205 protein-coding genes and 29 pseudogenes (2 of these 234 only partly in view) are annotated in these 226808 nt (G+C 59.8%); 148 read left to right on the forward strand and 86 right to left on the reverse strand.

Annotated features, from left to right (window positions below; genetic code table 11):
- A protein-coding gene (locus ACS4RS_RS30490) for a sensor histidine kinase (RefSeq protein ID WP_439011971.1) crosses the window boundary here: on the forward strand, window positions 1-299 show its end. The gene continues 1372 nt to the left of window position 1, outside the view; only the last 299 of its 1671 coding nucleotides appear in the window; its start codon lies beyond the left edge, outside the window; it ends in the stop codon at window positions 297-299.
- A gap of 88 nt (window positions 300-387) precedes the next feature.
- Here the strand turns inward: ACS4RS_RS30490 and ACS4RS_RS30495 are convergent, their stop codons facing one another.
- On the reverse strand, window positions 388-906 hold the full coding sequence (locus ACS4RS_RS30495) for a hypothetical protein (protein WP_439011972.1): 519 nt from the start codon (window positions 904-906) through the stop codon (window positions 388-390).
- A 161-nt stretch (window positions 907-1067) separates the two neighbouring features.
- Between ACS4RS_RS30495 and ACS4RS_RS30500 the strand changes: the two are divergent.
- A pseudogene (locus ACS4RS_RS30500) lies at window positions 1068-1235 on the forward strand (helix-turn-helix domain-containing protein); the annotation flags it as partial.
- Window positions 1236-1251: 16 nt separating this feature from the next.
- Here ACS4RS_RS30500 and ACS4RS_RS30505 read toward each other — a convergent pair.
- Complete coding sequence (locus ACS4RS_RS30505) at window positions 1252-1716, reverse strand: Lrp/AsnC ligand binding domain-containing protein (RefSeq protein WP_439011973.1); 465 nt, start codon at window positions 1714-1716, stop codon at window positions 1252-1254.
- A 126-nt stretch (window positions 1717-1842) separates the two neighbouring features.
- Here ACS4RS_RS30505 and alr point away from each other — a divergent pair, with 126 nt between their 5' ends.
- From alr to ACS4RS_RS30520, 3 genes are all read left to right on the forward strand, one after another.
- Entirely contained in the window at window positions 1843-2976 is a 1134-nt protein-coding gene (gene alr, locus ACS4RS_RS30510) for an alanine racemase (RefSeq protein ID WP_439011974.1), read from the forward strand.
- Window positions 2977-3006: 30 nt separating this feature from the next.
- On the forward strand, window positions 3007-4293 hold the full coding sequence (locus ACS4RS_RS30515; RefSeq protein WP_439011975.1) for a D-amino acid dehydrogenase: 1287 nt from the start codon (window positions 3007-3009) through the stop codon (window positions 4291-4293).
- 81 nt (window positions 4294-4374) lie between these two features.
- Window positions 4375-5394, forward strand: a complete 1020-nt coding sequence (locus tag ACS4RS_RS30520) for a helix-turn-helix domain-containing protein (protein WP_439011976.1) — start codon at window positions 4375-4377, stop codon at window positions 5392-5394.
- Window positions 5395-5463: 69 nt separating this feature from the next.
- On the opposite strand, the gene ACS4RS_RS30525 is transcribed toward ACS4RS_RS30520, so the two are convergent.
- Window positions 5464-6798: an aspartate aminotransferase family protein gene (locus tag ACS4RS_RS30525; protein WP_439011977.1), complete on the reverse strand. Its 1335-nt coding sequence runs from the start codon at window positions 6796-6798 to the stop codon at window positions 5464-5466.
- 143 nt (window positions 6799-6941) lie between these two features.
- Here ACS4RS_RS30525 and ACS4RS_RS30530 point away from each other — a divergent pair, with 143 nt between their 5' ends.
- Window positions 6942-7490 carry a cupin domain-containing protein gene (locus ACS4RS_RS30530; protein WP_003592244.1) on the forward strand — a complete coding sequence of 183 codons (549 nt, stop codon included), beginning with the start codon at window positions 6942-6944 and terminating at the stop codon, window positions 7488-7490.
- A 60-nt stretch (window positions 7491-7550) separates the two neighbouring features.
- Here ACS4RS_RS30530 and ACS4RS_RS30535 read toward each other — a convergent pair whose 3' ends face one another.
- Both ACS4RS_RS30535 and ACS4RS_RS30540 read right to left on the reverse strand, forming a co-directional pair.
- Entirely contained in the window at window positions 7551-7997 is a 447-nt protein-coding gene (locus ACS4RS_RS30535) for a DUF5086 family protein (protein WP_439011978.1), read from the reverse strand.
- A 5-nt stretch (window positions 7998-8002) separates the two neighbouring features.
- Complete coding sequence (locus ACS4RS_RS30540) at window positions 8003-8788, reverse strand: pyrroline-5-carboxylate reductase (RefSeq protein ID WP_439011979.1); 786 nt, start codon at window positions 8786-8788, stop codon at window positions 8003-8005.
- A gap of 121 nt (window positions 8789-8909) precedes the next feature.
- On the opposite strand from ACS4RS_RS30540, the pseudogene ACS4RS_RS30545 reads away from it, so the two are divergent.
- Window positions 8910-9071 (forward strand): annotated as a pseudogene (locus ACS4RS_RS30545) (SDR family oxidoreductase); the annotation flags it as partial.
- 11 nt (window positions 9072-9082) lie between these two features.
- On the opposite strand, the gene ACS4RS_RS30550 reads toward ACS4RS_RS30545, so the two are convergent.
- Window positions 9083-10078, reverse strand: a complete 996-nt coding sequence (locus tag ACS4RS_RS30550) for a substrate-binding domain-containing protein (RefSeq protein WP_439012581.1) — start codon at window positions 10076-10078, stop codon at window positions 9083-9085.
- Between the two features lie 177 nt (window positions 10079-10255).
- On the opposite strand from ACS4RS_RS30550, the gene ACS4RS_RS30555 reads away from it, so the two are divergent.
- From ACS4RS_RS30555 to ACS4RS_RS30590, 8 genes are all read left to right on the forward strand, one after another.
- Entirely contained in the window at window positions 10256-11209 is a 954-nt protein-coding gene (locus ACS4RS_RS30555; RefSeq protein WP_439011980.1) for a sugar ABC transporter substrate-binding protein, read from the forward strand.
- Window positions 11210-11332: 123 nt separating this feature from the next.
- Window positions 11333-12454: an ABC transporter permease gene (locus tag ACS4RS_RS30560; protein ID WP_449314136.1), complete on the forward strand. Its 1122-nt coding sequence runs from the start codon at window positions 11333-11335 to the stop codon at window positions 12452-12454.
- On the forward strand, window positions 12454-13242 hold the full coding sequence (locus ACS4RS_RS30565; protein WP_012555814.1) for an ATP-binding cassette domain-containing protein: 789 nt from the start codon (window positions 12454-12456) through the stop codon (window positions 13240-13242). Before ACS4RS_RS30560 ends, ACS4RS_RS30565 begins: the two co-directional genes overlap by 1 nt.
- A gap of 85 nt (window positions 13243-13327) precedes the next feature.
- Complete coding sequence (locus ACS4RS_RS30570) at window positions 13328-14122, forward strand: TIM barrel protein (protein WP_439011982.1); 795 nt, start codon at window positions 13328-13330, stop codon at window positions 14120-14122.
- Window positions 14123-14148: 26 nt separating this feature from the next.
- Window positions 14149-15168 (forward strand): Gfo/Idh/MocA family oxidoreductase, encoded by a 1020-nt coding sequence (locus ACS4RS_RS30575; RefSeq protein ID WP_439011983.1) that lies wholly within the window; start codon window positions 14149-14151, stop codon window positions 15166-15168.
- Window positions 15169-15224: 56 nt separating this feature from the next.
- Window positions 15225-15551 (forward strand): MurR/RpiR family transcriptional regulator, encoded by a 327-nt coding sequence (locus ACS4RS_RS30580; protein ID WP_439011984.1) that lies wholly within the window; start codon window positions 15225-15227, stop codon window positions 15549-15551.
- A gap of 18 nt (window positions 15552-15569) precedes the next feature.
- A complete protein-coding gene (gene iolE / locus ACS4RS_RS30585) occupies window positions 15570-16484 on the forward strand; it encodes a myo-inosose-2 dehydratase (protein WP_449314137.1) in 915 nt (304 codons plus the stop codon).
- A 102-nt stretch (window positions 16485-16586) separates the two neighbouring features.
- A complete protein-coding gene (locus tag ACS4RS_RS30590) occupies window positions 16587-17264 on the forward strand; it encodes an FCD domain-containing protein (RefSeq protein ID WP_439011988.1) in 678 nt (225 codons plus the stop codon).
- A gap of 24 nt (window positions 17265-17288) precedes the next feature.
- Here the strand turns inward: ACS4RS_RS30590 and ACS4RS_RS30595 are convergent.
- The 4 genes and pseudogenes from ACS4RS_RS30595 to ACS4RS_RS30610 all read right to left on the reverse strand — a co-directional run bounded on the left by ACS4RS_RS30595 (window position 17289) and on the right by ACS4RS_RS30610 (window position 21124).
- Window positions 17289-18291: pseudogene (locus tag ACS4RS_RS30595) on the reverse strand (Ldh family oxidoreductase).
- Between the two features lie 355 nt (window positions 18292-18646).
- Window positions 18647-19231 (reverse strand): TadE/TadG family type IV pilus assembly protein, encoded by a 585-nt coding sequence (locus ACS4RS_RS30600; protein WP_439011989.1) that lies wholly within the window; start codon window positions 19229-19231, stop codon window positions 18647-18649.
- Window position 19232: 1 nt separating this feature from the next.
- A complete protein-coding gene (locus ACS4RS_RS30605; protein ID WP_439011990.1) occupies window positions 19233-19763 on the reverse strand; it encodes a TadE/TadG family type IV pilus assembly protein in 531 nt (176 codons plus the stop codon).
- A complete protein-coding gene (locus ACS4RS_RS30610; RefSeq protein WP_439011991.1) occupies window positions 19760-21124 on the reverse strand; it encodes a pilus assembly protein TadG-related protein in 1365 nt (454 codons plus the stop codon). The genes ACS4RS_RS30605 and ACS4RS_RS30610 overlap by 4 nt, the downstream gene beginning before the upstream one ends.
- A gap of 233 nt (window positions 21125-21357) precedes the next feature.
- Here ACS4RS_RS30610 and ACS4RS_RS30615 point away from each other — a divergent pair.
- Window positions 21358-21561: pseudogene (locus ACS4RS_RS30615) on the forward strand (hypothetical protein); the annotation flags it as partial.
- Window positions 21562-21625: 64 nt separating this feature from the next.
- On the opposite strand, the gene ACS4RS_RS30620 reads toward ACS4RS_RS30615, so the two are convergent.
- The 4 genes from ACS4RS_RS30620 to ACS4RS_RS30635 form a co-directional block, all read right to left on the reverse strand.
- Window positions 21626-22336 carry an RNA polymerase sigma factor gene (locus ACS4RS_RS30620; RefSeq protein WP_439011992.1) on the reverse strand — a complete coding sequence of 237 codons (711 nt, stop codon included), beginning with the start codon at window positions 22334-22336 and terminating at the stop codon, window positions 21626-21628.
- A gap of 38 nt (window positions 22337-22374) precedes the next feature.
- Window positions 22375-22695 carry a cupredoxin domain-containing protein gene (locus ACS4RS_RS30625; protein WP_439011993.1) on the reverse strand — a complete coding sequence of 107 codons (321 nt, stop codon included), beginning with the start codon at window positions 22693-22695 and terminating at the stop codon, window positions 22375-22377.
- Window positions 22696-22702: 7 nt separating this feature from the next.
- Window positions 22703-23224 carry a DUF4142 domain-containing protein gene (locus ACS4RS_RS30630; protein ID WP_439011994.1) on the reverse strand — a complete coding sequence of 174 codons (522 nt, stop codon included), beginning with the start codon at window positions 23222-23224 and terminating at the stop codon, window positions 22703-22705.
- 149 nt (window positions 23225-23373) lie between these two features.
- Window positions 23374-23721: a DUF488 domain-containing protein gene (locus ACS4RS_RS30635; protein WP_439011995.1), complete on the reverse strand. Its 348-nt coding sequence runs from the start codon at window positions 23719-23721 to the stop codon at window positions 23374-23376.
- 601 nt (window positions 23722-24322) lie between these two features.
- Here ACS4RS_RS30635 and ACS4RS_RS30640 point away from each other — a divergent pair.
- Window positions 24323-25162 (forward strand): PA3715 family protein, encoded by an 840-nt coding sequence (locus ACS4RS_RS30640; RefSeq protein WP_439011996.1) that lies wholly within the window; start codon window positions 24323-24325, stop codon window positions 25160-25162.
- Between the two features lie 218 nt (window positions 25163-25380).
- Here ACS4RS_RS30640 and ACS4RS_RS30645 read toward each other — a convergent pair.
- The 8 genes and pseudogenes from ACS4RS_RS30645 to ACS4RS_RS30680 all read right to left on the reverse strand — a co-directional run bounded on the left by ACS4RS_RS30645 (window position 25381) and on the right by ACS4RS_RS30680 (window position 33930).
- Window positions 25381-26825 (reverse strand): annotated as a pseudogene (locus ACS4RS_RS30645) (aldehyde dehydrogenase).
- A 22-nt stretch (window positions 26826-26847) separates the two neighbouring features.
- On the reverse strand, window positions 26848-27633 hold the full coding sequence (locus tag ACS4RS_RS30650; RefSeq protein WP_439011997.1) for a coniferyl-alcohol dehydrogenase: 786 nt from the start codon (window positions 27631-27633) through the stop codon (window positions 26848-26850).
- Between the two features lie 41 nt (window positions 27634-27674).
- Complete coding sequence (locus ACS4RS_RS30655) at window positions 27675-28700, reverse strand: ABC transporter permease subunit (protein ID WP_439011998.1); 1026 nt, start codon at window positions 28698-28700, stop codon at window positions 27675-27677.
- Window positions 28697-29610: pseudogene (locus ACS4RS_RS30660) on the reverse strand (branched-chain amino acid ABC transporter permease). Before ACS4RS_RS30660 ends, ACS4RS_RS30655 begins: the two are co-directional and overlap by 4 nt.
- The gene (locus ACS4RS_RS30665; RefSeq protein ID WP_439011999.1) at window positions 29607-30335 is read right to left on the reverse strand and encodes an ATP-binding cassette domain-containing protein; all 729 of its coding nucleotides are present in this window, start codon (window positions 30333-30335) and stop codon (window positions 29607-29609) included. The pseudogene ACS4RS_RS30660 and the gene ACS4RS_RS30665 overlap by 4 nt, the downstream one beginning before the upstream one ends.
- Window positions 30332-31084, reverse strand: coding sequence for an ATP-binding cassette domain-containing protein (locus ACS4RS_RS30670; RefSeq protein ID WP_439012000.1), 753 nt, complete (start codon window positions 31082-31084; stop codon window positions 30332-30334). Before ACS4RS_RS30670 ends, ACS4RS_RS30665 begins: the two co-directional genes overlap by 4 nt.
- A gap of 6 nt (window positions 31085-31090) precedes the next feature.
- Complete coding sequence (locus ACS4RS_RS30675; protein ID WP_439012001.1) at window positions 31091-32395, reverse strand: ABC transporter substrate-binding protein; 1305 nt, start codon at window positions 32393-32395, stop codon at window positions 31091-31093.
- A gap of 68 nt (window positions 32396-32463) precedes the next feature.
- Complete coding sequence (locus ACS4RS_RS30680) at window positions 32464-33930, reverse strand: aldehyde dehydrogenase (protein ID WP_439012002.1); 1467 nt, start codon at window positions 33928-33930, stop codon at window positions 32464-32466.
- Between the two features lie 201 nt (window positions 33931-34131).
- Here ACS4RS_RS30680 and ACS4RS_RS30685 point away from each other — a divergent pair, with 201 nt between their 5' ends.
- The 5 genes from ACS4RS_RS30685 (at window position 34132) to ACS4RS_RS30705 (ending at window position 38412) form a co-directional block, all read left to right on the forward strand.
- Complete coding sequence (locus ACS4RS_RS30685) at window positions 34132-35031, forward strand: helix-turn-helix domain-containing protein (protein WP_439012003.1); 900 nt, start codon at window positions 34132-34134, stop codon at window positions 35029-35031.
- Window positions 35032-35409: 378 nt separating this feature from the next.
- On the forward strand, window positions 35410-36519 hold the full coding sequence (locus ACS4RS_RS30690; protein ID WP_439012004.1) for a molybdopterin-dependent oxidoreductase: 1110 nt from the start codon (window positions 35410-35412) through the stop codon (window positions 36517-36519).
- A gap of 243 nt (window positions 36520-36762) precedes the next feature.
- Window positions 36763-37272: a nucleoside kinase gene (locus tag ACS4RS_RS30695; protein ID WP_439012006.1), complete on the forward strand. Its 510-nt coding sequence runs from the start codon at window positions 36763-36765 to the stop codon at window positions 37270-37272.
- A gap of 305 nt (window positions 37273-37577) precedes the next feature.
- Window positions 37578-37925 (forward strand): helix-turn-helix domain-containing protein, encoded by a 348-nt coding sequence (locus ACS4RS_RS30700; protein WP_439012007.1) that lies wholly within the window; start codon window positions 37578-37580, stop codon window positions 37923-37925.
- A complete protein-coding gene (locus ACS4RS_RS30705; RefSeq protein WP_439012009.1) occupies window positions 37918-38412 on the forward strand; it encodes an SRPBCC family protein in 495 nt (164 codons plus the stop codon). The genes ACS4RS_RS30700 and ACS4RS_RS30705 overlap by 8 nt, the downstream gene beginning before the upstream one ends.
- 183 nt (window positions 38413-38595) lie before the next feature.
- Here the strand turns inward: ACS4RS_RS30705 and ACS4RS_RS30710 are convergent, their stop codons facing one another.
- Both ACS4RS_RS30710 and ACS4RS_RS30715 read right to left on the reverse strand, forming a co-directional pair.
- Entirely contained in the window at window positions 38596-40002 is a 1407-nt protein-coding gene (locus ACS4RS_RS30710) for an adenylate/guanylate cyclase domain-containing protein (RefSeq protein ID WP_439012010.1), read from the reverse strand.
- A gap of 122 nt (window positions 40003-40124) precedes the next feature.
- Window positions 40125-40610, reverse strand: a complete 486-nt coding sequence (locus tag ACS4RS_RS30715; RefSeq protein WP_439012011.1) for a MarR family transcriptional regulator — start codon at window positions 40608-40610, stop codon at window positions 40125-40127.
- A gap of 209 nt (window positions 40611-40819) precedes the next feature.
- Between ACS4RS_RS30715 and ACS4RS_RS30720 the strand changes: the two genes are divergently transcribed.
- The 7 genes from ACS4RS_RS30720 (at window position 40820) to ACS4RS_RS30750 (ending at window position 50777) form a co-directional block, all read left to right on the forward strand.
- Complete coding sequence (locus ACS4RS_RS30720) at window positions 40820-42403, forward strand: AMP-binding protein (protein ID WP_439012012.1); 1584 nt, start codon at window positions 40820-40822, stop codon at window positions 42401-42403.
- A 44-nt stretch (window positions 42404-42447) separates the two neighbouring features.
- Window positions 42448-43272 carry a p-hydroxycinnamoyl CoA hydratase/lyase gene (locus ACS4RS_RS30725; RefSeq protein WP_054183816.1) on the forward strand — a complete coding sequence of 275 codons (825 nt, stop codon included), beginning with the start codon at window positions 42448-42450 and terminating at the stop codon, window positions 43270-43272.
- 57 nt (window positions 43273-43329) lie between these two features.
- Window positions 43330-44436 carry an NAD(P)-dependent alcohol dehydrogenase gene (locus tag ACS4RS_RS30730; RefSeq protein WP_439012013.1) on the forward strand — a complete coding sequence of 369 codons (1107 nt, stop codon included), beginning with the start codon at window positions 43330-43332 and terminating at the stop codon, window positions 44434-44436.
- 21 nt (window positions 44437-44457) lie between these two features.
- A complete protein-coding gene (locus ACS4RS_RS30735) occupies window positions 44458-45897 on the forward strand; it encodes an aldehyde dehydrogenase family protein (RefSeq protein ID WP_439012014.1) in 1440 nt (479 codons plus the stop codon).
- Between the two features lie 286 nt (window positions 45898-46183).
- Window positions 46184-48112 (forward strand): diguanylate cyclase, encoded by a 1929-nt coding sequence (locus tag ACS4RS_RS30740; RefSeq protein ID WP_439012015.1) that lies wholly within the window; start codon window positions 46184-46186, stop codon window positions 48110-48112.
- An 86-nt stretch (window positions 48113-48198) separates the two neighbouring features.
- A complete protein-coding gene (locus ACS4RS_RS30745; protein ID WP_449314138.1) occupies window positions 48199-50496 on the forward strand; it encodes an FdhF/YdeP family oxidoreductase in 2298 nt (765 codons plus the stop codon).
- Entirely contained in the window at window positions 50493-50777 is a 285-nt protein-coding gene (locus ACS4RS_RS30750) for a hypothetical protein (protein WP_439012016.1), read from the forward strand. The genes ACS4RS_RS30745 and ACS4RS_RS30750 overlap by 4 nt, the downstream gene beginning before the upstream one ends.
- A gap of 113 nt (window positions 50778-50890) precedes the next feature.
- Here ACS4RS_RS30750 and ACS4RS_RS30755 read toward each other — a convergent pair.
- The 6 genes and pseudogenes from ACS4RS_RS30755 to ACS4RS_RS30780 form a co-directional block, all read right to left on the reverse strand.
- Window positions 50891-51879 (reverse strand): annotated as a pseudogene (locus ACS4RS_RS30755) (helix-turn-helix domain-containing protein).
- 1183 nt (window positions 51880-53062) lie between these two features.
- The gene (locus ACS4RS_RS30760) at window positions 53063-54142 is read right to left on the reverse strand and encodes a betaine/proline/choline family ABC transporter ATP-binding protein (protein WP_439012017.1); all 1080 of its coding nucleotides are present in this window, start codon (window positions 54140-54142) and stop codon (window positions 53063-53065) included.
- Window positions 54135-55022, reverse strand: coding sequence for an ABC transporter permease subunit (locus ACS4RS_RS30765; protein ID WP_439012018.1), 888 nt, complete (start codon window positions 55020-55022; stop codon window positions 54135-54137). The genes ACS4RS_RS30760 and ACS4RS_RS30765 overlap by 8 nt, the downstream gene beginning before the upstream one ends.
- Before the next feature lie 93 nt (window positions 55023-55115).
- A complete protein-coding gene (locus tag ACS4RS_RS30770; RefSeq protein WP_439012019.1) occupies window positions 55116-56117 on the reverse strand; it encodes an ABC transporter substrate-binding protein in 1002 nt (333 codons plus the stop codon).
- Between the two features lie 67 nt (window positions 56118-56184).
- Window positions 56185-56979, reverse strand: coding sequence for a pyrroline-5-carboxylate reductase dimerization domain-containing protein (locus tag ACS4RS_RS30775; RefSeq protein WP_439012020.1), 795 nt, complete (start codon window positions 56977-56979; stop codon window positions 56185-56187).
- Window positions 56980-56990: 11 nt separating this feature from the next.
- Entirely contained in the window at window positions 56991-57620 is a 630-nt protein-coding gene (locus ACS4RS_RS30780) for a TetR family transcriptional regulator (protein WP_439012021.1), read from the reverse strand.
- A 146-nt stretch (window positions 57621-57766) separates the two neighbouring features.
- Between ACS4RS_RS30780 and ACS4RS_RS30785 the strand changes: the two genes are divergently transcribed.
- The 13 genes and pseudogenes from ACS4RS_RS30785 to ACS4RS_RS30845 all read left to right on the forward strand — a co-directional run bounded on the left by ACS4RS_RS30785 (window position 57767) and on the right by ACS4RS_RS30845 (window position 71682).
- On the forward strand, window positions 57767-59803 hold the full coding sequence (locus ACS4RS_RS30785) for an oxidoreductase (RefSeq protein WP_439012023.1): 2037 nt from the start codon (window positions 57767-57769) through the stop codon (window positions 59801-59803).
- A gap of 43 nt (window positions 59804-59846) precedes the next feature.
- Window positions 59847-60452 (forward strand): dimethylsulfoniopropionate lyase, encoded by a 606-nt coding sequence (locus ACS4RS_RS30790; protein WP_439012024.1) that lies wholly within the window; start codon window positions 59847-59849, stop codon window positions 60450-60452.
- A 34-nt stretch (window positions 60453-60486) separates the two neighbouring features.
- Window positions 60487-61236 (forward strand): electron transfer flavoprotein subunit beta/FixA family protein, encoded by a 750-nt coding sequence (locus ACS4RS_RS30795; RefSeq protein WP_439012026.1) that lies wholly within the window; start codon window positions 60487-60489, stop codon window positions 61234-61236.
- Window positions 61237-61261: 25 nt separating this feature from the next.
- Complete coding sequence (locus ACS4RS_RS30800; protein ID WP_439012027.1) at window positions 61262-62191, forward strand: FAD-binding protein; 930 nt, start codon at window positions 61262-61264, stop codon at window positions 62189-62191.
- Between the two features lie 15 nt (window positions 62192-62206).
- Window positions 62207-62908, forward strand: coding sequence for a dimethylsulfonioproprionate lyase family protein (locus ACS4RS_RS30805; RefSeq protein WP_439012029.1), 702 nt, complete (start codon window positions 62207-62209; stop codon window positions 62906-62908).
- A gap of 200 nt (window positions 62909-63108) precedes the next feature.
- The gene (locus tag ACS4RS_RS30810; RefSeq protein ID WP_439009878.1) at window positions 63109-64236 is read left to right on the forward strand and encodes an S-(hydroxymethyl)glutathione dehydrogenase/class III alcohol dehydrogenase; all 1128 of its coding nucleotides are present in this window, start codon (window positions 63109-63111) and stop codon (window positions 64234-64236) included.
- Between the two features lie 3 nt (window positions 64237-64239).
- Window positions 64240-65076, forward strand: coding sequence for an S-formylglutathione hydrolase (fghA, locus tag ACS4RS_RS30815; protein WP_449314094.1), 837 nt, complete (start codon window positions 64240-64242; stop codon window positions 65074-65076).
- Between the two features lie 55 nt (window positions 65077-65131).
- Window positions 65132-65701: an S-(hydroxymethyl)glutathione synthase gene (gene gfa, locus ACS4RS_RS30820; protein ID WP_179612424.1), complete on the forward strand. Its 570-nt coding sequence runs from the start codon at window positions 65132-65134 to the stop codon at window positions 65699-65701.
- A gap of 465 nt (window positions 65702-66166) precedes the next feature.
- Window positions 66167-66403, forward strand: coding sequence for a BrnA antitoxin family protein (locus tag ACS4RS_RS30825; RefSeq protein WP_003592402.1), 237 nt, complete (start codon window positions 66167-66169; stop codon window positions 66401-66403).
- Window positions 66404-66466: 63 nt separating this feature from the next.
- A pseudogene (locus tag ACS4RS_RS30830) lies at window positions 66467-67322 on the forward strand (DDE-type integrase/transposase/recombinase); the annotation flags it as partial.
- Between the two features lie 244 nt (window positions 67323-67566).
- On the forward strand, window positions 67567-69687 hold the full coding sequence (locus ACS4RS_RS30835) for a ParB/RepB/Spo0J family partition protein (RefSeq protein WP_439012031.1): 2121 nt from the start codon (window positions 67567-67569) through the stop codon (window positions 69685-69687).
- A gap of 74 nt (window positions 69688-69761) precedes the next feature.
- A pseudogene (locus tag ACS4RS_RS30840) lies at window positions 69762-70417 on the forward strand (hypothetical protein).
- 74 nt (window positions 70418-70491) lie between these two features.
- Window positions 70492-71682, forward strand: a complete 1191-nt coding sequence (locus tag ACS4RS_RS30845) for a DUF932 domain-containing protein (protein WP_439012034.1) — start codon at window positions 70492-70494, stop codon at window positions 71680-71682.
- 355 nt (window positions 71683-72037) lie between these two features.
- On the opposite strand, the gene ACS4RS_RS30850 is transcribed toward ACS4RS_RS30845, so the two are convergent.
- A complete protein-coding gene (locus tag ACS4RS_RS30850) occupies window positions 72038-72409 on the reverse strand; it encodes a MarR family transcriptional regulator (protein ID WP_439012035.1) in 372 nt (123 codons plus the stop codon).
- A gap of 96 nt (window positions 72410-72505) precedes the next feature.
- Here ACS4RS_RS30850 and ACS4RS_RS30855 point away from each other — a divergent pair, with 96 nt between their 5' ends.
- The 4 genes and pseudogenes from ACS4RS_RS30855 to ACS4RS_RS30870 form a co-directional block, all read left to right on the forward strand.
- A complete protein-coding gene (locus ACS4RS_RS30855; protein ID WP_003592406.1) occupies window positions 72506-73039 on the forward strand; it encodes a hypothetical protein in 534 nt (177 codons plus the stop codon).
- Between the two features lie 3 nt (window positions 73040-73042).
- The gene (locus tag ACS4RS_RS30860) at window positions 73043-73705 is read left to right on the forward strand and encodes a lytic transglycosylase domain-containing protein (protein WP_439012036.1); all 663 of its coding nucleotides are present in this window, start codon (window positions 73043-73045) and stop codon (window positions 73703-73705) included.
- Window positions 73702-74001: a TrbC/VirB2 family protein gene (locus ACS4RS_RS30865; protein WP_439012037.1), complete on the forward strand. Its 300-nt coding sequence runs from the start codon at window positions 73702-73704 to the stop codon at window positions 73999-74001. The genes ACS4RS_RS30860 and ACS4RS_RS30865 overlap by 4 nt, the downstream gene beginning before the upstream one ends.
- Window positions 74002-74006: 5 nt before the next feature.
- Window positions 74007-74165: pseudogene (locus ACS4RS_RS30870) on the forward strand (VirB3 family type IV secretion system protein); the annotation flags it as partial.
- Between the two features lie 194 nt (window positions 74166-74359).
- Here the strand turns inward: ACS4RS_RS30870 and ACS4RS_RS30875 are convergent.
- Window positions 74360-76162: an adenylate cyclase gene (locus ACS4RS_RS30875; RefSeq protein WP_449314139.1), complete on the reverse strand. Its 1803-nt coding sequence runs from the start codon at window positions 76160-76162 to the stop codon at window positions 74360-74362.
- Between the two features lie 281 nt (window positions 76163-76443).
- On the opposite strand from ACS4RS_RS30875, the gene ACS4RS_RS30880 reads away from it, so the two are divergent.
- The 12 genes from ACS4RS_RS30880 (at window position 76444) to ACS4RS_RS30935 (ending at window position 85918) form a co-directional block, all read left to right on the forward strand.
- A complete protein-coding gene (locus tag ACS4RS_RS30880) occupies window positions 76444-78687 on the forward strand; it encodes a DUF3604 domain-containing protein (protein WP_449314095.1) in 2244 nt (747 codons plus the stop codon).
- Window positions 78688-78763: 76 nt separating this feature from the next.
- Window positions 78764-79228: a hypothetical protein gene (locus ACS4RS_RS30885; RefSeq protein ID WP_449314096.1), complete on the forward strand. Its 465-nt coding sequence runs from the start codon at window positions 78764-78766 to the stop codon at window positions 79226-79228.
- Entirely contained in the window at window positions 79141-79944 is an 804-nt protein-coding gene (locus ACS4RS_RS30890) for a hypothetical protein (protein WP_449314097.1), read from the forward strand. The genes ACS4RS_RS30885 and ACS4RS_RS30890 overlap by 88 nt, the downstream gene beginning before the upstream one ends.
- Before the next feature lie 8 nt (window positions 79945-79952).
- Entirely contained in the window at window positions 79953-80900 is a 948-nt protein-coding gene (locus tag ACS4RS_RS30895; protein ID WP_439012040.1) for a peptidyl-prolyl cis-trans isomerase, read from the forward strand.
- Entirely contained in the window at window positions 80897-81928 is a 1032-nt protein-coding gene (locus ACS4RS_RS30900; protein ID WP_439012041.1) for a HupE/UreJ family protein, read from the forward strand. Before ACS4RS_RS30895 ends, ACS4RS_RS30900 begins: the two co-directional genes overlap by 4 nt.
- On the forward strand, window positions 81925-82524 hold the full coding sequence (locus tag ACS4RS_RS30905; protein ID WP_439012042.1) for a HupE/UreJ family protein: 600 nt from the start codon (window positions 81925-81927) through the stop codon (window positions 82522-82524). The genes ACS4RS_RS30900 and ACS4RS_RS30905 overlap by 4 nt, the downstream gene beginning before the upstream one ends.
- A complete protein-coding gene (locus ACS4RS_RS30910) occupies window positions 82521-83135 on the forward strand; it encodes a HupE/UreJ family protein (RefSeq protein WP_439012044.1) in 615 nt (204 codons plus the stop codon). Before ACS4RS_RS30905 ends, ACS4RS_RS30910 begins: the two co-directional genes overlap by 4 nt.
- A gap of 118 nt (window positions 83136-83253) precedes the next feature.
- Window positions 83254-83523 carry a hypothetical protein gene (locus ACS4RS_RS30915; RefSeq protein WP_439012045.1) on the forward strand — a complete coding sequence of 90 codons (270 nt, stop codon included), beginning with the start codon at window positions 83254-83256 and terminating at the stop codon, window positions 83521-83523.
- Window positions 83524-83587: 64 nt separating this feature from the next.
- On the forward strand, window positions 83588-84013 hold the full coding sequence (locus ACS4RS_RS30920; protein WP_439012047.1) for a hypothetical protein: 426 nt from the start codon (window positions 83588-83590) through the stop codon (window positions 84011-84013).
- A 27-nt stretch (window positions 84014-84040) separates the two neighbouring features.
- Window positions 84041-84610, forward strand: a complete 570-nt coding sequence (locus ACS4RS_RS30925; RefSeq protein ID WP_439012048.1) for an OmpA family protein — start codon at window positions 84041-84043, stop codon at window positions 84608-84610.
- A 30-nt stretch (window positions 84611-84640) separates the two neighbouring features.
- A complete protein-coding gene (locus ACS4RS_RS30930) occupies window positions 84641-85336 on the forward strand; it encodes a hypothetical protein (RefSeq protein WP_439012049.1) in 696 nt (231 codons plus the stop codon).
- Between the two features lie 93 nt (window positions 85337-85429).
- Window positions 85430-85918 (forward strand): ion channel, encoded by a 489-nt coding sequence (locus ACS4RS_RS30935; RefSeq protein WP_439012050.1) that lies wholly within the window; start codon window positions 85430-85432, stop codon window positions 85916-85918.
- Between the two features lie 115 nt (window positions 85919-86033).
- Here ACS4RS_RS30935 and ACS4RS_RS30940 read toward each other — a convergent pair.
- Window positions 86034-86191 (reverse strand): annotated as a pseudogene (locus tag ACS4RS_RS30940) (SOS response-associated peptidase); the annotation flags it as partial.
- Between the two features lie 146 nt (window positions 86192-86337).
- Here ACS4RS_RS30940 and ACS4RS_RS30945 point away from each other — a divergent pair.
- On the forward strand, window positions 86338-86772 hold the full coding sequence (locus ACS4RS_RS30945) for a DUF2721 domain-containing protein (RefSeq protein ID WP_439012051.1): 435 nt from the start codon (window positions 86338-86340) through the stop codon (window positions 86770-86772).
- 557 nt (window positions 86773-87329) lie between these two features.
- Here the strand turns inward: ACS4RS_RS30945 and ACS4RS_RS30950 are convergent.
- Together ACS4RS_RS30950 and ACS4RS_RS30955 are read right to left on the reverse strand one after the other, a co-directional pair.
- Entirely contained in the window at window positions 87330-87956 is a 627-nt protein-coding gene (locus ACS4RS_RS30950; protein ID WP_439012052.1) for a hypothetical protein, read from the reverse strand.
- Between the two features lie 234 nt (window positions 87957-88190).
- Complete coding sequence (locus tag ACS4RS_RS30955; RefSeq protein ID WP_439012583.1) at window positions 88191-89594, reverse strand: MmgE/PrpD family protein; 1404 nt, start codon at window positions 89592-89594, stop codon at window positions 88191-88193.
- Window positions 89595-89633: 39 nt separating this feature from the next.
- On the opposite strand from ACS4RS_RS30955, the gene ACS4RS_RS30960 reads away from it, so the two are divergent.
- The 16 genes from ACS4RS_RS30960 (at window position 89634) to ACS4RS_RS31035 (ending at window position 107776) form a co-directional block, all read left to right on the forward strand.
- Entirely contained in the window at window positions 89634-90611 is a 978-nt protein-coding gene (locus ACS4RS_RS30960) for a LysR substrate-binding domain-containing protein (protein ID WP_439012053.1), read from the forward strand.
- A 33-nt stretch (window positions 90612-90644) separates the two neighbouring features.
- Window positions 90645-91550: a LysR substrate-binding domain-containing protein gene (locus tag ACS4RS_RS30965; protein WP_439012054.1), complete on the forward strand. Its 906-nt coding sequence runs from the start codon at window positions 90645-90647 to the stop codon at window positions 91548-91550.
- 178 nt (window positions 91551-91728) lie between these two features.
- Window positions 91729-92673: an ABC transporter permease subunit gene (locus ACS4RS_RS30970; protein ID WP_439012055.1), complete on the forward strand. Its 945-nt coding sequence runs from the start codon at window positions 91729-91731 to the stop codon at window positions 92671-92673.
- Window positions 92670-93488 (forward strand): ABC transporter permease subunit, encoded by an 819-nt coding sequence (locus tag ACS4RS_RS30975; RefSeq protein WP_439012056.1) that lies wholly within the window; start codon window positions 92670-92672, stop codon window positions 93486-93488. The genes ACS4RS_RS30970 and ACS4RS_RS30975 overlap by 4 nt, the downstream gene beginning before the upstream one ends.
- Window positions 93485-95113 (forward strand): dipeptide ABC transporter ATP-binding protein, encoded by a 1629-nt coding sequence (locus ACS4RS_RS30980; RefSeq protein WP_439012057.1) that lies wholly within the window; start codon window positions 93485-93487, stop codon window positions 95111-95113. Before ACS4RS_RS30975 ends, ACS4RS_RS30980 begins: the two co-directional genes overlap by 4 nt.
- A 1-nt stretch (window position 95114) precedes the next feature.
- Entirely contained in the window at window positions 95115-95978 is an 864-nt protein-coding gene (locus ACS4RS_RS30985) for a serine hydrolase (protein ID WP_439012058.1), read from the forward strand.
- A gap of 24 nt (window positions 95979-96002) precedes the next feature.
- Window positions 96003-97547: an ABC transporter substrate-binding protein gene (locus ACS4RS_RS30990; protein ID WP_449314098.1), complete on the forward strand. Its 1545-nt coding sequence runs from the start codon at window positions 96003-96005 to the stop codon at window positions 97545-97547.
- A gap of 134 nt (window positions 97548-97681) precedes the next feature.
- Window positions 97682-99130, forward strand: coding sequence for a M20 family metallopeptidase (locus ACS4RS_RS30995; protein WP_439012060.1), 1449 nt, complete (start codon window positions 97682-97684; stop codon window positions 99128-99130).
- A gap of 141 nt (window positions 99131-99271) precedes the next feature.
- Window positions 99272-100405, forward strand: coding sequence for a transporter substrate-binding protein (locus tag ACS4RS_RS31000; RefSeq protein WP_439012061.1), 1134 nt, complete (start codon window positions 99272-99274; stop codon window positions 100403-100405).
- A gap of 1 nt (window position 100406) precedes the next feature.
- Window positions 100407-101024: an ANTAR domain-containing response regulator gene (locus tag ACS4RS_RS31005; RefSeq protein WP_003594778.1), complete on the forward strand. Its 618-nt coding sequence runs from the start codon at window positions 100407-100409 to the stop codon at window positions 101022-101024.
- A gap of 200 nt (window positions 101025-101224) precedes the next feature.
- A complete protein-coding gene (locus ACS4RS_RS31010) occupies window positions 101225-102070 on the forward strand; it encodes a nitrilase family protein (RefSeq protein ID WP_439012062.1) in 846 nt (281 codons plus the stop codon).
- Between the two features lie 30 nt (window positions 102071-102100).
- Window positions 102101-103249 (forward strand): substrate-binding protein, encoded by a 1149-nt coding sequence (locus tag ACS4RS_RS31015; protein WP_439012063.1) that lies wholly within the window; start codon window positions 102101-102103, stop codon window positions 103247-103249.
- Between the two features lie 51 nt (window positions 103250-103300).
- Window positions 103301-104134, forward strand: a complete 834-nt coding sequence (locus tag ACS4RS_RS31020; RefSeq protein ID WP_439012064.1) for an ABC transporter permease subunit — start codon at window positions 103301-103303, stop codon at window positions 104132-104134.
- Window positions 104121-105884 (forward strand): ABC transporter permease subunit, encoded by a 1764-nt coding sequence (locus ACS4RS_RS31025; RefSeq protein WP_439012065.1) that lies wholly within the window; start codon window positions 104121-104123, stop codon window positions 105882-105884. Before ACS4RS_RS31020 ends, ACS4RS_RS31025 begins: the two co-directional genes overlap by 14 nt.
- The gene (locus tag ACS4RS_RS31030; protein WP_439012066.1) at window positions 105877-106584 is read left to right on the forward strand and encodes an ATP-binding cassette domain-containing protein; all 708 of its coding nucleotides are present in this window, start codon (window positions 105877-105879) and stop codon (window positions 106582-106584) included. Before ACS4RS_RS31025 ends, ACS4RS_RS31030 begins: the two co-directional genes overlap by 8 nt.
- Before the next feature lie 10 nt (window positions 106585-106594).
- Window positions 106595-107776 carry an amidase family protein gene (locus ACS4RS_RS31035; protein WP_439012068.1) on the forward strand — a complete coding sequence of 394 codons (1182 nt, stop codon included), beginning with the start codon at window positions 106595-106597 and terminating at the stop codon, window positions 107774-107776.
- 216 nt (window positions 107777-107992) lie between these two features.
- On the opposite strand, the gene ACS4RS_RS31040 is transcribed toward ACS4RS_RS31035, so the two are convergent.
- Window positions 107993-108448 (reverse strand): hypothetical protein, encoded by a 456-nt coding sequence (locus tag ACS4RS_RS31040; protein ID WP_439012069.1) that lies wholly within the window; start codon window positions 108446-108448, stop codon window positions 107993-107995.
- A gap of 258 nt (window positions 108449-108706) precedes the next feature.
- On the opposite strand from ACS4RS_RS31040, the pseudogene ACS4RS_RS31045 reads away from it, so the two are divergent.
- Together ACS4RS_RS31045 and ACS4RS_RS31050 are read left to right on the forward strand one after the other, a co-directional pair.
- A pseudogene (locus tag ACS4RS_RS31045) lies at window positions 108707-109026 on the forward strand (sunset domain-containing protein).
- Between the two features lie 347 nt (window positions 109027-109373).
- Window positions 109374-109949, forward strand: a complete 576-nt coding sequence (locus ACS4RS_RS31050) for a dihydrofolate reductase family protein (protein WP_439012071.1) — start codon at window positions 109374-109376, stop codon at window positions 109947-109949.
- A 318-nt stretch (window positions 109950-110267) separates the two neighbouring features.
- On the opposite strand, the gene ACS4RS_RS31055 is transcribed toward ACS4RS_RS31050, so the two are convergent.
- The gene (locus ACS4RS_RS31055) at window positions 110268-111335 is read right to left on the reverse strand and encodes a cyclic nucleotide-gated ion channel (RefSeq protein ID WP_439012073.1); all 1068 of its coding nucleotides are present in this window, start codon (window positions 111333-111335) and stop codon (window positions 110268-110270) included.
- Window positions 111336-112159: 824 nt separating this feature from the next.
- Here ACS4RS_RS31055 and ACS4RS_RS31060 point away from each other — a divergent pair.
- Window positions 112160-112566, forward strand: a pseudogene (locus tag ACS4RS_RS31060) (transposase); the annotation flags it as partial.
- 347 nt (window positions 112567-112913) lie between these two features.
- Window positions 112914-113360, forward strand: coding sequence for a hypothetical protein (locus ACS4RS_RS31065; RefSeq protein ID WP_439012075.1), 447 nt, complete (start codon window positions 112914-112916; stop codon window positions 113358-113360).
- A gap of 133 nt (window positions 113361-113493) precedes the next feature.
- Here the strand turns inward: ACS4RS_RS31065 and ACS4RS_RS31070 are convergent, their stop codons facing one another.
- Window positions 113494-113664 (reverse strand): hypothetical protein, encoded by a 171-nt coding sequence (locus ACS4RS_RS31070; protein WP_439012077.1) that lies wholly within the window; start codon window positions 113662-113664, stop codon window positions 113494-113496.
- Here ACS4RS_RS31070 and ACS4RS_RS31075 point away from each other — a divergent pair.
- Together ACS4RS_RS31075 and ACS4RS_RS31080 are read left to right on the forward strand one after the other, a co-directional pair.
- Window positions 113638-113736: pseudogene (locus tag ACS4RS_RS31075) on the forward strand (antitoxin Xre/MbcA/ParS-like domain-containing protein); the annotation flags it as partial. The gene ACS4RS_RS31070 and the pseudogene ACS4RS_RS31075 overlap by 27 nt on opposite strands.
- An 84-nt stretch (window positions 113737-113820) precedes the next feature.
- Window positions 113821-114369 (forward strand): annotated as a pseudogene (locus ACS4RS_RS31080) (oxidoreductase); the annotation flags it as partial.
- Window positions 114370-114410: 41 nt separating this feature from the next.
- Here the strand turns inward: ACS4RS_RS31080 and ACS4RS_RS31085 are convergent.
- Window positions 114411-114641 (reverse strand): annotated as a pseudogene (locus tag ACS4RS_RS31085) (serine hydrolase); the annotation flags it as partial.
- Window positions 114642-115091: 450 nt separating this feature from the next.
- Between ACS4RS_RS31085 and ACS4RS_RS31090 the strand changes: the two are divergent.
- The gene (locus ACS4RS_RS31090) at window positions 115092-115286 is read left to right on the forward strand and encodes a hypothetical protein (RefSeq protein WP_439012083.1); all 195 of its coding nucleotides are present in this window, start codon (window positions 115092-115094) and stop codon (window positions 115284-115286) included.
- Between the two features lie 390 nt (window positions 115287-115676).
- Here the strand turns inward: ACS4RS_RS31090 and ACS4RS_RS31095 are convergent, their stop codons facing one another.
- The 3 genes and pseudogenes from ACS4RS_RS31095 to ACS4RS_RS31105 form a co-directional block, all read right to left on the reverse strand.
- Window positions 115677-115943: a hypothetical protein gene (locus ACS4RS_RS31095; RefSeq protein WP_439012085.1), complete on the reverse strand. Its 267-nt coding sequence runs from the start codon at window positions 115941-115943 to the stop codon at window positions 115677-115679.
- Between the two features lie 440 nt (window positions 115944-116383).
- A pseudogene (locus ACS4RS_RS31100) lies at window positions 116384-116641 on the reverse strand (non-homologous end-joining DNA ligase); the annotation flags it as partial.
- 173 nt (window positions 116642-116814) lie between these two features.
- On the reverse strand, window positions 116815-117405 hold the full coding sequence (locus ACS4RS_RS31105; RefSeq protein WP_439012087.1) for an SOS response-associated peptidase family protein: 591 nt from the start codon (window positions 117403-117405) through the stop codon (window positions 116815-116817).
- Window positions 117406-117461: 56 nt separating this feature from the next.
- Between ACS4RS_RS31105 and ACS4RS_RS31110 the strand changes: the two genes are divergently transcribed.
- Window positions 117462-117959 (forward strand): SOS response-associated peptidase family protein, encoded by a 498-nt coding sequence (locus ACS4RS_RS31110; RefSeq protein WP_449314099.1) that lies wholly within the window; start codon window positions 117462-117464, stop codon window positions 117957-117959.
- Here the strand turns inward: ACS4RS_RS31110 and dinB are convergent.
- Together dinB and ACS4RS_RS31120 are read right to left on the reverse strand one after the other, a co-directional pair.
- Window positions 117956-119047, reverse strand: a complete 1092-nt coding sequence (dinB, locus tag ACS4RS_RS31115; protein WP_439012091.1) for a DNA polymerase IV — start codon at window positions 119045-119047, stop codon at window positions 117956-117958. The two genes, ACS4RS_RS31110 and dinB, sit on opposite strands and share 4 nt — an antisense overlap.
- The gene (locus ACS4RS_RS31120; protein ID WP_184376164.1) at window positions 119044-119310 is read right to left on the reverse strand and encodes a hypothetical protein; all 267 of its coding nucleotides are present in this window, start codon (window positions 119308-119310) and stop codon (window positions 119044-119046) included. The genes dinB and ACS4RS_RS31120 overlap by 4 nt, the downstream gene beginning before the upstream one ends.
- Before the next feature lie 174 nt (window positions 119311-119484).
- Here ACS4RS_RS31120 and ACS4RS_RS31125 point away from each other — a divergent pair, with 174 nt between their 5' ends.
- Genes ACS4RS_RS31125 through ACS4RS_RS31135 form a run of 3 tightly spaced genes read left to right on the forward strand, consistent with a single transcriptional unit; the run spans window position 119485 to window position 124944 of the window.
- Complete coding sequence (locus ACS4RS_RS31125; RefSeq protein ID WP_184376162.1) at window positions 119485-120246, forward strand: ImuA family protein; 762 nt, start codon at window positions 119485-119487, stop codon at window positions 120244-120246.
- Window positions 120167-121681 (forward strand): Y-family DNA polymerase, encoded by a 1515-nt coding sequence (locus ACS4RS_RS31130; protein WP_439012094.1) that lies wholly within the window; start codon window positions 120167-120169, stop codon window positions 121679-121681. The genes ACS4RS_RS31125 and ACS4RS_RS31130 overlap by 80 nt, the downstream gene beginning before the upstream one ends.
- On the forward strand, window positions 121681-124944 hold the full coding sequence (locus ACS4RS_RS31135; RefSeq protein ID WP_439012096.1) for an error-prone DNA polymerase: 3264 nt from the start codon (window positions 121681-121683) through the stop codon (window positions 124942-124944). Before ACS4RS_RS31130 ends, ACS4RS_RS31135 begins: the two co-directional genes overlap by 1 nt.
- A gap of 192 nt (window positions 124945-125136) precedes the next feature.
- On the opposite strand, the pseudogene ACS4RS_RS31140 reads toward ACS4RS_RS31135, so the two are convergent.
- Both ACS4RS_RS31140 and ACS4RS_RS31145 read right to left on the reverse strand, forming a co-directional pair.
- Window positions 125137-125676 (reverse strand): annotated as a pseudogene (locus tag ACS4RS_RS31140) (PDZ domain-containing protein); the annotation flags it as partial.
- A 128-nt stretch (window positions 125677-125804) separates the two neighbouring features.
- Window positions 125805-126314, reverse strand: coding sequence for an Hsp20/alpha crystallin family protein (locus tag ACS4RS_RS31145; protein WP_184380991.1), 510 nt, complete (start codon window positions 126312-126314; stop codon window positions 125805-125807).
- 309 nt (window positions 126315-126623) lie between these two features.
- Here ACS4RS_RS31145 and ACS4RS_RS31150 point away from each other — a divergent pair, with 309 nt between their 5' ends.
- Window positions 126624-126857, forward strand: coding sequence for a hypothetical protein (locus ACS4RS_RS31150; RefSeq protein ID WP_012556073.1), 234 nt, complete (start codon window positions 126624-126626; stop codon window positions 126855-126857).
- A 25-nt stretch (window positions 126858-126882) separates the two neighbouring features.
- Here the strand turns inward: ACS4RS_RS31150 and ACS4RS_RS31155 are convergent, their stop codons facing one another.
- From ACS4RS_RS31155 to ACS4RS_RS31165, 3 genes are all read right to left on the reverse strand, one after another.
- Window positions 126883-129093 (reverse strand): amylo-alpha-1,6-glucosidase, encoded by a 2211-nt coding sequence (locus tag ACS4RS_RS31155; RefSeq protein WP_439012097.1) that lies wholly within the window; start codon window positions 129091-129093, stop codon window positions 126883-126885.
- Between the two features lie 15 nt (window positions 129094-129108).
- Window positions 129109-130203, reverse strand: a complete 1095-nt coding sequence (locus ACS4RS_RS31160; protein WP_439012098.1) for a glycosyltransferase — start codon at window positions 130201-130203, stop codon at window positions 129109-129111.
- Between the two features lie 97 nt (window positions 130204-130300).
- Window positions 130301-130711, reverse strand: a complete 411-nt coding sequence (locus ACS4RS_RS31165) for a hypothetical protein (RefSeq protein ID WP_003595326.1) — start codon at window positions 130709-130711, stop codon at window positions 130301-130303.
- A 452-nt stretch (window positions 130712-131163) separates the two neighbouring features.
- Here ACS4RS_RS31165 and ACS4RS_RS31170 point away from each other — a divergent pair.
- Window positions 131164-131461, forward strand: a pseudogene (locus ACS4RS_RS31170) (ATP dependent DNA ligase).
- A 493-nt stretch (window positions 131462-131954) separates the two neighbouring features.
- Here ACS4RS_RS31170 and ACS4RS_RS31175 read toward each other — a convergent pair.
- Together ACS4RS_RS31175 and ACS4RS_RS31180 are read right to left on the reverse strand one after the other, a co-directional pair.
- A pseudogene (locus ACS4RS_RS31175) lies at window positions 131955-132210 on the reverse strand (SOS response-associated peptidase); the annotation flags it as partial.
- 642 nt (window positions 132211-132852) lie between these two features.
- Window positions 132853-133035, reverse strand: coding sequence for a hypothetical protein (locus tag ACS4RS_RS31180; RefSeq protein ID WP_003591008.1), 183 nt, complete (start codon window positions 133033-133035; stop codon window positions 132853-132855).
- Window positions 133036-133392: 357 nt separating this feature from the next.
- On the opposite strand from ACS4RS_RS31180, the gene ACS4RS_RS31185 reads away from it, so the two are divergent.
- Window positions 133393-133824, forward strand: coding sequence for a hypothetical protein (locus ACS4RS_RS31185; RefSeq protein ID WP_439012099.1), 432 nt, complete (start codon window positions 133393-133395; stop codon window positions 133822-133824).
- A gap of 76 nt (window positions 133825-133900) precedes the next feature.
- A pseudogene (locus ACS4RS_RS31190) lies at window positions 133901-134035 on the forward strand (IS630 family transposase); the annotation flags it as partial.
- A gap of 65 nt (window positions 134036-134100) precedes the next feature.
- Here ACS4RS_RS31190 and ACS4RS_RS31195 read toward each other — a convergent pair.
- Window positions 134101-134946, reverse strand: a pseudogene (locus ACS4RS_RS31195) (molybdopterin-dependent oxidoreductase); the annotation flags it as partial.
- Window positions 134947-135071: 125 nt separating this feature from the next.
- Here ACS4RS_RS31195 and ACS4RS_RS31200 point away from each other — a divergent pair.
- A complete protein-coding gene (locus tag ACS4RS_RS31200; RefSeq protein WP_439012100.1) occupies window positions 135072-137255 on the forward strand; it encodes an ATP-binding protein in 2184 nt (727 codons plus the stop codon).
- A gap of 419 nt (window positions 137256-137674) precedes the next feature.
- On the opposite strand, the gene ACS4RS_RS31205 is transcribed toward ACS4RS_RS31200, so the two are convergent.
- From ACS4RS_RS31205 to ACS4RS_RS31220, 4 genes are read right to left on the reverse strand one after another with little or no spacing between them, the layout of a single operon-like run.
- On the reverse strand, window positions 137675-138001 hold the full coding sequence (locus tag ACS4RS_RS31205) for a hypothetical protein (protein ID WP_179611274.1): 327 nt from the start codon (window positions 137999-138001) through the stop codon (window positions 137675-137677).
- Between the two features lies 1 nt (window position 138002).
- A complete protein-coding gene (locus tag ACS4RS_RS31210) occupies window positions 138003-138362 on the reverse strand; it encodes a hypothetical protein (protein ID WP_439012101.1) in 360 nt (119 codons plus the stop codon).
- The gene (locus tag ACS4RS_RS31215) at window positions 138362-139582 is read right to left on the reverse strand and encodes an Nramp family divalent metal transporter (protein WP_003591014.1); all 1221 of its coding nucleotides are present in this window, start codon (window positions 139580-139582) and stop codon (window positions 138362-138364) included. The genes ACS4RS_RS31210 and ACS4RS_RS31215 overlap by 1 nt, the downstream gene beginning before the upstream one ends.
- A complete protein-coding gene (locus ACS4RS_RS31220; protein WP_439012102.1) occupies window positions 139579-139872 on the reverse strand; it encodes a hypothetical protein in 294 nt (97 codons plus the stop codon). The genes ACS4RS_RS31215 and ACS4RS_RS31220 overlap by 4 nt, the downstream gene beginning before the upstream one ends.
- An 810-nt stretch (window positions 139873-140682) precedes the next feature.
- Between ACS4RS_RS31220 and ACS4RS_RS31225 the strand changes: the two are divergent.
- Window positions 140683-140874 (forward strand): annotated as a pseudogene (locus ACS4RS_RS31225) (DUF1236 domain-containing protein); the annotation flags it as partial.
- A gap of 405 nt (window positions 140875-141279) precedes the next feature.
- Here ACS4RS_RS31225 and ACS4RS_RS31230 read toward each other — a convergent pair.
- Window positions 141280-142560: a DUF3422 domain-containing protein gene (locus ACS4RS_RS31230; RefSeq protein WP_439012103.1), complete on the reverse strand. Its 1281-nt coding sequence runs from the start codon at window positions 142558-142560 to the stop codon at window positions 141280-141282.
- A 403-nt stretch (window positions 142561-142963) separates the two neighbouring features.
- On the opposite strand from ACS4RS_RS31230, the gene ACS4RS_RS31235 reads away from it, so the two are divergent.
- Window positions 142964-144391: an aldehyde dehydrogenase family protein gene (locus tag ACS4RS_RS31235; RefSeq protein WP_439012104.1), complete on the forward strand. Its 1428-nt coding sequence runs from the start codon at window positions 142964-142966 to the stop codon at window positions 144389-144391.
- 8 nt (window positions 144392-144399) lie between these two features.
- On the opposite strand, the gene ACS4RS_RS31240 is transcribed toward ACS4RS_RS31235, so the two are convergent.
- Window positions 144400-145314 (reverse strand): LysR substrate-binding domain-containing protein, encoded by a 915-nt coding sequence (locus tag ACS4RS_RS31240; RefSeq protein ID WP_439012105.1) that lies wholly within the window; start codon window positions 145312-145314, stop codon window positions 144400-144402.
- Window positions 145315-145576: 262 nt separating this feature from the next.
- Between ACS4RS_RS31240 and argE the strand changes: the two genes are divergently transcribed.
- From argE to ACS4RS_RS31255, 3 genes are read left to right on the forward strand one after another with little or no spacing between them, the layout of a single operon-like run.
- Window positions 145577-146701 carry an acetylornithine deacetylase gene (gene argE, locus ACS4RS_RS31245; RefSeq protein WP_439012106.1) on the forward strand — a complete coding sequence of 375 codons (1125 nt, stop codon included), beginning with the start codon at window positions 145577-145579 and terminating at the stop codon, window positions 146699-146701.
- Window positions 146702-146710: 9 nt separating this feature from the next.
- Window positions 146711-147634: an NAD(P)-dependent oxidoreductase gene (locus ACS4RS_RS31250; RefSeq protein ID WP_439012107.1), complete on the forward strand. Its 924-nt coding sequence runs from the start codon at window positions 146711-146713 to the stop codon at window positions 147632-147634.
- A 29-nt stretch (window positions 147635-147663) separates the two neighbouring features.
- Window positions 147664-148017, forward strand: a complete 354-nt coding sequence (locus ACS4RS_RS31255) for a cupin domain-containing protein (RefSeq protein WP_439012108.1) — start codon at window positions 147664-147666, stop codon at window positions 148015-148017.
- A gap of 396 nt (window positions 148018-148413) precedes the next feature.
- Here ACS4RS_RS31255 and ACS4RS_RS31260 read toward each other — a convergent pair whose 3' ends face one another.
- From ACS4RS_RS31260 to ACS4RS_RS31285, 6 genes are read right to left on the reverse strand one after another with little or no spacing between them, the layout of a single operon-like run.
- Window positions 148414-148857: a winged helix-turn-helix transcriptional regulator gene (locus ACS4RS_RS31260; RefSeq protein ID WP_439012109.1), complete on the reverse strand. Its 444-nt coding sequence runs from the start codon at window positions 148855-148857 to the stop codon at window positions 148414-148416.
- 19 nt (window positions 148858-148876) lie between these two features.
- Entirely contained in the window at window positions 148877-149662 is a 786-nt protein-coding gene (locus tag ACS4RS_RS31265; protein ID WP_439012110.1) for a phosphotransferase, read from the reverse strand.
- 29 nt (window positions 149663-149691) lie between these two features.
- The gene (locus ACS4RS_RS31270) at window positions 149692-151089 is read right to left on the reverse strand and encodes an aspartate ammonia-lyase (protein ID WP_439012111.1); all 1398 of its coding nucleotides are present in this window, start codon (window positions 151087-151089) and stop codon (window positions 149692-149694) included.
- A gap of 11 nt (window positions 151090-151100) precedes the next feature.
- Window positions 151101-151979, reverse strand: a complete 879-nt coding sequence (gene dapA / locus ACS4RS_RS31275; protein ID WP_439012112.1) for a 4-hydroxy-tetrahydrodipicolinate synthase — start codon at window positions 151977-151979, stop codon at window positions 151101-151103.
- A gap of 48 nt (window positions 151980-152027) precedes the next feature.
- Window positions 152028-153440: an aldehyde dehydrogenase family protein gene (locus ACS4RS_RS31280; protein WP_439012113.1), complete on the reverse strand. Its 1413-nt coding sequence runs from the start codon at window positions 153438-153440 to the stop codon at window positions 152028-152030.
- Entirely contained in the window at window positions 153440-154501 is a 1062-nt protein-coding gene (locus ACS4RS_RS31285; protein WP_439012114.1) for a homoserine dehydrogenase, read from the reverse strand. The genes ACS4RS_RS31280 and ACS4RS_RS31285 overlap by 1 nt, the downstream gene beginning before the upstream one ends.
- A gap of 554 nt (window positions 154502-155055) precedes the next feature.
- On the opposite strand from ACS4RS_RS31285, the gene ACS4RS_RS31290 reads away from it, so the two are divergent.
- From ACS4RS_RS31290 to ACS4RS_RS31325, 8 genes are all read left to right on the forward strand, one after another.
- Entirely contained in the window at window positions 155056-155832 is a 777-nt protein-coding gene (locus ACS4RS_RS31290; RefSeq protein ID WP_439012115.1) for an ATP-binding cassette domain-containing protein, read from the forward strand.
- Between the two features lie 37 nt (window positions 155833-155869).
- Window positions 155870-156688: a transporter substrate-binding domain-containing protein gene (locus ACS4RS_RS31295; RefSeq protein WP_439012116.1), complete on the forward strand. Its 819-nt coding sequence runs from the start codon at window positions 155870-155872 to the stop codon at window positions 156686-156688.
- 60 nt (window positions 156689-156748) lie between these two features.
- Window positions 156749-157462, forward strand: a complete 714-nt coding sequence (locus ACS4RS_RS31300; protein WP_439012117.1) for an ABC transporter permease subunit — start codon at window positions 156749-156751, stop codon at window positions 157460-157462.
- A 1-nt stretch (window position 157463) separates the two neighbouring features.
- Entirely contained in the window at window positions 157464-158144 is a 681-nt protein-coding gene (locus ACS4RS_RS31305) for an ABC transporter permease subunit (RefSeq protein WP_439012584.1), read from the forward strand.
- 23 nt (window positions 158145-158167) lie between these two features.
- The gene (locus ACS4RS_RS31310) at window positions 158168-158521 is read left to right on the forward strand and encodes a cupin domain-containing protein (protein WP_439012118.1); all 354 of its coding nucleotides are present in this window, start codon (window positions 158168-158170) and stop codon (window positions 158519-158521) included.
- A gap of 42 nt (window positions 158522-158563) precedes the next feature.
- Window positions 158564-159883 (forward strand): FAD-dependent oxidoreductase, encoded by a 1320-nt coding sequence (locus tag ACS4RS_RS31315; protein ID WP_439012119.1) that lies wholly within the window; start codon window positions 158564-158566, stop codon window positions 159881-159883.
- Window positions 159884-160022: 139 nt separating this feature from the next.
- Window positions 160023-161006 (forward strand): hydroxyectoine utilization dehydratase EutB, encoded by a 984-nt coding sequence (gene eutB / locus ACS4RS_RS31320; protein WP_439012120.1) that lies wholly within the window; start codon window positions 160023-160025, stop codon window positions 161004-161006.
- A complete protein-coding gene (locus ACS4RS_RS31325; protein ID WP_439012121.1) occupies window positions 161006-162001 on the forward strand; it encodes a cyclodeaminase in 996 nt (331 codons plus the stop codon). The genes eutB and ACS4RS_RS31325 overlap by 1 nt, the downstream gene beginning before the upstream one ends.
- 26 nt (window positions 162002-162027) lie before the next feature.
- Here ACS4RS_RS31325 and ACS4RS_RS31330 read toward each other — a convergent pair whose 3' ends face one another.
- Entirely contained in the window at window positions 162028-162912 is an 885-nt protein-coding gene (locus ACS4RS_RS31330) for a LysR substrate-binding domain-containing protein (protein WP_439012122.1), read from the reverse strand.
- 424 nt (window positions 162913-163336) lie between these two features.
- On the opposite strand from ACS4RS_RS31330, the gene ltaE reads away from it, so the two are divergent.
- The 6 genes and pseudogenes from ltaE (at window position 163337) to ACS4RS_RS31360 (ending at window position 169574) form a co-directional block, all read left to right on the forward strand.
- The gene (gene ltaE / locus ACS4RS_RS31335; RefSeq protein ID WP_449314100.1) at window positions 163337-164374 is read left to right on the forward strand and encodes a low-specificity L-threonine aldolase; all 1038 of its coding nucleotides are present in this window, start codon (window positions 163337-163339) and stop codon (window positions 164372-164374) included.
- A 305-nt stretch (window positions 164375-164679) separates the two neighbouring features.
- Complete coding sequence (locus ACS4RS_RS31340; protein ID WP_449314101.1) at window positions 164680-165669, forward strand: threonine dehydratase; 990 nt, start codon at window positions 164680-164682, stop codon at window positions 165667-165669.
- A gap of 406 nt (window positions 165670-166075) precedes the next feature.
- Window positions 166076-166454 (forward strand): annotated as a pseudogene (locus tag ACS4RS_RS31345) (ATP-binding cassette domain-containing protein); the annotation flags it as partial.
- Window positions 166455-166583: 129 nt separating this feature from the next.
- Complete coding sequence (locus tag ACS4RS_RS31350; protein ID WP_439012123.1) at window positions 166584-168086, forward strand: NAD-dependent succinate-semialdehyde dehydrogenase; 1503 nt, start codon at window positions 166584-166586, stop codon at window positions 168084-168086.
- 105 nt (window positions 168087-168191) lie between these two features.
- Window positions 168192-168545: a cupin domain-containing protein gene (locus ACS4RS_RS31355; protein ID WP_439012124.1), complete on the forward strand. Its 354-nt coding sequence runs from the start codon at window positions 168192-168194 to the stop codon at window positions 168543-168545.
- A gap of 180 nt (window positions 168546-168725) precedes the next feature.
- Complete coding sequence (locus ACS4RS_RS31360) at window positions 168726-169574, forward strand: GNAT family N-acetyltransferase (protein ID WP_439012125.1); 849 nt, start codon at window positions 168726-168728, stop codon at window positions 169572-169574.
- 39 nt (window positions 169575-169613) lie between these two features.
- Here the strand turns inward: ACS4RS_RS31360 and ACS4RS_RS31365 are convergent, their stop codons facing one another.
- From ACS4RS_RS31365 to ACS4RS_RS31375, 3 genes are all read right to left on the reverse strand, one after another.
- On the reverse strand, window positions 169614-170315 hold the full coding sequence (locus tag ACS4RS_RS31365; protein WP_439012126.1) for an FCD domain-containing protein: 702 nt from the start codon (window positions 170313-170315) through the stop codon (window positions 169614-169616).
- Window positions 170316-170400: 85 nt separating this feature from the next.
- Window positions 170401-171771 (reverse strand): aminotransferase class III-fold pyridoxal phosphate-dependent enzyme, encoded by a 1371-nt coding sequence (locus tag ACS4RS_RS31370; RefSeq protein WP_439012127.1) that lies wholly within the window; start codon window positions 171769-171771, stop codon window positions 170401-170403.
- A gap of 8 nt (window positions 171772-171779) precedes the next feature.
- Window positions 171780-172856 (reverse strand): phosphotransferase, encoded by a 1077-nt coding sequence (locus tag ACS4RS_RS31375; protein ID WP_439012128.1) that lies wholly within the window; start codon window positions 172854-172856, stop codon window positions 171780-171782.
- 497 nt (window positions 172857-173353) lie between these two features.
- On the opposite strand from ACS4RS_RS31375, the pseudogene ACS4RS_RS31380 reads away from it, so the two are divergent.
- Window positions 173354-174042: pseudogene (locus ACS4RS_RS31380) on the forward strand (haloacid dehalogenase type II).
- A 625-nt stretch (window positions 174043-174667) separates the two neighbouring features.
- Here the strand turns inward: ACS4RS_RS31380 and ACS4RS_RS31385 are convergent.
- The 3 genes from ACS4RS_RS31385 to ACS4RS_RS31395 form a co-directional block, all read right to left on the reverse strand.
- The gene (locus ACS4RS_RS31385) at window positions 174668-176080 is read right to left on the reverse strand and encodes an aldehyde dehydrogenase family protein (RefSeq protein ID WP_439012129.1); all 1413 of its coding nucleotides are present in this window, start codon (window positions 176078-176080) and stop codon (window positions 174668-174670) included.
- A 156-nt stretch (window positions 176081-176236) separates the two neighbouring features.
- A complete protein-coding gene (locus ACS4RS_RS31390; protein ID WP_439012130.1) occupies window positions 176237-177214 on the reverse strand; it encodes a threonine/serine dehydratase in 978 nt (325 codons plus the stop codon).
- Entirely contained in the window at window positions 177211-178206 is a 996-nt protein-coding gene (locus tag ACS4RS_RS31395; RefSeq protein WP_439012131.1) for an ornithine cyclodeaminase family protein, read from the reverse strand. The genes ACS4RS_RS31390 and ACS4RS_RS31395 overlap by 4 nt, the downstream gene beginning before the upstream one ends.
- Window positions 178207-178764: 558 nt before the next feature.
- Between ACS4RS_RS31395 and ACS4RS_RS31400 the strand changes: the two genes are divergently transcribed.
- The 5 genes from ACS4RS_RS31400 (at window position 178765) to ACS4RS_RS31420 (ending at window position 184142) form a co-directional block, all read left to right on the forward strand.
- Window positions 178765-179433: a haloacid dehalogenase type II gene (locus ACS4RS_RS31400; protein WP_439012132.1), complete on the forward strand. Its 669-nt coding sequence runs from the start codon at window positions 178765-178767 to the stop codon at window positions 179431-179433.
- Between the two features lie 450 nt (window positions 179434-179883).
- Entirely contained in the window at window positions 179884-180837 is a 954-nt protein-coding gene (locus tag ACS4RS_RS31405) for a phosphotransferase (protein ID WP_439012133.1), read from the forward strand.
- Between the two features lie 95 nt (window positions 180838-180932).
- Window positions 180933-182261, forward strand: a complete 1329-nt coding sequence (locus ACS4RS_RS31410) for an aspartate aminotransferase family protein (protein ID WP_449314102.1) — start codon at window positions 180933-180935, stop codon at window positions 182259-182261.
- A 66-nt stretch (window positions 182262-182327) separates the two neighbouring features.
- Window positions 182328-182804, forward strand: a complete 477-nt coding sequence (locus ACS4RS_RS31415; protein ID WP_439012134.1) for a winged helix-turn-helix transcriptional regulator — start codon at window positions 182328-182330, stop codon at window positions 182802-182804.
- Between the two features lie 63 nt (window positions 182805-182867).
- Window positions 182868-184142, forward strand: a complete 1275-nt coding sequence (locus ACS4RS_RS31420; protein WP_439012135.1) for an FAD-dependent oxidoreductase — start codon at window positions 182868-182870, stop codon at window positions 184140-184142.
- Between the two features lie 36 nt (window positions 184143-184178).
- Here ACS4RS_RS31420 and ACS4RS_RS31425 read toward each other — a convergent pair whose 3' ends face one another.
- The 6 genes and pseudogenes from ACS4RS_RS31425 to ACS4RS_RS31450 all read right to left on the reverse strand — a co-directional run bounded on the left by ACS4RS_RS31425 (window position 184179) and on the right by ACS4RS_RS31450 (window position 190129).
- Window positions 184179-185501, reverse strand: coding sequence for an FAD-dependent oxidoreductase (locus tag ACS4RS_RS31425; RefSeq protein WP_439012136.1), 1323 nt, complete (start codon window positions 185499-185501; stop codon window positions 184179-184181).
- Between the two features lie 19 nt (window positions 185502-185520).
- On the reverse strand, window positions 185521-185946 hold the full coding sequence (locus tag ACS4RS_RS31430; protein WP_439012137.1) for a RidA family protein: 426 nt from the start codon (window positions 185944-185946) through the stop codon (window positions 185521-185523).
- The gene (locus ACS4RS_RS31435; RefSeq protein ID WP_439012138.1) at window positions 185946-187124 is read right to left on the reverse strand and encodes an alanine racemase; all 1179 of its coding nucleotides are present in this window, start codon (window positions 187122-187124) and stop codon (window positions 185946-185948) included. Before ACS4RS_RS31435 ends, ACS4RS_RS31430 begins: the two co-directional genes overlap by 1 nt.
- A 78-nt stretch (window positions 187125-187202) precedes the next feature.
- Window positions 187203-187931 carry a 4-hydroxythreonine-4-phosphate dehydrogenase gene (locus ACS4RS_RS31440; protein WP_439012139.1) on the reverse strand — a complete coding sequence of 243 codons (729 nt, stop codon included), beginning with the start codon at window positions 187929-187931 and terminating at the stop codon, window positions 187203-187205.
- An 11-nt stretch (window positions 187932-187942) separates the two neighbouring features.
- Window positions 187943-188918: pseudogene (gene pdxA / locus ACS4RS_RS31445) on the reverse strand (4-hydroxythreonine-4-phosphate dehydrogenase PdxA).
- Window positions 188915-190129 (reverse strand): four-carbon acid sugar kinase family protein, encoded by a 1215-nt coding sequence (locus ACS4RS_RS31450; protein WP_439012141.1) that lies wholly within the window; start codon window positions 190127-190129, stop codon window positions 188915-188917. Before ACS4RS_RS31450 ends, pdxA begins: the two are co-directional and overlap by 4 nt.
- A gap of 104 nt (window positions 190130-190233) precedes the next feature.
- On the opposite strand from ACS4RS_RS31450, the gene ACS4RS_RS31455 reads away from it, so the two are divergent.
- Window positions 190234-191103, forward strand: coding sequence for a LysR substrate-binding domain-containing protein (locus tag ACS4RS_RS31455; RefSeq protein WP_449314103.1), 870 nt, complete (start codon window positions 190234-190236; stop codon window positions 191101-191103).
- A 114-nt stretch (window positions 191104-191217) separates the two neighbouring features.
- On the opposite strand, the gene ACS4RS_RS31460 is transcribed toward ACS4RS_RS31455, so the two are convergent.
- Window positions 191218-191886, reverse strand: coding sequence for an FCD domain-containing protein (locus tag ACS4RS_RS31460; protein ID WP_439012144.1), 669 nt, complete (start codon window positions 191884-191886; stop codon window positions 191218-191220).
- A gap of 213 nt (window positions 191887-192099) precedes the next feature.
- Between ACS4RS_RS31460 and ACS4RS_RS31465 the strand changes: the two genes are divergently transcribed.
- The 12 genes from ACS4RS_RS31465 to ACS4RS_RS31520 all read left to right on the forward strand — a co-directional run bounded on the left by ACS4RS_RS31465 (window position 192100) and on the right by ACS4RS_RS31520 (window position 205198).
- Window positions 192100-193743: an ABC transporter ATP-binding protein gene (locus ACS4RS_RS31465; RefSeq protein ID WP_449314104.1), complete on the forward strand. Its 1644-nt coding sequence runs from the start codon at window positions 192100-192102 to the stop codon at window positions 193741-193743.
- A gap of 49 nt (window positions 193744-193792) precedes the next feature.
- Window positions 193793-195463, forward strand: a complete 1671-nt coding sequence (locus ACS4RS_RS31470) for a peptide ABC transporter substrate-binding protein (protein ID WP_439012145.1) — start codon at window positions 193793-193795, stop codon at window positions 195461-195463.
- A gap of 66 nt (window positions 195464-195529) precedes the next feature.
- Window positions 195530-196480: an ABC transporter permease subunit gene (locus tag ACS4RS_RS31475; RefSeq protein WP_439012146.1), complete on the forward strand. Its 951-nt coding sequence runs from the start codon at window positions 195530-195532 to the stop codon at window positions 196478-196480.
- 32 nt (window positions 196481-196512) lie between these two features.
- On the forward strand, window positions 196513-197391 hold the full coding sequence (locus ACS4RS_RS31480) for an ABC transporter permease (RefSeq protein WP_037170748.1): 879 nt from the start codon (window positions 196513-196515) through the stop codon (window positions 197389-197391).
- Window positions 197392-197566: 175 nt separating this feature from the next.
- Window positions 197567-198901, forward strand: a complete 1335-nt coding sequence (locus ACS4RS_RS31485) for an FAD-dependent oxidoreductase (protein WP_439012147.1) — start codon at window positions 197567-197569, stop codon at window positions 198899-198901.
- 149 nt (window positions 198902-199050) lie between these two features.
- Window positions 199051-201006, forward strand: a complete 1956-nt coding sequence (gene acs, locus ACS4RS_RS31490; RefSeq protein ID WP_439012148.1) for an acetate--CoA ligase — start codon at window positions 199051-199053, stop codon at window positions 201004-201006.
- A gap of 277 nt (window positions 201007-201283) precedes the next feature.
- Entirely contained in the window at window positions 201284-201595 is a 312-nt protein-coding gene (locus ACS4RS_RS31495) for an FAD-dependent oxidoreductase (protein ID WP_439012149.1), read from the forward strand.
- Window positions 201596-201620: 25 nt separating this feature from the next.
- Complete coding sequence (locus ACS4RS_RS31500; protein ID WP_439012586.1) at window positions 201621-202064, forward strand: FAD-dependent oxidoreductase; 444 nt, start codon at window positions 201621-201623, stop codon at window positions 202062-202064.
- A 344-nt stretch (window positions 202065-202408) separates the two neighbouring features.
- Window positions 202409-203242: a GNAT family N-acetyltransferase gene (locus ACS4RS_RS31505; RefSeq protein ID WP_439012150.1), complete on the forward strand. Its 834-nt coding sequence runs from the start codon at window positions 202409-202411 to the stop codon at window positions 203240-203242.
- Window positions 203243-203478: 236 nt separating this feature from the next.
- Window positions 203479-203787 (forward strand): type II toxin-antitoxin system RelB/DinJ family antitoxin, encoded by a 309-nt coding sequence (locus ACS4RS_RS31510; protein ID WP_062578764.1) that lies wholly within the window; start codon window positions 203479-203481, stop codon window positions 203785-203787.
- Window positions 203784-204077: a type II toxin-antitoxin system RelE/ParE family toxin gene (locus ACS4RS_RS31515; RefSeq protein WP_097536147.1), complete on the forward strand. Its 294-nt coding sequence runs from the start codon at window positions 203784-203786 to the stop codon at window positions 204075-204077. Before ACS4RS_RS31510 ends, ACS4RS_RS31515 begins: the two co-directional genes overlap by 4 nt.
- 371 nt (window positions 204078-204448) lie before the next feature.
- Complete coding sequence (locus ACS4RS_RS31520) at window positions 204449-205198, forward strand: TSUP family transporter (RefSeq protein ID WP_439012151.1); 750 nt, start codon at window positions 204449-204451, stop codon at window positions 205196-205198.
- A 466-nt stretch (window positions 205199-205664) separates the two neighbouring features.
- Here ACS4RS_RS31520 and ACS4RS_RS31525 read toward each other — a convergent pair whose 3' ends face one another.
- The 4 genes and pseudogenes from ACS4RS_RS31525 to ACS4RS_RS31540 form a co-directional block, all read right to left on the reverse strand.
- Entirely contained in the window at window positions 205665-206036 is a 372-nt protein-coding gene (locus ACS4RS_RS31525) for a COG4315 family predicted lipoprotein (protein WP_439012152.1), read from the reverse strand.
- A gap of 218 nt (window positions 206037-206254) precedes the next feature.
- On the reverse strand, window positions 206255-206698 hold the full coding sequence (locus tag ACS4RS_RS31530; RefSeq protein WP_439012153.1) for a curlin: 444 nt from the start codon (window positions 206696-206698) through the stop codon (window positions 206255-206257).
- A 152-nt stretch (window positions 206699-206850) separates the two neighbouring features.
- Window positions 206851-207246 (reverse strand): curli-like amyloid fiber formation chaperone CsgH, encoded by a 396-nt coding sequence (gene csgH / locus ACS4RS_RS31535; RefSeq protein ID WP_439012154.1) that lies wholly within the window; start codon window positions 207244-207246, stop codon window positions 206851-206853.
- A gap of 74 nt (window positions 207247-207320) precedes the next feature.
- Window positions 207321-207485, reverse strand: a pseudogene (locus ACS4RS_RS31540) (curlin); the annotation flags it as partial.
- An 82-nt stretch (window positions 207486-207567) separates the two neighbouring features.
- On the opposite strand from ACS4RS_RS31540, the gene ACS4RS_RS31545 reads away from it, so the two are divergent.
- From ACS4RS_RS31545 to ACS4RS_RS31560, 4 genes are all read left to right on the forward strand, one after another.
- Window positions 207568-208116: a carboxymuconolactone decarboxylase family protein gene (locus ACS4RS_RS31545; protein ID WP_439012155.1), complete on the forward strand. Its 549-nt coding sequence runs from the start codon at window positions 207568-207570 to the stop codon at window positions 208114-208116.
- Window positions 208117-208156: 40 nt separating this feature from the next.
- Window positions 208157-208819: an alpha/beta fold hydrolase gene (locus ACS4RS_RS31550; protein ID WP_439012587.1), complete on the forward strand. Its 663-nt coding sequence runs from the start codon at window positions 208157-208159 to the stop codon at window positions 208817-208819.
- A gap of 103 nt (window positions 208820-208922) precedes the next feature.
- Window positions 208923-209333, forward strand: coding sequence for a hypothetical protein (locus ACS4RS_RS31555; protein ID WP_439012156.1), 411 nt, complete (start codon window positions 208923-208925; stop codon window positions 209331-209333).
- Window positions 209302-210141 (forward strand): glycoside hydrolase family 3 N-terminal domain-containing protein, encoded by an 840-nt coding sequence (locus ACS4RS_RS31560; protein WP_439012157.1) that lies wholly within the window; start codon window positions 209302-209304, stop codon window positions 210139-210141. The genes ACS4RS_RS31555 and ACS4RS_RS31560 overlap by 32 nt, the downstream gene beginning before the upstream one ends.
- A 614-nt stretch (window positions 210142-210755) precedes the next feature.
- On the opposite strand, the gene ACS4RS_RS31565 is transcribed toward ACS4RS_RS31560, so the two are convergent.
- Window positions 210756-212126 carry an aminotransferase class I/II-fold pyridoxal phosphate-dependent enzyme gene (locus ACS4RS_RS31565; RefSeq protein ID WP_439012158.1) on the reverse strand — a complete coding sequence of 457 codons (1371 nt, stop codon included), beginning with the start codon at window positions 212124-212126 and terminating at the stop codon, window positions 210756-210758.
- 262 nt (window positions 212127-212388) lie between these two features.
- Between ACS4RS_RS31565 and ACS4RS_RS31570 the strand changes: the two genes are divergently transcribed.
- The 9 genes from ACS4RS_RS31570 to ACS4RS_RS31610 all read left to right on the forward strand — a co-directional run bounded on the left by ACS4RS_RS31570 (window position 212389) and on the right by ACS4RS_RS31610 (window position 218926).
- The gene (locus ACS4RS_RS31570; protein WP_439012159.1) at window positions 212389-212871 is read left to right on the forward strand and encodes an MSMEG_0572/Sll0783 family nitrogen starvation response protein; all 483 of its coding nucleotides are present in this window, start codon (window positions 212389-212391) and stop codon (window positions 212869-212871) included.
- 70 nt (window positions 212872-212941) lie between these two features.
- Complete coding sequence (locus tag ACS4RS_RS31575) at window positions 212942-213931, forward strand: Nit6803 family nitrilase (protein WP_439012160.1); 990 nt, start codon at window positions 212942-212944, stop codon at window positions 213929-213931.
- Window positions 213924-215045, forward strand: a complete 1122-nt coding sequence (locus ACS4RS_RS31580; protein ID WP_439012161.1) for an MSMEG_0568 family radical SAM protein — start codon at window positions 213924-213926, stop codon at window positions 215043-215045. Before ACS4RS_RS31575 ends, ACS4RS_RS31580 begins: the two co-directional genes overlap by 8 nt.
- Window positions 215042-215581 (forward strand): MSMEG_0567/Sll0786 family nitrogen starvation N-acetyltransferase, encoded by a 540-nt coding sequence (locus ACS4RS_RS31585; protein WP_439012162.1) that lies wholly within the window; start codon window positions 215042-215044, stop codon window positions 215579-215581. Before ACS4RS_RS31580 ends, ACS4RS_RS31585 begins: the two co-directional genes overlap by 4 nt.
- The gene (locus tag ACS4RS_RS31590; RefSeq protein WP_439012163.1) at window positions 215581-216552 is read left to right on the forward strand and encodes a sll0787 family AIR synthase-like protein; all 972 of its coding nucleotides are present in this window, start codon (window positions 215581-215583) and stop codon (window positions 216550-216552) included. Before ACS4RS_RS31585 ends, ACS4RS_RS31590 begins: the two co-directional genes overlap by 1 nt.
- Window positions 216545-216823, forward strand: a complete 279-nt coding sequence (locus ACS4RS_RS31595; protein WP_439012164.1) for an MSMEG_0570 family nitrogen starvation response protein — start codon at window positions 216545-216547, stop codon at window positions 216821-216823. Before ACS4RS_RS31590 ends, ACS4RS_RS31595 begins: the two co-directional genes overlap by 8 nt.
- A gap of 11 nt (window positions 216824-216834) precedes the next feature.
- The gene (locus tag ACS4RS_RS31600) at window positions 216835-218091 is read left to right on the forward strand and encodes an MSMEG_0569 family flavin-dependent oxidoreductase (protein ID WP_439012165.1); all 1257 of its coding nucleotides are present in this window, start codon (window positions 216835-216837) and stop codon (window positions 218089-218091) included.
- Window positions 218088-218753, forward strand: coding sequence for a Pnap_2097 family protein (locus ACS4RS_RS31605; RefSeq protein WP_439012166.1), 666 nt, complete (start codon window positions 218088-218090; stop codon window positions 218751-218753). The genes ACS4RS_RS31600 and ACS4RS_RS31605 overlap by 4 nt, the downstream gene beginning before the upstream one ends.
- A 23-nt stretch (window positions 218754-218776) precedes the next feature.
- A complete protein-coding gene (locus ACS4RS_RS31610) occupies window positions 218777-218926 on the forward strand; it encodes a hypothetical protein (protein ID WP_439012167.1) in 150 nt (49 codons plus the stop codon).
- Window positions 218927-219598: 672 nt separating this feature from the next.
- Here the strand turns inward: ACS4RS_RS31610 and ACS4RS_RS31615 are convergent.
- Complete coding sequence (locus tag ACS4RS_RS31615; protein WP_439012168.1) at window positions 219599-220231, reverse strand: LysR substrate-binding domain-containing protein; 633 nt, start codon at window positions 220229-220231, stop codon at window positions 219599-219601.
- 352 nt (window positions 220232-220583) lie between these two features.
- On the opposite strand from ACS4RS_RS31615, the pseudogene ACS4RS_RS31620 reads away from it, so the two are divergent.
- A pseudogene (locus ACS4RS_RS31620) lies at window positions 220584-221114 on the forward strand (DUF4158 domain-containing protein); the annotation flags it as partial.
- Between the two features lie 62 nt (window positions 221115-221176).
- On the opposite strand, the gene ACS4RS_RS31625 reads toward ACS4RS_RS31620, so the two are convergent.
- A complete protein-coding gene (locus ACS4RS_RS31625) occupies window positions 221177-221887 on the reverse strand; it encodes an alpha/beta fold hydrolase (RefSeq protein ID WP_439012169.1) in 711 nt (236 codons plus the stop codon).
- Window positions 221888-221996: 109 nt separating this feature from the next.
- Window positions 221997-223970 carry a 3-hydroxyacyl-CoA dehydrogenase NAD-binding domain-containing protein gene (locus ACS4RS_RS31630; RefSeq protein WP_439012170.1) on the reverse strand — a complete coding sequence of 658 codons (1974 nt, stop codon included), beginning with the start codon at window positions 223968-223970 and terminating at the stop codon, window positions 221997-221999.
- A gap of 258 nt (window positions 223971-224228) precedes the next feature.
- On the opposite strand from ACS4RS_RS31630, the gene ACS4RS_RS31635 reads away from it, so the two are divergent.
- From ACS4RS_RS31635 to ACS4RS_RS31655, 5 genes and pseudogenes are all read left to right on the forward strand, one after another.
- Window positions 224229-224987 (forward strand): alpha/beta fold hydrolase, encoded by a 759-nt coding sequence (locus ACS4RS_RS31635; RefSeq protein ID WP_439012171.1) that lies wholly within the window; start codon window positions 224229-224231, stop codon window positions 224985-224987.
- A 57-nt stretch (window positions 224988-225044) separates the two neighbouring features.
- Window positions 225045-225587, forward strand: a pseudogene (locus tag ACS4RS_RS31640) (AbrB family transcriptional regulator); the annotation flags it as partial.
- A 58-nt stretch (window positions 225588-225645) separates the two neighbouring features.
- Complete coding sequence (locus tag ACS4RS_RS31645) at window positions 225646-226101, forward strand: AbrB family transcriptional regulator (RefSeq protein WP_439012588.1); 456 nt, start codon at window positions 225646-225648, stop codon at window positions 226099-226101.
- A 229-nt stretch (window positions 226102-226330) separates the two neighbouring features.
- The gene (locus tag ACS4RS_RS31650; protein WP_439012172.1) at window positions 226331-226519 is read left to right on the forward strand and encodes a hypothetical protein; all 189 of its coding nucleotides are present in this window, start codon (window positions 226331-226333) and stop codon (window positions 226517-226519) included.
- Window positions 226520-226551: 32 nt separating this feature from the next.
- Window positions 226552-226808 carry the 5' portion of a tripartite tricarboxylate transporter TctB family protein gene (locus ACS4RS_RS31655; RefSeq protein ID WP_439012173.1) on the forward strand. 22 nt of this gene lie beyond the right edge of the window, so only the first 257 of its 279 coding nucleotides appear in the window; its start codon is at window positions 226552-226554; the stop codon falls past the right edge of the window.

The raw sequence follows: 226808 nt of genomic DNA on the forward strand, positions 1-226808 counted from the left end.
AGCTAGCGACCAATGCGACGAAATACGGAAGCCTCGGAAGCGAGCAGGGAACCGTCGCCATCGCGTGGAAGCACGATGACGGCCGCGTCCGCCTCGTATGGACGGAAGCCGGCGGGCCGCCGGTGTCGACGCCGACAAAAAAAGGCTTCGGCTCCATCCTCATAGAGCGGGCATTTTCCTCCAAGGCGCAGGCGCAATCCAGATCGGACTACAGGCCTGAAGGGCTCGTCTTCGAAGTTGTGTTCTTAACCGGGGAACCTGCAGCAAAGACGGAAGTCGAAGTCCCGATAGGGACATAGTGCCTTCGAGCGGATCTGCCCGGAAGCATGGGAGGCTTGAAGCCGCTCACGACGTCCATGCGCCCGCCGGCACTTCGGCTAGACATTCCTACCTTCCCGCTGCAGGGGGACGTTGCAAATCGATGCGGCTCGTCACCACGGATTTGCCTGAAGTCGGATCCTGATCGACCGTTTGAAGCCGAAGCCTGTCCTGTCCGACTTTCTCGATCATCAACGTCGCGTTTCGGTCGCCATTGACCACGCGAGCCCAGGTCACGCGAAGATTGAGCGCGTCGCCCTGCCTGCTGCCGACCAGTTTGGAGGGCTGCCCCGATGGCCCGATGTAGTTGCCGGTGTATCGTTGTCCCAAGGCTTTGACATTGGCCGAGAACGCTCTTGTGAAAACCGCAAGGCCGCGGCATTTGCCGTTCATCGAGACTGCGAATTCACTGGCGTCTGATTTGAGCGTGCAGGAAACATTGAAGTTCGTGCCGCCGATCTTGGTGAGAACCATGCCGGTCCCGCGCCAATCGCCCGCCAGGGATCGCAAGAACCCTGACTCCGACGCCTTTGCTGTGTGAGGCAGGCAGGACAGCGAGAACATAGCAGCGATCAGAACAGCACGCATGATAGCCTCCCCGTTTAAGCGGCTCTACCAAACCGCTGAACGCTGCTGATTGTTCCGCAGAGGTTCAGGCTCCAGTACCGCAGCCAACAATCCGCCGCTGATGAGCGATCCGCAAGGCTACGGCGCTGAGAATTGATGGAGGCCCTGCCGACGGTTCACGAAAATGTTTGCAGATGACCGCCAATGGCCTCCTGGCAAAGCAGATTTGCGCCCGGTTGTGCATTTCGACCAGCGCGGTGCAGCTCTATCTCGCCTCGGCGCGCCGCAAGCTGACCGTCGCCACGACGAGTGAAGCAGTCGCCAAGGCGACGGCGCTGGAGTTGATATAAGTTTGGTGATCGCGTTTTAACGCCTGCCTCTGGTGCGTGTCGCCAGAACATTGCGGATCGAGAAGCTGGAGTGAATCCTGAGGACCCCGGGCAAGGCCGATAGTATTTCCTTGTGGATCCGCTCGAACTCGCCCGGACTGGCGACCTCCACGCGCAGCAGATAATCGGAGCCGCCCGTCATCAGAAAACATTCCCGGATCTCGGGATGCCGGCGGACCGCCGCCTCGAAGCGATCGAGATGATCCTCCGTCTGTCGCTCGAGCGTGATGTTGATGATCACGGCGATCATCTCGTCCGCATTGCCGGTGTCCACCAGCGCCGTATAGCCGCGGATCACCCCTGACTTTTCCATGATCTTGATGCGCCTGAGGCAGGCGGATGGCGACAGGCCGATCTCTGCGGCGAGCTTGGCATTGCTCATGCGCGCGTCGATGCGCAGCAGCCTCAGTATATTGCGATCGATCGAGTCGAGGGCGGGCATGGTGGATTATTCCAAATTTCCGATGATCATGCGGATAAGAGGCAAATCATGCAATAACCTGTTGCTAAATGACAGGCAATTTCGCGCATTATTTCATAAACTTCTTGAGATCGAGAAGGGATGGACATGGATAGCGATATTTTGGTTTCCCGAACACGCACCACCACGACCGCGCAGGGAGCCACGGGCTATCTGACGATCGATCTTGCCGCGCTCGGCCGCAACTATCGCAAGCTCGTATCGATACTGGCGCCGGTCCGCGCGGGGGCGGTCGTCAAGGCCGACGCCTATGGCCTCGGCGCCGAGCGCGTCGCGGCAACGCTCTACGGCGAAGGCTGCCGGCATTTCTTCGTCGCCCAGTTCGTCGAGGCGCTCAGGCTGCGGCCGACCCTTGCGCATGACGCCCAGATTTTCGTGCTGAACGGCTTGCAGCCGGGCAACGAGATCGCCTGCGCCGAGAGGGGCATCGTCCCGGTTCTCAACTCGCTGGCCCAGTGGCGGCAATGGTCGGCGACGGCGCGCATGCTGAAGCGCTGCCTGCCCGCCGTGCTGCAATTCGACACCGGCATGTCACGGCTCGGCTTTCCCGGGGAAGAACGCGCCGAACTGGCGGCAGCGCTTGGCGACGGCAGCAATGTCGAAATCCTGTTCATCATGAGCCATCTCGCTTCGGCCGACGACGTTGAGAGCGACCAGAACGGCGAGCAGTTGGCCGAGATGGCCCGCATCGCCGACGAATTTCCCGGCTTCGACATGTCCTTCGCCAATTCTGGCGGGGTTTTGCTCGGCGATGCGTATCATGGCGTGCTCGCCCGCCCCGGCATCGCGCTTTACGGCGGCGCGCCCAACGCCGGCGGCAACAACCCGATGGAGCCGGTCGTCAGCCTCGACGTCGCCGTCGTGCAGACCCGCACCGTGCCGGCAGGCGCCAAGGTCGGCTATGGCGGCGCGCATGTCACGCAGCGACAAATGCGTCTCGCCACCATCGCCGCCGGTTATGCCGACGGCCTGCCGAGGTCGCTCGGCGGCCGCGGCGCCGTCTATTGCAACGGCATCCGCCTGCCGATCGTCGGCCGCGTCTCGATGGATAGCGCGACCGTCGACGTGTCGGCGCTGCCCGAAGGCGCCCTGACGCTAGGCAGTCTGGTCGAAGTGCTCGGCCCGAACCAGACGCTCGAGGATATTGCCCGCGATGCCGGCACGATATCTTACGAAATCCTAACCGGTCTGGGCGATCGTTACGACAGGCAATATCGCTGAAATCCCGGCGGCTCCATCATTGGGAAGATCATGAAAGTCATTGTTCTGGGTGCCGGTATCGTCGGCGTCACATCCGCTTATCAGCTGGCCAAATCAGGCCATGAGGTCACGGTCGTCGACCGGCAAAAGGGCCCGGCGCTGGAAACGAGCTTTGCCAATGCCGGCGAAGTCTCCTTCGGCTATTGCTCGCCATGGGCAGCGCCCGGCATTCCGGCGAAAGCGATGAAGTGGCTGTTCATGAAACATGCCCCGCTCATTCTGCGCCCGAAGCTCGACATGGCCATGCTCTCCTGGATGGCGAGGATGCTGTCGAACTGTACCTCCGAGCGTTATGCGACCAACAAGAGCCGCATGCTGCGCCTTGCCGATTATAGCCGCATCGCCCTGGCCGAGCTTCGCGCCGAGACCGGCATCGCCTATGACGAACGCATGCAGGGAACGCTGCAGCTGTTCCGCACCCAGCAGCAGCTCGATGCCTCGGCCAAGGACGTCAAGGCGCTGGCGGCCGACGGTATTCCCTATGAGGTGCTGGACCGGGACGGCTGCATCCGCTTCGAGCCGGCATTGAAGCACGTGCGCGACAAGATCGTCGGCGGCCTGCTGACCCCGAAGGATGAAACCGGCGACTGCTTCAAATTCACCAATGCGCTGGCCGCCAAAGCCGAGGCCCTCGGCGTCCGCTTTGCCTATGACACGACGATCAAGGCGCTGGATGTCGAGGCCGGCCGCGTGCGCGGCGTCATTACCACTCGCCATCGCGATGGCGACGGCGATCCCGATCGCGAGCGCGAACGGATGGATGCGGATGCGGTGGTGGTTGCGCTCGGCAGCTATTCGCCGCTGCTGCTCAAGCCCTTCGGCATCAAATTGCCGGTCTATCCGGTGAAGGGCTATTCGCTGACCATCCCGATCACCGATGCGTCGCGCGCCCCGGAATCGACCGTCATGGACGAGACCTTCAAGATCGCAATCACCCGGCTCGGCGACCGCATCCGCGTCGGCGGCATGGCTGAAATCTCCGGCTATACCAACGATCTCGGGTTCGCCCGCCGCAGCACGCTGGAACATTCGGTCACCGATCTCTTCCCCGGCGGCGACGTTTCCAAGGCGTCCTTCTGGTCCGGCCTGCGCCCGATGACGCCGGATGGCACGCCGGTCATCGGCCCGACGAAGATCAACGGCCTTTTTCTCAACACCGGCCACGGCACGCTCGGCTGGACGATGAGCACCGGTTCGGCGCGGCTGATTAGCGATCTGGTCGGCGGTTGCACGCCTGAGATCGACGCGCGGGATCTCGCCATCAATCGATATGGCTGAAACCCGTCAAACGGCGCAAAATGCAAAGAAATGATTGCGCCAATCGTTTATACCCGATGGGCTTTGTCTTCGAGGTCATGAATGTCCGGTCGTTTTCTTATGCCCGTCAATGGCAGCTCCCTCCACGATCCGGCGAGGCAGAGCCCGCCGTTTTGGGAGACGGCGTTCAGCGGCACGGATCCGGACGCACTCTCGGAAATATTGTCGACGCCGAACTCTCCGATCAAGGCTGAGGCGAAAGCCGACGCACCTATCGCCTACCGCTGCAATTTCGTCGCGACGGAAGAGCTGGCCATTGCCGACTGCGCCTACGAAGGCACGATCTCGATCCGGCGGGAGGCGCCCAGCGGCAAGGTGATCATATTCCTGCCGATGGAGGGGGACGCCCTCTTCGATGCGGGCAAGGAGCATATCCATTCGGTTCCCGGCCGCGGCGCCATTCTCGGGGCGGGCCGCGTCTCGGGCGCCCGCCTGGTCGGCCCGCGCCGTCATCTCGGCCTGTTCATCGATCAAGCGAGGATCAACAGGCACCTCACCCACATGTTCGAGCGAACAATTATCGGCGACACGGATTTTCGTCCCTCTATCGATCTGACGACCGGTCCGGGGCTCGTGTTGCAGCAACTCGCCGCGAACCTCCATTACGGGCTCAGCGGCGACGGGCCGCTCTCGCAGTCGCCGCTGGCTCTGAGCGCGCTCTGCGACGCGACGATCTATCTGCTTCTGGAGACCTGTCCCCATCGCTATTCGGAGGCGCTTGCGCTTCCCGCTCCTGCCCCGGCTCCTCGCCATGTGAAATGGGCGATCGAATTCATGCAGGAATATATCGCCGAGCCGATCTCGCTCAACGACATCGCGACCGCAGCCAAGGTCAGCGTCCGCACTTTGCAACAGGGTTTCCGGCAGTTCAGAGATACGACGCCGATGGCCTACCTGCATGAACTCCGGATGCTTGCCGCCCATCGCGATCTGCTCGAATCCGGCACGCGACAGGCCGTCGCCGACATCGCGCTCAGATGGGGATTTACCCATCTCGGGCGATTTTCAGCAGATTACCGGAAGCGTTTCGGTCAACTGCCGTCACAGGCCCTGAAGCGCTGATCGCCATGCTTACAGCCGGGCGGTTCCGTCGGCGATTCAAATCACCGACGGGGTACGCCGGATGCAGGTCTATGCCGCGCGCTTCAGCGCATCGCCGATCGTCGAGACGATCGTGTCGATCTGGCTCTTCTCGACGATGAGCGGCGGCGAGAGCGCGATGATGTCGCCGGTCACGCGGATCAGCAGGCCCTTGTTGAAGCAGTCGACGAAGACGTCGTAGCCGCGGGTTCCCGGCGCGCCGTTGCGGGGCGCCAATTCGATCGCGCCGACCAGGCCGAGATTGCGGATGTCGACGACATTGGGCAGGCCTTTCAGCGAATGCAGGGCCTCTTGCCAGTGCTCGGCCAGATCGGCCGCGCGTGTCAGCAGTGCTTCTTCCTCGTAGATTTCGAGGGTTGCAAGCCCGGCGGCGCAGGCGACCGGATGACCGGAATAGGTATAGCCATGGAAGAGTTCGATCGCATTTTGCGGGCCGACCATCAGGCCGTCATAGATCTTGCGGCTGGCAAAGACTGCGCCCATCGGGATCGCCCCGTTGGTCAGCCCCTTTGCCGTGGTGACGAGATCGGGCATGACGCCGAAATAATCGACCGCGAAAGGCGTGCCCAGGCGGCCGAAGCCGGTGATGACCTCGTCGAAGATCAGCAGGATGCCGTGTTTGTCGGCGGTTGCACGCAGCTTTTGCAAATAACCCTTCGGCGGCAGGACGACGCCCGCCGATCCCGACATCGGTTCGACGATGACGGCGGCAATGGTTTCGGCGCCGTGCAACTGCACCAGGCGCTCTAGATCGTCGGCCAGTTCCACGCCATGGGCGGGAAGGCCCTTCGAAAAGGCATTGCGCTCGACGTCGAGCGTATGGCGCATATGGTCGGCCGGTATCTGCGGGAAGACCCGCCGGTTGTTGACGAGGCCGCCGACGGATATGCCGCCGAAGCCGACGCCGTGATAACCCTTCTCGCGCCCGATGATGCGCGTGCGGGTGCCCTGACCAATCGCGCGTTGATAGGCGATGGCGATCTTCAGCGCCGTATCGACCGATTCCGAACCTGAACCCGTGAAAAACACCCGGTCGAGCTTGCCGTCCGGGCCGCCCGGCGCGTTCGCGGCCAGCTTGGCGGCGAAGTCGAAGGCGATCGGATGGCCCATCTGAAAGGTCGGAGCATAGTCCATGGTCGAGAGCTGCCGCTCGACTGCCTGGGCGATCTTCTTGCGGCCATGGCCGGCATTGCAGCACCAGAGGCCGGCAGTGCCGTCCAGCACCTGGTTCCCGTCGACGTCGGTGTAATACATGCCCTCCGCTGCGGCCAGGAGGCGCGGCGTAGCCTTGAACTGCCGGTTCGCGGTGAACGGCATCCAGAAATTGTCGAGTACGGGCGCGTTCGTTTTGCTGATCTGGTCCATGCTGGCCTCCATTGGGATGGCGTGGAGAATGGCAATTTCTCCCTTTCAAACAAGTCCTTTTCATCGGTGGTGCAAGTCATTGAAATTGAATGAATGACTGGATATGTATTTCGATATTCTGGACAACACAAACGGACCGCATCATGTCAGTCGACATCGGCAGCCGCCTTCGCCATCTGCGCATCGCCCATAAGCTTTCCCAGCGTGAACTGGCCAAGCGCACCGGCGTGCCCAATTCGACGATTTCGCTGATCGAATCGAATGCTTCCAACCCTTCGGTCGGGGCTTTGAAGCGGATTTTGGACGGTATCCCGATCGGTCTGGCGGAGTTCTTCGCCTTTGAGCCCGAGCGTCCGAGGAAGGCTTTCTATGCGGCCGAAGAACTGGTGGAGATTGGCAAGGGTGCCATCTCCTACAGGCAGGTCGGCGAAAACCTGTTCGGGCGCAGCCTGCAAATGCTCAAGGAATGTTACCAGCCGGGCGCCGACACCGGAAAGATTCCACTTGTTCACGAGGGGGAGGAGGGCGGGATCGTGCTCTCGGGAAGGCTTGAGGTGACCGTCGACGACGAGCGGCGTATCCTCGGGCCGGGGGATGCCTATTATTTCGAAAGCCGGCGGCCGCATCGGTTCCGTTGCGTCGGGCCGGTGCCCTGCGAAGTCATCAGCGCCTGCACGCCGCCGACGTTCTAAAGTATGATGCTGAAAAGTGAGCGGGTTTCACGCGACATCCTGTTCTGAAGCGCGTCACATCTATTCTGAATCGGATTTGATGCATTCGAGAATTGCCGTACGGCAAACCACGGCCTCCCTTTGCGCCGGAGATTGTTCACGCCAGGCCTTGTCGGCGATCCGGAACTCGATGTCCTTGTAAAAATAGGTCTTTGCTTTCTGTCTGAGGCGGCTCCTGTCCAAAGCCTCCGCTGTCACAACGAGATATGCGGCAAGCCGTTTGAATTGCCAGGGCGGCGTACGCCGCTCCTTCTCGATCACCTCAAGATGGAAATAGGGATCGTGATCGGCGGGGTCGGGAACCTTGTAGATGGTGGCCCAACGAACGGTCCGTGGTGAGAGGGAGAGAATGACGGTGGAAACGGCCGGCGGTTTTGCCGCCTCGGCATGCGCCAGAATGGTTCCGCCGAGAAGGGCCGTGACGGCTGTAACGCCCGCGAGGCCTGTTCGCATCCATGCCGATGCCATGCCCCTCAGCTCCTGCGGCCTTCGATGCGGGCAAGCACGCCATCGAGGGCGCCGTTGAGTGCGGCAAGACCGCCCTGCTTGTCGAAGTCCGAAAGAACCTGCTCGTTCAGGCCGCCCTTGGTGGCGAATTCGCGGCTCAGCGCGCTGAACGGCTCGTTACCGGGATTGTTGGCTTTCTGCGCCAGGCTTGCAAAGAGCGGGGCAATATAGGCTTGGCCCTTTGCCCTTTCGAGGCCGCTTTTTTCCAGCCAGCCGGTGATCGACTCCATGACGCCGAAATAGGTCGACATGACGGCGCTTGCGGCCGCGAGGAGATCGTACTCCTTCCGCGACTGACATTGCACGGCCGTTCCCAGCGTGTCGAACAGCGCCGCGATGGCGGCATTGGCGGGATAGATGGCGGTGACGCCTTGCCGCTGTGCGACGAAGGGCAGGGGGATGGCCTGGACGAGATCGATATCGGCGCCGATCCATTCGAGCAAGGCCTGGCGCTCCGTCGCCGCAACGAGGCTGACGACCGTCTGGCCGGTCCTGAACGACAGCGCCCGCACGACCTCCTCGGCGATCTGCGGCCTTATCGCCAGGAACACCATGTCGCTGCGATCGACGACGGTCTGGTTGTCCCCGGCAATCCTGACCGAGGCGAACTCCTCCGCCAATGTCGCGGCAATGTGGGCGCTTCGCGGAGACACGTGAATCTCCGCGACATAGGCCGGTTCGGCCAGAAGCCCGCGAACCATCGCTTCGGTGATGGCGCCGGTGCCGACGAATCCGATGTTGTTGGTTTTCATATGATTACTCCGCAGCCCGCAACGGCCCTAGCGCGACATCCGTCGTGTCGTTCTCACGCATGAAGTAAATAGAGCAATTCCAGCAAAAGTGTGCAGCGATTTTGCGTTCGGAGTTGTGTGACAGGGAAGCCGGACGATCGCCGATCTCGACAAGCTCGTTCCCTCCGGCCGCATCGGCAGACCTGAGGAGGTCGCGGTCCTCGTCGCGTTCCTCGCCTCTGACGAGGCCGCATTCATGTGCGGCTCTTTGGTGGAGATCACTGGCGCGCAGGCCGTATCATAGCGCTCAGACAATTATGTCGAACTTCGGACGACGAGCCGACCCGGCAGCGTCACGGTTTCCGGTTCGACGGCGCCCTTGATCATGCCGACGACAGCCCGCACCATCTCTTCCCTGGGTTGTTCGTAGGTTGTCAGACCGTACCCGTAGGATCCGCCGAGTTCGTAATTGTCGAAGCCGACGATAGCGATGTCCTCGGGAATCTTCAGTCCGAAGTTTCCGCGAATCTCGTCCATCGCTCCCAGTGCCAGAATGTCGTTTTCGCACATCAGGACATCCACCCGCTCGTCCGCCGGCGTGCTCGCGAGATATGCCCGGACAGACGCCGCGCCCGCGTCCGCACTGTACCTGTCTGCGGAAAGAAGTGAGATGTTTTGGATGCCGTGCTCGGCCCAGAACTCGACGTAATGCTGACGTCGCCTCAGCGCCGTTGAGAGAGCAGCAGCCCCACTCATGAAACCGGGGCGCCGATAGCCTCGTTCATGAAGGTGACGGACGATGTCCCGAAGCGCCAGTTCGGCGTCGCATACGACAGCCGGGACGCCGTCGATCTGGCTGTCTCGGGCCAGAACGAACATGGGAGGCATTCCATGGCCGAGCTGCAGGTCGGTCAGCGTTTCGTCGCGGAACGCGGTGCCGAAGAGAATGATGGCGTCGACCTGACGCTGGTCGGCATGGAGCAGCGCGTTCACATGGTCGAAGTGATTGTTGATGTTGATGAGCATCGCAACCAGTCCGGCCGCCTGTAGCTGCTCTGTCAAGGTTTCGAGGAAAGGGAGCTTTTGCGGGTTGGCAAAATCGTCGACGAACACCGCCACCTGCCGCGTCGAGTTCGTCGCGAGACTGCGCGCCAGGAGGTTCGGCGTGTAGTTCAGCGCCGCAGCCATCTCCAGCACCTTCCGCTTGCTCTCCTCGGTGATGGACGCGCCGGGTGTGAAGGCCCTGATGACCGTCCACTTCGATACTCCTGCGGCCTCCGCCACTTGTTTTGCCGTTGCCCGCTTGCGCATTACGCCTCCCGAAGAAAATAGAATAAACATTCCATTTTCCGATTCCGGTGAAATGAATGCTTGCTTTTAGCTTATTCCTGCATATGATGCACCCGTTTGCACCCGGTAGCAAACGTTTTGCACCCGGTAGCATTCGTTTATCCGCCCTGTGGAGGGGACGGCTTGGAGGAGGAAAAGATGAAATCCATTCTGAAGAAGCTTGCATACGGTGTTGTCGCCGTTGGAATCGCAGCGTCGTGGTCGGTTGGCGTGAAGGCGCAGGAGCAGCCGAGCATCATCGCCGTCACGCACGGGCAGGCGTCGGATCCGTTCTGGTCGATCGTCAAGAACGGCATGATGCAGGCCGCCAAGGACAGCAACGTGAAGGTCGACTACCGCGCGCCGGAAACCTTCGACATGGTCGCAATGGCTCAGCTCATCGAAGCCGCCGTCAATCAGAACCCGGCCGGCATCGTCATCTCCAATCCTGATCCCGACGCGCTGGGCCCGGCTATCGAAAAGGCGGTCGCCGCCGGCATCCCGGTTATCTCGATGAACTCGGGCATTTCAGCCGCCGAGAAGCTCGGCATAAAGCTGCATGTCGGCCAGGACGAGATGCCGGCCGGAATCAAGGTCGGCGAGAAGCTCAAGTCGCTGGGCCTGAAGCATGTCCTCTGCGTCAACCAGGAGGTCGGCAACGCCGCGCTCGACCAGCGTTGTGCCGGCACCGAGAAGGGCTTCGAAGGGGGCAATGTCACTGTCCTGCCGACCACGGCGGACCCGGCGGAAATCGAAGCGAAGATTCAGGCGGCGCTGACCTCCGATCCGTCGATCGACGTCGTGCTCGGCCTCTCGGCTCCGCTCGTCGGCGAGCGCGCCGTCGCGGTCGTCGAAAAGATGGGCAACGGCGACAAGGTCAAGGTGGCATCCTATGATCTATCCGCCGGCTTCCTGCAGGCCGTTGCGGACGGCAAGGCCCTCTTCGCCGTCGATCAGCAGCCCTACCTGCAGGGCTATCTGCCCGTGACCTTCCTCGCTCTCAACGCCCGCTACGGCACGATCCCGGCAGGAAACGTCGCCTCCGGTCCGAGCTTCGTCGAGAAGGACGCGGCCGCTTCGGTTATCGAGAAATCCTCCCAGGGCATTCGCTAGGCGGACCCCGCGGCAGCTCCACCTGCGGGTGGGGCTGCCTTCATCGCCGCACGGCTCTCAATCCGCGATTCATTCGGACAACGGGCGCGGCGCACGGACAACGATCTATTCTAAGGAACGACCATGACGCTGGCCAACGAACAGAACGGGACTGCGGCCCGGTCCGACGAGCGGCTGAAGAAGGTTTCGACCATGACGGCGCTGCCGCGCCGGCCGGAACTTGGCGCTGTCGCGGGACTGGTGCTTGTCTCCATCTTCTTTTTCTTCACTGCAAATCCGGCCATGTTCACGCTTGCCGGCGTGATCAACTTCATGGCGCCTGCCGCACAGCTCGGCATTCTCGCAATCGGCGCGGCCCTGCTGATGATCGGCGGCGAGTTCGATCTGTCGATCGGCTCCATGGTCGCCTTCGCTGGCCTGGTGTTCGGCACGGCGCTCGTCGTTCTGCACCTGCCGCTGAGCGTCGCGATCCTGATCGCCCTGGCTTTTGCCGTCGTCATCGGCGTTACCAACGCGCAGCTGACGATGCGCACCGGTCTGCCGTCCTTCATCGTGACGCTTGCGTTTCTCTTCATTCTGCGCGGCCTGACGCTCGTCGGTCTCAAATGGGCCAGCGGCGGCGCGACGCAGCTTCGCGGCATGAAGGAGGCCGCCGCCAACAGCCCGCTCGCGCCGTTCTTCTCCGGCGACGCCTTCGGTGGCCCGTTCTCGTGGCTTGGCGCCCATGGCTTCATCGAGACCTTCCCGAGCGGTGCGCCCAAGGTTCCGGGAATCCCCATCGAGATCCTGTGGTTCGTTTTCATTGCTTTGCTGGCGACCTGGGTGCTGCTGCGCACGCGCTTCGGCAACTGGATCTTCGCCTCCGGCGGCGATCCGCGCGCCGCTCGCAAATCCGGCGTTCCCGTTGCGCGCGTCAAGACCACGCTCTTCATCGTCACGGCGATGTGCGCCACGCTGGTCGCCATCCTGACCGTGCTCGATGCGGGTTCGACCGACGCTCGCCGCGGCTTCCAGAAGGAGTTCGAGGCGATCATTGCAGCCGTCATCGGCGGATGCCTCCTAACCGGCGGCTATGGCTCGGCGATCGGCGCCTTCTTCGGCTCCATCGTGTTCGGCATGGTGCTGATCGGGCTGACCTACACCTCGATCGACCAGGACTGGTATCTGGTCTTCCTGGGCGGCATGCTTCTGACCGCCGTCATCTTCAACAATGTCATCCGTACACGCGTGACGGGAGAACGCTGATGAGCACGTCCCAGGCGCCACTCGTCGAGGTCAAGAACCTCGTAAAGCATTTCGGCTCCATCATCGCCCTGAACGGCGTCTCGCTGAGCGTAAACGCAGGCGAAGTTCTCTGCCTTCTCGGCGACAACGGTGCGGGAAAATCCACCCTCATCAACACGCTGTCGGGCGTGTTCAAACCGACGTCGGGAGAATTTCTCATCGACGGACAGCCGCGATCCTTCAGCGGACCTCGCGACGCGCTCGATGCCGGGATCGCGACCGTCTATCAGGACCTTGCGATGATCCCGTTGATGTCGGTGACCCGGAACTTCTTCATGGGGCGCGAGCCTCTGAAAGGCTTCGGACCGTTCAAGAGCATGGACATGGACTTCGCCAACAACGTTACCCGCGACGAGATGCGCAAGATCGGCATCGACGTGCGCGAGCCCGATCAGGCGGTCGGGACCCTTTCCGGAGGCGAGCGCCAATGCGTGGCCATCGCCCGCGCTGTCTATTTCGGGGCGAAGGTACTTATCCTGGACGAACCGACCTCGGCGCTCGGTGTCGCTCAGACTTCGATGGTCCTGAAGTATATCGGCCTGGTCCGAAACAAGGGGCTCGGCGTGATCTTCATCACCCACAACGTCCGCCATGCCTATGCGGTCGGCGACCGGTTCACGGCGCTGAACCGCGGCAAGACGCTGGGAACCTTTGCCAAGAGCGAGATCAATCTCGACAGCCTGCAGAACCTGATGGCTGGCGGCAAGGAACTTCAGTCGATCTCCGAGGAGCTTGGCGGAACGATCTGACGCTCCCGTGAAAACAAGCGAATTCGGTCCGGCACCTAGTGCCGGACCACGGACACTCATACCCATCATCAGGGAAGAACCCGCAATGAGCAATTCCATATCATCCCCCTTTCCATTGGCGGCCTGCGCCGAAATGCTGTGGCGCGACAGGCCCATCGAATGGCGCGCCTCGCGCCTCAAGGAACAGGGCTTCGGCGTCGGTCTCTGGAACTGGCCGGAACATGACATTCGCAAGCTGGAGGCGACCGGCGCCACCTTCACCATCATGAACGGCTATCTTACCGGCCGGCTCACCGACGACGAGGGCGCGGATGAACTTCTGAGAACGGCGCGCCAGACCGCTGGGGTCGGCAAGCGCCTCGGCGTTCAACGGCTGAACCTTCACGGCACCGGTCTTGGCGACCGCGGCCTTCCGGTTCAGCCGATCGAGGTCGTCACAGGGGCGATGTGGATGAAGGCGCGCGATACGCTGCGCCGGATCGTCGACTTGGCGGAGGATGAGAATGTCGTCTTCACGCTCGAGAATTTGAACCTGCCGGTCGATCACCCCGGCGTGCCGTTCGGACGCGCGGAGGACACGATGGCGCTCGTTTCCAGTATCGACCATCCCCGTCTTCGCCTGAACCTTGATCTCTATCACGCTCAGATCGGCGAGGGGAACCTGATCGAGCTGTGCCGAAAGTGCTTGCCATGGATTGGCGAGATCCAGGTCGCCGACGTGCCGGGACGCTGCGAACCCGGCACGGGCGAGGTCAACTGGAAGGGGGTCGCCAAAGCGCTCAAGGCGATGGGCTACGCCGGTCCCGTCGGCTTGGAAGCCTGGGCTGCCGGCGATTCCGACGCCGCGCTCGAAGCCTTCCGCTCCGCATTCACCCTCTGACGTTTCAATCCTACAGGATCCGAACCATGCCCAAGATCAGATCCGTCAACGTCGGCCTCATCGGTGCCGGCCGCATCGGCTCCTTCCATGGCCAATCCATCGCTCGCCGGCTGGTCGACGCAGAACTCGTCGCCATAGCAGATCCGGCGCCGGGTGCGGCAGCGAAGCTCGCAGAGACGCTCGGTGTCGACGCCGCATATGCTGAGGTTTCAGAACTCCTTGCCCATCCGGGTCTCGATGCGGTGGTGATCGCCACCCCGGCGCGGTTCCATACAAACGTGCTGGTGCAGGCCGCCGAAGCCGGAAAGGCGATTTTCTGCGAGAAGCCGATGGCCCTGACCCTCGAAGATGCGGACCGGGCGATCGCCGCGGCGCGTTCGGCCGGGGTGCCGCTCCAGGTCGGGTTCAACCGGCGCTGGGACCAGGCTTTTGCCGAGGGCCGCGTCGCCATCGACGCCGGAAAGATCGGCGCCCCGCAGCTCATTCGCTCTCTGACGCGCGATCCGGGTCCGTTCGGCGCCGATCCCGACCGCATCCCACAGTGGACCATTTTCTACGAGACGCTCATTCACGACTTCGACACTCTGCTTTGGCTCAATCCCGGCGCCAAGCCGGTCGAGGTTTTCGCGATGGCCGATGCGCTCCTCCGCCCGGATGCAAAGGAGAAGGGCTTCCTCGACACCGCCGTGGTCAACATCCGCTTCGACAACGGCTCGGTTGCCGTCGCGGAGGCGAACTTCTCGGCGCTCTACGGTTACGATATCCGCGGCGAGGTGTTCGGATCCGGGGGCATGGTCACCATGGGTGACGTCCGGCGGTCGAGTATGACCCTCTTCGACAATAACGGCGTCTCGAACGAGACGTGGCGACGGGACACCGATCACTTCGTCCAGGGGTACACGGCGCAGCTCGCCGCGTTCGTCGACGCCGTCCGCAATGGCGAACTCAAGGATGCGCCGACAGGCGTGGACGCGCGCAACGCTTTGATGATCGCGCTCGCCAGCATCGAGTCCGTTTCGAAGAAGCAGCCCGTTCTTTTGTCATGAAAGCTGGGATGCGCTGCCTAGTCGGCGCATCCCACCTCAATAAGGAGCGGACACCGATGAGCGCCCAGCAGACATTGCAGAAGCCGAACAGCGTCGCCGAACTGAAGGGCATGATCACAGCAGCCGGGTTGCGGCTTCCCGAGCAGCAGGAGCGCGTGGCGCGCAAGATGCTGGCACGGCCCGACATCGTCGCCTTCGGGACGATAAGTTCCGTGGCGGGCGAATGCGTGGTGTCGCCTTCCACGGTGGTCCGAGTCGCCAATGCGTTGGGCTTCGACACCTTCAGGGAGCTGAAGTGTTTCTTTCAACAGCATTTGAGATCGATCTCCGGCGCCTCCCGTCCGGCCATTTCCAAGATACCGGCGCCTGTTGCGACGCATTGAGGCGCCACAGGGGTATGCATGAATTCTCTCGATTTCCTGCCCGAAGGCGTGCGGCTTGCCGTCAGCCCTCTTTCATGGGCGAACGACGTTCTTGAAGATCTGGGCGCCGATATCTCGCTGGAGACCTGCCTGCTCGATGCGGCGGCGGCGGGATACCAGGGCGTCGAACTCGGCCGAAAATTTCCTCGGGAGGAGGGCTCGCTGCGCCCGTTGCTCCACGATCAAGGACTGGCGCTGGCTTCAGGGTGGCGTTCCGGCGAATTGGCGGAACGCCGCGTCAATGACGAAATGGCCGCTGCCGCGGCTCATGCCGACCTTCTCCATGCTATGGACTGCAAGGTGATGGTCTACGGCGAGGTCGCCATGATGACACGCGGGTCGCCTCTCGACGCGCCCATGTCCCAGCGCCTTATCATGCCGGCAGGCGAGATATCGGCCTATGCTTCGCGCTTGACCGAATTCTCGAAACGTCTGGCGGGTGAATACGATCTCCAACTGGCCTATCATCATCATCTGATGATGGTGACGGAGACCTTCGATGAGATCTCGCGCCTGTTCGACACGACGGGTCGCGAGGTCGGGCTGCTCCTCGACACCGGCCATGCCGCGGGGGCGGGGTTCGACTATCACCGGCTGATAGTGCGCTTCGGCGACCGGATCGTGCATATCCATCTCAAGGACGTTCGCCGCGCCGTCATGAATCAGGTTCGGGCTGACGATCTCGGGTTCAACGCGGGCGTCCGACGCGGGATGTTCGCGGTGCCGGGGGACGGCGCGATCGATTTCGCCCCGGTTGCCCGCTTTGTCCGCGAGAGCGCCTTTCAAGGGTGGCTCGTCGTGGAGGCCGAGCAGGACCCGTCGGTTCCACCACCGAGGGCGGCTGTCGGCAGGGCATTCGCGCATCTTGCCAGGCTTTTCCGTCAGCAGAAATAGAGGTCGAAAAGGGGCCTTGAAAAAGCTGATCGATCTTGAGGAATGAGATCGTCTACGATATCCCAAGCATTAACTTCGTCCCGGAAAGGAGGAGCTTGGGGAATGCCCTTCAATACCGATCAGGTGACAAATCTCGGAAAGGCGCCGACGGCCTCGGATATAATTTTGAAATTCATCCGTGATTCCATCGCCGACGGTTCTCTGGACGAAGGGGAACCGATCCGTCAGGACGATGTCGCCCGGCTGTTCAACGTCAGCAAGATTCCGGTGCGGGAGGCGCTGAAACGGCTGGAGGCCGAAGGTCTGGTGGAATTCCACCGCAACAAGGGCGCGATCGTCACAAGCGTTTCGGAGCCCGAGATTGTCCAGATCTTTGAGGTGCGCGCAATCCTGGAATCGAACGCCATCAAGCTCTCGATCCCCCACATGACGGAAGAGACCTTTGAAAAGGCGCTTGGCTATTGCGACGCCTTCGCAGGGGAAACCGATGTCGCCCGGTGGTCGGAATTGAACTGGCGATTACACAGCTGCCTTTACGAGGATGCGCAGCGGCCATTTCTCGTCACCACCATCCGTTCCGTCAACGACCGGCTGGAACGATATCTGCGGGTGCAGTTGACCCTGTCGGATGGCAAGCAGACGGCGGATCGCGAACATCGGCAGATCCTCGAAGCGTGCCGCGAGCGCGATGAGGAAAAGGCGGCAGGTCTGCTCTATGCGCACATCATGAGCGCCTGCCAATCGCTACTCGAACATCTTCCGGCAAAAAAGCCTCGTTGAGTCATCCCGGCGATCGCGGGACCGTCAGGCGCCGGCGAACTTTACCATAGCCTCGAAGACGGCACGCGGCACTTTCAGACCATCCGTCGCCGGCCTTGGAGCGTCGATGCCGCTGACGCCAGGTACGAACACGCCGTGTTGTTGAAGGCGGTCGGCCTGGCGGCGGGCACGTTCGACAAGGCCATCGTCACTGCGCCCCGGCATCATCGCGATGACGGTCAATCCCACGGCGGGGCTGGCGTTTCCCTCTCGGAAAGATGGCGTGTCCAATGACCATGGACCGCCGGAGAGGCCGGCCGACAGCATTTCCACCATCAGCGCCACATTGGCGCCCTTGCGCCCGCCGAAAGGAAGCAGCGCTCCGCCGAGCGCTCTTGCCGCATCCTGGGTATCCTTGCCGGCTTCATCGACGGCCCATCCCTCCGGGATGGGCGCGCCCCTCGGCTGCGGCCGCGACGATATTGACATAGGCGGTCGCGCTGGACGACTGGTCGATGATGAGAGGCAGCGACCCTTCTCCGAGCGGAAAGCCGAAGGCCATCGGGTTGGTGCTGTAGACGGCCGGACCGCCGGCTTTGGCGACCACCATGGCATTGGCGTTGGTGGCGGCGATGCCGACAATGCCTTCGCTCGCAAGCCTTCGGACATAGTAGCCCAGTTCTCCTGCCGTATAGCTGTTCGTCTGCGTGAAGACTGCGAGCCCGAAATTGCGCACCGCCGCCACGAGATCATCGAATGCCAGATCGAAACCGAACTGCGCGATGCCCCGATCGGCATCCGCGACGAAGAAGGCGGGATAGGGACGTTCGCATCTCGGCGCGGGATTGCAGTTGATGCGGCCCTCGCGGAAGCTATTGAGGTAATCGACCATGTGCGGGAATCCGAGCATGGCAGGTCCATAGATCGCGGCCGATAAGGTGGCATCCACGAGGGAGCTGGCAGTGGCTTCCCCAGCGCCCGCTGCCAGGCAGGCTCGCATCGCCAACGCCTCGGCTTCCGTCCGACCGAGTAGGATCTCATCCGACATCGCAAAACTCCAATTCTCTGTTCCTTGGCCACGGTGCCTGTTCAGCCTTCGGTGCGGTTATCTCCGCAGGCGTTCTTAGCAGAAGCGAGGAAATGCCGACAAGAAAATGTACAATTGTGTCCGCAAGGATGACTTGGGTGATTTGCAAGTCACAAGCTTCGTCAGCGACCAAGATGCATTCGTCGAAGCGATCGCAGGGCAGGAATCCACCCGTCGCTCAAGCAGCGTCGGGCGCGCGTCTCCTTCAATTCCACTTACAAGGTGAGCGAGTTCACTTCCAATCCATAGGCATCGTCAGGCTCGGCGGATGCACGCCGCTTTAATACGTCTGCTGCTCAGCTGGCGTTCCTTGGGCTTACTTGTAAGTGATCGTGTCACTAACGCGTGGACGATTGAAGAAATAGCGGTCGAAACTGTAGCCGTTCTGCCCGGTGAAATTTGAGAAAAACGCCGAGACCGGCGTCGTCAATGTGTATTGCACCCGGGTCAGCACCACCTGCACGCCCGTTTCCTGGATTTTGGAGGGGATTACGACCGCGCTCGCAGTGCCGGAGTTCACCGCCGAGGTGTTGAGCGCGGCGGACCAGTTGACGGTGGCGCTGCCGCTCGTGCTGACATCGTTGACCGCGACCGTGATCGTCAGCTCCGTGGTGTCATAGGGCTGCAGGATGAAGCTGGCGCCGGAAAGAAGCTTCGCAACGTCGGACTTCGTCCAGGAGCTCTGCTGCGCAATCATGTCTCCTGTGGAAGAGGCGATCTCGTCTATCTTGCGGCTGACCGTCAGCGCATGGCCAAGATCGGCGGTGCCGAACAGCAGCATCACCAGGATCGGCAGCACGAGCGCGAATTCCACGCCCGAAGCAGCCGACCGGTCGCACGCGAGATGGCGGATGCGGGACCGCGCGAACCGCAAAGGGGACAGGCTCAGTTTCATGGTCATGTCAGAAGGGCTCGTTGCGGAACAGAGCGGAAGATCCAAGGAGATAACGGCCGTCGGAAAGCTTTGCGCTCGACAGGTTGAAGAAACTGACGACGGCCGTCCATGGCAAAAACGCCTGAACGAGGATGTAGTCGCTGCCCTTGCCGATGTCATAAGTCTCGGTAACCGCGAGCTTGCCGCTGCTGTCGATCGGATCGGTGCTGGCAGCGGACGATATGTCGGAAAGCACGTTCACCTTGACGACGAGGCCGCTGGAGCAGTCGAACGATAAAAGCATGTCGTCGCATATCTTGGCCTTGAAACTGGCCAATGTGATCTTCGATGACGCCACCTCGCCGGTGCGGATCATCCGGGAGATCTTGTGCACCGAAGCATCAAGCGCGGAGTTGACGAAAAACATCAGCGACACTTCGATAATGCCGAACAGAATGATGAAGAGCGGCAGGGCCAGGATCGCAAATTCGATCGCGGCAGCCCCCTTCCGGTCACCGATCAGGCGGCGCAGCGGTGCGAACCGGTTCCCGCGCCTCATTGGGTCAGCCGCACGGAAGAGAGATATTGCGTGAAGAGCGTCGAGAGGCCTGCCGTGATCTCGGTCGACGACGAGGCTGACAGGAACAGGCTCTTGGACGATGCACAGTCGGCCAGCGCATAGGGGATGTAGTCCCGCCTCGTGATGCTGGTCGACACGCCGCTGTCCATGGTGCCGCCCCAGGTGTTCTTCCAGTTGGCGCTCGCCATCGTCGAGCCGACGGTTGCGTTGTAGCCCCAGTCCGAGGTGATCGGAAGATACTCGGTGTAAAGCACGGCCATCGTGTTGGATTGGTTCTTCAGGTAGCCGCACCAATCGGGATTAAGCGGCGCGACCTTGTTCCAGTATGCCCCGGATATAGCCTGCCCGCTCTTCCATACCACGCTGTCTGTGACCCATTCGCGCTTTGACTGGACACCATCCGTCAACAGCAGCACCAGCTTGAGCGGCGTCCCCGAGGTGGTCCCGTCCCCGCCGGCGCCGACTTTCTGCTTGAGCGTCGCCAGCGAGACGTCGAAATAGGTGGCTGCCGTGGAGGTCGCGCTGGTGAGGCCATAACTTTTATCGGAGAGACGGGTGCGTGCCGTGTCCGTGCTCAATGTCGGGGCGAGAACCTCCGTCAGCGTATCGCCCAGGCTATACAATCCGACCTTGATCCGTTCATGATTGCTGTCGGACGTGTCGATCAGGGAGAGCACGTCCTTAACGGCGTCGCCGGCGACATCGGCGCGCAGCTTTATGTTCTTCGCCGTGCTGTATTCATAGTTGTTGGCGTACTTCTTATTGCCGACAGTGTGCGCATCACCCGTATGGCAAGCGAACTGGCAGCCAATGCCGGAATACATGGTCGACTGGCCGGACGTCGTTGCCGCAAGGAGCATCGACGGAGACGTGTCGATGACGATATAGACGTTGAGATAGGACGTCGCCGGCCCCTTGACGGCGCTTCCCACGCTGACGGGGACGGTATCGATATTGGCGATCTTCATGAACGTCGTCGGCACGGTGCCGCTTGCCGTTGCGGTTATGTTGTGATTGGCGGTATCGATGTCGATTTCGCCAAGCGTATAGCTGTTTTCCACTTGCGCATGGAACCAGTCGGAGACCTTCGCCTTGAGTGCGTCGGTGTCCTCGGTGTTGTTGATCTGCTTGACCGCGGCGATCAGAGCGGCATCAAGGTCGCTCTGCATCTTCTGCCGGACATTGTAGCTGCGAATATAGTCAAAGCTCGCGCCGACCGCGACGAGCATCGGCACCAGGCTGAGGGCAACGACGATCGCAACGTTGCCGGTTCGCTCCCTTCTAAGACCGCGAAGGGTGTGGAAGCATCGACCCAATGAAAATGAAAGAGCTGACTTCAAAAAACCACCGTCGAACTGAACATGAAAAAATACTAATGCGAGATGTATCCAGGAAGCTTAAGCCTTTGTTAAAACTTGCAAGTTCCAACAGGTAATGGATTGCCTCCGTGTCGTTTGCTGCGTTTATCGGATATGTCTGCGAATTATGGATATTCGCGAAACCACGTCATCGTCTTTCACAGCGATTTGCGCAGCCGATCCTATCGCGCGTGCCCATGGTGAGGAGATCCGTCATGACGCCGTCCCAATCGCTTCTGCAGCCGGGCCCTGTCGTCGATAACAGCGAGCACAAGCCAGCGGAGCGGGAACTCATCAAAGCGCTTGAATTCGCAGAGGGGATCACCACCGCCATTCCGAATGTTCTCTCCGAGGTAGACGAGGACGGCCGTTATCTGCAGGTCTGTAGAAGAAACCCCGAGCTGCTGGCGATGGCTCGCCCGAAGCCGAAGCGATGTACGCGGCCGGCTGTGAGTGGGGAAACCGAGCTGATATTGCGAGACGTCATAGCGTCCGAGCAAGAGCGGCAATGACGCGATCGGCCATGAAGGCGCAGCGGGCGCCATCGAAGGGGAACAGCGCCGAGAAGGCGCCGGAAAGCCGTTTTTCGATCGACTGACGCATCATCTTCCGCGCCCGATGCAGCCGGGTCTTGGCGGTTTCGGGTCTTATGCCGAGATAGGATGCGGCCTCGTCGGTGCTCATGCCCTCGACATCGCGCAGCACGAAGATGGCGCGAAAATCATCCGGGAGTTCGTCGACCGCCTGTTCGAGGAGCTGCCGCGCCTGGCTCCGCGACAGCTCGGTTTCCGGATCTGTTGCGGATAGGGAGGACGGAAACTGCACGACCTCCCCACCTGCCGACGTCGCCTGCATGTCGATTTCCTCCAGCCCGGTGGTGTGCTTTCGGGCTCGCATCCGGCCGAGCGCCTCATTGAGCGTAATTCGGGTCAGCCATGTCGAAAGCTCCGCTTCGCCCCGGAACGCCGCCAGATTGGTGAAGGCCTTGATATAGGCTGCCTGGACGACGTCTTCTGCCTCCGCATCGTTGCGGATGACGGCGCGCGCGGTGCGGAACAGGCGCTGATTGTGACGCTGGACGATGGCCCGGATCGCGGGCTCGTCGCCCACTTTTGCCAGCGGCACGAGGTCGGCGTCGGCAAGCGTCGATAGAAGCGGCTGGTGTCGCGCGACCGGAACCGGAATGGCTGTCATGGGAATTCTCCGCTACCCGTCTTTCCAGGAGCCCGGCCCTATGGCCGGATCTTTAGTCTGCCGGCCATGGCGGGATGAAAGCGGCAGTAGAAATCCACCGCTCCCGCTCGGCTGATCGTCATGCGGCCTTCCGATTTCGGCGGCAGATCGATGTCGAAGCTTTTGTCACGCGCCGTCGCTGTATGCCGGAATATATCATCATTTCGCCAGACGATCACATCGCCGACATGCAGGTCGGCAGGCGGCGCAGCGAATTTCATTCCTGCAATGGTGATCTGATACTCCGTGGCAGCGGCAACGCCGCTGCTTGCCCAAAGCAGCGCCAACAGTAACGGTAGCGATTTCATCGGCAAACGCATCGCAGGCCTACTTCATCATCGAGGCAAGATGCTCGGCATGCATCTGGTGCTGCTTGAACAGGGTCAGGCCCGTTTCCAGGAGCGACTTGAGCTCCTTATTCTGCGCCGAGGGGATCAGCACATTGGCAAGCGCTGAGTTGACCGACTTGTGATAGGCGACTTCGTTTTCGACATAGGCCTTGTCGAAATCCGCGCCGTCGAGAGCGCCGAGCGTCGTCAGCTCCTTGCTTGCCTGTGTCGACAGCGACTGGCTGACGGCATTGTCTTCAGGCGTCACCTTAAGCTTCTTGACGAGGGCGAGCGCCTGATCGTTGACCGCCTTGTGGTCGCGCTCCATGGTCTTGGCGAATTCGATGACTTCGGCGTTCTTGCTCTTCTTCAGCGCCTGCTCTGCGGCGGTGACATCGATCTGTCCCGCCGTATAGGCGATATGGGCGATCTGCGGGTCGGTCGGCTTGGCATCGGCGGCGATCGAAACCGTGCCGAGCGAGGCCGCTATCAGGGCTGCACCGAAAATTTGTTTCAACATGATCTGTCTCCCTTGTGTCGTGTGACGGAATGCATTCCGCGGCGGCAGCGCGCCTTTGGAAGCAAGCATTGGATGCAGATCGGTCGAAAAGGTTCCCGGAATTTTTTACGCGGGGCAAGCGGCGTATCATCGGCGCCGGCCGTCGATGCTCAGTCTTTGCCGAGGAAGCGCTGCAGCACGATTGCGTGATTGTGCTGCAGGTCTTTCGCCGCATAAAGAAGCGTGGCGTTCGATTTCCCGATCCGGTGTTCGAGTTCTTCGACCGCGGACGTATTCTTCTCGAGTTCCTCCCGGTAACGGCGCTGGAACTCGGTCCATTTGGCGGGGTCGTGGCCGAACCATCGGCGCAGCGCCGGGCTCGGCGCGATCTCTTTCAGCCAGACATCGACTGCCGCATCCTGCTTGCTCAACCCGCGTGGCCACAGCCTGTCGACCAGGATACGCGTACCGTCTTTGTCTTCCTTCGGCTCGTAGATTCGTTTGATATGCCAGGCCATCTACTCACCGCAAGGTTCAGATCCAAAAGACCTTCCCGAGAATACAACATCTTCGAACTCAATTGGTTCGACGAATTGCTTTCGGCTTACAAGGTCGAGAATATCGTTCACCCGTAGCTGAGGTAGAAACCTATCGTGGAAGCCGCCAGATTTTTCCTCTCCGTTCCTGGGCTGGTCATGGCTGGTGCAGTTGGTCCAGCGACCAGTATTAGCTTTGTGATCCATCCTTACCAAAGCCGGTGCTCGAATATGTCTTTCATGTGATCCGGAGCTTGACCCTGAAAGGATGTGCCTTCGGCTGCACCGCCCTCGGTGAGATCGATATCCGGTATGGTGACGCAGCGATCAGGTGGAGCCTGCCCATGATGAAGGTGTGGGTCGATCACAGGGGTATCATGAGGAAAACGGGCGCGAATGGACCGATGAGGTCATGCTTGGCTGTGCGCAGGTGCCTGAAGGGATCTACGACTCCTTGCGGTCGAAATCGGAGAACAGCAGCAAATCGTGTTCCAGACGGTCCCCATGGTTGCGTCCGGTGGTTTGTCGCGGCTTACTGATGGTGCAGGCGATGCTTTGCATGCCTGGTTTTGCGGAGGTTAATATGAAGCGATTTTCCAACGTCCGAACTTTGTTCTTCGTACCGATCGTCCTGATTGGGCTCGGAGTTCCAGCGGCACTGGCGGGACAGAATGAATGCGCCGGGCATGCGGCAGACATCATCCACCGTGCCTATCCAAGCGCCACAAATGCCGACGATGGAACTCTTCTGTTTGAGGGGGCAACCATCACACTGCCCAGGAACGACAGTTTTAATGGCGATCCGCATGCGGTGATCTGTCGGGTTTGGCCGGTTCAGCCGCAACTGACGCTGATTGCGGTTCCGTTGATGACAGAGCGATCGGATTCGGAGAACGAAGGGGATATTGAACTGCTGGTCGCCGACAGCACAAACCTTCAGATAAGGCAGCGGATGCGTCTTAATGGACTTATGTCAGACGACGCCGTCCATGTCCAAAACGTCGCCTTCGACACCGCACGGTATCAGTTCGCTCCGGGGAAAACCGCTTTCGGACTGCGTGTTTCGCTGGAAGGCAGTTCGCGCGCCAATCCATTCGGTGAAACGACTTTGTGGCTCTTCTCGATCGACAGTGGTGAGCTAAAGCCGGTTCTCGACAATATTGTCGTCGGGGAAAGTCACGGAGAATGGGATACCGCCTGCGCCGGTGAGTTTAGCGAAGTCACGCGCACGCTTTCGATGGTTTCATCCGCGAAAGCGGCGTTTGCCGACATCATTGTGACGGAAAAATTGACGACATCCGCTAATACGGTCGGAACGGATAATGATTGCCACAGCGAAGATAAGACGACGATTGTCAAACACCGGCTGCGATTCGACGGATCCGGATATGGCGTTCCCAACGACCTGAAGCGGATTGAGTAGAAAACCTGACCAGATGGTCGTCCAGGCTGTGCGTCGAGTGGGTGACGCCCATCTGAGCTAAAGGCTGAGAGCCCAGCAATCGCGGTCAAAAGTGGCGATGTTCTGCGTTCCACGCGAAAATCTATTCGCTGCCGATGCGCGCCACAACAGTACGACCGCTGTGGCGCAATTATGACTTCGGAGGTGATTTGGGTCCGCAGCGCAGGCGCCGCTGACACTCAGAAGGGATAATGCTGCGCGGAATCCTCGACCGTGATCCAGCGCAGGTCGGTGAATTCGGCGATCGCCGCCTTGCCGCCGAAGCGGCCGTAGCCGCTGCCCTTGACGCCGCCGAAAGGCATTTGCGCCTCGTCGTGCACGGTCGGGCCGTTGATGTGGCAGATGCCGGATTCGATGCGCGCCGCAACCGCCATCGCCCGCTGGATGTTGCGGCTGAAGACTGCGGATGACAGGCCGTACTCGGTGTCGTTGGCGATGCGGATTGCTTCTTCCTCATCCGAGACGCGAATGATCGGTTTCACCGGGCCGAAGGATTCTTCCGCATAGACGCGCATATCCGATGTGACGTGATCGAGGAGTGTGGCCTCGACCACGGTGCCGGAGCGTTTGCCGCCGGCCACGAGTTTCGCGCCCTTGGCCGTCGCATCGGCGATCAGCTCTTCCATCTTCTTGGCTGCGTCGAGGCTGATCAATGAGCCGAGAACGACATGGCCGCGCGGGTCGCCGGCCGGGAGCTGGCTGGCGCGGGCGGCCAGTTTGGCGACGAACTGGTCGGCGATCGTCTCATCGACGATGATCCGCTCCGTCGACATGCAGATCTGCCCCTGATGCATGAAGGCGCCGAAAACGGCTGCATTGACCGCGCCGTCGATATCGGCGTCGTCGAGGATAATAAGCGGAGCCTTGCCGCCGAGCTCCAAGAGGGCGGGCTTGAGATATTTGCCACAAGTCCCAGCGATGATCTTGCCGACCTTGGTCGAGCCGGTGAAGTTGACGCGCTTGACGGCGGGATGGGCGATCAGCGCTGTGACGATCTCCGGCGCGTCCTCCGGTGCGTTGGTGATGACGTTGAGGACGCCGGCCGGCAGGCCCGCTTCCGTTAGCACCGTTGCGATCAATCGGTGCGTGCCCGGGCATTGTTCGGATGCCTTCAGGATGGCGGTGTTGCCGCAGGCGATCGGCATCGCGATGGCGCGGGTGGCGAGGATGACGGGTGCATTCCAGGGGGCAATCGCCAGGCACACGCCCGCCGCCTGACGAACGCCCATGGCGAGCGTGCCGGGTTTGTCGGAGGGAATGATTTCGCCTGATATCTGCGTCGTCATCGCGCCGGCCTCCCGCAGGATGTTGGCGGCAAACATGACATTGAAGCCGGCCCAGGGCGCGGTGGCGCCGGTTTCCTCGATCATCAACCGAGTAAACTCACCCCCTTGGAATCCATGATGTCGGCGGCCTTCATCAGGATCGCGCGGCGCTGCCCCGGGCCGGTTTTCGACCAGGCGGCAAAAGCGGCGGAGGCGGCGTCGACGGCGGCTGCGGCGTCCTCCAGGCTCGCCGCGGCGGCGCGGCTGGCGAGCTTTTCGGTGAAGGGATCGATGCGATCATAGGTCCGGCCGTCGGAGGCAGGACGGTCTGCGCCGTTGATCAGGAGGGAAATATTCATCATGTGTCTCCTTTAAGAATGACTAGAATCCGAGGACGTCGGCGTTGATGGATGCTTCCAGGCCGCCGTCGGCGGCAAGATTGGCGCCGTTGATCCAGCGTCCGCCATCCGAGCAGAGGAAGAGCACGGCGGGGGCGATATCGGCGGCGGTGCCGGCGCGGCCGACGCGGGTGATGTCGCTGTCGACCCTGGCGTCGCCGAGCACGGCGCGGAACTGCTTAAGGATCGGCGTTTCCACCGGCCCGGGGCTTACCGCATTGATGCGGATGCCGCGTTGCTTGAACAAAGGCTGATGGGCCGCGCGCATGGTCCAGAGCAGGAGCAGCTCTTTGGAAAGCGGGTACCCCTCTTCATCCTTCAGACCGTGTTCGGCGGCGACCGCTGCCACATCGGGAAAGCCGTCGATCGATGTCAGCGATTTCGCCCGTTCGAGATTGGCGCGCCAGCCGTAGCCGGCGATCGAGGCGACGTTGACGATGGCGCCGCCCTCGCGCAGGCGAGGTGCCGCGGCTTCCGACAGCGCGCGCAGGCCGTAGAAATTGACAGCGAGAGTCGAGGCGATGCCGGTGCTGCCGGAAAGGCCGGCGACATTAGCGAGCGCATCGAGACGCGCCGGGAGCCGTGCAACGATCTCTGCAACGCCCGATGGCGTGGACAGATCGCCCTTGATGAAGGCGGCACCTCCATTGGCCGGTTCGCGCAGATCGACGCCGATCACCTCGGCGCCCATCTGGCCGGCCAATTCCGCCGTCCGGGCGCCGATGCCGGAGGCCACGCCGGTCACCAGGATTGTTTTACCAAAAAGCATGAATGTTACCTTTCACTGGAGAGTTCGGGACGCAAACCGGCTCATTCTTCCCATTTGATCTTGTTCGGACCGGGCAGTTTCAGCCGGTAGCCGACCGGCAGCAACTGGAAGTCGAAGCGGCGCTCGATTGCGCCCCAAAGGCCGCGCGGCAGGTAGAGCGAGAAGATCAGGGCCGTGGCGCCGAGGCCGATCAGGTACCAGACGCCGGCTGCGCCGAAGAAGGTTTCGATGACGAAGAACAGGATGGCGCCAAGGATGGCGCCCTCGAACTTGCCGATGCCGCCGACGAGCACCATGAAGATCATATAGGCCGTCCACTGGACGCTGAAATAGGTTTTCGGCTGGAAGGTCGTCGCGGTCGCCAGCCACAGGCCGCCGGCGATGGCGATGCCGAGGGCGGCAAGCACGAAGAGCAGCCTCTTGGTCGCGATCACCCGTACGCCGACCGAGGTCGCCGCCTCTTCATTGTCGCGGATCGCCTGCATCGCCGCCCCTGCGCGGCTGCGCATCAGCATGAAGAGAGCGCCAAGCAGGGCCGCCATGGATGCGAGCGCAAGCCAATAGATTGTCGCCCGCCGCGTACCGCTGTCATAGACGTTGAGCGAAATCAGCGACGTCCCCGTTTCCCCCTGGATGAGGCGGTCGAGATTGACGAGCAGATGGGCAAGTTCGGCCACGACCCACATGCCGATCGCGAACTCGCCGCCCTTCAGCCGCAGCATGAACAGCGAAAGCGGGATCGACAAGGCGCCGGTCACGATCGCAGCGGCAAAGACCGAGACGAAGGGGTCGAGCCCCGCATCCGCAAGCCGAATGGTGAAATAGGCGCCGAGGCCGAAGAACACCTGCTGGCCGACCGAGACGAGTCCGCCGAAACCGGCAAGCGCATTCCACATGGCGGCCAGGATCACATAGATGAACAGGGCGGTCATCCTGTCGATCGCGCCGGCGCCGAGCACGGCTGGGGCGAATATCAGCAGGGCGAGAACCGCGGCCATGGAGCCGAGCGCTACCCGCGACGATTTCGTCCAGCGCTCGATCGATATTCCGTTGGAGACGAATGTCATGTCGGGCTCCGAAGACGGGCGCGAAAATTGAGGAGCGCGCCGAGCTTGTCGAGTTGAGGCATGCCGGGCCGGGACAGCCTGACGAAGAGAACGAGCAGGAAGACGGCATGGCCGCCGATCAGGAAGCCTTGCGGATGCAGCTGGGCGCCGAGCGATTGGGCAAGGCCGAGCACGATGCCCCCGGCAAGCGTGCCCCAGAGCGATCCCGCTCCGCCGATGACGGCCGTCTCGAAGGCAAAAGAAGCTGCGGGGCGCCCGCATAGGGGCTGAAGGTCGCCCGCATTCCGAGAAAGGCGCCGGCAATCCCGATTGTGACCATGGTGATGGCGGTAGCGACAGCATTCACCCTGCGCGCATCGATGCCGACGAGCCCTGCCGTATCGGGATCCTCGGCCGTGGCGCGAATGGCGCGGCCCAGCGCAAACCGGCGGAGGAAGACTTGGAGCGCGCCGAGAACGAGGATCGCCGTCACCATCATCATCACCGAAAGCTTGCCGACGAAGATGTGGCCCGGCAATTGCCAGGATGCATAGGAGAGGTCGCCGATGAAGGGCGCGAGCGATCGTGTGTCGGCGCCGAACTGTTCGAACAGCAGATTGTCGATGACGATCGACAGCCCGAAGGTCGTGAGGATCGGCAGCAGCGTGCCGCCGCGGGCGCTGCGTTCGAGAATGAGGCGCTGCAGCAGCCAGCCGATCACCGCCATGACCGGCAGCACAATCAGCAGGCCGGCGAAAGGCGGGATGCCGGCTTTGGCGGCGAGCAGCCACAGCCCGTACGCGGCCGCGACCGCCAGGCTACCATGCGCGAGATTGATGATCCGCATGACGGAGAACATGAAGGACAGGCCGCAGGCGATGACGGCGTAATAGCCGCCGAGCAGGAGGCCCTGGATGAGCGTGTTGATCATGATGCGCTCCTTTCGCCGGCTGCCCGGTGCAGTCCGAAATAGGCCTGGGTGACGTCGTCGCGGGTGACGGCAGTGGACTGCCTGTCTAGGACGATGCGTCCCTCCAGCATGCAGATGACCCGGCTCGCGACACCCATGGCGCGGGCAAGATCCTGCTCGACGAGCACGATCGTCGTTCCCGACGTCAGCAATGCCTGCAGTTGGTTGTAGACGCGGTCGACAACCAAGGGGGACAGTCCGAGCGAGACTTCATCAAGCAGAAGAATATCCGGGTTGCTCATCAGTGCCCGGCCGATCGCGGTCGCCTGCTGTTCCCCGCCGGACAGGTGCCCGGTCTTGGCGTGACGGCGGGGTTTCAAGTTCGGGAAGGCGTCGAGGACGCGATCGATACTCCACTCGCCCTTGCGCCCGCAGCTCTTTCCGAGAAGCAGGTTCTCTTCGACGGTCATCTGCGAAAACAGGCGTCGGCCTTCCGGCACCAGGGCTATGCCTTTGGCGATCCGCTTGTGGGAGGGAATGGCGGCCAAGTCTTCATCATTGAGAAGGATCCGGCCGGAGGATGGAAGATGGGCGCCGGCGATCGATCTGAGCAGCGTCGTCTTGCCCGCGCCGTTAGCGCCAACCAGCGCCAGCACCTCGCCCTTGGCGATATCAAAACTGACCGCGCGTACCGCCTGCAGCAGGCCGTGGCGGACGTCGAGATTGCGGATGGAGAGAAGGCTCATGCGGGTGTCCCTCCGAGATAGGCCTTGACGACCTCGGTATCGCTCATGACCATTTTCGGCTCGCCGTCGGCGATGATCCTGCCGGCATCCATGCAGATCAGCCGTTCCGCCACCTGCAGGAGGATATGGACGATATGCTCGATCCAGACGATGCCGATGCCGCGGCGGCGCAATTCGAGAATGGTTTCTACGAGCTCGCTCGCCTCGCCATCGGTCAGGCCGCCGCCGATTTCGTCGAGCAGCAGCAGTCTCGGCTGCGTGGCGAGCGCGCGGGCAAGCTCCAGGCGTTTGCGATCGAGAAGACCGAGCGTGTCGGCCGGGCGGTTGGCCACCCCAAGCATGCCGCAGAGCGAAAGCGAATCCACCACACGCTCATAGGCTTCGTCGCGGCTTGCGGCATGGCCGTGCGATGCGGCGACGAAGACATTTTCGAAGGTCGTCATGCCGCTGAAGGGTTTGGGCACCTGATGGGTCCGCACCAGCCCGGAACGGCAGCGTTCCGCCGCCGTCCGGCCGGTGACATCGGCGCCGTCGAAGGTGATTGTTCCCGCGCTTGGAGGGAAGGCGCCGGCGAGCACGGAGAGCAGCGTTGTCTTGCCCGCGCCGTTCGGCCCGACGATGCCGACCGCATCGCCATCCCCCATCGAAAAATCCAGATTGTCCAGGACGACGAGCGCGCCGAACTGCTTGTGGATCCCTTTGGCCGAGAGAAAGGCTCCTCCCGGCCGATTTTGCGTTTGCTGCTGCACCGTGCGTTATCCGTTGTAGGCGATGAGCTTTGCACCGACCGGTACATTGGGGTCGGTGGCGTTTTCGGTAACGACATAGTCGAGCGCGAACTTTGAGCCCTCGGCCGCTTTCACCCATTGCGTGCCGATGATCGGCCCGGGTGAGACATTGGCGACCGGGCCGCTGGAGAAATCGACCTTGCCGGCGATCGTCGTGGTCTTCAGCGTGGCAATCGCCTTGGCCACCGCTTCCTTGCTCTTGACGTCGCTGCTTGCCTTCAGCGCATCGAACCCGGCGTCAAGAAGCGCAAGGCTGGCGCCGAGCTGCTGCGTCCACTGTTTGCCGCTTGCCGTTTCATAACCGTCGGCAAGCTCGGTTCCGGAGACGCCGGTCAGCGTCGATTTGTAAGGGAAGGCCTTGTGCCAGTAGGCGGCGCTGCCGATGTTGAGGCCAAGATCGCCGAGCGCCTCAATATCCGAAGGAAAGAGGCCCGTCTTTGCGACTTGGCAGATCTTGATCTGCTGGGTGAGACCCTGCTGCGCCGCCTGGCGCCAGAAGGCGGCGAAGTCGGGCGGTATCGGGAACGAGTTGAAGATCTCTACACCCTCCTGACGGAAGAGCGCGATCTGCGCCGAAAAGTCGGTGGTGCCCGTCTCATAGGCGCCGGGATCGACGATGGTGAACCCGGCCTTGGCAAGTGCGGGCGCCAGATGGGCGCGGATCGCATTGCCGTCGGCGTCGTTCGGATACATGACGCCGACCTTCTTGTTGGTCTCGATCAGGTTCCACTGCGAAACATAGGCCTTGTGGAACTCTTCGACGCCGAAACCGAAATGGTAGGTCCACTTGAACGGCGAGGGCGCGCCCGGCTTGGCGCCGCGGCCGAAATACCAAGCCTCCCAGGGCATGACCGTCGATAGGCACGGAATGCCCGCTGCCTCGCAGGCGTCGGCCACCGGATTGATCGTTTCGGGCGTCGAGACGGCGAGCATCAGGTCGATGGCCTGGTTGTTGATCAGGTCCTTCGCCAGCTGGCCGGCGCGCGAGGGGTCGGACTGGGTGTCCTGGTCGAGAATATCAACCTTCCAGGTCTTGCCGCCAACTTGCAGGCCGTTCGCCAGGGCCTTGCGCGCCAGATCGAGCACATAGCCATCCGTCTCGCCGAAGCCGCCGAGAGGGCCGGTGCGCGGGCTGATGAAGCCGACCTTCAAAGTGTCGCCGCTCTCGGCAAAGGCCGTTCGGCCGGAAAGCGCCAGAGCCGCGCTGCCTGCCGCGGCCGATGCGATGAAAGAGCGGCGGGTGAGCGATGCCGCATTGAGTTTACCGTTCATGAAATCATTCCTCCCTCTCGAGACGGGCCTCCCGCCCGTTTCCATTGTTGATCTCCGCCAATCTGAATTCAGATCGGATAGTGCCGTTTTCCCGATGCCATGGTGACCCATCGGAGCTCGGTGAATTCATCGATCGCCGCCTTGCCGCCGAAGCGGCCATAGCCGCTCGATTTGACGCCGCCGAACGGCATTTGCGGCTCGTCGGAAACCGTGGCTTCGTTAATGTGGCAGATGCCGGATTCGAGCCGCATGGCGACGGCCAACGCCGCATTGACATCGGCGCTGAAAACAGCCGCCGAAAGCCCGTATTCGTTGTCGTTGGCAACCGTCACGGCCTCATCGACACTGCCGACCCGGATGATCGCCGCGACCGGCCCGAAGCTCTCTTCGCGGTAGATGCGCATGGCAGGCGTGACGTGATCGATGACGGTCGCATCCATCAGCGTGCCGTGGGCCTCGCCGCCGCAGACGAGGACCGCGCCCTTCTGCAGGGCATCATCGATCAGTGACCTGACGCGGCGTACGGCCTCTGCGTTGATCAGCGTGCCGAGCGGCGCGTTGCCTTCCCTTGGGTGGCCTGCGACGAGGGTTGCAGCTTTCATCCGGAACTTGCCGACGAAGCCGTCGGCGATCTCGTCCATGAGGATGATCCGCTCGGTGGACATGCAGATCTGGCCCTGGTTCATGAAGGCGCCGAAGGCGGCGGCACTGACCGCCTCGTCGATGTCGGCGTCGTCAAGGACGATGAACGGCGCCTTGCCGCCGAGTTCCAGCAGGCAGCGTTTCAGATGCCTCGCTGAGGTTTCGGCGATGATCCTGCCGACACGGGTGGAGCCGGTGAAGTTGATGCGGCGCACGGCCGGATGGGCGATCAGGGCGTCGACGACGACAGCGGCATCGCTCGGCGCATTGGAAACGACATTGACGACGCCGCGCGGGAAACCGGCGTCACGCAGGATGTCGCCGATCAGTCCGTGGGTCTTCGGGCAGAGTTCCGAGGCCTTAAGGACGACGGTGTTGCCGCAGGCAAGCGGCATGGCGACGGCACGAGTGCCGAGGATGATCGGCGCATTCCAGGGGGCGATGCCGACGCACACTCCGGCCGGCTGGCGCACCGCCATAGCGAGGCTTCCAGGAATGCCTGACGGGATGATCTCGCCTGAGATTTGTGTGGTCATCGCCGCCGCCTCGCGAAGAATATCCGCGCCGAGCCCGCAATTGATCGCCGCCCATTGCGTGGTGGCGCCGGTCTCGCCGGTCATGGCGGCAACGAGTTCCGGCATGTGCGCCTCGAGGAGATCGGCGGCAGCGTTCAGCAGCCTGCGCCGTTCGCCCGGCCCGGTCTGCGACCAGTCTGGAAAGGCGGCAGCGGCAGCATTGGCTGCCCGCGTCATATCGGCGACGGATCCCGCCGAAGCGATTGTTGCGACATCGCCGGTCAGCGGATTGATGCGTTCGAAGGTTGCCCCTTCGGAAGCATCCAGCGCCTCGTTGTTGATCATCAGCTTTGCCGAAAGCACCGTTTTACCCCGCATTGTTGCCATGGGGAGAAGACGAGCGGACGCAACAGCCCGAAGGCTGTCCAAGCGTTGCCGCGTCTGTCGGAATGCCTCCTCCCAAAGGCTGATGACGATTAGGTTACGCCGATCAATTGCGGATGGAATGCGATTTATTGGGTTAATATTGTAATTATCCGGCGATTGCCGCAATGTTGGGTGGAAGCGGAGGGAGAGGCGTTGACGATGGACGGCGGCATTCATCATTATGCCAGGGGCGAGCAGCATGCGCCGTCGCTGTCGCATCGGCGGATCCGACTGCAAAAGGGACCGTATGCGGATTTTTACCATTTCCTGCTGCTCGGGGAGGGGCGGGCCGAGCTTCATTTCGACAGCGGCGAAGATCGGTCGTTGCAGGGGCCGCTGCTTGCCTTCCTGCCGCCGCAGGCGCGGTGTGACCTGTCGATTTCCGCCGGAACCGCGGCGCATCTGGTCGGAGTCTCGGCGCAGGTCATGGTCGATGCGATCGGCGACAAGGTCGAATCCTACTCGCTGCGCATCTTCTCCGAGCAGCGCAAGCCGGTCGTGGCGCTGGATTCCCTGCTGGTGGCTGAAATCAGCCCGTTGATTTCAGGCTTCGTGCGGGAACTCGCCGATCCCTCCCGTTCCTCCTGGATGGTTGCGTCGGCCTATATGCGGCTGATCCTGATGACGCTGTGGCGCGGTTCCGACGGCGAGAGAAGCGAGCCGCGCGGGCAGGGCGAAACCGGATCGATCCTGCAGCGATATCGGCAACTGGTCGAGGCCGGTTTCCGCCAGCACCGGCCGATCAGCGACTATGCGGCTGAACTGGGCGTCACCGCCGACCGGCTTCATTCGATCTGCCAGAGGGCGCTTGGCCGCTCGCCGATTCAGCTTCTGCATGAGCGCGTGGTGCAGGAGGCAAGGCTGAGATTGGAGCGCTCGGCCCGCAATATCCAGGAAATCTCCGACAGCCTCGGCTTTCGCGATCCGACCTATTTCAGCCATTTCTTCAAACGCAAGACCGGCCTTTCCCCCGCCGGCTACCGCGAGATCGCCCGCGCCTCGTCCGGCTCTGAAAATAGCATGCTTTCCTCTGGCTATGCGGACTGGCCTTAGGCTCGGGGCTTGGTCACTGGAATTTGCCGATCTCGGATTGCAAATCACATTGATAGGGAAGCCTCAACAGACGTAGGACTGCAATGCGCCAATAGTGACCGTCACAACGGATCGGGTGAACGACCGCTTTGGGGCCGGTGGCCGACCGTCCGCTGCTGGAACACCCAACACGAAAAAAGCGGGCATCAGAGTTCTTGCCGCCGAGGTCTGAGATCGGCCTTTGCTACCGTTCGAGGTCGATCCGAAGAACGTGCGGTATGTGCTAGAATGCGGCCGAAGGCGGAACGCGACAGACGCATTGCGAGGGGCGGTGTGATCGAACCGGAATTCGCGCGACCGAGTGCCAACGTTGTGCTCTTGGAAGGGGAGACAAGGACGATGCCGACACCAGAGCAACCCAGTCTAATAGTTCGACAGAAATCCCCACCAAACATCGAGTTTCCGTTTGCGTCACTTTCCGATTGGCTGATCCCAACCGAGCTGTTCTTCGTGCGAAACCATTTCCCGTCGCCGGACCTCGATGCGCGAGACTGGAGATTGCGCGTTGACGGGGCGGTGGAGCGGCCGATCGAACTTGACCTCGACAGCATCAAGGCGATGCGGAGCACGACTTTCACGGCCGTCGTCGAGTGCGCAGGGAACGGGCGCGTGTACTATGTGCCGCCAAAGGAGGGGTTGCAGTGGCAGAACGGAGCCGTCGGCAATGCCGCGTGGACAGGTGTTCTGCTGCGCGAGATTTTGGAAATGGCGGGCGTTAAGCGAACCGCACGTGAGGTTCTGCTCATAGGCGCCGACAGCGGCGTCGTCGACACGAACAAGAAAACAGCTTCTCCCGGCCCCATCGCTTTTGCGCGCAGTTTACCGCTTGAGAAGGCCATCGCTGACAGCACGATCCTTGCCTATTCGATGAACGAGGAGCCGTTGACGCGCGATCACGGCTACCCGCTACGCGCGGTCGTGGGTGGCTGGTTCGGCATGGCTTGGGTCAAGTGGATCACGCATATCACGGTTGTGGAGCAACCGTTTCTTGGCTACTGGCAGGCGCGCGACTATTTCCGTTGGGAACGCAGCCTCGGGGAACCCAGGCTGGTTCCCCTCGCGGAGATGGAGGTCAAAGCGCAGATCGCGCGTCCCGTGCAGGGCGCGCGTCTCATCGCCGGCCAACCGTATCGGATTTTCGGAGCCGCCTGGAGCGGAGAGGCTGTTATCCGGCAGGTGCAGGTCTGCACCGGAGATGGCAGGGGCTGGCGCGAGGCAAGGCTCCTCAAAACAGAAAGTCCCTTCGCATGGCGCTTGTGGGAGTACATCTGGACCCCTGAAGAAGTGGGGCAATATATACTGCGATGTCGCGCGATCGATGCGGCGGGGTGCGAGCAACCCGACCTTCCGCATTCCGACAGCGAGAGCTACGCGGCCAATTGGATCGTTCCGGTGGAGGTTACGGTCGTTCCCGAGCCGCAGACGTATGAGGAGGAATTCGTGATCTAATCACCCGCATGGGGCGGAATGGCGGATTGGTGCAACTCCGACCCGCGTTGTCACTGCGTCACGTCCGCTTTGCAGCAACAGCTACCTGTGGCTCGATGACGATTATGGGGGCGCGTTCCCGCCGGACATTCACCCTTGATCCAAATGCACCGAATGCTAACCTTGATCAGGTCCGCTCGTTGGCTGACCGCACGCAGGTAGAGTGTCTTCTCACCGGATTGAAGGCCGTGATAAGACGAGCCCATGGGCATTAGGAACTATCTGATCGAAGGCGGCTCGGGCACTGGAAAGACGTCTGTCGCTACCGAACTGGAGCGACGGGGCTACCATGTCATCCATGGTGACCGCGTTTTGGCCTATGTCGGCGACCCCGAGACAGGCCGGGCGCTCGCAGGACCACCTGAAGGCGCAGATCGCATCGCCTGGGGATACGCGCACTGGATCTGGCCTGTCGACAAGGTCCGAGCTATTGCTGCCGACACCACCTATCCTGCCACGTTCTTTTGTGGCGGTTCGCGAAATTTCCACAAATTCCTGGACCTGTTCGATAAGGTTTTCGTGCTCGACATCGACGTTGAGATGCTGAACCGACGGCTGGATGGGCGCCCGAACGAGCCGGGCTTCGAGCCGGCCGAGCGGGCCCTGGTGCTCCGCTACCATCGTAGCCGGGAGTATCTTCCTGCCGGCAATTATATCGACACGGCGAATACCATCCCAAGTGTCGTCGACGATATCCTCGCTCAACTTACCTGAAGCCCGGCAGGTCTGTGATCGCGAGGGAAGCAACTGATTATTGCGAGAAAGACGCTGGCCGCCGTGCGGCCCACTGGCGGCGCTGTCGGTTTCATAGCCGACCGGCAGTTCTTAGAACGACAAACCAAGCGTCCTAACCGCCGTCTTGAGGGCGCGAAGCTGCCGAAGCACTTCTGCAGCTGTTGGCCTGCGCCAGACGATTTTTGCCGCCGCAGTGCATGACATGACCTCAGATGACCGGTCTACGGCATGGAATATTAGAGACGCTTGCGCTTCCTGCGCGAGCAGGTTATACACTGAACTATATGGTTCAGTATTTAGGTTCTCCCCTCGATCTCTCGTTTGCGGCGCTGTCCGATGTGACCCGCCGCGGGATCATCGATCAGCTTGGGCGAGGCGACGCGTCGATCACCAGTCTCGCGGATAAGTTCCAGATGACGCTGACCGGCATGAAGAAGCACGTCCAGGTTCTCGAGCGGGCGGGGCTCGTCATCACGCAGAAGGTCGGACGGGTGAGAACCTGTAAGCTTGGGAAACGCGGCCTCAAGGCGGAGGCCGAGTGGATCGAGGCGCATCGCAAGCTCTTCGAGGCCCGCTTCGAAGCATTGGACGAAATCATCAGCGAAATGAAACAGGAGGGAAGCGATGACTGAGCAAGTTAACAGTGCAGGTGGTGCGCAGAACCGCACGTCAGTCGAGCGCAGAGGGGATCGCGAACTCTTGGTAACGCGGACATTCAATGCGCCGCCAAGTACGGTTTACAAGGCTTGGAGCCAGCCCGAGCTGTTCCAGCGCTGGTGGGTGCCAAAAACGGCATCCGGCGTTTCGCTCGTATCGTGCGATATGGACGTCCGTACCGGCGGCAAATACCGGCTGGAATTCGGCGCCGGCGGTTCGGACACCATGGCCTTCTACGGCAAGTATCTAGAGGTGGTGCCGAACGAGCGCATCGTCTGGACCAACGACGAGGGCGAAGAGGGCGCGATCACGACCGTGACCTTCGAGGACCAGGGCGGGAGGACACTGCTGACTTTCCATGAAATCTATCCGTCCAAGGGGGCGCTTGAGGAAGCACTACAGGGCTCGGCCGCCGCTTTGCCGGAGCAGTTGGAGCAGCTCGACGAATTGCTCTCAGCATAGGCGACTAGCACGGATCGGGAAACGCGCTTCGGGAGAACGTCTGCTCCTGCGAGGTGACTCCACCGGCCTTTCCGACCGGAGGGGTGGCGCGAAGCGGCCGAACACTGATTGCCAAATGAAAGTCGGCCGTGGATCGTAGCGGAAACTGCTGAAGTTGACTTGACCTCGAAGAGCAGATCAAACTCACGACAGTGCGAAGATTTTGACTTCCCTGCCGATGCCCTGAAGTTCCGCCATCCGCGAGGCGGAGTTTATTCCGCTGTCGCGCAGGATCTCCGAGACTTGGGCATCGCCGACGATTGCCTCAGTCGTCATGATGACATTGGGATCGGCAAGGCCCTGGACGCGGGAGGCGATGTTGACGGTCTGGCCGAAATAGTCTTGCCGGTCGTTCAGGTTGACCGCGAGGCATGGTCCTTCGTGGATGCCGATCTTCAGCAGAAGATCGTCGCTGCCATGTTCGGCATTCAACCGAAGCATTGCTTCCCGCATCCTGAGTGCGGCCGCCACTGCGCGGTCCGGGCCCGGAAAGGTTGCCATCACGGCATCGCCGATGGTCTTGACCACCGCGCCGGCCTCGGTGGCGACGATCTCGTGAAGAACCCTGAAATGCGCCCGCACCAGATCGAAAGCGGCAAGATCTCCGACGCGCTCGTAAAGCGCGGTCGAGCCCCGCAAGTCGGTGAAGAGGAAAGTCAGGCTGGTGATCTTGAGGCGCTGGTCGACGTCGAGCGTGTCGGTCCTGTAGATGTCGCGGAAGCTCTGGTTGGTAAGCAGGCGCTTGGCCGTCAAAAAAGCCCGCCGGCGGCCCAGAAGATCATGCAGCTCATCTCCCGCGATGCAGACATTCGGCACCACTCTGCTATCGGTGTGGTTCTCAAGGGCGAGCCGCAGCAAGCCCGGGCGCAGTGTCACGGTTTCGTTCAGCGCATGGCCCCGGCTGATGACCATGGAGAGGTTTTGGCGCTCACCGGTGGGCTCGCCCTGCACATCGATGAACTGCGCCGAGTGCGTGACGGCATCGAAGATGATGACGAATTGCGAAGGCAACTGCAGCGAGACGAAAGCCTTCTCGCCCGGTGCCAGCTCGATCATCTCCAACAGGATGCGTTGGAACTTCGCTTCCAGATCCTCCGGCAGGTCGACGCCGGAGCTGAAGAAGATCTGGCGGTAATATTCGAGCGGAGGCAGCCGGTCGGGATCATGGGCAGCGATCCTGCGCACGCGCGGACTGACGGTGAAGGTGACTTCGACCATCTCGTCGAGGGTCGGTTCGTATCCGGCGGCGCACAGCGCGCAATGATAGGTGTCCTGGACGACGCCTTTCAAGGTTGCGCCGCTGTCGAGAACGCCGCCGCATCCCGGGCAAAGCACATTCCAGGTCATCTCGAACGCGCCTATGCGGGCGGCATGGAGAAGCGCTGCGATCGTTTTCTCTTCATCGAGATGATGTTTTTCGGCGAAGGCCAGCGCATTGATGCGATTGAGATCGCGATCCGAGCCATGCTTGACGACGTTTTCGATGCACTCGACCGTCTGCGGGTCAGCCGCCTGTCGCAGGGTGGCGAAAAGCACGTCCATTTCACTCATGAGACAAGTCTCCGTGTGCAGAACCCACGGCGGACGACGCCTGGACCGGGATCATAACACGGGACTTTCCCAATAGAAATCTATAGGCTTGGATACCGCGTGCTTCCCAAGCGGAGGCGGGGTCAGTGCCCCTTATAGATCCGCTTCAGCGCCGCCAGCAGCGCCTCCATTTCGTCGGGCGAAAACAGGTCGATGAAACGCCGTTCATGCGTATCGATCAGTTTACGCGCCCGCATGAGCATTGCCTGTCCGGCTTTGGTCAGATGCAGTTCCTGGCGGCGGCGGTCGGCCGCGGAAGGATGGCGCTCGATGAAGTCGCGGGCTGCCAGCCGGTTGACGAGGGCCATCATCGTCGCGCGGTCGGTGCCGAGCGTATTGGCAAGGTCGATCTGCGAAGCGCCCGGATTGCCGGTGACGAGTTCCATCACCGCGAGCTGTTTCTGCGTCAGCCCAAGCTCCTCCATGGTTTCGGCGAAATCGCGATAGATCGCCACATGCGCCATGCGCAGATGGAAGCCCAGGAGATCGCCGAGCCGGCCGACGTCGAGCGGCGGCGTCACGGAGGCCTCCTCTGCTTCGATTTCGTCCTGCGGTGGTTTTTTGGCCATCATTCGTCTCGCTTCGTTCAGGCGCCATAACCATCAAAATCAGCGGGTTAGTCAATATCCCTGTTGCTATGGCCGGGATATTTCCCGCGCCTCTTCGGACGCTGCGATTTGTCGAAAACAGCCTCTTGCATCTCGCTGGGAAAAGATATTAGTATGTGTTGCATACAAATTTGCCTGCGGCGGAGGAGCGGCGGGCATGGGAGGAGAAAATGGCGCATTCCTTTTCCGGGAGGGCTTCGTCGGCGGATTGCGGGCTGGTGACGGATGATCCCATCCTCTACCGCGCCCGCGTCACGGGGAATGGTCAGGCTCTGTTCGAGATTGCCACCGGCCGGCAACTGACCTATGCCGAACTTGATCTCCGGATCGCCTGTTGCGCCGGCCTTCTGAGCGCTTTGCTCGGCGCGCGGCGGGACGGAGCGCGTGTCGCCATGCTGGCGCGCAACTCGATGGACTCGATCGTGCTTGCCTTTGCCTGCCAGCGTGCCGGCGCCATCTACGTGCCGCTCAACTGGCGCCTCAACGCCGCCGAGCTTCGGCCGATCCTTGCCGATTGCGCGCCGGCGCTCCTGGTCCACGACGAGGAGTTTTCGGCGGCCGTGGCCAGCCTTGCCGACGCCCATGCCGAGATGACGGTGATCTCGACGGCCGATGGCCCAACTGGCCTTGCGGCGCGGATGGAGGCGAGCCTTCCGATGAAGCCTGTACCCGCCGATCCCGATGGAGCCTGCGTCCTTCTCTATACGTCGGGCACCACAGGGCAGCCGAAAGGCGTCGTCATTACCCGCCGCAACGCGTTTTTCGCCGCCGTCAATTTTTCCTTCGTCGGCGAGATCGGGCCGGGATCCGTCGCTCTGTGCGACCTGCCGTTCTTTCATACGATCGGGCTGATTGCGGTGGCGCGCACCACATTGATGCTGGGCGGCACGCTTGTCGTTTCCGATCGCTTCATACCGGCGCGCACACTTGCAGCCCTTGCCGACCGGCAGCGCGCCATCAGCCATTATTTCGCTGTACCGCAGATCGCGCTCGCTCTGCGTAGCGATCCCGCCTATAGCGCCGCGGCTCTTTCCGGCCTTCATGCGCTTTTCGTCGGCGGCGCGCCGCTGACGCAGGCGCTGATCGAAAGCTATCTCGCCGATGGCGTTGCGCTGGTCAACGGTTATGGCATGAGCGAGGCGGGAACGGTGCTGCATGTGCCGATCGACCGGCGCGCGGTGCAGGATAATCCCGGCAGCGTCGGTCTGCCGGCGCCATTGCTCGACATTCGCATCGTCGACGAAGAGGGCCGTGAGGTTGATGAAGGCGAGATCGGCGAACTCTGGCTGCGCGGGCCGGCGGTGACGCCGGGCTATTGGAACAAGCCGCTGGAAAGCGCTGCCGCCTTCACGGACGGCTGGTACCGCACCGGCGATCTCGGCCGGCGCGAAGCCAACGGCTTCTATCGCATCGTCGACCGCCTGAAGGATATGTATATCAGCGGCGGCGAGAATGTTTATCCCGCCGAGGTTGAAGCCGCACTCGCAAGCCATCCCGGTATTCTCGACGTCGCGGTGGTCGGCATTCCCGATACCAGATGGGGCGAATGCGGCGTCGCTTATGTTGTGCTGCGGCCGGGTGCTGTGGCAACGGCCGAAGCGATCGCCGGTCATTGCGCCGCAAAGCTTGCCGCCTTCAAGCGCCCGGCGCGCATTCTCTTCGTCGAAACCATTCCCCGCACCGCCTCCGGCAAAGTGCAGAAACATGTTCTGCGCCAGCTGCCTTCCGACGAAACCCTTCAACGACAGGCCTGATCAAGCGGCCCCGGCATTCATGCCGAAACCAATGGAGTGATCTGATGACTGAAAACCAATCGCCGGTTCTGGTCGAATTCGACAATGGCATTGCCTTCGTGACCCTCAACCGTCCTGAAAAGCGCAATGCCATGAATCCAGCTCTCAATGCCCGGATGCTCGAAGTACTCGACGAACTCGAGGGTGACGAACGCTGCGGCGTCCTCGTCCTGCGCGGCGCCGGCCAATCCTGGTCGGCCGGCATGGATCTGAAGGAATATTTCCGCGACAACGACGACAAGCCGCGCAATGCCACGCTGAAGGCGCGCCGCCAATCCGGCGGCTGGTGGAGTCGGCTGATGTATTTCGAAAAGCCGACGATCGCCATGGTCAACGGCTGGTGCTTCGGCGGCGCCTTCACGCCGCTCGTTTCCTGCGATCTCGCCATTGCCGCCGAGGAAGCGAATTTCGGCCTCTCCGAGATCAATTGGGGCATCCTGCCGGGCGGAAACGTCACCCGCGCCGTTGCCGAAGTGATGCGCCATCGCGACGCGCTCTATTACATCATGACCGGCGAACTGTTCGGCGGGCGCAAGGCGGCTGAAATGGGGCTCGTCAACGAGGCCGTGCCGCTCGCCGAACTCGAAACGCGAGTCCGCAAGATCTGTGCCGGCCTGCTCGAAAAGAACCCGGTGACGCTGAAGGCCGCCAAGGACACCTATAAGCGCGTGCGCGACCTGCCCTGGGATCTGGCCGACGATTACATCTACGCCAAGCTGGAGCAGATGCTGTTTCTCGACAAGACCAAGGGGCGCGACGAGGGGCTGAAGCAGTTCCTCGACGACAAGACCTATCAGCCGGGGCTCGGCGCCTACAAACGCAGCCGCTGAGGAAGCGAACCCGGCCCGCCGGGTCGCGCGCGGGCTGATCATCGGGAGGAGGATAGAATGAAAATCCGTGCCGCGGTGGCGCGTGCGCCGCATATGCCCTTTTCGCTGGAAAGTCTCGATCTGGAGGAGCCACGCGAGGGGGAGATCCTGGTTCGCGTCGTCGCCACCGGGGTTTGCCACACCGATATCGTCATGCGCGACCAGCACCTGCCGGTGCCGCAGCCGGTCGTGCTCGGCCATGAAGGTGCTGGGATCGTCGAGCGTGTCGGGCCGGGCGTTGCCAAGGTGGTTGTGGGCGATCACGTGGTCATGACCTTCAATTCCTGCGGTCATTGCCCAAGCTGCAACGATCACGAGGAGACCTATTGCCACGAATTCTTTCCGCGCAATTTCTTCGGTGCGCGCGCCGATGGTTCGAGCGGGCTCTCCTACAGAGGGGAACGCGTTCACGGCAATATTTTCGGACAATCCTCCTTCGCCAGCCACGCGCTCTGCCATGAGCGCAATATCGTCAAAGTGCCTGAAGATGCCGATCTGGCGCTGCTCGGTCCGCTTGCTTGCGGCATCCAGACCGGCGCCGGCGCGGTCATGAATGCGCTGAAGATCGAACCGGGAAAGGTGCTCGCGGTCTTCGGCATGGGTTCCGTCGGCCTTGCCGCCGTGATGGCGGCGCGGATCGTCGGCGCCTCCAGGATCATCGCCGTCGACATCAATGAGACGCGGCTGGCGCTTGCCGGCGAACTCGGCGCCACCGATATCGTCAACGGCAAGGCGAGCGACGCCGTTGCCGCGATCATGGCGCTAACCGGCGCCGGCGTCGATTATGCGATCGATGCCTCCGGCGTGCCTGCCGTCATCGATCAATGCGTGCGGGTGCTGGCGCCGCGCGGCACCTGCGGCATCGTCGGCGCCTCGCCGCACGGCGCGACGCTGACGCTCGACCTCACCCATATCCTCTCCGGCGGACGCCGGGTGCGCGGCATCGTCGAGGGTGATTCCAATCCTGATGTGCTGATCCCTCTCCTGATCGACCTCCACAGGCAGGGCCGCTTCCCGTTCGACAGGCTCGTCACCTTCTATGATTTCGCCGACATCAACCAGGCGGTGGAGGATTCGGAAAGGGGCATCGTGCTGAAACCGATCGTGCGCCAGCCGGCCGCCTGACACCGTTCAAGGGAGGAAACAATGAACACCGTCACCGCAATTGCCACCGATACCAGTCCCGATGCCATGAAGGCGCTCCTTGCCCGGCAAAGGGCGTCCTTCCTGAAGGAAGGGCCGCCAACCATCGAAACCCGCATCGATCGTATTGACCGCGTCATCGCCCTTCTCGTCGACCATAAGGACGCGATCGCCGCGGCGCTGTCGGAGGATTTCGGCAGCCGCAGTGTCGAGGCAAGCCTGCTGCTCGACGTTTTCACCTGCGTCGGTTCGCTCAAATATGTCAAGGCGCATCTGGCCGAATGGCTGAAGCCGGAAGAGCACGAGGCGTTGTTCCCTGATGCGGTCGCCAAAGTGGTCTATCAGCCGAAGGGCGTGGTCGGGATCCTCAGCCCCTGGAATTTTCCCTATCAGCTCGCCCTTGCGCCGCTTGCCGGCATTCTCGCCGCCGGCAATCGCGCCATGATCAAACCGTCGGAGGTGACGCCGGCTTCGGCGGCGCTGATGGCGCAACTCATCGCCCGCGCCTTCGACGACACGGAAATCGCCGTCGTTCAGGGTGGACCGGCGACCGGCACCGCTTTCACGTCACTTGCCTTCGATCACCTGATCTTTACCGGCGGCACCGCGATCGCCCATCATGTCATGCGCGCTGCGGCGGAAAACCTGACGCCGCTGACGCTCGAACTCGGCGGCAAGTCGCCCGTCGTTGTCGGTCGTTCGGCCGATCTCGCGGATGCGGCCCGCCGCGTCATGACCGTCAAGACGCTGAATGCCGGCCAGATCTGCCTGGCGCCCGACCATGTCTATGTGCCGGAGGAAAGCGTCGAAGCCTTTGCCGAGCACGCGGTAGCGGCGGTCGCCGCAATGTATCCGACGCTCAAGGAAAACCCGGATTACACGTCGATCGTCAATGCCCGCCATCACGCCCGAGTCCAGGGCCTGGTCGACGACGCCAGGGCGAAGGGTGCCCGTATCGTCGAGATCAACCCGGCTGGAGAGAATTTCTCGCAGCAACCGGAACACCGCATGCCGCCGACACTCATTCTGGATCCGAGCGAGGATATGCGCGTGCTGCAAGAGGAAATCTTCGGGCCGGTGCTGCCGGTTCTTCCCTATCGCGATATCGCCGACGTCATCGATCGAATCAACGCCCGGCCGCGCCCACTCGCTCTCTATTATTTCAGCCAGGATGGTGAAGAGGAGCGCCGCGTTCTCGACAATACGACTTCCGGCGGCGTGACGGTCAACGACTGCATGAGCCACGTCACGGCCGAAGGCCTGCCCTTCGGCGGTGTCGGCCATTCCGGCATGGGCGCCTATCACGGCAAGTTCGGTTTCCTCGCCTTCTCGCATCCACGCGCCGTCTATCACCAGAGCAAGATGGTGGAAGCGGAATATATGATGCGGCCGCCCTTTGGCGAGGCGATGCGCGGCTTTCTGGCCGGGGCGATCTGCAAGTAACGGAGGACAAGCCCGGCGGACTACGCCGGGCTTCCTCGTCCGGACGCAGACGGCCGGGAATTTCCACTGCAACTCAAGGCATATGCGCGCCTTTTGATCGCGCAAATATAGTCCTATTGCGCAGGCTTATCCGAATTACGCGGTATTGTGCCATCACCAGGCATGTCCAGCCGAAGCGAACGGCGTTTGTTAAACATGCCTTATAACAGGCGTGCCAGCCTTGGCTGGTCGATACTCCATGCCGCTCCATGAGATCGGTTTAACCAAGCTCAAACCAGTTTCGCCTATGATGAGTTCGTTACATGTCGTGGAAGGTGGATACAGCGCGGTGAATGGCAATTGGACGCAATTCGGTGGCAACCTTTCCTTCGTGTGCCTGGCAATTTCGCTCTGGGCGCTTTTTTCGATTGAGTTTCAGCGCCGGTCCTTCAGGCAGGAAAAAATCGCCTTCGGGATCATAGCCGGCGGCGCCTCCATCGGGTCCATATTGCTGGCCGTTGAATTCCACCCCGGCATCTATATCGACCTGCGTTTTTCGCCGCTTGCATTGGCCGGCATGTTCGGGGGGCCGATCGCGGCGGCCTTTGCCGCGGCGCTGGCGATAGCCTTTCGTTTTGCCGTCGGCGGCACAGCGATGGTCGACGGTGTCATCACCATGGCCGTCGCCACCGGCATGGGTTTGGCCGGTCATTTCTGGACCCGCAAGAGATCGCCGGAGCTTAAGGACGTTGCGCTGCTGAGTCTTGCTCTTGGCGTTGCATTGGTCCTGTCGATGGCTCTGCTTCCCACCTTGGTGAACGCCCATGTGCTCGCCGGCGTCGGTTTCCCCCTGACCGCATTGAATTGTCTCGCGACTGTTCTGGGTGGTTTCGTTCTGCTGAAGACACAGCAATGGGAGCTGGAGCGAAGCATATTGGTGACCGCATTTTCGCAGTCGCCCGATTATCTCTATGTGAAGGACCGAAACAGCCGGTTCATTACCGTCAATGAAAACATGACCCGCCTCTTCCGCTTCCGGACGACGGCCGAGATGATCGGATTGTCGGATTTCAATCTGATGTCGCGGCCGCTTGCCGAGGAATTATATTACCTCGAGCAGCAGGTCATAGACACCGGCGTGCCGCTGATCGATTCCACCGAGCATATCGAAGGCAGATTCCTGCTCGCCTCCAAAGTGCCGCTGCGGGACAAGCAGGGGCGGGTGATCGGCCTTGCCGGCGTCACGCGCGATGTTACCGAGCGCACCGCTCTGGAGCGGGAATTGCGCGAAAGCAAGAACCTGCTCTCGCATGCGATGGCCAGCATGTCCGATGGTATCGCCATGTACGACAGCAAGGGTTTTATCCTCTTTTGCAATGAGCAGTATCGCAATGCCTTCCCGCTCTCCGGAGAGGCCCGCGTGGTCGGCGCCCATATCAGCGACATCCTGCGCCGCGTCGCCGAAACCGGCGAGCGGCCTGGCATTCCCGATGATGTGGACGGGTGGATCAAGGCCGCCGCCGCCTCGCTCCACAGCAACAAGGACGAAGAGGTTCAGCTTCACAACGGCGACTGGCGCAGCATCCGGACAAGGCTTGCAGAAGACGGCACGGCGATGGCCGTCGTCTCCGATATTACGGCGACGAAACAGGCGGAAATCGCACTCAGGCTGTCGGCGGAGCAGTTGAAGAACCTTGCCGAGACCGATGGCCTCACCGGCATGGTCAACCGCCGCGCCTTCGACGAGGCTTTCGCCCGCGAAACGTCGGGCAGCGGCAGGAGAAACACGCCGTTCAGCCTGCTAATGGTCGATATTGACCGCTTCAAGGCCTATAACGACACCTATGGTCATCCTGCCGGAGACCAATGCCTGCGGGTCGTCAGCAATTGTCTGCGCCAATCCGTCAGCCGCCCGGCGGACATCGTCGCCCGTTACGGCGGTGAGGAATTCGTGGTCTTCCTCCCCGATACCAGCGCCAAAGGCGCAATGATCGTCGCCGAGCAATTCGCGCGGCGCCTGGCCCAGGAGAATATCGCGCATTCCGGCAGCGAATTCGCCCGGGTGACGGCGAGCATCGGCGTATCCTGTGCAACGGGCGCCGTTCTGCGGACCAACCCGAACCGCCTGCTGACCGAGGCCGACGCAGCGCTCTACGAAGCCAAAACCCAGGGCCGCAATCGCATTCTGGCCCATTCGCCCAACGGCGAACGGCATGCCATGAAGGAAGCCGGTTAAATCGAGATCTTTCTTTGATAGGTTTTTTCTATCAAACCATCGTGCCTGTGACCTTGATGTTTTCCGTGCTTCGACAATAAGGGCGCATGGACACAAAATTCATTGGTAAGAAATCGGCGGCCGCCGGCGGCTGGGGCGCTTTGAAGAGCTGCGGCAAGCAATTACTGCAAAGCGGCATGCCCATCTCGGGCGCGCGCTCCATGCTGAAGGCGAACCAGCCGGATGGGTTCGATTGCCCGGGCTGCGCCTGGGGCGATCCGGAACATGGATCGTCGTTCGAATTCTGCGAAAACGGCGTGAAGGCGGTTGCCTGGGAAGCGACGGAGAAGCGGGCAACGCCCGCCTTCTTCGCGCAAAACACGGTATCTGAATTGCGCCGGCTGACGGATTATGAACTGGAACTCAACGGCCGCCTCACGCATCCGATGCGCTATGATGCGGCGAGCGACCGTTATCTGCCGGTTTCGTGGCAGGATGCGTTTGCCGAGATCGGCGGCATCCTGAAGGGCCTCGATACCCCCAACCGGGCGGAATTCTATACTTCGGGCCGAGCCAGTAACGAAGCCGCCTTCCTGTATCAGCTGTTCGTGCGCGTCTACGGCACCAACAATTTTCCCGATTGCTCCAACATGTGCCATGAAGCAAGCGGCATCGCCATGCGCCAAGCTGTCGGCGTCGGCAAGGGTACGGTGCTTCTTGAGGATTTCGAAGAGGCCGACGCGATCTTCGTGATCGGGCAGAATCCGGGCACCAACCATCCCAGAATGCTCGGTGACCTGCGTCGCGCGGCGATCCGCGGCGCGCGCATCGTCGTCTTCAACCCTGTCCGTGAGCGCGGCCTGGAACGCTTCTCCGATCCGCAGGACAAGATCGAGATGCTGAAGGGCGGTTCGACCGAGATCGCCAGCCTTTATCTGCAGCCGCAGCTCGGCGGCGACATGGCGGCGGTGCGGGGCATGGCCAAGGCCGTGCTGGCCGCGGAAGACAGAGCGGTCGCCGCCGGTCTGCCCTCCGTCCTCGACCATGCATTTCTCACCGAACACTGCGCGGATTTTCAGGCGTATCGGACAGCGGTCGAGGCCACAGGCTGGGCTGAGATCGAGGACCAGTCGGGACTGAGCCGGGAGGAGATCGCACGGGCGGCCGATGTCTATATCAACGCCGAACGCGTTATCTGCACCTGGGCGATGGGTGTCACCCAGCATTTGCATTCGGTCGCGACGATCCGCGAGATCGCCAATTTCATGTTCCTGCGCGGCAATATCGGCAAGCCGGGCGCCGGCCTTTGCCCGGTGCGCGGCCATTCCAACGTACAGGGCGACCGCACCGTCGGCATCAACGAAAAGCCGGCGGAGGATTTCCTCGATGCGCTGGAGAAGCACTTCCGCTTCACTGTCCCCCGCGAGCATGGTCACAATGTCCTTGCCGCGATCGGCGCGATGCTCGACGGCTCGGCCGAGGCTTTCATCGGGCTCGGCGGAAATTTCGCCCGCGCCTCGCCCGACAGCGCCCTCGTCGAAAAGGCGCTTCGGCAGCTGAAACTGACGGTGCACATCGCGACCAAACCCAATCATTCGCATCTCATGCCCGGTGAGGCGGCCTTCATCCTGCCCTGCCTCGGACGCACCGAGATGGACTTCAACGCGGCGGGCAATTCCCAGCTCGTCAGCGTCGAGGATTCGATGAGCATGGTGCATGGCTCCGCTGGCATCAACCGGCCGGCCTCGCCGCATTTGCTATCGGAAGTCGCCATCATTGCCGGCATTGCAGAAGCGACGGTTGGCTCCGCCGTGGTCGGTTGGGCGGACCTCGCCGACGACTACGACCTTATCCGCGATCATATCGAGGCGACCATTCCGGGTTTCGAAGACTATAATGAGCGCCTGCGCAAGCCGCGCGGTTTCCACCTGCGCAACGCAGCAAGCCATCGGGAGTGGGACACACCGGCAGGCAAGGCGTCATTCTCGTCCGAGGCGCTTCCGGAGGAGACGGTCCATCAGCGGGCGCGAAAGGGCGCGGGACGTCGTTTCGCCCTGCAGACATTCCGGTCGCACGATCAATACAATACGACGGTCTATGGTCTGGATGACCGATATCGCGGCGTCTACGGAGAGCGGCAGGTCATTTTCATTCATCCGGCCGACCTGAAGGCGATGAATGCCGAGGCCGGTGACCGCATCGATTTGGTCGGCGAGCATGATGACGGCATCGAGCGCATCGCCGAGGATTTCCGCCTGGTGCCCTATGACATTGCGAGGGGAAGCATTGCCGGTTATTATCCCGAGCTGAACGTGCTGGTGCCGCTCGGCAGCGCCGGCAAGGAAAGCGATACGCCTACCTCGAAATCGATCATGGTGTCCTTGCGCGCGCGAAACGCCGCGTGAGCGAAGAGCCATCCGACGCCGATCAATTTTTCACCCTTGTCGCTGCGGCGCAAGCCGGGGACATCCGCCTGACATCCATACAGGCGGGCCTCCTCGTTGCCGCCGAGCTGGGGATCGCGCGCGACAGCCGCGCCTTTGCACGCAAGCTCGGGATCGCGCATTCCCTCGTTCTGCGGGAGCTCAACGCTCTGGCGGAGAGGGAAGGCGTGCTTAAAATCGTCAAGCGGGATCCGAGGACGATGAGGGTGCACTACATATTGTCGCCAGCTTCTTCGTCCTAAAGCGTGTCGCGATCTTTTAGATCTGCTTGTCACGCTTTAGGTCTTTGTTTTTCCGCATGTCTTTATCGCAAAACCGGAGCAAATTTTTGCGGGACATGCTTTAACCCCGACGGCTACAAACGGCAGACGCGCTTGCGGGTGTCGGAAGGGTATTCCCCGTAGGTCGATTTGTAGACTGCGGAAAACCGGCCGAAATGAAAGAAACCCCATTTGAGACAGATCCCTTTCATGCTCTCCTTGCTCTCGGGGTCGAGCAGCTCCTGTCGCGCCGCGCGCAGGCGAAGCGTCAACAGATAGACGGCGGGAGAGGTGCCTCTGAAGGCGCGGAAGCCGGTTTCGAGCGCCCGGCTGGAGACGCCGGCCGCTTCGGCGACCTTCGGCATGGTGATCGGCTGATCGATATTGGCCTGCATGAATTCGATCGCCTTGCGGACATGCCGGGGAGCGATGAGGGCAGGCTCCTTGTCGAGGAAATGCGACAGCCGGTTCGGCACCATGCGCACGACAAGATCGGCCAGTGCCTGGGTCATATGCGCCATGGCGATCGGCGACTGCAGCAAGGGGCCGTTGTCTCGCATGCCGATGGCGATCGTCTCCGTCAGGTTGCCGATCGTCCGGTCGACAGATCCAGTTCGGGCAGCAGGTCGAGAGAGCCGCTGAACGGTATTTCGAACGTCTGGCCGATCGTCTGCAGGATCACCGACCAGTTGATCAGCAATTCGTCGATGACATTCGACTGGCCGTACATGAGGACACTATCTGGTTCGAAGTTGTTATAGAGAAGCAGTTTTCCTTGCCCCGCCTCGGCGACGCGGGATCCATAAGTCACCCCCATGCCGCCGCTGCGCGGCACGACAATCGACAAATATTCCGCTGTATCGACGGTCGGTTCGATGTTGAACTGAAACTCCGCCTCGTGATAGCCGGTCAGCAGGACAGCGCGGTCACTCGCGGCAAAGTCCAACCCCCAGTGGAAGTCCTGGACGCGGCCGACAGGCTCGGCATCGAAGGCGCCGAAGGCGCCGCCGAGCGTTTCGACCATGTTGTCGAAGGACGAACCGCAAAACCGGAACGAGAATGGCGCAGGGCTATTTTCGGACATGCTGCTCCCATTGTTCAGTGTGGCTGCGTTGACCTGCCCTTCTTAACTGCTTGCAGATCCCGGCGCGACGCGCGATCCCTGCTGACGGATGGACGTGCGTACCTCTATCCGCCATGCCGGTCGTCATCGATCGCCGCGGATTGGGCGAGGCTTGCCTATATTCTAGCTTATCGGGGTTTGGAGCGCAGCAGGCCTTTGTCGAGCAGGTGGATCTCCGCACGGTATCGGCAGCGAGATTAGCGCCTTGCACAAGCCGGGTACGGTCGAACTCGGACGTGGCAGACGTCAAACAATCCAACCTGTTGAACGCATTATCGATAGTTCCCATCCGCTTAGTCTTTGCAGCTTAAGGGCAGGAACTGGCAGACATGGGAACAATAGGCAAGCCGTCACGCCGCCGGCTATCGGTGATGAAACGATTACGCAGAGGGGCAATTTTATGGGGTGTATCCGTGAGGCCACGAAAGGCTCAACGCGGCGATCTTGCCGAGACACGCATCATCACTGAAGCTGTGGAGAATATCCCAATCAGGGATCTGCGCAGTCGCCTGCCGAAGGTTCTATAGTGGACCGCTTAATAGCCTTCGGCAGGCAGACAGGCATGCTGGCATACGCACGGGATGGGGTGCGTATGTATGATCCCTTTCATCCGTTTTGGGGGTGATGGATGAACGGGCGCTGCTTGAGGACCGCAGACCATCATGGCCTTGGTCGACAATCATCTTATTGCTCCGTGGCCATCGAGCAATTGTCGGCCGCCGATAAAGTCGGCCAAGCGGCTTTTCGCGACGCAGTCTGGACTGGTTTTGCGCAAAATGTATAGGAAAGCGCTGGCTCGAAGCATATTCGCGCCGCAGCTTGCGCAAGGTGGATAGAGGTCTTGAATGTCTCGTTTGGCACGCAGGAAGAGCTTGCATAAGAAGCAGCAGAACGCTCCGGCGTCACAGCTCCAAGGCCGCCCGCCTACCCTCATAAAGCCATGACGCGCGCTTGGCGCGGCGCTCGGATCTCTATGACGTCGATACCCTGCGAGCGCAATTCCTCGCCCAGCCGGTGTTGTGATCGGGGAGGCCTCAAGAAGCCATTGCAAGCATTTTCAAGGTCCGGCGGCGGCCGGCTTCCCGGCGATGGCGACGCGCTCGGTGTCGCCAGCGAAACGGACAGACCGCCGCCTTTCGAAACTTCAGAGGGCGACCGACAGAGCGCTGTCGCGCCGAGGAGCCACCTCCTGTGAGTTCACCATCGCACTCGCGAGCTGGCGGAAGGTGACCAGTCCTAAGGTTTCCCCGGAAGGCGAAACCACCCTGGCGTCGCCCTCTGGCGCCGATGACAACATCCGGACGGCCTCTTCGACGGTCGTTCCCGCCAAGATCGCCAGTCCAACCGGCGCCGCACCGGAGTGCAGCGGCGTCATGACTGCCTCGACATGGATGACCCTGCCGCGATTGACCTCCTTGACGAAGTTGGCGATGTAGTCGTCGGCCGGGCGCAGGACAATGTCCTGGCTGGTGCCCTGCTGGATGACTTCGCCGTCACGCAGGATGGCGATCTGGTCGCCGAGACGCAGTGCCTCGTCGAGATCGTGGGTGATGAAGACGATGGTCTTCTTGATCTCCTTCTGGATATCGAGAAGTACTGTCTGCATATCGGTGCGGATCAACGGATCGAGCGCCGAATAGGCTTCGTCCATCAGAAGCACCGGGGCGTCGTTGGAGAGAGCTCTCGCCAGGCCGACGCGCTGCTGCATGCCGCCGGAGAGCTGGTTGGGATATCGCTGCTCGAAGCCCTTCAGCCCGACCCGCTCCAGCCAGCGCATGGCGACGTCGACGGCTTTCGTCCGCTCCATGCCCTGCACTTCGAGGCCGAAGATGGTGTTGTCGAGCACATTGCGGTGCGGCAGAAGCGCGAACTTCTGAAACACCATCGCCGTCTGGTGCCGGCGAAACGCCCGCAATTCGGTCTCGTTCATCTTGACGACATCGACGCCGTCGACCAGCACTTCGCCGGCGGTCGGGTCGATCAGCCGGTTGATGTGGCGGATCAGCGTCGATTTGCCCGACCCCGAAAGGCCCATGACGACCTGGATGCGGCCAGAAGGGATTTCGACATTGATATCCCTGAGGCCGAGCACATGGCCGTGCTTTTCGTTGAGTTCGGTCTTTGACATTCCCTTCTGAACCGCCTCCACATGCGCGGCGGGGTTGGGACCGAAGATCTTGTAGAGGTGGCGGATCTTGATGCCGCCGAAATGATGCTCAGCCATGGACGGTCTCCCGATGCTTCTGGAGCCTTTTGCCATATGCCTGGCTGACTCGGTCGAAGATGATGGCGATGCCGACGATGGCAAGGCCATTGAAGATACCCAGTGTGAAGTACTGGTTGGCAATCGCCTTGAGCACCGGCTGGCCGAGGCCTTGGACGCCGATCATCGAGGCGATGACCACCATGGCGAGCGCCATCATGATCGTCTGGTTGATGCCGGCCATGATGGTGGGCAGCGCCAGCGGCAGCTGCACCTTGAACAGCTTCTGCGATCGCGACGTGCCGAAGGCGTCGGCGGCCTCGAGCACGTCCTTGTCGACGAGCCGGATGCCGAGATCGGTCAGGCGGATCATCGGCGGGATGGCGTAGATGACGACGGCGATCAGGCCGGGGACCTTGCCGATGCCAAGCAACATGACGACGGGGATGAGGTAGACGAAGCTCGGCATGGTCTGCATGACGTCGAGGATCGGATTGACGACGCGCTGCAGCCGGTCGGAGCGGGCCATCAGGATGCCCATCGGAATGCCGATGGCGATGGACAGAATCGTGCAGACGAAGATCATCGAGACCGTCCGCATCGTATCGTCCCACATGTCGAAATAGCCGATCAGCATCAGCGTCACCAGACAGCCGAAGACGATCTTCAAGCTGCGGCTGGCAAACCAGGCGATGGCAAGGACGATCAGGGTGATGATCGGCCACGGCGTCTGCGTCATGAACCGCTCGGCGGCAATCAGGAAATGCTGCAGCGGCACGAACAGGGTTTCGATGCCGTCGCCATAGGCGCGGGTGAAACCGCGAAAGCCGTCATCGATCGCCTTCTTCAGATTGCGAAGCGCGTCGTCGTTCATATGCGGGAATTTGTAAAACCAGTCCATGCGTTTCCCCTTTTTCTTAAAAAGCCGTGGCAGTTTTTTTGATTTTGTCGGCACGTGAGAAGCGGTGCGCTTTCGCGCACCGCACTATTGGTTTTAGAGAGCAGCTTCGATCTTCGCGGCTGCCTCCGGCGAGACCCACTTCGTCCAGATGTCCTTGTTTTCTTCCAGGAAGTGCTTGGCGCCGTCCTCGCCGGTCGCCTGGTTGTCGGTCATCCAGGCCATCAGCTTGTTGACCGTTTCATTGCTCCAGGAGCGCTTCGCCAGATAGTCCATCACTTCGGGCCCGGCCTTTTCCGAGAAAGGCTTTGCAACAAGGGTGACGATCTTGTCGACCGGCCATGCATTCGGCTTCGGATCGGGGCAATCGGCGACCGTATTGCAGCGCTTCCATTCGGCAGCGTCGTTCGGCACGCCGGCTTCCAGCTTGACCATCTCATACTTGCCGAGCAGCGCGGTCGGCGCCCAGTAGTAGCCGGCCCAGCCTTCCTTGCGTTCGTAAGCCTTGGAGATCGAACCATCGAGGCCGGCGGCAGAGCCGGTATCGACGAGGGTGAAGCCGGCCTTGTCGGCTTCGAAAGCCTTGTAGAGCTGTGAGGTGACGACCGTGCCGCCCCAGCCCTGCGGACCGTTGAAGATGGCGCCCTTCTTCGGATCCTCGGGATCGGGGAAGAGTTCCGGATGCTTCAGCACGTCGCCGATCGTCTTGATATCGGGATGGGCATCGGCGACATATTTCGGGATCCACCAGCCCTGCACGCCGCCATCCGGCAGCGGCGAGCCGACCTGGACGATGCGGCCTTCTTCCGTGCCCTTCTTGACGACGTCGGGCAGCAGATCGATCCAGGCTTCGGGCGCGATATCCGGCTGGCCTTTTTCGGCCATGGAGGTGATCGTCGGGACGGTGTCGCCGACCGTGATGTCAGCACTGCAGCCATAGCCTTCGTTCAGAATGAACTTGTCCAGGTTGGAGAGAACTTCGGCGCTCTGCCAGTTCATGCTGGCGATGGTGACGTTGCCGCATTCGGCGGCGCTGGCGAATGACGCGCCGCCGATCAGGCCGAACGTCAGACACGTCGATGCAAGTAATTTCTTCATTCTCGTTCCCTCTGTTTAGCGGCTTGTCTTGTCGAGCGGGGTGCCGCAGTGCCCGCCCCAACGGTCGTCAGGAAACCTTTCCCATACTCACCGATTTCTGAAATGCTGCCGACAATCCCTTGGCAACCGAAGCGTCGAATCCCGCAGCGCGCATGCTGTGGATGGCCGCCGCAGTCGTGCCGCGATAGTCAAGAAATGTTTGAACGACGTCATCCGGGCACTCGTCATGGCGCTCCAAAAGGCGGCCGGCGCCCGATATCACCGTATTGACGGCACGGCGCGCAATCTCGGCCGGCAGGCCGTGGGCGACGGCATCGCTCATCATGGCGGCCGCAAGCAGCGCCGGGAACGCCGGTCCGGAACCGGAAAGGCCTGTGAGGTAATCGATGTCGCTTTCCCTTGCGACTTCGTCTTGTGAGCCGCAGGCGTCGAAAATGGCGCGGACGACGGCGCGGTCGCCTTCGGTAATGTCGTCCACAGCAATCCACGGCGTATAGGACTTAGCCACTTCGGCACCGGCATTCGGCAGGGCGCGGACAACACGACCGGTCTTATGCCGTTGCGAAAGGGCGGCAAGACCGATGCAGGCCATGACCGAAATGACGAGCTTGCCGCCGGCATCGACGTCAAGGGTCCGCCAGTCATCGGGCCGGACGGAGAGAAGGATCACGTCCGAGCGGTCGGCAAGCGCCTGATTGTCGGACGTCCAGAATGAATTCGGGAAGCGATCCGGCTGCTGACTGCGATAGGAGAGCGAGAGATTTCCAGGCTCGACCAGGCCGGCATCGACAATCGAGCCGGCGATTGCTCCGCCCAGCCAGCCGCTGCCGCCAATTATGCCGATCGTCAAGGAAACGGTCATCCGAGTCTCCTCTAACCGGGCCTGTAGCCATGCCGGGAGAAGAAGCGATCAAGCTCCCTCTGCTGCGGCACTTCGCCCGTGTAGATCGCTATATATTCCGGAATCCGTTTCATGCGGACGGCAAGTTCCTCCCTCGATTGCATGGAGATATATCCGATCTGAACAAGGTAAGTTGTGCGCGCTCTGACATCCGATGTCGTTTCTGGTAGCCCGAACCGCATGAACATGCGTTTTAGCGCCTCCAGTCGGATCTGATCGGCCTGCTGGACCTCTGCCAGAAGCTGGTCGGATTGCAGCGCCCAGCTGCGCACGGCAAACTCGAACTTCGCGTCGAACAGATCGTTGTCGAGCCAGCAATCGAAGACGTTGAGCATCGCTTCGGCCAGCGATTCCGCATAGGCTTCCGACCGCTTGACGATATTGCCTGTGTTTTTTTCGCGCCATAGCGCCACCAGCGCGCTCAGCAGCTCCTCTCGATCCTTGAAGAACCAGTAGAAGCTGGTGCGCGAGAGATTGAGCTTCTTCGCCAGCGGCAGAATTTTCACCGAATCCACGCCGGATTCCAGCAGGGAGTGATAAGCTGCTTCCAGCCATCCCTCCTGCGATCCACGCCAGCCAGTCTCATTCAAAGCCTGATCCATACGTTATCTCCTATCAAATTTTGAAGCCGCGCACAAGAAAAATGTACATTAGTGTCTAAAATAGAGACTCGGCTGTTTTGATCGTTGACACATATGTACATTGCGCTTAGCTTCTCCCTCGATGTTTTAATCCGGAACCACGGCCCATGTCGAATGATCCCCTTTTGCAGCCCTATCAGCTCAAGCATTTGAAGTTGCGCAACCGTATCATCGTGACCTCTCACGAGCCGGCCTATCCGGAAGACGGCATGCCGAAGGAGAAGTATCGCGCCTATACGGTCGAGCGGGCAAAGGGCGGGGTGGCTTTGACGATGACGGCGGGCTCGGCGGCAGTCTCCAAGGATAGCCCGCCGGTCTTCAACAACCTGCTTGCCTATAAGGACGAGATCGTTCCCTGGATCAGGGAGATGACCGACGCCGTGCACGAAGAGGGTGCGGCGATCATGATCCAACTGACCCATCTCGGTCGGCGCACGCGCTGGGACAAGGGCGACTGGCTGCCGGTCCTCGCCCCTTCGCATCATCGCGAGGCTTCGCACCGCGCCTTCCCGAAGAAGTTGGAAGATTGGGATATCGAACGCATAATCAAGGATTTCGCCGACGCGGCCGAACGCATGAAGGCGGGCGGCATGGACGGTGTCGAACTGGAGGCCTACGGTCACCTGATCGACCAGTTCGTGTCTCCGCTCACCAACGAGCTCGATGGCCCCTATGGTGGCTCGCTGGATAATCGTCTGCGCTTCTGTTTCGACGTGTTCAAGGCGATCCGGAAAAGAGTGGGCGACGATTTCATTCTCGGCCTGCGCTATACCGCCGACGAATGTCTTCCCGGCGGCACCGGCAAGGCCGAAGGCCTCGAAATCTCCAAGCGCCTCAAGGAAAGCGGTCTCATCGATTACTTGAACGTGATCCGCGGCCACATCGATACCGACGCGGGGCTCACCGACGTCATCCCGATCCAGGGCATGGCGAATTCACCACATCTCGACTTCGCCGGCGAAATCCGGGCCGCGACCGACTTCCCGACCTTCCATGCGGCGAAGATTCCCGATGTCGCCACCGCCCGCCACGCAATCGCGGCCGGCAAGGTCGACATGGTCGGCATGACCCGCGCCCACATGACCGACCCGCACATCGTCCGTAAGATCATCGAAAAACGGGAGGAAGATATCCGTCCGTGTGTCGGCGCCAATTACTGTCTCGATCGCATCTACCAAGGCGGGGCTGCCTACTGCATCCATAATGCCGCGACGGGCCGCGAACTGACCATGCCGCATGTCGTAGCGAAGGCCGACGCCAGGAAAAAGGTCGTTATCGTCGGTGCTGGCCCGGCCGGTCTGGAAGCGGCGCGCGTCGCCGGAGAGCGCGGCCACAAGGTCGTCGTCTTCGAAGCGGCGAACAATGCCGGCGGCCAGATCCGGCTCACCGCGCAGAGCGAGCGCCGCAGGGAAATGATCAGCATCATCGACTGGCGCATGAGCCAATGCGAGAAATACGACGTCACCTTCCGCTTCAACAGCTGGGCGGAGGTCGACATGATCGAAGCCGAGAACCCCGACGTCGTCATTATTGCGACCGGCGGCTTGCCGCATACCGAGGTTCTCTCGCGCGGCAACGAGCTGGTGGTTTCTTCTTGGGACATCATCTCCGGCGATGTGAAGCCTGGCACCAACGTTTTGATCTTCGACGATGCCGGCGACCATGCCGGTCTTCAGGCGGCGGAGTTTCTCGCCAAGGCAGGCGCCAAGGTCGAGATCATGACGCCGGACCGGTCGTTCGCGCCCGAAGTCATGGCGATGAACCTCGTGCCCTATATGCGATCTCTTCAAAAGCATGACGTGACCTTCACCGTCACCTATCGCCTGGAGGCCGTCGAGAAGAGCGGCAACCAGCTGGTTGCCCATGTCGGCAGTGATTACGGCGGGATTGCCAAGCAGAGCAGCTTTGACCAGATCGTCGTCAATCACGGGACCATCCCGCTCGACGAACTCTATTTCGAGCTGAAGCCCAGCTCGAGCAATCTCGGCGAGATATCGCACGACCAGCTTCTTTCCGGGGAACCGCAGTCCGTCATGCGCAATCCCGAGGGCAAGTTTCAGCTGTTCCGCATCGGCGATGCTGTCGCTGCGCGCAATACGCATGCCGCCATTTATGACGGCCTGCGCATCGCCAAGGATATATGATCGCAGGAGCGGCCGCTCGTCGGCCGCTCATTTCGGGGACGATATGAGTTTGCGTGAAGAAAGCCTCCAGCGTTTCGTGGTTGCCGCGTCTCTGGCTTTCGATCGGTTCGCGAAGGCCCCCGAGGCGCGGCGCTCGATCCGTCAATTTTTTGCGGCGCTGGAGCAGCCGGGGATCGCGCGTGCTGGGGAGGGAAGCCAATTGCCCGTCTGCGCTCAGCTTGATGTGGCGCTTGCGGTTGATCCCTCCTATGATCCTTCGCTGGTGCGATTGATCGAGGCGTTCAAAGGCATCGAGCCGATGCTTGAATGGCGTCGGCGCACCAAGTATGACCACACCGCCGGCGACAATTTCGTCGATGGGCATGCCAATGCCATGATCGTCGGCCCGGGAGGATTGGAGGAGCGGAGCGACCTGTGGCTGGGTGTGACATTGCTGGCGCCGCACGTGCGCTATCCCGATCACGACCACCCGCCGGAGGAAGTTTATCTCGTGCTTTCCGAGGGAGAATTTCAGCAAGGGGAGGGGAACTGGTTTTCGCCTGGTATCGGCGGATCGTTCTACAATATCCCCGGGATCAAACATGCCATGAGGTCGGTGGACACACCGCTCTTCGCCTTCTGGGCGCTGCTTGCCGAACGGCCGCACTGATGGCCGGCAGTCTAGAAATAAAGGGGTTTTGCAAATGAAGATTCTCGTGCCCGTCAAGCGCGTCGTCGACTACAATGTGAAGATCCGGGTGAAGCCGGATGGTTCGGGTGTCGAGCTTGCCAATGTGAAGATGTCGATGAACCCGTTCGACGAGATTTCGGTGGAAGAGGCGCTACGTCTGAAGGAGGCCGGCAAAGCCGAGGAAGTGGTGGTGGTCTCGATCGGCCCCGCCAAGGCCGAAGAGACGCTGCGGACCGCCCTTGCCATGGGTGCCGACCGGGCGATCCTGGTCGAAACCGACGATCAGGTCGAGCCGCTGGCCGTCGCCAAGATCCTCAAGGGCGTGGCCGATGCCGAACAGCCGGGTCTGATCATCGTCGGCAAGCAGGCGATCGATGATGACAGCAACCAGACCGGCCAGATGCTGGCAGCACTGCTGGGTTCGGCCCAGGCGACTTTCGCCTCGAAGATCGAGATCGGAGATGGCAAGGCTGAGGTGACCCGCGAGGTCGATGGCGGCCTGCAGACGATCGAGATCAAGCTGCCGGCAGTGGTCACATCGGACCTCAGGCTGAACGAACCGCGTTACGCCTCGCTGCCGAACATCATGAAGGCGAAGAAGAAGCCGCTCGACAAGAAGTCGCCGGCTGACTTCGGTGTCGACACCACGCCGCGGCTGAAGGTGCTGAAGACCGAGGAGCCCAGTGGCCGCAAGGCCGGCGTCAAGGTCAAGTCGGTCGCCGAACTGATCGACAAGCTGAAGAACGAAGCCGGCGTGCTGTAATCGGGCAGGAACAGGAGCAACTATCATGACCATTCTTCTTCTGGCCGACCACGACAATGTCAGCCTCTCCGACCAGACCGCCAAGGCACTGACGGCAGCAAGCCAGATCGGCTCCGATATTCATGTGCTGGTTGCCGGCAAGGGCGCCAAGGCTGCGGCCGATGCCGCTGCCAAACTTTCCGGCGTCTCCAAGGTGCTGCTGGCCGAAAGCGACGCGCTTGCCAACAATCTCGCCGAACCGCTTGCCGACCTGATCGTCTCGCTGGCCGGCTCCTATGACACCATCGTCTCTGCCGCCACCTCGGTCGGCAAGAACGTGCTGCCGCGGGTGGCTGCCCTGCTTGATGTCGCCCAGGTCTCGGAGATCATCGAAGTTGTCAGCCCCGATACCTTCAAGCGGCCGATCTATGCCGGCAATGCCATCCAGACGGTGCAGGCAAGTGATGCCAAGAAGGTCATCACCGTGCGCACCGCCTCGTTTGCTTCGGCCGCGGAAGGCGGGTCTGCCTCTGTCGAGGCGATCGCGGCCGTTTCCGATCCGGGTCTGTCGCGTTTCGTGAAGGACGCGCTGTCGGCCTCCGACCGGCCGGAACTGACCTCGGCGAAGATCATCCTTTCCGGCGGTCGGGCGCTGGGCTCGGCGGAGAAGTTCAAGGAGGTCATCCTGCCGCTTGCCGACAAGCTCGGGGCTGCCGTCGGCGCCAGCCGTGCGGCCGTCGATGCCGGCTACGCCCCGAACGACTGGCAGGTCGGACAGACCGGCAAGGTCGTCGCCCCTGATCTTTATATTGCCGCCGGCATCTCCGGGGCCATCCAGCATCTGGCCGGCATGAAGGATAGCAAGGTGATCGTCGCCATCAACAAGGACGAGGAGGCGCCGATCTTCCAGGTCGCCGACTATGGCCTGGTTGCCGATCTGTTCGAAGCTCTGCCGGAACTGGAAAAGGCGCTCTAAGCGAGGGGACTGAACGTGGCGCGCGCGGTGGGACGTCCAATCAAACGTGGGGCCGATCTTCTTCTGAACGATGAGGAAAAGCCGGCATATATACGGCTGCACGACATCGGCAGGGAAAGGCGTCCTCGGCCGCTGCAGGAATTCCTCAACGACGTCGGCGGGCTGATGTTGTCGGCCGACGCCCCAGCCGTCGCCAGTTTCGTCGCGGGCAAGGTTCTGCAGCGGCTGCTCAAGACAGGCAAGGTGCGCCCCCTGGAGGGCGGCCCTCTTGCCGGTGCGCCCGAGGGGCTTGATGACGCCATTGGCCATCTTGCTAAATCAGGACGGAAATACGAGGCGATTGCCGGCCAATTCATGAGTCTTGCCGATAGCCTGCTCTGGCGACGCGGCCGCTCGGGTCCGTTTGCAAGCCTGAATTTTGGCAATACGCATTCTCATGCTGTTCTGGTCGGCCCCGGCGGCATGGAGGAGCGCGCCGATCTCAGGGTCGGCGTGATCTATATGGACCGCTATACCCGGTTTCCCGATCATGTTCAGACGCAGCCGCGGGCCTTCATTCTGCTTTCTCCCGCAGAAATCTGCCTTGGCAATTCGCAGTGGTTCTCTGCCGCGACCGGCACGGTCTTCGCGAACGATGCAGGGCAATCATTCGCGATAAGATGCACGGCAAGGCCGCTTCTCGCGGTCTGGTGCCAGATCGAGCCGGAGACGCGGTGAGGTTGGTTTTGGTGGCGATCGGCGAAAGCCGGTGGCGAGGCTAATGCATGTCGCCCGGAAGTGTGCAGCGGTTCCGGGATAACGACATGCATAAAAACAACAAACTAGAGCGCGGTGCATGAATCAAATTCGATGCAACGCGCTTTAGCCTATCCGAATATGTAGCAGTCAGAATTCAATTTCAGAGGAAGGATATCAAAATGGACGTTCGCGCCGCCGTTGCCGTTCAGGCAGGAAAACCGCTCGAAGTGATGACCGTGCAGCTGGAAGGTCCGCGGGCCGGCGAAGTGCTGGTCGAGGTCAAGGCGACGGGCATTTGCCACACCGACGATTTCACCCTGTCCGGCGCCGATCCGGAAGGCCTGTTTCCGGCCATTCTCGGCCATGAGGGTGCCGGCATCGTCGTCGATGTCGGCCCCGGCGTCACCTCGGTCAGGAAGGGCGACCATGTCATCCCGCTCTACACGCCGGAATGCCGGGAATGTTATTCCTGCCTTTCCCGCAAGACCAATCTCTGCACGGCGATCCGCTCGACCCAGGGCCAGGGCGTGATGCCGGACGGTACCTCGCGCTTTTCGATCGGCAAGGACAAGATCCATCACTATATGGGCTGCTCGACCTTCGCCAATTACACCGTGCTGCCGGAGATCGCCCTTGCCAAGGTCAATCCCGACGCCCCCTTCGACAAGATCTGCTACATCGGCTGCGGCGTCACCACCGGCATCGGTGCTGTGATCAACACCGCCAAGGTCGAGATCGGTTCGACGGCGATCGTCTTCGGTCTCGGCGGTATCGGCCTCAACGTGCTGCAGGGCCTCAGGCTCGCCGGCGCCGACATGATCATCGGCGTCGACATCAACAATGACCGCAAGGCCTGGGGCGAGAAATTCGGCATGACGCATTTCGTCAATCCGAAGGAGGTCGGCGACGACATCGTGCCCCATCTCGTCAATATGACCAAGCGCAACGGCGACCTGATCGGCGGCGCCGACTACACCTTCGACTGCACCGGCAACACCAAGGTGATGCGCCAGGCGCTGGAGGCCTCGCATCGCGGCTGGGGCAAATCGATCATCATCGGCGTTGCCGGCGCCGGCCAGGAGATCTCCACGCGTCCGTTCCAGCTGGTCACCGGCCGCAACTGGATGGGCACCGCCTTCGGTGGCGCGCGCGGGCGTACCGACGTGCCGAAGATCGTCGACTGGTACATGCAGGGCAAGATCCAGATCGACCCGATGATCACCCACACCATGCCACTCCAAGACATCAACAAGGGCTTCGACATGATGCACAAGGGCGAAAGCATCCGCGGCGTGGTGGTGTACTAAGCCATGAAAACCATCTCGACCGAGAAGTCTCATGGCGGCACCCAAGGGGTCTATGTCAGCCGCTCGGAGGCCTGCGACTGCGACATGACCTTTGCGGTATATGCGCCGCCGCAGGCGGCGAAGGGCAATTGCCCGGTGTTGTGGTACCTGTCCGGCCTGACCTGCACGCATGCCAATGTCATGGACAAGGGCGAATATCGGCGGCTTGCGGCCGAGTTCGGACTGATCGTCGTCTGCCCGGATACCAGTCCCCGCGGCGACCACGTTCCGGATGAGCCGGACAATTGGCAGTTCGGCAAGGGCGCCGGCTTTTATGTCGATGCCACCGAGCCGCCGTTTTCGGCGAATTATCGCATGTACAGCTACATCGCCGACGAGCTGCCGTGCCTCCTTGCCGCGGAATTCCCCGTCGATATGGACCGCCAGGCAATCTTCGGCCATTCGATGGGCGGACATGGCGCGATCACCATCGCGCTCAAGAACCCGGACCGCTTCAAGAGCTGCTCGGCCTTCGCGCCGATCAGCCATCCCTCGGTTTCCGGCTGGTCGAAACCGGCCTTGCGGAAATATCTCGGGCCCGATGAGAAGACCTGGCGGGCCTATGACGCCTGCTCGTTGATCGAAGACGGCCACCGGTTCCCGGAACTCTTCGTCGACCAGGGAACAAACGATGGCTTCCTGGAGGACGGCCTGCGTCCCGACGAGCTCAGGCAGGCCTGCGAAGCGGCGGGCATTCCGCTGACGCTGCGCGTGCAGGAAGGCTACGGCCACTCCTACTTTTTCATTTCGACATTCATGGAGGACCATCTGCGCTGGCATGCGCAGAGGTTGACGAATTGATCGCAGAGCTCGGCCGGGCATAACGCAAACGGCCAAGGTGGGAAGGAGAACATCAATGAGCATAGCCATTCATCCGGCAGTGGATTCAGGCTTTCGAGCGACTGACGCTGCCTTTGCAGGCGGGACGCTGGTATGCAAATGCACGAGCAATCCGGTCAAGGTCAGGATCAAGGGCGATATCGCCCACAATCACGCCTGCGGCTGCACCAAGTGCTGGAAGCCCGAGGGTGCGGTCTTTTCGGTCGTGGCGGTTACGCCGACTGAGAACGTCGAAGTGCTCGAGAACGGCAACAAGCTCGCCGTCGTCGATGCCGCGGCCCTGATCCAGCGGCATGCCTGCAAGGAATGCGGCGTGCATATGTACGGGCCGGTCGAGCGCGAACACCCGTTCCAGGGATTGTCTTTCGTCCATCCGGAACGCTTCCAGGAAAGCGGCTGGGCGAAGCCCGGTTTTGCGGCCTTCGTGTCGTCGATCATCGAAAGCGGTTTCGATCCTGCGAAAATGGACGCCGTCAGAGCGCAGCTGAAGGCATCCGGTATCGAACCGTACGATTGCCTCAATCCCGGCCTGATGGATTATATCGCCACCTGGACCGCCAAGAAGAGCGGCGTTCTCGCCTCTTGACGAGGTCGACAAAGGCGCCGCGCCTGCGATGGCGCGGAGCTCTTTCGCCCTGCACCCACGATACCGGACGGCTTGCCCTCCAGCCATGGCGGCGATCTGTTTGATCTTATGGGCGGGCTGGAAGTCTTGTCCGTGTTCAACAAGCCAACATCAGCGCTATCACGACTGTTTTTCGGTCTGCTCAAACGTAGAACATTCACAACATGAGAACCGGCTACACATCGTGCGGCTCCGGAACGAGGCCCAGCTTTCCAACGCCTTACCAAGCCGCCTGGATTTCGTATCCTCTAGTGGTCAAGTGAGATTCGTGGTCGACACAACGCACTGCTGCAGGAGCGGTCGCTTTCTAAAACAGGGGTGGTTGCCATGACCGGAGCAGGTCAACGACCCGGAAGCGTCCCGGCGGACGATCAACCCTTTGAAAGACTGCCTGACCGCGGAATGAGCGAACCATTGGAGAGAAACGTGACCAAAACCCCGCGCCGCCCAGTCAATGCGCTTGATGCCGCGGAAGCCTTGTTCAAGCCCGCCAAAAAGGTCGCCGCCGCACCACCCGTCGCGCGGCCGGCGCTGCCGAACGTCAAGGAGCAGGTCACCCTGAAGCTCGACAGCGACGTGCTCGTCTATTTTCAGGAGGATGGCCCGGGCTGGCAAGACCGCATCAATGATGTGCTCCGAGCCGCCATGAGGAACGATCGCTAAGCGGTCATACGGCCGCTGCTTGCATCTTTTGTTTTATGGATTTCCAGTTCCGGCCGCAGTACGATTGCGGCGGCGCGGCGTCCTCATTGGAAATACACTGAGACGACTGCGGAGGTTTCGAGACGATCGCGGCGGAACCATAGCCCCGGCTCTCAAGGCGAAGGTGGCGCTTGCCGCCGTCAGGGGTGAACAGCGCTATTATCCCAGCATTTCGACGGACAAGCCAATCAGATTAAACAGTGGAAAGACCAGCTCCTTGAGGGAGCGACAGGCGTTTTCGGCGATGCCGCCAAAGCCGAACCGGCGGCTCCGACCGTCGATAATTAAAATCCTGCACGCCAAGATTGGGAGCTGACGTTAGCAAATGTTTTTATCCGGTGCGCTCGGCAAAGCCGGGCTGCTGAGCGGAAAGGAATGATCAACCGCGAGCACAAACTGTCCGTTGTCCGCCAGGCGAAGCTTCTCGGCCTCAGTCACGGCGGCTCTATGTTGCGACGCTGATGAAGAAGATGGGCATTGAGGCGATTTACTGTCGTCCCAACGCGTCTAAACCTGCGCCTGGTCACAAGGTCTATTGCTCGGGAAGCTGGCGGTCACCAGACCCACCCAGGTGTGGGCAATGGACCTGACATACATCCCCATGGGCCGGGGCTTCGTCTATCTCTTCGTTATCGTTGATCGGTTCTGTCGTGGCGGCTGTCGATCACGATGAAGACGGCCTTTTTGGATCGAGGCGGATGAGGAAGCTCTTTGCCGATATGACAAACCAGACATCTTCAATACTGACCGGGGGGCGCAGTTTACCTCAATCGACTTCACGGCGGTGCTGAAGAAGGCCGGGATTGAAATCTCGATGGATGGCCAGGGTGCACGGCGCGACAACGTCTTCGTCGAGCGGCTCTGGCGTTCGATCAAATATGGATAGGATTCTTTTGCTCTGAGCATGAGCATGCGAAGAACTGTCTTTCAGTGAAACAGCGAAAGAGCATACTCGGCTCGGCTCCCTGCGAGAGTGGCGAGGGCGGCTCAGGGAGGAGCGCGACCGGCGAGACTAGTGCTGGCCAGTTAGCGAGGAGGAGAGAGGAAGAGGAGGGAAGGGAAAAGCTGTGACGGATTGACAGGATTGGAGAGAGGCTCCAGCCGGTCCGTCATGGAGAAATGACATGGCCAAAGCCATTCAGAAAATCACCCTCAACCGATCGGAAGACATCGCTTTCGACAAGCTCGTGCTCTCGCAGAAAAACGTCCGCAACATCAAGACGGGAGTGTCGATTGAAGATCTTGCTGAGGATATCGCCCGTCGCAAACTCCTCCAGAGCCTGAGCGTCCGCCCCGTTCTCGCTGAGGCCGGAGAGGAGACCGGCACCTACGAAGTTCCCGCCGGCGGGCGGCGCTATCGGGCACTCGAACTGCTCGTGAAGCAGAAGCGCATGGCGAAGGATGAGCCGATCCCGTGCGTCGTCAAGCGAGGCGACGAAACATCGGCCGAGGAAGATTCCCTCGCCGAAAACGTCCAGCGCGTCAGCCTGCATCCGTTTGATCAGTTCCGCGCCTTCCAGACGCTGCGGGAACAGGGACTCGATGAGGAAGAGATCGCCGCGCGGTTCTTCGTCTCGGTCGCCACCGTGAAGCAGCGCCTGCGGCTTGCGTCCGTCTCGCCGCGGCTTCTCGATCTCTATACTGAAGACGAAATGAAGCTCGAGCAGATCATGGCCTTCTCGATCACCAACGACCATGTCCGCCAGGAGCAGGTCTGGGATACGATCTCGCGGTCGCACAGCCGCGAGCCATATTATATTCGCCGCCTGCTGACCGAAACCGCGATCCGCGCCAGCGACCGCCGCGCCGTCTATGTCGGCGTCAATATGTATGAAGCTGCCGGCGGCGTGGTGATGCGCGATCTGTTCGAGCAGGATCAGGGTGGATGGCTGCAGGATCCGGCGCTGCTTGAGCAGCTCGCGCTCGAAAAACTCAAGGCCGACGCCGATGCGATCCAGGAGGCTGAGGGATGGAAATGGATCGAGGCCGCTTTCGATTTTCCTTATGGCCATACATCCGGCCTTCGTCGCTTCTACGGCGCGCAGGCCGAGATGACCGAGGAGGAGCTTGCCCGTTACGATGCCACACGGGCCGAGTACGACACGCTCGATGCGGAGTATGCCAAGGCGAGCAAATATTCCGAGGCAACGGAACAGAAGCTCGAGGAACTCGGCACCGAGATCGACCGGCTCAATGATCGACCCAATGTCTTTGACGCCGAGGACGTTGCTCGCGGCGGCGTCTTTGTTTCGCTGGGCGCCGGCGGCGAGCTCAAGATCGAACGGGGGTTCGTGCGGCCCGAAGATGAGCAGAAAGTGGAGGTCGACGCCTCCGATTCTGACGGTGGCGGTAGTGTCGATCTCGACGGCCGTTCATCGGTCACCGACGAAACGGCTGCTGGCGGCCATCAATCGGAGGACGAGGATGAGACGATCAAGCCGCTCCCCGATCGCCTGGTTCTCGATCTGACGGCCGCGCGAACTGTTGCGCTCCGCAATGCGCTCGCCAACGATCCGGTCATGGCCTTCATTGCCGTCCTGCACGCCTTCGTGCTGAAGACCTTCTATTTCTACGGTTCGGACTCATGCCTGGAAATAACGTTGCAGAACGCGAAATTCAGCCAAACGGACGGGCTGGGCGACACGGCATGGGCAAAGGAAATCGACCAGCGGCAAGAAGCTTGGGGCCAGGATCTTCCCAAGGATCCAAATGATCTCTGGGCGTTTCTGATCGCACTCGACGATGTGAGCCGGCAGGCACTGTTTGCGCATTGCGCCTCGCTGTCGGTCAATGCGGTGATCGAGCCCTGGAACAAGCGGACCCGGGCGATCGCGCACGCCGATCAACTGGCCCGGTCCATCGGCTTTGACATGGCCGAGGCCGGTTGGGTGCCAACGGCTGACAATTACCTCGGCCGCGTCACCAAGGCACGCATCCTGCAGGCGGTCCGGGAGGCAAAGCGCGACCAGTCGGCGGAACTGATCGGCCATCTCAAGAAGGCCGACATGGCGCGCGAGGCCGAACGGCTGATGAGCGGCAGCGGCTGGCTGCCAGAACCGCTTCGGCTTATCACGGCCAGCGCCTCGGTCGAGCAGGCGACTGTCGAAACCGGTGAGATTGCTGATGGCGGGACAGTCGAGACACCGGCGCCCGATCTCCCGGCTTTCCTGACCGACGATGCGGATGATGCCTCCGCGCCGACTGACGAGGTCGACGAACACCAGCATCTCGACGCGGCCGAATAATCCCGTTTCACGAAACTCAACCGACGGCCCGGCTCCGGAAGGAGACCGGGCCGCATCCGTTTCAGGAGAGTTCAATGCCCGATTTTACGATCGAAACCACCTATCAGTTGCCGGTTTTCCGGCATCGCACCTATGCCGCCGAGACGCTGGACGCAGCTTGCTGTGCAGCAATCTACGACGACAACTGGGAGATGGCCGAGAATAACCACAATTCCTCCCGCGGGGTCCACGTCACCGGCGCCTGGAAGGAGCGCACGCTGCTTATATCGGCCCATCGATCCAGGTGCCGTCGCAGTTCGAAGACACGCTCCAGCGTCGGAGTCGCCATTTCGAGATCCTGCTCGGCCTGCTGAAGATCTTTTTCGACGATGCCCATGCCAACCGGGAGCCGTCACTCGACTGGCTTAATCGTTCAGCTTGGGAAATTGCGCGAGGAGAAGCCATTCTCGCCGGAAATCCGGATCCTGATGAGCCTGCCGACCCGCCGAGGCCTGTCCACGTTCTCGCCCGGCTGCAGGAAGACCGGGTTCGCGAGGCCATCACCGCCATTTTCGAGGTCGATCACAGTTTCGGCGGGCTTTCGACCGAGACGGTGAGCGACGACGAGATCCACGAGGCGTGCGTCTCGATAGCGACGACGACGGACTTTTCTGATGTCGTCAGCAACGCGGAATTCCAGACGGCTCTGACGGCGATCTGGGCAGCGCACCATCGTCTCCATCGAGAATGATCCTTTCCAACCCTTCATATCCTTCAACCAGCCCGGCCAATGCGCCGGGCTCTTGCTTTTCAGGAGATAGTCCAATGAACACTCTCAGCACCAACGCCAGGCCCACGGCTTCCGGCTTCAAAGTCGATATTTCCCGCGGCGAACGGATCGGCCGCGTTTCGTCGGAATGGTTTTCGCGCCCCGACGACGAACGGTTTCTGTCTCTGATCGATCTCGATGAGACCGTCCGGTCTCGAGCCGATCGCGCGCATGCGCGAACGGTCGAGAGCGCAGCGATCCGCGTAGAGGCCACCCGCGATAATGCCGAGCGGCTTGAGCTCCTCGTTCCCGGCCAACGCCAGCCGATCGCACCGACCCATTGGAGCTACGGCCAGCTCTGCAGCCTGGTCGGTGCTCCCGCCACCTATATGCGCCAGCTTCCGGCGTCGCTTGCCGCCATCAATCTTCAGCATGGTTTGCTTAATCACCGTGCCGAGCTCGTGAAGACGCTCGAGATGGACGATGGCCGGCTCGAACTCAGGGCCGTCACCGGGCCAGAATACGGTCGCATCTGGGACCATGAACTGGTCTCGTCGGTAATGAAGATCGCCGGCAATGGCACCGGCGATACGATGTGGAAGGTGCCTGGCGTCCTCGATTGGGCAACGATGACGCACAACCCGTTCGTCGACATCACCAAGGACACGACGACGCTCTATGCCAGCGACCGCGACGTCTTCCTGTTCCTGGTCGATGATACCCATCCGATCGAAGCCGGACGGCTGCCCAATGGCGAACCGGACCTCTATTTCCGCGGCTTCTATGCCTGGAACTCGGAGGTCGGATCGAAGACGCTCGGCATCGCCTCCTTTTACCTGCGCGCCGTCTGCGCCAATCGCAATCTTTGGGGCACGGAAAACTTCGAGGAGATCACCATTCGACACTCGAAGTTCGCCGCCCAGCGTTTTGCGCACGAGGCAGCGCCGGCGCTGACGAGCTTTGCGAACTCTTCCCCGGCACCATTCGTGGCCGGCATCAAGGCAGCGCGCGAGCGCATTGTCGCCCGCAAGGACGAGGATCGCGAGACCTTCCTGCGCCGGCGCGGCTTCTCGAAGGGCGAAACCGGCAAGGTGATCGAAATGGTCTTGTCGGAAGAAGGTCGGCCGCCGGAATCGATCTTCGACTTCGTGCAGGGGATCACGGCGCTGGCACGCAGCAAGACCAACCAGGACACCCGCCTCGAGCTGGAGGGGAAGGCCAAGAAGCTGCTTGAAAGTGCTGTCTGATCAAGTCTGAACTCGTCTCATCACGATGTCGTCGGCCCATCCCAACCGGCCGGCGGCACCGTCATTTTTAAAAGCCGCCAAAAGGAACGCCCGGGCGGGGGCAGTCGGTTCCGCCTCCCTGACGGCCGCTATGCTGAGGCTCCTGCGGCTGCCCTTATTCCGCCCTTAGCGTGGCGAGAATTCCCGAAATCCGCCTCACGGCGCCGCTATGCTGATTTCTCCGATACTCTTCATTGTATGATTGGAACCCGCCCTGCAGGCGGGTTGCCCTTTAGCCCCTTGCAACTGCCGGCAGCCGCATGATCGGGACCGGCAAATGATTCGCCACCCCGCTTCTTTTTATGCCGAAAATCAGTCAGTTTAACCCTGCACCCCCGCTGGCGCGGAACGAACTTAGCTTGTTCAGCAGCTCCTGGGAGATCTCGAACTGCCGTGCTGTTCCTCGGCCCATGGAGTTCTTCCCCATCGTCTCCAGCAGCATTCCTCGCTTCACCAAAAGATCGACCGTCTCCTTGACGCCAGTTCGCGTCAGCTCGGTAATTTCAATTATATTAGAGAGGGTTAGCTTCTGATGGGCCTGGGTCATCGTGTAGAGGATCGTCATCATGCCGATCTGCTTCAGCCGCGCCTGCGGCGTCTCGTCCTCCAGCGGATGATCAAGGATCTCATGGAGAATAAGTCCGGAAAACGCAAGGTTGTGCCATTGAGTTTTAATCGCGCTTGCCATGTGATTTAACTGTGTTATATACGGCAGTATAGACGGGCAGGCAAAGTTGGCCTTCCCGAATGCAAAAGGGCGTCGTCGTCTCGAAGGGTCCTGTCCATGAAAAGCCTTCTGCTGAATTCACTGCTTGCGGTCTGCTTCGTAGCGCCACCCTATCTTATTTCCGGCGATAAAGCGCGGGCCGAAGATTGGGGATGTCAGGTTATCCTATGCCTTTCCAATCCCGGCGGGCCGACCCAATATGCCGAATGCCGGCCGCCGATCCATAAACTATGGCGGGAGCTTGCCGAGGGGCATTCGTTCCCGGCGTGCAGCGGCGTCGGTTTCCAGAGTTCGCGGCCGGGTTATGAGCCTTACTTCTGCGATGCTGGCTATAGGCTGATGAAGGATTATGGTCCCCGCGGGCGTGCGACCTGCGTGGCGACAGCGCCGCAGCCGGTGAGCAACAGCCTCTGCTGGAATGACGACGAATACACTTCCCGCGACAACTCGGTGCTGTCGCCACATTGGCAGCGCGTGGACGGGCGCCGCCAGTGCATGGGCTTCCCGATCACACGCCCGAATACGCGATCGCAACCGCATTATGTCGACGTCACCATCGACGGCGCCGGTAAACAGCGCGTCTGGTACTGACCGATGGGTGCTGCTTTCGTCGATATCGCGCAAACCTGCGCGCCGATGGTGGAGATGGAGACGCTGGCTAGCATTGTCAGCCTCGAGAGCCGGTTTCAACCGTTTGCCATTCGCATCAACAGCGGCCCGCCACTTGCCGCCCAACCCGCATCGAAGGCGGAGGCGATCGAGGTTGCCACATCCCTGATCGCCGATCACCAGGATATCCAGATCGGGCTCGGTGGTGTCGGGATCGAGCAGCTTCAGAAGCTGAAGCTATCCGTCGCGGACGCCTTCGATCCCTGCCTGAACCTCAAGGCCACAGCCACGCTTCTCGACGGATATTATCGCGTCGCTGAGCGCGCGGGAGACGATCCGACCCTGGCTGAGACAGTGATGCTTCAGTCCTACTACGGCCGCGATGATCCATCCCTCGGCGCCATGGTCAAATACGACGAGCAGGTGCGCCGGGAAACAAAGCGGCTATCGCCGATGCTTGCCTCGCTCACCATCGGCGAGCCCGAAAGCCGAGCCGGGCCTCGCGAGCAGTCGCAAGATGAGGCGCCGCCGGCGCTTGCGAAACAATCCTCCCACACTGCCGAGGCCGCATCCTGGGACGTGTTCAGCTCGCGACGGCAATCCTCAGTTCTCGTTTTCCAGAATGATCGATCGGAGCAAAGTGAATGATCTTCAAAGCTCGTCTTCGGCCCCTTGCCGCATCCACCCTCATGGCGGCCGCCATCCTCGCCTGCCTGGTCGAACCAGCCTTCGCCCAGGCCGCCGGCATCGAAACCGTGCTGCAGAACATCGTCGACATGCTGACCGGCAATATCGCCCGCCTGCTGGCGGTGATCGCCGTCATCATCATCTGCATCGCCTGGATGTTCGGATACATGGATTTGAGGAGGGCCGGCTTCTGGATCATCGGTATCGGCGGGATTTTCGGCGCCACCGAGCTCGTCAACACCATCGTCGGGAACTGAGCGCCATGGCGATCATTCCGAGCCTTGAAGACGACACCTTGTTTCTCGCTTGCACCCGCCCGGCGATGATTGCCGACGTGACCATGGAGGCGATGGGCGTCAACATCATGCTGACGACCATCCTCTACATCACCGCGGGATCGATCGCCGAAGCAGAACCAGGACGACACAGACAACAAACCAACGAAACCAGCTCCTTGGAGCCCACGCCACCTCACCACCAACGCTGCCCACGAATCGCCCTCAGTTGAAACCAACAAACTACTTCGCCAAGAAAACCTATCTCTCGAAGACGCGGCACGCCCGTAACTTCTGGTATGTTCTGTGCCCGCGGCCATGTTTGAGGTGGATAGACGGCTTACGGTTGAGAAACCGAGGACGCCTTCGTCGGAAGCAGCATCGTTTCCTTCACCTCGTCGGCCGCTGGCAATCCGGCCTTCCTGATGTCAGCGATCATTTTCGCCCGATCGGCGGGCTGGAAGTTGCGGGCCTTCAGTTCGGCAACGATGTTCGGAATGAAATCGGGGCGCATCTCGTTGAATGCGGTGGCCTCCCGCCGGGCCTCGTCCATCATGTCCGCCTTCACGTAAATGATGGCCGCAACCGCATGATATAGCGGGAACTTCTGCAGATCTGCCTGCCTGATCTCGCTGACCGCAGTTTTGTTGTCTTGCAGCATGTAGGCTGCAAGCGCACGCGTGCCGTGATAGTAGCCGCCGCCACCCGGATTGAGCTCCAGGGCACGATCGAGCAACGCCGCCCCGCGCTGCCATTCTCCGCTCTGGGCTACACGCGTGCCGAACTCGCCTAGAAGTTCCGTGTCGTTGGGGTTGGTCGCCAACGCCTGTTCGCCGACCTTGATCGCCTCGTCGGGCTGCTGGTCGAAGAACAGCGCGTTCATCAGGGCCTGCAACGAACGTGTGTTGCCTGAGTCCAGTTTGACTGCAAGCCGCGCAGCACTGAGGCTGCGCTGCACCGGAGTCGGCGTGCCGGACCTGATGTTGAAACGAAAACGTTCCTCGTCGAGATAGATGATCGAGAGCATGGCCCAGCCTGTGGCCAGCGTTGGGTAACGCTCGACGGCATTCTCGAGGCAATTGCGCACATTGGCATGCTGGTCTGCCGTCAATTCGGCGCGATAGGCGTAAAAGCCTAGCATGCAGGTGTAGGCTCCTAATTCGTCAGGAGGCGGATTGACGGAATCCGCTCGAGCCATGACCCCATATGGCTGTGCGACCGCGGTCGCGACCTTGTTCGCCACGTCGGATTGGATGCCGAACAGTTCGCGCCCGTCAGTGCTGTCGTCGTAGGAATCGGACCAGAGGATTTTGTTTGTGCCAGTATCGACCAAACGCGCCGTCACGCGCACCAGCTCCCCTGATACGCGTACGCCGCCGGCGAGCAGAAAGCGCGCACCGAGTTCGCCGCGCACCTGGGAGGCTGGCACCCCAGGCGACAGTAATTTGGAGGTTTCACGCCCGAACACCTGGATTTCCTTGAAGCGCGGGAGGACGGTCAGCAATTCCTCCGTCAGCCCGGCGGAATAAAGTTTCGATTGTTGTCCGTCGCCAAGATCGGCGAAGGGGGCGATCACAAGCGTCGGTCCATCCTCGGGTAGCGTATTCGAGCGGTCGGGCAACAGGATCGTGGATAAGGCAATGGCGAGAATGCCAAGGCTGAGCGTCGCGCCTAATCCGATGCCGATCGCAGTGCGGGGAAACCGGGCGCGAATTCGACGCGGTCTAGCTATCCTCATTTGCTCTGCAGGATCACCCTGAGGCGCCTCGATCCATTCGAAGGACGGCGCGTATCCGCCTTTGGGAATATCGATTCTGATCGGATCATGCTGTCCGGCGACAAGGTAGTAGCGCTCGAGCAGTCGACGCAGGCGACCGGCCTCAATGCGAACAACCGGATCGTCCTGGGTGAAGCCCTCGCGCCGCTTGAACACTTCAACGGCAATCGAATAGCCCTTGATCCGGTCAGCACGACCCGCAAGAGCCTCTTCAGTGACGTATGTCAGGAACGCGCCACTACGACCAACCTTCGGGAACTCGGGACTGGAGATGATGACAGCGAGCTGAGCACGGATAGCGTCCGGGGTCAGGACCGGACGGTTAAACGGAATGGTGTCGCCCCCCGGCGGCAATTCGTTCTGCACAGCCTGCACCTCACCCACTCTTGAGGTTCATTCTTAAAGCAAATTACCGTTCACGAATGCAACCTACTGCAGAAACGGGTCGTCGTCCATAAAGATAGTTGAGGAGCTGCCCGAGGCTGTTTCCGGGGTAATTTACTTCTTTAGTTCGACGGGAGGCATGCCGAAACTACATGCCGCGGCGCCCGTATATTACTGTTACATACCTTGCGCTCTCGTCGTCGCCGTCCATAAGACTAACCGAAAATTCAACCACAACGATAAACCGCAATCGAGGGCGAGACATGCACAGGGCAAATCGGGTCATACTTTTGCTTTCCTCAACGATCCTCGCAGTGGCTGCAACAGGAGCTTCAGCCCAGGAACGGCAAGCCTACTTTGGCGAAACGCACGTGCACACCGGATGGTCGTTCGACGCCTATATCTTCGGCAACACGAAGACCACTCCAGCCGATGCGTACCGGTATGCCAAGGGCGAAACAATCAAGCATCCCCTCGGCTACGATATCAAGATCGACACCCCGCTCGACTGGATGGGCGTCACCGACCATTCGGAATATGTCGGAACCGTCGCGCTTGCCAACACGCCAGGTTCAGCCATCAGCAAGCTTCCGATCGCGCAGAAGCTGATCGTCAAAGACCCCGCAGATATCACCCGCATCTACCTCTGGCTCGGCGGAACGATCGTCGACAAGGACCCTATTAAGGAATTGATTTCGCCCGAGGTGGCTGGTTCGGTGTGGAAGCAGAACGTCGACATGGCCGACCAGGCCAACGAGCCCGGCAAGTTCACGGCCTTCTGCTCCTATGAGTGGACCTCGACGCCGAACAACCGCAACATGCACCGCAATGTCTTCTTCCGCGACTGCGCCAAGGTTCCGGAGGTGCCTTACAGTTCGATCGATTCAAGCGATCCGTCGGACCTCTGGAATTGGATGGATGGACAGAGAAAGACAGGCAACGAGCTTCTGGCGATCTCCCATAATGCCAATCTCTCGGACGGCCACATGTTTCCGACCGACGTCGACGAGAAGGGGCGCCCTATCGACGCCGCCTGGGCGGCGTCACGTGACCGCAACGAGCGTCTGAGCGAGATCAAGCAGATCAAGGGCGCGTCCGAGACTCATCCGACCCTGTCCCCCAACGACGAGTTCGCCAACTTCGAAATCCTGACCTACCTGCTCGGCGATCCCGCCGGCCGCTTCCCGACCGTCTCCGGCAGCTACATACGCCAAGCCCTCAAGGACGGCATCTCGATGATGGAGGCGCGCGGCTACAATCCCTACAAGACCGGCTTCGTCGGCGGCTCGGACTCGCATAACACGGGCGTGCCCTATCGACAGGATAATTTCTACGGTGGCCATGTACGCAACGACGGCGATATCAAGCAACGCATGTCGGGCTACGTTTTTGCTGGTCTCGACGTCCGCCTTGAAAACCCGGCAGGTCTTACCGGGATCTGGGCCGAGGAAAACACCCGCGCCTCGCTCTTCGACGCCATGCAGCGCAAGGAAACCTTCGCCACCAGCGGTCCGCACATCAAGGTGCGGTTCTTCGGGGGAGCAGATCCAGCCGATGTCGCCAAGCCAGACTGGGTGAAAACTGCATATGCGGGCGGAGTGCCGATGGGCGGCGACCTGCCGCCCCTGGGCGAAGCCAAAGCGCCGTCCTTTGCCGTGTGGGCAGTGAAGGATCCGACCTCCGGCAATCTCGACCGCGTCCAGATCGTCAAGGGCTGGTCGAAGCATGGCCAGAGCTTCGAGAAAGTCTACGACGTCGCCTGGGCTGGAAACCGCACACCGGATGAATTCACCGGCATCGTTGCGCCGATCGGCAGCACCGTGAACATCTCCGAGGCCAGCTACACCAATACGATCGGCTCGGTGGAATTGAAGGGTTCGTGGACGGACCCCGAATTCGATCCGAGCCTCGACGCCTTCTACTATCTGCGCACCCTTGAAATCCCGACGCCACGCTGGACCACGATCCAGGCAAAGGAACTGGGCATTGCGCCTCCCGATAATGTCGCGGCGACCGTTCAGGAGCGCGCTTGGAGTTCGCCGATCTGGTATACGCCGACCCAGGAACTGCGGGCTGCCGCCGCCAAGGGCACGACCGTTGCCGACTTGAAGCAGCAAGGTGCTACGACGCTTGATACGAAGGCACTCACCGACCTCGTCGTCGGAAAGTCGAGCTGGGTTCGCAACAATGTTACAGGCGAAGTCTTCAACATCGCGTGGACAACATCCGGTCAGCGCCTCGTCGGCAACGTCAACGGCTCGATCCCGAAGCCCAGCGAGATTGGAGACGTGTTGCATGGAGGCCTGACGGGGCAGGGCACGGCCTACGCCATCAAGGACGGGGCCATCGTCACCACCCTCAACAATGCTCCGTATGAAGCAACTGTTTACAAGCTTGGCGACAAATACTTCGCCGCCCGCAGCAACGAGTTCGGTTTCGCGAACTACGAAGTCGTCCCGACGCCGCATATGCTTGATCCCTTGACCCCGCAAAAAGCGCCGTTCTGAGCCGGAGGCTTCGTTGACCGCGCATCCGCATTAGTCGGCAGCGGTTAACCGCTGGTTGGAGGTAATGGAGAGTCCCATGGTAACGAAAGCATCCGTCCGATTGCTTGTGAGCCTCGGCTGCGTGATCCTGGCGTTCGCCGGGAATGCTCAGGCCTGTGCCATTTGCTTCTCGGGGCTGGTGGTAACGCCTGGCCAGCGGCTCGACGCCGCAGATCAGGCCGTGATAGCCGCTCCAGTCGATGGGCAAGGCCGATTCCGCGTCATGGAAATCGTCAAGGGGGACGGCACGGTCGGCGATGTCCTCGTGCAGCCCGGACTGGCCACCCCAGTCGCCGAGGCGGTGATGTCGGTCGACGGTCTGACCGTCGCAGACGGAGAGGGGCGAAACTCGATCAGAAACCTGTGCTTCTCTTCCACGACAAGGTTTCCGAGAAGTGGACAAGCTTGGGCGCAATGTCCGTCGACTTTGCGGGATGGCTGCGACAACTCGCGCAGACGAAGCAGAGCGCAGAGACGCCAAAGCGCATTTGGCCGCAACTAACCCTCACATCATCGTATCTGACGGACGCCGAATGGCGCGATCGCATAGTCGTCGTCGCGCAACAGCTCGAAAGCCCTGAAGCTTTGGTGGCCGCGATCGCCTATGGCGAGTTGTCGCGCGCTCCGTACGCGGTGACGCGGCTGCTCAAACCACAACTCGATGCTGCCAAACTCCTCACGTGGACCACTGATCCAAAATTGGCCTCTCGACGTCCGGCCTACACGTTGTTGTTGGGGATCACAGGTGGTGCCGGTACAGCCATCGCGCTCGAACAGCAAATCGACATTGCGATGAAGGCACGGGACGCCACCAACCTTTCGGCTTTGCTGGCGGCGGATCTGGAATTGCGCGGTGCAAACCGCGTCGACTGGCTGGAAACAACCTTCTTCGCCGATAGCCAGCGGACCCTGCCGGAAATCCAGGCGGCTCTTCTCGCATTGAGCGTGCAAGGCGGAGCCGACGGCATCGTCCCCCGCCGGCGGGTGATCGAGGCCTATCGCTACTTCATCAAGGCCCGCAAGCCGATGGCCGGGTTCGTCGCCATGGAACTGGCCGACTGGGAGGCGTGGGATGCGACCGCGGACTACGTCGCCATCATCCGGTCGAAGGCAGTCAGAGACCCCGCCGAGCAGTTTGCGATCCTCAGCTATCTCAAACGCAGTCCGCTGACCACTGCCCAGGCAGCTCTGGGTCCCTCTGCCGATCAACAACAATAGGTGTGCCAATGATGGTTCCGTCCGACGCCCCGAAAGAGAAGTGGCAGCGGGTTCTCAGCGAACCGCTCCTACACTTCGTCGTTGTCGGCGTGGTTCTCTTCGGTGCCTATCGGCTTCTCGCCCCCGCACCTGAGGAAGCCGCCGCCGATCAGCAGAAAATCACTTTGACGAAGGATGATGTCCGGCAACTTGCGGTGACCTGGCTCGCGCAGGGCCGGCCCGCCCCGACGCCCGATGAGATGCGCAGTCTGATGGACCAGAAGGTGACCGAAGAGATCCTGTTCCGTGAGGCCGTCTCCCTTGGCCTTGATCGCGACGATGAAATCATCAAGCGAAGGCTGGCCCAGAAAATGGACTTCTTGGCCGCCGACCTGGCGACGCTCGACGAGCCAGACAACGCGCAACTGAAGGCGTGGTATGCGAAACGCTCAGACCGCTTCGCGCTTTCGCCACATCTCAGCTTTCGCCATCTCTATTTCTCTTTTGACAAGCACGGCGAGGCAGCTCGGGAGGCTGCCGAGGCCGCCATCCCTTCCGTCGCCGGCAAACCTTCGGACTCGCCGGACGTTGCGTCGGTCGCCGATCCGTTCATGTTCCGGAACTATTATGGCGACGCCACGCCCGAGCAGATGGCCAAGGAGTTCGGACCCGACTTTGCCAAGGCGCTCTTCACCCTGAAACCGGGATCGTGGCAAGGACCCGTACAGTCCGGTTACGGCTGGCATCTCATATGGGTCGATTCCATCGAAGCCGGACGGGTTCCTGCTTTGGAGGAGGTCGCGCCCAGCGTCAAATCGGCATGGCTCGATGAGCGCTACGCCGAGGTGAAGAGGAACGCGCTGAAGGAGATGCGTTCGCGTTACGTCGTGAGCTTGCCCACCGTCACGAAGGACGATCTGCAGCACTTGGAGGTTCCAGCCGCGACCAGCGCTCCGATTGAGTTGTCAGCCCAATGAGCATTCCAATCAACTTGCCCAGGTCGCTTTGGTGTTTGCTGCTAGGGGTCGTGGCAGTCGCCGCGTTCGTTTCGTGCGCGGTCGCCCACGAAATACGGCCCGCGTATCTGCAAATCGATGAGATGGCCGCGAACCGCTACAAGGTCGTTTGGCGTACACCGATGCTGTCAGGCATGCGGCTTCCGATAGCGCTGCGGTTTCCGGAGAGCGTGCGCAACGTGACGGAGCCGGCCGCGCGTGAACTTCCGGATTCGCTCGTCGAAACGCGCGTCATCGAAACGGACGGTCGTGGCCTTGCCGGCAAGCGCGTCGAATTCGTTGGGCTACAGGCGACGATCACCGATGTGCTGGTCCGCGTTCATCTGCTGAACGGCAGCGTCGAAACGACGATGATCCATCCCTCCGAACCCTGGATCGACTTTGCCGGCGCGCGCAGTTGGCTCGCCGCCGCCAAGGTCTATTTCGGGAATGGCTTCCAGCACATTCTTCTCGGTATCGATCATCTGCTCTTCGTCTTCGGCCTGCTCTTCATCGTCCGCTCGCGGTGGATGCTGGTGAAGACGATCACCGCCTTCACGGTCGCCCACTCGATAACCCTTGCCGTCGCGACGCTGGGCAAGGTCGAGATTCCGGCGTTGCCGCTCAATGCGATGATTGCACTGTCCATCCTGTTTCTAGGTCCCGAGATCGTCCGGGTATGGCGTGGGCAAACGAGCTTTACGATCCGCCACCCATGGATCGTCTCCTTCGCCTTCGGGCTGCTGCATGGCTTTGGATTTGCCAGCGGACTGACAGCGCTCGGCCTGCCGCAGGGCGACATCCCGTTTGCGCTGCTGATGTTCAATCTGGGCGTCGAGGCTGGCCAGTTGGCGTTCGTCGGGCTCGTTCTCCTGCTCATCGCGGCCCTGAAATCGATCGAAATCAGATTGCCGCGCGGCCTGGAACTGATGCCCGCCTACGTGGTCGGGATATTGGGCGCTTACTGGACCGTTGATCGCATCGTTGCAATGGTGGGGGGAATGGCATGAAACATTCGGTACTCCGCAGCATTGGCCTTGTCTTTGCGGCCCTGTTCTTCTCAGCCGGCGTCGCCGAGGCTCATGTCGGCACGGGCGGCGCGTCCGGTTTCGCCGCCGGGTTTTTCCATCCGATTACGGGGCTTGATCACGTCGTGGCGATGATCGCCGTCGGTCTGTGGGGAGCGCAATTGGGAAAACCGGCCATCTGGGTGCTGCCGATCACTTTCCCCCTCGTCATGGCATTCGGCGGCTTCCTTGGCCTACTCGGCGTGTCCATGCCGGGCGTCGAAATTGGCATCGCACTATCAGGTGTCCTGCTGGGTGCGGCCGTCCTGACCGAAACCCGGCCGCCGCTGTTTGCGGCCGCAATCCTGGTGGGTGTCTTTGCCATCTTCCATGGTTATGCCCACGGTGCCGAACTGCCACTTGGAGAAAACGCGTTGTTCTTCAGCCTCGGTTTCGTGATAGCGACCGGGCTGTTGCACGCGGTCGGCATTGGCATCGGACTGCTCTACCAGTGGCCGTGGGGCAAGATCACTGTTCGGGCTGCCGGTGGCGCGGTCGGGGCTGTCGGCGCGTTCTTCTTATGGAATGCACTCGCATGACGAGGGCGGCCGCTCCCAGGAGAACTCGTATCCGCGCCGTATTGGCGTCGATCGGGATCGCAACAATTCCGGTCGATGCCAATGCACATCTCGTCAATACAGGGCTTGGACCGATCTACGACGGGCTCGCGCATTTCGCGATGTCTCCGGAAGCCATTCTGCCCATCATCGCGCTTGGTGTTCTCGCCGGGCTTCGGGGGCTGGCCCACGCTCGGATCGCGGTCCTGCTCCTGCCGGCCGCATGGATGGCTTTCGGACTGATGGGAATGCTGCTTGGCCCGCTCGCCATCAATCCCGTCTATGAAAGCCTGCCGTTACTGATCCTGGGAGGTTTGGCGGCTGCCGACATTCGGATGCCTTTATGGGTGACGGCATCATTGGCAATCGCCCTTGCGGCATTCGAGGGCTCCGTCTTCGGCTCGGCGTACTCCGCATTCCGTGATGGCGTTCCGGCGATGATTGGCTCGGCCGGGCTTGTCTTCGCCTTGATCGCCCTTGTGTCCGCTTTGGTGCTGAAAGTGAAATGGGACTGGGCGCGGGTTGCAATGCGCGTGGCAGGCAGTTGGACGGCGGCAAGTGGCCTGCTGCTGTTGGGGTGGGGCCTGCGTTGACCGCGTCGCGGCTTCAGCACCGTTTGTTACGGTAACCTACGGTGCAAAGGGAGAGATTTGTATCATCATGTTCTGAGATCGCCTGGTGTGAGGCGACGGACGCAAATGGATAGACCCGATGGGGAACGGTGTTGGATTCGTCAAAAGCTCCTTCAGGGAGCGAGCCAAAGCCATCGAGGAACTCGCCGCCCGCAACGAGGGGTTTCGCGACCTCTGCGACGACTTTCTGACTGCGCATGACGAGAAACTGCAATGGGAACGATCGTCCGCTGCGGAACGTGGCGACCGCATCCTCGAATATCAGGACCTCATGGAGATCCTCCGAACAGAAATTGCGCAGGCCCTCGAGCGGGCCTCCGTCGTGCCGTTCAAACCGCCACGACGATAACGTCCGCCCAAGCATTCGACGCAAATAACCACTTCAGATCAATCGCTCCAGGATAGGAACTACGATGAGAGACAGAGTTGGTATCTTCGCAGGCGCGGCGCTCGCCGGCTTCCTCACTCTAACCGCGGTCGTCCGCGCCGACACCATCAGCTACGCGGATGCGGTGACGACGCTCGCCAAGGAGTGCGGCGCCGACATCAAGACCTTCTGCAGCGGCGAAAACCTCGGAAACGGCCGCATCCAGGCCTGCCTCGGGAAGAACGCATCGAAGGTCTCACCGACATGCACCTCGACCCTTGGAAACGTCATGACGTCGATTGCTCAGCGCCAGGAAGCGCAGGCGTCAGTGTTCAAGGTTTGCCAGCATGACATCTCCCAGTACTGCAACAGCGTGAAAGGCGACGGGAACATTCTCTCCTGCCTCGTCGAGACTAAGCGCGTCGACAACAAATCATGCAACCAGGCAATCACCGACGCTGGATGGCGTTGAACCATGGCCGAAAATAGGGGAAACAAAATGATCGCTCATGGCCTTCGCATTTCAATCGCACTCGGCTTCCTTCTGGCTCCGTGCATCGCCTCCGCCCAGCAGCTCGACAATAGTCAGATCATGAGCACGCTCGGACAGGTAAAGGCGTCGGCACCCGCCGTCGACGTCGCCCTGCTGGTGGAGGAAGCCAACGCCAATGTTGGGAAGGGCGTGGCAGCGCTGCCCAACTGGAGCACGCTGTCGCAGCTTTCGCAGTTGATCGTCGAAATCGATTTCGAAAACAACTCGACTGCCATCGAACCGAAATCCTACCGCACCGTCGGGCTGATCGCCGATGCGCTGCACCACCCGGACCTGTTCCGGTACAAGTTCCTCATCGTCGGGCACTCGAGCGCGACGGGAAGTGCTAAGCATAATCTCGAACTCAGTCAGAAACGCGCCGATGCTATAAACGAGGCGCTATCCACCACCTTCGCAGTTTCGCCTGACCGCTTGTTCTCGGTCGGTGCCGGCGAGGAATGGCCAATCGATCCCGGTCACCCGGAGTCGGCCGACAACAGACGCGTGCAACTGATCAATCTCGGACTTTTGAAGTAACGCCCTCGTGGCCGAATTGGAGGACGAATCGTGCGTAAGATCTCGTATATCTGCATCGTCGCGCTCGCGGCGGGTCTTGTTTCAACGTCTCCGACCATCGCGCAGGATGCCATCTCGGCTCCCGCACAGAAGACGATCGGCGCAACCAAGTCAAAAATGGTGCCGTCGCTTGCCGTCCTCAATTCCGGAGGGGCGAAGCTGGAGGGTGACAAGTTGACGATGAGCGGCATCTCGGCGACATCGATCGTCTTCGCCGACCGACCAGTCAGGTCGGCGGGTCATGTCCTGACCTCCGAGTTCATCAAACAATGGGGCGAGGGCGCCGACAGTTTCGCAAAGGATCCGCCCAATGCGACGATATCGGTCCTGAGCGGCAAGGGGGATTCCGTCGCCGATGCCGTGGTCGTGCTGAAGACACCGAAGCTTGAGGGTGGAAACCTGACCTTCGACGTCACGGTCCTGGAAGGGGATCTCGCCGGAGCCGACGGCCCGGCATCGCTGTTCATCGACTGGTTTGCAGCCCGCGGTGCGTATGGACGGGTGGCCGTTGGCGGGATCGGGGTCCACGCTCCCGTCTGGCACGGCGGATGGTACGCCCATCCGGGCGCCTATTACGGCGCTGGCGTGGTCGCGGGGGCTGCTATCGGCGCAGCCGCAGTTGCGGCAGATCGGCCTTACTACCCACCGCCGGCATGCGGATATTACCCCTATCCTCCCTGCTACTAACACCATGGGTACGGCAACATGCCGGCGGTGGGGCCGGTGGAGGGCTAACGTAGCGGCCGTCCACCGCAGTTGACGAGACTGAGGACGTAGCGATTGGATCATCTATCGAACCCGAATCCGGTATTCGAAATCCTTGTCGGGACGTTGATTTTGATCGTCGTCATCTTCGTGCACGGCGTCGGGATCCGGAGCATCAGCCGTCAGTTCAGCAAATCCTGGACCCAGGTAACGAGCGGAACGCCACATTGGCGGTTGAACATGATGCTCGCGGTGACGGTCGCCGCGCTGGCGCTCCTGCATTTCGCAGAGACATTGATCTGGGCCGTTCCGCTCTCTGTCAGGGATATCATCCCGTCGATGCGAGACAGCTACTACTACGTGTTGGAAAGCTACACGACGCTGGGGGAGGGCAACGTCGCTCTCCCGGCTCGGTGGCGTCTGCTTGGACCGATCATAGCCATGTCGGGATTGTTCACTTTCGGCTGGACGGGAAGCGTCCTGGTAAGCATCATGACCGATTTCGGCAAGTTCGACACGCTGCAGGCCCGCAGGGAACGTGTGGAGGAGGACAAAACGCCATAACCGAAGCGCAGACCTTCGCCATCGGGGCCACTGGGAAGGGACGTTACGGAGTACAAGTCGTCAGCCGCCTCGCTTGGCTGCTCGGCCGCATCTATTGTATTGCACCGGGTCACCTGGGCTTGACGACAGCGTTCGGATCCGTCGTTAGAAAACCATGGAGATCATCGGTCGTCGTCCATCCCTGACCTTCCGCACGCTCGTCCATTGCGACACGTGGTTGCCTGCGAGAAACATCAAAGGGGTGCTCTCGTCACGCGGAAACCAGATGTTCGGCGTTGTGGCGACGTCCTGCGGTTTTGACCGAACTGTCAAAATGTGGCTCGCAGGGCGGGAATTTGCTTGTTCGTTCAGTGCGTACTTGCAGCAGCCGTACCCGGCGCAATTCGTGCCTCGGTACGGCAACATCAAGAGGAAATCCCATGCTTAGCGACGTAGCGACCGCTGAACAGATCTCTCGCGTAATCTCACAAGCAACCGCCCCGGCGTTTCTGCTGGGCGCGGTCGCAGGATTTATCTCGGTTCTGATCACACGCATGAATCGGATCGTGGACCGTAGCAACCTTCTGGGGGGCCTACGTGAGACCGACCCTGGCGGAAGCCGTCTGAAGGATATCCTTCCACGATTGAAGCGTCGCGCGAAGCTGCTCAACAAGGCGATCGAATTCGCCGTGATAAGCGGAATATTCACGACCATGCTTGTCATACTCGCGTTCGTGAGTTCATTTCTCAATCTCAGACATGAATATGGCGCAGCGATAATGTTTTCGGTCGCACTTATGTTTTTCTCCGCTTCCCTTATGGCGTTGCTTCTCGAGGTCCGGGCCGCTCTGCACGACCTCGATTTCTCTTTGTAATTGGCGCATTGACCCTATGAAATGGCGCTCGGACAAGTCCTTCTAAGTTCAGATCGATACAATCATCGCCGACCGGTTCTTCCATCGCTGGCGACGGAGCTGTCCCCTTGAACTAAACGACAACTAGGGCCTTGACGTCTTCCTGCTCGTTCTCTAAACGTTCTCGCCATCATGTGTTACATCGCTCGCTACGCCTCGGCACGAATACGTTGACCGACTGCTGGATCCAGTCCGGCGTCCGCCATTCCGTATTGTGTTTTCGAGGGTGCCATGAAGTGCAATCCCTACGAGAGGCCGCCGGGCGATGTCGTGGACGCATTGCGGCTCATGTGGTAGGCGTTTTGCTTTACGTAATTGGGGTCACGTTTCATGGATTTGGGGAAGACTTCAGCAGACGAGGTGCTGCGATGCAGGCAAGGTCGAATGTTCGAGGACCTGACGGACCCCAACCTGCGTCGCCTCTTGTATGAACGCTCTGCCCCGATTGCTGCGGCGATCACGATTACCATCGATCTTGGCGAGGAGCGCTGAGACCGGACTGTGACGATTTTCGTGACCTAGAACGGCGGCTCGGTTACAGCCATTGGTAATGGATCGACCCGTCCCCAGAACCGCACGCCGGCATGAATATAGCGCTGCACATCACGTGTGCGGATGCGGATTTGTTCACTGTCGGGCGACGGCCCGGCATTGATGTCGACATATTCGCTTGGGTCATATACCCAAAGTTCCGGCGCGATCGTGCGCAAGCTCTTGCTGGTACGCCCATCGCCGTGGCGGACCACATTTGCGACGAGGACGGCTTCCACCAAGTCTTTCCGCACATCGTCTCGACTGCCATCCACCTCTCTGGCTTCAAGGCACCGGTCCAGCAGTTTGGCGTAATCGCCTTCGTAAACGGTGCGCGGATTCAGCGGCGAGAACAGATGTAACGCCCAGTGACGCAGCTGGCGTTCGAACAGGCCGGCGAGCGCCAAGACAAACGCTTTGGCGGCCTCATTGTGTGTATGGGCATTGACCTGGGCCGCTGCGCGATCGAGGTTCTCGCTCATCGAATTAGATGCGGTGATTTCTTGCAGCGTAGGCTCTGGCAGATTTTCCAGCACCGGTGCGATGACGCGCTCGTAGAAACGGTGGAGATTAACTTGAAAGATTCGGGGGAGTTGGTTCTCCAGGTCATTCATTAATCCAACCTCCGCTCCCTGAGGGCAAGCTGCTCATTGTTGGAGTTTTGCGACGCGGAAAATGCGCCTGTGAACCCATTTGTCTCTACAATGACAGGGTCGACGGTTCAACTACATTCAAGGCGCGCGTCAGAAAATGACGGGGTCGGTAGATCCGATCCCTTCAAGGCGAAGCAGGATCAAATAAGTTCATCTTACCGCTGGGAAGAGCTTTTCCCGCAGCTGCCGCTCGATTCAAACTTCGATACTTCGCTGACCTGTGTCGGGATCGGTAGCCGTCTGAAAAATCAAGCTCCAGAATGCGCTGTCGTAGGACAGGGGTTCAAAATCCGGTAGGGAGCGAAGCTGTTGGAAAGAGGTTTCGGGATCACGCCTGTTCGCCCAGCTTAAACAATCGATGAACTTAACTTTGCGTTCGTGATCACTCATCGGTGCTTCGAGCGAACCCTTGGCGTGCAAGCGGGACTTCCTGTAAATGCGCCCGTCGAGCGTCGTGACCGTGACGATGTGGGGGAGGCGCTCTACGCCTTTTTCCTCATCGCCCGAATAGGACTGCATGTCGATGCGCGGCATGAATTCCCGGATTTCCGCTCGCCCAATCTCCTGCCGTGTAAAGTCCGAAAGGCTAAGGGAGCCTTTGAGGAAAGCTGTCGCCAGGCAATATTGCATTGAGAAGCGTGCCTGCATCTCATCAGTGGGGTTGGGATAAGCGAGGTTGCGGGCAGCGGATATACCGACTTTCGTCTCGATCCCCGCAATGTCGCCCGCCAAAAGCCCGTGCTCCTGCTTGAGATCCAGAAGCGCGTCGATGGCGCGATGGGTCGAGGCGCAGCAGGGATGACGTTTGGTCACCACGCCGCGGCTTTCGATGATGTGCCTCTCTTCGAATGTCAGGCCTTCCCAGCCGCGAGCCTCGTCACCGCCGAAAAGATCGAGGAAGCCTTGCTGCCGTTCGAGGATATCCGGCCGGCCGCTCAGACCCGCAAGCGCCATGCACGCCGCATCTACGGCATTACGCGCAGCAATGCCCGCATGAACGGGTTTGGCGGTCGTGCCGAATTGCCCTTTCGGCCCGCAGGCAAAGCTGGTCGCGAGGCTCATCGCCGCCGCGAGGCTCTCTTCGCCGCCGCCAAGAAGCTGTGCCACGCCAGCCGCAGCCCCGATGCTGCCGACCGTCGAAGTCGCGTGCCAGCCCCTGTTGTAGTGAGAGGGATTGACGCCAAAGCCGACCGCCGCTTGCGCTTCCAGCCCTGTCAAGTAGGCCTCGATGAACTGTCTCCCGCTCTTCACCTTGCCGCGCGTCAGAACCGCCAGCAGCGCCGGTACTAGTACCGCGGAAGCATGCGCCCTCGCCGGATGGAAATTGTCATCGAAATCGAGCGCATGAGCCGCCGTTGCGTTGACGAGTGCGGCGAGCGACGGCGAGGCGGAGCCGCCGGTGACGAGCCGGGCTTGGCCGGCGCCGGCGATTTCCCCGTCGAAAGCGCGGGTGAGCGCGGCGACGCTTTCATCGCTGCTGCCTGCAATCATGCAGCCGATGGTGTCCACCGCCGCATCTCTTGCTCGATCCATGGCGAGGTTTGAGAACGTCGTGCGCGACAGGACCTGTTTCGCGATCTTCCGGAGAATGGTGGCCATTGACGAAAGTCTTTCCGTGAGTTTGGTTCTCAGCGGAAAATGTTCAACTTTCCGCAGGTCCGCAATCTTATGCGGTTTGCGGGTAGGGCTATCCTTATGGGAGATAGAATGGCGCGAGACACGAGTGCGGCGATCAGCCTGAAGCATATCGAGGCCTATGACGCGATCGCCGCGACCGGCTCGACGGTCGCTGCCTCCGTCGAGCTTGGGATCTCGCAATCGAATGCCAGCCGTTTGTTGCAGCAACTGGAAGACTATCTCGGCGTCCGGCTTTTCGAACGGGAAAAGAACCGACTTCAACCGACCCGCGAAGGGCTGCAGCTCGGCCCGGAAATCCGCGCCATTTCCGACCGGCTGCGCGCCTTGAAAACCGCGGCGATGGAGCTTGAGAGCGGTCGATCGCGCGAGATCATGCTGCGGCTCGCCTTTCCCGCCAGCCTTTCCGCAACGCGCATTCCGAAGCTGGTGAAGAACTTTCTTGCAGCCAACGGTCCGATGCGCGTCGAAGTCGCGTCCGGCAGCTATCTCGCAATTGAACGGATGGTGGCCGACGGCGAGGCCGATGTCGGTTTCGCGCGTCTGCCGCTGATGAGCCCGGGATTGAAACAGGAGAAGATCCTGTCGTCACGGATCATTTGCGCCGTGCACAACGATCATTCCAAGGCCGGCAGCCGGCTATTGTCCGTCGGCGACCTGAAGGGGCAGGATCTGATCATGCTGAACAGGGAGCGACCGGTTCGCCACGAGCTGGAGGCGTTGTTCTACAAGGCTGGCATCCGTCAACGCCCCCTGCTTGAGGCCCATTCGGTGGCGAGTGCCTGCGCGCTGGCCGCACAGGGGCTCGGCATTGCGCTGGTCGGGGAGATCATCGCCCGCGAATATGCGACGCTGCCGCTGCAGTTCATTCCGCTCGAACCGGTACTGCCGGTTGCCTACGCGCTGATCAGCGGAGAGAAATTTCCGATGCCCAAGGCGGCCAGCCTCTTTCTTCAAAGCATTTCGGACTGGGCATGCTGACGGTGCTTATACGTCCCGGGGGATCGCAAAAGCATGAATATCAAGCAACTGGAAGTCCTGCGCACGCTTCTTGCGACAGGGTCGACGATTGCCACGGCAAAGACGATGGGTCTCAGCCAGTCCGGCGTCAGTCGTCTACTCCAGCAACTCGAGGCGGATCTTTCGATGTCGCTTTTCGTGCGCGACAAAGGCCGTCTCATCTCCACCCCTGAAGCCCTGCTTCTCGCCCGCGATGCCGAGAACATCTTGCTGGCGGTCGATCGGATGTCGGGTCACGCGGAGGAGTTAAGAAGCGGCGCCGCCGGCCCGGAGGTCGTCCGCATCGGCCTGCCGAGCAGCATGTGGGAGCATTTCGCGCCGGCAATGCTGGTCGATTACATCAGCGATTTCCCCGGTGTACGGATCGAAACCTTCTTCGAGACGACGACGGCGATCAACAAGCTCGTCGAGCAGAGGGTGATCGATTTCGGCTTTCTACGCATGGAGGGCGAGAGCGGACCGGGCATCGAGGTCGAGCGCGTCGCGACCGGCGAAAGCGTCTGCGTCGTTCCAAAGGATCATCCTCTTGCGAAACTGGAGGAAATCACCGTCAAGAATTTGCGCGACGTTCCTCTCATTCTGATTGGCCGCCAACGGCCGAACCGCATGGCGCTCGACCAAACCTTTCGGCGGGCTGGCATCAAGCAGATCGTCAAGATCGAGACGCATACCAACAGTTCCGCCTGTTCCTACGTCGCGCATGGCCTCGGGGTAACGATCATCAGCAGCTTTTATGCGAATCTCTATCGCCATCTGCCGGTCGTTCACCGTCCTTTCGTGCCACGCGCGACCCAGGAATTCGGATTGGCAAGGGCGGTCGGCACGCCACTCTCGATTGCCGCCCATGCTCTCAGCGATGCCTTGAAGAGACAGATCCAGCTTTCGCAAAAAGATATTTGAAATCAGATTTTTAGCCTGAGTATTTGCTCGAACGCAGCCGTTTGGGTTGCGGTCGCATTCCGCATAGACTTATGACAGAATTGCATAATATTGCGGATATTTCTTCATTCGATCATAGTCTGCAGCAACGAAACCGATGGCGCCGGACACTCACCGTCGCCCATCGCGGGGAACAAAAATGCTGAAATTCGTTCTGAACCGCCTGCTGATGGCATTGCCGACGATCGTCCTCGTTTCGGTGACTGTCTTCACCCTGATCCGCTTCATACCCGGCGATCCGGCGGCGCTGATGCTGGGTGATATGGCAGAGCCCGATCAGATCGCGGCGATGCGCTCGGAACTCGGCCTCGACAAATCGCTGCCGGAACAGTTCCTGATCTGGACCGCCAATGTCGTCCAGGGTGACTTTGGCCGCTCGATCGTCAACGGCGAGGCGGTTCTGCCGCTCGTCGCATCACGTTTCCTGGTCAGCGCCGAAATCGTCGTCATCGCCGTCCTGCTGGCGAGCCTCATCGCCGTGCCGGCCGGCGTCATCGCCGCGTGGCGGCAAAACAGTCTGACGGACCTGGCGCTGGTCGGCACGGCGACGATCCTGCTGTCGATCCCGACTTTCTGGCTCGGACTGCTGCTGTTGCTTTTCTTCGGCTTGAAACTAGGCTGGCTACCGGTCCTCGGCTATGTCTCGATCGGCAGCAACATTACCGGCGGCCTGCTCTACCTCGTGCTGCCGATCATGACCCTAGTCATTCATGAAATGGGTGTTTTGATCCGCATGGCGCGCGCCTCGACGCTGGAAGTGCTGCGTCTCGACTATATTACCCACGCGCGGGCCAAGGGCCTTTCCGAAAGCGCCGTCCTCTGGCGGCACGCCTTCAAGAACGCCTTCGGCCCCACCTGGACGGTCATCGGTCTGATCCTCGGCAATCTGCTTGGCGGCATTGCCGTCATCGAGACGGTCTTCACCATTCCGGGGCTGGGGCGCCTGATGGTCGACAGCATTTTTGCTCGCGATTACCCGGTTATCCAGGGTTGCCTGCTGTTCGTCTCCCTTTCCTATGTGCTGGTCAATTTGGTCGTCGACCTGCTCTATCCCTTGTTCGATCCGCGGGTGGTCGCCGAATGAAAAACCTCACGTTCAACGGCTTCATCGGCAGCATTCTGATTGCCGCATTGCTCATCGCCGCTGCGATCGGGCTATTCTGGACCCCCTATGATCCGATGAAGCTCGGCTTCACGGAACGGCTGGCGGCACCAAGCAGCGCCCACTGGCTCGGAACCGACGAATTCGGCCGTGACGTGCTCAGCCGGCTGATCGTCGGCGCCCGGGCGAGCGTCTGGATCGGCACCTTGACGGTCACATTCGCGACGGTCTGCGGCACGCTGATCGGTCTCGTCAGCGGCTACGCCCGCGGCTGGATCGACGCGGTCATCATGGCCGTCAACAATGCGCTTCTCGCCTTTCCGGGCATCCTGCTGGCGCTGGGATTGCTCGCCGTCTTTGGCGCCAACCAATATGGCATCATCTTCGCGCTGGGCATTGCCTATTCTCCGTCGATGGCCCGCGTTGTCCGGGGTGCCGTCCTGTCGCTGCGCGAGCGAGAGTTCATCGAGGCTTCAAAGGTGATGGGCAATGGCACGCTCTACACCATGTTCCGCCATATCCTCCCCAATTGCATTGCCCCGATCACCGTGCTTGCGACCTCGATGTTCGGCTGGGCGATCCTTTCGGAAAGCGCGCTCAGCTTTCTCGGTCTCGGCGTTCCGCCACCGGCACCGACCTGGGGCAACATGCTGGCTGCCGGGCGACCCTTCATCGAGCAGGCTGTTTGGCTGGGTCTGTTCCCGGGCCTGGCGATCGCCCTGACGCTCCTCGGCATCAATCTTCTGGGCGACGCTCTTCGGGACAAGCTTGATCCGCGAATGAGGGGACTGAAATGACCAATGAAACGCTTTTGAATGTCCGTAACCTGTCGCTTCAGGTCGCCGGGACCGGTGTGCAGGTCGTCAAGGACGTCAGCTTCAATATCGCGCCGGGCGAAATCTTCGGCATCGTCGGAGAAAGCGGATCGGGCAAGACGCTAGCAACACGCGCCCTGATCTCACTGCTGCCGGCACCCATCAAGGTGATCGGCGGCGCCGTTGCCTACAAGGGACGCGACGTGCTTTCCATGAACGGCGCGCAATTGCGCCAGTTGCGGGGTGCGGAAATCGGTGTTGTCTTCCAGGAACCGATGACCTCGCTCAATCCCTCGATGACGGTCGGCCGGCAACTCGAAGAAGGGTTACAGCTGCATACGAGATTTTCGCAGCAAGAGCGGCGCAGCCGGATCCTCGACATGCTGAACCGGGTCGGTATCCGCGATCCCGCCGGGGCGCTCACGTCCTACCCGCATGAATTCTCGGGCGGTATGCGCCAACGCATCATGCTGGCATCCGTCATGCTGCTGAAACCGGCACTGTTGATCGCCGACGAGCCGACGACGGCGCTCGATGCCGTGATCCAGCGCGATGTCATGGAATTGATGGTGGAACTGACGCAGGCGGAAGGCACCGCCGTGCTGCTGATCAGTCATGACCTGCCGATGGTTGCCCGTTACACCAATCGCATCGTCGTCATGGAAAAGGGCGTGATTGTCGAAGAAGGACGCACCGCCGATCTGCTCGACGCACCGCAGCGTGCCTATACGAAGAAACTGCTTTCCTCCCTGCCGTTCCGTGGGCAGACGCGAACGATCGACAAGACCAAGGCGCCGATGGTTTCGGCGCGCGATATCGTCGTCGATTATGCGGGCCGGCGGTCGCTGATGAAGAAGGCTACGCCGAAGCGGGCACTGCATGGCGTCAGCATCGATATCCACGAGGGCGAAGTCGTTGCGCTTGTGGGTGGTTCGGGTTCCGGCAAAACCACGCTCGGCCGCACCATTGCCGGACTGGTCCGGGAGAGCGAAGGTGATATCCGGTTCAAGGGACGCAGCCGCGACGACGACTGGATGGACTATCGGCTGAATTGCCAGATGGTTTTTCAGGATCCTTATTCCTCGCTCGATCCGCGCATGACCATCGCAGCACTCGTGGATGAAGCGCTGCGGCTCGTGCCCGATCTCGACGCCATGGCTAAGCGCAAGCGCGCCCTGGAGACGCTGGAGGAAGTCGGCCTTGGGTCCGACTATGCCGGGCGCTACCCGCATGAGCTTTCGGGCGGCCAGCGTCAGCGCGTGGCGATTGCCCGGGCCATTGCGCGCCGGCCGAAATTCCTGATCGCCGACGAACCGGTATCGGCGCTTGACGTGACGGTCAGGACGCAGGTGCTCGAACTGCTGTCTGATCTGCAAAAACGCTACGGCTTTTCCTGCCTGTTCATCAGCCATGATCTCGGCGTGGTCGAACAGGTGGCCGATCGCGTCGTCGTCATGCAAGACGGCCGGATCATCGAGCAGGGCGACCGCGATACGGTTTTCGACAGCCCGAAGGAGGCCTATACGCAAAGGCTTCTCTCGGCCATTCCCGCTCTGGACCACAATGCTCAGGGCGGCGTGATCCTCAAATGGCGCCTGGAGAACTGACATGACGACGATGATTGAATCCGGAAAGCTCGCGGAGCGATTGAACGCGATCTGCGATGCCCAGCCGTTCGTGACGCGCTTCATGGTGCGCGCGCTTGCCAGCGGCGAAACGATCGGCAGGGGCGCCCACGAGGAAACCCCTTCTGCCAGCACCCGAAAGACCTCGATCATGATGGCAGCCTTGAAGGCCGCGCATGAAGGCCGCCTGGATCTGGACGAACCGATCACCTACGAAAAGCGCTTCGCCGAGGAAGTGGCGAGCGGGATGTTCCGCTATCTCAGCCCCGGTATCGTCATATCGCTACGCGATGCCATCACCGGCATGATGGTGCTGAGCGACAATGTCTGCACCAAGATGGTCTTCGAAAGGCTGACGCTTGAAGAGGTCGACGATTATTGCAAGTCGATCGGCATGTCCGGCACGAACCATCGCTTCCTCATCCCTCCTTTGGCGCTGTCACCCGATCATTCATTGAAAGCCGTCACCACGACGACGGCGAAGGATCAGGTCTATCTGCTGCAGACCATCCTGGATGCGCAGAATTCGCCGGAAGCGGCCGACCGGCTCGGCTGCTCGCAGGCGCTGTGCGCCTACGCGCTTCAAACCCTGAAGAACCAGATCCTGCGCTATGCCATTCCTTCCCGGCTGCCGTTCGGTGTGCTCGTCGCCCACAAGGGCGGCACGGGAAAGCGCGGCCGGATGAATGCCGGTATCGTCTATCGCGACGGTTCCCCCTTCTACATCATCGCCGCCTATACCGACGACGTGCCGCAGGAAATGCCGGACGGCACTCCGGGCTATACGGTCGCGCTTGAAACCATCGGCAGGCTTTCGCGCGCCTGCTGGGATGAATTGCAATCCTGACGATCCATAAAAGAGGGTAGAACAATGCATAGAATTCTTCTTGCGGGGGCCATGTTGATGGCGATGACCGGCCTGGTCGACGCCCGCGACATCGTCGTGGCTCAAAGTTCCGATTTGCGCAGCAGCAATCCAGGCGTCAATCGCGACGGCAATACCGATGGCGTCATCCTGCATATCGTCGAAGGGCTCGTCGGCTATGCCAACAACGGCGAGGTCAAGCCGCTGCTGGCAAAGAGCTTCGACGTCTCGGCCGATGGGCTGACCTATAGCTTCAAACTGCGCGACGGCGTCAGATTCCACAACGGCAAGACATTGACCGCCGATGACGTCGTGTGGAACTGGAACCGTTATCTCAAGCCCGAAACGAAATGGACCTGCCTTGCTGATTTCGACGGTAGCGGCAATGTGCATGTTACCGGCGTCAAGGCAGTCGATGCCTCCACAGTCACCATCACGCTGGAAAAGCCATCCGCGGTTTTCCTTGGTCTGATGTCGCGCCCCGAATGCGGTTACACCGGGATCATCTCCCCGGAATCGGTCGGCGCGGACGGAAGCTTCATCAAGCCGATCGGCACCGGTCCGTTCGAATGGGATGAATGGAAGAAGGGCGAGTATATCCATCTCGCCAAGTTCGACGATTATGTCTCGCCGGAGAATGACGGCAAGCCCGACGGCATGGTCGGCTCCAAACGCCCTCTCGTCGATGGCATCAAATTCATGGTCATTCCCGATGCTTCGACCGTCAAGGCCGGCCTTCAGTCCGGCGTGCTCGACACCGCGGAGATTTCGCCGGATCTCATTCCCGAATTCAAGACGAGCGATACGATGCAACTGATCGTGGCGCGCAACAACGGCAAAAACCTCTTCTACATCCAGACGCGGGATCCAGTTCTCAGCAAGCCGGGCGTTCGTCGCGCCATGGCGATGGCTCTCGATCTCGACCAGCTCGTCGAGGCTGCCTCCAATGGCTCCGGCGCAGCCAATGGTTCGATGGTTTCGCAAGACTCGCTCTATTTCGACGAAGTCCAGAAGACGCGTCTGCCCTACGACATCGACGCCGCGAAGAAAGAGCTGGCGGCGGCCGGCTATAAGGGCGAGCCGATTACCATCATCGCCAACAAGCGCAGCAACGTGCCAAGCTTTCCGGCCGCGGTGATGGCGCAGGCCATGATGCAGCAGGCAGGTCTCAATGTGCAGATCGAGGTGCTCGACTATGCGACGCAGGTCGACCGCCGCCGGTCCGGCAACTACCAGGTCATCTCGCAATCGGTCGCGCCGCGGCTCGATCCGGCGCTGATGTACGGCTTCTATGTCGGCAACAAGGACAAGAACGCCTCTTTGATGTGGGATGATCCGAAGGCCGTCGCGTTGATGAAGGCCGCCTATGCCGAGTCCGACCAGACGAAGCGTCAGGCGATCTTTGACGAGTTTCACACGCTGATGCTCAAGGAAATGCCCGGCATCTTCCTCTATGACATGGTCGATGTCTGGGGCGCGACCAAGAAGCTCAAGGGTCAACCCGTCTGGCAGTCGAATGCCCGTCTTTGGGAAGTTTCGCTCGACAATTGAGCCTGAACTGCCGCGCCCGGCGGGTCGGGCGCCGCCATCCCGCTTCGACAAACAACAGGAGATCCGGCGGGCAGTCCCGCCGGGTCCGGCGCAACACATTCATGTGGCGGCAGGACAGACAGCGAGGAAATGCCATGAATCTTGACGCGATCAGCTCCATTGCCGCGACGATCGAAAAGATGAAGCCGGATTATATCACGCTCAGCGACAGTATCTGGGATTTCGCGGAGCTGAAGTTCGAGGAGCGGCGCTCGTCGCAATTGCTGGCAAGGACACTCGAGGAAAACGGCTTTGCCGTGCGCCGCGGCGTGGCAAGCATGGAAACGGCCTTCATCGGCGAAGCCGGCAGCGGCAAGCCGGTGATCGCTTTCCTCGGCGAATTCGATGCCCTGGCCGGAATGAGCCAGACCGCCGACGTCGCCGAGCCTTGTCCCGAGGCGGCGGGAGCGACCGGCCACGGCTGCGGCCATAATCTGCTGGGCGTTGGATCGCTGATGGCGGCGGTGGCGCTGGCTCGTCACCTCAAGGAGAACAACCTGCCCGGGACGGTGCGCTACTACGGCTGTCCGGGAGAGGAGGGCGGCTCCGGCAAGACCTTCTTGGTTCGGGCCGGCGCATTCGATGACGTCGATGCCGCCCTGACCTGGCACCCGGCTCCGTTCAACGGTGTTCGTTCGACGAACAATCTGGCCGTTCTCGAATATTACTATCGCTTCAGGGGTGTCGCGGCACATGCTGCCAACAGCGCCCATCTCGGCCGTTCGGCGCTCGATGCGGTCGAACTGATGAATGTCGGCGTCAATTTCCTGCGTGAACACATGCCGCAGGATTGCCGCGTGCACTACGCGATCACCGACACCGGCGGCAGGGCTGCCAATGTCGTGCAGGCCAGCGCCGAGGTTCTCTATCTGATCAGGGCGCCCGACATGCCGCAGGCGCTCGAGCTTGCCGGGCGCGTCGAGAAAGTGGCGCGCGGTGCCGCCATGATGACTGAAACAGAGGTCGAGATCGTGTTCGACACCGCCTCGACGAACCTTCTTCCCAACATCACGCTTGAAACGGCAATGCACGAGAACATGGTCGCGCTCGGGCCGATCGCCTTCGACGAGGCCGACATCGCCTTCGCCCGGAAAATCCAGGATACCTTCACCAAGGAAGCGATCAGGAGCAGTATCCGCCTCTATCAAATCAAGAGCGATGTGTTTTCCAATGCCAGGATCGATGGCTCGACGCCCTTGCACACCGGCCTGCGCGATTTCGAAGGACGATCGCATTTCCGGGCAGGATCGACCGATGTCGGCGACGTCAGCTGGGTGACGCCGACCGCGCAATGCTGGACGCCAGCCTGGGCGATCGGCACCAATCCCCATACCTGGCAGGTCGTCGCGCAGGGAAAAAGCCCGGCCGCGCACAAAGCCATGGCGCATGCGGCCAAGACGCTTGCGACCACGGGGCTCGCATTGATGACGTCATCCGACCTCCTTGCGGCCGCGAAGGCCGAGTGGCGGGAAAAGACCAACGGCAAAGCCTATGTTTGCCCGATACCCGACGATGTGATGCCCGCAACAGTGCGCAGCCGGTGACTCGCGTTTTCGTCTCCTGTGACAGCAACCTGCATCCCGCTTGCAGCACCCCATGAAAAAGCACTAAGGATAAGGGAGTCGAAAGTGCGGAACTGAGGCATTCACCGCTTTTGAACCTCCAACATTTTGGAAAAGGCAAAGATGACAAGCTCCGAATGGCGGGTGGGAGTGCTGTTTTCCAGAAGCGGAATTAGCGAAATTACGGAAACCGAGCACTTTCTTGGCACCGCACTTGCGATCGAGGAAGTCAATGCGGCGGGTGGCGTGCTTGGCAAGCCCATCGTTCCGATCGCCTATGATCCGGGCGGGGACCAGACCGCCTATCGCAATCTGGCGCGGCGGTTGCTCGCAGACGACGACGTCAACATCATCTTCGGCGCTTCGATGTCGGCCAGCCGAAAGGCCGTGCTGCCGATTGTCGAGCGGCACAACGGACTGCTGTTTTATCCGTCGATGTATGAAGGTTTCGAGTATTCGGAGAATGTCGTCTATACCGGCGCCACTCTCAATCAGAACACTTTCGCGCTCGCAGAATATCTGCTGCGCAACCATGGACGCCGCATTCTCTTCGTCGGCGCGGATTATATTTATCCGCGAGAATCCAATCGGGTCATGCGGGATGTGCTGGAGGCAAAGGGCGGTGAAGTCGTCAGCGAACGATATCTGCCTCTTCATGCCGACGAGCAAACGCTGCGTTCGGTTATTTCCGATATCGTCCGTCTTGAGCCTGATGCCATCTTCTCGACGATCGTCGGCCGGCCGGCGCAGCGGTTTTACCGCATGTATGCCGAGGCGGGAATCGATCGCAAGCGGGTTCCGATTGCCAGCCTGACCATGGCCGAGAGCGAGATCCGCGAGATCGGTGCTGACGCTTGCACCGGCCATATTCTTTCGGCGACCTATTTTCAGACAGTCGAAAACGAGGCGAATGAGCGCTTCGTGGCGGCGTTCAAAGCCCGCTTCGGCCAAGACTTCACCACGAGCGTGTGGTCGCAGCCGGCCTATGCGCAGGTTCACCTTTTCGCCCGCGCGCTTGCCCGGGCCGGCTCGCTCGAGACCCATCGCATTTCCGAGGAAATTCTCCTGGAGGATTTTTCTGCTCCGGAAGGGCGCATCAATTTCGACGCCGATACCCGGCATCTCTGGCTGCATCCCCGCATCGGCGTGGCGCGCGCCGACGGGCTTTTCGACATTGCCTGGCAGGCGCCTGGCCCGATCCGGCCGGACCCGTACCTGACCGCTTCGCGGTTCGAAGACGTTTGGTTGGAGGCCTGAGATGGCGGGACCAAGCCGGATCGTTCAGGATTTGCGGCGCGCACGCGTTCTGGTTGTCCATCCGCGCGACGAGGACGGCAACCTGCTAATCGCCCACCTCAAGCGCCTTGGCTGCGAGGTTCGCGCGACCTGGCCGCTCCCGCCTGCTTTGCCGCCCGACATCGACACTGTCTTCCTGCATGTCGAGGATGTCCAGCTCGAGCATGCGCTCGAGATCATCGACCTTCAGCAGACGGCGGTTATCGCCATACTGACATATGAGAGCCCGACGGCACTCCAGGCGATTATCGATCTCAACGCCCACGGCGTTATCAGCAAACCGCTGCGGCCGCTCGGGATCCTGACGCAATTTGCGCTTGCACGCTATCGGCAAAGCTACGAAAAACGGCTCGCCGGCAAGGTGCAAAAACTCGAGGAAACGTTGAAAAGCCGCCGACTGGTCGAAAAAGCCGTTTCGGCGCTCCGGGTCATGAATGGCCTCGATGAAGAGGCGGCTTATAAGCTCTTGCGCGATCAGGCGACGTCGAAGCGCGTTCCGATGGCGACGATCGCCGAATCGATCATTGCTGCGCAAGACACGATGAAAAGCCTTGGACTGTCGATCGGCGCAAAAACTTAAATTTAAGCCCTGAGTTGTAGTCATGTAGGTCTTGAAAATATCCAATAGAGCGGCTTGACGGTCGTATTCTTTCGTGCCAGCTTAAAGATAACGAGCAGGTTTGCTCAGCGGCAGGGCTGCCGCATTCACATCATGGCTATGTAGCCTCTGGTTCACGGATTGAATTCCGTGCCAGAGGTTTTTTGCGTTTGGAGACGAGATTGAGCATCAAGACCTCAACCGCACGGACAGTAACCGTGGCAACCGTCCAGTTCGAACCGATCGTCGGCGATCGCGCCCATAACCTCGCGGCCATCGAGCGGCTGGCGAGGGCAGCGAAGGCCAAGGGCGCAGAGATCGTCGTTCTGCCGGAATTGGCCGACAGCGGCTATAGCTTCCGTGACGGCGACGAGGTTGCCGCATTGGCCGGCCCGGTGCCCGGCGGCCTGAGTGCTGAGACGCTCTGCCACCTTGCCAGAGAGCTTGGCCTTTATATCGTCAGCGGTGTTGCCGAGCAGGATGGGGACCGGTTTTATAACAGCGCTCTTCTTTGCGGTCCCGACGGATACATCGGCAAATACCGCAAGCTCCATCTGTGGAACAACGAAAACCGTCTTTTCCGAAAAGGTGATATCGGGCTGCCGGTATTTGACCTGCCGTTCGGCCGTATCGGCATCGCCATCTGCTACGACGGATGGTTTCCGGAAACATTCCGCGAGTTGGCGCTGGCCGGCGCAGAACTGGTCTGCGTGCCCACCAATTGGGTGCCGATGGCCGGCGCAGAAAGTGTTCCGGAGCCGATGGCCAACATCCTGCACAAGGCAGCCGCGCACACCAATGGCCTTTACATCGCCTGCGCCGACCGGATCGGCGTCGAGCGCGGCCAATCCTTCATCGGCCGTAGCCTTATCGTCGGCCCGCAAGGCTGGCCCATCTCCGGTCCGGCCAGTGCCGATCGCGAGGAAATCCTGCTTGCACAAATCGATCTGTCGAGCGTCACAGAGACCCGCACGCTCAACAGCTTCAATCATCTGCTCGGCGACCGCCGAGCCGATGTCTACGGGTAATCTCGACCCAACTCAAGAAAGGGGAACAAAATGCAAATGAAAACCATCATCCTGACACTGGCATCAGCGGCATTCGCCACCGCAGCTTTTGCCGAGGATCCAATCAAGATCGGCGTGCCGGTGGGGCTGTCAGGCGCAAACAGCGTGGTCGCGCCGTCGGTCGTCCAGGCTGCCGAACTCGCCGTTGAAGAAATCAATGCCAAAGGCGGCGTGCTCGGGCGGCCATTGGCGCTTGAGATCGCCGACGATGCATCCGGGGCGGCCGGCGCGCAAAAAGCCTTCGATTCCCTGGTTTTCCAGAAGGAGGTGAATGTCGTCATCTCCATGGAAACGAGTGCTGCGCGCAATGCCGGACTGCCGATCATTTCCAAGGGTGACGTGCCGTATATCTACACGTCTTTCTACGAAGGCAAATCCTGCAACGCCAAGCTTTTCGTCAATGCCTGGGTGCCTGAACAGCAGGTGCCGCCTGTCGTCGACAATTTCATCGGCAAACAGGGCGCCAAGAAGTTCTTCCTGATCGGGTCGGATTATTCTTTCGGGCGCGGCATGCTGACCTTTGCCAAAGCCTATATCAACAAAGCCGGCGCGCAGGTCGTTGGCGAGGAATATCTGCCGATGGACGGCAGCGACTGGACGGCCATCATCTCCAAGGTCCGCTCCTCCGGCGCCGACGCCATCATCACCTCGACGGCCGGCGGCGCACCGAACGTGACCCTGACCAAGCAGCTGCGCTCGTCCGGCGTCACCCTGCCTTACGGCAATCTGGCGGTCGACGAAGGCACCGCCAAGAGCATGGGCGCGGATGCCAAGGACATCTTCCTCTCCGCTTCCTACGTCACCGGCATCGACAGCCCCGAGAACAAGGCCTTTCTCTCGGCCATGGAAAAGAAGTTCGGCAAGGAACTGCGCACGCCGAACGATCTTTCGGTGCCGCAATATGAGGCGATCTACCTGTATAAAGCGGCCGTCGAGAAGGCCGGCAGCACCGATACGGCGGACGTGCTCAAAGCTCTTCCCGACGTCTCCTTCACCGGTCCGCGCGGCAAGATCTCGATGAACAAGCAGCACCATGCGCCGCTGACGATGTATCTTGGCCAGGTAAAGGACGACGGCAGCGTTGCGGTCGTCGATAGCTTCAAAGACGTCGATCCTGGCGATCAGTGCCCGAATCTCTGAAACCAGCGGGGCGGGGCAGGGTGCCCCGCCTCCAGCATCGGAGTTCTAGAAATGACTCTCTTTCTCGATATCGTCAGCACCGCGGCCATTCTCTTCATCGTTGCCGCCGGGCTGCTTGCGATCTTCGGCGTGCTGAAGATCATCAATTTCGCGCATGGCGCATGGCTGACCATCGGGGCTTACTGCGCTGTCGTCGTCAGCGGGTTCGGCCTCAATCCATGGCTTGCCATCCCCTTCGCGTTTCTGGTCGGAGCGATCCTCGGCGGTGTTGCGGAACGGCTCATCGTGCGGCCTCTCTATCGCCGCCCGCTCGACGCCATTCTTGCAACCTGGGGCCTTGGCATCGTCATCGGCCAGCTGATCACGCTCTGGTTTGGCCGCGACGTGCAGTTCACGCCGGCGCTGCTGCCCGGCACTTTCGATCTCTTTGGGACCGGCTACTCGGCCTACCGCCTTTTCGCCATTGCCGCGGCTATCGGTCTGGGTCTCGGCTTCACCTTGCTGCTCGATGGGACAAGGCTTGGTCTTTCCGCCCGGGCAGTCATCATGAATGAAACACTGGCGCGCGGGCTTGGTATCGACACCGAGAAGGTGCGGCTCGCGACCTTCATGATCGGCACCGGCCTTGCCGCCCTGGCAGGCGTGCTGCTCGCGCCGCTGACCAGCGTCGATCCCAATATGGGCGTCGCCTGGTTGACGGGCGCCTTCATGCTGGTGATGGTCGCGGGCTCTTCGTTTGCCGCACTTGCCGGCGCCTGCCTCATCTTCGGGGCCGCGCAGGTGCTCGTCAGCACTTTCTTCAGCCCAATCCTCGGCGGCATCACCGTGGCCGTCCTCTGCGCAATCACACTGCGCATACGCCCGAAAGGATTTGCCCGTGCGTGACAGACAAAAACTCCGGCTTGTCCTTCTTCTGGCGCTGGCGCTTGCAGCCCTCCTGCTGATCGTCTTCGGACCGATGTTTCTCGGCCGCTTCAGCCTCAACGTCCTGACGCGTTCGATGATTTACGCCATGCTGGCGATCACCGTCGACTTGCTCTGGGGCTATACGGGGGTTCTCACCTTCGGGCAGGCGGCATTCTTTGGCGTCGGCGCCTATGCTACAGCCATGGTTCTCACCCATATCGGCGCAAGCCCGGCGCTTTTCGTCGTCGCGCTTGTCGCCGCCGTGCTCGTTCCGCTCGTGCTTGGCCTCGCCGTCGGCTGGCTGTCGTTCTATCACGGATCGACACCGCTCTATGCCACCGTGATCTCGCTCGTGGTGCCGATCGTCGTCACACAGCTCGTCTTTTCGGGCGGCACCTGGACCGGTTCCTCGAGCGGCCTTGTCGGTTACGACACTCTGCCGCTCGGGCTTCCCGGCTACTTCCGCCTGTCGGGCGCCTGCCTGCTGGCATTGGCCATTGTTGCGATCGTCTTTGTCCGATCGGACGCCGGCCGTCTGCTTGTGGCAATCCGCGACAATGAAGCCCGCGTCGCCTATCTGGGCATGAATCCGGCCCGGTTGAAGATCGTCCTGACGGGCGTTCTTGCCGGCGTGTGCGGCCTTGCGGGCTTCCTTTATGCCAATGCATCCGGTGTCGTCGCCCCAGAGAATACCGGCTTCGTCTTCGGAACCGAACTCGTGGTCTGGACGGCGCTTGGTGGCCGGGGAACGATCATCGGGCCCATGTTCGGCGCAATCGGCATCGATTATCTGAGTGCCAGCCTGTCGGGCGATCTGCCCTTCCTCTGGCAACTGATCGTCGGTGCGCTCTTCGTCGTCATGATCATCCTTTTGCCGGGCGGCCTCGCCTCCCTGGTGACGCGTTTCCTCAAGACCGCAAACTCCAACAGCACTCTCAAGTCCTTGCCGACGCGCATCGTCGCCAGGAATGGTCCGGCGGCAGGCAAAAGCCTTCTGTCGATCCGCGGTCTCGGCAAGTCCTATGGCAGCCTCTCCGTCCTCAAGGGCATCGACCTGGAAATCGGCGCCGGAGAACTCGTCAGCCTGGTCGGCCCGAACGGCGCCGGCAAGACCACGCTGATGCGTTGTCTGTCGGACGGCACCGAGAAGGTCGAAGGTCAAGTAGATGTCATCGGCACCAATATCGCCGGTCGTGCACCGGAACGGATCGTCGCCCTCGGCGTCGGCCGGAAATTCCAGGTCGCCAGCATCTTCGACAGCATGACGATCGGCGAATGCCTGAAGATGGCACGGCTCAGCCGCGAAACACCCAACCCAATCCGATCATCCGCCGAGATCATACTGCCGCCAGCTGCAGCCGAGATCCTGACGCTCACCGGCATGGCTGAGATGCTGGACAAACCGGTCGTGCTGCTGTCGCACGGTCAAAGGCAGGCTCTCGAACTGGCAATGGTCGTCGCTCTGGAACCACGCATCATTCTGCTCGACGAACCGACGGCGGGTCTTACCAAGACCGAGCGCATGACCATCGGCACTATCCTCAAGAAACTGACGGACGAGATGGGTTTTGCCGCCATCCTGGTCGAACACGATCTGGATTTCGTGCGTGAGATATCGAGCCGCATCGTGGTTCTCCACCAGGGTAAGCTGGTTCTCGACGGCACGGTGAATGACGTGGTCAATTCCGAAACGGTTCGCACCATCTACGCAGGAGGCGCTCATGGCTGACGCGTTCAAACTCGAGCTCAGCACAGTGTCGAGCGGATATGGCGCGGTCGATGTCGTCAATGGCGTGTCGCTCGCCATCCGGCCCGGCGAGATCTTCACGCTCATGGGCAAAAACGGCATGGGCAAAACGACGCTGCTGAAGACCATCCTCGGCTTCCTGCGTGTCGGCAAAGGCAGGATCGAGGTCGACGGCGCCCCTATCACCGACAGGAAGCCGGCGGAGCTGATCGCTTCCGGAATCGGCTATGCGCCCCAGGAATTGCCGTTGTTTCAGGATCTTTCCATCCGCGACAATCTGCGCCTGGCGCTGAAAGGCGACCGGGACCTGGCATCCGCCTTGGAGAGGGTCTACGGCTATTTCCCGTTCCTGAAGGACAGGCTGATGCAAAAGGCCGGCACTCTTTCGGGCGGTGAGCAGAAAATGCTGATCCTGGCCCGGGCGCTGATGCTGCGGCCAAAGCTGCTGCTGATCGACGAAATCTCCGAAGGCCTGCAGCCCTCCGTCGTCCAGAACATCGCCAAGGCTTTGAGGGACGACCGTGAGCAACGCGGCACGACCATCCTGCTGGTTGAACAGAACCTGGATTTCGCCCTTTCGGTGGCGGACCGCTGGGCCATTCTCAAACTTGGAGCGATCGAAGACGAAAGCACCAATGGTCCGGACAGCCGCAGCCGTGTCCTGCAGCATCTTAAGATCTAGGGAGCGGTGGGTGCAGGACTGGTGGAATGCATTCATGCCCTATCCCGACGTCGATGTCGGCCATGCGTCCACCGGACCACTTTCGGGACTTCGCCTGGCGGTAAAGGACCTTTTCGACGTTGCCGGCTATCCAACCTCGGCCGGCAATGCCGCGGTGCTCGCCGCCTCGGGCATCAAGACAGCGACGGCGCCTTTGGTCCAGGCGCTTCTGGATGCCGGCGCCTTTTTTGCCGGCAAAACCAATACGGACGAACTCGCCTATTCCCTCATCGGCGGCAACGTTCATTTCGGCATGCCGAGAAACCCGCGCGATCCTGACCTTATTCCCGGTGGATCGTCGTCCGGTTCGGCCGTCGCGGTTGCCGCCGGCCTTGCGGACCTCGGGCTTGGAACGGACACGTCCGGCTCCATCCGGCTGCCCGCCGCCATCAACGGCCTCATCGGCTGGCGGCCGACACATGGAAGCCTCGACAACAGGGCACTGCGTCCGCTGGCGCCAAGCTTCGATGTACCGGGTTTCATGACGAGCAGCCTGGAACCCATGGCCGCGGTGATGAGCGCCGTCGGCATGCCCGCGACAAATGATCGACCAATATCCATTCTCATTCCCGAAGATATCTTCGAAACCATCGACGGCGTGATCGCCGATGAGATGATCGCCAGCCTTCGATCGTCGGCCATGCCCATCCGCAAGATCAATTCTATCGCCTCGTTCAGTCTCGCGGATCTTGCTGTGGCATTCACCACTATCCTCCAAAAGGAAGCCTGGGAAAGCAACAAAACGCTCTTTGAGCAGAGTCCTGACGCCATTGCTCCCGATATCGCCGCGCGTCTTCGCGCAGGATCTCGCCTTGACGATGAGGCGATGCGCGAGGCGGATAGAATCGCCGCGCTCTTTTCCCGGGAGGTCAACCGGTTGCTCTGCGAAAATATGGTCGTCGCTCTTCCGACCCTGGCTATGAACCCGCCGAGGCGCTATGCCGGGCCGGATAGCTTCGCCGCATTTCGTTCGGCCTGCATCAAGCTTCTGTGTCTCTCGGGCCTGAGCGGCTGCCCGCAACTGGCTTTTCCAATCGTCAGTCGCGCGGGGAACGTTTCTCTTTCCTTGGTCGGCGCACGGAGCGCCGACAGGATGCTTGTGAATGTGGCCAGGCGACTAAGCACCTGCTTAAAAGAGCAAATGCCATTCTAAAAGTGAACACGAACTTATAGTATTTGAATTTCGGACATTGCGCCGTCGGTTCGATTCCGTCCAAGGCGACAGGAATGAACGCTGGCGCTCGCTACTTGCGGACTGTCCGGTTTTGGCTCGGGCTTGCGGCAAGACGACCCGGTCGATGACAGGGCGGTCATTAGCGAGCAAAAGGCCGCTTGCAGCGGCCTTCCGCGTTCAACGCTAGTGCTTCATTCAGCCAGCGGCCTTGATGCTCGTATTGCAAAGGCTCCAATAGCCACCGCCCTTCTGGATCCACTTCAGATCTCCAAGCGTGCCGGCGTCCTTGGCCGAGTGATAGGCGTCGACGCAGGTATGGAGGCGAGCCTTTGCAGGCGTCTCGCTCGAATATTTCTTGTCGATCGCCTTCGGGAACTTGACGCTCTTCGGCGCCGCGGTCGTCGCCTTTTCGGGCTCTTTGTCGGTTGTCTTTGCGACGTCCGCCTCGTCTTCCTTATCGGCGGCGGCAGCGCCCGCGCCACAGAATTTGGCACGGAAATCGTTCCACTTCATGTCTTTGGCGGAGCCGTCGGCTTTGGCCGCCTGATATTTTGTGCTGCATTCCTTCATCGTCAGCGCGTGCGCCGGCGACGATATGACGAAAGCGGCAAGCAACGAGCCGGCAGCGGAGAGAAGCAATTTGTGCGACATGTGATTGGCCTCGGTCGATGATGTTGACGTTTCAGTCTTCTCTTCCGCCTGAGCTGTATCGCCGATGACGGAAGGGCTTCATTGGGGCTTCTCCTCACTGAACCTCCGATGAACAGTCGTGCTGACAAATCATCGCAGCCACACCGCGCTCGCGGGCGGTGCCCAGCAAGGTCTGAACGTCGACATAAGCCTTTTGGATAGATTTCCGCCGTACCCCGGCGCAGTTACAATCTTCGCGCGAAATGACGAGGATGGGGCATGCGTCGCAGTTATCGCAATCCGCAGAAGAGATGCGTTCTGTTCGTGGCGCCGGGCTTGCTCATGGGTGCGCTCGCATTCGGTGCAGCCGGCGGCATGACTGCCAGCCGACTTGCTCGCTTCATGGAACGCGTCCGGTGGCCCCGAACAATCGTGCAAGATCAAGGGCAATATCAGCATCGAAACAGGCGAGCGCATCTTCCACATGCTGGGTCAGCAATACTACGCACAAACGAAGATCAGTCCCGAGTATGGAGAACGTTGGTTCTGCTCGGAATTTGAAGCCTGGGGCCGCCGGCTGGCGGAAACCAAAAGCGTAATAAAGTGGAGATCTGCAACCGACGGATCCTTTGTGGCACCGCGAGCTTTCGAGGCCACTGCCTGGCTGGTTGCCATCGTGTTCACGTTCTGGGCGGAGAAGATCGCATAATGCATCGACCGGAACACACAAGCCGAAGTGGGAGGGGCAGTCCTCAGGAGCGGCTTCATTTACCTTGCGTGGCTGCCGGAATCTGCTGCGGATAGATGCCGTGCATCACAGCATCACACGGGAGTTCGAACGCCGCAAGTGGACGCGACAAGTTATTCGTTGCTCCAGATGTAGGTTTGACCGACACTCATTCGTCATGAAGGCGGAACCTCAACCGATCGGTCACGGAGAACGCAAATGACCAAGGTCGCTTTCAATATCAGTATGTCGCTCGACGGCTTCATTACCGCAGGAAACCAGACCAGGGAGGAACCACTCGGCAAGAACGGCGAATGTCTTCACGAATGGTTCTTCAACAGCGGTGCAGAGGGCGATGCCTATGTGCAGCGCCTCACCAGCAATGTTGGCAGCGTCATCTGCGGGCGCAAATGCTATGACGACTCGATCCCATACTGGGACGAGAACGGACCGACGGGGCCGTTAAAGCTGCCGCTTTTCGTCGTCACCCACCGGCCGTTACTCGCCTCGCACAGCACTGGAATCTATCACGCCGCTGGGACAATTCCCGGCGCGGTGAAGCAGGCGAAGTCGGCGGCCAGAGGCAAGGATGTGAGCCTTATGGGCGGAGCCGACGTCTTTCGCCAAGCATTGGCCGGCGGGCTCGTCGACGAGATCGAGTTGCATATCGTGCCGGTGCTCTTTGGTGCTGGGACTCGCCTGTTCGACATGCTGCCCAATCAGATCAAGCTTGAGCCCACCAGCATGCTCGACGCGCCACTCGCTCGGCATATCGCCTATCGAATTGTGAAGTAAGCGAACGCAACCAGCCCTGTCTGACCAGGGTCCAGTCCCAGTCCGCCACGCATCTGAAGGCCGTCATGGATCTCTCGGAGCGGCGGGGGTCCGTTGGCGAGGTTGCGCAGCTTTGCTCGCGGTTCGACCTCCGACGGTCGGCAGGCGCACCATCTTTCGGTCGGTGGAGATGATCTGGCATGGCCGCACTCCGCGAGCTTCCTGCAAAAAGATGCCAGGGCCCGCCGCCAAGCGTGAAGCCGGGCACCCAGCATCTGCTCGGCGAGCAGCTTCTTCAGCTTGGCGTTCTCCTCTTCGAGCGCCTTCAGGCGCTTCGGATTATTCTTTCGGCGGCCCGCCCCGCCGCTCCAGCGCCGTCTTTCGGATGGTCTCGGCGATCTCTGGACTACTGCTCGACAATATCTGGAAATCCACGGCGTAGAGCGACAGCAGCGATACCTCGGTTGCTGCGCTGACCGTCGCTGAGCGAGGATCGCCACTGACCAGCGCCATCTCGCCGAAGAAGTTTCCGGCACCGAGTTCCACTGGATGGTCGGGTGTCGCCACGGTGACCCGCCCCTCGACAATGAAGAACATCTGATCGCCAACATCGCCTTTGCGGCAGATCACGGCACCTGCGGGGACAATGCGCGGTCGCAGCGCCCGAACGATCTCGATCAGTGCAGCGGAACCAAGCTTCTGGAACAGGGGTACGGCGGCGACCAATTGCCAGTTGCGAACGAAGTCTTGACGACGAACCTCTTCGTAGAAGCCGGTGGCGAGAATGCCGGCCCAAAGAGCAAAAATACCGATCCCGCTCATCATCACCAATCCGGCCAGAACCCGACCTGCAAGGCTCTGCGGGATCTCATCACCGTAGCCGGTCGTCGACAGCGTCACGACCGCCCACCACATCGCCTGCGGAATGCTGCCGAACCGATCGGGCTGGACGTCTCGCTCGATGATATAACCGGCCAACGCAGCGCCAAAAAGAACGATGCCGAAGACAGATGTCACGCCAAGCAGATTGCGCGATTCATTCGCGATCACCTTTGCCAGCAGCCTGAAGAATGTCGAGTCGCGCAACGGCTTGAGAAGCCAAATGGCGCAATAGAGGTCTCGATCACGGGACCCAACGAACAAGAATGCAGCAGCCGGAACCATAACCGCGAGCAAATCGATCACGAGGGCGGGCATTCCGCTCGACAAGCGGTGTCGCCGTGAAAACAATGTGCCGCTCGATTGGAGGACATAGGCCAGCCAAATTGCTGCAAGTAGTAGCTCAAGGACAAGCCTCTCCTGTCCAGTAAGGCCCTGCGTCGTCAGTGCGGCAACAACCAAGAGACCGATTGTAGCGAACAGCACGTTGAGCGGCGTCGAAATCTTTGAGAACGGCACTGCCGACATTCGATACTCCCAACCGCCTGGCATTCGTCGACAATAGATACCTTCGGGCAACACGCAAGGGAACGGGGGACTGATGCAATGTGTCTCGCCCCAAAGAATTTGGCAGCCGGAATTGCGTTACAACGTCTTACAGGGAATGTGGATCATCCAAATAGCTAAGGGATGCTCCTGACCGGGCGATGTCACGTTGTTCGTGGACGCCTGAACAAGGCGCTTGCTTGTCGCGTCAGGCGGTTGCTCCGGTCACGGCTTTCCACTGCACGATTGCGCGGACCCGAGGAATGTGAAGGAAGCCATGGCCCCCCGAACGATGCGCTCGTTCCAGCGCCGTTCCTCCCAGCGTGACCTGTTATTCTCCGGCCACGTCTGTTTTTCCCATGTGGCAAGGATCTGCTCAACGGCATGCGGCAAACAGTGCGGCCAGTAGCAATTCTGGGTTTTCGATATCCGCAACGGCTATACGGCTCGAAAGGCCTACTGCTGCGATTCTGCAGACAGCACCGACATTTGGCGATAGTGCATGACCTCCGCGGATTCCCGTAAATACGCTTGTACGATGCGCGACAAGTCATCAGGAGAGATGTGGCTCACATTCTCTCTTAATCCCCACGCGACAGATGGGAAATTGCTGTTCGACATTTCTGTGGCCATGTGCTTAGGTTTTCGGGTTCAACTCCTGCGTTTCGGGGGAGCACCATAACTCGAAGCCAAAAATGGCGGCAGGCTTTTGAGGGTATGGACGGGCAGTGCGGGGCGTTGGTGCAGGGATCGTTAATGGCAGCGGCTTAGGTGCTGTTCCAGTCTCATAACTGGTCTGCCCGACGATGCCCTTCAAACACAACGCCGCTCGCCGCCATCGCATCGACAAGATGAAGTTCAAGCTAACGAACTGGCCGGAATATGAGCCCGGTCTTCGTCGGCGAGGCAGCCTGACGCTTTGGATCTCGCCGCAAGTAGTATCGTCCTGGCAGGCGCCGAAGCGAACAACACGCGGCGGTCAGCCGCGCTATTCCGATCTGGCGATAGAGACTGCTTTGACGCTGGAATTAAGAGGCCCGTCCACGTCCTCATCGATAGTTCAGGGTTGCAGATCTACGATGCGGGCCAATGGCTGGAGGAAAAGCACGGCGCCAGATCCCGTCGCAACTGGCGTAAACTGCATGTGGCGCTGGATGCCGACAGCGGCGAGATCATCGTACAGGTCATGACGGATCAGGATGCCGGCGAAGCCGTCCTCCCTATCGCAATTGCGGTATTCGTTCGGTCACCTGAGTAGCGACTGGTGTGCGCGCTTCTGGTGCTCAACTGCAGCCGCTAAAGATGAAAGCCTCACGAAGCGGCGGCCCGGAGTTCGAAATCGCTTTCTTTTTGATCGATCTCAAACAAGGGTCTCTCAGGACTGTCTATGCTCTCGGGGAGGATAAACCAGTGACTGGCACCCAGGTCGATCGTCGATAGCGACACCTAACGTGACGTTCGCGACCGTCCTGTTCCGGGTGGCCGCTTTGCAATGGACCAACACGACGGTCCTTGCCGCCGTTGCGATCGCCGCCAGCCTGCATCCTGCGGAGATGGGACATGACGAAGACCGTTTCAGATGCCTTGGCCGAACTCGAAGCCTGCTATGGCCAGCTCTTCGCCTGGTGTGACCGTCTTGAGGAGATCGCAGACTGCCTGCCTCATCGCGTTGACGAAAGGCTGTGCGAGACCATCATTAGTGGGTTGGTGCCGCTCCTACGCACAACGCATAGGCTGGAAGAGCAAGTCATTTCTTCGCGACTGGATTTGATCATGTCCGGAGACGAGCTGGCGGAAGCGACCGGCAGGCGAAGGACCGGCCGACAGTACGACGCCGACGCTGCACAGGAGGTCGTCGACACGCTTCTAGATCTGAATACGGAGCGCTGTTATCTCTCCTGGGACGCAATCGGGTATCTTCTTCGCTCCTTTTTTATATCTATCCGCAGACACGTTAAAGCTGAGGGGGAAATTCTAGGGCAGATCCTCAAGGAATCGGGGAGATGAGTCACGCAGTTGCCGGCCGCCGTCGCGTTGGCTATCGGGTGGAGTCAGCCGCGTCGGCGGGTCCGATCTGACCCCCACATCGTCATGCTCCGCCTCAATCAAAATTCCCGAATCCCAGCGCGACGACAATGCGCTAGGCGACGTACCCGATGGCGATCTCTTCAGATTGCAAGCCTGTCGCCACGAGCGAAATGCGCATCGTGTCACCAAGACCAGGATCGAAGGCCGCGCCGAAGATGATTTCCGCCTCAGTGTCGACTGTTTCGCGAATGCGGCTGGCCTGCTCAAGGGTGAGCGAAAGCATGTCTTCCCCTTGGCCGCCCAGTTTGTCGATGGTCGGCCGACCGAGGGTATGCCGCAGATCACGAAGATCATTCGCAAACGGTGCCGTTCTCAATGTTGACGGTGGATCGCGCCTCGTTTGAGGCGCGCGTTCCGCTTTCTCTCAAGGAATTGCCACATGACCAACTTGTTTGATCCAAGTGAATTAGGCGCTATCAAGGCTCCCAACCGTATCCTGATGGTCCCAATGACCCGCGCGCGGGGCACCAGCAGCCATATTCCAACGCCGATCATGGTCGACTACTACGCACAGCGCGCGTCTGCCGGCTTCATCATCAGCGAATGATCGGCATCAACCAGCTTGGGCTTGGCTGGCCGTATGCTACGGGTCTGTGGCTGCCCGAGCAGATTGCCGGATGGCGGAAGGTCACCCACGCGGTTCACGAGAACGGCGGCCGGATCATCGCGCAGCTCTGGCAACTGGGTCGCGTCGTCCACTCGAGCTTACTCGACGGTGGCCAGCCGGTGTCCGCTTCGGCGACGACTGCGCCCCGCCAAGCTTACACCTACGACGGCAAGAAGCCATACGAGCAAGCGCGTGCGCTTGGCCGACCGGACAGGTGTCCGTCTTTCGCCTAACGGCGAGACGCAGGGCGTCAAGGACAGCAATCCGCTTCCCGTATTCATTGAAGCGGCTGAGGTTCTGTCGAGAATCGGTTCCTCGTACAGCATCATCAGCGCGACGGCGGTGACAGGCTTGGTCATCGAGTAGATGCGGGCGATGAGGTCGCGCTGCCAAGGCCGCTTGGCTTCGACGTCGGCGTGCCCGGCGCAGTCGAAAAAGGCGAGTTCTCCATGACGCGCGATGAGCACCGCACCACCCGGCCAGCGCCCGGTGTCGGCATATCGTTGCATCCACCGCTTCAGTCGCGCCAGCCGCGGCTTGTCGAAGCCGAGGTGCCCAGGGTCAGGAACTGGGTCGCTACCAAATTGACTCATCGCGCAAATGTCCTGTCGCAGGCGAAAATCCTTTGGACGATCCTGCGCTTTCCCCGCAAGTGGGCGGTAAAACTTCGGGGGCCTTCGATGATGGGGTCGGACGAACGTACATCATTTATTACTTCGCACCTGCGGTAATTGTCATACGATTTAAAACGCTAAATAATCACAAAAATCAGTTGCTTGCTCGATGTTTCTCGACTACCTTTTTTACAGGGGAACTCCGAAATAACCGGCTCTCGCCGACGCTACCCAGTGGTCTTTGACCTCGCTTGAGGGGAGGATGATGACGTTGTTTTTCCGACTTCGTTTCTTCGCAATGGCGCAGCGAATGCGTGATCTCGTCTCGATCCGATACCGACCTACGACGGCAATCTGACGCGTCGTAAACCAACCCTTTGTTCCAGTTTTCCAAGACGGTGCTCCCGTATGGCGCGCCCGAGGTTTGTTATGCAGAAGCAAGCTGTCGTATTCAATGGTCAGGAAGTCGGGATCGCGGTCCCTGTCGAAAACCGCCTCAAATTCATCGCTGTCCGCTTCAATGTCATCGACTTGGACAACAGGCTCTTCGACACGGTTACCGAAATCCGGCGCGCCATTACAGAGCATCTCGCGTCCAGCGGTGGTGCGATCACCTCGCACTGACGCCGAATGACGCTCCCTACCTCTGTCTGCGAGGGTATGAATTGGGCCTGCTTTCGGATTTTGCGATTGATCTTGACGACCTCGAATCCCTCCAGGCGATCATCGGCGATGCTTGCAATGAGCTGAAAATTTCTCCAGATCATCAGGGCTTCGTCGCTCGAGTCGTAGACTTGCACTCCCAGGGCCATTCCCGGCAGGAAATCCTCCGAAGTCTTAGGGTGGAGTTCGCGAGGCCCCATGACCATAGGCAGAAACACACCCTTTCAACCCTGAGGATAGGATAGTTTCCACGTGGGTGTCGGCGCTATCCTGCTCACGAATAATGAGGGCCTCGTGGAGCGAGACCACAAGCGGCCGTTTGTTTGGCGACGATAGGGCAGTAGGATATCGTTACTCCCGAACTTCGAGACTGTCTCCGTATTTCAGGGCAAGCCGCCTGCAATCTTCGCAATCAAGCTCAATGCCGTCCAGTGTGACCGTCGCAGCCGCCGTGCTGCAGACAGACTGATCCAAGCTGGCGACACGAAGAATGGCGTTGCCAAGCAGCATATCACATGGAGCATGCTCTATTTCAGGGCCGCCGGCGCTGTGCGTGACAATACCCCGCACTGTGGCAAGCCACTTCCGCTTTCGGATGATAGTTCTGTCCTCGACCATGAGCGAGCCTCTACCGGAAACTCGGTCATTTAACCTCGAACTGGCCGAGTCAGTGCTAGGAAAACCCGTTTAAGAAACCCTTGTTCCCCGGGGAAAACCACAGTCGATCAGGGTCGGCGGAAGAACTGGTTTGGGTGCAGCCGACGCTCATGGCCGAGATTGAGTACCGCGCCCGGACATATGATGAAAAGCCGCGACGCGCCGCGTACAGAAGCTTGCGCGAGCGACAGGACAATGCCGCGTTACATAGTTGACTGAAGATCGTCGTCGCGGCTTACAGGGAGCAAAGCCACGAGAAATCGCCAGGCTCTATTCGATTGTACCGAATATGGTTGTCGGGGCAGGGATTCGAACGCCGCGTCACAGCTCGGAAGCTGGAAGCAACCTCGGAATACCCGAGGAATGAGGAGAGCGCCGCGCTCCGATTACGCTTACGCCCGGCCACCCCGAGTAAGGACGCGGACTCGCGTTGGCTCCACGTGGATCGCGAGACGATAGCCGTCCCATTTCACCCCGTAGATTCCATTGCGGGTCTTGGTTTCGGCACGAGGAGCGCCAGGCATGGCTCGACACGATCTGGCATCGGATCGAATGGCAATACCGGCTGCTTTGGGTCGCGTGGTTTCGTGGCGGCTTCGAAGCGGCGCTTCGGCGGCGCCCAACAGCGGCTGCGTCTTCTTTCCTGGCGGCTTGGTCATGCTGGCAGTGCATCAGAGTGGATCTGAAGAGTCGAGTCCTTCAGTCGAGTGATCGGGATTAGTCATAATGCCGGGGCGACGAGACCGGGATCGCTCATGCCAGCACTTGTCTATACGGCTTTCCGGAACAGGCAAACATCCGTTGGAGCGAGGCAATATGGCTGCCCCGGGGATTACCCAACCTGTTCCACAGCGAGGGCGCCGGCGGCAAGCGGCGTGATCAACGACTTTGCCGAAACGGTCGGATCGAGCCAGCCAGCCCATGCGTCGCGTTCGAGGATGACGATTTGCCGGTCGTGGTACGAGGCGATGTCGGGACCTGGCGCCATCGTCAGCATGGTGAAGGCCTGTCCGACCTCCGGGGTTTCGCGCCAGATGCCGGCGATGCAGAAGATCGGCTCGTCCTTCTTGGTGAACAGCCATTTGTCCTTGCGCTTCTTTTTCGGGTCCTTTGGATCCGTGAACTCGTAAAAGCCATCGGCAATAATCAGGCAGCGATTGGAGGTGAACTCCCGACCTTCCGACCGGAAATTGTACACCGGCCGCTTATTCGGTCCGGGCCAGCTCCAGCGCCGCTGCACGAGCTCGACCTCATCGCCGGGTCCATCGATCGTCCTGACGATGGGGCCGACGTCGGTGATCTTGATGTCCTCACGCGCTTCGAGGTTCGGTACGCCTTCACCAAAGCGGATCTTGATCTTCAGGTCGGCGAAGTCCTTCGCGATCGAAGCAGCGTCCACCATCAGCCGATAATCATTGCACATGCGTCCCTCATTACAGGTTGGTTGCTTCGAAAAGTTGTTCCTGATATGTTCTATCTATGATGAGCGCGAAGGTTTTCCAGTCCGACGCCCCGCTCGACGAGCGCCGCGTCATCATAAGACGCCATGACGGCGATGTGGAGATGGTGGAGCTGCCATGGGGGCTGCGTCCCCGCGAAGGCGGTCCGCGCGCCGTCAACGTCATCCGCTCGCAAGGACGGAGCTTCCCGAGCCACCGCTGCCTGGTCCCCGCCTCGGAGTTTCGCCATAGGAGCTTCAGCTTTTCGCTCGCCAACGGCGACTGGTTCTATTTTGCGGGGATCTGGCGGCCGGCGGCCGACGATTGGCCGGAGGCCTATGCCGTCCTGACCATCGAGGCCAACCCCGATATCGCGCCGTTCCACGACCGGCAGATGGCGGTGCTGACGCGCGACCAACGCATGGTCTGGCTCGACGGACTTTTTCCCGAAGAGGAAATCCTGCGGCCGCTGCCGGCGGGGACGTTCGGCGTCAAGCGCCACACCGGCGCTCCTGCCCAGCCGATGCTGGCGGTCTAAAGCGCCAACCGCAACTGCGGCTCCGTTCCAGAGGTCCGCCGCTCCAGCGACGACAGGGTAACGCCGACCAGACGAATACCCTTGCGCGGCGGAAAGATCGGCGCCAGCAGCAGGCCGACGATCTCCTCTAGGTCGGTGATCGCTGCCAGAGGTGCGGGAGCGGTCTTGCTGCGGGTGATCTGGTTGAAGTCGGCATATTTGACCTTTAGCGTCACCGTCTTGGCACCAATCCCATTGGCCTCGCAATAACCCCACACTTTTTCGATCAATGGCTGAAGCCCTTCACGGGCGGGTTCAAAGGTATGGAGGTCCTGGGAAAACGTATCTTCCGCGCCGACGGATTTGCGCACGCGGTTCGGCTTGACCTGACGCTCATCGATGCCGCGGGCAATGCCATAAAAATACGGTCCCGACTTCCCGAAATGCTCCACCAGGAATTCGAGGGTCCGCTGTTTCAGATCCGCGCCGGTGTCGATCCCGAGCCGATGCATCTTTTCGGCCGTCGCGGGTCCAACACCATGGAACTTCTTGACGGGGAGGGCCTCGACGAAGGCCGGCCCGTTCTTCGGTGTAATCACGGCCTGGCCGTTCGGCTTGTTCAGATCGCTCGCCATCTTGGCGAGGAACTTGTTGTAGGAAATCCCGGCCGACGCGTTGAGGCCGGTAATCTCTTTGATCCTGGCGCGGATCTCCAGCGCGATCTCGGTGGCGATCTCCATGCCCTTGAGATTGTGCGTGACATCGAGATAGGCCTCGTCGAGCGAGAGCGGCTCAATCATCGGCGTATATTCGGCGAAGATCGCGCGGATCTGCTGCGACACCGCCTTGTAGACATCAAAGCGCGGCGGCACGAAGATAAGATCCGGACATTTCCGCTTTGCGGTCACCGACGGCATCGCCGAGTGGACACCGAAGACCCGCGCTTCGTAGCTCGCCGCCGCCACTACGCCGCGGGCAGCCGATCCGCCGACGGCAATCGGTTTGCCGCGCAATTCCGGATTATCGCGCTGCTCAACCGAAGCGTAGTAAGCATCCATATCCACATGGATGATCTTGCGCGGCCGATCGTGACCTTCATCGTTTCTCATGACTGGCTCCCATTAGGACCATCTATGTTGTCCAGACATGGGAAGTGTGCGCCGCATTTGTCACCTTCCGGCGTTTGCATGCGCTCGCAGCCCATGGCCATCCTACGGCGAAGGACCGCGAAGCTCACACCGGCGCCGAACACTTTCACCAACAGCTTGCGCTCGATCGCGCCATGGCGGTCACATCGCCGACAGATGAATTCGATAACCGGCTCACGATAATCCTTCAGTCTCAGATCACTTAACAGGTCCGGTCGGGCCATGCGAAAAAATTCCTAATTCAGTCATCGGATTGAATCCGTTCATCGAATCCGTCGGGCCCGCGCCCGCGCTCAACTTGAGCGCGCCGGACACGCATTGACTCGTTTTTGCTTTGAGAACAAATAAAGAACATACCGCCTCTTCTCAAGTCGAAAACGGGTTGCCGCAAGGAGATCATGACCACAGCCGTCGCCACTTCGAATGCCGTTCTCGACGAGTTGCGCGAGAAAATCGCCAGCCTGGAAGGGACCGGCCTGCGCCATCGCAGTTTCCTGCCGTTCGGGGTCAGTGAGATCGATGCGCAGTTGCCGGGAGGTGGCTTGGCCTTTGGTGCGCTGCATGAAGTGGCCGGCGGCGGAAATGGCGCCATCGATGGCGCGGCCGCGGCACTCTTCATCGGCGGCATTGCGGCTCGCACCACCGGCAAGGTGGTCTGGTGCCTCACCCGCTTCGATCTCTTCTTTCCGGCACTTGCCCAGATCGGGCTTCATCCCGACCGCGTCATCTTCGTCGAATGCGACAAGGAAGAGACGGTGCTGGCGAGCTTCGAAGAGGCGTTGCGCTATGGCGGCCTCGGCGCCGTCGTCGCCGAACTGGTGCGCCTGCCGATGACGGCATCGCGCCGTCTGCAGCTTGCGGCGGAAAAGTCGGGCACATTGGGCTTGGTGATCCGCCGATGGCGTCGCCAGACGGAAGCCTCCGATTTCGGCATGCCGACGGCCGCGGCGACCCGCTGGCGGATCTCGGTGCTGCCATCCGAGCCGCTTCCCGTACCGGGTGTCGGCCGCGCGCGCTGGCTCGCAGAACTCATGCGGGTGAGGGCAGGCGAGGGAGGAGAGTTCATTATCGGAGCATGTGATGGCCAGGGTCGTATCTGTCTTTCTTCCGACACTGCCGACCGACCGGATCAGGCGCGCCGATCCTTCGCTGTCTCTTGACACGCCGCTGGTGGTAATCGCCCGTAGCGGATCGAAGCGATGGGTAGCGGCGGCCGACCGGGCAGCCCTCAAACTCGGGCTGCACGTCGGCATGTCGGCCGCCAAGGCGCAGGCGCTGGTCCATGGGCTGACGATGATTGATGCCGACCCAGTAGCCGACCTCGCAACACTCGAACGGCTGACGTTATGGGCCTTGTCGCAATATTCTCCCGTGGTCACCATGGATACTCCGGACGGCATTGTGATGGATACCGAAGGCGCCGATCATCTGCAGGGTGGCGAAGACTTGCTGCTCTCCGGTCTCGTCAACCGTTTCCGCGGCCGCGGTCTTGCAGCGCGAGCAGCGATCGCCGACACTTGGGGCTCAGCGCATGCGCTCGCCCGCTCCACGGATCGCGAGACGATTATCATCCCACGCGGCGAGACCGCCAAGGCTGTGAACCGGCTGCCGCTGTCCTCGCTGCGCCTGCCGGTCGAAATCGTCGGAAATCTCCGCACCCTCGGCTTCGCCACCGTCGGTGATCTTGCCGCTACGCCGCGCGCGCCGCTGACGCTGCGTTTCGGCCCGGAGGTCGGGCGGCGCCTCGACCAGATGTTCGGCCGCATCGCCGAGCCGATCGATCCGATCCGGCCGGCCGACCTCGTCGAGGTGCAAAAATCCTTTGCTGAACCGATCGGCGCACCGGAGACCATCGAGAAATATGTGAGCCGCCTGGTGCGGCAGCTCTGTCTGGAGCTCGAGAAGCGGGGACTTGGGGTGCGGCGCGCCGACCTGATCGTCTACCGCGTCGACAACACGCTTCAGTCGCTTCGGGCCGGCACAGCCAAACCGGTCCGTGACATTGCCTGGCTGACCAAACTCTTCCGTGATCGGATCGAGAAGATCGAGCCTGGCTTCGGTATCGAGAAGCTGAGCCTCACCGCTATCATTGCCGAACCGCTCGTTGACATGCAGTCGGCCTCCTCGTTGATCGAAGAGCAGGTCACCGATGTGACGCCGCTCATCGATGTGCTCGGCAATCGCGGAGGCCAGCGGATTTTTCGCGTGGCGCCAGTGGCAAGCGACGTCCCGGAACGCAGCGTCCAGCGCATTGCGCCCACGGCAGACGAGATCGGCGCTACCTGGCCGCTCCATTGGCCGCGGCCTTCCAGGCTTTTGCCGCATCCGGAGGCGATCGAGGTGATTGCGCTTCTGCCCGATCATCCGCCGGTCTCCTTTACCTGGCGCGGCAAGCGGCGTCGGGTGAAGCGTGCCGACGGCCCGGAGCGCATCTTCGGAGAGTGGTGGCAACGCAGCTCCGAATGGGTCGCCGTGCGCGACTACTTCGTCGTCGAGGATGATGCCGGCGAGCGCTTCTGGATTTTCCGCTCCGGCGATGGCGTCGATGCGGAGACCGGATCGCGCAAATGGTTCCTGCATGGAGTGTTTGCCTGATGCGCTACGCCGAACTGCAGGTCACCAGCCATTTCTCCTTCCTCCGCGGCGCAAGCTCGGCGGAGGAGCTGTTCGCGACCGCCAAGCTCATGGGCATCGAGGCGCTCGGCATCGTCGACCGCAACAGCCTGGCCGGCATCGTCCGGGCGCTCGAGGCCTCGCGCGCCACCGGTCTGCGGCTCGTCGTCGGCTGCCGGCTCGATCTGGCTGACGGCATGTCGATTCTCGTCTACCCCACCGATCGCGCCGCCTATTCGCGGCTGACACGGCTGCTGACCTTGGGCAAGGGCAGGGGCGGGAAGGCCAAGTGCATCCTGCATCTCGACGATGTGGCGCTCTACGCCGAAGGCCTGATCGCCATCCTGGTGCCGGACATGCCAGACGACAGCTGCGCCGTGCAGCTCAGGAAGATGGCGGAACTCTTCGGCGACCGTGCCTATGTCTCGCTCTGTCTGCGTCGCCGCCCCAACGATCAGTTGCGGCTGCATGAGCTGTCGAACCTGGCGATAAAGCACCGGGTGAAGACGGTCGTCACCAATGACGTGCTGTTCCATGAGCCTGGCCGGCGGCAGCTACAGGATGTCGTCACCTGCATCCGCACCGGCACCACCATCGACGACGTCGGATTCGAGCGCGAGCGGCACGCCGACCGTTATCTGAAGCCGCCCGAAGAGATGGCGCGTCTGTTTCCCCGCTATCCGGAAGCGGTGGCGCGGACGACAGAGATCGTCGAGCGCTGCAGGTTTTCACTGGAAGAGCTCGTCTATCAGTATCCGGAAGAGGCGCTGATCCCGGGCATGACGGCGCAACAGTCGCTGGAGCACTACACCTGGAAGGGCGTCAGGGCGCGTTACCCGGAAGGGCTGCCGGCGCATGTCGACAAGACCATCCGCCATGAATTGACGCTGATCGAGACCATGAAATACGCCCCCTATTTTTTGACGGTATTCTCCATTGTCCGTTATGCCCGATCGCAGGGTATTCTCTGCCAGGGCAGGGGGTCGGCTGCCAATTCGGCCGTTTGTTATGTGCTCGGCATTACCTCGATCGACCCGGAAACCAACGACCTCCTCTTCGAGCGGTTCGTTTCCCAGGAGCGCGACGAGCCGCCCGACATCGACGTCGACTTCGAACATGAAAGGCGGGAGGACGTCATTCAGTGGATCTACAAGACCTACGGCCATCACAAGGCGGCCCTATGCTCCACCGTGACCCGCTATCGCGCCAAGGGCGCCATTCGCGACGTCGGCAAGGCGCTCGGTCTGCCCGAGGATCTGGTCAAGGCGCTTTCCTCCGGCATCTGGTCCTGGTCGGAAACGGTCGGCGAGAACCAGGTGCGCGCCCTCGGCCTCAATCCCGAGGACCGCCGTCTCGCCTTGACCCTGCAGCTTGCCCAGCAGCTGATGGGAGCACCGCGGCATCTTGGCCAGCATCCCGGCGGCTTCGTCCTGACCCATGACAGGCTCGATCATCTCGTGCCGATCGAACCGGCGGCGATGGCCGACCGCCAGGTGATCGAATGGGACAAGGATGACGTCGAGGCGCTCAAGATGATGAAGGTCGATGTCTTAGCCTTGGGCATGCTGACCTGCATGGCCAAGGCCTTTGCCCTCATCGGCGAGCACAAGCATCAGGATCTCGACCTCGCCACCATCCCACAGGAAGACCCGGCGACCTATGCGATGATTCGCAGGGCCGATACTTTGGGGACGTTTCAGATTGAGAGCCGGGCGCAAATGTCGATGCTCCCGCGGATGAAACCGAAAACATTCTATGACCTCGTCATTCAGGTGGCGATCGTCCGCCCCGGGCCGATCCAGGGCGATATGGTCCATCCCTATCTGCGCCGCCGCGAAGGCAAGGAGAAGGTCGAGTATCCGACGCCCGAACTGGAGGCGGTCCTCCACAAGACGCTGGGCGTGCCGCTGTTTCAGGAGTCGGCGATGAAGGTGGCGATGGTCTGTGCCGGGTTTACCGGCGGCGAAGCCGATCAGTTGCGGAAATCCATGGCGACCTTCAAGTTCACTGGCGGCGTCTCGCGATTCCAGGACAAGCTTGTGAGCGGGATGATCCGAAACGGCTACACAAAGGAGTTTGCCGAGAGGACGTTTTCGCAGCTGGAAGGTTTTGGCAGTTACGGCTTTCCCGAAAGCCATGCCGCCTCCTTCGCACTGATCGCCTATGCCTCCAACTATGTGAAATGCCATTTTCCGGATGTCTTTTGCACAGCACTTCTGAACTCGCAGCCGATGGGTTTTTATGCGCCGGCACAGATCGTTTCCGACGCGAGGAAACACGGCGTCGAGGTCCGCCCGATCTGCATCAACCGCTCGCGCTGGGACTGCACGCTCGAGGAGGTGGAGGGTACAGGCCGGCACGCGGTGCGGCTCGGCATGCGCCTGGTGCGAGGATTGGCGACCGCCGACGCGGCACGCATTGTCGCCGCGCGCGCCGATGAACCCTTCGCATCGGTGGACGACATGTGGCGGCGGTCGGGTGTGCCGGTGGCGTCACTTGTCGAGCTCGCCGAGGCCGACGCCTTCCTGCCGTCATTGCGCCTCGAACGCCGCGATGCGCTCTGGGCGATCAAGGCGCTGCGCGACGAGCCGTTGCCTCTGTTTACCGCCGCCGCCGAACGCGAGGCGCGGGCGATTGCCGAGCAGCAGGAGCCGGACGTCGAGCTCAGGCAGATGACGGACGGCCATAACGTCGTCGAGGATTACAGTCACATCGGGCTGACACTCCGGGAGCATCCGTTACGATTCCTGCGGGCCGATCTTACCAAGCGCCGGATTGTGACCTGTGCCCAAGCGATGACGGCGCGGGACGGCCAGTGGCTGATGGCGGCCGGCCTGGTGCTGGTTCGGCAACGACCGGGTTCAGCGAAAGGCGTTATGTTCATCACCATCGAGGACGAGACCGGCATTGCCAACATCGTCGTCTGGCCGAAACTGTTCGAACGGTCCCGCCGGGTGGTGCTCGGCGCCAGCATGATGGCGATCAACGGCAGGATCCAACGGGAAGGGGAGGTACTTCACCTGGTCGCCCAGCAGCTCTTCGATCTCTCGGCCGATCTGTCAGGGCTTGCCGGGCGTGACGGTGCCTTCCATCCGCCGACCGGCCGCGGCGATGAATTCGCCCATGGCTCGCCGGGCAGTCCGGATTCACGCGAAAAAGCGCCTCCAGGGGTTCGTGCCAGGAATATGTTCACGCCGGATCTTCATATTGATACGATGAAGATCAAGAGCCGGAATTTTCAGTAGATTGGCGTAGGCCGAATGCTGCAATCGTGGGGTTGTCAGTCCAGATCCCTTCAAGGCGATGGATTCCGTTAGAGCTGGTCGAGTGCTTCTTTGCGTTCGCAGCGACCTACGAAAACTGGCACCATTGAATTCCCGTTGATGAGCATTCCGGCCGTGGACGAACCGCGGCCGGAAACATGAAGAGAGGGGCTTCTATGATCCGCTCACGCGTGCCTTAACCGTACGCTCCGAGCCAGTGCTCCTGACGGTCAGCTCGATCTGCGAGCCAACGGGCGTCAGGCCAATGCGATTGCGCAGATCAGCAGCACCATGAACCGGTCGACCATCGACAACCGACACCACGTCACCCGGTTTCAAACCCGCGCTAGCGGCCGGAGATCCTTGCTCAACCGCCGCGATCAGCGCGCCGCTTGCGTCATCCAGCCCGAGTGACGCTGCCATATCGGAATCAATATCCTGGATCGCCACGCCAAGCTTGCCGCGAATGACCTCGCCATGTTGGATCAGCTGGGTCATCACCAATCTTGCGATCTTGCCCGGTATGGCGAAGCCGATACCGATGTTGCCGCCAGCCGGGCTGAGGATCGCGGAGTTGATCCCCGCAAGCCTGCCGTCAAAGGTTACCAATGCGCCGCCCGAGTTGCCGGGATTGATCGAAGCGTCCGTCTGGATAAAATCTTCATAACCATCGCGGCTAAGACCGCTTCGGCCAAGCGCGCTGACGATGCCCGAGGGTCGGTTCATGGAGGCCCGCGTTATGTTTCCTGCTGTGTCTCTCTTGCAATCTCCGTTGTTAACCCCTCCCGGCTGGCGAAGGATACTGGCGGCCCAATCGACCCGGCCGCCGAGTGGTTAACCGATCAGCTTTTGATGGCGATACGCTTGACCTGCGACTGTGCCTTCTCGCTCTTCGGCAAGGTCACGGTCAGCACGCCGTTCTTGAAGCGGGCATCAACCTGGTCATCCTTGACCTCGACCCCGAGCGGAATGCGGCGCTCGAAACGGCCGTAATAGCGCTCGGAGAAGTTTCGGCCCTTGTCTTCGGACTCGGAGCGCTTTTCACCCTTCAGCGTCAGCACGCCGTCGTTGAGCAGGACCTCGATGTCCGTTTCTTCAAGGCCCGGCACCTCGGCGGTCACCTTGATCTCCTTGTCGGCGTCGGAGATCTCGATGCTCGGCCAGCCGGCACTGAAGGCGGAACCGCTCCCGAAGGTGGGCAGGCCGGAGCCAAAGCCGCGGAAAACGTCGTCGAACAGGCGGTTCACCTCGCGATGCAGCGACAGGAAGGGATCCCGATTGTCGTCGCGCAAGCCACTCGGAACCTGGTTGCCATTAGCGCGGCCCCAGGGAATCAGATCACGAACACTCATGGTTTTCTCCTTTCTGTTGATTCAGGTGGCAAAGTCTTTCCGTGACCGGAACAGGGGAGAGGAATCGAGGTTTGTCCTCATAGCCATATCCTCCTTGCAAGCAACATGGATACAAGGAGGCGCCAAGGGCACATGGCGCCTCCTGGACTTGTAGATTCCTAGTGGGTAATCGAACAATAGTGATATAATTCATGGGCTTGGAGTTTCAAGAGCAGTGCAGTTTTGCGATGTAAAATTGTTGGTTTCGTTTCCAAATACCAGATCTGGGTGAGGCCAGATCCAGATAAGTCCAGAAACGGAGTAACGGACATGACAATGACTTCTGACGACGTCATCGCCATCCTCGGGCCCGCCGACAAAACGCTTGTCGCCGAGGTCATCGCGACAGGTGCGACGCAGGCCGAACTTGCCGAGGCATTTGCATGGGCCAATAACGACGAAGCATTGATGGGTGAAGGCCGGCATTTGCCGACCGGCAGGGTTGCCAGGCTTGTCGATCTGCTACGGTCGGATGAAGAGGAAGAGGATTGGAAAGGCGGGTGACCCGCCTTCCGGAACCCTCTCTTCATCAGGCCGTGATGAGCACCTGAACATTGCCCTGGCGATTGATCACGTCGACAACGACCTGGCCTCCCGACCGGCGAATGGCGACGTCTGCCGAGCCGCCACCGATCAGCAGGCGTCGCAAGATCACCTCGTCGAGGAAGGAGGGAAGGCGCGGCATATTGAAGCTGATGAGCGGGCCGTTGGGGTCGAAGTCGAGGCCGAGACAGGATTGCAGCAGAGACAGGGGTGCTGCTGCAGCCCATGCTTGAGGCGAGCAGGCTACCGGATAAAAGGTGGGCCCGCGTGCCCTCTGGCGCGGCATGCCGCAGAGGAGTTCGGGGAGCCGTCGCAGGTCGATGTAGGTCGCGGCGGCGAACAGCCCCTCGAAGATCCGTGCCGCTTCGACGCGATAGCCAAAGCGGGCAAGGCCACTGGCGATCAGGGCATTGTCGTGTGGCCAGATCGAGCCATTGTGATAGCTCATCGGATTGTAACGTGCTTCGGTGGAGGGGATGGTACGAATGCCCCAGCCGCAGAAGGACGATGCGCTCATCAGAGTGCGGGTAAGCTGTTGGACCCGTTCAGGATAAGCAATGCCGGTGAATAGCGTATGGCCGGCATTTGAGGATCGAACCCGGCAGGGTCGCTTATCTCCGTCGAGGGCCAACACATATGTGCCAAGCTCCTCGTCGAAGAAGCTGATGTCGAAAGCCCGGCGCAGTCCCTCCGCCCGCGCGAGAAAACTCGCGGCTCGTTCCGGCCTGCCCGTCCGCCTGAAGATTTCAGCAGCACTTTGCCACGCGCCGTAGACATAAGCCTGGACTTCGGCGATCGCGATCGGCCCCCGGGCCAATGTGCCGTCAGCATGGAAAACCGAATCGTGGCTGTCTTTCCATGCCTGATTGATCAGTCCTTCCTCCGTCAGCCGTCCATATTCAACGAAGCCGTCGCTGTCGCGATCGCCATATTCGTCGATCCATGTCAGCGCCGCTTCGACATATGGCAGGAGCCGGTCGACCGTCGCAAGATCACCGGTTCGCTGAAGATAGGCGCCAGCTAGCATTACAAATAGCGGCGTAGAATCGACGCTGCCGTAATAACGTCCGAACGGAACCTCGCCAAGTTCGGCCATCTCGCCGTAGCGCGTTTCGTGCAGGATCTTGCCCGGCTCGGCGTCCGAAGCAGGATCGAGAGTCGTCGCCTGGTTGGCTGCCAGATAACCGAGAACGCCGCGGGCGATCTCCGGATCGAGCCAAAGCGTCTGAAGCGCGGTGATCAGAGCGTCGCGGCCGAAGACGGTACTGAACCAGGGGATGCCGGCATAGGGATAGGGACCTTCTGCCTTGTCGGTCAGCAACATGTAGAGGTCGGAGACGCTGCGGCGCGAGACTTCGTTGAAGATCTCGTTCGAGGTGGCGATCAACGCCGCGCGCGAGGAAGAGGCGCGCAACGCACGACGGGCGTCCCGCAAGGCCAGGAAGAAAGAAAGGCGGCTCAGTCGGTCGGCGGAGGTCTGGTCGCAGCCGATCTGGATGAACAGCGATTTGGTCTCGTGTGGCTCTAGATGGAGATCGAAGGTGACAAGATCGCTCCGAATCTCGGTCGGTTCCGGCATGAAGGAAAGTCGCGTCGACCTCTTGCGATCGTCCAAGCCAATATAGCAAAGGAGGATGCTATCTTGTTCTATGACGGCAGGAAGATGGCGCCCTCGCCTTGCCCTTGCGGTTCCCCGGACTTCGAAAAGGTCAGCGAAATCGGCATCAAACGCGATCTGGATGCGGACATGTTGCCGACGCTCGTCATAGTTCCTCACGGCCAGCCGTTCATAACAACAGGCATTCCAGAGAAAGCGCGACCTGCGCAGATGAATGGTGTCATGGCCGAGAACCAGCCTTCCCTTGTCATCGAATTGATCAGGATTGGTGAGATCGCAGGTCAGCGTGGCATTGTCATCGCGCAGTGTCGACGACAGGAGCATCGGCCGCTGCCCGGTGATCGTCAGGTAGAGATGCGAGAGGTAACGGGTATCCCGGTGAAAGAGACCTTCCGGACTGCCGGGACCGGAAAGAGCATCGCCATTGTGGTCGAAGACGGCGAAAGTATCGCCGTGCTTCAGGGTGCGCGGCCGGCGCTCCTGCAGCGATGCGGCGGCCGGAATGAAAAACTGAGCGACCGCCGCCGCCGGGCCCGGCGATGCCGCGGCGGAGTTGCTGTCCGCAGAAATGTTTGACATGTCTCCTCCTTGACGTCAGGCAACGGCCTGCAGGTCGGGCGCCTGACCATTTGACCGACGGATTGGCGCGGCTTTGGTACGAACGCCCGGCAAGTTGCGGTAGATGTCGACATAGTCGCACGCCATCCGTTTCGCGGTGAAGCGCTTTTCGAATGCTGCCCGTACCCTTTGCCGATCGAGCCGCAGCGCCCATTCGACGTTCTCAGCCGCCTCGGTGACGCTGTCGACGAGAATGCCGGAAATGCCATTGTCAATGACCTCGGGTACCGAGCCACAGCCGAAAGCGATCACTGGCGTGCCGCAGGCCATGGCCTCGATCATCACCAGCCCGAAGGGCTCCGGCCAATCGATCGGGAAGAGCAGGGCGCCAGCATTACCAAGGAAGTCAGCCTTCTGATGTTCGTCGATCTCGCCGATGAATTCGACATTCGGATGGCTCTTCACCATCGGCTCGATTAGGGTTTCCCAATAGGCCTTGTCGGCATTATCGATCTTGGCGGCGATCTTCAGCGGCATTCCAACCTTTGCCGCGATCTGGATCGCGCGGTCGGGGCGCTTTTCCGGAGAAATCCGCCCAAGGAAGGCAAGGTAATTGCCCCTAGGGTTCTGCGTGAAGGGAAGAAGGTCGGCAGGCAATCCGTGATAGACCGTTCCGCGCCAGTCGACCGGTGGCATCGGGCGGCGCTGGTCATCGGAGATCGACACCAGCGGAATATCGGGAAAGGCCTTGTAAACGGGCTTGAGATCCGGCAGGTCGAGACGCCCGTGCAATGTCGTGACGGTGCGATCGGCAAAGTCGCGGATCAGCGGAAAATGCAGGAGATCGATATGGAAGTGCAGCACGTCGAATTCGTGCGCCCGCCGGCGGATCTCCTCCAGCATCACGACCTGATGCGGCAGATGGTCCTTGATGGCCGGATTAAGACGCAACGCGACATCGGAGCATCCTACGAGGCGCGCGCCGGTAACAGAATCGCTGCTGGCAAACAGCGTGACATCATGGCCCTGACGGACCAGTTCTTCGGTGAGATAGGAAACAATGCGCTCGGTTCCCCCATAAAGCTTGGGCGGAACGCTTTCAGCAAGTGGTGCGATCTGAGCGATCTTCATCGGCAAAGCCTCCTCAGCTAAGGGTCGTCGCCAAAAACCCTGTTCGTGTCCTTCAGGCACACGGGTGTTACGTCGAAGTCTACATCTCAAATGGCTGTCAGCATCGATCTCCTTTCCGGTAGCCGGAGAGGCCAAGGCCACCAAACCGACGCGCTCCCGCTCTGCGGCGGCGTGCCCTGCGGACGTCAATGGATTTGGATTTAGGCGAGTCTTGAACCCCAGATTGCAGATTGTGCCCGTCCAAAGTTTTCAGCGCTTCAATGATCTCGTCATAGGAGACGGCTTCATCCGCACCGGGATAAAGACGAACCGCCGGAATAGACTCGACGGCAAAGATGTCGGATGCCCACGACGCGAGAATGGCGCGCTTTTCGTCATCGCCGATATCGTTGGCGGTAAGCACGTCACGCGGGTGACCAAAATGTTTCGCCGGATGCAGCAGGTGGTCGGCGCTGATCGCTGCCCTGGCTTCGTCCGGTATCGAATTACTGGCGGTTTCCTTTCTCATGGTCTGGCTCCATTAGCCTGCGGTTGGCCGGACCGGATGACCAGTCCGGGCGGATGCAAAACCTGTTGTCGAGCACTTTGCGCGAAAAGATTTGGTTCTGACATTTTTCGATTTCAAGAGAGAGCGAAACGAAAAATTAGTATTCATGCTCCTGCGCTGCTAACCCGCTAAAAAAGAACAACAATCCCGTTATTGCCATAAATCTTGCGCCACCTTCGCAATGTCGGTGCGGAGGCCATCAGGCTTTCTGAAGAGATCGATGCTGACGGTAAAGCTTTTGCGTTATTGCGTGCGATGTTGGGCTCGAAGGCATCATCGCGAAAGACCGCAACAACCCGTATAGCATCGGTCGCCTCGGCGATTGGCTCAAGATCAAGTGCATTCAGAGCGATCGCTTCGCGATCGTCGGCTATGAGAAGTCCACAGCATCGTTCGGGGTCATCGGCCGGCTACTGCTCGCCGCGCGCAAAGGAGGCGAGCTCGTATATGTCGGGGGACTGGGGACGGGGTTTAACGAACGTTCCGTGAGCGAGCTCCGGGAGCAGATGGATAGGTTAACCATCGCCAAGCCGGCCGTCGACACCGGACGGAAGCGAAACGCGGTCCTTTATCGAGCCAAAGCTCGTTGCCGATATTGAATATCGCGAGTGGACGCATGAAGGAAAGCTGCGACAGCGTCATATACGCGGCTGCGTGACGCTGCTTATGAGGCTGGCGTTTATGAGGTTCCTTAACGCTTCCCGGAGATAGGCGATTTCTCGGGCATGGCATGTAACCGCAAGGCTTGGCCAGCTGCGTAGTTTTGCGCGAACTCTTCGTTTAAAAATTCACGCTCAGTGCACTCATCGCCTTCGGTTATAACCACAATCCATTTTCCATCGCGTTCGAAAACCCTCACGGAATTTGCGCTCATCGGCCAACCCTCTTTAGCCCTCGACGTGCACAAGGAATTCTACGATATGCGCGCGCAAAGTCGAGTCGCCTATTCTGATTGCGACCTGGGGCCGCAGTCCAATCTTAGAGTTTGGCCAGCTTAAGGCCTCGACTCCTGTACGAGTCACTGTTGCCACAATGGCCCTGCGCGTTCAAGCCGAGCCGCGTGTGCCCATCCAGCACATGCACCGGCAGGTAGGTGCTCCTCTCCTCCATTCCCCACGACGAACTTGATGGTGTCGTTGGGCGTCAATCAGAACCCGCCGGCCAGTTCGCGAATGACTTCTTCCACATCATCATCCATCGACACACCTGTCGCATTGCGCAAGGCGGAGCGCTGCTCGACGTCCCGATCTTTCGACCGGAACACCCGCCGCTTGTCGGGTCCCGGCCCAACTCCAGCGCCGCTGCACGAGCTCGGCCTCATCGCCGGCTCCATCGATCGTTCGGACGATGGGGCCGGGATGGGTGATCATCTTGATGTCCTCACGTGCCTCAAAGTTAATGTTTGCCTCACCAAAGCAGATCTTGATTTTCGGGTCGGTGAAGCCCTTCGCGATGCGCAACTGCCTGGATCGGTGCCGCCGGCGACTTCATGTAGCGCGGCGTAAGCAAGACCACTTAGCCGCAGACGTGATCGCTATTGAGTGGGCGATGCCTTTCGAAGCACCGGGCATTGGCGGTAATATGTCTGTTGAGACTTCCGGAGGTCGGTCAGCTGACACAATCCGGACCTGGCATCTGCTGGAGTTCCAACCCCTTGGTCATGCATCATCGCTGGCGGTCGTCTTGATCTAGGTGCTTCGTAGCCTTTCCGACGAGCGTGAGAGCATCCGCCATCACACGGATGCCCGGTGATACGGCAAGGGCGATACACTCGGGAGACCCGGGGCCCGCCTGGGATGACGCGCTTGCGTCCGACCGCCCCATCCTGCTTGAGGTCAAAACCGACCCCTAAGTCCCAACTATGCCGCCGCATCTCGCTTTCGAGCGTACCAGCCCCGTCTGATTAGGGTCCAGCGCCATAAATTCGTATCGCTGCCGACAGCTCGTGCGTATTGCTGATATGGCCTCGGCGGTCGGTGACTATCAGGAATACCTCTATAGCGATGCGACCTCGATCTCAACGCCCACTCTCTAGCGCTTTATCCGGACAAAGGCGATGAACCCTGTGCCAGCCATGGGCCAGCGATGGGCCGGGCGTAACACTATCGCCACCGAGGCTGTCGCTGGACGTTATGAAGAAGTTCGGATGCTGTAGCAAAGTGGCCGAACAGCTGCAGCAGGCGGGTTTCCTCGATATCAGTGAGTTGGTGACGCTTGGCGAAATCCCTAACCGACCAAATGGGTTTTGTTTCGACATTCTCGAGAGATTCAATACGCTGCATCATTACTCAGTCCTCCTACTACAACGCAGATGAAGTAGGCATTTCTAAATTAGAAATATATTAAATAAGACATGTCCAACTCGTTGGTACGTTACCGAACACCTTCCCGCGATCTAGTGGACCTTCCCCGCGTTACAAGGCCTCCAGAAACTCGACTGATCCGCCGGCCGCGCGTTCAGTGCTCCTTACGTCTTCGCCTCATTTTTCAGGGAGCTTCGGCTTTCGCGAGACCTGGTATCTGCTTTCGCTGAACCTCTGGCGTGGAGCAACTGTCTTTCGCTGGCACCCCTGGGAGATATTGATTCTTGCCGGTCGTTCTCAGCAGCTTGTGTAATTGCTCTAGAGCAGATTGCGACTTGGTTGAATCGGGATTCCGTTTTTGTCGCAAATCAGATTTGGTTGAATGAGCCATGGAGGCTTGTTCGATGGGTCGTGCTTATTCGATGGATTTGCGACGAGACATGTCATGCGGTTGCCGCCGCTCTGAATGTCGCGCCGTCGAGCGTGATCAAATGGGCGCAGCGCCAGCGCCGTACCGGCAGTGTTGAGCCGGGCAAGATGGGTGGTCATCGACGGGCGTTGATCTGCGGCGAGCATCGCGGCTGGGTCTTGTCGATGATCGATGGGCCGGAGCATGTGACGCTTGAGTGGCTGGCGCGGGGATTGCAGGATCGCGGCCTCAAAGTCCATCCAGCCAATATCTGCCGCTTTCTCCATCGCGAAGGCAAAAGCTTCAAAAAAAACCGTGCTGCCGGCAGAGCAGAACAGGCCGAAGCTGGCCCGCCAACGTGAACGGTGGAAGCGCCATCAGGGCGCGATCAATCCTGATCGCCTTGTGTTCATTGACGAAACCTGGGTGAAGACGAATATGGCGCCGCTCAGGGGCTGGGGCGAACGGGGCAAACGCCTGATCGCCCATGTCCCGCACGGTCAGTGGAGAACGATGACGTTTGTCGCAGCCCTCAGAAACGACCGGCTCGATGCACCATGGGTCCTCAACGGGCCGATCAATGCCAATGCCTTTCTGACCTACGTCGAGAAGGAACTCGTTCGGACCTTGTCACCGGGAGAGGCGGCAAAGGCGACCGTTGCGGCATTCGACGGATCCTTTGGCACGGCATCGCTGCCAGCGACCTTGCTGATCCCTGATGCCTTCAAGGCATCGTCGGCTTCGATCAGCGCCTTGCAGATGCCGAAGAGTGCTGCAATGTCGCCCCCGTTCCTGACCTGGTAGTATTCCGACGAGATCGGTGTCGAGTGGCCTGTCAGCATCTGGCTCGGCATTTGCGGATTGATGAAGCGCTCGAGGCCGGGTTCGCGCAAAGGGTTGAATGTGACGATCTTAACGCCTCTGTCGACGGCGTCTTGGAGGTCGTGAAGCATTCGCGGCGATGAGGTGTTGACGTTCTGAGCGAGGTAGAAAATGCAGTCGCAATTCTGAAAATCGGAGAGCATTGCGGTGCCGACGGAGGATCCGATACTTTCCGGCAGGGCGACTGAGGAGCTTTCGTGACACATGTTGGAGGAGTCGGGCAGGTTGTTGCTGCCGAAGATGCGGGCGAAAAGCTGGTACATGTAGGCCGTTTCCAGCGAGGCCCGTCCGGAAGTGTAAAAATCGACCTGTTGCGGAGCGAGTGCCCGGAGCTCCCGCCCGATTTCTTCGAAGGCATCAGACCAGCTCACCGGCTCGTATTTGTCATTCGCGCTGTTCCAGCGCATCGGGTGGGTCAGGCGGCCCTGCTCCTCCAGATCATGATCGCTCCACTCTTCCAGCTCATGAAGGGTATGGGCGGCGAAAAAGCCACGATCTGCACGCCGGGAGGTGATTTCCCAGGCGGTCGCCTTTGCGCCGTTCTCGCAGAATTCCATGGGGTGAGGTTTGGCAGGCTTGGCCCAGGCGCAGCTGACGCACATATAGCCGTCGGCCTTGTTTTGATCAACAGCCAAGGTTGTGACAGCGTCAGAGCGACTGCTGGACCAGCAAGATGCTTGTGATACTTTGGAGCCAATTCGCGCCCTTACACTCCCGATGGTAGAAGATGACCTCATCCACGTACCTGCCTGCCGAGCGACTTCAGCAGATCCTCGACAGTGCCGTCGATACCGGCATCATTATCTTAGACCCGCACGGAATCGTCGTCAGTTGGAGCAAAGGGGCCAGCAATCTGCTTGGCTGGACTGAAGATGAGATGGTGGGAAAGACTCTGCTCGAGATTTTTCCCGCGCATCAGGATGCCGCGGGTTTGCTCGCCACCGAACTTGCCGATGCAAAGGCAAACGGCAAGGGTGGCGGCGAGGGGTGGCGATTTCGGAAGGACGGGAGCAAAATCTGGGCGGTTGGTGAAACCACGCCGCTGTTTGCCGATGGCGAAGGCTTAATCGGTTTCGTAAAAATTCTCAGAGATCGCACAAGGCAGCGGCGGACCGAATCCGCGCTGCGCGAGCGCACTCGCGCGCTGGAGGTTCTTAATCGTGCAGGAGCTATCCTGGCACGCGAAAACGATCTGGAACGGCTTGTTCAGGCGGTGACGGACGCCGGCGTCGAACTGACGGGGGCGCAATTCGGCGCGTTTTTCTACAACCTTGTCGATCACGCCGGCGAAAGCTACATGCTCTATTCGCTTGCGGGCGTGCCGCACGAGGCGTTCTCAAGCTTCCCCATGCCTCGCAACACGGCCGTATTTTCCGCAACATTCAAAGGGGAAGGCATCGTTCGGTCAGATGATATCACGCAAGATCCTCGTTATGGACAAAATGCTCCCTACGCGGGGATGCCGGAAGGGCATCTTCCCGTGAGGAGCTATCTCGCGGTCCCTGTCATTTCTCGAACAGAAGAGGTGATTGGAGGGTTGTTTTTCGGCCACGCTGATACCGGCGTGTTCAGCGAGGAGTCGGAACGGGGATTGCTCGGTCTTGCCGGTGAGACGGCTGTTGCCATCGACAACTCTCGGCTTTTCGAGGCTGCACAGCGCGAACTGGAGGAACGACGGCGCGCGGAAGAGGCTCTGAAGGAGCTGAACGCTCATCTCGAAGATCTTGTAATGCAGAAGACGGATGAGTTGACCCGCAATGCCGAAGCCTTACGGCAAGCGCAAAAGATGGAGGCGGTTGGGCAGCTGACCGGTGGCGTCGCGCATGATTTCAATAATCTGCTACAGATCATCGTTGGAAATCTCGACACGCTGTTGCGGACTCTGCCGGCTGAGGCAACCCGGCTTCGCCGCGCTGCTTCGCAGGCGATGGGCGGTGCCGAAAGAGCGGCGGCGTTGACCCAACGGCTCCTCGCCTTCGCCAGGCGCCAGCCGCTTGATCCGAAACCTGTCGACGCCAATAGCCTTATTCGGGGGGTGTCGGACCTTTTGCATCGAACGCTGGGAGAAATTTACGAGGTGGAGATCGTTCTTGCAGGCGGCCTTTGGAAAACTGAAGCAGATCCGAATGCGTTGGAAAGTGCCCTTCTTAATCTGGCCATCAATGCACGGGACGCGATGTCGGATGGCGGGAAGCTCACGATCGAGACCTTCAACGCGCACCTGGATGAAGCCTATTCAGCAAATCATGCTGAAGTGGTTCCGGGACAATATGTTGCAATATCTGTCTCCGATACTGGATCGGGGATGGACGCAGAAACCGTCGCTCGCGCTTTCGAGCCTTTTTTTACGACCAAGGATCAGGGGAAAGGGACCGGGCTTGGCCTAAGCCAGGTCTACGGCTTCGCCAAGCAATCGAAAGGACATGTGAAAATCTACTCAGAGCTTGGGCAAGGGACAACCGTCAAGATTTACCTGCCGAGGCTCCTATCGGGGCATGTCGATGAGGAAGCCATTGCCCCTCTCCCACTCCCCGAAGCGGCTGTCGGCGAGATCATTCTGGTGGTTGAGGATGACCCCGACGTCGTGACCTATTCTGTGGAGTCATTAAAGGAGCTCGGTTATCGCGTCTTGGAAGCCAAGGACGGTCCAACGGCATTGCAGGTTCTGGCGTTCAACCTACCGGTGGATCTTATATTTACCGATGTCGTGTTACCCGGGGGCATGAGCGGCGCGGATGTGGTCGCAAGGGCGAGGGAACGTCAACCGTCGATCAGGGCCCTGTTCACGACCGGTTATTCTCGCAATGCCATCGTCCATCAGGGCCGGCTCGATAAGGGGGTCCATCTCCTGCAGAAGCCATTTGCACTCGCAGATCTCGCCTTGCGCATCAGGAACGTGCTCGATCGGTAGCATGGGGCGGCCATGTAGTTTCTTTTAGCCGGTTGGCGTTTCGCCCATGGCGAACACCACCGCATTTCCTACTTTTCGCGCAGGCCTGGTAGGAAGCAAACCGCAAACCGCATAGTGGGTCCGTCCTCGAAACTGGCGGCTGAACGAACATCAGTTTCTTGCGCCCGAGTGGCGTGGCCCCCAAATCGGTTCTCAACTTGTCGAGCGTGGTGTGCGCTGTCTGCCGTGTAATGCCCGTCATCGCTGGGAACGGGCATAGAAAGGCTGTCGTCCTTTTTGCGGAATAGTGAAGTCCGAAAAGGCGGCGGAGGTTGAGTCCGATGATCGTGCCAGCTCGCTCGATAGTGAGTCCTGTCGCCATCGTCGTGCTCGGAAGCTGCCGTCGACAGATGCGGTTATGCCGGCTGACACCGCAACGGCTATTTCTTCAAATGGCTGCCGTCCAGCGGGGCAAGTTCCGTTTCGTCGCAAAGCAGCCTCAACTCGGCTTTGCCGAGTTCGATTTGATTCCAGCGTATGCGATAGCCGCAATGCCTCCGGCGGAGGTGAAAAAGATCAAGTAGCTCTATACCTAATGGCGATGCAGACATTCGCTCCATGGCGGCGTATAGGCCGACATGGAACTCGGTTATAACAAGATCTGGCCCGTCTTGTTCGGCCCGTATCGCTTCGATATGGCCAATCGTTTTGCCCGCTCTCGATGAGACGGCCCGGCCCAGAAGCAATTCGATATTGATCTCCACCATTTTAGGCTCCGGGAATTTTACCCACCACTCTTTCTCGCAGCCAGTCTTGCCAGTCAAAAATCGCGGTGTCTTTCACGGCCGCGTTCAACTGAACGTCAATCCCAATCCCGTGGACAGCGCTCCACGCCACGCGATGGGGTCTGGAGTGTCGATCACCGCCAAGTTTGGTGGCAAACCAAGTTATCCATCGCTGCGGTCGGTGACCAAGTCGACCGGCCATCGCAATAGCGCCGACTTCTATCGCGACCACGCGGGGAGGGCCATCTTGGCGCAGTTCGGCGACGATGCCGTCTACCTTGCCCATCTTCACGCCGTCGCGGTCGAGCAGTTGCTTGTCCAGAACATCATGCAGCAAATCCATCACGTGCCTCCGAGCAGCTCCAGCGGGATGGTCACAATCGCCAGGACAGAGCCGAGAAGAATGATCAAGACGACTGCCGAATTAGAAATAATGCCGTTCCCATGTTTTCCAACATATCGCTCATCATTCATCAGGAAGAGAAACGGAACGACTGTCAGCGGGAGCGTGGCAGCAGTCAAAGCCATGGACAGAATTGTCAGATTTAGCGGATCGACCCCAAAGGCGATCGGGATGGCCGCAAACAAAAGTGCCAGCGTGTAGGCAGCACTGAATCCTGGGTCTTCACTCGGTTTGCGGTCTTCGCCCCAGTTCCAACCCAGTCCCTGAGCCGCCAGGTATGCCTGCTGCAACCCAACTTCCAGGATCGCGCCGAAACAGGCGATACCCAAGGAAGCAACAAATAACCAGTATCCCCAAAGGCCAAACACGGGGACCAGCATGGTCGGCAACTGATGGTAATCGGTAACTTCATCCACCCCATTCGGAGCCAGCACAAGGCCGGCAACGATCAGCACGGCGATCGATATTGTGCCGCCAAAGCTCATTCCAAGTCCTGCGATGATGCGATTGGTGCCTAGATACGTTTTGTCCCACCGGTCTTCGACGGCTCCAGATGAATAGAACAGGAATAGGTAGGGTGATATCGAGGCGCCGAGAATGCTGACGGCCATAAACCAGTAGCTGGCGTGGTCATGCTGCGGCATGCTTGGCAAAACACTGGCGGCCACCGTCTTCAAATCAGGTTTAAGCAATACTGCCGCAACGACGAAACAGAGCGTCACCAACCCAAGGATGGAAACGCCTTTCTCGATGAAACCGAAAGTGCCCCTCCAGAGCAACAACCAGGCAATGAACGCAACGGCGAGCGCCCACCACTGAAAAGCGATGCCTGTGGCAAGCTCCAGGGCAACAGCCGTGCCTCCTATTTCGGCGGCAAGGACCATCAGATTGAGCAACAGAGTCGAGAGGAATGGAAGCAGGAAAAAATTGAAACCGAACCGCTCACGGATGCCATCCGAAATCGTATGGCCGCTCACCGCGGCAAAACGCCCAGCCATTTCAACAAGAAAAATGATGCATATCGTGCCGAGCACGATCGCCCAGATGAGCTGAAGACCAAATGCCGATCCCGCTTGGGCAGCCGTCGCCAGCGATCCGATTTCAAGAAAGCCGCCAACACTCGTCACAATTCCAAGCGATATTTCCAATATCTTCTTCATGTGGAGCGTCTCGTACCTGAAATCAGGCTGAGCCGATCGACCGCATCGTGCAGCTGCATTATCGTTCGCAGGGTGTCGTGATCTCCATGCGCAACCTGATTCTGCGCCTCCGCAAGTAGATTGACTATGTCGCTCACCGACCTCGTTAGTAATTCGCGCTTTGTCGGGTCGACGCCGTGGACGGTTTCGATTTCAGAAGCAGCACTTTCGACACTGCGCTGCATCGACTGCAAGGTCTGCTGTACATAAGCGTCCGGTAGCTGCTCCAAGTGCCAGCCAGTGAGCGCCATGCGGGCAGAATTCGAGCAGGACGCAATAATTCTTGATTGCGCGCTGACTTGGTCAGTACCGGAAGAGGAGCAGCCTGATAGGGCTGCGACCAAGCAAAGAATACCTACGTGGCTTTTCGAGAAATTCCGACGGTCCATGTTTGTTCGGCCAGCGCTTTATTGCCTTCACCGTAAAACGCAGGTCCAATGAGCATGTTCCGGGCATGCTTCGTATGCCGTTCATCGCTCTCATGACCATTCTCTGCGTAGGCACTGGGACAGCTCTGGCCAGTGTCTGACCGCAGCTCATCCGCCTTAAGGTTATCCACCGAAAGATCGCGGTTGCGAGAAAGAACCCCGCAAAAGCGGGGATCAATAAGGAGGGGGTGTTTTCTCTATACGCGCGACAGTGCGCGCTACTTAGTACTTTGTCATATTCTAAGAATTTTGCAATAATAACACTTTTCTAAGCTAAATGTACGGTTGCGACAGGAGAAGAAATCTAAAATTTTGGAAAATATAACTAAAGTATTTATATTTTATATTATTCGTGCGGCCTCTCGACGAGAACTTGCTAAGCCCCAGCATTGTGTCTCCTGTACGTTGGGCGGCCGTCAATGTTCAGAGATGTAATGAAAAGGGCGCCCAACTCGAACTTTCAGGCAAGCAGGTAGGCCTGCGAGCCAACGCCGGTCTGCCATTACGGCAAAGATGATCGTGATCCCAGTTTGATCCAACGGCGGGATAGTCCGCTGTTAAAACGAGGAAACGTCATGAAACTCGGACAGCAGGAATCGCAGCCGCGGTACGGCCTTCGCTCAGTCGGCAATGCCCTCTGAGAAGTTGATCACCTTTGTACAAAAGGCTCCGGCTCCTAAGGAACTCATCGTGATCCAGGAGAAGATCGTCGTCGGCCAACCGCTTCCCGACACCGTCGTCATAACGCCGATTCCGGAAAAAACGGGCTACTCCTATGCGATCGTCAATGACGAGCGTGTCACTGTCGAACCCTCCACCAGACAGCGCACTTCCTTTGCCGACGCACTCGTTCAAAGGCAAGCGCAACGAAACTCTGCGGTATTCCGAACGGTGGTTGAATAAGAACGGCTACTCCATACAACTGCATGGCAATCACCTGAGCGGGAAACCGGTGGCGACGATATAAAGGATCAACGGCAAAGCTAGTCATGCCGCCAAATCCCACATTTCGATGGCCGATCGGTTAGCGTTACGGTGCAGTCGCCTTGGCTTTGACGAAGCGACCAATTTTGTAAAATTCTTTCGGCGAAAAACAGGTTCAACTCCGGGACTATTCAGACGAGAACGCCGCTGAGAGGCTATCTCCGAAACGCCGGATCGTAGCCTGTCGGACGCGTTGCATCGAGGCCGCAGGTGTCCATGCTGCCACACTGTCGGGCTGCGCGATCTCTAGCTCTCTGCCTTTAGGGCATGCTTGACGCGGAGGATGGTAATCACAACAGATCCTACAACCACCGGAACAGCGACGAGCTTGATCACCGGATCGAAATGAATTCCTGCGTGGTCTGCTGTCTCATATATAAATTTCAGCAAGCTCAGCAAGTAGTAGCTAATCGCGATCATCGAAAAGCCTTCGACCGCGCGCTGGATCTTGACCTGCGTCGCGGCCCGATCAGCCATCGCCTGGATCTGTGTAGCGTTCTGGAACTCAATTTCGACCTGGATTCGGGTTTGTAGCAGATCGAGCAGGTGCATCGCAGCCCTTGACAGGTGCTCAAGCCTCAACGCGGTTGCTTCGCAGGTACGCACAGCAGGCTTGAACCGGCGCTCCACGAAGGTACCGAAACGTTGAAAGCCGGGGACATGGGTTTCCCGTAAAAGGGCGATCCTCTCTTCAACGATTTTGGCGTAGGCAGCGGTTGCGCCAAACCTGTTTCGGGTCTCCGCGGTGGCTGAAATGATATGCGACGAGAGAAGGGTAATTTCCTCGAGCAATAGCTTGTGCTGATGTGCAGGCGTACTCAAGTTTCGATTGGTCAGCCGAACGAGTTCCGCGTCATATCCGCCCAGAAGCGGGGCAAGACGACGCGCCTCCGGCAATCCCAGCAGCGCCATTGACCTATAGGTTTCGATCTCAAAGATCCGCCGTACCATGCGCCCAAGCCGATGTGCATTCAGGTCTTTATTGAACAGGATGATTCTACTTGAATTGTCCCCTCGAACGCGAAAATCGGAGCAAATCTGTGCCGCCCCGCCGCCGATTGATGACGCGGCGGTATCGCCGAAGTCGAGCGATTTTAGAACCGTTCCCAGCTGATCAGGAGGGTTTCCGAGTACAAGGATACTCACGTGGCAAACGAGCAGTGGAGAGCTCAACCCTGCTAGCCGCGCAAAATCACCTTCACAAAGGTCAGTTTCCGGCCAACCCTCGGGCTCGCTGGCCAATTTTCGGACCCGCGTGACCGTCACGAACTCAGTGTGCCGTTCAACTCTGACTGAAATTCCACCGTCGGCTTCGAGACTATCGTGGAACTCCATGATCACGCCATCCATCGGCATGAAAGCAACGTGCTCGACGATCGCCGGACCGGTAAAATAAATCGACGGGCGAGCGTGAAGCTCCGAGTTGAAGTCTGCCATGTTCTGTTCGAAAGCAACCGCATTAGAGACCTGTGATGCGGAAGCAGACACCGTCGCGGAGAATGCTTCTTCTGCGCCCTTTGAAATCATGTCTGTCTTCCCCATTTCCGAAAGCATACCAATCGGCAAGCCTATATGAAGTCAATGCAGTCAACTTGAAAATCCCCCCTGGGTGGAAGAATTTGCCGTCGTGGAGGTCCAATCTGTTGCGGTCGACTTGTGTGCGGCAAGCCAAGGGTATTGCTTTCCGGTTGACAGGACTCAACACTCGGTCGGCTAGCGCCGACCGTGCCGCCACGCCCACCTCCGAGCTTTTGAGCGGACATACGCGGCGGTAAGGCGGATACCACCTGCATCAGGTCCGACGACGCGTGTCCTCGTTAACACGAGTCTTAAGCAACCATTCAGACGACGTGAATTGTCATCTTTGCGTCTTTCTAGGAATCTTTCTCGAAAGCTCGAACAGCCGCCATGTTGTGACTTGAGGTGAAATATGCTTAGCGAACGCGAGACCCAGTTCTATATTGGCGGTAATTGGCACGAACCCGTAAATGTAATGCGGCTTCCTGTCGTGGATCCTGCCTCGGAACAGGTTATTGGGCATGTTGCCTCAGGCACTGCTAATGACGTCGATGTTGCGGTTGCAGCGGCGCGCCAAGCCTTCCCCGCCTTCTCTCAGGTTTCGGTGTCCGAGAGGCTCGGTCTGCTTGGCAGAATGCATGCGCTACTGAAGGAAAGAGCGGAGACGTTCGCAGAAGCGCTCGTCATGGAAATGGGAGCAGCGATCAGCTTCGCGCGGGCTTCCCAGGTTCCGCTTGCTGCCGAGCATATTCGGGTACAGATGGAGATTCTCAAGAAGTACCGCTTCTTGACAGTTGAGGAGCGCACCGCGACCGCCAAGGAAGCCATCGGGGTTTGCGCGCTGGTCACCCCCTGGAACTGGCCACTTTACCAGATCACCGCCAAAGTTGCTCCCGCGATCGCGGCAGGCTGCACTATCGTTCTCAAGCCCAGTGAATTGTCGCCTTATAGCGCTCTGCTCTTTGCCGAATTGATGCACGATGCCGGCATTCCCGCAGGCGTATTCAATCTGGTCAACGGCACAGGCGAGAGCGTTGGCGCAGCGCTCGCCAGCCATCCGGACGTCGACATGATCTCGATCACCGGTTCGACGCGCGCAGGGGTCCTCGTCGCGCAGGCGGCCGCACCGACAGTGAAGCGCGTGGTTCAGGAACTTGGCGGCAAGTCGCCGAACATCTTGCTCGACGATGCCAATTTCAGCGAGGCGGTCGCGAAGGGCGTGCTCGCCGGCATGCGCAATGTGGGCCAGTCGTGCAGCGCGCCGACGCGCATGCTGGTGCCTGCACATCGGCTCGACGAGGTGGAGGAACTGGCAAGCGCCACTGCTCGCACCATCCGAGTCGGCGCCCCGCTCGATCCGTCGACTGACATGGGGCCGATCGCCAATCGTGCCCAGTTCGAGAGGGTGCAGATCATGATCCAGGCCGGCATTGATGACGGCGCCAAGCTGGTGTGCGGCGGCCTGGGCCGTCCAGCCGGGCTCGAGAGCGGCTTCTTCACACAGCCGACGATCTTTTCCGGGGTGACGTCGGATATGCGCATAGCTCGTGAGGAAATCTTCGGTCCGGTAATTTCAATCATGCCCTATAAGGACGAGGATGAGGCGATCTCGATCGCCAACGACACCGTCTATGGATTAGGCGCCCATGTCCAGTCGTCCGATCCAGAGCGCGCACGGCGGGTCGCCGCCCGCGTCCGTGCCGGCCAGGTTCATATCAACTATCCGCCTTGGGACGGAGCGGCCGCCTTCGGTGGCTACAAACGCTCGGGTAACGGACGCGAGTATGGGGTATACGGCCTCGAAGAGTATCTCGAGACGAAGTCCATCCTCGGTTATTGACCGAACGCCTACGGAAGGTCGGCTCTCCAGGGGAGTGGTTTCAGCGACTGGCGAAGCATCGTCAAGAAAGCCGCAGTCCTCGCGCTTCGCCCGTGCCGAGATCCGAGTATCGCGACGATATCGGCCGGGGGCAGCTTCCAGTTGGGAAGGACCTGCTTCAGCCGTCCCTCGGTAAGGTCTACGGCAACGGCCCATTCGGACCGCATCATGATGCCCTGACCAGCTAACGCCCAATCACGAATGACGGCGCCATCATTGCTCGACATGATGGGATTAACGCGCACCGTCGCACTTTCCTGCCGTGATCCACTGAAGCGCCAGAGCGTTACATCCTCTTCATTCTCGCGAACCACAAGACAACGATGTCGAGCAAGATCGGCGGGCGTATAAATGGGAGGAGCCGAAGCGAGGTATTTTGGACTTGCGCACAGAACGCGATTGTTCGGCGCAAGTGTCGTCACGACCTGGTCCAGATGCGCCGACGCTCCGATGTGAACAACAACCTCATAGCTATCAACGAGTAGAGCCGAGGGATGGTCGGAAAGTTGCAGGGTCGCGGTGGCATTGTCATGCTCTCGAGCAAACGCCTCCACGACCGGCGCCACGTAGATCCTTCCAAATCCGTGAGGAGCTGCGACTCTGAGGTGCCCGCGAACTACACCCCTGCGATCCGCCAATGCTTCCGCAAGCGAATCTATGGCATCGCTGACGATAACGCTGTGAGAAGCGACCAATGAGCCCTCTTCGGTAAGGCGCAAGCGACGTCCGGACCGGTCGATCAGCCTCACCCCGGCTTTCTCTTCAAGCGCGCGCAGGCGCTGTGTGACCGCCGGAGGCGTTACGTTCAGCTTTCTCGCGCTTTCCGCGAGAGATTTCGAGCTCGTGAGAACCGAAAAGAAGGCGAGTTCGTCGGATGTCAGCATTAATCCGCACCTGAAGCTGATATTCACCGTTTATTAATTGCCATCTTTATGACTCGGCGACAATGTAAATTCAAGTCGCGGGATCGGAATGGGGAGTCAGCGACGTTCTATTGAACGGGACGGTGCCCGAGGATGCGCCTGCCCGATCGGCAGCCCGAGACCGTTAGCATCCTCCCCAGCGATAATACGCGCGGCTTCGAACGCAGCATATAATGTGACGAGAGGTCTCCATCTGGGCCCGGAGGTGACGGAGAAAACGACGATGAAAGCTAACGACATACTCGAGCACCTGGTCGCTTTTCCATCCGTCGTTGGGACTCCGAACGGCGATATCGTAGCATGGGTGAAGAGCTACCTCGAAAGCCATGGCGCCCAAGTGACTGTCTTGCCGGGACCCGAAGGAGACCGGGCAAACCTATTCGCCACAATTGGCCCGAAAGATAAGCCCGGTTACATTCTTTCCGGCCATATGGACGTTGTTACGGCGTCCGAACGGACCTGGACCTCGGATCCTTTCCGCCTGCGGTCAGAGGGCGATCAGCTTTTCGGCAGGGGGACCTGCGACATGAAGGGCTTTCTTGCCGCGGCCCTTGCCGGACTGCCCGCGATCGCAAAGTTGCCGTTGACCCGTCCGATCCACTTCGCCTTCTCGTATGATGAGGAAGCCGGCTGTCGCGGTGTGCCGCACATGTTACGGAAGATGGGCAACCTGTGCGCCCCACCCATGGGCGCAATCATCGGCGAGCCAAGCAGCATGTTCGCGATCCGAGGTCACAAGGGAAAAGCGGCCGCCCGCATCGAGATTCATGGCGCAACCGGCCACTCGTCGCGCCCTGACAAGGGTCTGAATGCCATTCACGCCATGACTGCGGTGATGACTGCTGTCCAGAACATCGTCGATGCTCTGCCAAACAGCGCCTTAGATCAGAACTTCGAGCCGCCGTATTCCACCCTGCAAATCGGAACGATCACGGGCGGACGCACCGTCAACATCATCCCCGATCTCTGCATTCTGGAACTGGAAGCCCGCGCCGTTCCCGGCGTTTCGCCAACGGTTCTTCTGGAACCTATTAAGGCAACTGCCCAGGCCTTGGAGAAGAACGGGTTCCGCACCGTCTGGGAAATCAGCAGCACCTATCCCGCGCTTTCGCTTGATGTCGACGCGCCGCTTGCCCGGCTGATGGAGGAATTAACCGGAGCTTCGACCTTGGCTGCCGTTAGCTACGGCACCGAGGCCGGACTCTACCAGGCCGCCGGCATCGACGCGATCATCTGCGGCCCCGGGGACATTTCCCGCGCCCATCGCGCTGACGAATTCGTCCGCACTGATGAACTCGCTGCCTGTGAGCAAATGATTGTGCGGCTTGCCGAAACCCTGCAGGACTGAGAGGCACTCATGGTATTCTGGTTCAATTCGGATCGTGAAAGAGGCCGCGTCTTCGCCGAGGCTTTCGCACGCGACCTGCCCGATCTGCCGTTCGCAAACGATATTTCCGAACATGACCCGGATGAGATCCACTACATCCTCACCTGGACTGCTCCGCCCGATCTTCATCGCTTCAGGAACTTGGAGGTGGTCTTCTCGATCGGTGCCGGCGTCGACCAGTTCAAGCCTGGAACGCTGCCCCCCGACGTTATGCTCGTCCGCATGGTCGAGGACGGCATCGTTCGGATGATGCAGGAATATGTGACGCTCGCTGTACTCGCCCTGCACCGGAAGTTGAAGGACTATATCGGCCAGCAGGCCGATGCCACTTGGCTCTCGCTTCCCGTGCGCCAAGCAGCCCAGCAGCGGATCGGTATCCTTGGCCTCGGCATGCTCGCCCAAGCCGCTATCGAGCGACTGGAACCCTTCGGCTTTCCGCTTGCTGCCTGGAGCCGCTCGGAACGGCAGGTGGATAGTGTTGATTGCTATTATGGCCCGGACGGGCTCACGCCGTTTCTGGCGCGCACCGACATCTTGATCTGTCTCCTGCCGCTTACGCAAGAGACGCATGGATTACTCGATGCCAGGCTCTTCGCGAGCCTCCCAGCCGGGGCGGCGCTCGTCCACGTGGGGCGCGGCGCGCAACTCGATCACGACGCGCTCATTGCGGCTCTCGACGCGGGACACTTGTCGGGCGCGATGGTCGACGTCACCGAACCTGAACCCTTGCCTCCCGAACACAAATTCTGGCGGCATCCCAAGATCATTCTGACGCCGCACATTGCAAGCGTCACGCAACCAGAGACAGCGGCCCGCGCCGTCATCGAAAACATCAAACGCCATCGCGACGGTCTCGAGCCGATCGGGCTCGTCGATCGCGACCGCGGTTATTGAAGTTACAACCAGGAGAGCAAGGAGAAAAGATGTCCCTCCTCAAGACCATAGTACCCAACAGCACGGAAACACCACGTGAGTCAAAGCCGGGGCCGGAACGCCTGATCTCCGGCAATCCTTCTTTCAAGAGCTGGCCCCAGGACGTTGCGCGAGACGAAATGATTCACACCGGCGTCTGGGAAGCGACACCGGGCCTGACGCGCTCCGTCAAGGGAGAGACATTCGAATTCTGCCACATCCTTCAAGGCATCGTGGAAATCACCCCCGACGGCGGTGAACCGGTTACCTACAAAGCAGGCGATAGTTTCGTGATGAAACCCGGATTCATCGGCACTTGGCGCACCGTGGAGACGGTTCGGAAGATCTACGTCACTGTCAACTAACCCGCTCGGCCGCCTGCGGTACGAGCGTAGCGACCAATCGGCCTGGACAACAACGACCCGTAAATCGGCGGAGAAGCATTGCTCTCCGCCGATGTGAGGGCGCCGACGCGAACGTCGGAGCCGAAGACGTGGGCTTCAACATATGACCGGCAAGGGTTAGTCCGCTTGTCGATGATAGGCCGTGCCCCAGTCTGGGAGCCTCTTCATTCGAAGCCCATCATGTGAACAACAGCTCGGATCGGCCTGCTCGCTGGAATGATCATAGTCCGCTCGCGCAGAGCGATGGTGGCGCAAGTTTGCGCGAATTCGTCAAGGAGCAGCACGGTCCGCCATTTGAGTTCGGACACGGCTGTTGTTGGGCGGACACTTGCCCGCTTTTAACCGGCCTACATCGGATTATCTTCGGATTACCGAGGAGAGGGCGAACGCAGTCAGTGTATCGCGCACGCCGGGCATCTCGGCGATCAATTGCCAAATCTGCCGGATGCGGTCAGCCTCGGGGGACTCGACCCGCACGAGCAGATCGAAATCACCTGTCATAACGTCGCAAGCAACGACTTCTGGGATCTTCCGTAGCGCGTGAATAACTTCCCCGCCCCGCATGCGATCGTGCCGATAGACGAAAATCAATGCCGTTGTGACGTTTTGGCTATTCCCTCCATCCCCGGTGAGGATCGTATATCCCTTGATGAAGCCTTCTCGTTCGAGACGTTCAATTCGCACCCGTACGGCGTTGCGAGAAAGGTTCACCTTCGCCGACAAATCCGCGTGCGAGATACGGGCATTAGCCTTCAATTCGATAAGTATCTGTTCGTCAGTTCGATCGAGAAGATATTTCATGGAGATTGAGCCGGGTCGCTTAACCTAGAATGTCGGGGGTTACGGACCGGTAAGCTAACACGGCGATTTCCGGTAGTAATGTTCTTTCCTGCTTGCTCGCAAATCGCTTTGATGTCGAAGCCATTATGAATCCTGGCAGCGCCTTCTTTTCCGCATCAGTCAGACCGCGAACCCCCTGATAACCCCGCAGCAGCGCTCGCGCCCGCTCTTTGTTCAGCTCTCCATTGATTTCGCCCGCCCAACCGACAAGCGCATCAGCAAGCTCCGACAAGAGCGCATCCTCATGCCGAAGCCTGAAATTGATGACCCCGCTGACTTCTTCTCCGAGGAAAAAGACGTTCTCCTGGACCAATGCGCCATGAATTGCGCCAGTGGGAAGATCAGTCGATTTGCACATCGCTTTTCGTTCTAAGACAGTGTGCATTTTAGCCATCACGCGGCCCAGGCTGAGGCATTTTGCCGGGTTTGCAAACGTGGGTGAGGCCCCGGGTACGAAGCTGACGATGGCAACCAATCGACCTGCGGCCCGAGACGTGGCGTGGCCGTCGACAGTGCGGAGCGGCTTGGGGCAGGGGACGCCATGACGATAGAGCACCTCCATGGTTTCGAAGGCCCTTTCGAGATCTGAAGGTTGGGCTCCGTTCTCGAAAAGGGTAACGATGAATTCGCCTTCCCTCGTCCGAAACAGATAGGTCGTCTCGGAGTCGCCGTCCGCAATGCCAATCACCGACAGAAGCGACGTAAAACCATATGCCGCCGTGATGAGTTGGCGATCTTCGTCAGAAAGCTCGGTAAAAACAGCCATTTCCTACCCTTGTGCGGCCGATGAATACATCAGAAATTTGCGAAGGCCGCGTTACCTTCAAAGAGCTCTTCAACTTGACTGGCGGCTAAGATCCCTTCCTCTTCCACGACCTGTCGCAGCCCCCGCTTTTCGGCCAGCGCTTTCTTGGAAAGCTGCGCTGCCTTACTGTAGCCGGTTAGCATCGCCAACGGTGTCGCAAGGACAAGAGAGTGATCGAGGAGGTCCTTGCAACGGTCGACATCGACTTCAATGCCGACGACGCACCGCTGCTTAAAAATTTCCATGCCCCGCGTCAACATCCGCATGGACTGAAGGATGTTGAGGATGATTACGGGCTCCATCGCATTGAGTTGCAACTGCCCCGCACTTGCCGCCAGAGTGACCGTGAGATCATTTCCGATAACCTGAAATGCGATTTGGTTCATCATTTCCGGAATGACGGCGTTGACTTTGCCGGGCATGATCGAGGAACCGGCCTGGACAGGCGGAAGTCGGATTTCCCCCAAGCCGCCCCTCGGCCCACTGCTCAAGAGCCGCAGATCGTTGCAGACCTTTGTCAGCTTCACAGCAATTCGCTTGAGGACACTGGAGATGGAAACGAAACCACCGGTGTCGGAGGTGGCCTCAATCAGATTTCGAGCTCGGATGAGCTGGATACCAGAAATCTGTGTGAGGTGGATGCAAGCCGCGGCTGGAAAGCCGCGGGGGACGTTGATCGATGTTCCGATCGCAGATCCGCCGAGATTAACCTCTTTCAGCAATCTGGAAGCGGATTGCAGTTGATTGATATCTTCGTCGATCAGCTCGGCGAACGCATCAAATTCCTGCCCGACTGTCATTGGGACGGCGTCCTGCAACTGAGTGCGGCCGACCTTCAGCACAGTGGCATATTCATGCGCCTTGGCGCGGAATGCATCGCGCAGCCCGACGTGGGACTCGGTCAGCCCTTCGCAAGCACGAAGAATGGCCAGACGCAGTGCGGTCGGATAGACATCGTTTGTCGATTGGGAGAGGTTCACGTCATCATTCGGATGAAGCTTGTCATACTCGCCCACATTCGCACCGAGCTTCATGAGCGACAGGTTCGCAACAACCTCATTGACGTTCATGTTGGTGGATGTTCCGGCGCCGCCCTGCATCATATCGACCGGGAAGTTCTCATCAACGCATTTCAACTCGATGAGCTCATCGCAAGCCTCTGAGATCGCCGACGCTTTTTCCGCTGACAGCAGGCCAAGCTCGGCGTTTGCACACGCGGCAGCTTTCTTGACCATAGCCATAGATTGAATGAGTTCGGGGAAGTCTTTTAGGCGAAGGCCTGAAACGGTGAAGTTAAGTTCGGCTCGACGCGTATGGATACCGTAGAGGACGTCACCAGGGATAGGGAGGGGGCCAATCAAATCGGTCTCTATGCGTTCAGTTCCCATTTGCCGTTCCCCTAGTCCAGAATTCCGGCGTGGCGCATGGCCTGAGCGATAACCTCTTTAACAGGATGGCTCACCTCCACGAGGGGAAGGCGCAGGTCACCGCGGATCTTTGAGAGTTGCGCCAGCGCGAATTTCACGCCAGCCGGGCTGGTCTCGAGGAATAGCGCGCGATGCAGGGGCATCAGTTGATCTTGAAGAGCCAGTGCCGCGGCGAAGTCGCCTTTCAGGCATGCCCGCTGGAAGTCTGCACACAGCCGGGGAGCAACGTTCGCGGTCACTGAGATGCAGCCGTGGCCGCCATGGGCCATGTAACCCAGCGCGGTGCCGTCTTCACCGGTGAGAAGATTGAACTGATTGCCGCAGGCCATACGCTCCAGCGACGGTCGCAAGAGATTGCCTGTCGCGTCCTTGACACCCTTGACGTTCGGACAATCCCTGAAAATCCGGGCAAGCGTTGCGACTTCAATATCGATCACGCTCCGACCCGGGATATTGTAGACGATGATCGGAACCGTAGCTTCAGCGTCGATGGCCTTGAAGTGCTGATAGATCCCCTCTTGGGTGGGCTTATTGTAGTAGGGCGCGACGATCAGCAAACCGTCCGCGCCGGCCTCCTGTGCGTGCCGCACGAAGCTGATCGCTTCCTCGGTGCTGTTGGAGCCAGCGCCGGCAATGACCGGAACCCGACCATTCGCTGCCGCGATCGCGATTTCCACGACTCTCTTGTGTTCGGCGTGGCTGAGGGTGGGGCTTTCCCCCGTTGTTCCGCAGGGGACAAGCCCTGACGTGCCTTCGGCGATCTGCCATTCAATGAGGCCGCGGAGCGCAATCTCGTCGACTCTCCCATGGGCAAATGGGGTGACAAGGGCAGTGATGGATCCTTTGAACATCTTGACTTCCAAAAACGACGATGGGTTCAAATTGGCTGGCGCCGGCGATCAGTGCTGCAGCGACGTGATGCAGACGACCTTCGGCTGGGTCATATCCTCATAAGCAAAGCGAACGCCTTCGCGTCCCATGCTGCCGTATTTGAATCCACCAAACGGCATTGCATCGAACCGATAGTCAGACGACTGGTTGATCATGACGCCGCCGGCATCGATCCGCTTGGCGGCCTCGAGGGCACTGGCAAGATCGTTGGTAAAGATCCCGGCATGGAGGCTGTATTCCGGCTTGTTAGCCAGCTCTATAGCCTCTTCAAGTTCATCGAACGGCTGCAGCATGACGACCGGGGCGAAGACTTCCTCATTCAGTACGTCGCACGCCGCTGGCATGTTTTCCAGGACGGTCGGGGGATAGATCGTGCCGACTGGCTTGTGACCGCAGAGCAGCGTCGCGCCGGCAGCGATTGCTCGTTCCACCATGGCGGCGGCGCGGTTCACCGCACGTTCGGAGATCATCGGGCCCATGTCAGTCTCAGCGTTCATCGGATCGCCGGTCTTCATGCGGACGGTTCGGGCCACGAACTCGATCTTGAACCGTTCATAGACCGAGCGCTGTACCAGAATCCGCTGCGTTCCGATGCAATTCTGGCCCGCCGCCCAGAAAGCGCCTGACACGCAATCTTCCACGGCCGCCTGAACATCGCTATTTTCCATCACGATAACCGGTGCATTGCCACCGAGGTCCATCGCGAGCTTCTTGATGCCGGCGGTTTTTGCGATGGCCTCGCCGGTGACAAAACCGCCTGTGAAGGAGATCATGCGAACGTCTCTCGCCGAGACGAGCGCCTTGCCAAGTTCGGCGCCGCCGACGGCGACCGTGATGACCTCTTCCGGCAAACCGCTTTCGATCAAGACCTCCACCAGCTTGATGGCCGATAGAGGCGTAAGCTCCGACGGCTTCAGAAGTACCGCGTTTGCGCCGGCAACGGCGGGGCCTAGCTTGTGGGCCACGAGATTGAGCGGGTCATTGTAAGGCGTGATCGCCGCGATGATCCCTAGAGGCTCCCGGGTGTACCAGCCCTGACGAGATTCCGATCCGGCATAGGCATCAAACGGAATGACTTCGCCAGCATTCCGCTTGGCTTCTTCGGCGGAGAGTTTCAGTGTGTTGACACAACGTGTCGCCTCCTTGCGGGCCTGGGCAATTGTCTTCCCCGCCTCCCGTACGATCAGGAGCGCAAACTCCTCCTTGCGTTCTTCGATGGTGGCTGCGGCCGTTTCGAGAATTGCAGAGCGCTGGTGGCGGGGGAGCGACCGGGCAATCTGCGCGCCGCGCCTGGCGCGTTCGAGCAACAGGTCCACAGCCTCGGCACTGGTCTCTGGGATGGCGCCGACAAAGCTTCCATCGAACGGATTAGTGACGATGATCTCGTTGGCAGAGGCGGGTTTCAGGGCGAGACCGGGCATCACGCGGCCTCCTTGGCGAAATTTGCCGACTGCGCATTGTGTATAGCCACGATGTCGGACAGCAGTGCGAAGGCGGTTTCGACTCGACCGGCGCCGGGGCCGCTGACGGTGACGGGGCCGAGAAGCTCTGTGTTCAGCGATACTGCATTGGTAGCGCCGTTGACGCCGGCGAGCGGATGTCCGAGGGCAAGCTGTTTGGGCGCGACACTGCCGGTTATCGTCCCGTCGGCATTTCGAATTGCAGACCCGACCAGTTTCCAACGTCTTCCAGCCTTGGCAGCTGCTTGAATGTCGAAGGGAGAAAGCTTGGAGATGCCGTTGCAGGAGACATCCTCCGGCTTGAGATTTGCTCCTAGCAGCTCATTTGCCAAGATCACGACTTTCAGGCGAACGTCAAAACCCTCGACATCGGCAGTCGGATCGGCTTCGGCATAGCCCAGCGTCTGCGCTTCGGCGATGGCGCTGGCGAAGTCGAGACCCTCCTCCATGCGGCAGAGGACGAAGTTCGACGTGCCGTTGAGGATCCCTTCGAACCCTTTCACCTCTGCGCCGGCAAGGGTCTTCTCTGCCATCCTTATGACGGGCGTGCCGCTCATGACGGAACCCTCATATTCGAAGTGAACGCTGTTCGCCTTGGCAAGAGCTTTCAATTCCCGAGCAGCTATTGCAACAGGCCCCTTGTTCGTGGTGACGACGTGCTTGCCCGAGTTCAGGGCCCAGCGGCAGTGCGAAACCGCGGGCTCGCCGTCCGTCGGGTTCGTAAATGTCGCCTCCACGACGATGTCGGCAGGCGCCGTCTTGATGATGGCTTCGTTGTCCGCCTCGGCACTGCCGCCTGAGAGACGGCCAAAACCGCCTTTCGCGAAATTCGCCTCCACGAGGGTCTTGGCATCCAGACCGTTCGGCGAAATGACGGAGCCCAGATGGAGATCGCTGACGGCGACGATGTTCAGGCGGAAACCGAGATCCCGTTCCCACAGAGGATTCTTCGCCGCGATGAGTTCGGCCAAAGCACGGTTGACGCCACCAAATCCGATTAGGGCAATATTGTAGATCTTCATGTGGTTTCCTCCGATGAGCGATTTATGCGCATATCATCAGATGCAAATCGCTCAGTCGGAACGGCACAAACCGACCAATCTGCTGTGCATTTTGCTCATGAGGTCGCCGTGTGAGACCATCTGGATCGAAAACCTCGAACGGACAAATAATCCGGGTCCAGGGCGCCGTGCTAGGCAGACGATGAGGAGTGGTCGAGTTTACCCGCTGCGAGGGAAAGTACCCTGCCGACATGCCTGACAAGCGTGCTTTCCTCTTCCAATGAGACTGACATTCGTCGCAGCGCGGTAACAGGCAGACTAATTCAGTGTCCGGTCTTGCTCCGGAGACAATCGCTCACCTGATTTCGATCTTCTCGACGAAGTACTTCGATGCCGCGATCATGACCCGCGGCAAAATATTTGCACAACCAAATTGATCTATGTTGACACCAATAATGAGACCAATCTTATTATAACTGCGAGCAAGGTTCAGATTGGTTGCGTTGACGCCAAAGCAACTGAGAAGGCCCCCCGCTGTAAAACCGGCGGCCGTTCGCTCTGGAAAGGTACAGCGCATGAACGACGTTCTGAAAGTGCATGACCTCACCAAAACATTCGGATCGACGACGGTCCTGGATGGAATCAGCTTCGACATGCGAGAGGGTGAAGTGATCTCCCTAATCGGGTCATCCGGATGCGGAAAAAGCACCGTACTCCGCTGCATCAATTTTCTGGAGACGCCGACATCAGGTCGGATCGAGTGCATGGGCCAGTCCGTCTCCGTCGTCAATGACGAGCGCCGCGGGAGCCAGATTGTCAACGCTCGCGATATCAGGAACTTTCGCAGACAGATCGGCATGGTGTTCCAGAACTTCAATCTCTGGCCTCATCTGAGCGTCCTGTCCAACGTGACCGAGGCACTCGTTTGGGTGCTGAAACTCGGCAAGAAAGACGCCGAGGAGGTTGCGCTCTTGGCATTGTCGAAAGTGGGCATGGCGAGTTTCCGCGATCGCTATCCGCAGCAGCTTTCGGGCGGGCAGCAACAACGCGTCGCGATCGCACGTGTTCTAGCAATGAGACCAAAACTCATGCTGTGCGATGAGCCGACATCCGCACTGGACCCCGAGCTCGTGGGTGAAGTGCTGAAAGTCATAAGGGCGCTGGCGGAAGCGGGGGCTACGATCCTCCTCGTCACGCATGAAATGCGGTTCGCACGCGATGTGTCGAACCGGATGATATTCCTGCAAAACGGCCGCCTTGAGCAGGATGACGAGCCGAAGGAACTGTTTCGAAATCCGGCAACGGAAGGGGTGAAGCGGTTTCTATCGACAGTGATGGCGGCCAACGCCTGAAAGCGCGCTACAACGAAAACCATAAGGGGTAACAATCATGATCAACAGCAATCTCATCAAGTCAGCATTCGCAACCAGCCTTCTCGTCTGCGCACTGGCGACGGGGGCGTCGGCTAAGGACGGCGTTCTGCGCATCGGGACGGAGGGCGATGCGCCGAAGTTCAGCATGGCAGATCCGAGCGGCAAGGTAACCGGGTTCGACGCCGATATCGCCAATGGCATCTGCGCCGAGCTGAAACTGAAGTGTGAATTCGTCGTACAGACATTCAGCTCGCTGGTGCCCTCTATGGACAGCGATCGCTTTGACGTCATCATTTCCGGCCTTGGTATCACCGCCGAACGTCAGAAGAAGATCGACTACTCCATCCCCTATGCGACAACACCGCTCTATTTCGCGGTCGCCAAGGACTCCCCGCTTGCAGGTCTTAAGAGCCTCGCCGAAATCGAGAAGGCCCTCCAGGGCAAGAGTGTCGGCGTCGTCACTGGGACGACCTATGCCAGGTTCATGGAGAAGCGGATGCACGGCGCCGATCTTAAGACATACGACGCCGTCACTCAGTTGACAGCCGATCTCGCGAGCGGCCGTATCGACGTCGCCTTCGCGGATTCGCCGACATGGATGGATTTTCTCGCAACCCCCGACGGCGCCAACTTCACAAAGATCGACCTGAAGATCATGGCCATGGATGACCCAGACGTTCTTGGCCATGGCATGGGAGTCGGGATGCGAAAGGGCAATACCGAACTCAAGAGCAAGGTCGATGCCGCCCTCTGTAAGATGATCAACGATGGCAAGGTCAAGGAATCCTCGATGCATTGGTTCCAGGATGACTACACCATTCCCTGCAAGAAGTGATCGTTTCGAACATGAAGCCTGCCTTGGCACGGCCCAAGGCAGGTCACGGGGATTGTGTCCATGTTGGGTGACCTTTGGGTGTTGATGGTTGAGCAAAGTTGGGCGCTGGCTCTGCTGAAAGGAAGTGTCGCCACAATTGCGATCGGTTTGATCGGAATGGCACTCGGTTTTCTGGTTGCAACACCCTTGGCCATCATGCGTTGGCGGAAGGTCGTGGTCGTCTCGCAACTTGTCGACGGGTACAGTATTCTTGTTCGTGGTGTTCCGGGCTTGCTGGTCATCTATCTCCTATTTTTCGGGTCGATCGAGTGGGTGAAGGCGATTACGGCCACGTTCGGCTACCAGGACTCGGCTGATGACGCATATCCCTACATCATCGCAGTGATCGCGATTGCCGTCATCTCGTGCGCCTATTCGATCGAAGTCATCCGGGGTGCGCTTCAGGCGGTGCCTTACGGTCTGCTGGAGGCCGCTCAATCGCTGGCGTTGCCAAGAGGGGTGACGTTTATGCGCATCACGTTCCCGCTGGCACTGCGGCTGGCGCTTGGCGGGATCAACAACGTCTGGCAAATGACGATCAAGGATACCTCGCTCGTCTCGGTCGTCGGCTTACAGGAATTGATGAGGACGGCTGCCATCGGTGCAGGAATCACACGATCCCCGCTGCTTTTCTATTGTATCGCTGCGGCGCTCTTCTTCTGCATGACCGCAGTCAGTCAAACCGCGTTTTCCAGCGCAGAACGTGCGCTCGACCGCGGCTTCCGAGGACGCTGATATGGATCTCGGGATAATTGCATATGCCGTTCCGTTCCTTCTCACAGGTGCCAAGACGACGTTGCTGATCGCCGTATTCGGCGTCGGGATAGGGCTTCCCTTTGGTGTCGCCGTCGGGCTCGCGCGCTGCTCGAGAAGCCGGGTATTGCGCCGCGTATGCGATGCCTACTGTGCGATCTTCCGCGGCACGCCTATGCTAGTCCAGGTGTTCGTCATCTATTACGGCTTAGTCCAGGTGAGTTTTATTCGTCATAACCCCATTCTGTGGTGGATGATCGGAGATGGGCTGAACGCTGCAATCCTTGCCGTGGTGCTCAACACCGGTGCCTACACGGCGGAGATTTTCCGCACCGCTTTCCTCTCCCTGCCGAAAGGACTTATCGAAGCGGCAGAAGCCTGTGGCATGCACCCGTGGCACGTCTTCAAGAGGGTGAAGTTCCCGCTTGCCGTTCGCCAGGCACTTCCCGCTTATAGCAGCGAGGCGGCGATCATCGTGAAGGAATCCAGCCTCGCATCCACGATCACCGTTCTGGAAATCACCGGATATGCGAAGCGGCTCATGAGCGAGACTTTCGCGATCATGGACATCTTCATCGTCACCGCAGCGTTCTATCTCACCATCAACGTCGTCGTTCTGACGGGTTTGAAACTCCTCGAACGGCGCCTGTCGTTTGTCCGATAAACAGATCCAAGAAAGGTCTTGCAATGTCCAAACTCACTTTCGTCGATTACGGCAACCTGCCTCAACCGCGTAAAGGCAAGCCCGCGCCTGAAAGGCTTGTCGAGGGTAATCCGCAGTTTCTCGCCTGGGACATTGCACAGACCGCCGACGGCGTCGTTCGCTCCGGCGTCTGGGAAGCGACCCCCGGCGCCTACCGCTCGATCAAGGGCGAAACTTTCGAATTCTGTGTCATTCTTTCCGGCGTGTCCGAACTGATCGAGGATGGCTGTGAGCCGCGGCGCATCGTTGCCGGCGACGCCTTCGCCATGCATCCGGGTTTCGTCGGAACCTGGAGGGTGATCGAAACGACGCGAAAGCTTTGGGTCTGCCGAGACTAAGCCATCATCACTCCAAATCATCTTTCCGGAACTTAAGCTCTCATGGCCCAGGCTCAAGCGCATCCCATTAAATCCACGCCCTACTGGTGGGAGGACAGCATATTTCCCGCCCTGCCAGCGCGGGACGTCGAGAAGACATGCGAGGTGGCGATCGTTGGGGGAGGGTACACGGGTTTGTCGGCGGCACTCGAACTTGCCCGTGCCGGCAAGCATGTCCAGCTGTTCGACCGTCAGGCTCTTGGCCTCGCCGCATCGGGCCGCAATGGGGGCATGGCCAGCGGAAGCATCCGCCCGGGGCGGAAGGATCTGGTCAGGCGGTTCGGGCAGGAGAGGGCGCAAGCCATCCTCCTGGAAGGTAAGGCGGCGCGAGAGGATCTCTCGCGCTTCCTCAGAGACGAGAATATCGAATGCGATTTCTTGCTGTCTGGCGCCTTCAGCGGGGCCATGACGGTTGATCAAGCCGACGAACTCCGTCGTCAGGCAGACTATCTGCATCAGAATCTCGGCATCGAGGCATACCCGGTGGAAAGGGCCGATGTTCCGAAGTTCATCGGAACTGACCTTTATGTCGGAGGCCTTGTGCGCAAAGACATCGGTGGGCTGCAGCCGGCCAAGCTTCTTGCGGCCATGATCGATCTGGTAAGTTCATCGACGGCGGTCATACATGAAAATACCGCAGTCCTTGGATCGACTAGCGAGGCAGGAGGCGTGCGAATTCAAACGCAGCGCGGAGAGGTTTTCGCCAGAAAGCTTCTTGTCTGCACTGATGGCTACACTGACGGTTTCGACCCGTGGCTCCGTCGCCGCCTTGTTCCTGTCCGCAGCAGGATAATCGCGACTGAGCCGCTCGACAGAGAGGTGATGGATCGGCTGATGCGGCCACGCATGATGTATGGCGACCTGCGTAAGCTCAGCTACTATTATCGGCCGTCGCACGATGGATCTCGGATCTTGTTCGGCGGACGCGACGGGACGACTGAAGGAGACTCCGCCGCTCCGATTGCACATCTGCAAAGCGAACTTGCGCGGCTTTTTCCCGAACTCGCAGGAATAGGTCTAACGCACAGCTGGTTCGGCTATGTCGCCATGAACCGCGACATGATCCCGCGCATGTTCTCCCGCGGAAATACAGTCTATGCGACCGGCTATTGCGGCTCCGGTGTTGTATGGGCCAGATGGCTGGGCAAGAAGGCGGCATTCAAGATCCTCGGTGACGGGGAACAATCGCGGTCTGCATTCGATTTCGATGCCGCTCCCAGGGCCGTGCCATTATTCAACGGCAGACCCTGGTTCATTCCTATCGTTTACTCGATGTATGCGCGGCACGACAGGAAGATGCTCCTCAAACGCCGGAAGGGCTGAGGTTCGGGTGCCATACTCGTTTCTGCAAGTCCGTCACGGCGCCGAAAAAGGTTCATGCCGTCCGCTTGCAATCAAGCCCCTGCGTTGGCGCTACGCAGCAGACAACAACTGGCATAGGCCGGAGCCAAGGTGAACAGACATGATTAGTCTGGAAACGATCGAGCAGGCGCGCGAGCGCATCAGCGAGCACATCCGCACCACGCCTTTCGTCATGTCGGCGGCACTGTCCGAACTGGCCGCGACGCAGGTCAGCCTGAAGCTCGAGCATCGCCAGTTGACCGGAAGCTTCAAGCTTCGTGGAGCAACCAATGCAGTGTTGCAACTCACCCAATCCGAGCGGGAAAGGGGCGTTGTTGCGGCTTCCACGGGCAATCACGGACGCGCGCTGTCCTATGCCGCCGACGCGATTGGCTCCCGAGCGACCATTTGCATGTCGCACCTCGTGCCGGAAAACAAGGTGGCTGAAATCCGCCGGCTCGGCGCTCGCGTGCGGATCGTCGGGTCATCACAAGATGAAGCGCAGGTTGAGGTTGATCGTCTCGTCGCGGAGGAGGGCCTCAGCATGATCCCGCCCTTTGATCACCCCTGGGTCATCGCCGGCCAAGGCACCGTCGGACTTGAAATCGTCGAGGCGATGCCCGACGTCGCCGCGGTTCTCGTTCCCCTGTCCGGCGGCGGTTTGGCAGCAGGTGTCGCGGCGGCCGTCAAGACGGTGCGCCCGGATGCCAAGGTAATCGGTATAACTATGGAAAAGGGAGCGGCGATGAAGGCTAGCATCGACGCGGGGCACCCGGTACAGGTCGAAGAGCATCGAAGTTTCGCCGACTCGCTCGGAGGCGGCATCGGATTGGGCAATGCCTGGACGTACCCGATGTGCAAAACCCTTCTCGACGACGTGGTGCTCGTCAGCGAGCGCGAGATAGCCGCCGGCATACGTCACGCCTATGCGCATGAACATGAGATTATCGAAGGTGCTGGGGCAGTCGGCATTGCTGCGCTGCTCTCAGGTAAACTGGCGCACGTTGAAGGTCCGATCGTTGCCATTCTTTCAGGTGGGAACATAGACATGGCGTTGCACATGAAGGTGGCCAACGGCCTTGACACAATTGATGAGGGACACTGATGCCGAAAATCAGGATATTGACCGAGTCAGAGCTTCGAACCATCGTTCCGCTCGACATGGATGCGGTGAATTGCGTTGAAAACGCCTTCCGCGCACTGGCCGTGGAAAACGCGGTACAGATGCCGCCGATTTTGCGCCTCGACGTGCCCGACAGTAGGGGCGAAGTCGATGTGAAGACGGCTTATATTCACGGTTTGAGCAGCTTTGCCATCAAGGTCAGTCCGGGTTTCTTCGATAATCCGAAGATAGGGCTTCCGAGCACAAACGGTCTGATGGTCTTGCTCTCAAGCAAAACCGGCTTGGTGCAGGCGCTCTTGCTGGACAATGGCTACCTCACCGACGTTCGTACAGCGGCCGCCGGCGCTGTCGCGGCAAATCATCTGGCACGGAAGGACGCCTCGATCGTAACGGTCTTCGGAGCGGGCGTTCAGGCCAGGCTGCAGCTCGAGGCCCTCATGCTGGTGAGACCTATTCGAGAGATCCGCGTTTGGGCGCGTGATTATCGGCGGGCGCAAGCGCTTGTTGAGCAGCTCGGAGCAAGACGACATCTTTCCATCTCCGCATTTGAGGATCCGCGAAGAGCGATCGCCGGCTCACAGATCGTCGTCACGACGACACCTGCCGACCGACCGATTGTCGATGCCTCGTGGCTCGAATCCGGACAGCACCTGACCGCCATGGGTTCGGACGCAGAACATAAGAACGAGATTGACCCCATCGCTATCAAAGCGGCAGATGTTTACGTGGCTGACAGCCTCAAACAGACGCGAAGACTGGGTGAATTGCGCCGTGCCATCGACGCAGGTCTCGTCGCGAGTGACACTGATTTTCCGGAACTAGGTCAGATCGTTGCGGGTGCCAGACCGGGCCGCAGAAGTGCGTCGGACATCACCATAGCCGATCTTACGGGGACCGGTGTTCAGGATACCGCTATTGCCACGCTGGCGTTTGCGCGCGCCGAAGAACGAAGTGCCGGCACGTTCTTTGAAAGTTGACAGTCGTCGGCTCTTTGCCGCCGGCCTCATGACGCAACATGAAAATCTTCTTGGATGGTGGCGAGAACCCAAGACACGAATTGATCGATTCCAGCTGTCCTCCTCGCCAGTGCCGAACGAATAACGCCGTAATGCGAACCATCAGGGTGAAAGCCGAATGGTGCGGTCAGGCGGCCTTTGCGGATATCGTCAATGGCAATGATCTTTGGGCACATGGCCACACCAAGACCGCTGGCTGCGGCCTCCACCATCAGGAAATGATGGTCAAGAGAGCGCGTGGAGCGCGGCTTCGGCGCGTCCGGATGAACGGTGGACCACTTCTGCCATCCATCCGGACGGGTCTTTGCAGCAAGCGCGACATAATCACCGGCAGCAAACCGATCCGTCATGGCAGGATGCATGACAGGACCGACTTCCTCCTCGATCAACCGTTCGATCTGCCAATTCGCATCGATCGCGAAATCAAGCCTGCGGATCGCAAGGGTGATACGGTCGCGCGCAAAATCGACCCCCCCGCCACCGACAGAAAGATGAAAGTCAATTTCGGGATGGCGATCCTGAAATTCCGAGAGGCGCGGGATCAGCCATCGCATGGCGACGGATCGTTCGCATGAAACGACGATCGGTGGTGACAGATCGACTTTGCGGATATCCTCCAGCGCCGCCGAAACGAGGGACAAAGCGTCTGTCGTCGCTTTCGCGAGGCGTAAACCCTCCTCCGTCAGCCTTAAGCCACGCCCATCAACTTCCAGCAAACGAATGTCGAGGTGTTCGGAAAGTTTCGAAACGCGCCGGCTGACAGCACCGTGCGTCAAATTTAACTCAGCCGCCGCCGCACGCACGGAACCAAGCCGCGCAACGACTTCAAAGGCACGTAGGTCATCGAGGGATGGAATGTCCGACCGCTTCATTGGTGACAAACTATCACCGGTAGATTTGAAATCATATCAATTTCCATCTCAAAGTACGGCGGATCGGCCGAGGCGGCGCTCTCGTGAAGCGCGGCTCCTCGAGTCTGCAGAATAGGACAGGGACGGCAACGTTTCGGATGTTGTCTCCATCGAAAACGGCAGCCTCCTGTGAACTGAGACAACATATGTGACGTCACAGGGCGGCTGCCGCTTGCAGACAGGCCGAGAAGATCGAGCCAAAGATCGATGTTGCAGGTGGGGGTCAAGGCAGCGAACGCCACATTGACATGGCACCATGACTCGACGCGGCTAGATCGCATGATTGGTGATCCATTATCACCATAATCCGTCAGTTTATATAGATAGTCCGAGCCTATCCATTCGCTAGTATAACCGATACCGCCAAACCGATAGGGTCTCGATCATGCAAGCCAATGCTGCTATCCGCCTAGACTTCCGCTCTGATACGGTCACCCGTCCCACCCTCGGCATGCGTGCGGCGATGGCTGCCGCCGAGGTGGGCGACGATGTCCTTGGCGACGACCCGACGGTCAAGGCGCTCGAGGCCCGACTTTCCGCACTGTTCGGCAAGGAAGCCGGACTGTTCGTGCCAACCGGCACCATGTCCAATCTCGCTGCAATCATGAGCCATTGCCAGCGCGGCGAGGAATTTCTCTGCGCAACCGGAGCTCACACCTATCTGTGGGAAGCCGGAGGCGCTGCGGTGTTGGGCTCGGTCCAGCCACAGCCATTGCCGGTGCGCGCCGACGGCACGATCCCCATCGAGGAGCTTCACGCCGCGGTGAAGGACGATGATTCGCATTTTGCGATCACGCGACTGGTCAGCATCGAGAACACGTTCGCCGGGCGGGTCCTGCCGCGCGTTCATCTGGCCGAGGTCGTCGAATTTGCGCGGGAGCGGAAGCTCGCCACCCATCTCGATGGTGCGCGGCTGTTCAACGCGGCTGCGGCGCTCGGCGTTGATGTCGGGTACCTGGCAGAGGGCTTCGATAGCGTGTCGCTGTGCCTTTCAAAGGGGCTGGGGGCGCCGCTCGGATCAGTGCTAGTCGGCGACGCCCCATTGATCGCCCGTGCGCGCCGGTGGCGCAAGATGCTCGGCGGCGGAATGCGGCAAGCAGGGATTATTGCAGCGGCTGGGCTGTACGCGCTCGACCATCACGTCGACCGACTGGTCAAGGACCACGCCAATGCTCGGTTGCTCGCGCAAGCTTTTACGGGAACTGAGGGGCTGAAGGTGACCCCGCCGCAATCAAACGTGGTCTTTGTCGAGCTCGCGCCCGAGCTGGCGACCCGGCTATCCCAGGCGCTGGGTGAGCGCGGCATCGCGGCGAGTTTTTGGCCAGGTGGGCGAATGCGCTGGGTCACCCATCTCGATGTCAACCGTGCCGCTGTCGACGAGGCCATCGCGGCAGTGCGCGAGATCATTGAGGGCCGGATATGAGAGGCGTCATAGATCCACGATTGATCATAATAACAAGCGCCACTGCCACACCGAACAGCCCTTGCGCCGTCATAGCCCAATGACTGCGTCGGTCTGACGGGGAGCAGGAGAGCGTGCAGACCGGATGGGCGGTCGGAACTGGCGGTAAGACTGCCAAGGCAGGGGCGCTTCCCATATTTACCTGAAGAAGCACCGATATTGTAGGTGGGGTCTGGTGGAGATGCGGTAGGTGGCAGAGACCTTCGTCACGTTATTGGACTGGTAAACGACGCTGGTTACACTTCGAACAAGCAAGGAAGCAAGGCATGCATCTGTTCGCACGCAAGGACCTCGAGGAAGCCGCCGCACTCGTCTACCGGCATATGTCACCTACACCGCAATACGTGTGGCCGCAGATCTCGGAAATGGCAGGGGCCGTGGTCTGGATCAAGCACGAGAATCATACGCCAGCCGGCGCTTTCAAGGTCCGCGGCGGCATCACCTTTATGGATTGGCTCCGCCGCAGCGGGGGTTCGGCCAGAGGAATAGTCACGGCAACGCGCGGGAATCATGGCCAGAGCCAGGCCCGTGCCGCGCGAGCAGCCGGTCTTGCCGCCAAGATCGTTGTCCCGCAGGGCAATTCGGTCGAGAAGAACGCAGCCATGCGGGCCTTTGGCGGCGAGGTCGTCGAGTACGGCCGCGACTTCGACGAGGCCCGTACCGAAGCTCGGCGACTTGCCGCCGAAACCGGCCTATTCCTGGTACCGCCCTTTCACGAAGAAATTGTCCGGGGTGTCTCAAGCTATGGGTTGGAACTTTTCACCGCAGTGCCCGATCTCGATGCGGTCTATGTGCCCATTGGCTGCGGCTCGGGGATTTGCGGCGTCATCGCCGCGCGCGAGGCCCTGGGCCTGAAGACGGAAGTGATCGGCGTAGTTTCGACGCACGCGCCGGCCGCGAAGCTATCCTTCGAGGCCGGACGGCTGATCGAAACCGAAACGGCACTGACGTTCGCCGACGGCATGGCCGTACGCATTCCCGTCGAAGAAGCTTTCGCAATCTACTCGAAGGGCGCCTCGCGGATCGTCGCCGTCAGCGACGAGGAGGTTGCCGAAGCGATGCGCCTCATCTACCGCACGACCCACAATGTCGCCGAGGGTGCCGGCGCCGCGTCACTTGCGGCGATGCTTGAGGAAGCCTCTGCCATGCGCGGCAGAAAAGTCGCCCTTATCTTGAGCGGCGCAAATGTGGACGCCGAGGTCTTCCAAAAAGTACTGGGTGGGGAGACACCACCGGTGGCGACGGTAAGCAAGTGACAGTAGGCGGCACGAGAGCTTAAGGCGGCGTTCTCACCATGGCTATCTCGTCGGAGCCGGCCGATGGTGTGAAGAGCCTTTACCCGGCGGCGGGCGAGCTCCGGCCACGGCTTCGGGGTCGGGCCAGTATCGGCCGCCTGTATCAGCATGCTGGACAAGTGGGATCGCTAGCCGCCCGGACCGCTACTTCTCCCTGCTGACCGTGTTGGCGTAGTCCCAGCGTGGGTCGGAAGGGTCGAGGTGCGTCCACGGTTGCGGTGTTCACCAGACGCGAAGGGGCTCGCCCTTCGATTACTGCCCATACGCTCATCAATTTCGAGTAACCTTTCGGCGGCCGGAGAAAACCGCACCCCCGGCGTACAATCCCAGCCAGGCAAAGCCGTTGATTTGAATCGACTCACTCACCATGTCCTTCGGCGCCTATGTGGCTGTCTAGGATGTCGATCTCAGTGTCTCCGATGGCGAGTTCCTCGCTATCGTCGGACCTACCGTATGCGGCAAGGGCGCCATACTCAATGCGATCGCCGGCCTCCTGAAACCTGCAAGTGGCATCGTTTCCATCGACGGCCAGCCAGTGCGCGGGATCCAGAACGACATCGGTTACTTGTTCTAGGATGCATTGCTTCCGTGGAAGACCGCGATCAGAACGTGGAGCTCGGTCCCATGTTCAAGGGTGTCGGCGCTGCCGAACGTCGCAAGCGGTCGATCAGATGGCTCGCGAAAGTTGGACTAAGAGGTTCGAGCATTGCAATCCGCATCAGCTTTCCGGCGCGTGCAAACTGCGCAGTCGGTGATTACAGGGCACCGGGATTTCGGAAGATCGGAAATAATCCGCGAGACCAATTTGATCTATATTGACACCAATCGCTAAACCAATTCTATATTGATCGCACAACGATCCTGATTGGTAGCGAATGGTGGTGAACGTGAAAGCAACTCCAACACTTGAAGCAAGCCGTGCGCCTTCGCAGGCGGCTGTAGCATGCAAAGCTCCCACGCAACTGTTCATGGGTGGCGAATGGGTTTCGGCAAAGGGTGGCCGGACCTTCGATGTGATTGATCCTTCGACTGCGGAAGCGATCGCCACAGTTTCTGACGGCGACATCCCGGATGCAATGGCGGCCGTCGACGCGGCAGAAAAGGCGGCTGCGACCTGGAAGGCAACGTCGCCGCGGCGGCGCGCGGATGTCCTGATGAAGTGTTTTCACCTCCTTCTCGAACAAGCAGAGTGGTTGGCGCAACTGATCACGGTGGAAAACGGCAAGGCGCTTCCCGACGCGCGATCGGAAGTCGCCTACGCGGCCGAGTTTTTCCGCTGGTATGCCGAGGAGGCTGTGAGGGCTCCCGGAGAATTTGGATCAGCACCTTCCGGCGCAAACCAGATCATCGTCAGCCATGAGCCGATTGGTATCGCCGTATTGGTAACGCCTTGGAATTTCCCGGCAGCGATGGCGACCCGAAAAATTGCCCCGGCATTGGCTGCAGGCTGTACGTGCATCCTGAAGCCGGCAGCCGAGACGCCTCTGACCGCGCTCGCGATTGGAGAACTGATGCGACAGGCAGGTGTTCCCGCCGGAGTGGTCAACATCGTTCCGACGAAAAAAGCCGGTCCTCTGGTCAGCGCAATGCTGCATGACAAGCGGGTGCGGAAGCTGTCGTTCACCGGATCGACCGGCGTTGGCAGGATATTGTTGCGCGAGGCCGCGGACCAGGTCGTCAGTTGCTCAATGGAATTGGGCGGCAACGCGCCTTTCATCGTATTCGACGATGCCGACCTGGAAGCGGCGGTGGCCGGCGCGATGGTTGCAAAGATGCGCAACGGCGGTGAGGCTTGTACGGCCGCAAACCGCTTTTACGTTCAAAGGGGAATTTCTGCTGACTTCATTCGCCGCTTCGCCGAGGAGATGGCAGCGCTCAACGTCGGGCCAGGACTGGCGCCGGATACGCAGCTTGGTCCACTGATCACCGATGCCGCGGTGACCAAGGTGGAGCGCCTGGTAGACGATGCGATCGCCAAAGGAGCCCGGCTGGTGACAGGCGGGAGCAGGTTGAGCGGCGAGGGTTTCTATTATTTGCCAACCGTTCTCGCCAATGTCTCTCCGGACGCCGAAATTCTTCGCGAAGAAATCTTCGGCCCGGTTGCACCGGTGATTGTGTTTGATACCGAGGACGAGGTGGTCGATCTGGCCAACGACACCGAATACGGGCTTGTATCCTATATCTTCAGCCGAGACCTCAAGCGTGTGCTTGCGGTCGCCGGCAGGCTGGAAAGCGGCATGGTCGGGATTAACCGCGGCGTCGTTTCCGATGCTGCGGCGCCGTTCGGCGGCATGAAGCAGAGCGGCCTCGGGCGCGAAGGCAGCCATCACGGCATGCTCGAATACCTCGAAACGAAATACATCGCCGTCACCTGGTAGGTGCGAGCAACGCCGGTTACCAGTCGGCGATCAGGTGCCGACGTCAGGCAGACTCGAAACACGGAACAATGACGCGGGTGACTGCAACAAGAATAGGAGAGATGAATGTCCCTACTGAAAACTATCGACCCGAATCCACCCTTCGAGCCGAAGCATAGAACTGCCGAGCCGGAGCGCCTCATTGCGGGCAGCCCCGCTTTCAAGACTTGGCTCCAAGACACCGCCAAGAACGGTAAGGTCAATACCGGTGTTTTCGAGGCGACGCCCGGTGAAACGCACTCCATCAAGGGCGAGACATTTGAATTTTGCCATCTCGTCCATGGCGTGATCGAATTGACCGAGAAGGGGAAGGAGCCCGTCATTTATCGCGCGGGTGATAGCTTCGTGATGAAGCCCGGTTACGTCGGCGTTTGGAAGACGATCGAAACGGTGCGGAAGATCTTCGTCACCGTCACCTGATCATTCGAGGAAGTCGCTCGCCTTGCGTTGCCCTATTTCGAGGTGCAAACGGAGCATTAAGACAGCGCAAGGTCCCTTGAATGGTTCAACCCCGACTGGGTAGGCACTTTATCCGTCCATCCGACTTTCAAACTCCGCTTGGATGGCAATCGCTCGCCCCGATTTCACGAGAACCACGAAATGGATGAACTCTTGCAAACGGAATCGATTGTTCTTGCGCCTTTCGAGGCTCACCATCTGGATGGTGCCGTGGCGTTGTCGCGGGCGGCGGGCTGGGCGCACAGGAGAGAAGACTGGCAACTGATATGGGGCCTAAGCGAGGGACGCGTTGCCCTCGCGGGCGACCGGGTGGTGGGTACCGCCCTGATGACTCCCTTCGGCGACACCTGCTCGGCCATCAACATGATCATTGTCGACGAAAGCCAGCGCGGCCGGGGATTAGGAAGAAAGTTGACCACCGCCGTGTTGGAACTCGCCGGTGATCGGGAATGCCGTTTGACGGCCACCAGTGACGGTTTGCCACTTTATGAAAAGTTGGGTTTCGTTGCGACGCACAAAGTCGTCCGCCACCTGGGCGTCACCGGTCACGTCGATGCTCCTGCAAATGTTGAATGGATCGGGTCTGCCGCCTTGCGGGCGATCAAGGCGCTCGATCGCGTGGCATTCGGCGCCGCTCGCGACGCGCTGTATGATGTTCTGGCGAAGGAGGGGAAATTCGCCGCCATTAGGCACGGTGATGGTATCGCCGCTTTCGCGGCGACGCGGCTGTTCGGGAAGGGCGAAGTCGTGGGGCCAGTCGTTGCAGCGAACGGCGACGACGCGAGGGATTTGCTGGCCTTCATCCTTTCCGGCAAGGAAGGTCGTGTCGTGCGAATTGACATTCCCGAAGAGAGCGGCCTTTCATCACACCTCGAAGAATGGGGGCTACTTCACGATGGTGGTGTCGTTGCGATGGCCCGGCATGCTGGAGGCCGACCCCAAACCCCCGCTGTTCAAACCTTCTGCCTGGCGAGCCAAGCTGTTGGCTGACGTGAAGGTTTGAAGTGCTAGGTACCAACGCTGAACTGGTCAGCGTTGATCTAGCAATTTGATCTGGAGATCTTCCCAGTGCTCCTGGAACGCGTCACGCGCCGTGTCGTAGTGGCGACTTCTCAAGCTGTTGATGAGCCGTGCATGTTCGTCCGCCATTTCTTCGGCTGTGGCGTAGAAATCCTGCCGCTGTGCGAGGAGGAGTTCGATCTCGCCCTCGAGGTCTGAATAGGTCCGCTTCAGGCGAGCGCTGCCGCTAGCGGCGATGATCGCGCGGTGGAAGTCGCGGTCCGCAGCAACCAACAGAGATCTGTCGGCGGATAGAGTCGACCTGTGCATGACGTCGACCGCTTCCAGCGCCTGAGGCGGGATGACGCCGGTCAGTACGATCAGACGAATTGCCTCGCCCTCGATGGCGCCGCGCACGCGTGTGATATCGACAATATCGTCCGGCCCGAATTCGGGTACCACAAAACCTCGATTCGGTATTTGCCGCAGCAGGCCCTGGGTGACAAGCACCTGGGCTGCTGTACGGAATGTGTGCCGCGAGGTCGAATGCTCTTCGCACATCTTCACGTCGCGTAGGAACTCGCCGGGTCGGAAATCCCCCGACAGGATGCGCCGTCGCAAGGCGTGAGTCAGGATCTCCACCGCGCTGGCGGCCAAGGGCTCGGCGTTCATCTCTTGATCTTCTTTGCCGTTCTTGGCGGGCAGCGACGGCATGGCTTTGGCTTTGCTCATTGTTTATGTCGTACACCTACGCCACAGGCGGCGGCGCAGGGCAAGGGAGATGATATCGTACCTCCGCGCCGCATGCTGGCGGGTCCTACATCTGCACGGACCGAAGCGCCTCGTCGACGCCTTCGAGCAACCGCGCCGCGTTGGCCGATGTGAAGATGAGCGGGGGCCTGATCTTCAGGATATGTGCGTCCGCTCCCGTCGCGGAAATGAGGATGCGCCGGTCACGCAGGGCATTGACCGCCGCAAGCGCCCGGTCCATGTCCGGTGTTTTCCGGTTTCTGTCCGTAACGAGTTCGACGGCGAAATAGAGGCCGGCCCCGCGAACATCGCCGACAAATTCGTATTTTTTCTGCAGGCTCCGGAGGCCGTCGAGGATTTCGCCGCCGACGTTGACGGCATTGTCCAACAGGTCTTCCTCGAGAATCGTGTCGAGCACGGCTCTTGCGGCGGCGATAGCGACTGAGTTGCCGCCAAACGTATTGAAGTAGCGCATGCTGGATCCGAATTCGGCAACGAGTTCGGGCCGCAGCACCACGCCGGCAACGGGGTAGCCGTTGCCCATGGGTTTGCCCATGGTGACGATATCCGGATCGACCTTGTGACGGCTGTGGCCCCAAAGATGGGTGCCGGTCCGCCCGAATCCGGATTGCACCTCGTCGGCAATGAACAGGCCACCAGCCTTGCGCACAACTTCCGCCACCGGCGCCAATACGTCCGTCGGATCGACGTAGAGACCATCGGAGGAGAAGACGGAATCGGCGATGAAGGCCGCCATGCCGCCGCCATGCCGCTCCATGTCGGCGATCTGCCGCGCGACATCCTCCGCCATCCGCCGGCCGATTTCCTCGACGGGCAGGCGATAGGAATCGGGCGCGGCGACCGTGCGAAGATAGGGATCCAAAGCCGACTTCCTGCCGAGCGACGGCGAGATTGCCGCCACCGCGCCGCTGTTGCCGTGATAGGCTTCCGCCGTGACGATGACGCCGGTCCTGCGCGTGTGGTAACGCGCTATCCGCAGGGCGAGATCGTTGGCTTCCGAGCCCGTGCATGTGAACATCGCGCATCCGGTCCGGCCGAGTTCGCCACCGAACGTATTGATCAGGGCTTCGGCATAGTCGAGCAGCGGCTCCTGCATGTAACGCGTGTGGGTACAGAGTACCTCGAGCTGCTTCTGGATCGCCTCGACGACACGCGGATGAGAGTGACCCAGCGAAACCACGTTGTTGTAGGCATCGAGATATTCGTTGCCGTGCTTGTCATAGAGGAAGACGCCCTTCGCACGGGAGATCTCAACCGGAGACTTGTAGAAGAGCCGATAAGCAGGCCCGAGCAGCCTTTGCCGCCTGGCGACATGCGCCAGATCTTCACTTGTGAGATGAGACGTGTCCTGAGGGTTGAAGCCATTTGGCATGTCGCCACGGAAGCCCTTGGGCAGGGTAGTCGCTTGCTTGGACATTGCTGTTCCTATCGTGTCAGAAGATCGGAAATCTGTGCGGTCGTAATTGAGTGAAACCACTCGAGGTGGGCCCAGCCGGCTTCGGTATTGCGCAGGATATAGCGGCTATTCTCGGGGAAGATCTCTGCGCGCCAGCATGTCAGCAGCGCACGAACGGCAAGGCGGCCCATCGACAGGAAGGGAATGAGCCGGAGCTCCTCATCCGTCAGTTCGGCATGGCGGAGATAGCCGCGCAGAACGTCACGCGCTTCGTCGAACAGGTCACGCCGGTTCCCATGGTCGAACGTTTTTGGCATCTGGTTCATCAACGCCGTGGAGACGTCGACCGCGATGGCGGTACGGACTGCATCGCCGAAGTCGATGACGCCGGTCAGGAACTGTGGACTGGTGTGATCGACGACTAGGTTCGACGTATTGAAATCGTTGTGGAGCACTTGCCGCCGGCACAGATCGAGCTTCGGCTTGATTTCGGCAAACCTCTCGAGCGCACGAACGGTCCAGGCCCGTCTGTCGCCCTCAGGGATGAAGCTCAACAGATCGCTGAGGTCGAGCAGATGGCTGACGTCCCATGCTACTGTGCGGCCGTCAGCGGGGTGCGAGAAATCGGTCATGGAATGACGCAGCCTTGCCAGGATTTCGCCGATCCGTTCACGCTGTGGGGCTGTGCAAGATGTCCGGTCGAGCGGGGTTCCGGCAAGGAAGGTAATGAGACGAGCGACTCGCCGCTCGCCGGCGCTCGTGGTGACGATCGGCAAATCCGCCCCGTCGAGATCGCGAAGTGTGCGGGGGATGGGTAGATCGGGGGCCTGCTGCTCGAGATGACGCATCAGCGCGACCTGGAAATCGAGTTCCTCGATCCGCTCAGAAGGATGAGCGATCTTCAGTACAAATTTCCCCTGCGCGGCGCAGTCGAGAAGGAACGTGTCGTCCTTCTCGGTTTCAAAGCGCGTTGCGGAGCCGCGGGTACCATAGAGCCGCTCGGCAATTCGTTCGGCCTCCACAGTGCCAACGGTATGGCACGCCTCGGAAAGCTCGGGGACGCGAGCTGGCCCGCATTGATGCTTGTAACCCATCTTCAAACTCATTCCTGTCCTGCCTCGGAAGGGCTCTTCGATGGCCTCAGTATCTCATACTTCAATTTTTGTACAACAATTTGTTTCGATGGCGCACGTGATCAAGCCTAGCTTTTCTGATGATTTCAGGCTAAGCCGATACGAAAATCCAGAGTTTACAACTGGATATGTTGCCGCGCGTGACTGCTTTGGTCGCGAGGCGCACCCTTCGACGGAGAGTTGCAGGGCTAAAGATTCAAAAATTGTTGGACAATCAGTTGCCGCCGCCTCTAAGTTATGCCAGTGTGCTTCCCACTGGTCGGAATGCAGCGAACACGTCGGATTGATCCGCTTTGGTGGATCGGCCCGGTATCCGACAAGGCAGAGGAAATGACCAGATCCGCAAAGGTATCTGCCGCGTCCGCATTGGGGTCCGTCGGGACCGCGACCTCTTTTGACAGGCGGCACTGCCCGCCAAAATGACCCTGGATAGGCACCCTGTGCCAGGAAAATCGGAAGGAAAACACACGATGACTCAATTTCGACCGAAGTACGTGACCTTCGACTGCTACGGCACGCTCACCAATTTCGACATGGCTGGCGCAGCGCGACGCGTCTACAGCGAGCGCCTCTCCCCTCAAGCGATGGTCGCCTTCGTCGAGGCGTTCAGGGGCTATCGCCTTGACGAGGTGCTGGGCCCGTGGAAACCGTTCCTCGAAGTGGTGCACAATTCAATCGAACGCAGTTGCGAACGCATCGGTATCCCGTTCAAACCCGAAGACGCGCAACGCATCTATGACGAGGTACCAACCTGGGGTCCGCACCCGGACGTCCCGGCTGGCCTGTCAAAAGTGGCAAAGGAAATCCCGCTGGTCATCCTGTCGAACTCCATGAACAGCCTGATCATGTCGAACGTGGAAAAGTTGGGCGCACCCGTCCATATGGTAATTACGGCAGAAGAAGTCGGGGCATACAAACCTCTGATGAAGGGCTTCGAATACATGCTCGACAAGCTCGGCTGCGGACCGGAAGACATTACTCATGTGTCCTCATCCTTCCGCTACGACCTGATGACTGCCTATGACCTTGGCATCAAGAGCAAGGTCTGGGTCAACCGCGGCCATGAGCCGGCCAATCCCTTTACCAATACACCGAGATCAAGGACATTGGTGGACTAGCCGCCGCCGTTGGCCTGGAGCCAGCCCTCAAGCGCGCGTGATGAACAGGGCTCAGGCGCTGCGCTACGATGAGACCGGGGCGCTCCGTTCGCCCCTTCCTTTTTCGTTCAAAAGGGAAGCATGACCATGCGGGGCCTTCCGCACATGTGACCTGCTGGCGTTAGAGCACGGTGTGATCCGAACTTGACACGACGGCACGTCGGACTTAGGCGAGTTTGTTCGCGGCCGCAGTCGATGACCGCTTTCGAGTACCGAGGCGGTTCCAAACAACCGTTTTTAGGGCCGCACAGCGGTCGCCCGCGAAGCGTGGGGGAATGACTGCACCGGATCGACCTACGGTTGGATCGGCAAACAGCCGATCCGGTTCTCCGACCTTTCGACCTTCCGATCTAGGCAGTGACAGTCTTCCGCGTTTGATCGGCGAGTTCGATATTGGACGGTGGGCTGGCCTTCTTCTGATGTGTGAAAACTTCGCCTGAGGTCACATTCAATTTCGACCCGCGCGACATGTGCTGACGCGGGGACGTCGTTTACGCGCGACGGCATCTTCAGAGGAACGATTGCACGCGATCACCCGTGTTCGCGCGTACGCTTAGATCTTCCGTTTGACTGTAATCACAGCTTCTCGCGCAGGCATCCCGACCGCGGACCTGTCACATTTCACATTCAATCGTTCGAGAAACCGGCTATGCCCTTGATCTCGGTAAACTCGTGCAGTCCGAACTTCCCGTATTCCCGACCGTTTCCGGATTGCTTGTAGCCGCCGAAAGGAGCGGCGCTGTTGAGGCGAACGCTGCCGGCGCGCAGCCTGCCTGCCAGTGCTCGCCCTTCCTTTGGATCGCCCTGAATGTAGGCCGCTAGACCGTAGGGCGTATCGTTGGCGATCGCGATCGCATCATCCTCACTGTCATAGCCGATGATCGACAGCACCGGGCCGAAGATTTCCTCCCGCGCAATCGTCATCTGGTTGGTGACGCGGGCAAACACCGTCGGGCGCACGTAATAGCCAGAATTGAGATGCGAAGGGCGACCAGGGCCGCCGGTGACAAGCTCCGCTCCTTCCGCGATGCCGCGTTCGATCAACGCCTGGATCTTGTCGAACTGGGCCGCGCTTGCGACCGGTCCGAGATCGGTGCGAGGGTCAGATGGGGGGCCGACAACCAGAGCAGCCGCCTCCCGCGCGGCGATCGAGCTTGCTTCGTCCATTCGCTCCGCAGGCACCAGCATTCGTGTTGGCGAAGTACAGGTCTGGCCGGAATTGCCGAAGCACCGGCGTACGCCGGCGGCGACCGCGGCTGAGAAGTCGGCGCTGCGCAGGATGATGTTCGGCGACTTGCCGCCGAGCTCCTGATGCACTCGCTTGACGGTTGGTGCCGCCGCCTGGGCCACGGCAATGCCGGCGCGCGTCGACCCGGTGAAGGACACCATATCCACATCCGGGTGGCTGGCCAGCGCCGCACCAACCGTAGGCCCGTCGCCCTGAACGAGGTTGAACACCCCCTTCGGCACGCCGGCCTCATCCATGATCTCGGCGAAGAGGACGGCGTTGAACGGAGCGATCTCCGAAGGCTTCACGACCATGGTACATCCCGTGGCGAGCGCCGGAGCGACCTTGCAGGCGATCTGGTTGATCGGCCAGTTCCACGGCGTGATCATCGCGACGACCCCGATCGGCTCGTGCATGATGCAGGTGGTGCCCTGCATGTAGTCGAAGGCAAAGCTCTCGAAGGCTTTGATCGTTTGTTCGAAATGGGTAGAGCCGATGCCTGCCTGCTCGGCCCGGGCCATGGCGAGCGGCGCGCCCATTTCCCGCGAGATGATGTCGCCGAGCTCGTCATTGCGGCGTTTCAGGATCGTTACAATTCGCCTCAGCAGTTCGACGCGCTCTTCCTTGGATGTCTGCGAGAAGGAGGCAAAGGCTCGCCGTGCGGCCGCGACCGCCTTTTCCGCGTCGGCGGCACTGCCGAGGGTGATCGTGCCCATCGGCTCTTCGGTCGAGGGATCGATGACCTCAAGTGTTTTCGAAACGGACGGCTCAACCCATTCACCGTCGATATAGAAGCTGTGGGCGTGTTTCATTGGAGGCTCCCTTGAATGACCCTGATCTATCCTCCCTGCCGATTGCAATTCCGATCCGCCCCACGGTCGGAACTGTTTGCATTTGTGAGGGAGGATATGAGAATCGCAGACGTCGAACGGCGATCGGGGTGGTGTACTGACCGAAGCCGAGGCCGATCACGGCGCCAGATTGTAAATCTCAGCAAGGTCTCCCAGATCCCAATTGCCGCCAGACAAGACCGCACACACTTTCTCATCTGGCTTCACGTCTATGCTGCCTGCCAACAGGGCTCCTATGCCGATGGAGGCGGCTGGTTCCGCGATCAATTTCGCATCCTTGGCGAGGGCACGCATTCCGGCAATGATGTGTTCGTCTTCAACAAGAATAATCTCGTCGACATACTTTTCGATAATCGGGTACGGATTTTGACCCGGAACGCTTAACCTTAAACCATCCGCGATCGTGTTCTTTAACGGAAGCGATGTGCGCTCCCTGTTTTTCCGGCTGTAGAAATATTTCGGCGTCAAGGCAGGCTCTGCCGCGATAACACGCACCGATGGCTTGGTTTCTTTAATCGCGGTGGCGATGCCCGAGATCAGCCCTCCACCGCCCAGGGGTACGATGACCGTGTCCACATCTTCCAAGTCTTCGAGGATCTCACACCCGATCGTTCCCTGACCAGCCATTACGACGGGGTCCTCGAAGCCGTGAATGACAGCATAATTGTGTCCTTCCGCGATCTCGTAGACTTTTCTCCATCGAGCAGCATTATCACCATCAAAAAGAATGACTTCCGCGCCAAGGGCCTCTGTATTGGCGATCTTGATTTTGGGTGTGGTGACCGGCAGCACCAAAATCACCTTTACGCCGAGCATCCTGGCTGCGTAAGCAAGCGCCTGGGCGTGGTTGCCCGACGAGGTGGCAATGATCCCATTTGCGATCTCTTCTCGGGGGAGCGAGAGAGCCTTGTTCAGGGCGCCGCGGATCTTGAATGCGCCAGTGATCTGCAGGGTTTCCGGTTTGAGGTAGAGCTGACAACCAGCCGCTTTATCGATCTTGTCGGCACGCAATAGCGGAGTGTGTCTGACGTGCGGCTTTAGCCGCTGCTGAGCTTCATGGATGTCCTGAATGGTGGGATAGTTGCGCATGGTCATTCCTCAAAAAACGGGAAGAAAGTGCCGACATTGGTCGCTATGGCGTTGCGATAAATTTTGGTGGCGGTCGTATTGTCTTGAATGGCCATCCCAGTGGAGTCGAAAATGGTGATTTCGTCATCACTTTCGCGCCCCGGCTTCCTCCCCAATAATACCTCGCCGATTTCGCCGTGGATGTGGTCCTTGGCAATGATGTCTTTATTCAGCGGGTGCCAGGTTTCGCCCTTTTGCGTGCATTGCGAAAGCGAGTCGACGATGATCTTGGCGTTTCGGAAAAGCTCCGGATCCAGCTCCTGTTTGCCGCGTTGATCCGTGCCGATTGCGACAATGTGCGTGCCGGGTTTCACCCATTCCGCTTCCACAAGCGACCCTTTCCCTCGGGTCGTTGTGATCAAGATATCGGCCCTCTCGACCGCCTCCTTCTTCGAGCTTGCGACGGTAACGGGTATGCCGAATTCGCGCTCGATATCCGCCTTGTATCTGGAACTTGTTTCGTAGGTGCTGTCCCAGGCGTGGATCGCTTCGATCGTCATGATCTCGTTGATCGCCCGGATTTGCATTCTTGCCTGATTGCCCGTGCCGATCGACGTGATCGTCCTGGCGTTCTTTCTCGCCAGTGCCTTGACGGAGACAGCTCCCGCCGCCCCGGTTCTGAGGCCGGTGATCAAGCTGCCATCCATGATGCAAATCAACGCACAGCTCCTGGCATCAAACAGGAGGATGGTGCCCATGCTGTTAGGAACGCCGTGTTCTACCGGGTTGTTGGCGAATCCTCCCGAATGCGCCTTCATGGAGATGATTTCCGAGACTTTATCGTAGCCAAGTTTGAAGTCGATTTCGCCACGCAGGGAGGGCAGATGAATCCCGATATAGTCGGGCTGTTCCACCTGGTCGCTGCTGAAGGCCTTGTAAGCCTCTTCGACCGCATCGATGACTTCCACTATGCCGATAAGCCGCCCTACGTCATGCTTCTTGAGCAGCAGCGTTTTCATGCCCGACCTCTCTAATTCAATTCATCGGATGCGTCGTCTCATTGCGACCTGACCTGCATTGATCATATCAGGCCCAGCGTGGGCCTATTGGTCGAATTCGCGGAAACCCAGGCAGATTGTTTTATATCGCACGGCGATTTTGGCAGAGAGTACCGGTAGGCGCCTATCGGAGCTTGGGCGGAGTGCTGGAACTATCCCGCCACTTCCAATGCCAGGATCGGCGAATGATTGGGAGCTGACGCAGTCGATCTTACTCGCTTTCGCCTACGGGTACCGACGGACGAGCTTCCCAGGATTGGATTCGTCGTTGCGACGCAAGACCCATATTTCGCAGCTGCGCTTCTGTTTCCTGCGGGACGAGTTGACCGGGCAGTAGCTGTCTGACGCGCCCGGCATCTCGACGGCGGATCACTCTGACCCAGCACTCACAAGGGCAAACGATGTTTCCCGCCAGCATTTTGTGCTGAAGTTCCGTAGTATCCGGGCAGTTGAGGTGCGAGCTGCGGGCTATGATTGGTCATAGCTTGAACAACTCCCCGCAAAGCAAGGACGAAGCGCATGACCACTTTCCGCCCGAAATACATCACCTTCGACTGCCATGGCACGCTCATCAACTTCCAGATGGCGGAGGCCGCACGCGATCTTTACGGCGACCGAATGAGCGAGCAGAAAATGCTGCAGTTCATCGCGGACTTTTCCGCGTACCGCCTTGATGAAGTCATGGCCGACTGGAAGCCTTATGCGGAAGTGGTCCATAACGCACTGGCAAGGACCTGCAAACGCAACGGCATCGACTTCAAGGGCGAAGATGCGCAGATGGTTTACGAACGCGTTCCCACTTGGGGGCCGCATCCAGACGTCCCGGCGGGTCTTGCCAAGGTGGCCAAGGAAATTCCACTGGTCATCCTGTCAAATGCGATGAATTCGCAGATCATGTCCAACGTCGAGAAGCTCGGCGCGCCTTTCCACGCCGTCTACACCGCCGAACAGGTCGGCGCCTACAAGCCGCACTTCCGCGCATTCGAATATATGCTCGATATGCTTGGTTGCGGTCCGGAGGACATACTGCATTGCTCTTCCTCGTTCCGCTACGATCTTATGTCCGCACATGACCTCGGGATCAAGAACAAGGTTTGGGTCAATCGCGGTCACGAGCCGGCCAATCCCTATTACGGCTATACCGAGATTGCCGGCATCTCGGACTTGCCGGGCGTTGTCGGGCTTTAAGGAGGCCCGAATACATCTGGAAATCTCTTTTCCGCCGGTCCGACAGCGAACCTCGGTTTGCCGGAGGGCAAAGGGCCGTGGGCATTGCGCTGCCGCCGTGTTCGGCTGCGCGATCATGGAACCCGGCACGGGCGAGGTAACAATGCTGGGGCCAGGACAATCGTGCTGAAGGCAGGGACAGTGGTTCCAGCGCCTTCGGTAGCATCGCCATCCTTCACGGAGGTTGGCCGCAACCGACTGGATGCCATACGGACGGTCGTTTTTGACCATCGCCGTCCGGCTCCAAATAGTGCGAGGGTTTCAATCGTGGGCGCTTGTAACGATGCGGTTCCAGACGACGGCGGGGGTCATCTCGACGGTAACCAGTCGGTCGGCGAGCCATTCACCGATGCATATTTCAGGGGCGCTGCCGCGATTCTGGCGACCAAGCCGAGCCCTGCCGAGGCGCACGTGTCCTATGAGCTGCTACTGCGCCACTACGGTTTGAGGGGAACGATCAGGGTTCTGTCCTCGGAAGTGGAATGTACCGCCGAGGTCACTCTGTTGAGCGGCGATCGGTTGATCCTCAAAACGTCAGCGCGGCCGGAAGGACGAGACAGTTTCCGCTTCCAGGTTGCGGCCCTTGCAGGCCTGGAAGGCGCTTCCGGTTTCGCAGCACCTCATCTGGTGCGTACCGGCGCCGGTACGCTGATGTTCGAAGAGGAGGAGATTTGCGGCTACCTACAGACCCGACTTTCAGGGGTGCCGCTGCACCAAGTGAACGCAACTCCGGAAGTCCGCTACCGGGTCGGCCAGGCGCTTGGCAGGCTCAGTTTGGCGCTCGAGCCTCTGAAGCTGCCCGCCATGCATCGCCCTGTACTTTGGCATGTGGGATGCTGGCCGAGGCTAGTGGAACTGGAGGAGCATCTGCAATCAGGGTCTATCGCGGCCCCAGTGCGTCTTGCCATGGGCAATTATGTCGAACTCATCAAGCCGCAGCTGGGCGAGGTAGCATGGCAGGTCACGCACAACGACCCGAGCCCTTTCAACACGCTCCTGGCCGGCGAGGGTATCGCGTTCATCGATTTCGGCGATGGCTGCTGGGGTCCTCGGATTCAGGATCTCGTGGTTGCTGCAAGCCACTTGGTAACTGACCCATCTTTGGCTCTCGGTGGCTCAGAAAATCTCATCGCCGGTTATGCTTCGGTGACTCCGCTTTCCACGCTTGAAGCGAAACTGCTCGTCGGATTGATGAAGGCGCGCCAAAGCGCCCTCATCCTCATCAACTACTGGCGAGCCGAGCTGTTTCCTGCCGAGGCGGCATATATCAAGAAAAACGTGGCCAGGGCCGAACGCGGGCTCTCTATCCTATCGGCGTTAAGCGTGGGGGAGGCCGATATGGCTGTGCGTCGCGCAGGAACTTAGCCCGGCCGCATCTAAACCTTGCGTCGCTCGCCTTGGTAATCAGGACGGTAAGCCGCGACCTACCCGCGGATAAAAATTTAAGCAGGATCAAAGCTATGTCCACAGATCTCATGCCCAACCGCTTCACTCCCGGGGAAGCCACAATTCTCCCCCGGGAGTCTGAACTGATCGCTCGGCGCGACAGCGTATTGGGAGCTTCCTACAGGCTCCAATACCGCCGGCCGGTTCATTTCGTTCGGGGCGAGGGCATGTGGCTCTTCGATCCGGACGGACGTCCCTATCTCGATTTCTACAACAACGTGCCCTCTCTGGGGCATTGTCACCCAGAGATCAACGCTGCCATGGCAGAACAAGCCAGCCGAATTAGCGCAAACACGCGCTATCTTGAACCGAAGCTGGTCGATTATGCCGAACGGCTCGTGGCCACCTTTCCCCAGGAGTTGAACCGCGTTGTCTTTACCTGCACGGGGAGCGAATCGAACGACCTGGCGCTCCGGATTGCAAGGCTGGCCAGCGGCAGCGAGGGCGTAATCGTCTCGTCCCATGCCTATCACGGCACCAGTGCGGCCACCGCAACGGTGTCGCCTAATCTCGGCGATGCCATCAAGCTCAGCCCTGCCGTGCGCATGGTATCGTTGCACGGTCCCTCGGGCATACCCGAGCGGCAAGCTGCGGCATTCTTTGAAGAACAGGTTCGCTCCGCAATCGCTGATTTGAACCGGCGTGGGATTGGCATCGCGGCCCTTCTCATCGATACGATTTTCTCCAGCGACGGCGTCTGGGTTGACCCTCCTGGCTTCATCGCCGGTGGAGTTAAAGCGGTGCGGGAAGCAGGTGGCCTCGTGATTGCCGATGAAGTTCAGCCAGGATTTGGACGGACGGGCACACACATGTGGGGTTTTGGGCGTCACGAAGTTGTGCCTGACCTCGTCACTCTCGGTAAGCCTATGGGCAATGGATTTCCAATCGGCGCGGTTGTTGGCCGCAGGGCACCGATGGATCGCTTTGGCGCAACTGCGCGGTACTCAAACACCTTCGGCGGCAATACCGTCGGGATCGCGGCCGCTGACGCCGTCCTGACCATTTTGCACCGAGATCGCATCCTCGAGCATGCGCATGCTATGGGTGATCGCCTGAAAATGGGGTTGGAGCATCTCACTAAGCTGCATGGCGGTATCCGCGGCATTCGAAATGCCGGTCTATTTTTCGGCATAGACATCGGGTTGGACGGAACGGGAGAGGCCAGCCGGCGTGCCATGGCATTGGAGATAGTAAACCTGATGCGTGACGATGGCGTTCTTATCAGTACAACTGGCGCCAACGAGGATACGCTGAAAGTTCGACCCCCACTGATTTGCCAGGCGGAGCATGTGGATCGGTTTCTCGAAACCATGGAATCCGCGCTCAAGAAGGCCGTTTCATAGGTGTAACATCGGCTGCCTCGGCAGCCGCATCGGTTTGCGCCATGTTCATCAGCGAAAGCTAAGTCCATGAAACTCGATCGGACAGACATCAAGATCCTGCACGTACTGCAGCAGAATGGCCGAATGTCAAATGTCGAGCTTGCGGAGGTGGTCAATCTCTCGCCGAGCCCCTGCCTTATGCGCGTCAAGAAGCTGCAGTCAGAAGGCTATATAGAGGGCTACACAGCGCAGATCAATGTCGCCAAGTTGGGGCAGGCGCTAACGGTATTCACCGAGGTCACGCTGAAGAACCACCGGCAGACCGACTTTGCACGCTTCCTGGCTGCTATTGAGAAGATTGAGCAGCTCATCGAGTGCCATGTGATCTCAGGCGGCTACGATTATCTCGTGAAATTCGTGACTACCGGCATAGACGAATATCAGGAGATCATGGAGCGGTTGATCGAGCTGGACGTCGGTATTGACAAGTATTTCAGCTACGTCGTCCTGAAATCGCCGATCCGCAAGGCGCAACTGCCGCTAACGCAGCTGTTTCAACCTTAAGCTCCGATAAACTCCTCGCCCTTTCTCTGGGCGATCCAATCTCTAGAGACAAGGCGCGCCACCATGAAGCTCTTATCCTACTGGCACGACACTGCTCCGGCTTTTGCCGGGGCCGAAGAGGGTCCGATCGATGGCCATTACGATGTCGCAGTGGTCGGCGGCGGCTTCACCGGTCTTGGCGCCGCCCGGCAGATCGCAAAGGCAGGTGCCAAAGTCGTCGTTCTGGAAGCCGAGACGGTGGGTTGGGGCGCCTCCGGCCGCAATGGCGGTCACTTGAACAACGGACTTGCGCATAGCTATCTGGCGGCAAAGGCGGAGCTTGGGAAGGAGCGCGCGATTGCACTTTACAAAGCGCTGGACGACTCGATCGACACCATCGAGGCTCTAATCGAAGAGGAGAGTATTGATTGCAGCTTCCGCCGCGCCGGTAAGCTGAAGCTTGCCTCCAAGCCCCAGCATTTCCAAGCGATCGCGCGCAACTTCGAAGCCGTGCACGCCGAGGTCGATCCGGACACGGCGTTGCTTAGCGCAGACGACCTGAAGCAGGAAATCGGCTCGCCCTTCCACGGCGCGATGCTCTCGAAGAAGAGCGCGATGGTGCATATGGGTCGCTACGTCATAGGGCTCGCCGAAGCAGCGAAGCGTCATGGCGCGACGATCTTCGAGAACGCGGCCGTCATGGGCCATCGGCAGGCGGACCGCCGTCATCATCTGAATACCGGTCGCGGCAGCGTCACTGCCGATGCGGTGCTTGTTGCCACCGGCGCCTATACACCTTCGACCTTTGGCTATTTCCGGCGACGGATCATTGCGGTAGGCAGCTTCATCATTGCCACGCGGCCGCTTACCGAAGCGGAGATCGCGGCGACCATGCCCGGCAACCGCACCTGCGTTACGTCCAAGAATATCGGCAACTATTTTCGGCTCTCGCCCGACAACCGGCTGATCTTCGGAGGCCGCGCGCGCTTCTCGGCAACTTCCGACCACGATTCGGACGCCAAGATTGGAGCGACCCTAAAGACAGGCCTCGCAGAAATCTTCCCGCAACTCGCCAGTGTAGGGATCGACTATTGCTGGGGCGGCCTCGTCGACATAACCAAGGATCGGTTCCCGCGCGCAGGCTATCATGACGGCGTCTGGTACGCCATGGGTTACTCCGGCCATGGCGCCCAGCTTTCGACCCATCTCGGAATGCTGATCGCCGACGCGATCCTCGGCCGGCCGGACCGCAATCCAATAGCGGGGCTCGAATGGCCAGCCGTCCCGGGACACTTCGGAACCCCCTGGTTCCTGCCGCTGGTCGGAATGTATTACAAGATGCTGGACAGTGTCGGCTAGGCACTTCCGTCCCACATCCCCGCCTGTCCGTTACAATCAGAGCCCGCCTACCTCGACTCTGGAGCCGTCAAAGAAGCGCGACAGACGGAAGGGCGTGGGATCAACGCAAGGCTTATCGTTGGCAACCAGATCAGCAGCAAGGCGGCCGATGCCTGGGCCAATCCCAAAGCCATGGCCGGAGCCGCCAGCAGCCAAATAAAGGCCTTTCATATGATCGGATGGCGAGATCACTGGTACCGCGTCCGGTGTGCAATCCACATAGGCACCCCAACTGTCGGCAATCTCGATGCCGGCCAGCGCCGGGAACTGCTCGGTGACACCCTTCAAAATAGCCGCGATCGTCCGGCGGCTTGGTGTTGGGTCGAGAACACGGATCCGCTCGAAAGGCGAAAGCGTATCCTTGTTCCAGCTCGCGAACGCTTCCGGCCCTTTGAACATGGAACTCCCCACGCCGATCTGGACAGCTTTTAGCCGCTTCAGAAACATCGGCATGAACCAGCGCGCATAGCGGACGCCCTGCGGCGTGATATCGAGCGTCGCCCTGCCGCTGACAGCAAGCGTGTAGCTGCCATCCAATCTGCGGGTCAACGAGCACTCCGGCGTATAGATCGCCTCGCCGAGATTGGTTGTAGGCCGCGTACGGATCGCGGTCTGGCGCACGCTTGCCTGCGGGAAGTGAACGCCGTGCTGGCGGCAGAACAAGGATGTCCACGCACCGCCGGCGTTCAGAACGGCGTGCGACCTGATAAGCCCTTTTTCCGTGATCACGCCAGCAACTGCGCCATTGACGATATCAAGGCCGCGTGCCGCGCATTCCTGGTGGATAGTCGCTCCGAACTTACGGGCACCATTCGCGATGGTCGGCGCCGCAATGGCGGGTTCGCCTTTGCCATCATCGACTGAATGGACGCCGCCCAGCCAGCGGCGGCCTTGCGCGGGAATTCTGTCATGCGCCTCCCGGGCAGTTAGCATCTTAGTATTGACGTTGAATTGCCGGGCAAGATCGAGCCATTGTTCCCATTCCGCCAGCTGCTCCTGGTCGTCTGTCGCATAGAACAGACCACATTGGCGGAAGCCGACGTCTTCCTCGATTTTGGCTGCAAACTGGTCCCACGCCTGCATGGAAATTCCCGAGAGCGGCAGTTCGCGCTCATCGCGGTTCTGCCGGCGGCACCAGCCCCAGTTTCGGCTGGACTGCTCACCACCGATATAGCCCTTCTCGACCAAAGCAACGGAGAGCCCCCGCTCTGCGAGAAAAAATGCCGCCGACGCGCCGATAATGCCGCCACCGATGACGACGACGTCGGCCTTAGTGGGAAGCTCTTGATCGCTCGGTATGCGTTTGAGGAGTGGTGACATCGTGGCTGACCTGAGTTGATTAGTCGGAGCTGTTTTCTGCCTGTCTCGCAGGAGCATTTTGGGCGAGCACGGCGATCGCATCGACTTCGACGAGATAGCCGTAGTGGAGTTCGGGCACCGGAACGACGGTGCGCGCCGGACGGGCATCCCCCAGCCGTGCTGCATAGACCTGGTTGAAGCGTGGCCAATTGCCGACGCCGACGATATAGGCCGTCACCCTGACGAGATCGGCCGTTGTTCCGCCTGCGGCTTCCAGGACCGCCAGCATGTTGTCGATGGCCTGCCCCGCCTGGGTCTCGAAACTGTCGTCGGCAAGCGGCTCCCCACCGGCCCGGATCGGGAGCTGCCCGGAAATATAAAGATGCTGACCGGCCAGCTTCGCTTGGACGTAATGACCCGCAGGGCTGGGCGCACAATCGGTAGTCACAGTAATTGATTTGGACATCACCAGCCTCCGAAACGCGGCCAGCAGGCCTCAACGGCATGCGAGCCGCCGCGCACCACATGATAGGCTGCGTGCTGCGCAGCGGTCGCGCACGCATGGTTCGGCAGGATCCGCACCCGGTCTCCAACCGCAAGTTCGGGCAGGCGCGCGTCCGACCCGGGCCGTACGGCGATAATTCCATGCTCCTGGTTCGCATCGGCAACGATGATGTCACCATAGACATTCCCGTCGATGTCGCAGACCAAACCATAGCCGTGATCGACAGCCTGCTTGCTGGTACCACGGTCCCGCGACAGTGACATCCATCCGCCATCGGTGATGATCCAGCCCTTTTCGCGCTGGTGTCCGATAACTGTCGCAAGAAGACTGAGCGCGATGTCATCGATCTGGCAAATGCCGATGCCTGCCATCACCAGATCGAAGAACACGAACACGCCGGCGCGGACTTCAGTCACGCCGGCAAGATCCTTCGCGTGATGGGCCGTCGGCGTCGAACCGACACTTACGACCGGGCATGGCAGACCCCCACTGCGCAGAAGCTGCGCGGCTTCCACAACTGCCAATCGCTCCGCTTCCGCATAAAGCTGCTGGGCCTTGACGCCCCCACCCTTATAGCTGTCGCCGGCATGGGTCAGAACGCCACGCAGATCGGCACCTGCCGCCAACACCAGCCCGATCTCTAAGAGCTTGGCTCGGTCAGTGGGTCGCACACCCGAGCGGTGGCCGTCGCAGTCGATCTCGATCATGGCCGGGATGGGCATTCCGGCGTTCCGGGATGCCTCGGCGACTGCCTGCGCCTGCTCGACCGTATCCAGGATGACGACGAGATCGACACCCTTGGCGAGCAGATCGACGACACGCGCGAGCTTTGCCGGGGAGATACCAACCGCATAAATCATGTCGCGAACGCCTGCGGCCGCGAACTGCTCGGCTTCCTTCAGTGTCGAAACGGTCGCCGGTCCCTCTGGCGCACCCATGAACCGCCGGGCCACGTCAATCGACTTCGCCGTCTTCAGATGCGGTCTCAGCGACACGCCGAGGTCATTGAGCCGGTTCCTGAGCCGCTTTATATTGCGGTCCATCCGGTCCGCATCCAGAACCAGACAGGGCGTTTCCAGCATCTCAAGAGTGGTGGTGGCTGGCACGCCAGGGGAGGGGGCGAATGTCGCTAGATCCATTTGTCGGGTCTCCAAATTCGAAACGCACCGTGTCACCAAATCGTAAAGTCTGCAATTAACGATCGGTGAAGCTCTAATTCAGGTGCGGGTTAATACTGATGGTGCAGTACCTTCCGCGTCAGCGTAAATCCGCTCGAGAACGTTGATCTCCGCCTCGATCTCCGACCGCAGATCGGAACTGCCGGAAAAAGCGCCATTGAAAGCCGCCGTTCCGATGGTAAAGCCTGCAGCACCAGACCGTACGACCGCCGCCATCCTTTCAGGGCTGTCGATCGATCCGGCAACAACCACAGGCTTGGCCACGGCCTCGCACACCCGCGTCATCAGCGCTTCGACATCGCCGCCGAAGCGATAGGCGAGCAGATCGAGACCGCTGACACCGTTGATCGCTGTTAAATGCCGGGCACTTTCCACAATTGTCTCGATCGTCCCTTCGAGCTTGCTCGGATGACCGACGATCTTGCCGGGGAACGGATAGTAGCCGATGTTTCGGCCAGCAATAACTGGGAGAACGACATGCGGTCGAGTGCCACCCATCAAGATGTCGACGCCAAGGTCTACCGCGGCCTGCGCGGATCGTCGCTCGCTCTCCTCGTCGAGGCTGACCACTTCGAGATAGAGCGTGGCACCCGCCGCCTTGATTGCCGAAGCAAGGCCCAAGAGTTTATCAAATGGCAGGCCGATATCCTTGAACCCCACATGTCTGATGCCGGCGGCAAGCACATCCTGGAGGCGCTCGGCCGCGTCGGCAACGGTGCGGTCCTGGTTGGTCAACATAAATATGAAGTCGAGTGAAGTCTGGGGCATCGAAAGCGCTCCTAGATTGCGTTGAGAAGCAGCGCCTGATCGAAGGCGTAGCGAAGAGAGGAATGGTTGGCCGTACCGTGGCCCGCGATGTCGAATGCGGTGCCATGATCGACGCTGGTACGGATGAAGGGCAGGCCGATGGTGACGTTGACGCCGTTGTCGATGCCGAGGTACTTGACCGGAATGAGACCCTGATCGTGATATTGTGCAACGACGATGTCGAACTCGCCCTTGCGGGCTCGCATGAAAATCGTGTCTCCGGGCCACGGACCGGATGCGTTTATTCCGCGCTCCTGAGCTCGGCTGATCGCTGGCGCGATAATGTCGAGATCCTCCCGACCGAACATGCCGTTTTCCCCGGCATGGGGGTTGAGACCGGCGACGGCAACGCGGGGAGAGGTAATACCATAAGCCTTGCTTGCCCTGTGCGCCAATTCGATCGTTCTAAGGACGGAATCCTGCGTCACGAGGTTGATGGCATCACGCAACGACGACGTGGATCGTAACCAGGATGACACGCAATTCGTCGTTTGCCAGCATCATCGCAAACTGGTCGGTCCCTGACCGTTCTGCAAGAATTTCGGTATGCCCGGGATAATGGAGCCCGCCCTTCTTCATTGCTTCCTTGTTAATCGGCGCGGTAACAATTGCCCCGATGTTGCCTGCCAGCGCTTCGTCGACCGCTCTCACGACATAGTCGTAGCTGGCACGGCCAGCGCGAGCGTCCACCTGACCGATCGGCAAATCGTCCGGTAGGTTGGAAACGTTGAGAACGGGTATGAGTTTGACGTCTGAGACAGCGTCATTGACTGACGCGATGGGCTGTACGTGGAGAGCAAGGTCAAGGGCTCGGATAGCACGTTCCATCACCTTGGCGTCACCAATCACTACCGCTTGCTCAGGCAGTCCGTCCGCGTAAACGCGAGCGACGATTTCAGGGCCGATCCCGCAGGGATCGCCCATTGTTATTCCAATTGGCTTCTTCATTTCTTATCTCCAAGCCAAAGGCGCCGAAGCAACTCGGCTGATTTCAGCAGAACATTCGACGAACCGAAGCCGCCTGCCTTTGTGATGATGTGAATAGGATGCGATCCGGTCGTGCGGCCGATCGGAATTCCGGGCTCGATCTCGCCCAGAAGATCCAGCGAACCAATCTCAAGTTCTCTCAACACGGATTCGGCAGTGTCGCCGCCTGTCAAGAAGAGCCCGGTCACGGGATGAAGGTCCATAATCGCTCGTACTGCCTGGCCAAGAGCCATCGCGACGGGTCTAGGCTGAGCCGACGTTCCACCCTCAGACGTGGTTAGAATGACATCTCCGCTGCATACAGATTGGCTGTATTGCGCAAGGGCGCTTTGGGCCGCGAGAACGGGAGAGCGAGATGCCTCTTCGGCGTTGACCGTGATCTGGTGGACATTGCCAGTGCCTATCAGCCTTGAGCATTGCTCACGGCTCAGCGGATTGATACTGCCGATGACGAAGAGGTTCAGCGGTGCCGGGGCGGTCGACAGTGCGATGTCATCAGCCCAACCGACATAGTCTGCCAACGCGGTCGCCAGTCCCGGAGACCCGCACCAAAGGATGGACTTCGGATCCGCCGCCGATTTCACCAGCAGGGCAAGATCTTCCTGAATTGCCGCATCGGCTATCAGCAATTTCCGGCCATCCGCGATAAGTTCGCCGGACTTCAATGCTCGGATTTCCGCAAGCCCGAGAAAACGCACTTCCGCGTCTGGGATACCTCGAAACAGAGCGCGAAGATGCGAGTCGGTTATGGGGTGAAGCGGGTCCTTTGCGAATTCTGTGTTCTCCAACGGCACGCCACGAAGAAGCTGACGCCCTCCTTCAGTGGTTCTCCCACCTCCCGGGAAAGCCGGAGCGACAATTGCAACAGCCCGACCGGAGGCCGCGAGCGCAGCCGCTATTTCAGCTCCGAGGTGACCCCGAATGGTGGAATCGACGGTATTGTAAAGAATATCTGCGGACATCAGGCTTTTCGCCACCTGGGTCGCCCGATCGACGGCGTCCTCAACGGATGCTGCGCGGCTCGCCTTATTCACCGAGATAATCGCAACATTTTCCGGCGGCGATACCCGATGATCCGTAAAGACAACGCATCTGTGCCCCATGCTCACGAATGGCGCGGCGCCATCCGTTGCACTAGTCAGATCATCGGCTAGAATTCCTACCTTCAACATCGCTGTCTCGTTGGCTTTTTTGTGACGAAGAGGATACTAGCTCTATTGCTTCTGACGAAAAAACGATGAATTCTGACAGAAATCCGTAACTTTAAGTCACAGACATGGCCGCACGATTCCCTTCATTATCCGCACTGAGAGTCTTCGAATCCGCCGCACGTCATTTAAATTTCGGGCGTGCCGGTGATGAATTGTTTGTTACGCACAGCGCCGTCAGCAAGCAAATCCGCTTGCTCGAGGAAGACCTTGGGGTAAGCCTTTTTGAACGAAGAAACAGAGCCGTTTTCCTCACCGACGCGGGCCGGCGCCTGCTTGGCACGATGAGTGAGGTGTTCCGCCAGATCAGCGATTGCTGCGACGAGATAAAGCGTGGGGGGGCGGCACCGCTGGTGGTCTCATGTGAACCGACTTTTACGCAGCGCTGGCTGATCCCGCGCCTTCCGCAATTCAATGCACTTCATCCGGATATCGAAGTTCACGTTTTGGCCGCTGGCGGTCCCGTAAGCTTCGACAGAAGTCACATTGATCTGGCGCTCCGGAGAAGCGATTTTAGCTGGTCGCCCGAACTCTTCGTGGAAACGGTGGTCGAAGAACGTGTCGGGCCAGTATGTGCGCCACGCCTGCTGGCTGGCGGCGGAGATGACATTCTCTCGTTGCCTCGAATTCATTCGGTAACGCGTCGAGATGCGTGGGCAAGATACCTGGCGGACAACCGGATCGGAGATCCAAATCCACCCGGTAGCCACGCGTTCGAACATTTCTATCTGAGCATCGAAGCTGCAATCGCTGGATTAGGGGCCGCGATCGGTCCAGAGCCCTTGGTAGCCGACGCTGTCGAAAGCGGGCAACTCGTGGCGCCGTTAGGCTTCTCCAGCAATGGCTATAATTACATTCTGTTGAGCCGCCTTGCGTTTGAAGGGGATACCAGAAAACGGGATTTCCTTGCGTGGCTTCGGGCGCAGTTCGGCCGGTAAAGCAAGCAGCTTGACCGGCACTCCGACGCAGATGATCCGCGTCGTGAGATTATCGATAGCATCCACGACAGAGCAGCGAGGCACCAATCGATACCAATCGCTCAGATCGAGTTCTCAGATGCTGGGGCCCAGTATGTTCGCTCTGGCTTCAATAATGTGGTCGTACATATTTCGCTCAGCCTCTCTGCTGTCGCGATCCTTGATTGCGTCAAGGATCGCCTGGTGGCTGACGATATAGGCCTTCATGCGCTCAGGGGTCAGCGATTGTTCTTTCATTTTCCCCCACAGATTTCCGGCGCGGACAGCGTGAATGCCTTCATAAAGCGACGCAAGAAGACCATTACGCGCGGCTTGGACGATGATGCGGTGAAAAACGGCGTCCCATTTTTCGAATTCACCAAACGACTCCGAGGCGCCGCCTCGGGCGATGGATTTCTGCATCTCTTCAACTTCCTGCCTGGTCGCGCGTAACGCTGCCAACGCTGCGATCTTTGGCTCTATGATCAGTCGAGCCTCGAAGACTTCCGCCGGATAGGTGCGCAAAGTGTTTCCTTCATTGCTGGACGGCGGGCGAAGGGCGCTGGAGCCTACGCCGCTGCCGGCAATGAAGGTCCCCCTGCCAACATGCCTGATCAGGCGGCCGTCCTTCTCTAACGAACTGAGCATCCTTCTCAGGGCGGTACGCGGCAGCCCGAGTTTCAACGCCAGGTCACGTTCCGGAGGCAGTCGATCCCCAGGTTCCAGACCTTCCGCCTCAATGAAATCCTTCAAGACCACGCTCATGTGCCCTCCGATAAATATTTCGCGAAACCAATTTGATCTATATTGACACCAATGGCAATACCAATCTTATATTAATCGCAGAACCAACGCCGATTGGTAGCGAATGGCGCTGAAGTCCAAGGATAAGCTGTGCACCGCTCAGGAGACTATGAGCAGCACGCGTACAGCGACAAAAACATAATCAAGAAGCTGCGTAGACAAGGGAGATTATCGATGGCCGCCACGACTGAGGCTATTCCAGCAGACGACGCAGCACTTTCGGTGCGCGCCCTGACAGTCGACCTGCCGAAAGGCATGGAACGGGCGCATGCCGTCGAAAACGTCTCGTTTGAACTCAAGCGTGGTGAGATCCTTTGCATCATCGGCGAATCTGGATCCGGCAAGTCAGTAACGGCCAACACGATCATGGGGCTGTTGCCGAAGATTATTCCAGTCTCTTCCGGTGCGATCAATCTCGATGGAACGGCCATCGTTGGCGCGCCGGCAAAAAAGCTGCGCCAGCTGCGCGGCCGCGTTGTCTCCATGATCTTTCAGGATCCGCTATCGGCGCTCAACCCACTGATGACGGTTGGCGAGCAGGTCACTGAAGTGATGGCGGCCCACGGAGTGGGCACCAAGGCCTCGCGCCGTGAGCGCGCTCTCGAATTGTTGACCGAAGTCGGCCTGCCCGATCCGGAACTGATGTACCACCAGTATCCGTTCCGGCTTTCCGGTGGTCAGCGCCAGCGGGTTATGATCGCGATGGCCCTGGCCCTCGAACCGACTGTTTTGATCGCAGACGAGCCAACGACAGCCCTTGATGTGACCACGCAGGCGCAGATCCTGAAGCTCATCCGTGACATTCAGCGTCGTAAGGATATGAGCGTCATGTTCATCACCCACGACTTCGGCGTTGTGGCTGAGATCGCCGATAGCGTCGTTGTTATGGAGAAGGGACGGATCGTCGAGCAGGGCAGCGCCGATCAGGTTCTCAAATCCCCCAGCCATCCCTATACCCAGCGCCTGATCGCGGCTGTTCCGCGTCTCACGGGCGAAGACAGAAAGCTCGATGCGCCGACGAGCGACGAGACCATCCTGACGGTCCATGGACTGTGCAAGACCTACCGCAGCGGCAGCGCCCTGTTCCGCAGCCAGCGTGTCGTGCCTGCGGTGAAGGACGCGTCATTCACGTTGTCGGCGGGCCGCACCCTCGGCATTGTCGGGGAAAGCGGTTCCGGAAAATCGTCGTTGGGACGGCTCCTGATCAAGCTTCAGGACAGCGACAGCGGTCAGATCCTGTTTGAGGGAAAGGACATCGTCAAACTCCCAGAATCCGAGTTTCGGCCGCTGCGCCCTCGAATTCAGATGATTTTCCAGGATCCTTTCGCCTCGCTCAATCCACGCTCCACGATCGGTCAAATACTGACCGTCGGGCCTGTCGCGCATGGCATGCCTTACGCGCAGGCGCGCGAAGCGGCCCGGGCGTTGCTCTCCCATGTCGGTCTCGATGCCGGTGCCTTCGGCCGCTACCCTCACGAGTTCTCGGGTGGGCAGCGCCAGCGCATCGGCATTGCCCGGGCCTTGATGTTCAAGCCGAAGCTGCTGATCGCGGACGAGGCGGTCTCCGCACTTGACGTGTCGATCCAGGCCCAGATCCTCAAGCTGCTTGATCAAATCCAGCGCGAAACGGGCGTCTCAATGATCTTCATTACCCATGATCTTCGTGTCGCCAGTCAGATCTGTGACGAAATTGCAGTGATGCAGAAGGGCCGGGTCGTCGAGCGTGGCCCACCGTCTCAGATCTTTCTGAAGCCGCAATCAAACTACACGCGCGAGCTTGTCGCTGCAATTCCGGGAGAAAGCCGACGAGACAGCTGAGATCAACTCTCGGCGGTAGCTTCCTAATGAGCAAAAGAGAGGGAATAAAATGACAAAAGATTCTACGACCAAAGCGAACTACTCTCGGCGCGACGCACTGCGCCTGATGGCAGCAGGCGGCATTGCCTGCTTTGCCGCTCCCAACCTGATCGGCAAGCCTGATATTGCCCGGGCCGCGGACAAGAAACCTGCAGGCCGCGTCGTGGTCGGGCTTTCGCAGGAACCGACCGTTTTCAATCCGCTGATGGCACATATCGAAACGGATGATGCGGTACACTTCTCGCTCTTCGACGCCCTCTTTCGCATGGATCCCGGCGGCGTGCTCCAGCCCAACCTTGCGGCAGAAGTGCCTACGCAAAAGAACGGCGGCATCTCCGAGGATGGCCTGAACTGGCGCGTCCACCTGCGTGACGATGTTCACTGGCATGACGGCCAGCCCTTTACGGCTGAGGATGTGAAGTTCACTCTTGAACTGATCACTAATCCGAAATTCCGCGCGTGGCGTACGGGCGGCCATTCGCTGGTGCGTGACCTCACGGTGGTCTCGCCAACTGAAATCACCTGGCGCATGGAGCAGGTTTTCGCTCCTTACCTCTCGTTTCTCACCGAAACCTTCATCGTGCCAAAGCACCTTCTCGAGAACGAGGCCGATCCGAACACAGCAGCCTTCAACCAGGCACCCGTTGGCACCGGCGCCTTCAAGTGGAGACAGCGCGTCGCCGGTGACCATCTCGAACTGGCCGCGAACCCGGATTATTTTGGGGACGGGCCGTATGTCGAACAGCTCGTGTTCAAGTACATTCCTGACCAGACGGTGCTGTACACGCAGTTCAAGAGCGGCGACATCGACCTCACAGACCAGGCGTACATCACGCCGGATCACTACGACGAAGCCAGCAAACTGCCGGGCCGTGTGGTGAGCCTCGTGCCCGGTGCCTCCGTCGAGTCGCTCTACCTCAATCTCGAGCGGCCGCAGTTCAAGGAACTTGCGGTGCGTCAGGCACTCTATGCCGCAATGGACAGGGCGGCAATCATCGACGCGCTCTATTTCGGCGTGGTTACAACGACCGAAACCTTCATGCCGAAGGAGTCATACTACTTCAATCCGAACCTGCCGGCGCAGGAATTCAATCTCGACGCCGCACGCAAACTCCTCGACGATGCCGGCTGGGTACCGGGGTCGGATGGTATCCGCGAGAAGAATGGAGTGAAGCTGGCATTCAACAATTCGACGACATCTGGCAACAATCTCCGTGAGCAGGTGCAGCAGTTCCTGCAGCAGACATTTGCAGACATTGGCGTCCAGATGACGATCTCGAATTTGCCGGCCGCCGTGATGTTCGGCGAATTCTGGCTGAAGTCACAGTTCGACACGGCGATCTCGGGCGTTACGCATCTGATTGCCGCAGACCCCGACGCCACCAACCGCCTTGCCAGCAGCGCGATTGCCGCTAAGGGTGGAAAGGGCTCGAACGTCGGCCAGTATTCCAATCCGGAAGTGGATGCGCTGCTCAAGAAGGGTGCCCAGACCTTCGATCCGGATGCACGGCGTGAAATCTACTACCGTATCCAGGAAATCGTGCGTCAGGACCTTCCCTTCCTCCCGCTGTTTGCCGCCACCTATGTGGTCGGCACGAAGGAAGGCCTTGAAGGTTGGGAACCGAATACGAACACGCGCACGGCATCATGGCATGCTGCCGCCTGGCATTGGAAGAGCTGAGTACCTACCGTCGCCGCCGCGCGCGGCGGCGGCGACCTCTATTGGCGCTATCAAAAGGAGAGCTCCATGCGTAGCTTCCTACTTAACCGGTTCGCTCAGAGCCTCGTCCTGCTCCTGATCGTTTCCGTCATCGGCTTCGTGGTGCTCAACCTGATTCCCGGCGGCCCACTGGCGCAGTTTGGGCTGGATGCCAGCATGACGCAGGATGACTTGAACCGACTGGCCGAACAGATGGGGCTAAACCGTCCGCTGTGGATGCAGTATCTGGATTGGGCCTGGCGCCTTTTGAAAGGAGACTGGGGCCATTCCTTCCGCGACGGGGCGCCGGTTCTCGAGGTAATTGGCCGACACCTCATGGCAACGCTGTTGTTGATGGGATCGTCCACCATTATCGCGATTGCCATCGGAACGTGGATTGGCGTTCGCGGCGCCATAAAGCGCTATTCGCTTTTCGACTACATGGCGACGGTCGGTGCGATGGTGGCTCTTTCGATCCCGACATTCTGGTTCGGCCTGATCGGCATTTACGTGTTCTCGCTCAAACTTGGCTGGCTGCCAGCCGGCAACATGTACACGATCGGCGACGAGTCCGTTTTTAACTATATCCACCATCTGATTCTGCCTAGCGTGGTGCTGGCGCTGGTGCATGTGGCCATCTGGAGCCGCTACATGCGAACGGCTACTCTCGACGTTATCAATCAGGAATTCATCAAGACCGCCCGCGCCAAAGGATTGAGTGAGCGGCGCATCCTGATGAAGCATGTTATCGGCAATGCCCTCCTGCCGATGATCACGCTCCTTGGGATGCAGCTTCCCAGCGTCCTGACGGGGGCGTTGGTGACCGAGACGGTTTTCACCTGGCCAGGGATGGGCCGCCTGTTCCTCGACAGCCTCGGCTACAGCGACTACCCGGTGGTGATGGGATTGCTCATGTTCTCGGCGATTCTTGTCGTGCTTAGCAACCTGGCCAGCGACATCGTTGTCGCCGTCATCGATCCCCGTATCCGTCTGAGTTAAGCGCCATGAACGCTCATCAGGAGTCAGCCATCATGACTGCCATTGCCGCAAATTCTCCTCGGGAGCGCTGGTGGAACAGCCGAACCGCGCACCGTTTCATGAAGCACCATTTGGCCCTCATCGGCATGGTGATGATCGCTCTGCTGACGCTGGCATGCGTCCTGGGTCCGCATTTGTTGCCGTATGATTCCCTCTATATCGATCTGCGCGCCCGCTTCGCTCCGCCGCTGACCGGCCAACATTACCTGGGCACAGATCCGCTGGGGCGAGACTTGGCTGCCCGATTGTTCATGGCGGGCCGAATTTCGCTGCTGGTCGGTTTCTCGGCGATGCTTTTGTCGACCCTGATCGGAACCCTTGTCGGCGTGGTGGCCGGATATCGGGGTGGTCTGGTCGGCACGGTCCTGATGCGAACTGTGGATGGCTTCCTGTCCTTCCCGTCCATCTTCCTCGTGCTTGCTCTTGCCGCTGCGCTGAAGCCGAGCCCGATCATGATTACCGTCGTCATTGCTGCAACGAGCTGGATGGAAGTTGCCCGCATCGTCGAGGCCGAGGTGCGCTCCCTGCGCGAGCGTGAATTTGTGCTGGCCGGCCGCATGCTGGGACTGAGTGCAACGCACATCATGTTCCGCGAGATCCTTCCCAATGCCATGGGCCCGATCATCGTCGCAGCCACCCTAACGGTCGCCCGGGCGATCCTGATGGAGGCCTATATCAGCTTTCTCGGCTATGGAATTCAGCCGCCACTGCCCAGCTGGGGCAATATGTTGAACGGCGCGCAGCAATATCTGGGTACCGCGCCCTGGCTGGCGATCATTCCCGGCGCGGCCATAACGATCGCTGTCACCAGCTTCAACTTCATCGGCGACGGCCTCCGCGATGCGTTCGATGTTCGCGGTGATCACAGCTGAGAAACAGCATCTCGCGCTCGACCACAAGAGACATCCGCCCAGGTCGGGGGAAGAGAGCGGGCGTCATTGCCGCCTCGGACTCATCGGGTAAGTCCGGTGCGCACCACGACGAAATAGCGAGCTTTACCACTCCTGTCGAGAAAGACTGGAGCACGATGCCAGAGGAATAGTGACCATGCCCGCCCAGGTTCAGACAGTAAGTGATAGCGTCTCCTTTCCAAGCGAGGTCGACGTCGTCGTCATCGGGGCGGGCTTTGTCGGCACCTGCACGGCCTATGAACTAGCCCGCAAAGGGGTCTCGGTTGCCCTGCTCGAAAAGGGAATCGTCGGCGGCGAACAGTCCAGCCGTAACTGGGGGTGGGTCCGCCAGCAGAATCGCGACCTCTATGAACTCCCGTTAGCCATGTACAGTCTGCGGCGTTGGGAAGAGTTGGGCACCGAAACAGGCCGTGATCTCGGCTTTCGGCGGAGCGGCATCCTCTACTGCACCAAAGAAGAGGCGGATGTCGCCCGTTGGGAAAAGTGGGGGCAGAATGCTCGTCTTCGGGGATTTCATAGCCAGATACTCAGCGCTTCCGAAGCCAACGAGCGCGCTTCGGGTGGCACGTCGTCCTGGGTAGGTGGCGTTTGGTCGCCGAGCGACGGGAGAGCCGAGCCCGGCCTGGCTGTGCCTGCCATCGCCGAGGCCGCGAAAGAAAAAGGCGTATCGCTCCACCAGAACTGCGCGGTCCGGGGCCTCGACATTGCCAACGGCCGGGTAACAGGCGTTTGGACAGAGCGAGGACTGGTGAAAGCAAGCACCGTTGTCTGCGCCGGCGGAGCATGGGCTTCCCGGTTTTCTCATCGGTATGGCATCGAGGTTCCGGTCGCAAACATCTCCGGGACGGCGATCAAGACCACTCCTGCACCCCAAATCATTCAAGCCGGATGCCTCTCCGCCTCAAACTTCGTGCTGCGGCGACGGATAGACGGGTCATACACGGTTGCCGTACCGGGACGTGGAACGCTCGATATCACGCCCCGAGGGATGCGATATGCGTTTAAATTCTACCAGATGTACCGCAGCAAGATCGGCAAGAAGCTGAAGTACCGCCTGAACAGCAGCTTCTGGAATGGGCCCGATGCTTTCAGTAGCTGGGAGAACGATGAAGTCTCGCCGTTTGAAAAAAACCGCGTTCTCGATCCTGCGCCGGACGGAGAACTCGTGAAGCTCGCATTGAAGAACCTTGAACGCGAATACCCAGTGCTCAGGGGAATCGGCGTCGAGCGGGCGTGGGGAGGGCTCATCGATACTTCGCCAGATCTCGTCCCCGTGATCTCAAGAGTGGAGCAACTGCCTGGTTACGTGATCGCCGCAGGGTTCAGCGGACACGGCTTTGCCATCGGACCGGGTGCCGGTCGGTTGGTCAGCGAGATCGTGATGAACGAGACGCCCATCACGGATATCTCACCCTACAGGCTGAGCCGGTTCAGCGATGGCTCGGCAATCAGGCGACCGGAAATGATGTAGCGGTCAACGTTGGTTGCAGTCGAAGGTGTGCCCAATAAACGCGGCCCTCGGACCCACAAATGGGTCGGGATATCGATCAGACAGAACCGGCTTCAAGATTCTCGTCGAACGGGATCAGTTTTCAGGAGCCAATCATAGGGAGCTAAATAGTGGTCCTCGAGCGCTACGCCGTGCCGCGCCTTATCCGGGAACGAGCATTCATAGACCGGGAAAAGTACCTGAAATGGTACGAGGAAAGCGTCGAGAACCCGGACAAGTTCTGGGGCAAACACGGCAAGCGGATCGACTGGTTCAAGCCCTATACCAAGGTCAAGAACACGTCCTTTACCGGCAAGGTTTCGATCAAGTGGTTCGAAGACGGGCAGACCAACGTCTCCTATAATTGCATCGACCGGCACCTGAAGACCAACGGCGACCAGGTGGCGATCATCTGGGAGGGCGACAATCCCTATATCGACAAGAAGGTCACCTATAACGAGCTCTACGAACATGTCTGCCGGATGGCGAACGTGTTGAAAAAGCACGGCGTCAAGAAGGGTGATCGCGTTACCATCTATATGCCGATGATCCCGGAAGCGGCTTACGCGATGCTCGCCTGCGCCCGCATCGGCGCGGTGCATTCGGTGGTGTTCGGCGGCTTTTCACCCGAGGCGCTGGCCGGGCGTATCGTCGACTGTGAATCCACTTTCGTCATCACCTGCGACGAAGGTCTGCGCGGCGGCAAGCCGGTGCCGTTGAAGGACAATACCGATACGGCGATCCATATCGCCGCCCGCCAGCATGTGCATGTCAGCAAGGTGCTGGTGGTGCGCCGCACCGGCGGCAAGACCGGCTGGGCGCCAGGCCGCGATCTCTGGCATCACCAGGAAATCGCCACGGTGAAGCCGGAATGCCCGCCGGTGAAGATGAAGGCGGAAGATCCTCTCTTCATTCTTTATACCTCAGGCTCGACCGGCAAACCGAAGGGTGTGCTGCACACGACCGGCGGTTATCTCGTCTATGCGGCGATGACGCATGAATATGTCTTCGACTACCATGACGGCGACGTCTATTGGTGCACCGCCGATGTCGGCTGGGTCACCGGCCACTCCTATATCGTCTACGGGCCGCTCGCCAACTGCGCGACTACGCTGATGTTCGAGGGCGTGCCGAATTTCCCCGACCAGGGCCGCTTCTGGGAAGTCATCGACAAACACAAGGTCAATATCTTCTATACCGCGCCGACGGCGATCCGCTCGCTGATGGGGGCCGGGGACGACTTCGTCACCCGTTCCTCGCGCTCGTCGTTGCGGCTGCTCGGCACGGTCGGCGAACCGATCAACCCGGAAGCCTGGGAATGGTATTACAGTGTCGTCGGCGACAAGCGCTGCCCGGTCATCGATACCTGGTGGCAGACGGAAACCGGCGGCCACATGATCACGCCACTGCCCGGCGCCATCGATCTGAAACCCGGTTCTGCGACGGTGCCGTTCTTCGGCATCAAGCCGCAGCTGGTCGACAATGAAGGCAAGGTGCTGGAAGGTGCCGCCGACGGCAATCTCTGCATCACCGACAGCTGGCCGGGCCAGATGCGCACGGTCTACGGTGACCACGAACGCTTCATCCAGACCTATTTCTCCACCTACAAGGGGAAATATTTCACCGGCGACGGCTGCCGGCGCGATGCGGACGGCTATTACTGGATCACTGGCCGCGTCGACGACGTGCTTAACGTCTCCGGCCACCGGCTCGGCACCGCGGAGGTGGAATCCGCGCTTGTCTCGCACAATCTGGTTTCGGAAGCCGCAGTCGTCGGTTACCCCCATCCGATCAAGGGCCAGGGCATCTATTGCTATGTGACGCTGATGGCCGTCCATGAAGGAACGGACACGCTCCGCCAGGACCTGGTGAAACATGTGCGTGCCGAAATCGGCCCGATCGCCGCACCCGACAAGATCCAGTTTGCGCCCGGCCTGCCGAAGACCCGTTCCGGCAAGATCATGCGCCGGATCCTGCGCAAGATCGCCGAGGACGATTTCGGTGCTCTCGGCGATACATCGACGCTCGCCGATCCTGCCGTTGTCGACGATCTGATCGCCAACCGGCAAAACAAGGCGACGGCCTGATATTAAGAACCGCTGTCCTCCTGGGGAATGTGTTTTCCCTTCACGTGGCAGCATGGCTTCCCTCTCGACCGGCGGGCTTGGCCGTAGAGCCGGCTATAACGCGCGCCGGCCGGTCGACTATCCCACTCCGTTTGCGCGAGCAGAATGTAAGGGCAAACAAAATATCCTTTGGCTCACAAGACAGGCGATCATTGCGAAACGCGTTCACTTGTGCCGCACCCCTCCGACACAAGCCGGCATATAGTCGATGCATCCGTTCAGACCAGCATAAGGTGCAATGAAATTTGCGTCCTACTGGCATGACACCTCCATCCCCTTCGCCGGAGGCATCGCCGCCCCCGTCTCGGGAGATTTCGAGGTTGCGGTGATCGGCGCCGGTTTCACCGGGCTCAACGCTGCGCGCACGCTGGCGCAATCCGGTGTGAAGGTCGCTCTGCTGGAAGCCGAGCACGTTGGCTATGGCGCGTCCGGCCGCTATGGCGGACACCTCACAGCGGTCATTTTGCAAGCTTCGGCGCCGCCAGGCAGCATCTCGGGGAAGACCGTGCCTGCCGCTTGTGGCGGGCCTATGATGACTCGATCGACATGATCGAACGGATCATCGAGGAAGAAACATCGCATGCGACTTCCGCAGGGGCGGCAAGCTCAAGCTTGCTTCGAAGCCCTCTCATGTCGGCAAGCTGCAGGCGATGGCCGAAGAAATCCGCCGTGAGGTCGACCCGTCAGCCGAATGGCTGACGCGCGAGGACCTCCGCAACGAGGTGGTTTCGGATGCCTCCCATGGCGGGATTCTCTATCCGAAATCCGCCATGATGCACATGGGCCGCTACGCCAACGGCGTGGCGCAGGCGGCCCATCGCCACGGCGCGGCGATCTGGGAGCGCAACGCCGTCACCGCCCGCGAGCGCGTCCCGAATGGATGGCGGGCAGCGCGTTGGGCCACATGGCGATGGGGCGCAAGGACGCCAATCCGCTCGACGGTTTCGCGTGGCCCGCCGTCCCGATGCATACAGGAAACCCGTGGTTCCTGCCCATCGTCGGCACCTATTGCCGCATGAAGGACCTTCTGTTTTGATGGCGGTTTCGTCGTCGCCGGGGCAACAACTAACATCGACGTGCAACGCGTCAGATCACTCGCGCGACAGCACATCCACAAGGATTGTCTGAGCATCGAGACCGTCCGCCAACGTTACGGTTATCGGCGGGCGAACGCTCAGTCAGGAGCGGGTAACGGTTGCCATGGGCGATCGAGCGCTTCGCTGCTTTGCGAGTACCATTTATGCCAGCATAACATGCGGCAGACGATGAGCAGAAAACGATAAGATACCAATCCAAAGCAACCTTCAGACAATCTTCCAACCCGCACTCCTTCACAATTCAGGTACGAACTTAGGGATGTGCTATGCAGACAAGTCAGATCGGTATTGCCGCTTTCGGCCCGGAACACCTGAGTGGCGCCGTTAACCTGTCGCAGCAGGTGGGGTGGCCCCATCGCCCTGAGGATTGGGAGATGGCGCTTGACTTGAGCGACGGCGTCGTCGCCGTCGCGGGCGGCCGGGTAGTCGGCACCGTGCTTGTTACGCCGTACAGGGAAGAATGCGCCACCATCAATATGGTCATCGTTGCCGAGGCGATGCGCGGCCGCGGTCTTGGCCGGATGCTGATGGATGCGGCAATGAACCTGGCCGGCGAGCGGTCGTTGCGCCTCGTGGCGACGGCCGAAGGCCTTCCTCTTTACGAAAGGCTGGGTTTCCGCCAGACGGGCCGGGTTCTGCAGCACCAAGGGATTGCAGCGAAGATCGCCGCGCCGCCCGCCGCTACGGCTGGCACCATGGCTGACGTCGCTGCCATTGCCGAGCTAGACCGAGCGGCTTTCGGCGCCGATCGCAGCGATCTGATCTCATATCTTGGCAAAACTGGTGAATTCGCCGTGGTGAGGCAGAACGGTAAGATCATCGGTTCTGCCGTCCTTCGCACTTTCGGCCGCGGCGAGGTCATCGGTCCCGTCGTCGCCGCGAGCCTCGACGACGCCAAGGCACTCGTCGCGCATTTCATTGCACGGCGACCCGGTAAGTTCCTCCGAGTCGACACCATCGCGGCCGCCGGCCTGTCCGATTGGCTGACCAAGCAGGGCCTCCCTCATGTAGACGGCGCCATTGCCATGATGAGGCCGCCAATCGCAAGTGCCAATTCCGTTCCCACAATATTTGCTCTCGCCAACCAGGCGCTCGGCTGATCCGGAGAAGCCCAATATCCAATAATTCTCCTCACAGGCACGATCGAGTTGGCTGCCAATCAAGTTGTTGGCAGCCGGACGAATGATGTTCCATAAATAAGCGTTATCTTACACGATTGAGATTACGCTCGTCGGTTCAGATACATTCAAGAGCAACTAAAATAAACGGCGGTCTAAAGCGCTATGGCATTTGTCATTCATTTGCATTATCATTCCACCGAAATGTGGAGATAGCTATGGCTGCAAATGCACTAGTACAAACTCGTATTGATGCCGAGGTTCGGGATCGTGCCTCCGCAGTGCTTGGAAATATGGGGCTTACGGTATCGGACGCGGTTCGGATCTTACTCACCCGGACGGCCAATGAGGGTGCGCTGCCGCTGGAGCTTCTTTCAGGCAGTGAGGCCCATGACGCTTGGTTTCGCACCAAGGTACTTGAAGCCCTGAACGATACTCGACCGGACGTTTCGGATGATGAAGTCGAGGCACATTTTGCTGAACGTCGAGCGGCAGCCCGCCTTAACGCGGGTGCTCGCAAATCGTGAAGCTTACCTGGTCGGCGTTCGCGCTATCGGATCGCGACGCCATCTTCACATACATTGAAGCAGAAAATCCCTCAGCCGCCATTCTGGTCGATGAACGGATCGTTGCTGCCGTCCGTCGGTTGGTAGATTTTCCCGCGAGCGGTCGTGTTGGCAGAATTGCTGGCACCCGCGAACTGGTAATTAACGGCACGCCGTACGTCGCGGCGTATGCAATTACCGAAACAGCGGTCCGCATTCTTCGCGTCCTCCATGGCGCGCAGGAATGGCCAGACTCTTTGCCAACGAGCTAGGCTTTGCTCTCGATGCTGAGAATCAAAGGGTTGTTGGTTCGAACTGTTTCAAGGCGAGCAGTGCACGTTCCATCCATCACTACTTTCAGTCTCTGCGATTGCCTACCAAAAAAGCAGCGCCGGCTGATGGCTACTGTACAACCGCCCCAACTCAAACGGCATCAATTATCGAGGCTTCAAGAGCAACGGAGAGTTCAAATTCGAGATTGGTCCCGCTGGCGCCGGATCGTCGGGCTTCCTGCCGTGATGGCGAAGATTGCCCCGTCACCGGCAGGGGGGTAATGCGTCGGTGCACCCAACCCGCCCCCCAGCCGCGGTTTTGGACAAGCGTCTCGGTGGAAATCAAGCTTGGGTTCCAAGGCGATTTAAACATGTACGATATTATTCTTCTTTTCCTCGCTGGCTTGTTGGCAGGCAGCATGAATGCGTTGGCCGGTGGCGGGTCGTTCGTATCCCTGCCGGCGCTGATATCGGTCGGAGTGCCGTCGGTTGCCGCAAACGCGACGAGCACCTTGGCCTTGTTTCCAGGCGGTGTGACCAGCTCGTGGGTCTACCGTGACGGGGTCAGGAGTGTGTGCGGCATCAATGTCATGCCCATCGCTATCGTGACAGTAGTGGGTGGTGTGGCCGGAAGCGTGTTATTGCTTCTAACCCCATCCAGGATTTTCGATGGGATCCTGCCATGGCTTTTGCTGGTGGCGACATTGATGCTGGCTGCAGGTCCGAGGCTCAGCGCAAAGCTGCGGACGCAGGCACGTCCGAATTTTCTGTCCTTCGCAACGGTTCAATTCTTTCTCGGTCTTTATGGCGGTTATTTTGGCGGCGCGGTGGGCCTTATGATGCTTGCGGCATGGAGCGCGCTCGGGGGCGGGGAGATCAAGAGCCTGAATCCGACAAGAATGATGATGGTAACTGCCGCAAACGCGGTCGCCGTCGTCGTCTTCGTACTGGCCGGCGCAATCGTATGGCAGGAGTGCATTCCGATGACGATCGGAGCCGTTATCGGCGGGTGGATCGGAGCACATGTCGGACGAAGGCTGCCGGCATCGGTCGTCCGGATGCTAACCCTCGCGGTCGCCTTACTGACGACAGTGGTGTTCTTTTCGCGCGCTTACTTGTGATCGGGTCCAGCGCTCCAATGCGCCGGGAGGATTGGCAGGAGGCCTATGCCATCCTGACTATAGGCACAGTGCTATTCATGCATGGGTTTGCAGCTCGAATCCGCTCACATTAGGATTTTTGTCAAATGTTCATTCGAGTGGCTTCGAATTTCTTCTTCATCGGCGGATCCACGATCTGAGCCCATATCAATAACCGGCCCGTTCTCGGGCCTGTATAACCTGACGATCGCCGCTCTCGGCGGCTACTGACGATGATCAGCGGACCGGCTTCGCTGCTCGAATGGCCGAACCCCGTGCTTCTGCTACACCTAGCATCGGCTGGGGCGCTGACGCCGGTTCCGGAACGCCGGTGAAGGGGTGATTGTCTCGATGTCGGACCGGGAGGGACGTGCACGCGGATGGTTCATCGCCCTCATCCCAGTCTCAATCCTTTCAATTCAGCCCTGAAAGGCTCCCGTGCGTTGGGCTACTTGGCGACATGCCAAACGCCGCCGACGCCATCGCCGGTCATATCGCCAGGCTTCTTGTCTCCGGCGAAGGTGTAAAGCGGCTTACCTTGGTAAGCCCACATCTCCTTGCCGTCGGCCGCCTTAACGAGTGACCATTCGCCTTCCGCCTTGGCCTTGGCGGCGGCGTGGAAGGCCGGCCATTTCTTCAAGCAGGCATCGTCGCAGTTTGATTTGCCCATGACGTCCTTGTCGAACGTATAGAGTGTCATTCCTTTGGCGTTTGCCAGGATCTTACCCATCTTCGTATCGACCATTTTGGCCGGTTCCGCTGCAAAGGCCGAACAGACGGTTGCAGCCAACAGGCCCATGGAGACGATCAGCGTTTTCATAGTTACCTCCGGTTCGGGAGTGCCAGCGGGATGCCGGTAGCGTCCGATGTGAGCAAGAAACCTCCGGCGAGGTGGCAGTTCCATGATTGACTGGCGGCGATACACGTCGGATTTGTCTTGTGACCGGCCGATGTTCCGAGGTTTGAATTGCGGGCAAGCGCCCTGTCCAGGGGTGGACGAAAGGACGTGACATCGCCTTCCGACTGCTGTGAGTTGCCCTACCAGCCATAGCTGAAGGTTGCACCGCTGCCGTTATCCCCATCCTGCACCACGTCGGTTTCAGTATGTCGCCCATACTGGAAAATGCCATAGGCATTGTTGTTGCCATTCTGCCGCAAGGTTGCGGAATGACCGTTGCCCCGTTGCTGGATGAAGCCGAGGTTGCCGCGGCCGAACTGGGCGATGCCAGCTGCGTTACCCCGGCCCAACTGCCGGATGTCGCCGTCTTTTAGGCCGCGGTAGAGCGAATAGACGCGCAGCCCAGATGAGAAAAGACCCGCATCCTCGGCATTGTCCGGCGCAAGGCTGAACGAGATCCGGCCGCCGGCATAGGCCGGCGCAGACAAGGCTACTTGCCCCAGGCTCGCAGCAACAAGAGTGACGGTAAGGGGCGGGTCATCCTGATCTCCATTTGCGAAACCGCTCACACTTTTCGGCATCATGCTCTAGCCACGATGATCAACTTTCGCATCTTCAAGCTGAATCGATTCGGAATTGCCCATTCAGTTGTCGTTCAGTCGTTGCCTCTGATCGAAAGAAAAAGGGCGCCAAAACCGACGCCCTTTTCAAGAGATCTGCAGCGTGTGCAGGCCCTTCAGTTGCCGCCAGTCTTCGCGCAGCTGAAACGCTTATCTCCGATCACGACATCAAGTGTTGCCTTGTATTCGGTTCCCTTGGAGCCGAGCGAGACGGAGCTGAGGACAGCCGTATGTCCCGGTGTGGCATCAAAATCGCCACTCTGGTTGATCGTGGAGCTTCCGCCATCTCCTGATTTCTCGACATGGAAGGTGTAAGTCCCGCTGACATGCTTGTCGGCGCGGACGAGCGCATCCAGTCTCACCATACCAGCTCCAGGCGTTGCTTTGATTTCGCAAAGCTGCGCCTCTTCAGATTGGCTGGCAGTTGTCATGGCTGCAACCGCGCCGACGGGAAACAGGACCAGCGCGAGTATCGTCATCAGGCGACGTGGATGTTGGATGCTATTTGGCATGGGCCGTCTTCCCTAATGGTCTTCTGTTGCGCCCCTTGATCTCATTTTACGGCGTCACATTATCGCGCAGCCGCTTACGGGCAGGCCTGGACGAAGGCCGCGACATTGCCGTTGCCGCCCTGGCTGACATTGGCGCTGCAGCCATGGCCGACCTGAACGCCAGCCGCGATGTTGCCATTGCCGTCCTGGGTCAGGATGGTCGTGTGGTTGGAGCCAAACTGGCCGATGCCGGCGACGTTCGGGTGCTTGGCTTCAATCTCGAACGGGCGTCGCTGTTCGATCTCGAGACCGAAGAAAGATTGTAAATCGGAGGCTACCGGAATGCGCGTCGCCGCCCCGAACCCAGACAATCTGAACCCCGAGCAGAAGGAGGTCCATGACACCATCGCTGGCGGTCCGCGTGGCCGGGTCAGGGGGCCACTTGCCTTGTGGCTGCACAGACCCTTGCTGGCGGAAGCCGCACAGAACCTAGGGCAATATTGCCGATATGGCTCCTCTCTCGCCCCGCGCCTGTCGGAGATTGCCATTCTGACGCTCGTGCGTCTGTGGGATGCCGAACTGCCCTGGTATGCCCATAAGACCGAGGCTCTCAAGGCAGGCGTCGAGCCGGAGGTGATCGAGGCCATTCGCTCGGGCAAAGTGCCGGAGATGAAGGACGCTGCAGGCCAAGCGGTCTACCGCTTCACCTTAGAAATCAGCACGAACCGTCGCGTTTCGCAGGAAACCTACGACGCCCCGCTAAAGGCGGTCGCTAGCGATGGTTTCGTCGATCTGGTCGGGATCATCGGCTACTATTCGCTTGTCGCAATGACAGTCAACACATTCGAGCTCCCTCTTCCCGAGGGCGTTCTTCCCGATTTTCCGACGTGAGGCAGGACAGTCCGGCCACTCAGAAGAACTTCACCCAGTGATGCTACAGGAAATTGTCGTGACGCAAAATTTATCCCGAGCTATCGTTCTGGTCCCTGGCGCCGGTCATGGCGGATGGGTGTGGCGACATTTGTCGGCGCTGCTCATCGCCGCCGGCCACCGGGTGTTCACGCCGACGCTGACCGGTTTAGGCGAGCGTTCCCACCTGATGAGCGGCGCGATCACTCTTTCGACGCATATCGACGATGTGGTGAACGTGTTTGAATGGGAAGAACTGGATAACGCCGTCCTGGTGGGGCACTCCTATGCCGGTTGGGTCGTCAGCGGCGCGATGGAAAAGCTTGAGGGCCGAGTGGCCGGCCTGGTTTATCTGGATGCTTTCTTGCCTGATGATGGCCAGCGCGGCTTTGATTTCTTGAATGAGCAGCAGAAGGCTGCATTTCTGGCGGCACAGGAGAACGGTGAAATCTCAAGGCCGGGCCCCACCTCCGCGGCGTTGAAGATTCAGGATCAGAAGAATGCGGCGTGGGTCGATTCCAAGATCACCCGGCAACCGATTGGTGTCTCGCTTGAAAAGCTTCGCCTTACAGGCGCGCGTGAGCGAGTACCGACGAAAATCTATGTGCGGACACCGCTTTCCCGCAACCCTTGTTCGACGCTGCTCTTCAGCGCTGCCAGCAGGATACAAGCTGGCAAACAGTGATCATGGAGGGATGCGGCCATGACCCGATGGTGGACAGACCGAATGCCGTGTTTGACTTTCTCCAAAGCATTCCCTGACAGCGATTGCAGAACCGAAAAGGCGCATGCGCGTCTTTGCACCAATTGAGACTTTGATGGCGGACGACATAACAATCCTTCTGGGAAAGCTGCGCGAGAAACCCTTTTACCTCGACACGGCTGCGCTCACGTGGGTTCAGGAAACTTTTGCGTCGTTGAGCATTGAGGAAAGGGTCGGGCAGATCCTGCTTCCGGTTTGCAGGGATCTTTCGGAAACTGCGCTCGATGGCGTCCTCGCCCATCATGTTGGCGGCCTCCATCGTATGATAAGGCGCGAAGAAGCAGATTTGCGCCGTAGTGCAGCATTCGCCCAGTCGCGGGCCAAGGTGCCGCTTCTCATGGCGGGTGACATTGAGTTTTCGGAAAAAAGTAGCCCGGCTGCAGGCACAGAATTTTCCAAACCAGATGGCGGTGGGTGCGACGGAGGATGCGCTTAATGCGCGTAGAATGGGGATAATCGCGGCCAAGGAAGGCTCGTATCTGGGGTTCAACGTGAGTTGGAGCCCAGTCGGCGACCTCGCACTCAATTTTCGGTCCAACGTAATCAATACGCGAGCCTTTGGCGACAATGTCGACGCAGTCAATATGTACGTGCGCGCCTATCATGAGGGTGTGCGCGAGGCAGGATTGGCAACCTGTCTGAAGCACTGGCCTGGGGACGGCGTCGACGAGCGAGATCAGCATTTCGTGACGACGCAAAACAGCATGGATATGGAGAGTTGGCGAAACAGCTTCGGCCGCATCTTCGGCGCGGCTGTCGCGAACGGTGTTCAGACGATCATGGCCGGACATATCAGCTTACCGTCCTATGCCTCTGAACTGGGTGTCCGCGCCTCTTGTCCCGCCTCCACACCCGCCTCCCTCAACCGCGACCTCAACCTTAGGCTGTTGCGCGAGGAGTTGGGGTTCAACGGGCTCATCGTTTCCGATGCAACCGGCATGGTCGGTTTTGGATCGCAAAGCAAACGTAGCAGGCTCGTCCCGCTTTGTATTGAAAGTGGGTGCGATATTTTGCTGTTTCCGACGAGCATTGCCGACGACTTCCGCTTCCTGATGGACGGCTTGGATGAGGGAACGCTCAGTCACCGGCGGCTCAACGAAGCCGTGCTTCGCATCCTTGCCTTGAAGGCATCACTGGGCCTCCATCTCAACAGAGGTCGCCTGCCGGACGAGAGATCGAGGCGGATTTGCTTGCTTCCGGTCAACATGCCGCCTGGGCCGATGAGGTCGCGCGGCGCTCCGTGACGTTGGTCAAGGATACGCAGCATATTCTGCCCCTCAATCCCCAGAGGCGTCATCGAGTTCTTCTGTCGTGGCTGGAAAACCGAAGGACTCCTTCTGGTCCTATCCCGCAACTTCAGTTCGATCGACTTCTACGAGAAGCGGGATTCGAGGTGGCGATTCTTCGGCCTGGTGGTGATCATACGATACGATATTGGTATCTATGTCATGGCCGAAGAAGGCATGTCCGCCGGAGTGCATCTTGGCCCGCATTTGGGGGGATTTGCACGGACCGTTTCCGGCTTCCATGGAGAGATTATGGCACTATCTCCCCACGATTTACGTTTCCCTCGGCTCACCTTTCCTCCTTTATCACATGCCGGAATGCGAGACCTTGGTGAACGCCTATTCTCCGGTTCTGCCTGCACAACGCGCCGTTGTTGCGGCGCTGACGGGGGAGTTCCATTCTCGGGTAGGAATCCTGTAGATCCCTCTTGTGGACTGGCTGACGTTCTTCCACGTTAGGCACAGCGGTGGACGGAAACCCAACACCCGTTCGAGATGGCGAAGCGCTGCCGCAAACGCTATGTTGCTCGTTGTTCCTTTGATCGGTCCATTTATAACCACATACTCCGTGGTCATCCCATCCACCCAGCATCCGAAAGCGAGTTTGCCATAAACAGCAGGCTGGCGCGCAATTGCTCCCGTTGAATGACGCCGCCAAGGCATATGCGGATATGTTCGTCGGGTACTCCCAACACGGTGAAGGCGTCAGAGGGCATCAGCCCCACGTGCCGTCCCGCCATGCGCCCCATCAGTTCGGCCCTGCTTGCTCCGACGGGTAGCTTCAACCAAATATTGAAAGCCTCAGGTTCGCCACGAAAATCATGGCCTGCCAGGGTGTCGGCCACTATCTTCTGACGGGCGGCACTCTCGGTTCGGACAAAGTGGCGGATAGCGTCGGCCGTCCCATCCTCAATCCATCGTGTGGCGAGCGCCATGCAGATTGGCGAAGGCATGACGGCGCTTGCGCGCAGAGCCTGCGCCAGGGAATAGGCGGCCCTGGCGTTTGGGGCGACCGTGTATGCGAGCCGAAGTCCTGCGCCAAGGCACTTTGCTAGCCCGCCGATGTGCCAGGTCAGGTTCGGCGCGAGTGTCGCAAATGGCGCTGGGGCGACAGCCGGAATGAAACCGTAGGCGTCGTCTTCGATCAGAGGAAGCCTGTGACGAATGAGCACCTCAGCAATTTCCATCCGGCGTGCCTGCGGAATTGTTAGGGTCGTGGGGTTCTGGACAGTCGGGTTAAGGTACAGAGCTTTTGGCTGATGCAGATGAATCGCGGCATCAAGAGCGTTGGGCAGGATGCCGGAACCGTCCATTGGCAGGCCGACCAGTTGAAGTCCCATCCTGGCTGCGATGGCGCGTAGTCCCGGATAGGTGACCCCTTCGCATAGAATCACGTCTCCCTGCCGTGTCATGGTCGACAATATGGCGGTCATGGTCGCATGTGCCCCGGGAGTAATCGCGATACGCTCAAGGCTCGGCACCATTCCGCGTTTGGAAAGCCAGGACGATGCGGCTGTCTTGTCCTGTATCCCGCCCGTAGTCGATTGATAACGGAGCAGCGCTATGAGGTTCGCCGATACCGTCTGGAGGCCTTCCTGCATGCGTGCGAGAAGATCGGGATCCTGAGGTTCAGGAGGCATGTTCATGGAAAGATCCTCATCGCGGGCGCGGCTGGGATCGACTTCGTGACGCGCATACGCGGGAGCGCAGGCGAAGGTGCCGCGTCCAACGTGGCTTTCGACCAACCGACGTGCGTGGGCTTCGGCGTAGGCGCGGCTGACTGTCGTGAAATCGATGCCAAGGCGCTCGGCGAGTTTCCGTTGGGGCGGCAATCTTTCTCCGGCTGTTATTTCTCCGCTCTTGATCGCTGCGCCGATCGCGTCTGCGATCTGCAGATAGCGCGGTTTGCCATCGGGCTTGAGGATCGGAAGCCATTTCGTCATGTCGTATTCGTTCCTGAAATTGCGATTGTTGCCAATTGTATGGATCTCTTGTGGTTGAAGCAAGTGCCAATGATGCGGCGGTGTCGAGACGCGGGATCGCCTGTTTAGTAGGTTTTTGCAGCTCAAATTCTCATCTTTGCGATGAAAAGAAATGCAAAGTTTGATAATTTGCAATTTTTATTGTATGGAAAATAGACTTAATATTGATTCATACAATTTTGATCGTACTCTTGCTCATCCAACCCGAACAGGAGCGACAGAAATGCCCCACGTCACGCAGGAACCCCACAAGGACGGCGACTTCTTCGTGGATTACGAATCCAAGGTCTTTGATGATGTAAAAGCCGATCCTGGCGACAAGGCGCTGGTGACGTTTCACACAGTCGCATTTGAGGGATCCATCGGTCTCGTGAACATTCTCAATGCCATCCGCTTGCAGAGGAAAGGCTACGAGACCTCGATCCTGCTTTACGGCCCTGGTGTAACACTGGGTATCCAGCGCGGCTTTCCAAAGCTTGGCGACGAAGCCTTTCCGGGGCATCTGAATTTCAACAAGAACCTGGAGCGCTTCATGAAGGAGGGCGGCAAGGTTTATGCGTGTCGCTTCGCTCTCCAGGCGCTTTACGGTCACGGCGAGCCGTCGCTGATCCCTGGCATCATCCCAATCCTGCCGCAGGACGTGCTGGACTGTGTGCTGCTGCACAAGAAGGCCAATGCACTGATTATCGATACCTGGACGGTCTGATCCGTCCTGGACGCCCCGGCCGGTTATCTGCCGGGGCGTCCAAATGTCGATCAACGCGAAGGAACCAACCATGTCCAGAACCGTCCGCGCCGCCGCCGTCCAGATTGCGCCCGACCTCACATCGCGCGCAGGCACGGTCGAGCGGGTATTGAACGCTATCGCCGAGGCCGCCGACAAAGGCGCTGAGCTGATTGTCTTTCCCGAAACCTTTGTGCCCTGGTACCCCTATTTCAGTTTCGTACTGCCGCCCGTGCAGCAGGGCCCGGAGCATCTGCGATTGTACGAGGAAGCAGTCACGGTTCCCTCCGCTGAAACTCGAGCGGTGGCGGAGGCCGCACGTAAGCGCAATGCGGTGATTGTGCTAGGCGTGAACGAACGTGACCACGGATCGCTCTACAACACGCAACTGATTTTCGATGCTGACGGCAGTCTGAAGCTCCAACGCCGCAAGATAACGCCGACCTATCATGAGCGCATGATCTGGGGGCAGGGCGACGGCGCCGGGCTGAAGGTCGTCGAAACCGCCGTGGGCCGCATGGGGGCGCTGGCCTGCTGGGAGCATTACAATCCGCTCGCCCGTTATGCGCTGATGGCGCAGCACGAGGAGATTCACGCCTCGCATTTTCCAGGATCTCTCGTCGGTCCGATCTTCGGGGAGCAGATCGAGGTGGCAATGCGTCACCATGCATTGGAATCGGGCTGTTTTGTCGTCAACGCCACGAGCTGGCTGAGTGAAGAGCAGATTGCCTCGATCCATCCCGATCCGAAGCTGCAAAAGGGTCTGCGCGACGGCTGCATGACCTGCATCATCACTCCTGAAGGCCGCCATGTCGTACCGCCGCTGACAGCGGGAGAGGGGATCCTGATTGGTGATCTGGACATGCGGCTGATTACCAAACGCAAAAGGATGATGGATTCCGTCGGCCACTACGCAAGGCCGGAGATTTTGCATCTGGTTCATGACACGCGGCCCGCCCAGGCGCTGGTACGGGTGGACGCTACCCCTCCGGCACTTGAAGACGTTGAAGATTCCATCGCGAAGGAGGTTCAAGATGCGTGAGTTGCAGGCGACAATCGTTCCCGATCTCATTAACGATCTTCAGACAAGGGGCATGCGGCTTGTCGACCCGCGGGCAGGCCATGAAAGCCGCCGGGGGGGTGCAGGCCCTTCCGACCACAAGGCCATCAGTTTCGGTGACACGACGGTCATGGTGCCGGTCCACACAGCTCCGGCTTTCGACAGCCCCTATCTCGTAGAGGCGCCGGATGCGGACGGGCGTGCGCGCATCACAAGAGAGGGAACGGAGGTGGCCCGCATCCGTTTTCCAAACCGTCCAAAATTCTACGACCTGACGACTGCGGACGGCATTCCTTATAGCGAGATTGCGGTTCTACACTCACGCGACGTTCTCGCCACCACGATCCTGCAAACCTGTATCCGTTACGAGAGCCGCAAGAAGACCTGCCAGTTCTGTTCGATAGGCCAGAGTCTTGCCGCCGGACGCACGATTGCCCACAAGACGCCCGAGCAATTGGCGGAAGTGGCCAAAGCCGCCGTTGAGCTTGACGGCGTCAAGCATATGGTCATGACCACCGGCACGCCGCCGGGCAGGGATAGAGGCGCCGCTGTGCTGGCCGAGAGCGCTCGTGCCGTGAAAGCGGTCGTCGATTTGCCGATCCAAGTCCAATGTGAGCCTCCGGAAGACAACATCTGGCATCAGCGCATGAAGGAGGCGGGTGCGGATGCGCTTGGCATGCATCTCGAAGCAGTGACGCCGGAGATCCGCGAGCGGATCATGCCGGGCAAGGCCGGTGTTCCGCTCGAAAAATACTTCTCCAGTTTCGAGGCTGCCGTCAAAGTGTTCGGACGAGGCCAGGTCTCCACCTACATTTTGGCCGGTCTCGGCGACACGCGCGAAGCGATCCTTTCCATGTCCGAGCGTCTTGTGACGATGGGTGTCTACCCCTTCGTCGTGCCGTTCGTGCCGATCTCCGGAACACCCCTGGAAAGTCATCCGGCGCCGACGTCGGAATTCATGTCGGGTATTCTGGAGCCTTTGTCCCGGATCGTCATCGACGGCGGGCTCAAGGCTTCGGATATCAAAGCTGGATGCGGTAAATGCGGCGCCTGCTCGGCCCTGTCGACCTACGAGAAGCTGAGGGTTCCGGCATGAGTCTCATGGATCACTCTTCGTTCATAAGCCCCGAGTTCCTCATTAGGGCTGCCACCGAAAAATGGGAACTGGAAGGTGCGGCGCGCCTTCGGCATCAGGTTTTTGTGGAGGAGCAGCGCATCTTTGCCGACAGCGATCGCGATGCAATCGATAGGGCGGCAATCCCGCTCGTGGCGATTGCGACGTTGGCTGCAGAACCTGCCGATGTTGTCGGCGCCGTTCGGATACATCAACCGTCACCTGGTGTCTGGTGGGGGTCGCGTCTTGCTGTTGCGCCAGCATATCGCAAAGTTGGGCGGCTCGGCGCGGAACTGATCCGCCTTGCGGTCAGTACGGCGAATGGCTGTGGGTGCAATGAGTTTAACGCCCATGTGCAGCTTCAAAACGTACCGCTCTTCCGCCGACTGCGTTGGGATCCAGTGGCAGAAATCGATCTCCATGGTGTCCCGCATATGCATATGCTGGCGTCGCTTTCGCATTATCTCCCCATTTGCGATCCGGCCGCAGGCTGGTCCACCAGAGCGCGGAGGGGCTGATGAAGCTCGATATCATCGCGGCTGAACTCGCGGCACATCCCTCCATTCGCGGTAAGCTCGATATCGCCGCTTCGACCAGCGGGCTTTCGTTATCTGCCGGAACGACCGGACAACCGGGTGACGACGCTGCGGCCATCGCGCGTCCAGAAGGCGGCTGGGATCTGTTCGCCGGAGAGGGCTTCATGCCCCAGTTCGTGCAGGACGACCCCTGGTTTGCGGGCTGGTGCGGAGTAATGGTCAATCTGTCCGACATTGCGGCGATGGGAGGACGCGCGACCGCATTGCTGGACACGATCTGGGCTCCGGATGCCGCAGCCGCCGGCGCCTTGCTCTCAGGCTTGAGGGATGCGGCAGCAGCCTACGAGGTTCCCGTTGTTGGCGGGCATACCAATTTGCGCAGCCCCGAGCTTAATCTCGCGGTTTCCGTGACGGGACGGGCAAATCGGCTGATTTCCAGCTTTGCGGCGGAGTGTGGCGACGTGCTCATTGCCGCGATCGACCACCGTGGACGTTACCGGCCACGTTTCGACAACTGGTTCGCAGCACTCGATGCGCCGCACGCTCGCTTGCGAGGCGATTATGAACTGTTGCCGGAACTGGCAGAAAGCGGTCTTGTCGATGCAGGAAAGGATATCAGCCAGGGCGGCATCGTCGGCACGGCGCTTATGCTTGCCGAATGCTCACGCTGCGGTTTCGACATTGATCTTTCGGCAATCCCCGTGCCGCCCGGTGTTGACCTCGTCCGCTGGCTGCGAAGCTTCCCGAGCTTCGGTTTTCTGCTTTCGGTTCGTCCCGAACGGGCGACGGAGGTGTGTACGGTGTTTTCAGCACGCGATATCAGTGTCGCCGCCATTGGCCATGCCACAGACAGGCCGCGGGTCGAGTTGTCGCTTGGCGGCGCGCGGACAACGTTCTGGGACTACGCCGCCACCCCCTACATCAATCTTCCCAAGGAAATCGCTTATGCCTGAGGTTCGATTCACCATTCGCTGGCCCAATGGCTCGGAAGAGAGTTGCTACTCACCCTCGACGGCCATCAAGCGTCACCTTAACGCCGGACAGATCTATCCGCTCGCTGAATTTCTCGAACGTGCACGCGCCGGACTCAACGAGGCGTCCGATCGAGTTGCAGCCAAATTCGGTTTTGCCTGTTCCTCTGCAATGGACCAACTGGCCCGGATCGAAGCCGTAGCCTTAAGCCAACCCTCCGATGGGCAGGTTACCTGCCTTTCGCTGACATGAAGGGCTCTTCCATGATCGACACTATTATCCCGCACATTCCCGTGCTCATCATTGGAGGTGGGCAGGCTGGCCTTTCGGTGAGCTGGTATTTGATGCGTGACGGCATCGACCATGTCGTGCTTGAACGCCATCGCCGATCTGATAGCTGGCGCAACAATCGCTGGGACAGTTTCTGTCTCGTCACACCGAACTGGCAGTGCCGCCTGCCGGGCTGGCCCTACAATGGTCGCGATCCCGACAGCTTCATGCTGAAGGACGAAATCGTCGACTATCTCGATGGTTTTGCCGAGAGCTTCAATCCTCCGTTACGCGAAGGTGTGGAGGTGAGATGCGTTTCACCGCTCGATGAAGGCGGGTACCGTGTCGAAACCACCGCCGGAAATTGGGTAGCCGATCAGGTCGTGATCGCCACCGGAGGTTATGACAATCCAATTATCCCCAACTATGCGGCCGATCTTGATCGGTCCATTGTGCAGATGCATTCCCGTGAGTACCGTCGCCCGTCGCAATTGCCTGAAGGGGGGACGTTGATCGTCGGAACGGGACAGTCGGGCGTCCAGATCATGGACGACTTCCATCTGGAAGGTCGGCCAGTGCATCTTGCTGTCGGCCCAGCTCCGCGAAGCCCGCGTAGATATCGGGGGCGTGATGCGACGGACTGGCTGTACGACGCCGGCACCTATGCGGTCACTATCGACCGTCACCCCGATCCGGTGAAGGCACTCACTCAGACAAACCATTACATGTCTGGGCGCGATGGCGGCAAGGAGATCGACCTGCGGAAATACGCTCTGGAAGGCGTCGGGCTATACGGTTCTGTTGCAGGGGGCTCTGGCACCACGATCACCTTTCTGCCGGATCTGGAGAAAAACCTGGACGATGCGGATCGCAGCTATCTCGGCATTCGTAGTCAGATCGACGCATGGATATCCGCACAGCGCATCGAGGCGCCGGAAGAGCCGCCATTCGAGAAGGTTTGGCGCCCCGAACACGAAATCACGGAAGTCGACTTGGCTGCCGCTGGAATCTCGTCGATTATCTGGGCGATCGGATTTCGCCCGGACTATTCCTGGCTCAAGGTCGATTGCCTTGATGAACGCGGCAAGCCCGTCATCCGCCGCGGCGTGACCAATGCACCCGGATTGTACTTTATCGGGCTCGGCTGGCTGAATACCTGGGGGTCAGGACGGTTTCTAGGCATTGACGAAGATAGCCGATATCTCGCTGAACAAATTATTGCCCGGCAAAAGGACGTGCTTGCTGCATGAGTCTGCTGGCGCTCCCTTCCTCTGTTCAGCCCAAACTTAACGAGCGGCACGTTCTCGGAATGGCTGAGATGGGTTATCGCGGCCTTTCCGAGCAATGGCTTTTGCGCCGGGCAGGTGACCTACACTGGCGGCTGATAGCCCGCGCAATGGGGCAAAGGGAGGCCGTATTCACCTGCACGGCCGGCCAGCCGCTTTACGCAGCATTTTGTGCGACTAGCCTTTATTTCTTTAGACCAGAGCTTCCGCAGCTTGGCGGCGAGCTTACACTTACCGCAAGCCTCTACAGGATTGGTCATGGGCGACTTGCCTCGCTTCAGCAGATTGGAGTCGACGGTCAGGAAATCGGACGCATTGTCTTAATCTCGGCGTTCGTAGGCCGCTCGGAGCCGGGAAGCAATCGGTCGATTGTTCGGCGCATGCCCAAAGTGATGGCAATCCCACCCGAAGCGCCTTTTCCTGTTCAACGCATTGCGCAACGCGCTGCCTTGCTCGCCCGCCGAGCGCAAGACGAAAAGTTCGATCTGCGGGGGACAGGAGCATCAAAAAAATCCTGCCGTGCCCATCAATCGATTTCAATGCCGCCGGCCTTCTATATTTCCCAAGCTTCAGTGCCCTCGCGGACCGTAGCCTGTTCGAGGCAGGTGAAACCCACGCGCGAATGATAACCTCGCGACATGTAGTGTATATGGGCAATGTTGAACCGGGAGAGGGGATCAAAATCGACTGCCGCAAGTTGGCCGGCGGCAACGATGCGGTGCTGCGCGGCGCAGATGACCGACTTTTGGCACTCATGCGCATCCGGTTTCGGGAACAGAAAGACCAGTATGCGGTGTGATGCCCGAAAACATTCCGTTCCGAATGGCCGTCTTTAAGACCGAAGCTGCTTAAATTGAGAAGAAAGGATTTTCGGCTCATCTTAGCTGCCTGAGTACAGTTGACCTTCGCGCCCAACAGCAGAGGGAGGAGACCGTGGCGACGCGAGGTAGGCAAGAGACGCTTCATATTGGGCTGCAGAATCGCACCAGGGAGGGCCGATACCGACGATCCAGCGGAATATCAGGTTGCGTTCCAGATGCTCCATCAAATGTTCCAAGCGGGGGGCCTCAGTTCAAGCTCTCGAGGCATTTCCCTGCCAATCCTTGCTCATCATGGTGGCCTTGCCACGCCACACATGTTTCTGCAGCGAACTACGAGTGACAATGATTGCTTCAAGCCGAACAAGGTCGGCAGCGGTGACATCAAATCGGATTTCTTTGTGCCTCACCAACGTCGCAAACTAAAAAAGCGGTGGGGATCCTTCGGAGGAATCGTTGTCCATCAGTCACTCGACGCTTTACCAGCGAGAAGCTTAATGTGACTACCCGGGGCCTATTCGGACATGCAGGTTTTGGTGATCGTTTCGCGGACCAGCGATCGGAACCAGGAACGCGCGGGGTCCCGATAGCTCCGTCTATGCCAGGCCAGCTTATAGAGAAACTTTTCATTCTCGAAAGGAAGATCAACGATTTCAATGGCTTCCACGCCCGGCGCGCTTTGAGCAAGTCAAGGGAACAGCCGCAATGAGGTCTGTTTCACTTGCAATATTGATGGCCTCTTCCGCCCGGTTAACGATAAGCTTGACGTTGCGCTTGTAACCTTTGAGGCTGAGCCAATTGTCGATGATGCCGGCCTGCCGTGTCGCCTGCTTGACCAGAATATGTTCGGCGTCGATGAATGCCTCCAGTGAAACCGGAATGCTCAGCGAGCCATGACCGCGCCGGAAAACGCAGACATATCTGTCGGAAAAAACTCCCTCCAATTGCAGGTCGGCCTCCACATTCGGAAACATGCCCGCCGCACAATCCAGTCCGCCCCTTTGCAGGGCGTCGATCGATGTAGGGTTGGAATGAAGATGAAACTGCAATTTGGCAAAAGGGGCCTCTTCGGCGAACCTTACCGCCAAAGCGGGCGCAACACGAGAGACCAGCGTATCCATTATCGCGACATTGAAGGTCAGGTTCGTCTGACTTGCCTGAAAATCAAATGGCAAGGCGATCGCCCGGATCTGCTCCATGGCCTGCTGGAGATCCGGCCATATCTCCAGCGCCCTCTCGGTCGGGCAGAACCCGCCAGAAACCTTGATGAACAGTTCGTCCTTCATGATGTAGCGCAACCTGCCCAGCGCGTTGGAGACGGCAGGCTCATGGAAAGACGCTGAGCCGCTCTTGTGACGCTGCCTTCCGCAAGCACCGTGTAAAGCACGTTCATCAGATTGAGGTCTATTCGTGTCTCCGAGATGGGCGGCTTCATCGCGTCGCTTCGCCCTTGTGGGGCCAGAACAAGAGCAGTTCGAAATCGTACGCTAAGGTCGAACGAAACCGGAACGATGCCAGAGATCGGATGTGCAACATCCGATCTCTGTGGATTGCCATCGACATGCGCCAGTTTTGATTTCTCTCTCCGGCCCGACTCGACAACGCTCGACGCAGATTGGTCATGAATGGAGTCGGGCGATGGCAAAGCGCAAGCTTCTCAAAGATCAAGATCGCCGGAAGCTTGTCGATATCCCAGTCGATGAGGACAACTTAATCCGCCACTATTCGTTGTCATTAGCGGATCGCCTGAAGATCGAACTGCGGAGACGTAATCACAATCGGCTCGGCTTTGCCATCCAGCTATGTCTGATGCGATACCCGGGTCGAGTGCTTGGAGCAGAAGAAACTCCGCCTCGCGCCATGCTGAAGTATATTGCTGATCAGATCGGCGCCGCTCCAGACGAATTTGCCCTCTATGCACGTCGTGAAGAAACCCGTCGGGATCATATGGCGCGGCTAATGGTCTATCTGGATACGAGAAGCGCGACGCTGCAAGATCGCCGCGCCGCGCTATTGGCAGCAATTCAAGCGGCGACCATGTCCGACGACGGTGCCGCGATAGCCAGTTCGCTTGTCGCCGCGTTTCGCGAACGCGGAGCTCTTCTGCCGGCGATCGACACGATCCGAGCATTGATCCGCGACATAATCAACCGAACCTGTAGCCGCCGATAGGATATGGTTATCCGCTGCCGCTGGGATTGCGCTATAGAGGCATGAACAGCACATCTCGCCTAAATCAGCTTGATATCCTTGCGAGAAAACCAGCGCAGAATGGTCGCACTCAGTTCCTGAGGCTGTTCGAAAGGCAGGAGGTGGCCTGCATCGTCGATAACCCGCACCTCCGCATCTTGCAAACGTTTGGCGATCTCGTCGTTTGAAGCGCTGGTGGAGAGGTGGTCTTCCGAGCCGGTGACTAGTAGAACCGGAATGCGCAGTTGGTGCAAGCACCGTGTGGCGTCCGGTCGCGCAATGAGAGCCCTGTTCTGACGCTCGTGCACCTCTGGAGCGCAGTCCTCGACCATCTTCATGATGGAGGAGACCAGATCCGGCCTCCGCTGGCTGGCGGTGGAGATCACTTTCGGAACCCAGCTGCGGGCATAAGCAGTCATATCTGCATTCGCTTCCGCGATGCGGGCTTCACGGTGGGCGATTTCATGGTCGCCGAGACCCTCGGTATTCGTATTCGCCAGCACCATCGCACGCAATCGATCCGGCGCTTGGCGACCCATCTCGAGAGCCACGCGCCCGCCCATTGAATGCGCTAGGACCACCAAGTCCCCGTCGGTCTCCACCAGCGCGCGCTCGGCCATCTCTTCTATCGTCGCGTCAAGGCTGGTGTCTGCAGCGTGCACCGTCATACTTTGTGGCTTGATGGCTTGCGCAACAGCGCCCCACGTCCTTGCGTCGGACATGATCCCTGGGATGGTTACAAGTGTGGTCATCGCTCAGATCCTTGTGCAATCGCTTTGTCTAGCGGCCGTGCCGCAGCTTGGGGAGATGATCAGTGCCGGGTTCAGCCCCGGAGAGTTTGATGTCCTTCAGCTCGAACCATTACGGCAGCGCGCTCGCGCTCGCATGCCTCGCCAGATACATGGGACCGCCGCGATGCCGGGGGAAGCCGTAGCCGGTCAGCATCACCACGTCGATATCCGAAGCACTTTCGGCAATTCCTTCGGAAAGCAAAGCCTGTCCTTCCCTCTGCATGACGCAAAGAATACGCTTGATGATCTGTTCGTCGGAAAAGGAATGAATGGTCACGCCGGCCCTTGTTCTTTCCTCCTCGACGATGCGGGTCACCTCGGGATCATCAGTCTTTTTGCCGCTACTGTAGTCGTACCATCCCTTGTTGGTCTTGCGTCCGAGACGGCCGTTTTCGCAAAGCCTGTCGGCAATGCGGCAATAGGGCAGGGAAGGATCGCGTGTCGAGGCTGTGTTTTTACGCTGCGCCCAGGCAATGTCCAGTCCGCTGAGATCCTGCACTTCGAAAATGCCCATGGCGAAACCGAAGTCCCGCATGGCGGCATCAATCTGAGCGGGCAGGGCTCCTACCAGCAGCATGAACTCGCAGTCGCGCCGATAGGCGGCCATTATGCGATTGCCGATAAAGCCATGGCAGACACCGGAAACGACGGCTGTCTTTTTGAGGCGCCTGGCAAGCGCCGCCCCGGTTGAGAGCGCCCGGTCGCCGGTGTCTCGTCCTCTGACGATTTCCAGAAGCTTCATGACATGGGCTGGCGCAAAGAAATGTAGCCCAAGCACTCGGGCAGGGTCGACGGTCGTTTCGGCAAGCCTGTTCACATCGAGATAGGACGTATTGGTCGCCAGTATCGCATCCGCTGGCATGATCGCGTCAAGTCGGGAGAAGACGTTGCGCTTGACGTCCATGTCTTCGAAGACGGCCTCGATCACGAGGCCGCAGGAAATGAGGGCGGTTTCGTCAGGGCTTGCGGCAAACCGGTCGATGGCCTGGCCCGCTGCCTCCCGAGAAACCGCGCCCCGTGCAACGCTTGCGTCCAGCATCTCGTCCACGCGGGCGCGGGCGGTATCCGCGGCGCTTGTGTCGCGCTCCAGAAGCCTGACTTCGGATCCTGATAGAAGGAGCGCCGCTGCAATGCCGGCACCCATCGTGCCACCGCCGACGACGCCGATCCGCTGCAGATCTGCCGGTGCGCTGTCAATCGATCTGAGGCTCCGTCCGGCGGTCCGTTCAGAGAAAAATGCGTAACGAAATGCTGCAGCCTGGTCGGACGCGGCCAGACGGAGAAACCGTTGTCTTTCCTGCTTCAGGGCCTCACGCGCCGGCAGCTGCACACTATCCTTTAGCGCATCGAGTGCCTCCATCGGCGCTTCTGCGCCGCGCGCCTTTGCCTGGATAGCAGCTGCCTTGCCCTGCCAGTCCATCTCCTCGGCATCGCGACAAGGACGATCGAGGAGGCTGGCCGGTTTGGGCTGGCTCGCGAGTTCGGTGGCAAAGGCTATGGCGGCGGACAACAGGTCCGTTTCGCCAAGGCGGTCAACTAGGCCGAGGGCAAGCGCCTTCAATGCCGTCACCGGCTTGCCGCCTGTCACCATTTCGACGGCGTCGGCCATCGGGATGAGGCGTGGGAGACGGACGGTTCCGCCCGCTCCGGGAATCATGCCCAGGGTCACCTCTGGCAGACCGAGCTTCGCCTTGCTGTCAGCGATGCGTGCCGTGCAAGCGAGCGTTAGTTCCAGCCCGCCTCCCAGCGCCGTGCCATGAATAGCTGCGACCCAGGGAATGCCGGCACCTTCGATGGCATCCAGTACCTCCGGCAGCGCGGGCGAAAGCGGCGGCTTACCGAGTTCGTTGATATCCGCCCCGGCCACAAATGTTCTCCCGGCACAGCAGAGCACGGCGGCCCTGATACCCGGATGACCATCCATCTCTCGGACTCGTGCCAGGAGTTCTGCGCGAACACCTTGACCAAGGGCATTCACCGGGGGAGCGTCGATCGTGACGACCGCGATTCCGTCGCGCAGTTCGCAGCCTACCAGAGATGCCATGTCGTCCTCCCGTGCAATGGCCGGCGTGATCCTTGCGAGCCGGCCGTAAGTTCAGTCCCGCAGATGCCGGTTGCATGGTCTCTATAACGGCGAATATTTCTGCGGTAACATAACCAATAGTTTGAACCGGCCCTGCCGATAGTTGGGTTCAAAACTGACGAGGTAGTCTGATAGCGTCTCCTTTGGAGTGAGGAACGCTGACAATCCATGATGTTACACATAGACGCGGATCCCGAAGACGGACGTCCGGCGCTGCTGTTGGTTCACGGCATGCTGTCGAGCCGAAACCACTGGCGGCCGAACCGCAGCCTTTCCCAAGAGTTTCGCGTCGTCAGAATAGACCTGCCGGCGCACGGTCTTTCGCCAACGCCAGAAGATGAGGCCGATGCCACGCCGGAGGCTCTGGTTCAGGCGATCGAGGCTGTCCGAGCGCGCCTGCAGATCAGCAGATGGCATATATGTGGCCAAAGCTTCGGCGCTGCCTTGACGCTTCGTTATGCGTTGACCTTTCCCCATCGGGTGATCGCCCAGGTTTTCACCAATGCCAATGGCGCGTTGCGGGAAACCTGGGATGCCGCTCAGCAGCGCCGCAACCTGAACCAGATCGATGAAATCCTGCAGGAGGGGCACGCAGCAATGCGGCGGATGGCCTATCATCCTTGCCACGCCAGGCGATTCCCACCGGATCTGCGGGAGATCCTAAGCCGGGATGCCGACAGCACGGATGTCGCCGGCATTGCACTGCTTCTGGCGCAGGCGACGCCTCGCTTGTCTGTCCGCGACAGGCTGGGCCAATTGCGTGTGCCGACACTGCTCGTCAACGGGGTATGGGAAAAGCGGTTCCAACCCGCGCGCAAGTGGCTTTCCGAAACTTATCCGCATATCGTGATCGAGGATCTGCAAGGGGGGCATTCCATCAACATTGAATGCCCTGACGAATTCAACGCAGCAGTGTCTCTGTTCCTTTCGGACATCGATGATGCGCCCCTGCGTAACCGTTCCCCATCACCACAATAAGCGCCAGAAGAACGCATGGACGCGCAGAATGGGTTGGCCAGGAGAAGGTTTCAATACATGGGGCGCCTGGTGCTTATCTACTCGCTGGGTTCCCTGGGCGGTGTGATCGCAGCAAGGATCGGCTTGCCGTTGCCCTGGATGATCGGCCCCTTGCTGGTAACGGCAGGGCTCTATCTGACTGGTCTCGCAGACATCGTCATTCCGGTGAAGACGCGTCCCGCCGGCCAGATCGTCATCGCATCGCAGGTGGGCGTCTATTTCTCACCAGCCGCTTTCGCGATGATGTTGACGCTTGCTCCCCTTCTCGTGGGAATGGCCCTGGCAACGGCAGTCTGTGCCTTCGCGGTCGCGCTGCTGCTGGCACGCGCGGCGCGGCTAAACCTGACAGCTGCCTTCCTCGCGTCTCTGCCTACAAGTCCGGTTGAGGCGGCGATCATGGCAGAGCGCTTCCAGTGCAATCCGGGTCCCGTCATCCTGGCGCAGACCGTTCGCATCGCGGCTGTCGTCGTGCTTGTCCCCGTCATCATCTACGCCATCGATGGCTGGCCCACCTCTGCCGGTCTGCTTATTCCTGCTGTCTTCGATCCGGCGGGAACTGCTATATTGTTGGCAGTCGGGGTAGCAGGCGCCTTGCTGTTTCGTCTGCTGCGGATCGCAAATCCCTTTTTTCCTCGGGCCGCTTGCCGCCTCGTCGGCGCTTGCGGCTGTCGGCTTTGGTCCGTTCTTCTATCCTTCCGTCATCCTGTCGGCTGCGCAGGTCGTGCTGGGAGTCTGGCTGGGGTCTACCTTTCGCAGGGCCTTGTTCAAGGCTGCCGGCCGGCTGGTCATAGCGTCCATCCTGGCGACGCTCGCCCTTTTGGCGATGACATCAGGCGTCGCCGTCGCCATTGCCATGACCTTGGGTCTCGATTGGAAGCTGATGGTTCTCAGTGCGGCCCCGGGCGGCGTGACCGAAATGGCATTGACGGCAAAATTCTTGGGCCAGGATGTGGCGCTCATCACAGCGTTTCACCTGACCCGCATCTTTATTTTCATCCCGAATATTCCTTGGATCATCGGCTTAATCCATCGCTACGAAAAGGGCAGTTCAAAAGATGCCGATCGGGACAACTAGTCGAGCATGGGGGGCATACACGGGCTTGATTGCCGATCCTGACCAAAGAAATGAGGCGTTCTGACCAAATCAATTCTCAGTTCAATTCGCCACCCTCATTTCCGATAACGACAGTAGGCCCCACTCCAACTGCTGCATGCGCAAAGGTTGCGAGCAGGGACCTTCGAATGCCCCTGGAGGAGGGGCCCGGCGGCGAGATCCTTCTCGTGCCGCCGAAAGGAGGAGATTTATGGAAAAAGACCCTGTCCACGCGGGCAAGCAACGTATTTCCGACTGTATTCGGGTTCCCCTGCCTCTGCTTGAGGTGACAGGCGGCTTGATGCTTCTCGCGACCTTGATCTGGTATGGGCTGGACGCGCGAAACCTGCCCAAGCCCTTTAACGCGACCGATATCGGTGCGGGGGGTTTCCGCTGCTGATTGCCGGCGGCACCATCGTCGCAACGCTGCTGATGATCGGTTTTGGCATAGCTGGCCTGTTCGGTAAGACGGAACGGGACGTGACCCACTGGCGTCGGCCCTTCTACGTGTTGATCACCAGCCTCATCTTCATCGCGCAAGCCGCCTGGTTCGAGACACTGGGCGTCTATGTCTGCGTGGGAGTCTTTTCGGCTACGGTAATGCTCGCCGCTGGAGAACGTCGCCCATTGCATCTCCTGGGCGTTCCCTTGGCTCTGGTCGCTTTCATCTACGTCGTGTTCGCGATCGC

This window comes from Rhizobium sp. F40D2 (assembly GCF_051810745.2).
In the GTDB taxonomy this organism is placed as follows: domain Bacteria; phylum Pseudomonadota; class Alphaproteobacteria; order Rhizobiales; family Rhizobiaceae; genus Rhizobium.

Bases quoted from the DNA above. Each gene is read 5' to 3' on its own strand.
- ACS4RS_RS30495 (WP_439011972.1), bottom strand. From the start codon at position 906: ATGCGTGCTGTTCTGATCGCTGCTATGTTCTCGCTGTCCTGCCTGCCT.
- ACS4RS_RS30505 (WP_439011973.1), bottom strand. From the start codon at position 1,716: ATGCCCGCCCTCGACTCGATCGATCGCAATATACTGAGGCTGCTGCGC.
- alr (WP_439011974.1), top strand. From the start codon at position 1,843: ATGGATAGCGATATTTTGGTTTCCCGAACACGCACCACCACGACCGCG.
- ACS4RS_RS30515 (WP_439011975.1), top strand. From the start codon at position 3,007: ATGAAAGTCATTGTTCTGGGTGCCGGTATCGTCGGCGTCACATCCGCT.
- ACS4RS_RS30520 (WP_439011976.1), top strand. From the start codon at position 4,375: ATGTCCGGTCGTTTTCTTATGCCCGTCAATGGCAGCTCCCTCCACGAT.
- ACS4RS_RS30525 (WP_439011977.1), bottom strand. From the start codon at position 6,798: ATGGACCAGATCAGCAAAACGAACGCGCCCGTACTCGACAATTTCTGG.
- ACS4RS_RS30530 (WP_003592244.1), top strand. From the start codon at position 6,942: ATGTCAGTCGACATCGGCAGCCGCCTTCGCCATCTGCGCATCGCCCAT.
- ACS4RS_RS30535 (WP_439011978.1), bottom strand. From the start codon at position 7,997: ATGGCATCGGCATGGATGCGAACAGGCCTCGCGGGCGTTACAGCCGTC.
- ACS4RS_RS30540 (WP_439011979.1), bottom strand. From the start codon at position 8,788: ATGAAAACCAACAACATCGGATTCGTCGGCACCGGCGCCATCACCGAA.
- ACS4RS_RS30550 (WP_439012581.1), bottom strand. From the start codon at position 10,078: ATGCGCAAGCGGGCAACGGCAAAACAAGTGGCGGAGGCCGCAGGAGTA.
- ACS4RS_RS30555 (WP_439011980.1), top strand. From the start codon at position 10,256: ATGAAATCCATTCTGAAGAAGCTTGCATACGGTGTTGTCGCCGTTGGA.
- ACS4RS_RS30560 (WP_449314136.1), top strand. From the start codon at position 11,333: ATGACGCTGGCCAACGAACAGAACGGGACTGCGGCCCGGTCCGACGAG.
- ACS4RS_RS30565 (WP_012555814.1), top strand. From the start codon at position 12,454: ATGAGCACGTCCCAGGCGCCACTCGTCGAGGTCAAGAACCTCGTAAAG.
- ACS4RS_RS30570 (WP_439011982.1), top strand. From the start codon at position 13,328: ATGAGCAATTCCATATCATCCCCCTTTCCATTGGCGGCCTGCGCCGAA.
- ACS4RS_RS30575 (WP_439011983.1), top strand. From the start codon at position 14,149: ATGCCCAAGATCAGATCCGTCAACGTCGGCCTCATCGGTGCCGGCCGC.
- ACS4RS_RS30580 (WP_439011984.1), top strand. From the start codon at position 15,225: ATGAGCGCCCAGCAGACATTGCAGAAGCCGAACAGCGTCGCCGAACTG.
- iolE (WP_449314137.1), top strand. From the start codon at position 15,570: ATGAATTCTCTCGATTTCCTGCCCGAAGGCGTGCGGCTTGCCGTCAGC.
- ACS4RS_RS30590 (WP_439011988.1), top strand. From the start codon at position 16,587: ATGCCCTTCAATACCGATCAGGTGACAAATCTCGGAAAGGCGCCGACG.
- ACS4RS_RS30600 (WP_439011989.1), bottom strand. From the start codon at position 19,231: ATGACCATGAAACTGAGCCTGTCCCCTTTGCGGTTCGCGCGGTCCCGC.
- ACS4RS_RS30605 (WP_439011990.1), bottom strand. From the start codon at position 19,763: ATGAGGCGCGGGAACCGGTTCGCACCGCTGCGCCGCCTGATCGGTGAC.
- ACS4RS_RS30620 (WP_439011992.1), bottom strand. From the start codon at position 22,336: ATGACAGCCATTCCGGTTCCGGTCGCGCGACACCAGCCGCTTCTATCG.
- ACS4RS_RS30625 (WP_439011993.1), bottom strand. From the start codon at position 22,695: ATGCGTTTGCCGATGAAATCGCTACCGTTACTGTTGGCGCTGCTTTGG.
- ACS4RS_RS30630 (WP_439011994.1), bottom strand. From the start codon at position 23,224: ATGTTGAAACAAATTTTCGGTGCAGCCCTGATAGCGGCCTCGCTCGGC.
- ACS4RS_RS30635 (WP_439011995.1), bottom strand. From the start codon at position 23,721: ATGGCCTGGCATATCAAACGAATCTACGAGCCGAAGGAAGACAAAGAC.
- ACS4RS_RS30640 (WP_439011996.1), top strand. From the start codon at position 24,323: ATGAAGCGATTTTCCAACGTCCGAACTTTGTTCTTCGTACCGATCGTC.
- ACS4RS_RS30650 (WP_439011997.1), bottom strand. From the start codon at position 27,633: ATGCTTTTTGGTAAAACAATCCTGGTGACCGGCGTGGCCTCCGGCATC.
- ACS4RS_RS30655 (WP_439011998.1), bottom strand. From the start codon at position 28,700: ATGACATTCGTCTCCAACGGAATATCGATCGAGCGCTGGACGAAATCG.
- ACS4RS_RS30665 (WP_439011999.1), bottom strand. From the start codon at position 30,335: ATGAGCCTTCTCTCCATCCGCAATCTCGACGTCCGCCACGGCCTGCTG.
- ACS4RS_RS30675 (WP_439012001.1), bottom strand. From the start codon at position 32,395: ATGAACGGTAAACTCAATGCGGCATCGCTCACCCGCCGCTCTTTCATC.
- ACS4RS_RS30680 (WP_439012002.1), bottom strand. From the start codon at position 33,930: ATGCGGGGTAAAACGGTGCTTTCGGCAAAGCTGATGATCAACAACGAG.
- ACS4RS_RS30690 (WP_439012004.1), top strand. From the start codon at position 35,410: ATGCCGACACCAGAGCAACCCAGTCTAATAGTTCGACAGAAATCCCCA.
- ACS4RS_RS30695 (WP_439012006.1), top strand. From the start codon at position 36,763: ATGGGCATTAGGAACTATCTGATCGAAGGCGGCTCGGGCACTGGAAAG.
- ACS4RS_RS30700 (WP_439012007.1), top strand. From the start codon at position 37,578: ATGGTTCAGTATTTAGGTTCTCCCCTCGATCTCTCGTTTGCGGCGCTG.
- ACS4RS_RS30705 (WP_439012009.1), top strand. From the start codon at position 37,918: ATGACTGAGCAAGTTAACAGTGCAGGTGGTGCGCAGAACCGCACGTCA.
- ACS4RS_RS30710 (WP_439012010.1), bottom strand. From the start codon at position 40,002: ATGAGTGAAATGGACGTGCTTTTCGCCACCCTGCGACAGGCGGCTGAC.
- ACS4RS_RS30715 (WP_439012011.1), bottom strand. From the start codon at position 40,610: ATGGCCAAAAAACCACCGCAGGACGAAATCGAAGCAGAGGAGGCCTCC.
- ACS4RS_RS30720 (WP_439012012.1), top strand. From the start codon at position 40,820: ATGGCGCATTCCTTTTCCGGGAGGGCTTCGTCGGCGGATTGCGGGCTG.
- ACS4RS_RS30725 (WP_054183816.1), top strand. From the start codon at position 42,448: ATGACTGAAAACCAATCGCCGGTTCTGGTCGAATTCGACAATGGCATT.
- ACS4RS_RS30730 (WP_439012013.1), top strand. From the start codon at position 43,330: ATGAAAATCCGTGCCGCGGTGGCGCGTGCGCCGCATATGCCCTTTTCG.
- ACS4RS_RS30735 (WP_439012014.1), top strand. From the start codon at position 44,458: ATGAACACCGTCACCGCAATTGCCACCGATACCAGTCCCGATGCCATG.
- ACS4RS_RS30740 (WP_439012015.1), top strand. From the start codon at position 46,184: ATGATGAGTTCGTTACATGTCGTGGAAGGTGGATACAGCGCGGTGAAT.
- ACS4RS_RS30745 (WP_449314138.1), top strand. From the start codon at position 48,199: ATGGACACAAAATTCATTGGTAAGAAATCGGCGGCCGCCGGCGGCTGG.
- ACS4RS_RS30760 (WP_439012017.1), bottom strand. From the start codon at position 54,142: ATGGCTGAGCATCATTTCGGCGGCATCAAGATCCGCCACCTCTACAAG.
- ACS4RS_RS30765 (WP_439012018.1), bottom strand. From the start codon at position 55,022: ATGGACTGGTTTTACAAATTCCCGCATATGAACGACGACGCGCTTCGC.
- ACS4RS_RS30770 (WP_439012019.1), bottom strand. From the start codon at position 56,117: ATGAAGAAATTACTTGCATCGACGTGTCTGACGTTCGGCCTGATCGGC.
- ACS4RS_RS30775 (WP_439012020.1), bottom strand. From the start codon at position 56,979: ATGACCGTTTCCTTGACGATCGGCATAATTGGCGGCAGCGGCTGGCTG.
- ACS4RS_RS30780 (WP_439012021.1), bottom strand. From the start codon at position 57,620: ATGGATCAGGCTTTGAATGAGACTGGCTGGCGTGGATCGCAGGAGGGA.
- ACS4RS_RS30785 (WP_439012023.1), top strand. From the start codon at position 57,767: ATGTCGAATGATCCCCTTTTGCAGCCCTATCAGCTCAAGCATTTGAAG.
- ACS4RS_RS30790 (WP_439012024.1), top strand. From the start codon at position 59,847: ATGAGTTTGCGTGAAGAAAGCCTCCAGCGTTTCGTGGTTGCCGCGTCT.
- ACS4RS_RS30795 (WP_439012026.1), top strand. From the start codon at position 60,487: ATGAAGATTCTCGTGCCCGTCAAGCGCGTCGTCGACTACAATGTGAAG.
- ACS4RS_RS30800 (WP_439012027.1), top strand. From the start codon at position 61,262: ATGACCATTCTTCTTCTGGCCGACCACGACAATGTCAGCCTCTCCGAC.
- ACS4RS_RS30810 (WP_439009878.1), top strand. From the start codon at position 63,109: ATGGACGTTCGCGCCGCCGTTGCCGTTCAGGCAGGAAAACCGCTCGAA.
- fghA (WP_449314094.1), top strand. From the start codon at position 64,240: ATGAAAACCATCTCGACCGAGAAGTCTCATGGCGGCACCCAAGGGGTC.
- gfa (WP_179612424.1), top strand. From the start codon at position 65,132: ATGAGCATAGCCATTCATCCGGCAGTGGATTCAGGCTTTCGAGCGACT.
- ACS4RS_RS30835 (WP_439012031.1), top strand. From the start codon at position 67,567: ATGGCCAAAGCCATTCAGAAAATCACCCTCAACCGATCGGAAGACATC.
- ACS4RS_RS30845 (WP_439012034.1), top strand. From the start codon at position 70,492: ATGAACACTCTCAGCACCAACGCCAGGCCCACGGCTTCCGGCTTCAAA.
- ACS4RS_RS30850 (WP_439012035.1), bottom strand. From the start codon at position 72,409: ATGGCAAGCGCGATTAAAACTCAATGGCACAACCTTGCGTTTTCCGGA.
- ACS4RS_RS30855 (WP_003592406.1), top strand. From the start codon at position 72,506: ATGAAAAGCCTTCTGCTGAATTCACTGCTTGCGGTCTGCTTCGTAGCG.
- ACS4RS_RS30860 (WP_439012036.1), top strand. From the start codon at position 73,043: ATGGGTGCTGCTTTCGTCGATATCGCGCAAACCTGCGCGCCGATGGTG.
- ACS4RS_RS30865 (WP_439012037.1), top strand. From the start codon at position 73,702: ATGATCTTCAAAGCTCGTCTTCGGCCCCTTGCCGCATCCACCCTCATG.
- ACS4RS_RS30880 (WP_449314095.1), top strand. From the start codon at position 76,444: ATGCACAGGGCAAATCGGGTCATACTTTTGCTTTCCTCAACGATCCTC.
- ACS4RS_RS30885 (WP_449314096.1), top strand. From the start codon at position 78,764: ATGGTAACGAAAGCATCCGTCCGATTGCTTGTGAGCCTCGGCTGCGTG.
- ACS4RS_RS30890 (WP_449314097.1), top strand. From the start codon at position 79,141: ATGTCCGTCGACTTTGCGGGATGGCTGCGACAACTCGCGCAGACGAAG.
- ACS4RS_RS30895 (WP_439012040.1), top strand. From the start codon at position 79,953: ATGATGGTTCCGTCCGACGCCCCGAAAGAGAAGTGGCAGCGGGTTCTC.
- ACS4RS_RS30900 (WP_439012041.1), top strand. From the start codon at position 80,897: ATGAGCATTCCAATCAACTTGCCCAGGTCGCTTTGGTGTTTGCTGCTA.
- ACS4RS_RS30905 (WP_439012042.1), top strand. From the start codon at position 81,925: ATGAAACATTCGGTACTCCGCAGCATTGGCCTTGTCTTTGCGGCCCTG.
- ACS4RS_RS30910 (WP_439012044.1), top strand. From the start codon at position 82,521: ATGACGAGGGCGGCCGCTCCCAGGAGAACTCGTATCCGCGCCGTATTG.
- ACS4RS_RS30915 (WP_439012045.1), top strand. From the start codon at position 83,254: ATGGGGAACGGTGTTGGATTCGTCAAAAGCTCCTTCAGGGAGCGAGCC.
- ACS4RS_RS30920 (WP_439012047.1), top strand. From the start codon at position 83,588: ATGAGAGACAGAGTTGGTATCTTCGCAGGCGCGGCGCTCGCCGGCTTC.
- ACS4RS_RS30925 (WP_439012048.1), top strand. From the start codon at position 84,041: ATGATCGCTCATGGCCTTCGCATTTCAATCGCACTCGGCTTCCTTCTG.
- ACS4RS_RS30945 (WP_439012051.1), top strand. From the start codon at position 86,338: ATGCTTAGCGACGTAGCGACCGCTGAACAGATCTCTCGCGTAATCTCA.
- ACS4RS_RS30950 (WP_439012052.1), bottom strand. From the start codon at position 87,956: ATGAATGACCTGGAGAACCAACTCCCCCGAATCTTTCAAGTTAATCTC.
- ACS4RS_RS30955 (WP_439012583.1), bottom strand. From the start codon at position 89,594: ATGGCCACCATTCTCCGGAAGATCGCGAAACAGGTCCTGTCGCGCACG.
- ACS4RS_RS30960 (WP_439012053.1), top strand. From the start codon at position 89,634: ATGTTCAACTTTCCGCAGGTCCGCAATCTTATGCGGTTTGCGGGTAGG.
- ACS4RS_RS30965 (WP_439012054.1), top strand. From the start codon at position 90,645: ATGAATATCAAGCAACTGGAAGTCCTGCGCACGCTTCTTGCGACAGGG.
- ACS4RS_RS30970 (WP_439012055.1), top strand. From the start codon at position 91,729: ATGCTGAAATTCGTTCTGAACCGCCTGCTGATGGCATTGCCGACGATC.
- ACS4RS_RS30975 (WP_439012056.1), top strand. From the start codon at position 92,670: ATGAAAAACCTCACGTTCAACGGCTTCATCGGCAGCATTCTGATTGCC.
- ACS4RS_RS30980 (WP_439012057.1), top strand. From the start codon at position 93,485: ATGACCAATGAAACGCTTTTGAATGTCCGTAACCTGTCGCTTCAGGTC.
- ACS4RS_RS30985 (WP_439012058.1), top strand. From the start codon at position 95,115: ATGACGACGATGATTGAATCCGGAAAGCTCGCGGAGCGATTGAACGCG.
- ACS4RS_RS30990 (WP_449314098.1), top strand. From the start codon at position 96,003: ATGCATAGAATTCTTCTTGCGGGGGCCATGTTGATGGCGATGACCGGC.
- ACS4RS_RS30995 (WP_439012060.1), top strand. From the start codon at position 97,682: ATGAATCTTGACGCGATCAGCTCCATTGCCGCGACGATCGAAAAGATG.
- ACS4RS_RS31000 (WP_439012061.1), top strand. From the start codon at position 99,272: ATGACAAGCTCCGAATGGCGGGTGGGAGTGCTGTTTTCCAGAAGCGGA.
- ACS4RS_RS31005 (WP_003594778.1), top strand. From the start codon at position 100,407: ATGGCGGGACCAAGCCGGATCGTTCAGGATTTGCGGCGCGCACGCGTT.
- ACS4RS_RS31015 (WP_439012063.1), top strand. From the start codon at position 102,101: ATGCAAATGAAAACCATCATCCTGACACTGGCATCAGCGGCATTCGCC.
- ACS4RS_RS31020 (WP_439012064.1), top strand. From the start codon at position 103,301: ATGACTCTCTTTCTCGATATCGTCAGCACCGCGGCCATTCTCTTCATC.
- ACS4RS_RS31030 (WP_439012066.1), top strand. From the start codon at position 105,877: ATGGCTGACGCGTTCAAACTCGAGCTCAGCACAGTGTCGAGCGGATAT.
- ACS4RS_RS31040 (WP_439012069.1), bottom strand. From the start codon at position 108,448: ATGTCGCACAAATTGCTTCTCTCCGCTGCCGGCTCGTTGCTTGCCGCT.
- ACS4RS_RS31050 (WP_439012071.1), top strand. From the start codon at position 109,374: ATGACCAAGGTCGCTTTCAATATCAGTATGTCGCTCGACGGCTTCATT.
- ACS4RS_RS31055 (WP_439012073.1), bottom strand. From the start codon at position 111,335: ATGTCGGCAGTGCCGTTCTCAAAGATTTCGACGCCGCTCAACGTGCTG.
- ACS4RS_RS31065 (WP_439012075.1), top strand. From the start codon at position 112,914: ATGACGAAGACCGTTTCAGATGCCTTGGCCGAACTCGAAGCCTGCTAT.
- ACS4RS_RS31070 (WP_439012077.1), bottom strand. From the start codon at position 113,664: ATGCTTTCGCTCACCCTTGAGCAGGCCAGCCGCATTCGCGAAACAGTC.
- ACS4RS_RS31090 (WP_439012083.1), top strand. From the start codon at position 115,092: ATGCAGAAGCAAGCTGTCGTATTCAATGGTCAGGAAGTCGGGATCGCG.
- ACS4RS_RS31095 (WP_439012085.1), bottom strand. From the start codon at position 115,943: ATGGTCGAGGACAGAACTATCATCCGAAAGCGGAAGTGGCTTGCCACA.
- ACS4RS_RS31105 (WP_439012087.1), bottom strand. From the start codon at position 117,405: ATGTGCAATGATTATCGGCTGATGGTGGACGCTGCTTCGATCGCGAAG.
- ACS4RS_RS31110 (WP_449314099.1), top strand. From the start codon at position 117,462: ATGATGAGCGCGAAGGTTTTCCAGTCCGACGCCCCGCTCGACGAGCGC.
- dinB (WP_439012091.1), bottom strand. From the start codon at position 119,047: ATGAGAAACGATGAAGGTCACGATCGGCCGCGCAAGATCATCCATGTG.
- ACS4RS_RS31120 (WP_184376164.1), bottom strand. From the start codon at position 119,310: ATGGCCCGACCGGACCTGTTAAGTGATCTGAGACTGAAGGATTATCGT.
- ACS4RS_RS31125 (WP_184376162.1), top strand. From the start codon at position 119,485: ATGACCACAGCCGTCGCCACTTCGAATGCCGTTCTCGACGAGTTGCGC.
- ACS4RS_RS31130 (WP_439012094.1), top strand. From the start codon at position 120,167: ATGGCCAGGGTCGTATCTGTCTTTCTTCCGACACTGCCGACCGACCGG.
- ACS4RS_RS31135 (WP_439012096.1), top strand. From the start codon at position 121,681: ATGCGCTACGCCGAACTGCAGGTCACCAGCCATTTCTCCTTCCTCCGC.
- ACS4RS_RS31145 (WP_184380991.1), bottom strand. From the start codon at position 126,314: ATGAGTGTTCGTGATCTGATTCCCTGGGGCCGCGCTAATGGCAACCAG.
- ACS4RS_RS31150 (WP_012556073.1), top strand. From the start codon at position 126,624: ATGACAATGACTTCTGACGACGTCATCGCCATCCTCGGGCCCGCCGAC.
- ACS4RS_RS31155 (WP_439012097.1), bottom strand. From the start codon at position 129,093: ATGTCAAACATTTCTGCGGACAGCAACTCCGCCGCGGCATCGCCGGGC.
- ACS4RS_RS31160 (WP_439012098.1), bottom strand. From the start codon at position 130,203: ATGAAGATCGCTCAGATCGCACCACTTGCTGAAAGCGTTCCGCCCAAG.
- ACS4RS_RS31165 (WP_003595326.1), bottom strand. From the start codon at position 130,711: ATGAGAAAGGAAACCGCCAGTAATTCGATACCGGACGAAGCCAGGGCA.
- ACS4RS_RS31180 (WP_003591008.1), bottom strand. From the start codon at position 133,035: ATGATGCAGCGTATTGAATCTCTCGAGAATGTCGAAACAAAACCCATT.
- ACS4RS_RS31200 (WP_439012100.1), top strand. From the start codon at position 135,072: ATGACCTCATCCACGTACCTGCCTGCCGAGCGACTTCAGCAGATCCTC.
- ACS4RS_RS31205 (WP_179611274.1), bottom strand. From the start codon at position 138,001: ATGGTGGAGATCAATATCGAATTGCTTCTGGGCCGGGCCGTCTCATCG.
- ACS4RS_RS31210 (WP_439012101.1), bottom strand. From the start codon at position 138,362: ATGGATTTGCTGCATGATGTTCTGGACAAGCAACTGCTCGACCGCGAC.
- ACS4RS_RS31215 (WP_003591014.1), bottom strand. From the start codon at position 139,582: ATGAAGAAGATATTGGAAATATCGCTTGGAATTGTGACGAGTGTTGGC.
- ACS4RS_RS31220 (WP_439012102.1), bottom strand. From the start codon at position 139,872: ATGGCGCTCACTGGCTGGCACTTGGAGCAGCTACCGGACGCTTATGTA.
- ACS4RS_RS31230 (WP_439012103.1), bottom strand. From the start codon at position 142,560: ATGATTTCAAAGGGCGCAGAAGAAGCATTCTCCGCGACGGTGTCTGCT.
- ACS4RS_RS31235 (WP_439012104.1), top strand. From the start codon at position 142,964: ATGCTTAGCGAACGCGAGACCCAGTTCTATATTGGCGGTAATTGGCAC.
- ACS4RS_RS31240 (WP_439012105.1), bottom strand. From the start codon at position 145,314: ATGCTGACATCCGACGAACTCGCCTTCTTTTCGGTTCTCACGAGCTCG.
- argE (WP_439012106.1), top strand. From the start codon at position 145,577: ATGAAAGCTAACGACATACTCGAGCACCTGGTCGCTTTTCCATCCGTC.
- ACS4RS_RS31250 (WP_439012107.1), top strand. From the start codon at position 146,711: ATGGTATTCTGGTTCAATTCGGATCGTGAAAGAGGCCGCGTCTTCGCC.
- ACS4RS_RS31255 (WP_439012108.1), top strand. From the start codon at position 147,664: ATGTCCCTCCTCAAGACCATAGTACCCAACAGCACGGAAACACCACGT.
- ACS4RS_RS31260 (WP_439012109.1), bottom strand. From the start codon at position 148,857: ATGAAATATCTTCTCGATCGAACTGACGAACAGATACTTATCGAATTG.
- ACS4RS_RS31265 (WP_439012110.1), bottom strand. From the start codon at position 149,662: ATGGCTGTTTTTACCGAGCTTTCTGACGAAGATCGCCAACTCATCACG.
- ACS4RS_RS31270 (WP_439012111.1), bottom strand. From the start codon at position 151,089: ATGGGAACTGAACGCATAGAGACCGATTTGATTGGCCCCCTCCCTATC.
- dapA (WP_439012112.1), bottom strand. From the start codon at position 151,979: ATGTTCAAAGGATCCATCACTGCCCTTGTCACCCCATTTGCCCATGGG.
- ACS4RS_RS31280 (WP_439012113.1), bottom strand. From the start codon at position 153,440: ATGCCCGGTCTCGCCCTGAAACCCGCCTCTGCCAACGAGATCATCGTC.
- ACS4RS_RS31285 (WP_439012114.1), bottom strand. From the start codon at position 154,501: ATGAAGATCTACAATATTGCCCTAATCGGATTTGGTGGCGTCAACCGT.
- ACS4RS_RS31290 (WP_439012115.1), top strand. From the start codon at position 155,056: ATGAACGACGTTCTGAAAGTGCATGACCTCACCAAAACATTCGGATCG.
- ACS4RS_RS31295 (WP_439012116.1), top strand. From the start codon at position 155,870: ATGATCAACAGCAATCTCATCAAGTCAGCATTCGCAACCAGCCTTCTC.
- ACS4RS_RS31300 (WP_439012117.1), top strand. From the start codon at position 156,749: ATGTTGGGTGACCTTTGGGTGTTGATGGTTGAGCAAAGTTGGGCGCTG.
- ACS4RS_RS31305 (WP_439012584.1), top strand. From the start codon at position 157,464: ATGGATCTCGGGATAATTGCATATGCCGTTCCGTTCCTTCTCACAGGT.
- ACS4RS_RS31310 (WP_439012118.1), top strand. From the start codon at position 158,168: ATGTCCAAACTCACTTTCGTCGATTACGGCAACCTGCCTCAACCGCGT.
- ACS4RS_RS31315 (WP_439012119.1), top strand. From the start codon at position 158,564: ATGGCCCAGGCTCAAGCGCATCCCATTAAATCCACGCCCTACTGGTGG.
- eutB (WP_439012120.1), top strand. From the start codon at position 160,023: ATGATTAGTCTGGAAACGATCGAGCAGGCGCGCGAGCGCATCAGCGAG.
- ACS4RS_RS31325 (WP_439012121.1), top strand. From the start codon at position 161,006: ATGCCGAAAATCAGGATATTGACCGAGTCAGAGCTTCGAACCATCGTT.
- ACS4RS_RS31330 (WP_439012122.1), bottom strand. From the start codon at position 162,912: ATGAAGCGGTCGGACATTCCATCCCTCGATGACCTACGTGCCTTTGAA.
- ltaE (WP_449314100.1), top strand. From the start codon at position 163,337: ATGCAAGCCAATGCTGCTATCCGCCTAGACTTCCGCTCTGATACGGTC.
- ACS4RS_RS31340 (WP_449314101.1), top strand. From the start codon at position 164,680: ATGCATCTGTTCGCACGCAAGGACCTCGAGGAAGCCGCCGCACTCGTC.
- ACS4RS_RS31350 (WP_439012123.1), top strand. From the start codon at position 166,584: ATGGTGGTGAACGTGAAAGCAACTCCAACACTTGAAGCAAGCCGTGCG.
- ACS4RS_RS31355 (WP_439012124.1), top strand. From the start codon at position 168,192: ATGTCCCTACTGAAAACTATCGACCCGAATCCACCCTTCGAGCCGAAG.
- ACS4RS_RS31360 (WP_439012125.1), top strand. From the start codon at position 168,726: ATGGATGAACTCTTGCAAACGGAATCGATTGTTCTTGCGCCTTTCGAG.
- ACS4RS_RS31365 (WP_439012126.1), bottom strand. From the start codon at position 170,315: ATGAGCAAAGCCAAAGCCATGCCGTCGCTGCCCGCCAAGAACGGCAAA.
- ACS4RS_RS31370 (WP_439012127.1), bottom strand. From the start codon at position 171,771: ATGTCCAAGCAAGCGACTACCCTGCCCAAGGGCTTCCGTGGCGACATG.
- ACS4RS_RS31375 (WP_439012128.1), bottom strand. From the start codon at position 172,856: ATGAGTTTGAAGATGGGTTACAAGCATCAATGCGGGCCAGCTCGCGTC.
- ACS4RS_RS31385 (WP_439012129.1), bottom strand. From the start codon at position 176,080: ATGAAACACGCCCACAGCTTCTATATCGACGGTGAATGGGTTGAGCCG.
- ACS4RS_RS31390 (WP_439012130.1), bottom strand. From the start codon at position 177,214: ATGACCATGCGCAACTATCCCACCATTCAGGACATCCATGAAGCTCAG.
- ACS4RS_RS31395 (WP_439012131.1), bottom strand. From the start codon at position 178,206: ATGAAAACGCTGCTGCTCAAGAAGCATGACGTAGGGCGGCTTATCGGC.
- ACS4RS_RS31400 (WP_439012132.1), top strand. From the start codon at position 178,765: ATGACCACTTTCCGCCCGAAATACATCACCTTCGACTGCCATGGCACG.
- ACS4RS_RS31410 (WP_449314102.1), top strand. From the start codon at position 180,933: ATGTCCACAGATCTCATGCCCAACCGCTTCACTCCCGGGGAAGCCACA.
- ACS4RS_RS31415 (WP_439012134.1), top strand. From the start codon at position 182,328: ATGAAACTCGATCGGACAGACATCAAGATCCTGCACGTACTGCAGCAG.
- ACS4RS_RS31420 (WP_439012135.1), top strand. From the start codon at position 182,868: ATGAAGCTCTTATCCTACTGGCACGACACTGCTCCGGCTTTTGCCGGG.
- ACS4RS_RS31425 (WP_439012136.1), bottom strand. From the start codon at position 185,501: ATGTCACCACTCCTCAAACGCATACCGAGCGATCAAGAGCTTCCCACT.
- ACS4RS_RS31430 (WP_439012137.1), bottom strand. From the start codon at position 185,946: ATGTCCAAATCAATTACTGTGACTACCGATTGTGCGCCCAGCCCTGCG.
- ACS4RS_RS31435 (WP_439012138.1), bottom strand. From the start codon at position 187,124: ATGGATCTAGCGACATTCGCCCCCTCCCCTGGCGTGCCAGCCACCACC.
- ACS4RS_RS31440 (WP_439012139.1), bottom strand. From the start codon at position 187,931: ATGCCCCAGACTTCACTCGACTTCATATTTATGTTGACCAACCAGGAC.
- ACS4RS_RS31450 (WP_439012141.1), bottom strand. From the start codon at position 190,129: ATGTTGAAGGTAGGAATTCTAGCCGATGATCTGACTAGTGCAACGGAT.
- ACS4RS_RS31455 (WP_449314103.1), top strand. From the start codon at position 190,234: ATGGCCGCACGATTCCCTTCATTATCCGCACTGAGAGTCTTCGAATCC.
- ACS4RS_RS31460 (WP_439012144.1), bottom strand. From the start codon at position 191,886: ATGAGCGTGGTCTTGAAGGATTTCATTGAGGCGGAAGGTCTGGAACCT.
- ACS4RS_RS31465 (WP_449314104.1), top strand. From the start codon at position 192,100: ATGGCCGCCACGACTGAGGCTATTCCAGCAGACGACGCAGCACTTTCG.
- ACS4RS_RS31470 (WP_439012145.1), top strand. From the start codon at position 193,793: ATGACAAAAGATTCTACGACCAAAGCGAACTACTCTCGGCGCGACGCA.
- ACS4RS_RS31475 (WP_439012146.1), top strand. From the start codon at position 195,530: ATGCGTAGCTTCCTACTTAACCGGTTCGCTCAGAGCCTCGTCCTGCTC.
- ACS4RS_RS31480 (WP_037170748.1), top strand. From the start codon at position 196,513: ATGACTGCCATTGCCGCAAATTCTCCTCGGGAGCGCTGGTGGAACAGC.
- ACS4RS_RS31485 (WP_439012147.1), top strand. From the start codon at position 197,567: ATGCCCGCCCAGGTTCAGACAGTAAGTGATAGCGTCTCCTTTCCAAGC.
- ACS4RS_RS31495 (WP_439012149.1), top strand. From the start codon at position 201,284: ATGAAATTTGCGTCCTACTGGCATGACACCTCCATCCCCTTCGCCGGA.
- ACS4RS_RS31505 (WP_439012150.1), top strand. From the start codon at position 202,409: ATGCAGACAAGTCAGATCGGTATTGCCGCTTTCGGCCCGGAACACCTG.
- ACS4RS_RS31510 (WP_062578764.1), top strand. From the start codon at position 203,479: ATGGCTGCAAATGCACTAGTACAAACTCGTATTGATGCCGAGGTTCGG.
- ACS4RS_RS31520 (WP_439012151.1), top strand. From the start codon at position 204,449: ATGTACGATATTATTCTTCTTTTCCTCGCTGGCTTGTTGGCAGGCAGC.
- ACS4RS_RS31525 (WP_439012152.1), bottom strand. From the start codon at position 206,036: ATGAAAACGCTGATCGTCTCCATGGGCCTGTTGGCTGCAACCGTCTGT.
- ACS4RS_RS31530 (WP_439012153.1), bottom strand. From the start codon at position 206,698: ATGATGCCGAAAAGTGTGAGCGGTTTCGCAAATGGAGATCAGGATGAC.
- csgH (WP_439012154.1), bottom strand. From the start codon at position 207,246: ATGCCAAATAGCATCCAACATCCACGTCGCCTGATGACGATACTCGCG.
- ACS4RS_RS31545 (WP_439012155.1), top strand. From the start codon at position 207,568: ATGCGCGTCGCCGCCCCGAACCCAGACAATCTGAACCCCGAGCAGAAG.
- ACS4RS_RS31550 (WP_439012587.1), top strand. From the start codon at position 208,157: ATGCTACAGGAAATTGTCGTGACGCAAAATTTATCCCGAGCTATCGTT.
- ACS4RS_RS31555 (WP_439012156.1), top strand. From the start codon at position 208,923: ATGCGCGTCTTTGCACCAATTGAGACTTTGATGGCGGACGACATAACA.
- ACS4RS_RS31560 (WP_439012157.1), top strand. From the start codon at position 209,302: ATGGCGGTGGGTGCGACGGAGGATGCGCTTAATGCGCGTAGAATGGGG.
- ACS4RS_RS31565 (WP_439012158.1), bottom strand. From the start codon at position 212,126: ATGACGAAATGGCTTCCGATCCTCAAGCCCGATGGCAAACCGCGCTAT.
- ACS4RS_RS31570 (WP_439012159.1), top strand. From the start codon at position 212,389: ATGCCCCACGTCACGCAGGAACCCCACAAGGACGGCGACTTCTTCGTG.
- ACS4RS_RS31575 (WP_439012160.1), top strand. From the start codon at position 212,942: ATGTCCAGAACCGTCCGCGCCGCCGCCGTCCAGATTGCGCCCGACCTC.
- ACS4RS_RS31580 (WP_439012161.1), top strand. From the start codon at position 213,924: ATGCGTGAGTTGCAGGCGACAATCGTTCCCGATCTCATTAACGATCTT.
- ACS4RS_RS31585 (WP_439012162.1), top strand. From the start codon at position 215,042: ATGAGTCTCATGGATCACTCTTCGTTCATAAGCCCCGAGTTCCTCATT.
- ACS4RS_RS31590 (WP_439012163.1), top strand. From the start codon at position 215,581: ATGAAGCTCGATATCATCGCGGCTGAACTCGCGGCACATCCCTCCATT.
- ACS4RS_RS31595 (WP_439012164.1), top strand. From the start codon at position 216,545: ATGCCTGAGGTTCGATTCACCATTCGCTGGCCCAATGGCTCGGAAGAG.
- ACS4RS_RS31600 (WP_439012165.1), top strand. From the start codon at position 216,835: ATGATCGACACTATTATCCCGCACATTCCCGTGCTCATCATTGGAGGT.
- ACS4RS_RS31605 (WP_439012166.1), top strand. From the start codon at position 218,088: ATGAGTCTGCTGGCGCTCCCTTCCTCTGTTCAGCCCAAACTTAACGAG.
- ACS4RS_RS31610 (WP_439012167.1), top strand. From the start codon at position 218,777: ATGGGCAATGTTGAACCGGGAGAGGGGATCAAAATCGACTGCCGCAAG.
- ACS4RS_RS31615 (WP_439012168.1), bottom strand. From the start codon at position 220,231: ATGAAGGACGAACTGTTCATCAAGGTTTCTGGCGGGTTCTGCCCGACC.
- ACS4RS_RS31625 (WP_439012169.1), bottom strand. From the start codon at position 221,887: ATGACCACACTTGTAACCATCCCAGGGATCATGTCCGACGCAAGGACG.
- ACS4RS_RS31630 (WP_439012170.1), bottom strand. From the start codon at position 223,970: ATGGCATCTCTGGTAGGCTGCGAACTGCGCGACGGAATCGCGGTCGTC.
- ACS4RS_RS31650 (WP_439012172.1), top strand. From the start codon at position 226,331: ATGGAAAAAGACCCTGTCCACGCGGGCAAGCAACGTATTTCCGACTGT.